The sequence below is a fragment of the Bradyrhizobium sp. i1.15.2 genome (assembly GCF_040548425.1).
Taxonomy (GTDB): domain Bacteria; phylum Pseudomonadota; class Alphaproteobacteria; order Rhizobiales; family Xanthobacteraceae; genus Bradyrhizobium; species Bradyrhizobium canariense.
Genome location: NZ_JBEPRQ010000007.1, coordinates 113,943 through 337,715, shown reverse-complemented (window position 1 = coordinate 337,715; position 223,773 = coordinate 113,943). Strand labels below are relative to the sequence as shown.

Annotated in this window: 226 protein-coding genes, 1 tRNA gene and 4 pseudogenes (2 of these 231 running past the window's edge); 83 read left to right on the top strand and 148 right to left on the bottom strand. The window is 63.9% G+C overall.

Annotation, left to right across the window (positions count from 1 at the left end):
• Positions 1-105, top strand: partial view of a quaternary ammonium compound efflux SMR transporter SugE gene (sugE, locus tag ABIB80_RS16510; RefSeq protein ID WP_354127957.1) — the end only. 210 nt of this gene lie to the left of the window's left edge; only the last 105 of its 315 coding nucleotides appear in the window; its start codon lies off the left edge, out of view; the stop codon is at positions 103-105.
• On the opposite strand, the gene ABIB80_RS16505 is transcribed toward sugE, so the two are convergent.
• The 7 genes from ABIB80_RS16505 to ABIB80_RS16475 form a co-directional block, all read right to left on the bottom strand.
• Positions 98-1,105: an inorganic phosphate transporter gene (locus tag ABIB80_RS16505; protein WP_085395960.1), complete on the bottom strand. Its 1,008-nt coding sequence runs from the start codon at positions 1,103-1,105 to the stop codon at positions 98-100. The two genes, sugE and ABIB80_RS16505, sit on opposite strands and share 8 nt — an antisense overlap.
• 15 nt (positions 1,106-1,120) lie before the next feature.
• On the bottom strand, positions 1,121-1,765 hold the full coding sequence (locus ABIB80_RS16500; protein ID WP_007592082.1) for a DUF47 domain-containing protein: 645 nt from the start codon (positions 1,763-1,765) through the stop codon (positions 1,121-1,123).
• Between the two features lie 158 nt (positions 1,766-1,923).
• Entirely contained in the window at positions 1,924-2,892 is a 969-nt protein-coding gene (locus tag ABIB80_RS16495) for a branched-chain amino acid ABC transporter permease (RefSeq protein ID WP_007592084.1), read from the bottom strand.
• A gap of 1 nt (position 2,893) precedes the next feature.
• A complete protein-coding gene (locus ABIB80_RS16490; RefSeq protein ID WP_007592087.1) occupies positions 2,894-3,757 on the bottom strand; it encodes a branched-chain amino acid ABC transporter permease in 864 nt (287 codons plus the stop codon).
• Positions 3,758-3,829: 72 nt separating this feature from the next.
• Complete coding sequence (locus tag ABIB80_RS16485) at positions 3,830-5,053, bottom strand: ABC transporter substrate-binding protein (RefSeq protein ID WP_007592089.1); 1,224 nt, start codon at positions 5,051-5,053, stop codon at positions 3,830-3,832.
• A gap of 33 nt (positions 5,054-5,086) precedes the next feature.
• Positions 5,087-5,833 (bottom strand): ABC transporter ATP-binding protein, encoded by a 747-nt coding sequence (locus ABIB80_RS16480; protein WP_007592091.1) that lies wholly within the window; start codon positions 5,831-5,833, stop codon positions 5,087-5,089.
• Positions 5,826-6,581 (bottom strand): ABC transporter ATP-binding protein, encoded by a 756-nt coding sequence (locus ABIB80_RS16475; RefSeq protein ID WP_018459153.1) that lies wholly within the window; start codon positions 6,579-6,581, stop codon positions 5,826-5,828. The genes ABIB80_RS16480 and ABIB80_RS16475 overlap by 8 nt, the downstream gene beginning before the upstream one ends.
• A gap of 371 nt (positions 6,582-6,952) precedes the next feature.
• Between ABIB80_RS16475 and ABIB80_RS16470 the strand changes: the two genes are divergently transcribed.
• The gene (locus ABIB80_RS16470; protein ID WP_354127956.1) at positions 6,953-7,600 is read left to right on the top strand and encodes a hypothetical protein; all 648 of its coding nucleotides are present in this window, start codon (positions 6,953-6,955) and stop codon (positions 7,598-7,600) included.
• A gap of 3 nt (positions 7,601-7,603) precedes the next feature.
• Here ABIB80_RS16470 and ABIB80_RS16465 read toward each other — a convergent pair whose 3' ends face one another.
• Positions 7,604-7,978, bottom strand: a complete 375-nt coding sequence (locus ABIB80_RS16465) for an ArsC family reductase (protein ID WP_354127955.1) — start codon at positions 7,976-7,978, stop codon at positions 7,604-7,606.
• Between the two features lie 105 nt (positions 7,979-8,083).
• Between ABIB80_RS16465 and ABIB80_RS16460 the strand changes: the two genes are divergently transcribed.
• The 3 genes from ABIB80_RS16460 (at position 8,084) to ABIB80_RS16450 (ending at position 10,092) form a co-directional block, all read left to right on the top strand.
• Positions 8,084-8,455: a tRNA-binding protein gene (locus ABIB80_RS16460; RefSeq protein ID WP_007592097.1), complete on the top strand. Its 372-nt coding sequence runs from the start codon at positions 8,084-8,086 to the stop codon at positions 8,453-8,455.
• A 218-nt stretch (positions 8,456-8,673) separates the two neighbouring features.
• Complete coding sequence (locus tag ABIB80_RS16455; RefSeq protein ID WP_354127954.1) at positions 8,674-9,306, top strand: TetR/AcrR family transcriptional regulator; 633 nt, start codon at positions 8,674-8,676, stop codon at positions 9,304-9,306.
• A 3-nt stretch (positions 9,307-9,309) separates the two neighbouring features.
• Entirely contained in the window at positions 9,310-10,092 is a 783-nt protein-coding gene (locus ABIB80_RS16450; RefSeq protein ID WP_354127953.1) for a sulfite exporter TauE/SafE family protein, read from the top strand.
• Between the two features lie 2 nt (positions 10,093-10,094).
• Here the strand turns inward: ABIB80_RS16450 and ABIB80_RS16445 are convergent, their stop codons facing one another.
• From ABIB80_RS16445 to ABIB80_RS16400, 10 genes are all read right to left on the bottom strand, one after another.
• A complete protein-coding gene (locus tag ABIB80_RS16445) occupies positions 10,095-10,799 on the bottom strand; it encodes a glutathione S-transferase family protein (protein ID WP_354127967.1) in 705 nt (234 codons plus the stop codon).
• A 93-nt stretch (positions 10,800-10,892) separates the two neighbouring features.
• On the bottom strand, positions 10,893-11,036 hold the full coding sequence (locus ABIB80_RS16440) for a hypothetical protein (protein ID WP_007592105.1): 144 nt from the start codon (positions 11,034-11,036) through the stop codon (positions 10,893-10,895).
• A gap of 114 nt (positions 11,037-11,150) precedes the next feature.
• Positions 11,151-11,816: a DUF429 domain-containing protein gene (locus tag ABIB80_RS16435; RefSeq protein ID WP_007592108.1), complete on the bottom strand. Its 666-nt coding sequence runs from the start codon at positions 11,814-11,816 to the stop codon at positions 11,151-11,153.
• Positions 11,817-11,850: 34 nt separating this feature from the next.
• Entirely contained in the window at positions 11,851-12,198 is a 348-nt protein-coding gene (locus tag ABIB80_RS16430) for a carboxymuconolactone decarboxylase family protein (protein WP_354127952.1), read from the bottom strand.
• 3 nt (positions 12,199-12,201) lie between these two features.
• Positions 12,202-12,723 (bottom strand): RNA polymerase sigma factor, encoded by a 522-nt coding sequence (locus ABIB80_RS16425; RefSeq protein ID WP_007592113.1) that lies wholly within the window; start codon positions 12,721-12,723, stop codon positions 12,202-12,204.
• Positions 12,720-12,929 (bottom strand): YgaP family membrane protein, encoded by a 210-nt coding sequence (locus ABIB80_RS16420; RefSeq protein WP_007592115.1) that lies wholly within the window; start codon positions 12,927-12,929, stop codon positions 12,720-12,722. Before ABIB80_RS16420 ends, ABIB80_RS16425 begins: the two co-directional genes overlap by 4 nt.
• A gap of 99 nt (positions 12,930-13,028) precedes the next feature.
• Positions 13,029-14,213: a serine hydrolase domain-containing protein gene (locus tag ABIB80_RS16415; protein WP_354127951.1), complete on the bottom strand. Its 1,185-nt coding sequence runs from the start codon at positions 14,211-14,213 to the stop codon at positions 13,029-13,031.
• A gap of 75 nt (positions 14,214-14,288) precedes the next feature.
• Positions 14,289-14,981 carry a GNAT family N-acetyltransferase gene (locus tag ABIB80_RS16410; protein ID WP_007592119.1) on the bottom strand — a complete coding sequence of 231 codons (693 nt, stop codon included), beginning with the start codon at positions 14,979-14,981 and terminating at the stop codon, positions 14,289-14,291.
• 4 nt (positions 14,982-14,985) lie between these two features.
• The gene (locus ABIB80_RS16405) at positions 14,986-15,333 is read right to left on the bottom strand and encodes a Lin0512 family protein (protein ID WP_007592122.1); all 348 of its coding nucleotides are present in this window, start codon (positions 15,331-15,333) and stop codon (positions 14,986-14,988) included.
• A gap of 182 nt (positions 15,334-15,515) precedes the next feature.
• Positions 15,516-17,180 (bottom strand): acetolactate synthase large subunit, encoded by a 1,665-nt coding sequence (locus tag ABIB80_RS16400; protein ID WP_219683224.1) that lies wholly within the window; start codon positions 17,178-17,180, stop codon positions 15,516-15,518.
• A 171-nt stretch (positions 17,181-17,351) separates the two neighbouring features.
• Here ABIB80_RS16400 and ABIB80_RS16395 point away from each other — a divergent pair, with 171 nt between their 5' ends.
• The 3 genes from ABIB80_RS16395 to ABIB80_RS16385 all read left to right on the top strand — a co-directional run bounded on the left by ABIB80_RS16395 (position 17,352) and on the right by ABIB80_RS16385 (position 19,096).
• A complete protein-coding gene (locus ABIB80_RS16395; protein ID WP_007592125.1) occupies positions 17,352-17,705 on the top strand; it encodes an MmcQ/YjbR family DNA-binding protein in 354 nt (117 codons plus the stop codon).
• Between the two features lie 74 nt (positions 17,706-17,779).
• The gene (locus tag ABIB80_RS16390) at positions 17,780-18,652 is read left to right on the top strand and encodes a bifunctional helix-turn-helix transcriptional regulator/GNAT family N-acetyltransferase (protein WP_354127950.1); all 873 of its coding nucleotides are present in this window, start codon (positions 17,780-17,782) and stop codon (positions 18,650-18,652) included.
• A 57-nt stretch (positions 18,653-18,709) separates the two neighbouring features.
• Positions 18,710-19,096: an ester cyclase gene (locus tag ABIB80_RS16385; RefSeq protein WP_354127949.1), complete on the top strand. Its 387-nt coding sequence runs from the start codon at positions 18,710-18,712 to the stop codon at positions 19,094-19,096.
• Between the two features lie 22 nt (positions 19,097-19,118).
• Here ABIB80_RS16385 and ABIB80_RS16380 read toward each other — a convergent pair whose 3' ends face one another.
• From ABIB80_RS16380 to ABIB80_RS16370, 3 genes are all read right to left on the bottom strand, one after another.
• The gene (locus ABIB80_RS16380) at positions 19,119-20,339 is read right to left on the bottom strand and encodes an MFS transporter (protein ID WP_354127948.1); all 1,221 of its coding nucleotides are present in this window, start codon (positions 20,337-20,339) and stop codon (positions 19,119-19,121) included.
• Positions 20,340-20,610: 271 nt separating this feature from the next.
• On the bottom strand, positions 20,611-21,189 hold the full coding sequence (locus ABIB80_RS16375) for a DUF308 domain-containing protein (RefSeq protein ID WP_354127947.1): 579 nt from the start codon (positions 21,187-21,189) through the stop codon (positions 20,611-20,613).
• Between the two features lie 93 nt (positions 21,190-21,282).
• Positions 21,283-21,867, bottom strand: coding sequence for a TetR/AcrR family transcriptional regulator (locus tag ABIB80_RS16370; protein ID WP_354127946.1), 585 nt, complete (start codon positions 21,865-21,867; stop codon positions 21,283-21,285).
• Positions 21,868-21,943: 76 nt separating this feature from the next.
• Here ABIB80_RS16370 and ABIB80_RS16365 point away from each other — a divergent pair, with 76 nt between their 5' ends.
• The 3 genes from ABIB80_RS16365 to ABIB80_RS16355 all read left to right on the top strand — a co-directional run bounded on the left by ABIB80_RS16365 (position 21,944) and on the right by ABIB80_RS16355 (position 23,361).
• Complete coding sequence (locus ABIB80_RS16365; protein WP_219683228.1) at positions 21,944-22,441, top strand: peptide deformylase; 498 nt, start codon at positions 21,944-21,946, stop codon at positions 22,439-22,441.
• A gap of 77 nt (positions 22,442-22,518) precedes the next feature.
• Positions 22,519-22,932 (top strand): GFA family protein, encoded by a 414-nt coding sequence (locus tag ABIB80_RS16360; RefSeq protein WP_219683229.1) that lies wholly within the window; start codon positions 22,519-22,521, stop codon positions 22,930-22,932.
• A 24-nt stretch (positions 22,933-22,956) separates the two neighbouring features.
• A complete protein-coding gene (locus tag ABIB80_RS16355) occupies positions 22,957-23,361 on the top strand; it encodes an MAPEG family protein (RefSeq protein ID WP_007609183.1) in 405 nt (134 codons plus the stop codon).
• Positions 23,362-23,399: 38 nt separating this feature from the next.
• Here the strand turns inward: ABIB80_RS16355 and ABIB80_RS16350 are convergent, their stop codons facing one another.
• From ABIB80_RS16350 to ABIB80_RS16340, 3 genes are all read right to left on the bottom strand, one after another.
• Positions 23,400-23,762: an ArsR/SmtB family transcription factor gene (locus tag ABIB80_RS16350; protein WP_354127945.1), complete on the bottom strand. Its 363-nt coding sequence runs from the start codon at positions 23,760-23,762 to the stop codon at positions 23,400-23,402.
• On the bottom strand, positions 23,762-24,424 hold the full coding sequence (locus tag ABIB80_RS16345; protein ID WP_354127944.1) for an SRPBCC family protein: 663 nt from the start codon (positions 24,422-24,424) through the stop codon (positions 23,762-23,764). Before ABIB80_RS16345 ends, ABIB80_RS16350 begins: the two co-directional genes overlap by 1 nt.
• A 69-nt stretch (positions 24,425-24,493) precedes the next feature.
• Positions 24,494-25,279, bottom strand: a complete 786-nt coding sequence (locus tag ABIB80_RS16340; protein ID WP_354127943.1) for an AraC family transcriptional regulator — start codon at positions 25,277-25,279, stop codon at positions 24,494-24,496.
• A 249-nt stretch (positions 25,280-25,528) separates the two neighbouring features.
• On the opposite strand from ABIB80_RS16340, the gene ABIB80_RS16335 reads away from it, so the two are divergent.
• The gene (locus ABIB80_RS16335; protein ID WP_354127942.1) at positions 25,529-27,079 is read left to right on the top strand and encodes a carboxylesterase/lipase family protein; all 1,551 of its coding nucleotides are present in this window, start codon (positions 25,529-25,531) and stop codon (positions 27,077-27,079) included.
• Positions 27,080-27,086: 7 nt separating this feature from the next.
• Here the strand turns inward: ABIB80_RS16335 and ABIB80_RS16330 are convergent, their stop codons facing one another.
• From ABIB80_RS16330 to ABIB80_RS16320, 3 genes are all read right to left on the bottom strand, one after another.
• Positions 27,087-28,346 (bottom strand): serine hydrolase domain-containing protein, encoded by a 1,260-nt coding sequence (locus ABIB80_RS16330; RefSeq protein ID WP_219683233.1) that lies wholly within the window; start codon positions 28,344-28,346, stop codon positions 27,087-27,089.
• A gap of 111 nt (positions 28,347-28,457) precedes the next feature.
• Positions 28,458-29,216: an SDR family oxidoreductase gene (locus ABIB80_RS16325; protein WP_007592149.1), complete on the bottom strand. Its 759-nt coding sequence runs from the start codon at positions 29,214-29,216 to the stop codon at positions 28,458-28,460.
• Between the two features lie 168 nt (positions 29,217-29,384).
• On the bottom strand, positions 29,385-30,266 hold the full coding sequence (locus ABIB80_RS16320) for an AraC family transcriptional regulator (protein ID WP_007592151.1): 882 nt from the start codon (positions 30,264-30,266) through the stop codon (positions 29,385-29,387).
• A gap of 259 nt (positions 30,267-30,525) precedes the next feature.
• Between ABIB80_RS16320 and ABIB80_RS16315 the strand changes: the two genes are divergently transcribed.
• The gene (locus ABIB80_RS16315; protein ID WP_354127941.1) at positions 30,526-30,936 is read left to right on the top strand and encodes a hypothetical protein; all 411 of its coding nucleotides are present in this window, start codon (positions 30,526-30,528) and stop codon (positions 30,934-30,936) included.
• A gap of 71 nt (positions 30,937-31,007) precedes the next feature.
• Here the strand turns inward: ABIB80_RS16315 and ABIB80_RS16310 are convergent, their stop codons facing one another.
• Together ABIB80_RS16310 and ABIB80_RS16305 are read right to left on the bottom strand one after the other, a co-directional pair.
• Entirely contained in the window at positions 31,008-31,466 is a 459-nt protein-coding gene (locus ABIB80_RS16310; RefSeq protein ID WP_219683234.1) for a suppressor of fused domain protein, read from the bottom strand.
• 155 nt (positions 31,467-31,621) lie between these two features.
• Positions 31,622-31,846 carry a hypothetical protein gene (locus ABIB80_RS16305; protein WP_219683235.1) on the bottom strand — a complete coding sequence of 75 codons (225 nt, stop codon included), beginning with the start codon at positions 31,844-31,846 and terminating at the stop codon, positions 31,622-31,624.
• Here ABIB80_RS16305 and ABIB80_RS16300 point away from each other — a divergent pair.
• Positions 31,845-32,291: an Rrf2 family transcriptional regulator gene (locus ABIB80_RS16300; protein WP_219683236.1), complete on the top strand. Its 447-nt coding sequence runs from the start codon at positions 31,845-31,847 to the stop codon at positions 32,289-32,291. The two genes, ABIB80_RS16305 and ABIB80_RS16300, sit on opposite strands and share 2 nt — an antisense overlap.
• A 139-nt stretch (positions 32,292-32,430) precedes the next feature.
• Positions 32,431-33,075, top strand: a complete 645-nt coding sequence (locus ABIB80_RS16295) for an NADPH-dependent F420 reductase (protein WP_354127940.1) — start codon at positions 32,431-32,433, stop codon at positions 33,073-33,075.
• Between the two features lie 75 nt (positions 33,076-33,150).
• Here the strand turns inward: ABIB80_RS16295 and ABIB80_RS16290 are convergent, their stop codons facing one another.
• From ABIB80_RS16290 to ABIB80_RS16280, 3 genes are all read right to left on the bottom strand, one after another.
• Entirely contained in the window at positions 33,151-33,555 is a 405-nt protein-coding gene (locus ABIB80_RS16290) for a nuclear transport factor 2 family protein (protein WP_354127939.1), read from the bottom strand.
• A 1-nt stretch (position 33,556) separates the two neighbouring features.
• Complete coding sequence (locus tag ABIB80_RS16285; RefSeq protein ID WP_354127938.1) at positions 33,557-34,453, bottom strand: MBL fold metallo-hydrolase; 897 nt, start codon at positions 34,451-34,453, stop codon at positions 33,557-33,559.
• 72 nt (positions 34,454-34,525) lie between these two features.
• Positions 34,526-35,170, bottom strand: coding sequence for a DsbA family protein (locus ABIB80_RS16280; protein WP_354127937.1), 645 nt, complete (start codon positions 35,168-35,170; stop codon positions 34,526-34,528).
• 106 nt (positions 35,171-35,276) lie between these two features.
• Between ABIB80_RS16280 and ABIB80_RS16275 the strand changes: the two genes are divergently transcribed.
• Positions 35,277-36,182, top strand: coding sequence for a LysR family transcriptional regulator (locus ABIB80_RS16275; protein ID WP_354127936.1), 906 nt, complete (start codon positions 35,277-35,279; stop codon positions 36,180-36,182).
• A 49-nt stretch (positions 36,183-36,231) separates the two neighbouring features.
• Here ABIB80_RS16275 and ABIB80_RS16270 read toward each other — a convergent pair whose 3' ends face one another.
• The 3 genes from ABIB80_RS16270 to ABIB80_RS16260 all read right to left on the bottom strand — a co-directional run bounded on the left by ABIB80_RS16270 (position 36,232) and on the right by ABIB80_RS16260 (position 37,918).
• Positions 36,232-36,669 (bottom strand): type II toxin-antitoxin system VapC family toxin, encoded by a 438-nt coding sequence (locus ABIB80_RS16270; RefSeq protein WP_219683241.1) that lies wholly within the window; start codon positions 36,667-36,669, stop codon positions 36,232-36,234.
• A gap of 3 nt (positions 36,670-36,672) precedes the next feature.
• Entirely contained in the window at positions 36,673-36,915 is a 243-nt protein-coding gene (locus ABIB80_RS16265; RefSeq protein WP_007592169.1) for a type II toxin-antitoxin system Phd/YefM family antitoxin, read from the bottom strand.
• 106 nt (positions 36,916-37,021) lie between these two features.
• The gene (locus ABIB80_RS16260; RefSeq protein ID WP_219683242.1) at positions 37,022-37,918 is read right to left on the bottom strand and encodes a LysR family transcriptional regulator; all 897 of its coding nucleotides are present in this window, start codon (positions 37,916-37,918) and stop codon (positions 37,022-37,024) included.
• 262 nt (positions 37,919-38,180) lie between these two features.
• Here ABIB80_RS16260 and ABIB80_RS16255 point away from each other — a divergent pair, with 262 nt between their 5' ends.
• The 5 genes from ABIB80_RS16255 (at position 38,181) to ABIB80_RS16235 (ending at position 41,478) form a co-directional block, all read left to right on the top strand.
• Complete coding sequence (locus ABIB80_RS16255; RefSeq protein ID WP_354127935.1) at positions 38,181-38,915, top strand: SDR family NAD(P)-dependent oxidoreductase; 735 nt, start codon at positions 38,181-38,183, stop codon at positions 38,913-38,915.
• A 53-nt stretch (positions 38,916-38,968) separates the two neighbouring features.
• Entirely contained in the window at positions 38,969-39,721 is a 753-nt protein-coding gene (locus tag ABIB80_RS16250) for a glucose 1-dehydrogenase (RefSeq protein ID WP_354127934.1), read from the top strand.
• Positions 39,722-39,753: 32 nt separating this feature from the next.
• A complete protein-coding gene (locus tag ABIB80_RS16245; RefSeq protein WP_502918730.1) occupies positions 39,754-40,353 on the top strand; it encodes an NADPH-dependent F420 reductase in 600 nt (199 codons plus the stop codon).
• A gap of 70 nt (positions 40,354-40,423) precedes the next feature.
• Positions 40,424-40,834: a nuclear transport factor 2 family protein gene (locus tag ABIB80_RS16240; protein WP_219683245.1), complete on the top strand. Its 411-nt coding sequence runs from the start codon at positions 40,424-40,426 to the stop codon at positions 40,832-40,834.
• 11 nt (positions 40,835-40,845) lie between these two features.
• Positions 40,846-41,478, top strand: coding sequence for a class I SAM-dependent methyltransferase (locus tag ABIB80_RS16235; protein WP_354127933.1), 633 nt, complete (start codon positions 40,846-40,848; stop codon positions 41,476-41,478).
• A gap of 122 nt (positions 41,479-41,600) precedes the next feature.
• Here the strand turns inward: ABIB80_RS16235 and ABIB80_RS16230 are convergent, their stop codons facing one another.
• The 4 genes from ABIB80_RS16230 to ABIB80_RS16215 form a co-directional block, all read right to left on the bottom strand.
• The gene (locus ABIB80_RS16230) at positions 41,601-42,530 is read right to left on the bottom strand and encodes an SDR family oxidoreductase (protein WP_246649042.1); all 930 of its coding nucleotides are present in this window, start codon (positions 42,528-42,530) and stop codon (positions 41,601-41,603) included.
• 60 nt (positions 42,531-42,590) lie between these two features.
• Positions 42,591-43,001, bottom strand: a complete 411-nt coding sequence (locus ABIB80_RS16225; RefSeq protein ID WP_354127932.1) for an SMI1/KNR4 family protein — start codon at positions 42,999-43,001, stop codon at positions 42,591-42,593.
• A gap of 76 nt (positions 43,002-43,077) precedes the next feature.
• A complete protein-coding gene (locus ABIB80_RS16220) occupies positions 43,078-43,461 on the bottom strand; it encodes a hypothetical protein (RefSeq protein WP_354127931.1) in 384 nt (127 codons plus the stop codon).
• Positions 43,461-43,613 carry an integrase gene (locus tag ABIB80_RS16215; RefSeq protein WP_354127930.1) on the bottom strand — a complete coding sequence of 51 codons (153 nt, stop codon included), beginning with the start codon at positions 43,611-43,613 and terminating at the stop codon, positions 43,461-43,463. Before ABIB80_RS16215 ends, ABIB80_RS16220 begins: the two co-directional genes overlap by 1 nt.
• A 119-nt stretch (positions 43,614-43,732) precedes the next feature.
• Between ABIB80_RS16215 and ABIB80_RS16210 the strand changes: the two genes are divergently transcribed.
• Positions 43,733-44,125, top strand: a complete 393-nt coding sequence (locus ABIB80_RS16210) for a VOC family protein (RefSeq protein ID WP_354127965.1) — start codon at positions 43,733-43,735, stop codon at positions 44,123-44,125.
• A gap of 113 nt (positions 44,126-44,238) precedes the next feature.
• Here the strand turns inward: ABIB80_RS16210 and ABIB80_RS16205 are convergent.
• The 3 genes and pseudogenes from ABIB80_RS16205 to guaA all read right to left on the bottom strand — a co-directional run.
• Positions 44,239-44,376 (bottom strand): annotated as a pseudogene (locus tag ABIB80_RS16205) (GMP synthase (glutamine-hydrolyzing)); the annotation flags it as partial.
• Positions 44,377-44,442: 66 nt separating this feature from the next.
• Positions 44,443-45,342 carry an HNH endonuclease gene (locus tag ABIB80_RS16200; RefSeq protein WP_354127929.1) on the bottom strand — a complete coding sequence of 300 codons (900 nt, stop codon included), beginning with the start codon at positions 45,340-45,342 and terminating at the stop codon, positions 44,443-44,445.
• Between the two features lie 140 nt (positions 45,343-45,482).
• Complete coding sequence (gene guaA, locus ABIB80_RS16195) at positions 45,483-47,081, bottom strand: glutamine-hydrolyzing GMP synthase (RefSeq protein WP_198288294.1); 1,599 nt, start codon at positions 47,079-47,081, stop codon at positions 45,483-45,485.
• 146 nt (positions 47,082-47,227) lie between these two features.
• Between guaA and ABIB80_RS16190 the strand changes: the two genes are divergently transcribed.
• From ABIB80_RS16190 to ABIB80_RS16180, 3 genes are all read left to right on the top strand, one after another.
• Entirely contained in the window at positions 47,228-47,599 is a 372-nt protein-coding gene (locus ABIB80_RS16190; protein ID WP_354127927.1) for a nuclear transport factor 2 family protein, read from the top strand.
• A 234-nt stretch (positions 47,600-47,833) separates the two neighbouring features.
• On the top strand, positions 47,834-48,166 hold the full coding sequence (locus ABIB80_RS16185; protein ID WP_219683300.1) for a DHCW motif cupin fold protein: 333 nt from the start codon (positions 47,834-47,836) through the stop codon (positions 48,164-48,166).
• 259 nt (positions 48,167-48,425) lie between these two features.
• Positions 48,426-48,635, top strand: coding sequence for a cold-shock protein (locus tag ABIB80_RS16180; protein WP_007592195.1), 210 nt, complete (start codon positions 48,426-48,428; stop codon positions 48,633-48,635).
• 125 nt (positions 48,636-48,760) lie between these two features.
• Here the strand turns inward: ABIB80_RS16180 and ABIB80_RS16175 are convergent, their stop codons facing one another.
• Together ABIB80_RS16175 and ABIB80_RS16170 are read right to left on the bottom strand one after the other, a co-directional pair.
• The gene (locus ABIB80_RS16175; protein WP_354127926.1) at positions 48,761-50,059 is read right to left on the bottom strand and encodes an RsmB/NOP family class I SAM-dependent RNA methyltransferase; all 1,299 of its coding nucleotides are present in this window, start codon (positions 50,057-50,059) and stop codon (positions 48,761-48,763) included.
• Positions 50,060-50,093: 34 nt separating this feature from the next.
• Positions 50,094-50,516, bottom strand: a complete 423-nt coding sequence (locus ABIB80_RS16170; protein ID WP_354127925.1) for an MAPEG family protein — start codon at positions 50,514-50,516, stop codon at positions 50,094-50,096.
• Between the two features lie 169 nt (positions 50,517-50,685).
• Between ABIB80_RS16170 and ABIB80_RS16165 the strand changes: the two genes are divergently transcribed.
• The 10 genes from ABIB80_RS16165 to ABIB80_RS16120 all read left to right on the top strand — a co-directional run bounded on the left by ABIB80_RS16165 (position 50,686) and on the right by ABIB80_RS16120 (position 59,275).
• Entirely contained in the window at positions 50,686-51,345 is a 660-nt protein-coding gene (locus tag ABIB80_RS16165) for an acriflavin resistance protein (protein WP_354127924.1), read from the top strand.
• Positions 51,346-51,415: 70 nt separating this feature from the next.
• A complete protein-coding gene (locus ABIB80_RS16160) occupies positions 51,416-52,258 on the top strand; it encodes a metallophosphoesterase family protein (protein ID WP_354127923.1) in 843 nt (280 codons plus the stop codon).
• A gap of 140 nt (positions 52,259-52,398) precedes the next feature.
• The gene (locus ABIB80_RS16155; protein WP_007592206.1) at positions 52,399-53,694 is read left to right on the top strand and encodes an alanine racemase; all 1,296 of its coding nucleotides are present in this window, start codon (positions 52,399-52,401) and stop codon (positions 53,692-53,694) included.
• An 11-nt stretch (positions 53,695-53,705) separates the two neighbouring features.
• The gene (locus ABIB80_RS16150; RefSeq protein ID WP_007592208.1) at positions 53,706-54,365 is read left to right on the top strand and encodes an amino acid ABC transporter permease; all 660 of its coding nucleotides are present in this window, start codon (positions 53,706-53,708) and stop codon (positions 54,363-54,365) included.
• Positions 54,366-54,376: 11 nt separating this feature from the next.
• A complete protein-coding gene (locus tag ABIB80_RS16145; protein ID WP_354127922.1) occupies positions 54,377-55,027 on the top strand; it encodes an amino acid ABC transporter permease in 651 nt (216 codons plus the stop codon).
• On the top strand, positions 55,014-55,742 hold the full coding sequence (locus ABIB80_RS16140) for an amino acid ABC transporter ATP-binding protein (RefSeq protein WP_354127921.1): 729 nt from the start codon (positions 55,014-55,016) through the stop codon (positions 55,740-55,742). The genes ABIB80_RS16145 and ABIB80_RS16140 overlap by 14 nt, the downstream gene beginning before the upstream one ends.
• A gap of 35 nt (positions 55,743-55,777) precedes the next feature.
• Positions 55,778-56,575 (top strand): transporter substrate-binding domain-containing protein, encoded by a 798-nt coding sequence (locus ABIB80_RS16135; protein WP_007592214.1) that lies wholly within the window; start codon positions 55,778-55,780, stop codon positions 56,573-56,575.
• Between the two features lie 56 nt (positions 56,576-56,631).
• Complete coding sequence (locus tag ABIB80_RS16130; protein WP_354127920.1) at positions 56,632-56,976, top strand: RidA family protein; 345 nt, start codon at positions 56,632-56,634, stop codon at positions 56,974-56,976.
• 63 nt (positions 56,977-57,039) lie between these two features.
• Positions 57,040-58,068, top strand: a complete 1,029-nt coding sequence (locus ABIB80_RS16125) for a succinylglutamate desuccinylase/aspartoacylase family protein (protein WP_007592216.1) — start codon at positions 57,040-57,042, stop codon at positions 58,066-58,068.
• A 142-nt stretch (positions 58,069-58,210) separates the two neighbouring features.
• Entirely contained in the window at positions 58,211-59,275 is a 1,065-nt protein-coding gene (locus ABIB80_RS16120) for a LacI family DNA-binding transcriptional regulator (protein ID WP_007592219.1), read from the top strand.
• A gap of 9 nt (positions 59,276-59,284) precedes the next feature.
• Here the strand turns inward: ABIB80_RS16120 and ABIB80_RS16115 are convergent, their stop codons facing one another.
• The 3 genes from ABIB80_RS16115 to guaB form a co-directional block, all read right to left on the bottom strand.
• A complete protein-coding gene (locus tag ABIB80_RS16115) occupies positions 59,285-59,581 on the bottom strand; it encodes a hypothetical protein (RefSeq protein ID WP_354127964.1) in 297 nt (98 codons plus the stop codon).
• A gap of 150 nt (positions 59,582-59,731) precedes the next feature.
• Positions 59,732-60,754: an NADPH-dependent curcumin/dihydrocurcumin reductase gene (curA, locus tag ABIB80_RS16110; protein WP_354127919.1), complete on the bottom strand. Its 1,023-nt coding sequence runs from the start codon at positions 60,752-60,754 to the stop codon at positions 59,732-59,734.
• Between the two features lie 255 nt (positions 60,755-61,009).
• Positions 61,010-62,500, bottom strand: a complete 1,491-nt coding sequence (guaB, locus tag ABIB80_RS16105) for an IMP dehydrogenase (protein WP_007592224.1) — start codon at positions 62,498-62,500, stop codon at positions 61,010-61,012.
• Between the two features lie 390 nt (positions 62,501-62,890).
• Here guaB and ABIB80_RS16100 point away from each other — a divergent pair, with 390 nt between their 5' ends.
• Positions 62,891-64,381 carry an MFS transporter gene (locus tag ABIB80_RS16100; RefSeq protein ID WP_007592228.1) on the top strand — a complete coding sequence of 497 codons (1,491 nt, stop codon included), beginning with the start codon at positions 62,891-62,893 and terminating at the stop codon, positions 64,379-64,381.
• Between the two features lie 104 nt (positions 64,382-64,485).
• Here ABIB80_RS16100 and ABIB80_RS16095 read toward each other — a convergent pair whose 3' ends face one another.
• Both ABIB80_RS16095 and ABIB80_RS16090 read right to left on the bottom strand, forming a co-directional pair.
• Positions 64,486-65,172 (bottom strand): RlmE family RNA methyltransferase, encoded by a 687-nt coding sequence (locus tag ABIB80_RS16095; RefSeq protein WP_007592230.1) that lies wholly within the window; start codon positions 65,170-65,172, stop codon positions 64,486-64,488.
• 1 nt (position 65,173) lies between these two features.
• The gene (locus ABIB80_RS16090; protein ID WP_219683305.1) at positions 65,174-66,241 is read right to left on the bottom strand and encodes a Ppx/GppA phosphatase family protein; all 1,068 of its coding nucleotides are present in this window, start codon (positions 66,239-66,241) and stop codon (positions 65,174-65,176) included.
• A gap of 212 nt (positions 66,242-66,453) precedes the next feature.
• On the opposite strand from ABIB80_RS16090, the gene ABIB80_RS16085 reads away from it, so the two are divergent.
• Positions 66,454-68,826: a xanthine dehydrogenase family protein molybdopterin-binding subunit gene (locus ABIB80_RS16085; RefSeq protein ID WP_354127918.1), complete on the top strand. Its 2,373-nt coding sequence runs from the start codon at positions 66,454-66,456 to the stop codon at positions 68,824-68,826.
• A 173-nt stretch (positions 68,827-68,999) separates the two neighbouring features.
• On the opposite strand, the gene ABIB80_RS16080 is transcribed toward ABIB80_RS16085, so the two are convergent.
• Entirely contained in the window at positions 69,000-69,800 is an 801-nt protein-coding gene (locus ABIB80_RS16080; protein WP_354127917.1) for a hypothetical protein, read from the bottom strand.
• Positions 69,801-69,940: 140 nt separating this feature from the next.
• Here ABIB80_RS16080 and ABIB80_RS16075 point away from each other — a divergent pair, with 140 nt between their 5' ends.
• From ABIB80_RS16075 to ABIB80_RS16065, 3 genes are all read left to right on the top strand, one after another.
• Complete coding sequence (locus ABIB80_RS16075; RefSeq protein ID WP_007609125.1) at positions 69,941-70,438, top strand: YaiI/YqxD family protein; 498 nt, start codon at positions 69,941-69,943, stop codon at positions 70,436-70,438.
• Between the two features lie 8 nt (positions 70,439-70,446).
• Complete coding sequence (locus ABIB80_RS16070) at positions 70,447-72,252, top strand: ABC-F family ATP-binding cassette domain-containing protein (RefSeq protein ID WP_354127916.1); 1,806 nt, start codon at positions 70,447-70,449, stop codon at positions 72,250-72,252.
• A gap of 64 nt (positions 72,253-72,316) precedes the next feature.
• Positions 72,317-73,396, top strand: a complete 1,080-nt coding sequence (locus ABIB80_RS16065) for an alanine racemase (protein WP_354127915.1) — start codon at positions 72,317-72,319, stop codon at positions 73,394-73,396.
• Here the strand turns inward: ABIB80_RS16065 and ABIB80_RS16060 are convergent, their stop codons facing one another.
• Complete coding sequence (locus tag ABIB80_RS16060) at positions 73,397-74,299, bottom strand: LysR family transcriptional regulator (protein ID WP_007592243.1); 903 nt, start codon at positions 74,297-74,299, stop codon at positions 73,397-73,399.
• Between the two features lie 91 nt (positions 74,300-74,390).
• Here ABIB80_RS16060 and ABIB80_RS16055 point away from each other — a divergent pair, with 91 nt between their 5' ends.
• Positions 74,391-75,608 carry an MFS transporter gene (locus ABIB80_RS16055; RefSeq protein ID WP_354127914.1) on the top strand — a complete coding sequence of 406 codons (1,218 nt, stop codon included), beginning with the start codon at positions 74,391-74,393 and terminating at the stop codon, positions 75,606-75,608.
• Positions 75,609-75,617: 9 nt separating this feature from the next.
• On the opposite strand, the gene ABIB80_RS16050 is transcribed toward ABIB80_RS16055, so the two are convergent.
• The 8 genes from ABIB80_RS16050 to ABIB80_RS16015 form a co-directional block, all read right to left on the bottom strand.
• On the bottom strand, positions 75,618-76,844 hold the full coding sequence (locus tag ABIB80_RS16050) for a BaiN/RdsA family NAD(P)/FAD-dependent oxidoreductase (RefSeq protein ID WP_354127963.1): 1,227 nt from the start codon (positions 76,842-76,844) through the stop codon (positions 75,618-75,620).
• Entirely contained in the window at positions 76,841-77,758 is a 918-nt protein-coding gene (locus tag ABIB80_RS16045; RefSeq protein WP_219683312.1) for an SDR family NAD(P)-dependent oxidoreductase, read from the bottom strand. The genes ABIB80_RS16050 and ABIB80_RS16045 overlap by 4 nt, the downstream gene beginning before the upstream one ends.
• A 300-nt stretch (positions 77,759-78,058) precedes the next feature.
• Positions 78,059-78,538, bottom strand: coding sequence for a MaoC family dehydratase (locus ABIB80_RS16040; protein WP_219683313.1), 480 nt, complete (start codon positions 78,536-78,538; stop codon positions 78,059-78,061).
• Positions 78,539-80,257: an AMP-binding protein gene (locus tag ABIB80_RS16035; protein ID WP_219683314.1), complete on the bottom strand. Its 1,719-nt coding sequence runs from the start codon at positions 80,255-80,257 to the stop codon at positions 78,539-78,541.
• Positions 80,257-81,147, bottom strand: coding sequence for a 3-hydroxyisobutyrate dehydrogenase (gene mmsB / locus ABIB80_RS16030; protein WP_219683315.1), 891 nt, complete (start codon positions 81,145-81,147; stop codon positions 80,257-80,259). Before mmsB ends, ABIB80_RS16035 begins: the two co-directional genes overlap by 1 nt.
• Before the next feature lie 30 nt (positions 81,148-81,177).
• Positions 81,178-82,245, bottom strand: a complete 1,068-nt coding sequence (locus ABIB80_RS16025; RefSeq protein ID WP_219683316.1) for an enoyl-CoA hydratase/isomerase family protein — start codon at positions 82,243-82,245, stop codon at positions 81,178-81,180.
• Entirely contained in the window at positions 82,242-83,387 is a 1,146-nt protein-coding gene (locus ABIB80_RS16020) for an isobutyryl-CoA dehydrogenase (protein WP_219683317.1), read from the bottom strand. The genes ABIB80_RS16025 and ABIB80_RS16020 overlap by 4 nt, the downstream gene beginning before the upstream one ends.
• Before the next feature lie 119 nt (positions 83,388-83,506).
• Positions 83,507-85,003: a CoA-acylating methylmalonate-semialdehyde dehydrogenase gene (locus ABIB80_RS16015; protein WP_007592262.1), complete on the bottom strand. Its 1,497-nt coding sequence runs from the start codon at positions 85,001-85,003 to the stop codon at positions 83,507-83,509.
• A gap of 101 nt (positions 85,004-85,104) precedes the next feature.
• Here ABIB80_RS16015 and ABIB80_RS16010 point away from each other — a divergent pair, with 101 nt between their 5' ends.
• Positions 85,105-86,019, top strand: a complete 915-nt coding sequence (locus tag ABIB80_RS16010) for a LysR family transcriptional regulator (protein ID WP_354127913.1) — start codon at positions 85,105-85,107, stop codon at positions 86,017-86,019.
• Positions 86,020-86,071: 52 nt separating this feature from the next.
• On the opposite strand, the gene ABIB80_RS16005 is transcribed toward ABIB80_RS16010, so the two are convergent.
• Positions 86,072-86,692, bottom strand: a complete 621-nt coding sequence (locus ABIB80_RS16005; protein WP_219683320.1) for a TetR/AcrR family transcriptional regulator — start codon at positions 86,690-86,692, stop codon at positions 86,072-86,074.
• Between the two features lie 59 nt (positions 86,693-86,751).
• On the bottom strand, positions 86,752-87,291 hold the full coding sequence (locus ABIB80_RS16000) for a PaaI family thioesterase (RefSeq protein ID WP_219683321.1): 540 nt from the start codon (positions 87,289-87,291) through the stop codon (positions 86,752-86,754).
• Between the two features lie 149 nt (positions 87,292-87,440).
• Between ABIB80_RS16000 and ABIB80_RS15995 the strand changes: the two genes are divergently transcribed.
• The 3 genes from ABIB80_RS15995 to ABIB80_RS15985 all read left to right on the top strand — a co-directional run bounded on the left by ABIB80_RS15995 (position 87,441) and on the right by ABIB80_RS15985 (position 91,079).
• Positions 87,441-88,211 carry an enoyl-CoA hydratase gene (locus ABIB80_RS15995; protein WP_007592268.1) on the top strand — a complete coding sequence of 257 codons (771 nt, stop codon included), beginning with the start codon at positions 87,441-87,443 and terminating at the stop codon, positions 88,209-88,211.
• 265 nt (positions 88,212-88,476) lie between these two features.
• A complete protein-coding gene (locus ABIB80_RS15990) occupies positions 88,477-89,673 on the top strand; it encodes an acetyl-CoA C-acyltransferase (protein ID WP_354127912.1) in 1,197 nt (398 codons plus the stop codon).
• A gap of 110 nt (positions 89,674-89,783) precedes the next feature.
• Positions 89,784-91,079, top strand: a complete 1,296-nt coding sequence (locus ABIB80_RS15985) for an MFS transporter (protein ID WP_354127911.1) — start codon at positions 89,784-89,786, stop codon at positions 91,077-91,079.
• Here ABIB80_RS15985 and ABIB80_RS15980 read toward each other — a convergent pair.
• The 3 genes and pseudogenes from ABIB80_RS15980 to ABIB80_RS15970 form a co-directional block, all read right to left on the bottom strand.
• Positions 91,076-92,479: a carbohydrate porin gene (locus ABIB80_RS15980; protein ID WP_354127910.1), complete on the bottom strand. Its 1,404-nt coding sequence runs from the start codon at positions 92,477-92,479 to the stop codon at positions 91,076-91,078. The genes ABIB80_RS15985 and ABIB80_RS15980 overlap by 4 nt on opposite strands.
• A 22-nt stretch (positions 92,480-92,501) precedes the next feature.
• Positions 92,502-93,517, bottom strand: a pseudogene (locus ABIB80_RS15975) (transporter).
• Between the two features lie 109 nt (positions 93,518-93,626).
• Positions 93,627-94,406, bottom strand: a complete 780-nt coding sequence (locus ABIB80_RS15970) for an acetoacetate decarboxylase (protein WP_219683327.1) — start codon at positions 94,404-94,406, stop codon at positions 93,627-93,629.
• Between the two features lie 255 nt (positions 94,407-94,661).
• On the opposite strand from ABIB80_RS15970, the gene ABIB80_RS15965 reads away from it, so the two are divergent.
• Complete coding sequence (locus ABIB80_RS15965; RefSeq protein ID WP_219683328.1) at positions 94,662-95,837, top strand: patatin-like phospholipase family protein; 1,176 nt, start codon at positions 94,662-94,664, stop codon at positions 95,835-95,837.
• A gap of 716 nt (positions 95,838-96,553) precedes the next feature.
• Here ABIB80_RS15965 and ABIB80_RS15960 read toward each other — a convergent pair.
• The 6 genes from ABIB80_RS15960 to ABIB80_RS15935 form a co-directional block, all read right to left on the bottom strand.
• The gene (locus tag ABIB80_RS15960; protein WP_007592281.1) at positions 96,554-97,117 is read right to left on the bottom strand and encodes a hypothetical protein; all 564 of its coding nucleotides are present in this window, start codon (positions 97,115-97,117) and stop codon (positions 96,554-96,556) included.
• Between the two features lie 304 nt (positions 97,118-97,421).
• Positions 97,422-99,131: a response regulator gene (locus ABIB80_RS15955; RefSeq protein WP_219683329.1), complete on the bottom strand. Its 1,710-nt coding sequence runs from the start codon at positions 99,129-99,131 to the stop codon at positions 97,422-97,424.
• Positions 99,128-100,642: an ATPase domain-containing protein gene (locus ABIB80_RS15950; protein WP_035992861.1), complete on the bottom strand. Its 1,515-nt coding sequence runs from the start codon at positions 100,640-100,642 to the stop codon at positions 99,128-99,130. The genes ABIB80_RS15955 and ABIB80_RS15950 overlap by 4 nt, the downstream gene beginning before the upstream one ends.
• Positions 100,643-100,906: 264 nt before the next feature.
• The gene (locus tag ABIB80_RS15945) at positions 100,907-102,604 is read right to left on the bottom strand and encodes a GMC family oxidoreductase (protein ID WP_354127909.1); all 1,698 of its coding nucleotides are present in this window, start codon (positions 102,602-102,604) and stop codon (positions 100,907-100,909) included.
• Positions 102,605-103,026: 422 nt separating this feature from the next.
• Positions 103,027-104,586, bottom strand: coding sequence for an acyl-CoA carboxylase subunit beta (locus tag ABIB80_RS15940; RefSeq protein ID WP_354127908.1), 1,560 nt, complete (start codon positions 104,584-104,586; stop codon positions 103,027-103,029).
• On the bottom strand, positions 104,516-105,490 hold the full coding sequence (locus ABIB80_RS15935; protein WP_219683332.1) for an IclR family transcriptional regulator: 975 nt from the start codon (positions 105,488-105,490) through the stop codon (positions 104,516-104,518). The genes ABIB80_RS15940 and ABIB80_RS15935 overlap by 71 nt, the downstream gene beginning before the upstream one ends.
• A gap of 94 nt (positions 105,491-105,584) precedes the next feature.
• Here ABIB80_RS15935 and ABIB80_RS15930 point away from each other — a divergent pair.
• The 4 genes and pseudogenes from ABIB80_RS15930 (at position 105,585) to glsA (ending at position 111,317) form a co-directional block, all read left to right on the top strand.
• A pseudogene (locus tag ABIB80_RS15930) lies at positions 105,585-105,808 on the top strand (acyl-CoA carboxylase biotin carboxyl carrier protein subunit).
• Between the two features lie 166 nt (positions 105,809-105,974).
• Entirely contained in the window at positions 105,975-107,141 is a 1,167-nt protein-coding gene (locus ABIB80_RS15925; RefSeq protein ID WP_354127907.1) for a TAXI family TRAP transporter solute-binding subunit, read from the top strand.
• 233 nt (positions 107,142-107,374) lie between these two features.
• The gene (locus ABIB80_RS15920) at positions 107,375-109,447 is read left to right on the top strand and encodes a TRAP transporter permease (protein ID WP_354127906.1); all 2,073 of its coding nucleotides are present in this window, start codon (positions 107,375-107,377) and stop codon (positions 109,445-109,447) included.
• 22 nt (positions 109,448-109,469) lie between these two features.
• Positions 109,470-111,317 (top strand): glutaminase A, encoded by a 1,848-nt coding sequence (glsA, locus tag ABIB80_RS15915; protein WP_354127905.1) that lies wholly within the window; start codon positions 109,470-109,472, stop codon positions 111,315-111,317.
• A 5-nt stretch (positions 111,318-111,322) separates the two neighbouring features.
• Here the strand turns inward: glsA and ABIB80_RS15910 are convergent, their stop codons facing one another.
• From ABIB80_RS15910 to ABIB80_RS15845, 14 genes are all read right to left on the bottom strand, one after another.
• Positions 111,323-111,625 carry a nucleoside triphosphate pyrophosphohydrolase family protein gene (locus ABIB80_RS15910; protein WP_007592303.1) on the bottom strand — a complete coding sequence of 101 codons (303 nt, stop codon included), beginning with the start codon at positions 111,623-111,625 and terminating at the stop codon, positions 111,323-111,325.
• Positions 111,626-111,650: 25 nt separating this feature from the next.
• Complete coding sequence (locus tag ABIB80_RS15905; RefSeq protein WP_007592305.1) at positions 111,651-112,178, bottom strand: carboxymuconolactone decarboxylase family protein; 528 nt, start codon at positions 112,176-112,178, stop codon at positions 111,651-111,653.
• A gap of 605 nt (positions 112,179-112,783) precedes the next feature.
• Positions 112,784-113,143, bottom strand: a complete 360-nt coding sequence (locus ABIB80_RS15900) for a Zn-ribbon domain-containing OB-fold protein (protein ID WP_007592309.1) — start codon at positions 113,141-113,143, stop codon at positions 112,784-112,786.
• Complete coding sequence (locus ABIB80_RS15895; RefSeq protein WP_219684653.1) at positions 113,140-114,276, bottom strand: thiolase family protein; 1,137 nt, start codon at positions 114,274-114,276, stop codon at positions 113,140-113,142. Before ABIB80_RS15895 ends, ABIB80_RS15900 begins: the two co-directional genes overlap by 4 nt.
• Entirely contained in the window at positions 114,273-115,496 is a 1,224-nt protein-coding gene (locus ABIB80_RS15890; RefSeq protein WP_354127904.1) for a CaiB/BaiF CoA transferase family protein, read from the bottom strand. Before ABIB80_RS15890 ends, ABIB80_RS15895 begins: the two co-directional genes overlap by 4 nt.
• A gap of 118 nt (positions 115,497-115,614) precedes the next feature.
• On the bottom strand, positions 115,615-115,821 hold the full coding sequence (locus ABIB80_RS15885; protein WP_007592312.1) for a hypothetical protein: 207 nt from the start codon (positions 115,819-115,821) through the stop codon (positions 115,615-115,617).
• A gap of 129 nt (positions 115,822-115,950) precedes the next feature.
• A complete protein-coding gene (locus ABIB80_RS15880) occupies positions 115,951-117,120 on the bottom strand; it encodes an acetyl-CoA acetyltransferase (protein WP_007592314.1) in 1,170 nt (389 codons plus the stop codon).
• 59 nt (positions 117,121-117,179) lie between these two features.
• Complete coding sequence (eda, locus tag ABIB80_RS15875) at positions 117,180-117,830, bottom strand: bifunctional 4-hydroxy-2-oxoglutarate aldolase/2-dehydro-3-deoxy-phosphogluconate aldolase (protein WP_007592316.1); 651 nt, start codon at positions 117,828-117,830, stop codon at positions 117,180-117,182.
• Positions 117,831-117,843: 13 nt separating this feature from the next.
• On the bottom strand, positions 117,844-118,812 hold the full coding sequence (locus ABIB80_RS15870) for a sugar kinase (RefSeq protein ID WP_007592318.1): 969 nt from the start codon (positions 118,810-118,812) through the stop codon (positions 117,844-117,846).
• A 23-nt stretch (positions 118,813-118,835) separates the two neighbouring features.
• Positions 118,836-119,822, bottom strand: a complete 987-nt coding sequence (gene denD / locus ABIB80_RS15865; RefSeq protein WP_219684650.1) for a D-erythronate dehydrogenase — start codon at positions 119,820-119,822, stop codon at positions 118,836-118,838.
• Between the two features lie 79 nt (positions 119,823-119,901).
• The gene (locus ABIB80_RS15860) at positions 119,902-120,777 is read right to left on the bottom strand and encodes a carbohydrate ABC transporter permease (RefSeq protein WP_007592322.1); all 876 of its coding nucleotides are present in this window, start codon (positions 120,775-120,777) and stop codon (positions 119,902-119,904) included.
• A gap of 2 nt (positions 120,778-120,779) precedes the next feature.
• Positions 120,780-121,727: a carbohydrate ABC transporter permease gene (locus tag ABIB80_RS15855; protein ID WP_007592324.1), complete on the bottom strand. Its 948-nt coding sequence runs from the start codon at positions 121,725-121,727 to the stop codon at positions 120,780-120,782.
• A gap of 66 nt (positions 121,728-121,793) precedes the next feature.
• Entirely contained in the window at positions 121,794-123,107 is a 1,314-nt protein-coding gene (locus ABIB80_RS15850) for an ABC transporter substrate-binding protein (protein ID WP_354127903.1), read from the bottom strand.
• A 78-nt stretch (positions 123,108-123,185) separates the two neighbouring features.
• Entirely contained in the window at positions 123,186-124,247 is a 1,062-nt protein-coding gene (locus ABIB80_RS15845; RefSeq protein WP_007592328.1) for an ABC transporter ATP-binding protein, read from the bottom strand.
• A 202-nt stretch (positions 124,248-124,449) separates the two neighbouring features.
• On the opposite strand from ABIB80_RS15845, the gene gntR reads away from it, so the two are divergent.
• The 8 genes from gntR to ABIB80_RS15805 all read left to right on the top strand — a co-directional run bounded on the left by gntR (position 124,450) and on the right by ABIB80_RS15805 (position 132,116).
• Positions 124,450-125,550: an HTH-type transcriptional regulator GntR gene (gene gntR / locus ABIB80_RS15840; protein WP_007592329.1), complete on the top strand. Its 1,101-nt coding sequence runs from the start codon at positions 124,450-124,452 to the stop codon at positions 125,548-125,550.
• A gap of 122 nt (positions 125,551-125,672) precedes the next feature.
• Positions 125,673-127,502 (top strand): IlvD/Edd family dehydratase, encoded by a 1,830-nt coding sequence (locus tag ABIB80_RS15835; protein WP_354127902.1) that lies wholly within the window; start codon positions 125,673-125,675, stop codon positions 127,500-127,502.
• Between the two features lie 116 nt (positions 127,503-127,618).
• Positions 127,619-128,350, top strand: a complete 732-nt coding sequence (locus tag ABIB80_RS15830) for an SDR family oxidoreductase (RefSeq protein ID WP_007592333.1) — start codon at positions 127,619-127,621, stop codon at positions 128,348-128,350.
• A gap of 121 nt (positions 128,351-128,471) precedes the next feature.
• The gene (locus ABIB80_RS15825) at positions 128,472-129,218 is read left to right on the top strand and encodes an SDR family NAD(P)-dependent oxidoreductase (RefSeq protein WP_354127901.1); all 747 of its coding nucleotides are present in this window, start codon (positions 128,472-128,474) and stop codon (positions 129,216-129,218) included.
• Positions 129,219-129,245: 27 nt separating this feature from the next.
• The gene (locus ABIB80_RS15820; protein WP_354127900.1) at positions 129,246-130,397 is read left to right on the top strand and encodes a serine hydrolase domain-containing protein; all 1,152 of its coding nucleotides are present in this window, start codon (positions 129,246-129,248) and stop codon (positions 130,395-130,397) included.
• Positions 130,394-130,786, top strand: a complete 393-nt coding sequence (locus tag ABIB80_RS15815; RefSeq protein WP_354127899.1) for a GFA family protein — start codon at positions 130,394-130,396, stop codon at positions 130,784-130,786. Before ABIB80_RS15820 ends, ABIB80_RS15815 begins: the two co-directional genes overlap by 4 nt.
• A gap of 161 nt (positions 130,787-130,947) precedes the next feature.
• The gene (locus ABIB80_RS15810; RefSeq protein ID WP_354127898.1) at positions 130,948-131,628 is read left to right on the top strand and encodes a site-2 protease family protein; all 681 of its coding nucleotides are present in this window, start codon (positions 130,948-130,950) and stop codon (positions 131,626-131,628) included.
• Between the two features lie 65 nt (positions 131,629-131,693).
• Entirely contained in the window at positions 131,694-132,116 is a 423-nt protein-coding gene (locus ABIB80_RS15805; protein WP_219684657.1) for a hypothetical protein, read from the top strand.
• Here ABIB80_RS15805 and ABIB80_RS15800 read toward each other — a convergent pair.
• From ABIB80_RS15800 to ABIB80_RS15775, 6 genes are all read right to left on the bottom strand, one after another.
• Complete coding sequence (locus ABIB80_RS15800; RefSeq protein ID WP_007592345.1) at positions 132,104-132,919, bottom strand: energy transducer TonB; 816 nt, start codon at positions 132,917-132,919, stop codon at positions 132,104-132,106. The two genes, ABIB80_RS15805 and ABIB80_RS15800, sit on opposite strands and share 13 nt — an antisense overlap.
• Positions 132,920-132,928: 9 nt before the next feature.
• The gene (exbD, locus tag ABIB80_RS15795; RefSeq protein ID WP_018459254.1) at positions 132,929-133,384 is read right to left on the bottom strand and encodes a TonB system transport protein ExbD; all 456 of its coding nucleotides are present in this window, start codon (positions 133,382-133,384) and stop codon (positions 132,929-132,931) included.
• Between the two features lie 3 nt (positions 133,385-133,387).
• Positions 133,388-134,308, bottom strand: a complete 921-nt coding sequence (exbB, locus tag ABIB80_RS15790) for a tonB-system energizer ExbB (RefSeq protein WP_219684642.1) — start codon at positions 134,306-134,308, stop codon at positions 133,388-133,390.
• A complete protein-coding gene (locus ABIB80_RS15785; RefSeq protein WP_007592351.1) occupies positions 134,305-134,994 on the bottom strand; it encodes a Fe2+-dependent dioxygenase in 690 nt (229 codons plus the stop codon). Before ABIB80_RS15785 ends, exbB begins: the two co-directional genes overlap by 4 nt.
• 2 nt (positions 134,995-134,996) lie before the next feature.
• Positions 134,997-137,393 carry a TonB-dependent receptor gene (locus tag ABIB80_RS15780; RefSeq protein WP_219684640.1) on the bottom strand — a complete coding sequence of 799 codons (2,397 nt, stop codon included), beginning with the start codon at positions 137,391-137,393 and terminating at the stop codon, positions 134,997-134,999.
• 227 nt (positions 137,394-137,620) lie between these two features.
• On the bottom strand, positions 137,621-137,860 hold the full coding sequence (locus tag ABIB80_RS15775) for a hypothetical protein (protein ID WP_007592354.1): 240 nt from the start codon (positions 137,858-137,860) through the stop codon (positions 137,621-137,623).
• A gap of 364 nt (positions 137,861-138,224) precedes the next feature.
• Between ABIB80_RS15775 and ABIB80_RS15770 the strand changes: the two genes are divergently transcribed.
• The 3 genes from ABIB80_RS15770 (at position 138,225) to ABIB80_RS15760 (ending at position 143,182) form a co-directional block, all read left to right on the top strand.
• Positions 138,225-139,397, top strand: a complete 1,173-nt coding sequence (locus ABIB80_RS15770) for an efflux RND transporter periplasmic adaptor subunit (RefSeq protein WP_354127897.1) — start codon at positions 138,225-138,227, stop codon at positions 139,395-139,397.
• Positions 139,394-142,540, top strand: coding sequence for a multidrug efflux RND transporter permease subunit (locus ABIB80_RS15765; protein WP_007592357.1), 3,147 nt, complete (start codon positions 139,394-139,396; stop codon positions 142,538-142,540). The genes ABIB80_RS15770 and ABIB80_RS15765 overlap by 4 nt, the downstream gene beginning before the upstream one ends.
• Before the next feature lie 69 nt (positions 142,541-142,609).
• Positions 142,610-143,182, top strand: a complete 573-nt coding sequence (locus tag ABIB80_RS15760; protein ID WP_354127896.1) for an invasion associated locus B family protein — start codon at positions 142,610-142,612, stop codon at positions 143,180-143,182.
• 13 nt (positions 143,183-143,195) lie between these two features.
• Here the strand turns inward: ABIB80_RS15760 and ABIB80_RS15755 are convergent, their stop codons facing one another.
• On the bottom strand, positions 143,196-143,318 hold the full coding sequence (locus ABIB80_RS15755) for a hypothetical protein (protein ID WP_354127895.1): 123 nt from the start codon (positions 143,316-143,318) through the stop codon (positions 143,196-143,198).
• A 180-nt stretch (positions 143,319-143,498) separates the two neighbouring features.
• Complete coding sequence (locus ABIB80_RS15750; RefSeq protein ID WP_354127894.1) at positions 143,499-143,861, bottom strand: DUF1428 domain-containing protein; 363 nt, start codon at positions 143,859-143,861, stop codon at positions 143,499-143,501.
• 298 nt (positions 143,862-144,159) lie between these two features.
• Here ABIB80_RS15750 and ABIB80_RS15745 point away from each other — a divergent pair.
• Positions 144,160-144,233: transfer RNA gene (locus tag ABIB80_RS15745), tRNA-Gln, on the top strand.
• A gap of 58 nt (positions 144,234-144,291) precedes the next feature.
• Here ABIB80_RS15745 and rnz read toward each other — a convergent pair.
• On the bottom strand, positions 144,292-145,194 hold the full coding sequence (gene rnz, locus ABIB80_RS15740) for a ribonuclease Z (RefSeq protein WP_354127893.1): 903 nt from the start codon (positions 145,192-145,194) through the stop codon (positions 144,292-144,294).
• Between the two features lie 265 nt (positions 145,195-145,459).
• Here rnz and ABIB80_RS15735 point away from each other — a divergent pair, with 265 nt between their 5' ends.
• Complete coding sequence (locus ABIB80_RS15735; RefSeq protein ID WP_502918729.1) at positions 145,460-146,950, top strand: amidase; 1,491 nt, start codon at positions 145,460-145,462, stop codon at positions 146,948-146,950.
• 21 nt (positions 146,951-146,971) lie between these two features.
• Here ABIB80_RS15735 and ABIB80_RS15730 read toward each other — a convergent pair whose 3' ends face one another.
• Entirely contained in the window at positions 146,972-147,577 is a 606-nt protein-coding gene (locus ABIB80_RS15730) for a TetR/AcrR family transcriptional regulator (RefSeq protein WP_007592368.1), read from the bottom strand.
• A gap of 200 nt (positions 147,578-147,777) precedes the next feature.
• Here ABIB80_RS15730 and ABIB80_RS15725 point away from each other — a divergent pair, with 200 nt between their 5' ends.
• Positions 147,778-149,019 carry an efflux RND transporter periplasmic adaptor subunit gene (locus ABIB80_RS15725; RefSeq protein ID WP_354127891.1) on the top strand — a complete coding sequence of 414 codons (1,242 nt, stop codon included), beginning with the start codon at positions 147,778-147,780 and terminating at the stop codon, positions 149,017-149,019.
• Positions 149,020-149,170: 151 nt separating this feature from the next.
• Positions 149,171-152,359: an efflux RND transporter permease subunit gene (locus tag ABIB80_RS15720; RefSeq protein WP_354127890.1), complete on the top strand. Its 3,189-nt coding sequence runs from the start codon at positions 149,171-149,173 to the stop codon at positions 152,357-152,359.
• On the opposite strand, the gene ABIB80_RS15715 is transcribed toward ABIB80_RS15720, so the two are convergent.
• The 14 genes and pseudogenes from ABIB80_RS15715 to ABIB80_RS15650 all read right to left on the bottom strand — a co-directional run bounded on the left by ABIB80_RS15715 (position 152,356) and on the right by ABIB80_RS15650 (position 164,250).
• The gene (locus ABIB80_RS15715) at positions 152,356-153,084 is read right to left on the bottom strand and encodes a sulfite exporter TauE/SafE family protein (protein WP_354127889.1); all 729 of its coding nucleotides are present in this window, start codon (positions 153,082-153,084) and stop codon (positions 152,356-152,358) included. The two genes, ABIB80_RS15720 and ABIB80_RS15715, sit on opposite strands and share 4 nt — an antisense overlap.
• Positions 153,085-153,098: 14 nt before the next feature.
• Positions 153,099-153,275: a hypothetical protein gene (locus ABIB80_RS15710; protein ID WP_354127888.1), complete on the bottom strand. Its 177-nt coding sequence runs from the start codon at positions 153,273-153,275 to the stop codon at positions 153,099-153,101.
• A complete protein-coding gene (locus ABIB80_RS15705) occupies positions 153,268-153,525 on the bottom strand; it encodes a hypothetical protein (RefSeq protein WP_007592378.1) in 258 nt (85 codons plus the stop codon). Before ABIB80_RS15705 ends, ABIB80_RS15710 begins: the two co-directional genes overlap by 8 nt.
• A 230-nt stretch (positions 153,526-153,755) precedes the next feature.
• Positions 153,756-154,874 (bottom strand): helix-turn-helix transcriptional regulator, encoded by a 1,119-nt coding sequence (locus ABIB80_RS15700; protein ID WP_354127887.1) that lies wholly within the window; start codon positions 154,872-154,874, stop codon positions 153,756-153,758.
• Positions 154,875-154,986: 112 nt separating this feature from the next.
• On the bottom strand, positions 154,987-156,105 hold the full coding sequence (locus ABIB80_RS15695) for a helix-turn-helix transcriptional regulator (RefSeq protein WP_354127886.1): 1,119 nt from the start codon (positions 156,103-156,105) through the stop codon (positions 154,987-154,989).
• Between the two features lie 151 nt (positions 156,106-156,256).
• Entirely contained in the window at positions 156,257-156,505 is a 249-nt protein-coding gene (locus ABIB80_RS15690) for a DUF6894 family protein (protein ID WP_354127885.1), read from the bottom strand.
• A gap of 76 nt (positions 156,506-156,581) precedes the next feature.
• A complete protein-coding gene (locus ABIB80_RS15685; protein WP_354127884.1) occupies positions 156,582-157,553 on the bottom strand; it encodes a helix-turn-helix transcriptional regulator in 972 nt (323 codons plus the stop codon).
• 231 nt (positions 157,554-157,784) lie between these two features.
• Complete coding sequence (locus ABIB80_RS15680; protein ID WP_354127883.1) at positions 157,785-158,942, bottom strand: helix-turn-helix transcriptional regulator; 1,158 nt, start codon at positions 158,940-158,942, stop codon at positions 157,785-157,787.
• 320 nt (positions 158,943-159,262) lie between these two features.
• A complete protein-coding gene (locus tag ABIB80_RS15675; protein ID WP_354127882.1) occupies positions 159,263-159,775 on the bottom strand; it encodes a hypothetical protein in 513 nt (170 codons plus the stop codon).
• Between the two features lie 93 nt (positions 159,776-159,868).
• Entirely contained in the window at positions 159,869-160,315 is a 447-nt protein-coding gene (locus ABIB80_RS15670) for a MaoC family dehydratase (RefSeq protein WP_354127881.1), read from the bottom strand.
• 371 nt (positions 160,316-160,686) lie between these two features.
• Positions 160,687-161,109, bottom strand: a complete 423-nt coding sequence (locus ABIB80_RS15665) for a hypothetical protein (RefSeq protein ID WP_354127880.1) — start codon at positions 161,107-161,109, stop codon at positions 160,687-160,689.
• A gap of 12 nt (positions 161,110-161,121) precedes the next feature.
• Positions 161,122-161,343, bottom strand: a complete 222-nt coding sequence (locus ABIB80_RS15660) for a hypothetical protein (protein WP_354127879.1) — start codon at positions 161,341-161,343, stop codon at positions 161,122-161,124.
• A 196-nt stretch (positions 161,344-161,539) separates the two neighbouring features.
• Positions 161,540-162,358, bottom strand: a complete 819-nt coding sequence (locus tag ABIB80_RS15655; RefSeq protein ID WP_354127878.1) for a lytic murein transglycosylase — start codon at positions 162,356-162,358, stop codon at positions 161,540-161,542.
• 39 nt (positions 162,359-162,397) lie between these two features.
• Positions 162,398-164,250 (bottom strand): annotated as a pseudogene (locus tag ABIB80_RS15650) (flavin-containing monooxygenase).
• 177 nt (positions 164,251-164,427) lie between these two features.
• On the opposite strand from ABIB80_RS15650, the gene ABIB80_RS15645 reads away from it, so the two are divergent.
• Both ABIB80_RS15645 and ABIB80_RS15640 read left to right on the top strand, forming a co-directional pair.
• Complete coding sequence (locus ABIB80_RS15645; RefSeq protein WP_219684624.1) at positions 164,428-166,053, top strand: long-chain fatty acid--CoA ligase; 1,626 nt, start codon at positions 164,428-164,430, stop codon at positions 166,051-166,053.
• A 43-nt stretch (positions 166,054-166,096) separates the two neighbouring features.
• Positions 166,097-167,308: an acyl-CoA dehydrogenase family protein gene (locus tag ABIB80_RS15640; protein WP_354127877.1), complete on the top strand. Its 1,212-nt coding sequence runs from the start codon at positions 166,097-166,099 to the stop codon at positions 167,306-167,308.
• Positions 167,309-167,519: 211 nt separating this feature from the next.
• On the opposite strand, the gene ABIB80_RS15635 is transcribed toward ABIB80_RS15640, so the two are convergent.
• Positions 167,520-168,428: an amino acid ABC transporter substrate-binding protein gene (locus tag ABIB80_RS15635; protein ID WP_354127876.1), complete on the bottom strand. Its 909-nt coding sequence runs from the start codon at positions 168,426-168,428 to the stop codon at positions 167,520-167,522.
• Between the two features lie 179 nt (positions 168,429-168,607).
• Positions 168,608-169,027, bottom strand: coding sequence for a nuclear transport factor 2 family protein (locus tag ABIB80_RS15630; protein ID WP_354127875.1), 420 nt, complete (start codon positions 169,025-169,027; stop codon positions 168,608-168,610).
• A 143-nt stretch (positions 169,028-169,170) separates the two neighbouring features.
• On the opposite strand from ABIB80_RS15630, the gene ABIB80_RS15625 reads away from it, so the two are divergent.
• Together ABIB80_RS15625 and ABIB80_RS15620 are read left to right on the top strand one after the other, a co-directional pair.
• Positions 169,171-170,412 (top strand): amidohydrolase family protein, encoded by a 1,242-nt coding sequence (locus ABIB80_RS15625; protein ID WP_354127874.1) that lies wholly within the window; start codon positions 169,171-169,173, stop codon positions 170,410-170,412.
• Between the two features lie 213 nt (positions 170,413-170,625).
• On the top strand, positions 170,626-170,937 hold the full coding sequence (locus ABIB80_RS15620) for a hypothetical protein (protein WP_007592412.1): 312 nt from the start codon (positions 170,626-170,628) through the stop codon (positions 170,935-170,937).
• Positions 170,938-170,949: 12 nt separating this feature from the next.
• On the opposite strand, the gene ABIB80_RS15615 is transcribed toward ABIB80_RS15620, so the two are convergent.
• The 7 genes from ABIB80_RS15615 to ABIB80_RS15585 all read right to left on the bottom strand — a co-directional run bounded on the left by ABIB80_RS15615 (position 170,950) and on the right by ABIB80_RS15585 (position 177,181).
• Entirely contained in the window at positions 170,950-171,873 is a 924-nt protein-coding gene (locus ABIB80_RS15615) for a DUF1932 domain-containing protein (RefSeq protein WP_007592414.1), read from the bottom strand.
• Positions 171,873-172,742 carry a substrate-binding domain-containing protein gene (locus ABIB80_RS15610; protein WP_007592417.1) on the bottom strand — a complete coding sequence of 290 codons (870 nt, stop codon included), beginning with the start codon at positions 172,740-172,742 and terminating at the stop codon, positions 171,873-171,875. Before ABIB80_RS15610 ends, ABIB80_RS15615 begins: the two co-directional genes overlap by 1 nt.
• An 83-nt stretch (positions 172,743-172,825) precedes the next feature.
• Entirely contained in the window at positions 172,826-173,509 is a 684-nt protein-coding gene (locus tag ABIB80_RS15605) for a 4-carboxy-4-hydroxy-2-oxoadipate aldolase/oxaloacetate decarboxylase (protein WP_354127873.1), read from the bottom strand.
• Positions 173,506-174,219: a PIG-L deacetylase family protein gene (locus tag ABIB80_RS15600; RefSeq protein ID WP_219682585.1), complete on the bottom strand. Its 714-nt coding sequence runs from the start codon at positions 174,217-174,219 to the stop codon at positions 173,506-173,508. Before ABIB80_RS15600 ends, ABIB80_RS15605 begins: the two co-directional genes overlap by 4 nt.
• A gap of 39 nt (positions 174,220-174,258) precedes the next feature.
• The gene (gene dctA / locus ABIB80_RS15595; protein ID WP_354127872.1) at positions 174,259-175,560 is read right to left on the bottom strand and encodes a C4-dicarboxylate transporter DctA; all 1,302 of its coding nucleotides are present in this window, start codon (positions 175,558-175,560) and stop codon (positions 174,259-174,261) included.
• Positions 175,557-176,441, bottom strand: a complete 885-nt coding sequence (locus ABIB80_RS15590) for an amidohydrolase family protein (protein ID WP_007592423.1) — start codon at positions 176,439-176,441, stop codon at positions 175,557-175,559. Before ABIB80_RS15590 ends, dctA begins: the two co-directional genes overlap by 4 nt.
• A gap of 29 nt (positions 176,442-176,470) precedes the next feature.
• A complete protein-coding gene (locus ABIB80_RS15585; RefSeq protein ID WP_007592425.1) occupies positions 176,471-177,181 on the bottom strand; it encodes a TetR/AcrR family transcriptional regulator in 711 nt (236 codons plus the stop codon).
• Between the two features lie 115 nt (positions 177,182-177,296).
• On the opposite strand from ABIB80_RS15585, the gene ABIB80_RS15580 reads away from it, so the two are divergent.
• Complete coding sequence (locus tag ABIB80_RS15580; protein ID WP_354127871.1) at positions 177,297-178,277, top strand: tripartite tricarboxylate transporter substrate binding protein; 981 nt, start codon at positions 177,297-177,299, stop codon at positions 178,275-178,277.
• Positions 178,278-178,363: 86 nt separating this feature from the next.
• On the opposite strand, the gene ABIB80_RS15575 is transcribed toward ABIB80_RS15580, so the two are convergent.
• The gene (locus ABIB80_RS15575) at positions 178,364-179,512 is read right to left on the bottom strand and encodes a mechanosensitive ion channel family protein (RefSeq protein WP_354127870.1); all 1,149 of its coding nucleotides are present in this window, start codon (positions 179,510-179,512) and stop codon (positions 178,364-178,366) included.
• 127 nt (positions 179,513-179,639) lie between these two features.
• Here ABIB80_RS15575 and ABIB80_RS15570 point away from each other — a divergent pair, with 127 nt between their 5' ends.
• Positions 179,640-180,890, top strand: a complete 1,251-nt coding sequence (locus ABIB80_RS15570) for a DUF763 domain-containing protein (protein ID WP_007592429.1) — start codon at positions 179,640-179,642, stop codon at positions 180,888-180,890.
• A 38-nt stretch (positions 180,891-180,928) separates the two neighbouring features.
• On the opposite strand, the gene ABIB80_RS15565 is transcribed toward ABIB80_RS15570, so the two are convergent.
• From ABIB80_RS15565 to ABIB80_RS15530, 8 genes are all read right to left on the bottom strand, one after another.
• Positions 180,929-181,171, bottom strand: coding sequence for a hypothetical protein (locus ABIB80_RS15565; RefSeq protein ID WP_007592431.1), 243 nt, complete (start codon positions 181,169-181,171; stop codon positions 180,929-180,931).
• Positions 181,172-181,205: 34 nt separating this feature from the next.
• A complete protein-coding gene (locus ABIB80_RS15560; RefSeq protein WP_035992883.1) occupies positions 181,206-181,469 on the bottom strand; it encodes a hypothetical protein in 264 nt (87 codons plus the stop codon).
• Positions 181,470-181,484: 15 nt separating this feature from the next.
• A complete protein-coding gene (locus tag ABIB80_RS15555) occupies positions 181,485-181,712 on the bottom strand; it encodes a hypothetical protein (RefSeq protein ID WP_354127869.1) in 228 nt (75 codons plus the stop codon).
• Positions 181,713-181,715: 3 nt separating this feature from the next.
• Positions 181,716-181,916, bottom strand: a complete 201-nt coding sequence (locus tag ABIB80_RS15550) for a hypothetical protein (RefSeq protein ID WP_007592432.1) — start codon at positions 181,914-181,916, stop codon at positions 181,716-181,718.
• A 9-nt stretch (positions 181,917-181,925) separates the two neighbouring features.
• Positions 181,926-182,108 (bottom strand): hypothetical protein, encoded by a 183-nt coding sequence (locus ABIB80_RS15545; protein ID WP_007592434.1) that lies wholly within the window; start codon positions 182,106-182,108, stop codon positions 181,926-181,928.
• A 138-nt stretch (positions 182,109-182,246) separates the two neighbouring features.
• Complete coding sequence (locus ABIB80_RS15540; RefSeq protein WP_354127868.1) at positions 182,247-183,518, bottom strand: cytochrome P450; 1,272 nt, start codon at positions 183,516-183,518, stop codon at positions 182,247-182,249.
• Between the two features lie 107 nt (positions 183,519-183,625).
• The gene (locus ABIB80_RS15535) at positions 183,626-183,952 is read right to left on the bottom strand and encodes a hypothetical protein (protein ID WP_354127867.1); all 327 of its coding nucleotides are present in this window, start codon (positions 183,950-183,952) and stop codon (positions 183,626-183,628) included.
• 106 nt (positions 183,953-184,058) lie between these two features.
• A complete protein-coding gene (locus tag ABIB80_RS15530; RefSeq protein WP_007592440.1) occupies positions 184,059-184,832 on the bottom strand; it encodes a ferredoxin--NADP reductase in 774 nt (257 codons plus the stop codon).
• Between the two features lie 156 nt (positions 184,833-184,988).
• On the opposite strand from ABIB80_RS15530, the gene ABIB80_RS15525 reads away from it, so the two are divergent.
• The gene (locus ABIB80_RS15525) at positions 184,989-186,185 is read left to right on the top strand and encodes an amidohydrolase family protein (protein WP_354127866.1); all 1,197 of its coding nucleotides are present in this window, start codon (positions 184,989-184,991) and stop codon (positions 186,183-186,185) included.
• Positions 186,186-186,235: 50 nt separating this feature from the next.
• On the opposite strand, the gene ABIB80_RS15520 is transcribed toward ABIB80_RS15525, so the two are convergent.
• From ABIB80_RS15520 to ABIB80_RS15480, 9 genes are all read right to left on the bottom strand, one after another.
• Positions 186,236-186,625 carry a hypothetical protein gene (locus tag ABIB80_RS15520; RefSeq protein WP_219682574.1) on the bottom strand — a complete coding sequence of 130 codons (390 nt, stop codon included), beginning with the start codon at positions 186,623-186,625 and terminating at the stop codon, positions 186,236-186,238.
• A 43-nt stretch (positions 186,626-186,668) separates the two neighbouring features.
• Positions 186,669-187,124 carry a MarR family winged helix-turn-helix transcriptional regulator gene (locus tag ABIB80_RS15515; protein WP_027517315.1) on the bottom strand — a complete coding sequence of 152 codons (456 nt, stop codon included), beginning with the start codon at positions 187,122-187,124 and terminating at the stop codon, positions 186,669-186,671.
• A 14-nt stretch (positions 187,125-187,138) separates the two neighbouring features.
• Positions 187,139-187,843 carry an ABC transporter ATP-binding protein gene (locus ABIB80_RS15510; protein WP_007592446.1) on the bottom strand — a complete coding sequence of 235 codons (705 nt, stop codon included), beginning with the start codon at positions 187,841-187,843 and terminating at the stop codon, positions 187,139-187,141.
• Positions 187,840-188,631 carry an ABC transporter ATP-binding protein gene (locus tag ABIB80_RS15505; protein ID WP_007592447.1) on the bottom strand — a complete coding sequence of 264 codons (792 nt, stop codon included), beginning with the start codon at positions 188,629-188,631 and terminating at the stop codon, positions 187,840-187,842. Before ABIB80_RS15505 ends, ABIB80_RS15510 begins: the two co-directional genes overlap by 4 nt.
• A complete protein-coding gene (locus ABIB80_RS15500; RefSeq protein WP_354127865.1) occupies positions 188,628-190,517 on the bottom strand; it encodes an ABC transporter permease in 1,890 nt (629 codons plus the stop codon). The genes ABIB80_RS15505 and ABIB80_RS15500 overlap by 4 nt, the downstream gene beginning before the upstream one ends.
• Before the next feature lie 157 nt (positions 190,518-190,674).
• Positions 190,675-191,877, bottom strand: a complete 1,203-nt coding sequence (locus tag ABIB80_RS15495) for an ABC transporter substrate-binding protein (RefSeq protein ID WP_354127864.1) — start codon at positions 191,875-191,877, stop codon at positions 190,675-190,677.
• A 25-nt stretch (positions 191,878-191,902) separates the two neighbouring features.
• A complete protein-coding gene (locus ABIB80_RS15490; protein WP_354127863.1) occupies positions 191,903-192,487 on the bottom strand; it encodes an amino acid synthesis family protein in 585 nt (194 codons plus the stop codon).
• Between the two features lie 27 nt (positions 192,488-192,514).
• Complete coding sequence (locus tag ABIB80_RS15485) at positions 192,515-193,414, bottom strand: UPF0280 family protein (RefSeq protein ID WP_354127862.1); 900 nt, start codon at positions 193,412-193,414, stop codon at positions 192,515-192,517.
• Positions 193,411-194,868 carry a hypothetical protein gene (locus ABIB80_RS15480; RefSeq protein WP_035992890.1) on the bottom strand — a complete coding sequence of 486 codons (1,458 nt, stop codon included), beginning with the start codon at positions 194,866-194,868 and terminating at the stop codon, positions 193,411-193,413. The genes ABIB80_RS15485 and ABIB80_RS15480 overlap by 4 nt, the downstream gene beginning before the upstream one ends.
• 281 nt (positions 194,869-195,149) lie before the next feature.
• On the opposite strand from ABIB80_RS15480, the gene ABIB80_RS15475 reads away from it, so the two are divergent.
• Both ABIB80_RS15475 and ABIB80_RS15470 read left to right on the top strand, forming a co-directional pair.
• Entirely contained in the window at positions 195,150-195,632 is a 483-nt protein-coding gene (locus ABIB80_RS15475) for a (2Fe-2S)-binding protein (RefSeq protein ID WP_007592457.1), read from the top strand.
• On the top strand, positions 195,632-199,162 hold the full coding sequence (locus tag ABIB80_RS15470; protein WP_354127861.1) for a molybdopterin cofactor-binding domain-containing protein: 3,531 nt from the start codon (positions 195,632-195,634) through the stop codon (positions 199,160-199,162). The genes ABIB80_RS15475 and ABIB80_RS15470 overlap by 1 nt, the downstream gene beginning before the upstream one ends.
• 3 nt (positions 199,163-199,165) lie before the next feature.
• On the opposite strand, the gene ABIB80_RS15465 is transcribed toward ABIB80_RS15470, so the two are convergent.
• A complete protein-coding gene (locus ABIB80_RS15465) occupies positions 199,166-200,128 on the bottom strand; it encodes a catechol 2,3-dioxygenase (protein ID WP_275167413.1) in 963 nt (320 codons plus the stop codon).
• Positions 200,129-200,571: 443 nt separating this feature from the next.
• Between ABIB80_RS15465 and ABIB80_RS15460 the strand changes: the two genes are divergently transcribed.
• From ABIB80_RS15460 to ABIB80_RS15450, 3 genes are all read left to right on the top strand, one after another.
• Positions 200,572-202,311, top strand: a complete 1,740-nt coding sequence (locus ABIB80_RS15460) for an ATP-binding protein (RefSeq protein ID WP_354127860.1) — start codon at positions 200,572-200,574, stop codon at positions 202,309-202,311.
• Between the two features lie 103 nt (positions 202,312-202,414).
• Entirely contained in the window at positions 202,415-202,993 is a 579-nt protein-coding gene (locus tag ABIB80_RS15455; RefSeq protein WP_219682566.1) for a peroxidase-related enzyme, read from the top strand.
• Positions 202,994-203,166: 173 nt separating this feature from the next.
• On the top strand, positions 203,167-204,135 hold the full coding sequence (locus ABIB80_RS15450; protein ID WP_354127859.1) for a hypothetical protein: 969 nt from the start codon (positions 203,167-203,169) through the stop codon (positions 204,133-204,135).
• A gap of 17 nt (positions 204,136-204,152) precedes the next feature.
• Here ABIB80_RS15450 and ABIB80_RS15445 read toward each other — a convergent pair whose 3' ends face one another.
• A complete protein-coding gene (locus ABIB80_RS15445) occupies positions 204,153-204,296 on the bottom strand; it encodes a hypothetical protein (RefSeq protein WP_007592467.1) in 144 nt (47 codons plus the stop codon).
• Positions 204,297-204,446: 150 nt separating this feature from the next.
• Complete coding sequence (locus ABIB80_RS15440) at positions 204,447-205,070, bottom strand: ParB-like protein (protein ID WP_211399711.1); 624 nt, start codon at positions 205,068-205,070, stop codon at positions 204,447-204,449.
• Between the two features lie 270 nt (positions 205,071-205,340).
• Between ABIB80_RS15440 and ABIB80_RS15435 the strand changes: the two genes are divergently transcribed.
• From ABIB80_RS15435 to ABIB80_RS15410, 6 genes are all read left to right on the top strand, one after another.
• A complete protein-coding gene (locus tag ABIB80_RS15435; protein ID WP_007592473.1) occupies positions 205,341-205,682 on the top strand; it encodes a hypothetical protein in 342 nt (113 codons plus the stop codon).
• A 247-nt stretch (positions 205,683-205,929) separates the two neighbouring features.
• Positions 205,930-206,217: an acyl carrier protein gene (locus ABIB80_RS15430; protein ID WP_007592476.1), complete on the top strand. Its 288-nt coding sequence runs from the start codon at positions 205,930-205,932 to the stop codon at positions 206,215-206,217.
• A 10-nt stretch (positions 206,218-206,227) separates the two neighbouring features.
• Complete coding sequence (locus tag ABIB80_RS15425; RefSeq protein WP_007592477.1) at positions 206,228-206,698, top strand: 3-hydroxyacyl-ACP dehydratase FabZ family protein; 471 nt, start codon at positions 206,228-206,230, stop codon at positions 206,696-206,698.
• Positions 206,695-207,900, top strand: a complete 1,206-nt coding sequence (locus tag ABIB80_RS15420) for a beta-ketoacyl-ACP synthase (RefSeq protein ID WP_007592478.1) — start codon at positions 206,695-206,697, stop codon at positions 207,898-207,900. Before ABIB80_RS15425 ends, ABIB80_RS15420 begins: the two co-directional genes overlap by 4 nt.
• 99 nt (positions 207,901-207,999) lie before the next feature.
• Positions 208,000-209,277 (top strand): beta-ketoacyl-ACP synthase, encoded by a 1,278-nt coding sequence (locus ABIB80_RS15415; protein ID WP_007592479.1) that lies wholly within the window; start codon positions 208,000-208,002, stop codon positions 209,275-209,277.
• A gap of 8 nt (positions 209,278-209,285) precedes the next feature.
• On the top strand, positions 209,286-210,218 hold the full coding sequence (locus tag ABIB80_RS15410; protein WP_219682562.1) for a lipid A biosynthesis lauroyl acyltransferase: 933 nt from the start codon (positions 209,286-209,288) through the stop codon (positions 210,216-210,218).
• Positions 210,219-210,459: 241 nt separating this feature from the next.
• Here the strand turns inward: ABIB80_RS15410 and ABIB80_RS15405 are convergent, their stop codons facing one another.
• The 10 genes from ABIB80_RS15405 to ABIB80_RS15360 form a co-directional block, all read right to left on the bottom strand.
• Positions 210,460-212,592 (bottom strand): DNA/RNA non-specific endonuclease, encoded by a 2,133-nt coding sequence (locus ABIB80_RS15405; RefSeq protein ID WP_354127858.1) that lies wholly within the window; start codon positions 212,590-212,592, stop codon positions 210,460-210,462.
• 80 nt (positions 212,593-212,672) lie between these two features.
• A complete protein-coding gene (locus ABIB80_RS15400) occupies positions 212,673-213,653 on the bottom strand; it encodes a hypothetical protein (RefSeq protein ID WP_219682560.1) in 981 nt (326 codons plus the stop codon).
• Positions 213,654-214,370: 717 nt separating this feature from the next.
• Entirely contained in the window at positions 214,371-215,477 is a 1,107-nt protein-coding gene (locus ABIB80_RS15395) for a polyamine ABC transporter substrate-binding protein (RefSeq protein ID WP_354127857.1), read from the bottom strand.
• Positions 215,478-215,482: 5 nt separating this feature from the next.
• Positions 215,483-216,661, bottom strand: a complete 1,179-nt coding sequence (locus tag ABIB80_RS15390; RefSeq protein ID WP_354127856.1) for an aminotransferase — start codon at positions 216,659-216,661, stop codon at positions 215,483-215,485.
• An 8-nt stretch (positions 216,662-216,669) separates the two neighbouring features.
• Positions 216,670-216,996, bottom strand: a complete 327-nt coding sequence (locus tag ABIB80_RS15385; protein WP_007592491.1) for a rhodanese-like domain-containing protein — start codon at positions 216,994-216,996, stop codon at positions 216,670-216,672.
• Between the two features lie 171 nt (positions 216,997-217,167).
• On the bottom strand, positions 217,168-219,096 hold the full coding sequence (locus tag ABIB80_RS15380; protein WP_007592493.1) for a potassium transporter Kup: 1,929 nt from the start codon (positions 219,094-219,096) through the stop codon (positions 217,168-217,170).
• A gap of 140 nt (positions 219,097-219,236) precedes the next feature.
• Complete coding sequence (locus ABIB80_RS15375) at positions 219,237-221,135, bottom strand: potassium transporter Kup (RefSeq protein WP_007592495.1); 1,899 nt, start codon at positions 221,133-221,135, stop codon at positions 219,237-219,239.
• Positions 221,136-221,408: 273 nt separating this feature from the next.
• Positions 221,409-222,239: an OmpA/MotB family protein gene (locus ABIB80_RS15370; protein WP_007592497.1), complete on the bottom strand. Its 831-nt coding sequence runs from the start codon at positions 222,237-222,239 to the stop codon at positions 221,409-221,411.
• Between the two features lie 23 nt (positions 222,240-222,262).
• The gene (locus tag ABIB80_RS15365; RefSeq protein ID WP_007592499.1) at positions 222,263-223,036 is read right to left on the bottom strand and encodes a motility protein A; all 774 of its coding nucleotides are present in this window, start codon (positions 223,034-223,036) and stop codon (positions 222,263-222,265) included.
• A 355-nt stretch (positions 223,037-223,391) separates the two neighbouring features.
• On the bottom strand, positions 223,392-223,773 hold the 3' portion of the coding sequence (locus tag ABIB80_RS15360) for an RraA family protein (RefSeq protein WP_007592501.1). It continues 338 nt past the right edge of the window; only the last 382 of its 720 coding nucleotides appear in the window; its start codon lies beyond the right edge, outside the window; it ends in the stop codon at positions 223,392-223,394.

Genomic DNA, 223,773 nt, shown 5'->3' with positions numbered 1-223,773 from the left:
GCGACCCTCGGCATCATCCTGTTCGGCGAGCCGGCCACCGCGTTCCGCCTCGCCAGCATCGGGCTGATCGTCGCCGGGATTGTCGGGCTGAAGCTGGTTACCTGACGAAGATCTTGACCGCCCACCAGCTCAATGCGGCGACGATCGCCGAGGCCGGCATCGTGATCACCCAGGCATAGACGATCGAGCTGGCGACGTTCCAGCGCACCGCCGAAAGGCGGCGGGCGGCGCCGACGCCGACGATGGCCCCGGTGATGGTGTGGGTGGTCGAGACTGGAACGCCGAGGAAGGTCGCCATGAACAGGGTCGCGGCACCGCCGGTCTCGGCGCAAAATCCCTGCATCGGGGTCAGCTTGGTGATGCGCAGGCCCATAGTGCGAACGATGCGCCAGCCGCCCATCAGCGTCCCCATCGCCATCGCGGCCTGGCACGAGAGCACCACCCAGAAGGGGACGAAGAATTCGCCGCCGAGCTGGCCCTGCGAATAGAGCAGCACGGCGATGATGCCCATGGTCTTCTGCGCGTCGTTGCCCCCATGGCCGAGCGAATAGAGCGAGGCGGAGGCGAATTGCAGGATGCGGAAGGCGCGATCGACGGCAAAGGGCGTGGAGCGCACCGAGGCCCAGGAGACGATCGCAACCAGCACCATCGCGAGCAGGAAGCCGACCAGCGGAGACAGCACGATGGCGATCACCGTCTTGGACAGTCCGCTCCAGACCGCCGCCGAAAGGCCGGCTTTGGCCACACCGGCACCAAACAAGCCGCCGATCAATGCATGAGACGAGGACGATGGGATGCCGAGCGCCCATGTCACCAGGTTCCAGACGATGGCGCCGACGAGCGCGGCGAAGATCACCTGAGCATCCACGATCGCGGGATCGATGATGCCGGTGCCGATGGTCTGGGCGACGTGCAATCCGAACACCATGAAGGCGACGAAATTGAAGAACGCGGCCCAGAACACCGCGTATTGCGGCCGCAGCACGCGGGTCGAGACGATGGTCGCAATCGAATTGGCGGCGTCGTGCAGGCCGTTCAGGAAGTCGAACAGCAGCGCGACGGCAATCAATCCGACCAGGACGGGAAGACCCAACGCAACATCCACGGCGTGGCCCCTGCCCTAAACTTGCTCGATGACGATGCTGTTGATCTCGTTCGCGACGTCGTCGAAGCGGTCGGCGACTTTCTCGAGATGGTCGTAGATCTCTGCGCCGACGATGAAATCCATCGCGTTGCCGTCGCGATGCTTGAGGAACAGTTCCTTCAGCCCGATATCATGGAGATCGTCGACGCGGCCTTCCAGCTTGCCCAGCTCTTCGGTGATCGCAGTCAGCATAGCCACGTTCTGGCCGATCTTCTGCATCAGCGGCAGCGCACGGCCGACCAGATTGGCGCATTCGATCAGAAGCCCGCCGATCTCCCGCATCGGGGGCTCGAAGCTGCGGACCTCGAACAGCATCACGGCCTTGGCGGTCTGCTGCATCTGGTCGATGGCGTCGTCCATCGAGGTGATCAGGTTCTTGATGTCGCCGCGGTCGAACGGGGTGATGAAGGTCCGGCGCACCGCCGTCAGCACCTCACGGGTGATGTTGTCGGCATCGTTCTCGAACTGGTTGACGCGCTGGCAATAGACCGGCGTCTCCTCGCCCCCGTTGAGCATGCTCTGGAGCGCGATCGAGCCCTGGATCACGGTCTGGGCGTGGCGGTCGAACAGGTCGAAGAACCGTTCTTCCTTGGGCAGGAAAGAGCGAAACAATCGCATCATGGGAGAGAAACTACCGGTTGGATAATGGCTTGGCCAAAGGGGGCCGTCATGAAACTGTCATAGACCATTTTCGATCCACGCGCGTGCCACCTCACGCCCGTGGAGCCGGATCATCCACCGCTTTCACGCGTCAACACATCTTCTAATATATCAATGGCTTACAGCGACCGGCGGAAGTAATGCGCGATTTCGCCGATGACACCACGGCGGAAGGTGAGCACGCAGATCACGAAGATCGAGCCCTGGATCACCGTCACCCACTGCCCGAACCCCGCCAGATATTGCTGCATGGCGATGATCACGAAGGCACCGACCACGGGACCGAACACGGTTCCTAGACCACCGACCAGCGTCATCAGCACGACTTCGCCCGACATTGACCAGTGCACGTCGGTGAGCGAGGCGTTCTGCGCCACGAAGACTTTCAGCGCACCGGCAAAGCCGGCCAGCGTGCCCGACAGGACGAAAGCCAGGAACTTGTACTGATCGGTGCGGTAACCCAGCGAGATCGCGCGCGGCTCGTTCTCGCGGATCGCCTTGAGGACTTCGCCGAAGGGCGAGTTGATGATGCGGAAGATCAGCAGGAAGCCGGCGAGGAAGCCGACCAGAACCACGTAATAGAGCACGGTCGGCTTGGTCAGATCGAACACGCCGAACATGCGTCCTTGCGGGATGCCCTGGATGCCGTCTTCGCCATGGGTGAACGGCGCCTGGAGGTAGATGAAGTACAGAAGCTGCGACAGCGCCAGCGTGATCATCGAGAAATAGATGCCCTGGCGCCGGATCGAGATATAGCCCGTGATGAGCGAGAGCACGAAGGCACCGGCGACGCCGACGAGGATGCCGAGCTCCGGCGGCAGCGCCCAGACCTTCAGAGCATGCGCGCTGCAATAGCCGGCCGTGCCCAGGAACATCGCATGACCGAAGGACAGCAAACCGCCATAGCCGATCAGCAGGTTGAAGGCGCAGGCGAGCAGCGCGAAGCACAGTGCCTGCATCACGAAGAACGGGTAGACTCCCGTGAATGGCACCGAAGCCAGCAGCAGCGCCATCACCACGAACACGATCATCTCGTCGCGGATCGCGCGCGGGGTTACCGGCAGCGTGTCGTCCGTCAAGGCTGTCATATCAGGCCGCCCTTCCCGTCAATCCCGTTGGCTTCACCAAGAGCACCAGCACCATCAGCACGAACACGACGGTGTTGGAGGCCTCGGGGTAGAAATATTTGGTCATGCCCTCGATCACACCGAGCGCAAAGCCGGTGATGATGGAGCCCATGATCGATCCCATGCCGCCGATCACGACCACCGCGAACACCACGATGATCAGGTCGGCGCCCATCAGCGGCCGCACCTGGTTGATCGGCGCCGAGAGCACGCCAGCAAGCGCGGCCAGGCCGACACCCAAACCATAGGTCAGCGTGATCATGCGCGGCACGTTGACGCCGAAAGCGCGCACCAGCGTCGGGTTTTCAGTCGCGGCACGCAAATAGGCGCCGAGCCGCGTCTTCTCGATCAGGAACCAGGTCGCAACACACACGATCAGCGAGAAGATGACGACCCAGCCGCGATAGATGGGCAGGAACATGAAGCCGAGATTCATGCCGCCCTTGAGCTGGTCCGGAATGGCGTAAGGCATGCCGGAGGAGCCGAAATAGTTCTGGAACACGCCCTGCACGATCAGCGCAATGCCGAAGGTCAGGAGCAGGCCGTAGAGATGATCGAGCCCCGTCAGCCATTGCAGCATGGTCCGTTCCAGGATCATGCCGAAGATGCCGACGATGATCGGGGCAAGCAGTAACGCCCACCAGTAGTTGATGCCGCCGATGTTCAGCAGGAAGTAGGCGACGAACGCGCCCATCATGTAGAGCGCGCCATGGGCGAAATTGATGATGTTGAGCATGCCGAAGATCACGGCAAGCCCGAGACTGAGCAGCGCGTAGAACGAGCCGTTGATCAGTCCCACCAGTAGCTGAGCGTAAAGAGCCTGCATCGATCCCGCACCCGGTCCCTTCGGCGTTCCCTGAAAGTCGCCCGCAGGCCTGATGGCCTGCGGGCGGTTATCTTACTTCTTCAAGAGCGCGCACTTGCTCTCGGACAGCGGCGTGAAGGCCTGGTCGCCCGGCACCGTGCCGACCAGCTTGTAGAAGTCCCACGGTCCCTTGGACTCGGAGGGCTTCTTCACCTCGAACAGATAGGCATTGTGGATGGTGCGACCGTTGGGCTGGATCTCGCCCTTGCCGAACAGATCGTCTTCCGTCGGCATCGACTTCATCTTCTCGACGACCTTGGCGCCGTCGTGCGGGTTGCCGCCGAGCGCTTCCAGTGCCTTGAAATAGTGACGCACGCCCGCATAGACGCCGGCCTGCACCATGGTCGGCGGTGCGTTGTTCTTCATCTTCTCGGCGAAGCGCTTGGAGAACGCCCGGGTCTGGTCGTTCATGTCCCAGTAGAAGGTCTCGGTGAAGTTGAGGCCTTGAGCGGTCTCGAGCCCGATCGCCTTGACGTCAGTCAGGAACAGCAGCAGCGCCGCGAGCTTCTGGCCGCCCTTGACGATGCCGAACTCGGCCGCCTGCTTGATCGTGTTGGTGGTGTCGCCGCCCGCATTGGCAAGGCCGATGATCTTGGCCTTGGAGGCCTGCGCCTGGAGCAGGAAGGACGAGAAGTCCGGCGTGTTCAGCGGGTGCTTGACGCCGCCGACCACCTTGCCGCCATTGGCCGTAACGACAGCGGTGGTGTCGCGCTCCAGCGCCGCGCCAAAGGCGTAGTCCGCGGTCAGAAAGAACCAGGTGTCGCCGCCAGCCTTCACCAGCGCCTGGCCGGTGGTGTGGGCCAGCATGTAGGTGTCGTAGGTCCAGTGCACCGTGTTGGGCGAGCACTGCGCGTTGGTCAAATCCGAGGTCGCCGCGCCCGAGTTGATGTAGACGCCGTTCTTTTCCTTGACGACGTTGTTGACCGCAAGCGCCACGCCGGAATTCGGCACGTCGACGATGACGTCGACCTTGTCGACGTCAAACCATTGCCGCGCGATCGCGGTGCCGATGTCGGGCTTGTTCTGGTGATCACCCGAGATGATGTCGATCTTCCAGCCCTTCGCAGCCAGGCCGGAATCTTCAATGGCCATCTGCGCGGCGAGCGTCGAGCCCGGTCCGCCGAGGTCGGCATAGAGCCCGGACTGATCGGACAGCGCGCCGATCTTGACGGTCTTGTCCTGCGCGAAGGCTGCACCGGTGGCGGTCACGGCCAGCGCCGTGCCGAGCAGAAACGACGCAATCGACTTTGTCATCATGCTACTTCCCTATGAATCTTCTTGTTGGCAGTTCTAGACGCCGAGATAGGTGTGGAGCTTGTCCATGTTGGCGGCAAGCTCCGCATTGGAAAATCCGTCAATGATCTTGCCGTGCTCGACCACGTAATAGCGGTCGGCGACGGTGGATGCGAACCGGAAGTTCTGCTCGACCAGGAGGATCGTAAAACCCTCTTTCTTGAGCCGCGCAATGGTGTGGCCGATCTGCTGGATGATGACGGGCGCGAGACCCTCGGTCGGCTCGTCCAGCATCAGGAAGTTCGCACCGGTGCGCAGGATGCGCGCGATCGCGAGCATCTGCTGCTCGCCGCCGGAGAGTTTGGTTCCCTGGCTGTTGAGCCGTTCCTTCAGGTTCGGAAACAGATCGAAGATCTGCTCGAGCGGCAATCCGCCGGGACGCACCACCGGTGGCAACAGCAGGTTCTCCCGGACATCGAGGCTGGAGAAAATTCCGCGCTCTTCCGGGCAGAACGCGATTCCCATCCGCGCGATCTTGTCCGAGGTCGTGCGGATGATGTCCTGGTTGTTGAACTTCACCGAGCCGGTGCGCTTGCCGATGATGCCCATGATCGACTTCAGCGTGGTGGTCTTGCCGGCGCCGTTACGCCCGAGCAGGGTGACGACCTCGCCCGCGTTCACGTCGAAGTTGATCCCGTGCAGGATGTGGGACTCGCCGTACCAGGCTTCCAGGTTGCGGACCTGGAGGAGGTTGCCGCCGCTCGCAGTCTTTGCGGGAGCGTCCGCCGTTGCCGTCTCAGCCATGACCGGCTCCCAGATAGGCTTCCTTGACGCGTTCGTCCTTGGTCAGCTCGCTGTAATGGCCTTGCGCGAGCACCTGCCCGCGCGTCAACACGGTGATGATGTCGGAGAGATTGGCCACGACGCTCAGATTATGCTCGACCATCAGGATGGTGTATTTCGCGGAGATGCGCTTGATCAGCGCCGCGATCTTGTCGATGTCCTCGTGGCCCATGCCGGCCATCGGCTCGTCCAGCAGCATCATCTCCGGGTCGAGCGCGAGCGTGGTTGCGATCTCCAGTGCGCGCTTGCGCCCGTAGGGCATCTCGACCGCGGGCGTATTGGAAAACTCGCTGAGGCCGACATCGTTCAACAGCTCGCGCGCGCGATCGTTGAATTGGTTGAGCACGGACTTTGAGCGCCAGAAATCGAAGGAGCTGCCGTGCTGGCGCTGAAGCGCGACGCGGACGTTTTCCAGCGCGGTGAGATGGGGAAATACGGCCGAGATCTGGAACGAGCGAACCAGCCCCAGGCGGGCCACGTCGGCGGGCGCCATCGCGGTGATGTCCTGCCCCTTGTACAGGATTTTTCCGGCAGACGGTTTGAGGAACTTGGTCAAAAGATTGAAACACGTCGTCTTGCCGGCACCGTTCGGGCCGATCAACGCGTGAATGCTCCCACGGCGAACCTTGAGCGCAACGTCGCGGACGGCGAAGAAGCCCGCGAACTCCTTGGTCAAGCCTTCCGTTTCGAGAATGAACTCATCGGCCAAACAGTTTTCCCCCTGCCCGCACAACGCGCGTGGCTATCCTTGTTGCTTCGGCTTTCCGGAGGCCTTGGAGCCACTCCCTGGAGCCCATCCGGAACGCCGCCTCCGGGCGCGGAATATGCCGGAGGTGACGGGGGTTAGGCAAGGCGGAAAGCTGAGCAGGTCAGGCCTCCGGCCGGGAGACTTATGCTCCCTTAGTCGGACGTGTTTTGATGTCGCGCCTGCCCGGCTTCCCGGTTCGCAAAGCGCCGGTCATCAAGCCGTCGTTAACGGTCTTTCGTTCCATGCGCCAGCCTTCATAGAAAATTTTCCCGCAACGAGGATCATGCGCGGGTTTGATCCGTCCGTAATTTCTATTCGCCGGGAATATTGTGTTGGATTTTGCAAGCGCCGCTCCTTCCGTGGTCAAGTCGATCAGGCAGCGTGATCTCCTGAACACGTGGCTGCGGCTCTATGCGCGCGAGCAGACGGCCCCGGCGATTTGGGAGTACCAGCCTGCGCGGCTCGAGGAAGAGCTCTCCGATCTGATCTATTATACGGTGGACATGTCGACGCCGACACCGCGTCTGACCATCCAGAGCGAAGGTACGCGCATCTCGCGCGCCTATGGACACACCGGCAAGGGCGTTCTGCTCGACGACTATATCGGGCCGCGTCTCGTGCCCCTGGTAATGCCGGTCTATCATGAATGCGTGGCGCGCGGGGTGCCAGTCTACAGCGTTGCCGACGTCGATGACATCTACGGCCGTATCGTCGCCTATGAGCGCCTGCTGCTGCCGTTCCAGACCGACGGCAAGGTCTGTCACCTCATCGCATCGCTCAAGACCTTCTGCGAGGACGGCGGCTTCGAGATCAAGAATCTGATGCGCGGAAATGACGCGCTGCCGCGCCCGAGATTGCGCGCGGTGATCGACCGCGACCTGTTCCATCGCACCCCAGGCCGCATCGCGCCGGCCGAGCTGGTCGAGTTCGCGGACCAGCAGGGCTCCGGCCTTCCCACAGAGATCATCGAGCTGAACTAGCGCTCAGCGCGATTTGGCGGCGGCTTCCTTGGTCTTGACGTCCTTGGCATAGACGTCTGGCTTGAAGCCGACCAGCAGCTTGCCACCAAATTCAAGCACCGGCCGCTTGATCATCGATGGTTGCGCTAGCATCAACGCCAGCGCCTTTTTCTCGGAGAGGCCTTCTTTGTCGGCATCGGGCAGCTTCTTGAAGGTCGTCCCGGCGCGATTGAGCAGCGTCTCCCAACCGACCTTGTCGCTCCACTGCTTGAGCTTGTCCTTCTCCACGCCCGCCGTCTTGTAGTCGTGAAACGCGTAGGCGACGCCATGGGTGTCGAGCCAGGCGCGCGCCTTCTTCATGGTCTCGCAGTTCTTGATGCCGTAGATGATGTTGGGCAAAACGTTCCTCGCGCATCCGTCGTATCGTGATCCCAAGGCGTTGTACGCAACTCCGGTTCGCGCGACAATATTGCGAATGATGCCATCTCTTCGAACGGACACTCCATGCACGTCACTCACGATCCAGCCGCGACTGCGTCGCCAACCATCGACTTCGACACCTTCCTCGCGGTCGATATCCGCGTCGGCACCATCGTCGATGCGAAGCCCTTCCCGGAGGCGCGCAAGCCGGCCTGGCGGCTGTGGATCGACTTCGGTCCCGCGATCGGTGTGCGCAAGAGCTCGGCGCAGATCACCGAAAACCATCCGCTTGAAACGCTGGTGGGCCAACAGGTGGCCGCGGTCGTGAATTTCCCGCCGCGCCAGATCGGCCCGGTTGTCTCGGAGGTGCTCACCCTCGGTTTCCCCGATACCGACGGCAAGGTCGTGCTGGTGCAGCCGAGCAAGCCCGTGCCGAACGGCGGACGGCTGTTCTAGCACCGCGCGATCAAGGGACGGTTCCAGGCCGCCGGCGGCGTCCCATTTAACGGTTCAGCCCTCCTGTTTCCCGACCCGGGGCGTCGGGATTGACCGGGATCCTTTTTGATAATATAAATGACTGACTGATCGTTTTTTATCTCAGCCGCCCTTATCAACTACCTCCTCCGAGGAACGAATAAAACGATCGACCTGTCAGTTATTTATGGATAAGCCGGATGCCCAAGATCAGCGACAAGCAACGCGAAAGCCGGCGGCAGCAGATCCTCGAAGCCGCTCTTGCCTGCTTCGCCGAGGACGGTTTTCACCAGACCGGGATGGCCGACATCGTCAAACGGTCGGGGCTGAGCCACGGTGCGGTCTATCTCTACTTCCAGAGCAAGGACGATCTGATCGAGGCACTCGCCGACGACCGGCACCGGCGCGAGGCCGTGCTCAACTCGGTCGCGCAAGGATCGGGCGATCCGATCGAAGGACTTCACGCACTGGTCGGCGTCTACGCGCAATGGCTCACCGACCCCGCCGGCGAAGCGCGCCGCCGTGTCGGTATCCATGGCTGGGCCGAGGCCCTGCGCAACCGCCGCGTCCGCACCAGCGTCGTGGAAGGCATCGACATGCCGCGCGCCCTGATCGTCGCGCTGGTCGAGCGCGGCCAGCATGACGGCCTCATCAAGCGCGATCTCGGTCCTGAAGCGATCGCGCGCGTGCTGATCGCGATCTTCCAGGGATTTCTGCTGCAAAAATGCTGGGCCCAGGATTTTGACATCGAGGCCTGCATGGCGGCCGTGACCGGCGTGATCGATGGTTTTCGCACCACGAAGGCCGACGTCAAGCGACGGACCAGGAACTGAGCGATGTCGTGGGTCCACGACCTGCTCGCAGGCATTGGGGTCGGTCTCATCGGCGGGCTGACATCGGGCTTCATGGGCACGAGCCCAGGAGGCGGTCTCGTGATTTTCAGCGTGCTGCTGCTCGGCGCCGAGCAACACGTCGCCCAGGGCACATCGCTGATCACGCAGGTTCCACCGACAGGACTCGCGGGTGTTCGCCGCTATTGGCAGAACGGCAATCGCAGCCCCTTGCTGTGGATCGTCTGGATCGGCATCGGCTTTCTGTTCGGCGGCGCCGGCGGCGGCTACGCTGCGGCCGCAGTCTCCGACGCGGTGTTGCAATGGACCTACGTCGTCTATCTCGTCGCACTGATCGCTCTCCTGATCCTGCGCCGCGACCGCGAGGACAAAAGCAATGAGACCGGCGACCGAGACGAGCTGCCGTGGCTGCCGCTGCTCCTCATCGGCATGCTTGCCGGATTTTCCTCCGGCTTCATGGGCATCGGCGGCGGGCTGGCGATTACCGTCGGGCTGGCGGCAGGCCTGCGGGTGCCGCAGCATCAGGCGCAGCTCGTCAGCCTCGTCTTCTCGGTCATCCCGACCAATATTCCGGCCGCGTGGATCTATTGGAGCAAGGGGCTCATGGTCGGCTGGCCGGCCATCATCGGCATCCTGGCCGGCCTCTGGGTCGGCACCGATCTCGGTGCACGCGCTGCCAATGGCGTCAGCAAATCGGTACTGCGCCGGGTCATGATCGCCCTCATCCTGCTGATGGCGCTCTACATGACCCACAAGGCGCTAACCTGATCTTACGGCCGCTTCGGAATGTTCAGCCCGCGCTCGACCGCCGGACGCGCCAGCCCGCGTTCGAGCCAGGCGGCGACGGATTTGAACTGGCTGAACTCGACGAGATCGCCGGCGCCGTAGAAGCCGATGAGGTTGCGCACCCAGCCGAGCATGGAGATGTCGGCGATGGTGTAGTCGTCGTCCATGAACCATTGCCGGCCGGCAAGATGCATCTCCATCACCCCGAGCAGCCGCTTGGCCTCGCCCACGTAGCGCTCGAGCGGCCGCTTGTCCTCAAAGTCCTTGCCGGCGAATTTGTGGAAAAAGCCGACCTGGCCGAACATCGGCCCGATACCACCCATCTGGAAATGCAACCACTGGAGGGTCTGGTAGCGGCGCGCGGGATCCTGCGGCAGCAGCTTGCCGGTCTTCTCCGCGAGGTATTGCAGGATCGCCCCGGATTCGAACAGCGGCAGCGGCCTCCCGCCGGGACCGTCGGGATCGAGGATCGCCGGGATCTTGCCATTCGGATTGAGCGAGAGGAATTCCGGCGTCTTCTGGTCGTCCTTGCCGAAATCGACGAGATGGACTTCGTAGGGAAGCCCGATCTCTTCCAGCATGATCGAGACCTTGACGCCGTTCGGCGTCGGCAGCGAATAGAGCTGGAGCAGCTCCGGGTGCTTGGCCGGCCAGCGCTTGGTGATGGGAAAGGCGGACAGATCGGACATCAGGACCCCGGCTTCGTTCATGAGATGCCGCCTAGTCTAGGCAAGCGGACGAACGACGCAAGGTCGAGTGGTCAGATCATTTTCCCGCACAGGTCACAGCGGCCGCAGCAAATGGTTGGTGGCGTGCATCACATCGCGCTGCGCGCGTTGCTCGATGAAAAGTTGGCCGGTGACCAGCAGTGCTCCGGTGAAGACGAGCGCAAGCATCGCGGTCGCGAATTGACTGCCATCCCTCATCGGACGAGCTTCTCCGTGTTCGGTTCGCACGAGGAACGCAGGCCAGCCGTCGTCTGTTCCTGCAAGCTTCAAATAAATTGCAGCTTTTTCCCGGCCCCTCGCACGCCGACAGCCTCAATAATTGATCTCCATCCGCAAGCCCCTCGGGTCGGTCTCCTCTCCGCCGAACCTCTGCGTGCTGTCGCGTGCCGCGATGGCGCAGGCACAGGCGTCGATGAGATCGTTACGGCCGATGCCGGTGCCGTGTCGTTGAGTCAGCCATTTCGGCAAACGCGCGAAGCCGCGCTGCTCCAGGAGTGCGATGCGCTGCTCGCGGCCCTCTGCCGAGGCCTTCTTTGCGAGCCGGGCCCGCCCAGCCAGATTCCAAAAAATCAATTCCGGATGCGCTTCGCCGATGGTCGCCTGCCGCTCCGGCGTCATGATCTCGTCGACGTCCCTGATCTTGTCCCTGATGTTCCAGAGCTGCGCCGACACGCCCCTGCCCTTGCCCTCGCGCTCCCAGTAGTGCCGGTTAGCTGCAGCCATATCGGCAAATCGCCAGAGGTCACGGCGCGCGCCGAGAAACACGGCGGGACCGACCCGCTCGCGTGCGCGCAAATCGCAGATGCGGTATCCGCTCCATTTCAATCCGATCGGCATGTCGATCATCGCGCGTGCATGCGGCAGCGCGAGCAGCCGTGCGAGACCCGGCGAATACTCGAAACCGTGATCGCCGCGCTGGTCGATCCAGGCGGCAACCCAGCCGAAGCGAAATCCGTCAAGGCCGAGATAGTTTGGCAACTTCCTGATCCCTGACGGGCGTCCGCCCGCTCCTTTATCCGGGTTCCTCGCCCCGATGTCGCTCGAACAGGCGCTGAGTCAACAACGCATGGCCGAGCGTGCTGCCGGCGCGAACCGCCGCCGCAATCAGCGCGGCTTCCGCGATTTCTTCGCGCGTTACACCGGCCTTCACCGCTTGCGCCGTGTGCACATCGAGGCAATAGGCGCATTGCGTGGTGAGCGCGACCGCGAGCGAGATCAGCTCCCGATATTTTGGCGGAATCAATCCATCCTCGCGCTCGACCGCGTGGTTGAACGCAAGGAACGCGCTGGCCTCGACCGGCGCGAGCGCCACGAAGGCCGCGATGGATTTCAGATCGTCAGGGCTTTGATAATCGCTCATGGCTCATCTCGTCAGATATTCGCGCATCAGAGCGCGGGCGCGATGCAGGCGTGCCTTCACGGTCTGCCGGGTCGCACCGAGTGCGACGGCGATTTCGTCGATGGTCATTTCCTTGACGTCGCGCATCAGCGCGACGTCGCGGTAGTGCGGCGGCAGCGCCTCGAAGGCCGCCGCGACGTCGAGCCGCAAATCGGCCTCAGGACGCGACAGCAGCAGCGCCTCCGCCTCCGCGTCGTCGATCGCCGGCGCAAGGCCCGCCTTGCGGGCGAGCCGCAGGCATTCGCGGCGGACCACACTGAACAGCCAGGCCGAAAACGCCAGCCAGGAGCGGATCGTGCCGACATGGCGAAACAGGATCCACAGCGCCTCCTGCGTCGCATCCTCGGCATCCGCCGAGCTGCGACAGGTGGCGCGGGCGTAGCGGCGGATGTTCGGTTGCGCCGTCTCGAGCAGCGACGCGATCGCCTGGGGATCGCCGAGGCGCGCGGCCTCGAACAGGTCCGGCGAGATCACAGTGGCGCTCATGACACGCCTCCCCTGCCGATACCGGCCATCGCGCACATCGGACAATAACCGACGAGGCCGGTCAGCGCGAAACCGGCGCCGCCGAGCGCAACCAGCCACAGCGCGGCGCCGGTGAGATACACGAATGCCGCGACGGCCACCGCGACGCCCAAGGCGATCCGCACGGCCTGATGCAGGCCGCCGATATTCTTCCTGTAAAAACCCATCACATCCTCCGAGATGAGCCGAGGCAAAATGCCTCGACCGTCAAGAGAGGGCGCGACGACCAGAAAGGATTCGCGGCAACGTGCAGATTTTTTTCGCGATCAGCCTCCGACGGCCTGATAGGCCAGACGCTTGAATTCGAAGAAAAACGGATTCCAGAAGCCCATGTAGCGCTGCGCCATCAGCACGCCGGCGGTATTGACCTGCGGGCAGATCCACCAATGGGTGCCGGCAAGGCCGCCCCACTGGAATTCGCCGGTCGAATTCGGGGGATCGAACGGCGTCGGCGCGAAGGTGACAGCGCCGCCGAGGCCAAAGCCCTTGCCGGGGATCGGGCCGAGATTGGCGAAGCGGATGTTCTCGCCGGCGGGCAACTGGTTCGTCATCATCAACCGCAGCGTCTCCGGCTTCAGCAGAGCATCCGAGCCGGGGAGCAGCGCCCGTATCAAAGCAAGCATGTCGGGCAAGGTCGAGACCAGTCCGCCGCCACCTGACAGCCGCGGGAATTGCCGCCGATAGGCCTGCGGATAAGGCAGGTCATCGGCCCGGGTGAGGCCGGGCTTCATGGGATCGAGGACATCCGCGCCGTTGTAGAGGGCCACCAGCCTGCCCTGCTGCGCGTCCGGCACGTGGAAGCCGGTGTCGGTCATGCTGAGCGGCTCGAAGATGCGCGCCTTGAGGACGGCGTCGAGCGGCTTGCCGGAGACCACCTCCACGACACGCCCAAGCACGTCGGTCGCAACCGAATATTCCCAGGACGTGCCGGGATGAAAGGACAGCGGCAGATCGGCGAGCTGGTCGATCATGCCGGTCAGCGGCGTCAACGGATTGAGAACGCGCGCCTCGTTATAAGCTTTGAACAGCACCGTACCGGGATCGAAGACGCCGTAGCTGAGGCCGGAGGTGTGAGTCAGAAGCTGCCGGATCGTGATCGGGCTCTTCGCCGGTTCGACGTCGGCAAGGCTCAAAGCGCCCGGCTTCAGAACCTTGCGATTGCCGAGTTGCGGCAGGAATTTCTCGACAACGTCATCGAACCCGATGCGGCCTTCCTCGACCAGCAGCATGATCGCGCAGGTGACGAAGATCTTGGTATTGGAGAACGCACGAAAAATGTGATCGGGCCGCAGCGCGGTGCTCGCCTCGCGATCGGCGAAACCGACGCATTGCTGATCGACGACCTCGCGGCCCCGCAGCACCGCCCAGGATGCACCCGGAATGATCTCCTGATCGACGTAACGCTGCATTGCCGTCCGCGTGGCGGAAAAATCAGGTGTTCTGGCGTCCATGTGCTTCCCCCAATGATGGTTGGGATCGATATAGCGTGAATTCGCCGGATATGAAGCCTGACCGGACGGCGCGGCTCATTCCTGCTTCATGAACGCAGTGACGTGCAGGCGGCGCCGAATCCGCATCCCCTGGCGCTGGTACAGCGCGATGGCCGATGAGTTGCTCGAGAACACGTGCAGGAACGGAATTTCGCCGCGCGCCTCGATCTGGCGCGCGACCGCCGCCAGCAGCGCCTGCGCGTAGCCCCGGCCTCGATGGTCGGGGTGGACGCAGACGGCCGTCATCTCGACGAAATTGCCCGGCTTCATGCGCTCGCCGGCCATCGCGACCAATTCGCCGCCGGCGTGGATGCCGAGAAACGTCCCGAGCTCGTGCGTGCGCCGGGCGAATGGACCGGGCTTCGTCAACTCCGTCAGCGCCAACATGGCGGGAACATCGGCCGCACCCAGCCGGACGATCTCGGCATCGCGAAGCGGACTGTCTGCCGGAGAGCCGATCATCTGCTCGCCGGTCTCCGCAAGGACGACCTTGAAGCCGGCGGGAACGTCGACGGCCTCCGGCGTGAACAGCGCGGCGACCTGCGAGCCCGACAGGAGATCACGAAGCGCGGCAAAGCTCGCCTCGGACATGTCGACCATGTCGGCAAAGGGCGTCATGTCCACCGGATAGCGCAACGCTCGCGGGCCACCCTCGGCCAGATGTTTGTGGCTGGTCGTCAGCGCGCTCCAGATCGGGCGATCCAGCAGCGTCACGTCACCGTCGGACACCGTCTCACTCCTTCTCGAAGCTGACGATGACGGCGGCATTGGCGATGAGGATGGGGTCGTTGCCCTGTTCCGGGGCCGAGGGAATCTCTAGCCCGCCCTTCACCGCGTTGACGGTGACAGTGCCGTAAGGCAGCTCCTTCGCGACCGCGTCCTTGTCGACGGCTTCGGGATTCGGCACCGCAATCGTGACGTCCACGAACATGTCGTTCGCAGTCTTGTCGATCATCCGGAAGAAGCCGAGGCTCGAATGCCTGATGGCGTCAGACACGGCACGCTTCGCCGCCTTGGTGGCGTCCCTGCCGTGGACGTCGACGCCCATGCCCATCTCGGTGATACAGCGAACGCGAGCCATGTTCTTATTCCTGTGGTTGATTGGATGATATGGACGCAACTTGTTATCGTATTCAGGCCGGCCCGCATACTCCGTCATTGCGAGGAGCAAAGCGACCGAGCAATCCAGGCCGCCCCCGCGGAGACAACCTGGATTGCTTCGCTTCGCTCGCAATGACGCGGGGGCAGCAGCATCGCACAAACTCACGCCTTCGACTTCTCCCGCGCCCGCAGCTCCTCAACGAGCACCCGCACATTCTCCGAATAATCGATCGGGATCACGACCAGATGCACGCCGCCCTCCTTGAAGGCGGCATCCAAGGTCGGGCCAAAGCTGTCGATGCTCTCGATGCGATGTCCTTTCGCTCCATAAGCCCTCGCGTACAGGACGAAATCGGGATTGCCAAAGGTCATGCCGAAATCGGCGAAGTGATCGACGGCCTGCTTCCAGCGGATCATGCCGTAGGCGTTGTCCTCGAGCACCAGCACGACGAGATTGAGCTTGAGGCGGACGGCGGTCTCCATCTCCTGGCTATTCATCATGAAGCCGCCGTCGCCGGCGACCGCGAGCACGCGGCGCTCCGGATAGAGCATCGCGGCCATCATCGCCGACGGCAGCCCGGCGCCCATCGTCGCCAGCGCATTGTCGAGCAGCAGCGTGTTGGCGACGCGGGTGCGGTAGTTGCGCGCGAACCAGATCTTGTACATGCCGTTGTCGAGCGCGACGATGCCGTTCTCCGGAATGACCTGCCGAATGTCGTGCACGATGCGTTGCGGCGTCGGCGGCCAGCGCGCTTCTGTGGCGCGGTCGGCGATCTGCGTAAGGATCTTTTCGCGCAGTGGCAGCAGCGCGGCGGCTTGCGGCAGCTTACCTTCGAGCCGGTCGGCGAGCAGCTCCAGGCTGGGGCCGACGTCGCCGACGACTTCCGCATCGGGAAAATAGACCAGCTCGACGCTGGCCGGTGTGTAGCTGACGTGAATCACCTTGGGGCCCGATGGTCCCATGATAAAGGGCGGCTTCTCGATCGGGTCGTGACCGATCGCGACGATCAGATCGGCGGAGTCGATCGCGTCATGAACGTAGTCGCGCTCGGACAGCGCGGCGGTGCCCATGTAGAGATTGGTGCCGCCGGGCACCGTGCCCTTGCCCATCTGCGTGGTGAAGAAGGGAATGCCGGTCCGCCGCACGAAGCTGGCGATGCCGTGTGTCGCGCGCGGCCGGCTGGTCGCAGCGCCCATCATCACCAGCGGATGCTTCGCGGCCAAAATCATCTCGGCGGCGCGGTCGAGCGCGGCGCGATGGGCGACCGGAATCTCGATCGGATGAACCGGGATCACCGGGACCTCAGGCACTTCATCGCCTGCGATATCTTCGGGCAGTTCGAGATGCACGGGCCCCGGCCGCTCCTCCATCGCCACGCGAAACGCATCGCGGACCACGGTTGGGATGCTGGAGGCGCTGATGATCTGCCGCGACAATTTCGTCAACGGCTTCATGGTGGCGACCACATCGACGATCTGGAAACGCGCCTGCCGGCTGCTCATGATCGGCTTCTGGCCGGTGATCAAGATCATCGGCATCGCACCAAGATGCGCATATGCCGCGCCCGTCGACAGATTGAGCGCGCCCGGGCCGAGCGTCGAAAGACAAACTCCGGGCTTGCCGGTCAGCCGCCCATGCGTCGCGGCCATGAAGGCGGCTGCCTGCTCGTGACGGGTCAGGATCAGTTCGATTTTGGAGGTGCGCAACGATTCCACCAGATCGAGATTCTCCTCGCCGGGCACGCCGAAGATGCGGTCGACGCCTTCGTTCTCCAGCGCCGCGACGAACAGGTCGGATCCTTTTGCTTTGCGTTCCTGCCCACTCATGTCGCCTCCCGGTCACAATGTCGGCTCCCGTGTTCCACGGCAGCCGGCGTATGGTAACGGTCCGCGGCGCGGGCACAACTCACAAAGAGGCGCGCAACCGCACCATCCTCGTGGCGACAACGCTCGTCCCTCTCGTGTCCTTGCCGCGTGCGCTGTGCTATCGCTCGGGCGATGACTCCTAATACCTTCGAAACCCGCTGCCTGCGCCTGCCCGCCGTCACCAAGGTGGTGCAGTGGGAGGGCACCTCCGTGTTCAAGGTCGGCGGCAAGATGTTCGCACTCGGCGGCGGCTTTGCCGCGCGCTCCGGCGGCTACATGTTCAAGGTCTCGAACATGGCCTATGCCATGCTGATCGAGCACGGCCTTGCGCGGCCGGCGCCCTATCTGGCGCGCGCCAAGTGGGTGCAGCTCGTCGGCAACAACGCGCTATCAGACGCCGAGCTCACGAGCTATCTGGCGCAGGCGCACGCGCTGGTCGCGGCGAAACTCACGCGGAAGTCCCGCAAGGCGCTGGGCCTCGAGTGAAGTGCAGCCGGTGCCGAAGCGAAAGCCTGCGCTGATTGACATCGATGATATGCCTGACTAAAGTCAGATATATCATGCTCGACCCTGTTTCCCGCGTCCGCCGCTTCAACCGTGCCGTCACGTCCGCTGTCGGTGCGCTCGACACGTCATTCCTGGGGCGCGGGCGGCCATTGGGGGCGGCGCGCGTGCTCAACGCGATCGGGCATGGACGTTCGGACGTGGCCGAGATCCGCGACTATCTCGGCCTCGATTCCGGCCTGATGAGCCGCCTGCTCCGCAGCCTCGAGGACGAGGGGCTGGTCGAGACCATTGCGCATGAGGAAGATGCGCGCCGCCGCGTGGTATCGTTGACTCGTGCGGGCCGGCGCGAGTTCGCGGCCTATGAAACGCTGTCGAACACGCAGGCCGAGGGCTTCCTTGCCCAGCATTCACAACGCGAGGCGCTGCTGGCGGCGATGGATTTGATTGCTTCCGCATTGACGCGCGAGCGCGTCACGCTGGACGAGATGGATCCGCGGAGCGAACAGGCCCGTTATTGCCTCGGCGAATATTATGGCGAGCTCGGCCGCCGCTTCAAGCAGGGCTTTGACGTCTCGCTGTCGCGCGATCCTGACGCCAAGGATATGCGCCGCCCGCGCGGCACGTTCATCGTCGCGATGTCGGACACGCTGCCGGTCGGCTGCGTCGGGCTGAAAGGCACGGATCACGGCTATGCCGAGATCAAGCGTCTGTGGGTCGCACCGGCGGCGCGCGGATTGCGGCTCGGCCGGCGCCTGATGGACGCGAGCGAGGATGTCGCGCGCGGGCTCGGCATCAAGCTGCTGCGGCTCGACACCAACAGCGCGCTGGCGGAGGCCGGCCAGCTCTACCGAAGAAGCGGCTGGAGCGAGATCCCCCGCTTCAATGACGATCCCTACCCGGACCTGTTCTTCGAAAAACGTCTGTGAGCGCGGGCGCCGATCGCCCTGTTGCCGCGTTATGGCCGGAGCCGCAGGAGCAACGCCATGACCAGGTCCGACCTCGCCGACATCTACCGCAATTACATCGCCTGCCTGAACCGGCAGGATTGGCCCGCCCTCGAACAGTTCGTTCACGGTGACGTCGTCCACAATGCGCGACCGTTCGGATTGTCCGGCTATCGTGCCATGCTGGAGCAGGATTTTCGCTCAATTCCCGATCTGCATTTCAACATCGAGCTGCTGGTCTGCGATCCGCCCCAAATCGCCTCCCGGCTGAAGTTCGATTGCACGCCGGCTGGAACGTTTCTGGGGCTGGATGTGAACGGCAGGCGCGTGTCCTTCTGCGAAAACGTGTTCTATCAATTTCGCGACGGAAAAATACGGCACGTGTGGTCCATCGTCGACAAGCCCGCGATCGAGGCGCAGCTCTAGCGCTGCGCCTCGATGAAGCTGCTTACGCAGCCGCCGGCGCCAACTCCGCTCGCGGCTTCGGGAACGGCTTGAAATTCATCGCCATCAGGAAGGCGCCGAGGCCCATCGCCCAGGAGGCGATATAGAGCCAGGCGTAGCTCGAGAACGCATCGTAGATCAGGCCGCCGGCGAGCGGGCCCGTGGCCATGCCGAGACTGCCGGCCATCGCGGTGCCGCCGATCACCGTGCCCATCATCTTGAGCGGGAAGTTCTCGCGGATCAGCACCGCGTAGAGCGGCATGGTGCCGGCATAGATGAAGCCGAAGACGGCCCCGACGGCATAGAATGTCGTGAGCTGGTGCGCGAAGACATAACCCAGCGCACCGAACGCCTGCAACAGCAGGCCCGAGACGAGCACGCGCTTGGCGCCGAAGCGGTCACCCATCAGGCCGAAGGCGATGCGCCCGCCGAGGCCAGCAAAGCCCTCGATGCTGTAGATCGTCACCGCCGCAACGAGCGGGATGCCACAGCTCACGGCATAGGAGACGGTGTGAATGATCGGGCCGGAATGGGTGGCGCAGCAGAAGAAGTTAGTGGCGAGCAGGATCAGGAATTGCGGCGAGCGCAGCGCCTCCCCCATCGACATCTCGCCTTGCCCGGCGCCCTCGCCCGCAGGCGCGGCCACGGCGTGCGCGAGCGCCGGCGGGCGGCGCACCAGGAACGAGACCGGGATCATGATGGCGCCGACAACCAGCGCCACAATCTGCATCGCGGTGCGCCAGTCATGGTTGGAGACGAGCCAGGCCGCGAGCGGCGCCATCGTCATCGGCGCCATGCCCATGCCGGCCGACACCAGCGAGACCGCGAGGCTGCGATGGGTGTCGAACCAGCCCGTCACGGTCGCCATCATCGGCGCGAAGATCGCCGCACAGGACGCCCCGACCAGAAGGCCGAAGACGAACTGAAACGCCAGCAGCGAGGTGGCGTGGCTCGCCGCGAACAGGCTCACGGTCAGCACCGTCGATCCCGTCAGCACCACCGGCCGCGGCCCGAACCGGTCCGTCAACGTGCCCCAGGCCATGCTGGTGAAGGCCATCGCCAGAAAGCCGATCGTCATCGCGCTGGAGATGCCGGTCACCGACCAGCCGGTGTCCTTTGCGATCGGCTGCAGGAACACCGGCAGCGAAAACATGCCGCCGATGGCGACGCAGCCGAGCAAGCCGCCCGCCGCGACGATCACCCAGCGATAGGAGGAAGAGTTCATTTTTGGTCTCCCGTCAGGTCTGTCTGGGTGGAAGACGAATGGGAACATCGTGGACCGACAGGCCGACGCAAGTTTTTGCGGCAGGCTTTTGTGACCTGCCGAACAAAAACGGCGAAAACAACCCCATGCACAGTAGCCGGGCGCTGCGGGATCAAGGACTTACAGCGCAGCCCTTTGCCGTGCGAGGAACCGCCGTTTGACTCGTCGGGCAAAACACCTGCATCATGGCATCATCCCGCCGCTATCGATCTCGTCCCCTCGCGAACAGGCTTCAAGCAGCCACGCCGCGCCGCCACTCGCCGATCGCGAGCCAGACCGCCGAGACCAGGAAGTAGAGCGCACCGACGGCGGCATAGCCCGCGACATTCGCGATCGAGGGAACCGCAGGCGTCGTCGCCTGAAAGATGAAGAAGCCGCCTGCAAGCGCCGATTGGCCACCGCTGAGCACCATGGCCCACTGCGCGCCAAAACTCCGCCAGCGGCGGATGGCCGTCCCCAGCTGCAGCAGTCCGGACACAATCGCCCATGCCCCGAAGATTCCGAGAACCCGGTTCATGCTTGTTTGCAGAGCGACAACGACTGCGATGGTTGTCGCAACGCTCGCCAGAGCGTTGAAAACCTGGGTGCGATTCTGATTGAAGCCGCCGCTGCGAAGCGCGTCCGCGCAGTTGGCTGCAGCGTCCCATGCGGGATAGAGGACGAGCAAGGCGCCGGCGATCACTGGAGAAGAAGCCCCGGCGGCAAACGCAGCAGCGACCCAGGCAATCGAGAATGCCGCCCGCACGAAGTAGTATTGCTTCAGCCATCGCTCGCGGTCGGTATGAACCGGGTCCAATTGATATTCTGCCATTGCAGTCTCTCCTATACCTACTAGTTGGTAGTTTCTTACGCGCAGCGCGCTCCAGCCCGCTTGCGCGCTGTCGCATCGTCTCGCTGAAGTCTCTCAATGCTTGTTGGCCAGCCGGTCCAGCAGCGGGGTGGTGATCACACCGAACATTTTTGGATCCCCATAGGCACGCGCCGACAGCATCGCGCCATGAATGGTCGCCATGAACCCTTCGGCCTCGACGCGAGCTGTGCCGGAGAGTTTGAATTGCCCTTTCCGCTTGCCGCGCTCCATGACGGCGGTCAGCCAGGAAGCCAAGGAGCGGAAGTGCGCACGGACTTCAAGCGCAACCTCCTCCGGCAGGATCGGAAGCTCGCTGGCCAGCAGCGCGCAGACGCAGAACGGCGCCGTCGCATCATTGATGCACGCCTTCCAGTACGCGACATAGTTTTCGAGCTGGCCGCACGGATCAGGGACATTGCGCTCGAGCGCGGACAGTCCCGCCTCGGCTTCGGCGCGGTAGCGCGACACGAGGGTGCGGACCAGATCGACCTTGCTGGCGAAATGGTGGTGGATGCTTGGCTTGCGGATGCCGACAACATCGGCCACGTCGGCATAGCTGAAACCGTTATAACCGCCCGCGATGATCAAGCTGCGCGCGCAGGCCAGGATGTCGTCGGCAGTTGAGGAGACGTTGGTCATGGGCCTTAGCTACCTTCCAGTTGGTAGGGCGTCAAGAACGGGATGCTTCAACCATCCGTGAGTGCTAGGAGCCTGCATGACCATTCGCCCGATCGTCCGCTATCCCGACCGCCGCCTCGCGCTGCCGGCCCGCCCCGTCACCGCGTTCGACGCCGGTTTGCGTGAGCTCGCAACGGATTTGCTCGAGACCATGCGCGCCGCGCCCGGCATCGGCATCACGGCGCCGCATGTCGGCGTGCCCTTGCGCGTCGTCGTGCTCGAACTCGACCCGAAGGACGGACCGCGGACCTACGTCAATCCGGAGATCGAATGGGCCTCGCCCGAGATGATCATGCATCGCGAGGGCAGTGTCTCGATGCCCGGCGTCAACGACGACATCCAGCGCCACGCGCGCGTGCGGATCAGCTATCAGGATCTCGACGGCAACGTGCACAGCGAGGAGTCGGACTCCTTGCGCGCCGTCTGCCACCAGCACGAGATCGACCAGCTCGACGGCATGTTCTGGATCCAGCGGCTGTCGCGGCTGAAGCGGGAGCGGCTGGTGAAGAAGTTCGAGAAGATGTCGCGCGAGTGAGCGCCGGCTGCTCGATGTGGCGAAATCAAACCAGCCTGATATGATGGGAACGGTCGGCCCCGTCGGGAGGGAGACGAATGACATATTCAGGTCGCTGCGCCTGTGGCGCGGTTTGTTACACCATTGCGTCCGCGCCGATCCGCGGCTTCCAATGCCAGTGCAGCGACTGTCAGCGCGACACCGGCAGCGGCCACAGCTCCATCTTCGTGTTCGCGCGCAGCGCAGTCTCGGTGACAGGCGAGGTGCGCGAAATCGAGCGCACCGCCGACAGCGGCGCAATCAAGCGCAAAGGGTTCTGTCCGAACTGCGGCTCGCCGATCTACAACAAGCCGGACGAGAAGCCGGAGTTCATCGGCATCTATGTCGGCACGCTGGACGATGCCAGCACGTTCAAACCGTCCGTCGTGCTGTTCTGCTCGCGCGGATATGCCTGGGATCACCTCGATCCCGAGATTCCCAAACTCCCGGAATGGCACCCGGGATCGCGCTGATTCTTGCAGATTGAGGGACAGCCAATGGCGATGAGCTTCGAGCTATCGATGCTGGCCGCCGCAATCGTCTGGGGCTTCGTACAGCTTGTCGCCGCCGCGCAAGCCGCGAACCTGCAGTACGGCCTCAGATGGGCTGCGAGCCCGCGCGACACCGAGATGCCGCCGCTCAAGCCCATCCCCGGCCGCCTCAACCGAAATTTCCGCAACTACATGGAGACGTTTCCGTTCTTTGCCGCAGCGATCCTCATCTCTCACGCCGCAGGCGTTCACAATGAGCTGACTTATTGGGGATCGATCGCCTATCTTGGCGGACGCATCGCCTACACCGCGCTTTACCTATCCGGCATACCTCTCGTCCGCTCGCTGTTCTGGAATATCGCCAGCTTTGGCATGCTCGCCGTTTTGGCAGCGGCTTTCGTCCCTCACTGAAGCGGCGCGATAGCGACTTTGCCTTTGCCGCGATGCCTTCACGCCCGCTTCCCGCCCCGCCTGGTCATTGGCGCGTTACGACGCTCGCGTTTGCCGCGCGCGATTTCCGTCGCCAGCGCATCCAGCTTCGGCTCCCAGAAATTGCGGAACTGACCGATCCACGCGTCGACCGCGCGAAGCCCCGCAGCATCGACCGAATAGAGCCGCCGTTGCGCCTCCGCGCGAACCGTCGCGAAGCCGCTCTCGCGCAGCACCTTGAGGTGCTGCGACACGGCGGCCTGCGTGATCCCGAACTCCGCTCCGATCACTTCGACGACCTTGCCGGAGGCCATCTCGCCGGGCGCAAGCAGCTCGAGGATGCGACGGCGGACGGGGTCGGCGAGGACCTCGAAGATTTGCATCAGCTTCCTGTGCCCGGATGCGCCGCGTCGGGCGGCGTCTCGCCGCGATAGAAGGCGATGGTGCGGTCCGAGCGCTGCTTCGCGGAGGCAGGATCCACGCCGCTTGCGACATGCGCTGCGCGCCAAGACTCGCCGCTGCTCGTCATGAATTCCTTGCCCGCGGGAGAGCCCATCCATGCCTCGGCCGTCTCATGGTCGACCGATGCCCCGGTCGCAACATATCGCTCCAGCCCCGCAATGGCGAGATCCCAGCCGATCCCGACTGCCCCTGGACCGAACTGATTCCAATGATCCTCGATCATCGCCGTGTGCTCAAGCGTCAGCCGCGCCTGGCTTCGTTCTGCCGTCAGCTTGACGTCGATCCAGCTCATCGCGCCGCCGAATTCCCACGTCGCCGCAAAATGGGTCGGCGGCGTACACGCCGTGATGGTCCCGCCGGCATTCCCCTTGAGCTGGTACTTTCCGCCGAGCCGGAGATCTCCCTCGACCGGCAAGAACCAGCGCGGAATGCGTTGTTCGCTGGTCACTGCGTCCCAGAGATCGTCGACGCTGGTTTCGTAAAGCCGCGTCAGTGTCACCGCACTGGCCGCTTTCCCGTCCTTCTCGAAATTCCTCACCGAACGCGTAACCAGCCCCAATACCCTGACGACGTCGATCTCCATGGCGCTTCTCCTCGTCGTTTCGTGCCAGGATGAATATCGGTTGAAGCTAATATAAGTCAACTCTTATATTCAGGGAAAAAGGCCGCTCAGATATTTCCCCGGCGGTTTTCCGAGCGCCTTCTTGAACATGGTGATGAAGGCCGCGACGGAGTCGTAGCCGAGATCGGCGGACACCTGCTGGACGCTCGCGCCGGACGTCAGCTCCCGCAAGGCGACGATCAGATGCAATTGCTGGCGCCAGCGCCCGAAGCTCAAGCCCGTCTCCCGGACGACGAGACGCGCGAGGCTGCTCTCGCTCAGCGCGACGCGATCGGCCCATTCGGCCAGCGTCCTGCGATCGGAAGGGTTTTTCGCCAGCGCTGCGGCAATCTTCTTCAACCGCGGCTCGGGCGAGAGCGGCAGATGAAGCTGCTGAACGGGCATGCGGGGAAGCTCGCGCAGAAGGACGCTGGCCAGAAGGTCCACCCTCGCCTCGTCATCCGCGATCTGATCGGACAATTCGACGATCACTTCACGCAGCAGCGGGGAGATCGAGAGCGTGCAGCAACGATCCGGCAGGTCCACGCGGTCAGGCTCGATATAGACGAAGAACAGCCGGGCATTTTCTGTCGCGAGGTTGCTGTGCAGCATGCCCCCGGGCACCCACACTGCGCAATGCGGCGGCACCATCCACAGACCGGTGGGAATGCGGCATGTCACGGCGCCTCCCAGCGCAAAGACAAGTTGCCCCTTCCGGTGCCTGTGATCGGGCACCTCGCCCTTGGTCCCGATCACGTCGACGCGCACCGCGATAACGGGCGCGGAGACATCATCCACGTCGAGATCAGGCCATGGAAAACGGAGCGGCTGCCGCATGCTTGCCGGTTTTTAGCAATCGATTGGCGGAATATCTAAATCGAGCGAACAAGAAAGTCGATAGGATCTCGGCGTGGCAGCGGTTTCGCTGTGGCCATCCTTCGAGACGCCCGCATCGGCGGGCTCCTCAGGATGTGGTCTTGTTTCGCGGCGCAATCGCAAATCCTCATGGTGAGGAGCCCGCTCTCAGGCGGGCGTCTCGAACCATGAAGGCCACGCTCTGTGTGCGATTGCCCTGGAGATGTCACCATGCATGGTTCCACAAGTGTGACAGCAGCCAAGCTGCAACGCGTGGTCCGCACGCAAGCAGGCACCCTGCGTGGCGGTCCGCGCGATGCAAGCGGCGTGATCGCGTTCAAAGGCATTCCCTACGCAGCACCGCCGGTCGGGCCTCTGCGTTGGTGCGCACCGCAGCCGCCGACGCCCTGGGATGGCGTGCGCGATGCGCGCGTGTTCGGCGCGGGGTGTCTGTCGGCGCTCGAAAACGACCAGCGGCCGGGGCCGCGTGACGAGGATTGCCTTTATCTCAACGTCTGGACCGCGGCGAAGCACGCGGACGAGAAGCGGCCCGTGATGGTGTGGATTCACGGCGGCGGCTTTCAGTTCGGCTCCTCTGCGAATCCTGCAACCGATGGCAACGCGCTAGCAGCGAACGGTGTCGTCGTCGTCAGCTTCAACTACCGCCTCGGCATCTTCGGCTTCCTCGCCCATCCCGATCTCGACATGGAGGCGCCATCAGGCAATTACGGCCTGCAGGATCAACTGGCGGCGCTGCGCTGGGTCAAGGCCAACATCGCCGGCTTTGGCGGCGACCCCGACAACGTCACCCTGTTCGGCGAATCCGCCGGCGCCATGGCCGTCGGCATCTTGATGGCCTCTCCGCTCGCGCACGGACTGTTTCACAAGGCCATTGGACAGAGCGGCGCGTTCTGGGACGGCAAGCACGGCCCACTCCAGGGCTTTGAAGAAGCCCGCGCGCGTGGTCTGGCTTTTGCCCGGCAGCAGGGCAACGGGTCGATCGCAGCTTTGCGCAGCATGCCGGCCGATCGATTGAATGCAGCCGCGCCATGGAGTTTCAGGACCAGCCCGGTCGTGACGGCCTTCTCGCCGAGTATCGATGGTCATGTTGTGCCTGATGTGCCCGCACGGCGATTCCTTCGCGGCGAACAGATGCACATCCCGCTGCTGGCAGGCTGGAATGCCGCCGAAGAATTTCCTTTCCGTTCGCAGTCACTCCCCGACCAATCGGCGCAAGCCTTTGTCGCCGCGGCTGAGGCGATGTTCGGCAAGGAGCGCATGGCCGATTTCCTGAGGGTCTATCCCGCGGCGACCGACGCGGAGGCCAGGACTTCCGCGGCGGCGCTTAACGGCGACTATGTGGTCGGGGAGCAATGCTGGCAGTGGCTGCGTCTGCATCGGCGCGGGCGACAAGCGCCGGTCTACGGCTATCACTTCAGCTATACCTCGCATTACACGCCGATCGCCTCGCACGTCACTGAAATTCCGTTCGTGTTCGGCACACTGACACCGCAACAGGTGATCGGCAGCTCGGCACCGCCGGCCGAAGAGGACCGCGCGCTGGCGCGGACCATGATGGCCTATTGGGTCAATTTCGCCGCGCATGGCGATCCCAACGGATCGGACCTGCCACCCTGGCCCGCCTATGACGAGAACGACGTCGTGCAGATCCTGGGCAAACCGATCGAATCCCGCCCCAATCCGCAAGCCGCCCGCTTCCGCTTCCTCGATAGCTTCAGGCAGGACGGCATTTTGCCGATGCGCTGGCGGGAGCTGCCGTGAGGCGGCCTCACCCGCCCGCCATCAGCTGCTTCGCCAGCGCCATGTAGGCCGGCAGCGTCACGGGGTCGTTGGCGGCGTTGCCCGCTACGGGGTGCGAGGCGTAGCGCGCGATCACCATCTCGGCCTTGGGATCGATATAGATGCCCTGGCCGTGAACGCCGCGCGCCATATAGGCGCCGTGGGCGTTGTGCGTGACCCACCATTGATTGCGATAGGACGTACCTGTTAGCGTGGTGTAGCCGGCCGGCTTGAATTTTTCGGGATCGCCGCCGCGCGCGATGTCCTCGACGACAGACGAAGGCACGATCTGCCGGCCGTTGAAGCGGCCGTGATTGCGCATGGTCTCGCCGAAGCGGGCGAGGTCGCGCAAGGTGGTCGACAGGCCGCCGCCGCCGCTTTCGGTGCCGATGCGATCGACGTGGTAATGCGCGTCTTCCTCCGCGCCCATCGGCTGCCAGATCCGCTCGGAGAGCAGATCGGACAACGTCATGCCGCTGACGCGGCGGATGATCCAGGCCAGCGCGTCGGTGTTGACGGTCTTGTAGGCAAAGGCCTTGCCGTGCTCGCCCTGCTTCTTCTGCGCGACCAGGAAATCGAAGATGGTGGTCGCACCGTCATAGCCGGGTGGAATCGGCGCCATGCCGTTGGCGCGCCGCAGTCCCCACACATGCGAGTTCTTGTCGGTATAGACCTCCGTGTATTCGAGCCCGGTGGTCATATCCATGACCTCGTGCACGCGCGCATCGCCGAAGGCGCTGGCCTTCAGCTCAGGCACATACTCCGCGACAGGCGCCTGCGGATCGATCTTGCCCTCGGCGACCAGAATGCCGGCGAGCACGCCCGTGAACGACTTCGTCACCGACATCGCGATATGCGGCTTGTGCGGCTTCAACGCGCCGAAATAGCGCTCATAGATCAGCTTGCCCCGGTGCAGCACGGCGATGCCGTCGGTGTAAGTCTCGTCGAGCATCTTCGCGAACGTGATGGGACGCCCGTCCATCGTGACGCAGGCGACCGCGCCGATGTCGTGGTCCTCGCGCGGCAGCGCCGACGCAGGCCCCGCCCCGCGCCAGACGTTCACGGTCGGCACCAGCTGGCGGATGTTGCTCCAGGCCCAGCGCAGCTCGGGGAAGCTGCGGAACGAGCCGTCCTGGAAACTGATGGTGCGGTCGGGGGAAGGCGGGAAGCCTTTCATCCAGCCGAGTGTTTCGGGATCGGTTTCGGCGGCGCTTGCGGGCGGCTGAGTCGGGGCGGTGGCGGCGGACATCAATATTGGGCTCCGGAAGCGAACGACGGGATTTCGTATCATGGCGATTGGTGGCGAACATCCCGTGTTTGCGCCGAGGTGACCGTCGTCGTGCGCTTGGCGGGTTCGTCGTCAGGTCAGGCGCACCGACATGCCACCGTCAACCGTCATGGGACTGCCCGTCATGAACGATGCCCGGTCGCTCAGGAGAAAAACCGCCGCCTGCGCGATCTCCTTGGGACTCGCCATCCGCTTCATCGGGTGGAGCCCGGCGATAAAATTCAGGGCGTCGGGATTTCCTTCGCCTGCCGCCGGGGTGATGGTCCCTCCAGGCAGAAGCGCGTTGACGCGAATGCCTTCGGCCGCATGCTCGGCGCCCAGCGATTGAGCCAGGCCGATCAGTCCTGCCTTGGAGGCTGCGTACGCCGCCATTCCCGGCATGCCGCCGTTGCTGAACCCAACGAAGGACGAGGTGAAAACGATCGAACCGCCGCCCTGCTTGCGCAGCGCCGGGATCTGCGCCTTTGCGCTGAGGAACGCCGAGGTGAGATTCACCGCGAGCACATCGGTCCAGTTTTCGACGCTCATCTCGGGGACCGGCGTCATCTCGCCGACGATGCCGGCATTGTCGAAAGCGCCGTCAAGTTTTCCGAACGTCGTGACGGCGTGCTCGACAAGGCGGGCAGCATAGCCGGTGTCCCGAACGTCGCCCGCGAGAAAAGTCGCGCGCCCTCCGGCGCTCTCGATGCTTGCAACAACCGCCTGCAGCTCGGGGACGCGACGAGCCCCGAGCACCACATCGGCGCCTTCGAACGCGAACAGCGACGCCGCGGCAGCACCGATACCGCTGCTGGCGCCGGTTATGATGATCGTCTTGTTTGCCAGTTCCACCGCGAGACTCTCCTGATGTCAAACAGGATCCGAACAAGACATCAGGCACCGGCGAGCTGCCACCCGTTTCCCGAGTTGAACGCGGGAGCGGATCGCGGCGGACTTGATCGGGGAATGGCGGCCTGTCGGTTTCCGTGATTGGAAGCGACAGGCCGCCGTCAGCGGTCGCTACTTCAGCGGCAAGAAAACGTCCGCAACAGTCTCGTGCTCCGGCACCTCCGGGAAGAAGCTCAGCCGCTGGCAATAGATCGGGAAGTCGCGGGCTTCCTCGCCGCTGGCTGGAAGCCAGTCGCGATAAAGAAAGAGCGCGGCAGGCTCCAGATTGTCGGTGTAGCCGACGACGCGCAGCACCGCGCAGCGCCCGCCAGGGATCTCGCCGGTCTTGATCTCTTCGCCGTTCGCCGCGATCGGCTGGTCGGTGCCGACACAAAGGTCGATGCTGTATTCGTCCCGCTGCGCCGGACGCCTCTCGGAATGCCAAACAGTGAAGGTCGGACTTGTCCTGGGATGCAGGTTCGCCGCCTTGCGCCACGCGATGAAGCGCTGGATGGTGGCGGGAAGCGTCGCCGGGTCGCCGCGATGCTCCATGATTGCCACCGGCGTCGGGGGCACATCACGGATCGTCACGTCGTTGGTGGTAAAAATCTTCTGCATGAGCTTGCTCCTGGCATTGTCGAGAGGCCCCAAGGCCGCAAGCCACGGCTCCCAGTCGGGAGACTTCCGGAAGGACGACGGCGATTGCCCGAACCGTTGCCGAAAGGCGCGAGCGAAGGCATCCGGTGCATCGTAACCGGCATCCATCGCAATCTCCGTCACATCAAGGGCGTCCATATAGGCTAGTTGATGCGAAGCGCGCTTCATGCGGGCCAGCTGGACATAGCGATGCACTGATAATCCGAAGGTTGCCGAGAACTGCCGGTGGAAATGATACTTTGAGAAAGCCGCAACAGCACTCACCGTGTCCAGATCCAGATCACCGTCGAGATGCCGATCGATATGATCCAGCACCCGTCGCATCCGGTCCTGATAGTTTTGCAGCGCCGCCTTCATCGTCCCTCCTCCGTGGCGGCTCCATCTAGTCGCTGACGGCAATGACACGCTCGACCGATCTTGCGGTTTGGCCGAGTCTGGCCAATCCTAGTTCGAATGACCACGCCGATTGCAAGCACCTTCCTCTCCGCGCTAAACTGTCGGAACCCCCTTGACCCACAAGTGGCGTTCCCCTTCGAGCCGACTTCCCGAACATGCACGAGCTGACGCCCGACTTCGAACGCTTTATCCGCGATCTCGAGGACTTCAATCGTGGCTGATGCGGTCAGCGGCCATCCGGGCTGCGGCTTCGGGGAATTCTCATTCGCAAACGGAATCCAAGCATGAATGCAACTCTATCCATCTCGTCCTGGCTGCCGAGCTCCTCATCAGCGCGTTGGGCGCGTTCGTGTCAATTGCCGCGCTTGGCTTTGCGGGAGAGGTCACGCGATCCAGGGATTTGACCGCCTTTGGCTGGGTCCTGGGGGCGCTTTACTTCGTTGTCGCCTTTACGCCCCTCGTCGCAACCGCATGGGTGGCGCACAGAAGGTTTGTTTCAGACAAAGCATTCCCGGTGCTGGAGGTCATTTCGTCGCCGTACCTGGTGCCGGTGGTGCTGTGGGTTGGCGCAGCGATTTTCTGCATTGGGCTGTTGGCATTTCAAAACGGCGCGGGGCTGGCGCCGCGGTAGCGAGACGCGAAGCGATACCCTTCGGGCCAGGCGAGTCGCAGGCGTCCACGAGGATAGCGGCGGTCAAGGTATCAAAGAGCGCTGGGACGATCGATGTCGAATACGTCGATCTGTCGGTCCTCGAACAGATCCTCCAGCGCTTCGGGCCCGTTCGCCAGCGCGTAGTCCCGCTCGGCGTCCGAAATAGGTAGCACCTGCAGCCAGGCGACGGACTTGGCCGAGAAGGACTGTGTTTCAAGGTTCCACAAGAACGGAGAGATGAGCATGGCGTGCTTCATCTTGCGCCCTTCGCCATACAGTTCCAGGGCTCGCGGAATGACGACGCCGGGCAAGGGTGTGATTTCGCCCTTCTTGATGCTGAAAGCGCAGGTCGCGATCATGTTGGCGCCCTCGGCGCATTCCGTCGCCAGAGCCAGCAAAATCTCGACGCCCAGGGCCTTGCCGCCGGACGTCAGGCCTGTCTTCGCGTCGGAGAGCGCGAGGCTGGCATAGGTGGAAACGCCTCCTGCCGGGACGTTCTTGATGATCATGATATCGACGTCGCAGACGTGGGCATCATCCCAATATTTCGTAACCGTCGGTGAGCCCTGCGTAGCATCTCTCAAATAGCGGGCGAGAGATCTGTTGTCTTCCGAAACCACCATGGCTCCTCACGTCAAATCCAAGATCGTCGGCAGTCATATCTTCACCGTGATGACTGCGAGCATACGATCATCGCTCTGTCCTGTCGTGCGACCTCGGTATAGACGGGGCCGGTGGTCATATCCATGACCTCGTGCACGCGCGCGTCGCCAAAGGCGCTGGCCTTTAGCTCCGGCACAGCCGCGCATCCAGCCGCTTGCAGACGCACCAGTGTTGACACCGCCGAAAGTGTGTAATAGTGATGATTACACACAAACGAGATCGTCATGCCGACCAGCACCCGCTTCGCCGTTGCCGTTCATATCCTCACCGGACTTGCCGTGAGCGAGGGGAAGCCGCTGCGGTCCGAGGATCTCGCCTGGTCGGCCAACACCGGTGCCGTCGTCATCCGCGGGCTTTTGTCCCGCCTGAGCGATGCCGGGCTGACGCGTTCGCAGCTCGGAGCGGGTGGCGGCTCCTTGCTGGCGAAACCGGCAAAGAAGATACGGCTGCTCGATGTCTATGCGGCGGTCGAGGACACCGAGCTGTTTTCGCTGCACCGGACCCCGCCCTGCGAGAGTTGCGCGGTCGGCGGCAATATCATCGCGGCGATACAACCCGCCCTAGACCGCGCGCGCAAAGCGCTCGAGGCTGAACTCGCAAAAACGACAGTGGCGGATGTTGCAGCCGAGGTGGCGCGGCTGGGCAAGTTCTCCATTCCGCTCGCCTGGTGATTTGTTTTGCTCTTAAATGTAATCGTGTCATCGACACATAATATCTTCAATGCCGAACGGCATCGATCAGTAACGACCGACCAGCCTTCGGGGCGCTGGCGGTCCTTCTTTCAAGCCCCTCACCTCACAGGAGTCCATCATGAGTATTGGTATCATCGGTTCTGGCGCCCTCGGCTCGAACCTCGCACGCGCTCTCGCCAGGAAAGGCATCTCGGCCACTATCTCCAACAGCCGCGGACCGGAATCGCTGGCGTCGCTGATTCAGGAGTTCGGCCCTTCAATCAAGGCCGGCACCGTGCAAGAGGCAGCCGGCGCCGATATCGTCATCGCCGCCATCCGCTGGACTGATGTGGAGAAGGTGTTCAGCCGCTTGCCGGCCTGGAACGGTCGCATCGTCGTCGACGCCACCAATCCGGTGGAATTCCTCGATCCCAACTCGGCGGATGCGAAGGACCCGAGCAACCCGCTCGCGGCCTACGGCATCAAGGCCGTCGATCTCGGCGACAAGCAATCGAGCGAGGTCTTCAGCCAGTTCGTTCCGGGCGCCCGCGTGGTCAAGGCATTCAACCATAACGACGTCGCGGCGCTGTCGAATCCGGACGTTGCGGGTGGCCGGCACGTACTGTTCTATTCGGGCGATGACGCTGCCGCAAAGGCCGAGGTTCGCAAACTCATCGAAGGCACCGGCTTCTTCCCGGTGGATCTGGGCTCGCTCGAGGTCGGCGGACGATTGGCAACACTGCCCTTCGGCGCGCTGGCCGCGCACAACTTCATCAAGATCTAGCAGGCGCCGGAACGAAAAAGGGGAGCCCGCATGTCGCGGGCTCCCTCTCTCGTACATGCCGACGTCAGCCGGCTCTCAGTGGCCGGCAGGCTCCAACGCCTTCTGCACCATCGCGGTGTCGACATATTGCGTCATGCTGGCGATCTTGCCGTCCTTCAGCAGATAGAGATGCGCGAAATTGGCGCGCATGGATTTGCCCGTCGCCTTGTAGGTCCCGGAGTAGACGCCGAAGGCGGCGACGCGGTCGCCGTCTTCGAGATAGGTGTGAACATCGGCGCGGTAGCCGGTCCATTCGGTGGCGAGACGCCGGAATACGCCTGATATGATCGCGTCGGGTCCGACATAGGTGCCCGCGTACGGAAACCCTTCCGCTTCGGTCCACGCGGCATCGGGAGCGAGAGCGGCCAGGAGATTCCGGCCGTTCTGTTCCGACGATGATCCCTCATAGGTGGCGCGGATCAGATCGAGGTTGCGAGCCATCTCAGCCCCACTTCATCTCGCCGGTGGCGACCTTGGCGCCGATGTCGAGCGCAACGCCCATGCCGAGGCCGGGGAAGCGCGCTTCCATCGCTGCCTTGAGCGCCGCGGAATCCTTGGCCTTGGCCAGCTCTTCGTCGAACGCCTTGAGGTAGGCGATGGTGTGCTCGACGCCGGACAGGTCGGTTTTTGCATCCACCGACACATGGCCGGGCACGACGATCGCCGGCTTGCCCGCCGCGATCTTTTCGAGATTGGCGATCCAGGCGGCGCGCTGCTCCTTGGTCGGCGTATCGGCGGTCCAGACATGGACGCCGGAGAAGATCAGCACGCCGCCGAACACCGCGTTGAGCGAGGGCACGAACAGATAGCGCCGGTTGGCCAGGCCGTCGGCGCTGACGATCTCGATGGTTTCGCCGTCGACGCTCAGCGTCTTGCCGTCGAACGCCTCGGGGATGACGACATCGGCAAGCAGCTGCGGGCCGTTCGCCTTGAGCTGCGGTCCCCAGACCGCAAGCTTCTTTTCCACACTGGCGTTAATGGCCGCCACCGTCGCGGGCGCCGCCAGCACGCGTGCCTCGGGGAAGACCGCCTTGATGGCGCCGAGGCTGAAATAATAATCCGGGTCCGACTGGGTGATGTAGATGGTGGTGAGCTTCTTGCCGGTGGCCTTGATGGCGTCTGCGACAGCCTTGCCATCTGACAGCGTGAAGCCGCCATCGATCAGTACGGCTTCGCTCGGCCCGGACACCAGAACGGGAGCCCGGAAGAAACCGTTCTGTCCGGCTGGAAAATGCTTCCAGGTGAGCCCGCCGGCGGCATGGCCAAGCCCTGCGGGTGCGAAGAGTGCGGCGGCGCCCGCGGCGAGAGTGGTTTTCATGATGGTTCTCCTTGTCGGCATGTTGGTCTCCTGGTGCTGGTCTGGGATCGCGAAATTCAAACTGGATGGTCCGGTCTCTGTTGAGCGCGGCGCTCAGGCCGCCTTGAGTCCGTCGACGAGGACGTCGAGGCTGCCGAACAGCGCGCTCGCCTGCATCAGGCGGCGATCATGGCCCGTCCCGACGATGAGGGCCGGGACGCCGTTGGCACCGAACCGGCGCATCTCGGCACGCGCAGCCTCCAGGCGCGCGCGGTAAGCGGTGATCAGTGCAGCGTCGGGGCTCGCCAGACGCGCGGCAACCTCAGGCAAATTCATCGTGCGCAGCACGTCCGACAGAACGGAGATGTCCGTGCTGTCGCGTCCTTCGACATAGCGGACGAGCTGGAAGGCCTTCAGCGCCGCGAACTCCCGATCCGGGGCCATGAGCGCGACTGCCGTGAGCGCCAGTGTCGTCGGGCCGGAATCGAACAGGCGCGTGCGGTCGCCCAGCACATCGCGGCGATAGGCTTCGCTGAAGGGCTGGCCGCTCAAGCGCGAAATCCGCTGGTCGTTGCTCCAGGCATAAGCGGCAAAGCCGTCGTCCATCGGACGCGCGCCCTCGCCGGCAAACAGGCCTGTCGGCGCAAGTTCGACAGCGAAATCCGGCCGGGCGACGAGCTGTTCGAGCAGCGCGGCGGCGCCGTAGCACCAGCCGCAGAGCGGATCGAACAGGTAGGTGATGGGAATGGGCGCGGACATGGCGATCTCCTTGAACCGCAATGTGGCACGCGCACATTGGTAGATAAATATCAACAGAATATACAGAATGTATGCTATTGACTGACAATAGATGACCGGACGAGCCATGAACCTGAACCGCCTCGCCTATTTCGCAGCCGTCGTGGACACCGGATCCTTCACGCGGGCAGCCGAACGGCTCGGCATCACCAAGGCCGTGGTGAGCCAGCAGGTGGCGCAGCTGGAGCGCGACCTCGGCACCAGCCTTCTGGTGCGCACGACGCGCCGGGTTCATCCGACCGAGGCGGGCCGGACGTTTCATGCGCGCTGCGTCATGATCCTGCGCGAAGCGGAGGATGCCTTCGACGAGCTCGCCCAGGCAGCCGCCGAGCCGACCGGCACATTGCGGATCACGGCGCCCAACGACTACGGCACGGCCGTCGTCGTCGCCGTCGTCACGGCCTACGCCGCCCGCTATCCCAACTGCCGGGTGGAGTTGACGCTCGAAGATCAGACGGTCGACCTCGCCTCAGGCCAGATCGACATGGCGATTCGTGTCGGCTGGCTGGTCGATTCCAGCCTGCAGGCGCGCAAGATCGGATCGTTCCGGCAATGTCTGGTCGGCGCTCCCGCGTTCACGGATCGGATCGCCGCCGCGCGCGATCCCGACGACATCGTCACGCTGCCGTTCATCGCCAACATGGCGCTGCGCGAGCCGCTGCTGTGGCAGTTTTCGCGCGGCGATCTCGATCGACGCGCTGTGCGGCTGCAAGCAAGCATCGCGATCGACACGACGCCGGGGGTACTCGCGGCCGTGCTCGCCGGCGGCGGCCTTTCGGTGCTGCCAGACTTCCTGGTGGCCGACGATCTCGCGGCGGGCCGCCTCATTCACATCCTGCCGCAATGGCAACTGCCATCCGGCGGCATTCACACGGTCTACCCCGCGGCCCGCTTCCGGCCGCCCAAGGTGACGGCGTTCGTGGAGATGCTGATCGCGGCTCAGCGACAGGCGGGTTCGGTTGGGGCGGAGTAGCGGTGGGCAGCCAATTAGAGGCCACGCCCTCCCTATGCCTGCGCGATGATCAGGACGGCGGCAGCTCGTCGAAGGGATCATGCACGGGTACGCCGAGCGGCAGGAAATGCCTCGCGTTGCGTGACAAGACCGTCAACGAGTGCTGACGCGCAGTTGCGGCAATCATGATATCGGCAAATCCCGGAGAATGCCCCTGCCCTCGCGCGCGGTCCGACAATTGTCCGGCGATCCGCGCAGTGGGGGTATCGAACGCCAGGATTCGATCCTCATACAGGTGCAGCACGGCTTCCAGCCATTGAGCCAAATCTCTACTCCTGCGCGTGGCTTTCTCGCGTCGCAATTTGGCTATTCCGTCCTCAACCTCCGCAATCGTCACGACGGACAAGAACAAGGAGGCGGATTGCGCATCCATCCACGCGACGAGTGCCGCAGGCGTCGGCCGGTTCGGCGAGGCGGCAGATATGACATTGGTATCGACGAGATACACGTCTCAGAAGTCGGTCTTGCGCAGCTTGGCGCGATTACGCGTCGGCACATCGCCGGCCCGCACGGGGGCCGCCATCAGCAGGCGCCCGAAGCTCGGCACCTGCGACAGACGCCGCCACTCCTCATAGCTCAAGACCACCGCCTGCTTTTTACCGTGACGCGTGATGATCGCGGGCTTGCCATCGACCGCTTCATCGACGACCGCGGAGAGGTTAGCCTTTGCGTCACGAAGCTGAATCTCTCGCATGAGTCCTCCAATATGACTACAGTAGTCATATAGGAGGGCGGCTTGTATTTCAAGGCATTCCCGGCCGACCACCGGACGGCATCCGAATGGACCGACCTGCCCCACGTCAGTCGCGCGATACGGACAGCCCCGCGAGAAGCGGCGCGTACGCGGCGAGCCTGCGGGATACGAACTCGGTGAAGAGCCGCACGCGCTTGGTCTTGCGTGTCTCGCCCTGTGTGAGGAGCCAAACCGTTCCGTACATGTGTAGCTCGGTGCCCGGCACCCTCACCAGCAGGGGGTCGGCATCGCCGACGAAGCACGGCAGCGTCGTGATCCCGAGCCCTTGCCGGACCGCAGCGATCTGCGTCCCGGCGTCTGAGGTCCTGAATGGAACGCCCGTGGTGCGGACCTCGCCCGCGCTGGCCCAGTCCGGGATGCCGTGCATGCTGATGACGATCCAGCGGAAGGGATCAGGCGCGCCCGCGCGCCAGGCGGCCAGCCGATCCCTGGATATGTAGACGGCGCCGAACAGCTCCGGTCCCTTCATGCCGTGAAGATTTTGCGGGAGGGTTTTGCGGTCATAGACGACGCGGATCGCGACGTCGGCCTCCCGGTTGGTCAGATTAGCCAGCTCGCCGGCCGACAAGATATCCATCTCGATATCAGGATGCAGGCGCGCAAAATCGGCGAAATCGGGCATCAGCAGGTGCGTCGCAAGCGGCGGCGCCAGCGTCACCCGCAGACGCCCACGCACGCTCTGGTCGCGCCCGAACACACGCGTCTCCAGCAGGTGTGAGGAGGCTTCCATCTGGTCCGCGAATTCGAGGACCTCCTCGCCCGCAGCCGTCAGGCGGTAGCCCGAAGGCAGCTTTTCGAACATCTGGACCCCGAGGCGTTCCTCGAGCTGGGCGATGCGTCGCAGCACGGTCGCGTGGTTCACACCGAGGTGCTCGGCGGCCGCCCGCACCGAGCCTCCGCGCGCGACGGCTAGAAAATAGCGAACGTCATCCCAGTCGATCATGGTGCAATCCCGCACCGCGCGGTGCGCCTTCCAAAGCCCGGATCTGACGCCTCCTACAGCAGTCCGAGGGGTCATCATAGCCAGTTCCGACAAATACGACCCAGTTCCGAACGGCGGACCGTCGCGGCTGGCGTCGGACGCGCGGCCGGATCGATTTTGCACCACCGATGTGCGCGCTTCCGCACTCAACGCCTGACGCCGGCGGACCTATGTCGGGGACGTCGGGGGCAGATGCTGTCCCGGCACCACGACAGGAGAAATTATGGGAAAGCTTGACGGCAAGGTTGCAGTCATCACGGGTGGCGCGACCGGCATCGGCCGCGCCGCGGCAAGGCGCTTCATCGAGGACGGCGCCTTCGTCTTCATCTTCGGCCGCCGGCAGCAAGCGCTCGACGCGGCCGTCGCCGCCCTCGGGCCCAATGCCCGCGCGGTGAAGGGCTCGGTCTCGGACGAGGCCGACCTCGACCGACTCTACGCGGCGGTGAAGGCCGAGCGCGGAACCCTCGACATCGTCTTCGCCAATGCCGGCGCGGGAAGCCAGCTTGCGCTCGGCAAGATCACCGCCACGCATATCGACGAAACCTTCGACACCAATGTGAAGGGGACGATCTTCACGGTGCAGAAGGCGCTGCCGCTGATGCGCCGGGGCGGTTCGATCATCCTGACCGGATCGAGCGCCGGCACCACGGGCGCGCCGGCCATGAGCGCCTACAGCGCGAGCAAGGCGGCCGTGCGTAACCTCGCGCGGACCTGGGCGGAGGACCTGAAGGGCAGCGGCATCCGCGTCAACGTGCTGTCGCCCGGGGCGACTGCGACCGAACTCGCGAAGGAAGCGTTGGGCGAAGAGGGACAGAAGGTCTTCGCCGCGATGACTCCGCTGCAGCGCATGGCCGATCCCTCGGAGATCGGAGCCGTCGCGGCCTTTCTCGCCTCGTCGGACAGCAGCTTCATGACCGCCAGCGAAGTCGCCGTCGACGGCGGCCTGGCGCAACTCTGATCCCGGCGCAGTCCCGCGCCTGGCCCACACACACAACGAAGGAAGAAAAGATCATGAAAAAACTAGAAGGCAAGATCGCAGTCATCACCGGCGGCAGCAGCGGGATCGGGCTGGCCACAGCCAAGCGCTTCGTGGACGAAGGTGCGCATGTCGTGATCACCGGACGACGCGAGAAAGAACTGAAGGAAGCCACGGCCTTCATCGAGAGAAACGTGACGACGGTCATCGGCGACGTGTCGCGCCTGGAAGATCTGGACCGGCTCTATGCCGTCGTGAAAGAGAAACATGGTCACATCGACATTCTCTTCGCGAACGCGGGCGCGGGAACGATCGCACCGCTCGCGATGGCTACCGAGGCCCATTTCGACCAGACCTTCGACGTCAACGTGAAGGGGCTGTTCTTTACAGTGCAAAAGGCCCTTCCCCTCTTTAGGGATGGCGGTTCGATCATCCTGAACTCTTCGGTGTCGAACGTGAAGGGGCTGCCAGGGTTCAGCGTCTACGCCGCGAGCAAGGCGGCGGTGCGCAGCTTCTCGCGCGCTTGGACGCTGGAGCTGAAGGACCGCAGAATCCGCGTCAACACGATGAGCCCCGGACCAACCGAAACCCCTGCCCTGGAAACAACGACGGGCTTGACCGCCGAGCAAGCCAAGCAAGCGGCCGCCGGATTTGCTTCACAGGTCCCGATGGGGCGCAGGGGCAAGCCGGAGGAAATCGCGGCTGCCGTCACTTTCCTCGCCTCCGATGAAAGTTCTTACATCACCGGCGTGGATCTCGCCGTCGATGGCGGCATGGCGCAGGTCTGACCGCGCCATCGACACAAGATCGGAGAAACACCATGAGCTACGCGATTATCGGCTTCGGCCATATCGGCCAGGCCCTGGCCAGGGCGTTTGCCCGCAATGGCGTCGAAGTATCCGTTGCAGCCACGCGCGACCCGGAAAGCTTTGCATCCGCCGCGGCCGCGATCGGACCTTCGATCATTCCCAAAAAGCTGGTGGACGCGGTCAAGGCGGACATCGTCTTTTTGGCGGTCCGTTTCGAGTCGCACCAGGATGTCGCGAAGGCGCTGCCCACTTGGCAGGGCAAGACCATCATCGATGTGACCAACGCCTACGGCGTGCCGCCTGAGAGACTGGGAGGACAACATTCGTCCAAGGCCCTCGCGCAAGCCTTCACCGGCGGTCGACTGGTCAAGGGCTTCAACCATTTGGGTGCTGCCGTGCTTGGCCAGGATCCGGCCGTCCATGGTGGCAGGAGAGTCGTATTCCTGGCGAGCGACGACGACGCTGCCGCAGCGGAAATTGTCGCGCTTGCGGACAAGCTCGGCTTCGCGCCGATCAAACTCGGCGGGCTTTCCGAAGGCGGACTGCTCGTGCAGGCGCGCGGAAACAGCTGGGGCCACCTGATCTTCAAGGATCTGGTCAAGTTCGGCTGATGAACACGGGGACACGAAGCATGCGATCGGATCGCGCGCGATCCGATCCGAGCGAAACGGAGAAATTCCCATGAGTATCGAGAAGAACATCCAGACCGTGAAGGACTTCTTCGCCGCGATCGGCCGTGGCGACAGAGAGGCTCTGCTGGCGCTGGTCACTGAGGACATCGAGTGGATCATTCCGGGCGAGGACTGGCCGCTGGCCGGAACGCATCGCGGGCACGACGGGGTGACGGATCTGCTGGAGACGGCATCCAGGTCGGTCGAAACGTCCACCGAACCCCGGGAGTTCGTCGCGCAAGGCGACCGGGTCCTGGTCGTCGGCTTCGCGAAGGGGAAGATCAAAGCCACGAACAAGACGTTTAGGGACGACTGGGTCTTCGCCATCACCGTTCGCAACGGCAAACTGACGAACATCAGGGAATACATCGACACGCAGGCACTGGCACGAGCCGCGCGCGTGTCGAATGCCCAAGCCTAAAGGAGATCCAGATGTACGACCAATCCAAGCTGTCCGAGTTGATCCGGTTCGGACGCATCAATGCGGGCTCCACCGTCATCGACGTTTACCCGGGCGACGGCGACTGGACCCGTCTCTTCTCCGAGATCGTGGGAGGCGAAGGACGGGTTGACAGCTTCGTGCCGGCCGAAGTCGCGCACTTCAAGAACGATCCGCTCGGTCGCATCCAGACGCTTGCAAGGGAGCCGGGTCGAGACAACGTCGAAGCCGTCTCGGCGGACCTCGTGGCGATGCCGGAGGCGACGCGACCGGCGGACGTCCTCTGGCTGCACCTGTTCTACCACGATCTCCACACCGCGCTGATCCAGGCCCGGGGCGCGACGGCGGCCGACTTCAATCGAGCCGTCTACGAGCGGCTGAAGCCCGGCGGGTGCTACGTCATCGTCGACCACGCTGCCGCGCTCGGGGCGGGCACGAGCGAGGCCCAGTCGCTGCATCGGATCGAGCCTGCATCCGTTCGCAAGGAGGTGGAGGCGGCCGGCTTCGTGCTGGACGCGCAAAGCACCCTGCTCGCGAACAAGGACGACCCGCACACGATCAAGGTGTTCGATCCCGCCATCAAAGGCAACACCGATCGCTTCGCCTATCGGTTCGTGAAGCCGTGACGCCTTCCCCGCGAAAGCAGCGCGCGACCCTTCACTCCCGCACAATCGACCGCGCCGGGATGCCCGCGCCGATCAGGATGCGGCAAATCCCTGAATGTTTGTTACCCGGCATGACGGCGGGCTCAGGCCTGCTGGGTGGGATAAAGCGTGAGGATGTTGACGTTGACCCTGGGCGGTTGCGTCACCGCGTAGAGGATGGCAGCGGCGATGTCCTCGCTCTCGAGCTGCTCCATGTCTCCCAGTCTGGTCTCCACCGCCTGGCGGACATCGGGACGCATCTGCGCGACAAACTCGGTTTTGACGGCCCCCGGCTCGATCGTCGTGACGCGGATGCCGTCCTTCCCGACTTCGCGTCGAAGCGATTCCGCCATGGCGCTGGCAGCATGCTTGGTCCCGGAATAGACCGTTGAGGCATGGATATAGCGTCCGGTGCCGGATGAGAGGATCACGATATGCCCCGAACCTTGCCGCTTCATTCCCGGCAGCGCGGCATGGATCGGGTAGAGCAGCCCCAGGAAGTTTACGTCGATCATCTGACGGTATTCAGCTGTCGTGGTGTTCTGGAACGGCGCGGCGACGCCAACGCCGGCTATGCAGAGCAACATGTCGAGCCGCCCAAACTCCTCGATAGCGCGCAGCACCATCGCCGAGACCTGCGCCTCGTCCGAAACATCGACTTCGAGCGGAAGCGCCTGGCCGCCGGCTTGGCGTATCCGCTCCGCAAGATCTCCCAGGCGCTGCATGCGCCGGGCTGCGATCGCCACGCGCGCTCCTTCGGCTGCAAGAGCCACGGCCGTTGCTGCTCCAATCCCGGATGACGCTCCGGTCACCAGCGCGACTTTTCCGATCAGTTTGCCTGTGCCCATGCGATGTCTCCGTTCGTCTTGCTCCCGCGGCTCACAGCATTGAACGACTTCTTGACGAAATCGCGGTGCGGCTTGTGCGGAGCGGACGCGCGCGAGGATCCGAGGCGAGGCTGCCGCGCAGCAGCAGCAAGCCCCAATACGAATGCGACGGATTTCGCTTTTGGCGGCGGGCTTCAGCAGCTCCAAACCGGCCGCTGGGCATCGACCTGACAGCGAAGTTGATCGTCGGCGCCCACGCGCGTGCTGCTATGAATCGGGGACCAGAACGGCGAGAAACTCCGGGAAGCTCGTCGCGACCAACTCCACGCGGTCCTCGCCAGGCTCCTGTTCGTGATCCCACCAATAGATGGCTCCGGTGCTCGGACCCATGCGGCAATCCAAAAGGTAGAGGTTACCACCTTGGTCTTCGCCAACTGCCAGCATCCCTTCGGGAAGGACGTCGCCAACCAGTTCATAACAACCATCGAGTTGGAGGTAGTCTTCAGCGTCCCCGATTTCGAAGATGCAGCTCACATCCCAGTAGTCTGGATTGGTCGAGACGACCTGAACCGGACGAGACGGCTCTTCCCTGTGTGACCGCAGGAAGGCGAGATACGTCACGGGCAAGCTGGCCCCAAACGCTGCTTCCAAGCTCTCAATTCGTCGTTCGGCGTCCATAACGCGATGCTAGCGCTCGGCCCGCTCTGGCTCAATCGTCATCCCGCCCTCGTTCTTGAGCTTTCGGTCAGCCGGATCACTTTTGGGCCCTGCCGTCAGATGCCTGCTCTGCCGACCCGCCGATTTTCTTCGCGACCACATAGACGTCGACGCCGCTCATCGAGCATTCCTCGCTTGATGCCTGGCTTTTCGTGATGACCTCGATTGTCTTGCCATCCTTGGTGTGAAACGTGATGTCGTAAACCTCCTGGTGGAGGTCCTTGCCGATCTTTTCGGATGCGAGACGAACGGCCTTGGTCTGCGCCTCGATCACGGATGGAATATCGATCAGGCCGGCGTTCTTGAGGTGCACGAGGGCCATGTTCGTGGGCCAACTCGCGCAGTCCGGAGACTTCGCCAGAGCCACCGCAGCCGGCATCACAAATATTGCGGCCAGTACCACTTTCAACGCGGCGCGCATCAATGCACCACCTTGATCGAGTGGTCGCCACTTTCGCAGATCTGCTTGCGCCTCTTGATGGGCAGGACGGCAACGCACATGCCGTCGCGGTCGCCGCGCTTGTAGAGCTTCTTGCCAGGCTTGAGCTTCTGAAGTCCCGCATCGGTCAACAAGGTCTTCTCCGTTCGGTTCGCCGCCAGATACTATCATGGTACTGCTTCTTTATTTTCAAATACGTTGTTATCTTTTTGTCAAAAGAAACTCGACCGACAGGTCAACCGAGGCCCTGCGAATGAACCACTTGAACAATCTGGAGTGCGTGACCCTCTTCGTTGACGACCTCGCGCGCGCCAGGGCATTCTACGAGTCCGTGTTCGACGCCAAGCCGATCTATTCCGACGCCGTATGCAGCGTGATCGGGCTCGGTGGCGTAATGGTCAATTTGCTACAGGAGACGGAGGCACTGCAGCTTGTGCAGCCGGTGGTGCCGGCTGCTTCGAGCGCCGGACCTCGCATGCTCATGACCATTCGAGTCGGCGATGTCGATGATGCCTGTGAGAGGCTCCGGCAAAACGGCGTAGACTTGGTGAACGGCCCGATCGATCGTCCCTGGGGTCGCCGCACCGCCGCCTTTTCCGACCCATCCGGTCATATGTGGGAGATCGCACAGGAGATACCCTCCTAGAATCCGTCATCCGCGCCGGGACTTCTGCACCAAAGCGATTCTCATTGGCGAGTGGCAGAGCATTGCTCCGATGGCATCAACAGGGCCAATCGGGCGATAGCGCCGCTATCCCCCTACTCCCACGCAATCGTCTCAGGCTGCTTGCTCGTCACGTTGTAGACCACCCGGTTCACGCCCTTCACCTCGTTGATGATGCGCGCCGCGGTCTCGCCCAAGAACTTCATGTCGAACTGGTAAAAGTCCGCGGTCATGCGCGCATTGCAAGCTTTTATGCACTGTCACCGCAATTCCCTAATCCAACATATTCCTATCGATACCTATTGCTTGAAGCAGTGCTCGCGATGCCATTTCAGGAAATGTGGATGTGGACGATCCAATGGCCGTCGCGGTTCAAGCGCGTGGCCGGTCTTGTTGACGACCGATCTTACGCTCTCGCGATCGTTTGTCTGACGTGAGATCAATATCTCCAGATCATCCGCCAAACTAATGAGACCACGATCGAACATCCAATGCGCGGTGCCTGAAAGAGCAATCCCGTTACTAACGATATCCGGTCCGTTCGCCTCGACTGGTCGGATGTGGGCGGCGGCCACCTCGGCGCGCCCCATTCCATTGATGAGCTTCAGCCCGGTGATCGCGCAACGCTCATCATAGGCCCGGAGCACGATCCGGCGGAAAATCCGGTCACGCAAAATTCTCGATACAGTCAGGCTGACGCGGTCGCGTTGTTGGTCGAACCTGAACGGCGCCTGCTCCTCGTTTAAATCGAGCGGTCGGACATCGTCGTCACGCCGCGGCAATAACGGCACGTTCTCGGCGAAACCAAGGGCGCATATTCTATTGAAATCTTCGAGCGAAAGTGGACGGACAGCGGACTGAGCCCGTCCCGAAATCCGTCCCTGCTCGTTCAAAACACCCCGCTCTACTGGTCCGTTCGACCCATTGAAGGGGACCGGATTGGCGAAATCGAGATAGCTTCCTGGCTCGATCACCGCGAGGTACATCCCGGAAGTACCGGGATCCGGAATCACTTGCTGAACCCTTGCAATCGCAAAGTAGCCTCGCGTTTCAGTTACCTTGCTCGGTTCATAATAGATGACCCAATCGTCAATGCAGGCTTCAACACGACGCAGGTACTGACTGGGAAACTGATAACGTTCAGCCGGGCTGTCATCGTAGATCGAGTCGGATCGATGGATGAATACCCCAAATGCCATAACTCAATTAAACTCGTCGGAAGCGACACCCGTCAATCTCGTTCTGCGATTCCGATGGGTTTCGCTGCGCTCTACCCATCCTACTGGCAGAGCATTACTCCGACGGCATTAACAAGGCCAATCGGGCCGCCGCTATCCCCCTATTCCCACTCAATCGTCCCCGGCGGCTTGCTCGTCACGTCGTACACCACCCTATTCACGCCCTTCACCTCGTTGATGATGCGCGTGGCGGTCTCGCCCAAGAACTTCATATCGAACTGGTAGAAATCCGCGGTCATGCCGTCGGTTGAGGTGACGGCGCGCAGGCCCACGACGAAGTCGTAGGTGCGGCCGTCGCCCATGACGCCGACTGTCTTGACCGGGAGCAGCACCGCAAAAGCCTGCCAGATGTCGTCGTAGAGGCCGTGCTTCCGGATCTGGTCGATGTAGACGGCGTCGGCCTTGCGCAGGATATCGAGTTTTTCGCGCGTGATGTCGCCGGGGCAGCGGATGGCGAGGCCGGGGCCTGGGAACGGGTGGCGGCCGACGAAGATTTCGGGCAGGCCGAGCTCGCGACCGAGCTTGCGCACCTCGTCCTTGAACAGCTCGCGCAGGGGCTCGACGAGCTTCATGTTCATGCGCTCGGGGAGACCGCCGACATTGTGGTGCGACTTGATCGTCACCGAGGGGCCGCCGGTGAAGGAGACGCTCTCGATCACATCAGGATAGAGCGTGCCTTGCGCGAGGAAGTCGGCGCCGCCGATCTTCTTGGCCTCCGCCTCGAATACCTCGATGAAGAGGCGGCCGATGGTCTTGCGCTTCACTTCCGGGTCGGTGACGCCTTCGAGCTCGCCCAAAAACTGCTTCGAGGCATCCACGTGCACGAGCGGGATGTTGTAGTGGTGGCGGAACAGATCGACCACGGTCTTGGCTTCGTCGAGGCGCAGCATGCCGTGGTCGACAAACACGCAAGTGAGCTGCTCGCCGATCGCTTCGTGGATCAGCACGGCCGCGACCGCGGAATCGACGCCCCCGGAGAGGCCGCAAAGCACCCTGCCCTTGCCGACCTGGGCGCGGATCTTGGCGATCTCCTCCTCGCGGAAGGCGCGCATCGTCCAGTCGCCGGAAAGGCCGGCGATCTTGCGGACAAAATTGCGGATCAGCTTGGCGCCATCGGGCGTGTGCACCACTTCGGGGTGGAACATCAGGCCGTAATATTTGCGCGTCTCGTCCTGGATGATCGCGAACGGCGCGTTCGGCGAGGTCCCGGCCACCGAGAAGCCCGGCGGCATTTTGGTGATGCGGTCGCCATGGCTCATCCAGACCTGGTTCTTGCCGCCTGGCGACCAGACGTCCTCGAACAGCTTGCTCGGCGCCTTCACCTCGACATCGGCGCGGCCGAATTCGCGGTGATGGCCGCCCTCGACGGTGCCCCCGAGCTGCTCCGCCATGGCCATCTGGCCGTAGCAGATGCCCATCACGGGCACGCCGGAATCGAAGATCGCTTGCGGCGCGCGGGGCGAGCCGGCCTCATGCACCGATTCAGGGCCGCCGGAGAGAATCACCGCCTTCGGCTTCATCTCGTTGAAGGCCTGTTCGGCCTTGTTGAACGGGACGATCTCGCAATAGACGCCGTCCTCGCGCACGCGACGCGCGATCAGCTGCGTCACCTGGCTGCCGAAGTCGACGATGAGAATCTTGTCGTGCGCCGAGGCCACCGAGGGCGTCGACGCGGAGCGGTCGGTCTGTGCTGCTGTCATGGCAAGCAGATACGCGACCGAAGCTTTTCCCGCAACCGCGCGGGCCGCGCGCCCACATTCTTCTTTGGGCATGGACAAATCGATATAGGTAAGTATTATTGACCTAATGGCCCGTCACTCACCAAGGGCCGATCAGGGAGAACGTCATGCCACACCATCATCAGCCGTCGAATCTCGCCGCGCTCGGCCGCACCTGGGTCGAGGCCTGGACCGCCCGCGATCTCGAACGCGTGCTCACGCTCTATGCCGACGACGTCGTGATGACCTCGGACCGCATCCCCGCGATGGGATTCGATGAAAGCGGCACCGTGCGCGGCAAGGATGCGTTGCGGGCCTATTGGAGCAAGGCGCTCGCCCTGTTGCCGGAGCTGCATTTCTCGCTCATCGAATTGTTCGTCAGCCCAGATAGCGTGGTGGTGTTCTACGAGAACGAGCGGGGAAAGCGGATCTGCGAATATCTGCGGGTGAATGCGGCCGGAAAGATCGTGCAGGGATCGGCGAATCATTTGGTGGGCTGACGCTCACCCACCGCTGTCATTCCCCGCGAAGGCGGGGAATCCAGTACGCTGCCGCCTATCGATTCAATCACTGCGGCCTCTGGAATACTGGATCGCCCGTCTTCGCGGGCGATGACAGCACGTGTCAGGCGCGAGCACGCCCCAAGCGCGGTAGTGCGGGCGCAGCAATGACGGAGACTGCTAGACGAACGTACGCTAACAACAGCGCTGCCGGCTCTGACGGAGGATTCCCCCATGAAGCTCCCCACCTCCCCCTTCACCGTCACCGACTGGAGCAAGGTCGAGCCGACCATCCATCCCGGCGAGACCGGGCAAGCCCAGTGGCGCACGCTCAACATCGGCGATCTCCGGGTGCGGATGGTCGAATATACGCCGGGCTATCTCGCCGACCATTGGTGCGACCGCGGCCACGTGCTCTACGTGCTGCAGGGCGAGCTCGACAGCGAGCTGCGCGACGGCCGCAAGTTCAAGCTCACGGCGGGGATGAGCTATCAGGTCTCGGATTTCGGCGACGCAGCGCACCGGTCCTCGACCGCGACGGGGGCGACGCTGTTTATCGTCGATTGAGGCGCCCCGGAAGGGTTAATTTGCACCGCAAAATAGCAAAATGCGGCGACATTCCGAGCGACGGGTGGTGCCTTGAAGTGGCCCCAAAATCTCGCTATATTGTGATCATCGATACTTGGCCGAACGACTGGGCCGCTTCGCTTCGTTGCTGACGGGCGCGCACGCTTCAGATGATTTCTCCAACATCGACTGATCAGGACTATGGGCGCAATAGTGCGTACCGGTCCGCGTGTTAACTTCTTAAGCAAAGGAAATTCCCATGGCTATGGGCACCGTGAAGTGGTTCAACAATCAAAAGGGTTTTGGTTTCATTCAGCCGGATGACGGCGACAAGGACGTGTTCGTGCACATCAGCGCCGTCGAGCGCGCCGGCCTGTCGACCCTCAACGAGGGCCAGAAGGTCTCGTTCGACATCGTCGCCGATCGTCGCAGCGGCAAGTCCTCGGCTGACAATCTCCGCGTCGGCTAACGCCAGCGCACCGTTCTGACCACGGACGTACCGGCAGAACGTCAAGTTAGAAAACCCCGCGACCGGGTTCCGGTTTGCGGGGTTTTTGTTTTGGGGGCCGCCGCAACCCGCGGTGACGGGGAGGGCTATGCCTTCTTCAAGACCGAGACGAAGAACCCGTCCGTCCCGGTCCGCCGCGGCGTCATCAGCCAGCCTTCCGGCGATTGCAGCGCGGCTTGCGCAAACTCCTCCGCCTTGTCCCAGAGCACGCTCGCGGTCTGCTCCGGCGGCACCACCGCGAACTCAGGATGGCGGCCAGTGAACGCCCTCACCTGCTCGCCGTTCTCCTCCGAAAGCACCGAGCAGGTGATGTAGGCGATGCGGCCGCCGGCCTTGACCAGCGGAACCGCGCGATCGAGCACCTCGGTCTGGTCCCGCAGGCGAATCTCCAGGGCGCCCGGGCGCATGCGCCATTTGGCATCGGGGTTGCGGCGCCAGGTTCCGGTTCCCGTGCAGGGCGCGTCGATCACGACGAGGTCGGCGGTGGCGCTGATCTCGGCCAGCGGATCGGCGTCGCCCTTGGGCGTGCGCACATCGGCATTGTGGACGCCGGCGCGCGACAGGCGGTCGTGGATCGGCGCAAGCTGCCGCTTGTCGCTGTCGGTCGCGATCAGCCGGCCCTTGCCCTGCATCATCGCGGCGAGCGCCAACGTCTTGCCGCCGGCCCCCGCACAGAGATCGATCACCTGCTCGCCGGGTTTTGCAGCGGTCAAGGCAGCCGCAAGCTGCGACCCCTCATCCTGCACTTCGATGGCGCCCTTGATGAAATCCTCTTCGGCCTGGATGCCGGGGTTGCGTGCATCGGCCGAAAGCTCGATGCGCAGGCCGGTTGCGGACCACTGCGTCGGTTTTGCATGAAGATGAGCAAGCGCCCCCAGCACCTTGTCGCGATTGGATTTTAGCGTGTTGACGCGCAGGTCGAGCGGCGCCCGGCTCGCCATCGCGGCCGCCTCCGCGACGCGCTCGTCGCCGAAGGCTTTTGCCAAGTACGGATCCAGCCATTCCGGATAGTCGCCGGCGATCGCGGCCGGGGCACCTTCCAGCGACCGCGAGGCGAGCGCGGCCTGCTCGGCCTCGGTCAACGGCGCCGGGGCAAAGCGGCTGCCGTCGAACAGCGCGGCCATCGTGGCCGTATCCATGTTGCGCTCGAGGCGAAGCATGCCGATCAGCCGCGACCGCGCGGTGTTCGAATCCATCAGGTAGGCGCTCGAGGCGTAGCGGCGCAGCACGTCCCAGACGAGGCCGGCAATGGCGGCGCGGTCGCCGGAGCCGGCGAAGCGGTGCGCGGTGCCCCACTCCTTCAGCGCCTTGGCGGCGGGCACGCGGTCTTTCTCGATGGTGTCGATCAGTTCGATGGCTGCGGACAGCCGGGCAGCGGGAGTCATTTGAATCTTTCAGATCAGGATCGGCGAGTAGCGCCTAGATCAGCAACAGCATTTTCAACGCGAAGTAGATCCACATCGCGAGCAGGACAAGCACGCCGGCGAGCCAGATCGTGGAGCGGCGGCCGAGATTGTTGGAGGAGACGAAAATTCCGGCATGGGCGAAGCGCGTCACCACGAACACCCAGGACATCAGCACGATGAACAGATCGGCATGGCGCAACGGGAGCGCCAGCGCGATCAGGGCGTAGAACAGCACCGGCAGCTCGAACTGGTTGCGGTAGCAATTGGCGATTTGTGTGGCGCCCTTCGGCCAGTTGGGCTCGCCGAGCGCAATGTCGCGGCTCTTGGTCTCGCCGGAGACGAGCGCGCGCCGGCGTCCCATCGCCATGGCGATCAGGAGCGCGAAGGTGAGACCGACCTGCACGAAGACCGGCAGCAAAACCATTTGAATGGACATCGGAATTTCCCGGGATTTTCCCATCCGGCGGAAGGCATAGCTAGCGTCCCTTAGCGGTCACCGCTGGTCCTGACAATCAACGAGTTGAACCGGCGTTCCCGATGAGGCGACCAACCGTCGACAGTTAAAGCGATTTTGCCCCTCGGGGCGCGCAAGGCGAGAGACCGCCATGAACACCCTCTTCAGCCTGATCGCCAGCCTGACCGGCGCTTTGACCGAGTCCGCCGACGGCCAGTTCGGCATCCTGATATCGGCGCTGGCCGGCATCGCGACGGCGCTTGCGGTGGCGCTGGCGATGACGGTCTACTTCCGAACGAGCTATCGGACCTGGCGAGATGTCCTCAGGCATGGTCTCGCTGCGCTCGCCGCCCTCGCCCTGTTCGCCTTTGCCGCCTACGACATGCGCCATGCCGCGCTGGCCTATCTCGGCCTCAATCCCTCGAAGCCCGCGGTCGAGTTCGAGATCCGCATGCCCAGGGAGACCTTGGCGGCGGCGTCCGACACCCAGATCGAGCTGCATACCGACCGCAACCAGACGCTGGCACTGGTCGATGGCGTGCAGGAGCTCGGTGATGGCCGCTCCGTGCTGCGCGGCGCGGTGCCGCTCAACCACCGCACCGCGGACCGCGTGCTGGTCGTGAACCTGCCCGGCAAGGGCACCTTCGAATTCCGCCTTCGCCTGCCGGCCGAGCCGCATCGCTCCGAGCAGTTCGGCCCTCAGTTCGGTCCTCAGTTCGGTCCTTGGCACCTCGCCGACCGCATCGCCTCGCCGCTGGCAAGCCCGGTCGCGCCGCAGGACGCCTACACGATCCGCTATCGCGTGCTTTAAACTTTGTTCGATCGCTGACCGCGGACCCGCCGTCATCGTTCCGACGTCGGGCGTGGCCTATGATCGATACATGTCCGAATTTCGCCTGACGCAGATCTCCGACACCCATCTTGGCCGGCGCTTCCCCGGCCTGATCGCAAACTTCCAGGCGCTCAGTGAGCATATCGACACCGATAGGCCCGATCTCGTCGTCAACACCGGCGATGTCTCGTTCGACGGGCCGACCAGCCGCGACGATGTCGAATTCGCCAAGGCCCTGCACGATGCCCTGCCCGTCGCTTGCCGCTACATCCCCGGCAATCACGACATCGGCGACAATCCGACCGCGATCGGCCCTGCGCCGAAGCCGCCGGTCGCGGAAGCGCATCGCCAGCAATTCCGCGAGATCATCGGCGAGGACCATTGGTCGTTCGAGGCCGCGGGCTGGTGCTTCATCGGCGTCAATTCGCTGGTGATGAACTCAGGGCTCGCCTTCGAGGCCGAGCAGTTCGACTGGCTCGCCTCGGAAGTTTCGCGCACGAACGGCAGGCCGGTCGCGCTGTTCGTACACAAGCCGCTGTTTCTCAACCTGCCCGACGACCCCGAGACGCCGGAGACCTCGATCCGCTACGTGCCGCAGCCGGCACGCGTGCGGCTGATCGAGATGTTTGCGCATGTCGACCTGCGCCTCATCGCCAGCGGTCACGTGCACCAGCGGCGCGACTTCACCTGGCGCCACACCCGCCACGTCTGGGCGCCCTCGGCCGGCTTCAAGATCAACGACAAGCGCCAGGACCGGATCGCGATCAAGGAGGTCGGGCTCGTGGAGTACCGCTTCCAGCCCGACAGCTTTGAGGTACGCCACGTCAGGGCCGCGGGCCAGGTCGACGTCGACATCGAGGAGCTGTTGGCCCAGATGGGTGGCGAGCACTAGCCCAATTGGCGGGCACGATTCCATATCCTGATACCTCATTGCACCGAATTCGATCCAAAATGGCTAGAAGATACTAATGACAACGTTGTCATTCCGAAATATCGTTCTCCAAGCGGGCAAGGGCCGCGGACGGAGTGACGATGCATTTCTTGTCCCGGTGGGATAGCCAACGTCTTTCAACGACCACGCGGGGTATTCCCCTGGTCGCCGGTCTGTCGATCGATGAGATCGCCGATCAGCATTGGCGGCCCTCTCGTGGCGACCTCGCCCTCCCCGCGCTCACGTTCGATGAGACCGCCTTCGCCGCCAATCGCGACCTTTTCCTGCGCTGGTGCAAGGGCGCCGGCGTCACTGTCGCGCCGCACGCCAAGACACCGATGTCGCCGGAGCTGGCCCGCTCGCTGCGCGAGGCCGGCGCCTGGGGCACGACGGTCGCCAACATCCAGCAGGCCGCGGTGCTGCTTGCGCATGGCGAGCGGCGGTTGTTGCTGGCCAACGAAATCGGCGGGCTCGCAGCCGGCCGGCGGCTCGGCGCTGTCCTCGGCGCGTATCCCGAGACGGAGTTTTACGCCTTCGCGGATTCACCGGCCGCGGTCGCGGCACTGGCGGAGGCTGCGCTGATCGCGGACCGGCGCGAGTTGTCCGTGCTGGTGGAACTCGGCGCCGGCCGCGCCGGCGCGCGCGATCGCGCCGCGGTCGAAGCAACAATTGCCGCGGTGCTCGCGGCCGACCGGCTCGTGCTGGGCGGCGTCGCGACTTACGAAGGCGCGGTCGCAACGTCCGATTCCAATGAGACGATGCGCGCGATCGCAGCGCTGATGGAGCGCACCATCGAGACCTTCGCGCTGGTGCGCGCTGCGGCCCCGCGCCTGCCGCTGATCATCAGCGCGGGCGGCTCCGCCTATTTCGACATCGTGGCACGCGCGCTCGCACCCGTCGCCCATGGCGACGGCAACGCCATCGTTCTCCTGCGCTCGGGCGCGCTGTTCTTCGCCGATCACGGCATCTATGCCCGCGCCCTCGCCGAGCTCGACCGGCGCGGCGGTCTACTCGTCGACGGCGCGCAACGCTCCGCCGCCGAAGGTTTTCGCCCGGCGCTCACGCTGTGGGCCGAGGTGCTGTCGCGGCCGGAAGCAGGCCTTGCCATCGGGGGCTTCGGCATGCGCGATGCCTCGTTCGACCAGGGACTGCCGGTGCCGCTGCGCGTCTTCCGCGACGGCGTCGCCCAGCAAGGGCTCGCCGCGACCTTGTCGGTCACACGTCTCAACGACCAGCATGCGTTCCTGTCGCTCGCGCCCGATAGCACGCTTGCGGTCGGCGACGTCATCGCCTTCGGCATCTCGCATCCCTGCACCTGTCTCGACCGCTGGCGTGTCATCTTCGCCCTCGATGCCGATGGCGTGGTGACGCGCGCCCTCCCCACCCAGTTCGGCTGAGAGCGGGCACGATGAATTTCCTGCCGCTCTGGCGCTATCAGAACCAGCTCATCGACGGGGCCATCGTCACGCTGGAGCTGACCGTGATCGCAGCGGTGGCAGGGCTTCTGATCGGCGTCGCCGGCGCGGTCGCGCTGAAGGGCCGCGTCACGCCGCTGCGCTGGCTCGTGCGCGCCTATATCGAGCTGTTCCGCAACACGCCGTCGCTGATCCAGATCTTCATCGTCTTCTTCGTGCTGCCGAATTTCGGCCTGAAGCTGCCGGCGTTCGAAGCCGCCTGTGTGGCACTGTCGCTCTATTTCGGCGCCTATTCGGTCGAGATCATCCGCGCGGGCCTCGACTCCGTGCCGAAGAACCAGATCGAGGCCGGCCAGTGCCTCGGTCTCTCCACCTGGCAGGTCTTCCGTCACATCCTGCTGCCACCGGCTCTGCGCAATGCCTATCCTGCCGTGACCAGCCAGTTCGTGCTCCTGCTGCTCGGCACCTCGCTTGCCTCGCAGGTTGCCACCGACGAGCTCTTCCACGTCGCAGGTTTCATCGAAAGCCGTACCTATCGCAGCTTCGAAGTCTACGCGGTGATCTGCGCGGTCTATTTCGCCATGGCGATGTCGTTCAAGGCGCTGTTTGCCGTCATTGGCGCGGCGGCCTTCCGCTGGCCGCGACGGCGCTGAGGGATCGGGCGATGCGTTCCTTCTCCCTCATCGATCTCGTCTCGCTCGTCGAAGCCCTGCGCTGGACTGTCGCGCTCGTCGTGCTCGCGCTCGCCTTCGGTACGCCGCTGGCGCTCGGGCTCGCCGTCGGCCGCATCAGCCGGTCCGCCGCCCTGCGCTGGACGATGGCGGCGTCCATCCAAATCATCCAAAGCGTGCCGCTGCTCGGCCTGCTGTTCTTCTTCTATTTCGGCATGCCGGTGTTCCTGGGCATCCAGGTGCCCGCGACCGTCGCGGTGACGGTGGCCTACACGCTCTACACGGCCGCCTTTCTCGGCGAGATCTGGCGCGGCGGCCTGGAGGCCGTGAAGCAGGCGCAGTGGGAGGCTGGCGCCTGCCTCGGCCTCTCCGCCTGGCAGCAGTTTTGCCACATCATCGCGCCGCAGGCGCTGCGGCTGTCGCTGCCGCCGACCGTCGGCTTCCTGGTGCAGCTCATCAAGGGCACCTCGCTCGCCTCGATCCTCGGCTTCGTCGAGCTCGCGCGCGCCGGCCAGGTGGTGAGCGCGGCGACATTCCAGCCGCTGCTCACCTACGCACTGGTCGCCGCGATCTATTTCGCGCTGTGCCTGCCGCTCACGCTCTGGTCCCGCTCCCTGGAGGCCCGCCTCGATGGCTCTCGTTGAAATCCGCGACGTGCACAAGACATTCGGCCGGGTCGAGGTCCTCAAGGGCGTCTCGCTCGACGTCGAGGAAGGCGAGATCGTCACGATCATCGGCCGCTCCGGCTCGGGCAAGTCGACGCTGCTCCGCTGCATCAATGCGCTCGAGAGCGTCGATTCCGGCGATATCCGCGTCGAGGGCTTGAAGGTCCATGCCGAAATGCGCGACCTCAAGAAATTCCGTCAGCGCGTCGGCATCGTGTTCCAGGCCTTCAACCTGTTTCCGCATCTGAAGGTCGAGCGCAATATCACGCTCGCCCCGCTCCTCACCGGCCGCATCGACAAGGCCCGCGCGCGGGCGCTGGCCGAGGATGTGCTGACCCGCGTCGGTCTCGCCGACAAGATCGACGCCTGGCCGGAGCAGCTCTCCGGCGGCCAGCAGCAGCGCGTCGCGATCGCGCGGTGCCTGGCCATGGCGCCTCAGCTCATGCTGTTCGACGAGGTGACCTCCGCGCTCGACCCCGAACTCGTCGGCGAAGTGCTGAAGGTGATGGAAGCGATGGCAAAACAGGGCATGACGATGATCCTGGTCACCCACGAGATGGGCTTTGCCCGCAATGTCGCGGACCGCATCGTCTTCATGCACCAGGGCCGAGTCTGGGAACAGGGGCCGCCGGCAAAGCTGTTCGCCAGTCCTGACACGCCCGAGCTCGCAAGCTTCATCGCGTCGTCGAGATGACCATCGTTCACCAAATCCGCCACCAGGAGAGAGCCATGAGAAAACTGAAGTCACTCTTCACCATCGCAGCCGCGGCGCTTGCCGTTCTCGCAGCGCCGAACCTCGCGAACGCCGACAAGCTCCAGGACGTGCTCGGCTCAGGCAAGCTGCGCATCGGAATCCTCACCGATGCGGCGCCATGGGGCTTCAAGGACGACAAGGGCGAGATCGCAGGTCTCGACGCCGATCTCGCCAGGCTGATTGCTGCCGACATGGGCGTGAAGCTCGAACTCGTCCCGGTAACCGGCGCCGCGCGCATCCCGAGCCTGCTGTCGGACAAGATCGACATGCTGATCGCGGGCCTCGGCGCAACGCCCGAGCGCGCCCAGCAGGTGATGTTCTCGCAGCCTTATGCGGTGGTGAATCTCGGCGTCTACGGCGCCAAATCGTTTCCCGCCGCGACCGGCAAGAAGCCGGACAATCTCGACGGCCGCAGCGTTGCAGTGGCCAAGGGCTCGACGCTGGATGTCTGGCTCACCGACAATGCACCGAAGGTGAAGCTTGTGCGCTTCGAGGACACGCCCGCCGCACTCGCCGCGTTTCTCGCCGGCCAGGCCGAGACCTTCGCCGAGAACAGCGCGATCGCACTCAAGGTGCAGGAGCAGAACCCCGCCAAGGAAGTCGAGCTCAAATTCCTGATCCGCCAGTCGCCGGCCCATGTCGGCGTGCGCCAGGGCGAGCAGAACCTGCTCAACTGGATCAACACCGACATCTTCACCAACAAGCTCAACGGCAAGCTCGGCGCGCTGCAGTTGAAGTGGTTCAAGGAAGAGCAGTCGCTGCCGACGCTGTGAGCCAGCACGCGCTCCCGCGACCCCGCGGGAGCCACTGTCACGAGGAGGTATTTCAGATGATCAAACGTTACGTCGTGGGCTCGCGCATGAGCCAGGCCGTCGCCGCCGGCGGCATGGTGCATATCGCCGGCCAGGTCGCGGACGACCGCAAGGCCGGAATCGTATCCCAGACCCAGCAGGTGCTCGCCAAGATCGACGCGCTGTTGAAGGAAGCCGGCTCCGATTGCTCCAGGTTGATCGCGGTCAACGTCTTCCTGCCGCACATCATCGACTTCGACACCATGAACTCGGTCTACGATTCCTGGATCGATCCGGTCAATCCGCCGGCGCGCGCCTGCGTCGAAGCCCGCCTCGCCGATCCCGACCTGCGGGTCGAGATGACGGCGGTTGCCCTGCTGTAGCGGCGCCGCCCTTTCATTCAACCTTCGGCCGGCGTCGGCGACGACGCGGCCCCGAGGCAAGCCATGCATACCGGACTTTTCCACGACATCGATTTCGAGAAGGACCAGAAATGGTCCGGACATCTCGGCATTCCCTTCTCGATCGACCGCTCTCCTTACTACCAGCTCAAGATCCCGATCTTCCGGATCAAGAACGGTGCCGGCCCAAAACTCCTTTTGATGGCCGGCAATCACGGCGACGAATATGAGGGCGAGATCACGCTGACGCGGCTGTATCGCCGGCTCGATGACGCCGCCGTGAAGGGCGAGATCACCATCCTGCCCTTCGCCAACCTGCCGGCGGTGATGGCAGCACGGCGCCGCTCGCCGCTCGACGAGGGCAATCTCAACCGCGCCTTTCCGGGCGATTCCGGAGGCACGCCGACGTTCCGCCTCGCGCACTTCCTCGAGCACGAGCTATTTCCGCGGCACGATGTCGTCTTCGACATCCACTCCGGCGGCACCTCGATGGCGCATGTGCCTTGCGCGCTGATCGAGCGCCAGGGACCGCCCGAGATGTTCGGCCGCGCGCTGCGCCTGATGGAAGGGCTGGGGATGCCCTTCGCCTTCGTCGCCGAGAACGGCGCCACTGCGCCGACCTCGATGGCGGCCGCCGCACGTGCCGGCGCGATCGGACTCTCCGGCGAGTTCGGCGGCGGCGGCACCGTCACGCCGCAGACGATGGCCCTGACCGCGCGCGCCGTCGATCGCCTGTTGCTCGCGCTCGGCCTGGTCCAGGCCCCGGTGCTGGGGCCACATGCGCCGGTCGAGCGCGCCACCGAGCTGTTGGCATTGCAAAGCCATGCGCAAGCGGTGTTCGCCACGCGGCGCGGCTGGTTCGAGCCTGCCGTCACGGTCGGCGCGCGGGTTGCGGCCGGCGACGTCGCGGGCTGGTATCATGATTTCGAGCGCCCGGAGCTGGCCGAAGAGATACTGCGCTTTCCAGCCGACGGCATCGTTATCTCGCAAAGGCTGCACACCGACAGCCAGAGCGGCGACTGCCTCGTCCAGGTCGGCCGCGCGCTGGCACGCGATGAGGTGGGGACGCACTGAGCTTTGGAGACGGTACCGACTTCGATTAAAGCGCGATGAGATTGGGATGAATCGTCATCGCGCTTTAGGTTGTTATTTGAGCATGATCTTTTCGGAAAACCGCTTCACACTTTTCCGGATCATGCTCTAGCCTCGGGATTCGATGACCGATCCGGCAAAGCCGACCTATGACGACGTGGTGCGCATTCCGGCGCCGCCCGGCCGCAGCAGCGCGACCGGACGGCCGCCGCGCATCGCGGAGGTGGCGGAGCGCGCGGGCGTTGCGCCGATCACGGTGTCGCGGGTGCTGCGCCATCCCGAGAAGGTCAATCGCGAGACCCGCGAGCGTATCCTCGAAGTGATCGAGGCGACCGGCTATGCGTCCAACCCGCACGCGCGCGCGCTGCGCTCGGGCCGATCAAACGTGGTCATGGCTTTCGTCTCCAACATCCTCAGCCAGCAGTTTGGGCTGGCGGTGCGCAGCTTCGCCGCGACGCTGGAGCCGGAAGGCTTTGAAGTGCTGATCGGCCAGACCTCCTACTCCTATGCCAAGGAGGTCGCGATGATCCAGTCGCTGCGCGGCATCCGGCCTGCGGCCGTGATGTTCACCGGCGTGATCGAACTCGAGGAGAATCGCGCCGCGCTCGAAGAGCTCGGCATTCCCGTGATCGAGACCTGGGCGTTTCCGCGCGATCCCATCGACATGCTGGTCGGCCTTCCCAACGCCGATGCCGGTGCGATGGCGGCGCGAAGGCTGGCTGAGGCCGGGCATCGCCGCGTCGGTTTCATCGGACGCAGCGTTGGGCGCGGTGCGCTGCGCCGCGACGGTTTTCGCGCGGCCGCGGCACAGCTCGGGCTCGAGATCATCCATGAGATCGGTGTCGGCGAAATCACGGGGCTCGTCGACGGCCGCGCCGCCTTCACCGCCCTGCTCGACCGCGGCGACCGCATCGATGCCGTGTTCTGCGCCAACGATCTGCTCGCGACCGGCGCACTGATCGAGGCGCGCGGCCGGGGCCTGTCGGTGCCGCGCGATCTGGCTGTGCTCGGCTTCGGCGACAACGACGTCGCCGATCAGATCACGCCCGGCCTCACCACGATCTCGTTCGATGCCGCGGCTGTGGGGCGTATCGCAGGCGAACTGCTTCTGGCGCGCCTGACCGGCGCGCCACGGCCCGAGCAGCGACTTGCGGTCGAGCTGTTCATGGTCGAGCGCGGCAGCGTCTGAACGCGCGGATCAAGCGACGCTCTTGAGATCCTGCTGGATCGCGGCAAGCAGGGACTGCAGCGCCTCGCTACTCACCGGCTTGGCCCCGGTATTGGCAGGCTGAACATTGGCAGGCCGCGCGGCTTTGACGGGACGCCGGGGGAATGGCGGCGTGGGTGTCGGCATCGCGGATTGCGCGAACGCGTCGGCGTCCTCGGTGTGAACGAACTTGCCATGGATGACGTCGTCGCGACGGCCCATGACAAACATGGTCGCCCAATAACCGGCAGCCAGCAGGATTACGCAGAAAACAACAAGCTCTAACATCATCGCACCTGAAATATGCGCAATGATTCAATGCCTTCGCGGGCCCGTCAATGAACCGACGGTCACACCTGCGGCTTTTACGGGCGGGTGTGGCCGATCGGTCACTCTTTGTTAACCATATCCGGTCCCCGAGGGGGCCGAAGAGGCGGATCAAGCCCTATCCGGCCCGACCCGCACCAATTGCTTGCCGAAATTGGCTCCCTTCAGAAGCCCCATGAAGGCCCCGGGCGCGCTCTCCAGGCCCTCGGTGACGAACTCCTTGTACTTGACCTTGCCCTCGCGGACCCATCCGGACATGTCGCGCAGGAAGTCGCCATGGCGGGAGGCGAAGTCGGAGACGATGAAGCCGCGGAAGGTCAGCCGCTTGGTCAGGGTCGCGCGCATCATGCTGGCGGCCCATTTCGGCGGCTTCGCTTCAGTGTCGTTGTAATGGGCGATGAGGCCGCAGACCGGCACGCGCGCGAACGCATTGAGCAGCGGGAAGACCGCCTCGAACACGGCGCCGCCGACATTCTCGAAATAGACGTCGATGCCTTTCGGGCAGGCCTCCTTCAGCTTCGCCGCCAGATCAGGATCGCGGTGATCGAGGCAGGCATCGAAGCCGAGCTCCTTCACGACGTAATCGCATTTGTCCTTGCCGCCGGCGATGCCGACCGCGCGTGCGCCCTTGATCTTCGCGATCTGTCCCACGGCCGAGCCGACCGCGCCGGAGGCGCCGGCGACGACGACGGTCTCGCCTTCCTGCGGCTTGCCGATATCGAGCAGGCCCGTGTAGGCGGTCATGCCGGGCATGCCGAGCACGCCGATGGCCGTCGAGATCGGCGCGAGCTTCGGGTCGATCTTGTTCAGCCCCTTGCCGTCGGAGATCGCGTGCGTCTGCCAGCCCGCGCGCGAGAGCACGATGTCGCCCTTGGCGAAGCTCGGATTGTTGGAGGCTGCGACCTCGCAGACCGTACCGGCTTCCATCACGCCGCCGACCGGCACCGGGGTCGCGTAGGACGGACCGTCGCTCATGCGCCCGCGCATATAGGGATCGAGCGAGAGCCAGATCGTGCGCAGCAGGACTTCACCTGCGGCGGGCGTCGGTACAGCGAATTCCTCGATGCGGAAATCGGACGGCTTTGGCTCGCCGACGGGACGCGCCGCGAGAACGATGCGTTTGCCTTGGGACATGTTGGCTTCCTCCTGATTATGCTTCGGCGCGAACGGAAGCGGAGGGAGCGGAGCACGTCAATACAAAAGCGACGGAGCGTAGTTGCAGGACAGCGCCGCAAATGGAGTGTGGTACACACCAACCGCGCCCTCGCTGTCATCGCCCGACTTGATCGGGCGATCCAGTATTCCAGAGGCGGTCGTGGTTGAGCCGAGAGGCCGCGGCGTACTGGATGCCCCGGTCAAGCCGGGGCATGACAGCGGAATGTGGAGCGCCTAACCCCCGCCCGGATAGTTCGGCGCCTCGCGCGTAATGGTGACGTCGTGGACGTGGCTCTCGCGCAGGCCCGCGCCGGTGATACGCACGAACTGCGCCTTCTTGTGCAAGTCCTGGAGCGTGCCTGCACCGACATAGCCCATCGCGGCGCGCAGGCCGCCGGCGAGCTGGTGCATGACGTTGCCGACCGGGCCCTTGTAAGGCACCTGGCCTTCTATGCCTTCGGGCACGAGCTTGAGCGTGTCCTTGATGTCCTGCTGGAAGTAGCGGTCGGCCGAGCCGCGCGCCATCGCGCCGACCGAACCCATGCCGCGATAGGCCTTATAGGAGCGGCCCTGCCACAAGAACACCTCACCGGGCGTCTCATCGGTGCCGGCGAGCAACGAGCCGACCATCGCGATGTCGGCACCGGCAGCAAGCGCCTTGGCAAGGTCGCCGGAGAACTTGATGCCGCCGTCGGCGATCACGGGGATGTCGGACTTCTTCGCCGCTTCCACCGCATCCATGATCGCGGTGAGCTGGGGCACACCGACGCCGGCGACGATGCGCGTGGTGCAGATCGAGCCCGGGCCGATGCCGACCTTGATGCAGTCCGCGCCAGCATCGATCAGCGCCTGCGCACCCTCCGAGGTCGCGACGTTGCCGGCAACGACCTGCACGGAATTGGACAGGCGCTTGATGCGGTTGACCGCATGGAGCACGTGACGGGAATGACCGTGCGCGGTGTCGACCACGACGAGATCGACGCCCGCATCGATCAGCCGCTCGGTGCGCTCGAAGCCGCTATCACCGACCGTGGTGGCGGCGGCGACGCGCAGGCGGCCCTGCGCGTCCTTGCAGGCCAGCGGATGGGCGACCGCCTTCTCCATGTCCTTCACGGTGACCAGACCGACGCAGCGATACTGCTCGTCGACCACGAGCAGCTTCTCGATGCGGTGCTGATGCAGCATCCGCCGTGCCTCGTCCTGGCTGACATTCTCGCGCACCGTGACGAGACCTTCATGCGTCATCAGCTCGGAGATTTTTTGCTGGCGGTCGGTGGCGAAGCGGACGTCGCGGTTGGTGAGGATGCCGACCAGCTTGCCCGGCGTGGACTTGCCGGCACCGGTGACGACGGGAATGCCGGAGATACCGTGATCGCTCATCAGCTTGAGCGCGTCGTCCAGCGTGGCGTCGGGGCTGATGGTGAGCGGGTTCACCACCATGCCCGACTCGTAGCGCTTGACCTGCCGCACCTGGGCGGCCTGCCCTTCGGGATCGAAATTGCGGTGGATGACGCCGATGCCGCCGGCCTGCGCCATGGCGATCGCCATGCGGGCTTCGGTGACCGTGTCCATGGCGGAGGCCATGATCGGGATGTTGAGCGGAATGGCGCGGGTGACGCGAGAGCGGATGTCGACCTCCCCCGGCATGACGTCCGACAGGCCCGGCTTCAGCAGCACGTCGTCGAACGTGAGGGCTTCGCGAATACCTTGTTGCACGGTGGCCATGTGCCAACTCCTTCCGCGGCCCTGCCGCAAATAGCTATGGATGAGCGCCGCCCTCGGCGTACCTTGCGGCAACGCCGGAGAATCGGAGCCCATCGGTGGGGTTGACGCGGGTCGATAGCACGGGTGGACGACGAATCAAAGCAAATCGGACCGCCGGCCAGCCATGCACAGGCTTTTTAGGCAAATTCAGCGGGGGATACCCTCGCGGCGCCTCGTACTGGCGAACGGCGTCCCCGTGCCGGCCGATCATCACGGTCTCCGGCGCGGGCGCACTCACCTCGGGTCACGCAGGATTTAGGTGCTATGCGTCGATCCGCAATGGTCGCGGCCCAATGCCGGTGATAAGCCGCAATTCTCGCCCTTCCTTCCGATTTCCATTACCAATCCGTTATGGTCGACAAGCAACGCGTCATTCCGCTGATCGTGGCCACTGCTCTCTTCATGGAGAACATGGACTCGACGGTGATCGCCACGTCGCTGCCCGCGATCGCAGCCGACATCGGCACCAGCCCATTGACGCTCAAGCTCGCGATCACCTCCTATCTGCTGTCGCTTGCGGTGTTCATCCCGGCGAGCGGCTGGACCGCCGACCGGTTCGGCGCGCGCATGGTGTTTGCGATTGCCGTCGGCGTGTTCATGGTCGGCTCGGTCGGCTGCGCGCTCTCGACATCGGTCACCGATTTCGTGTTCGCGCGCATCCTGCAAGGCATGGGCGGGGCGATGATGACGCCGGTCGGGCGCCTCGTGCTGTTGCGGTCGGTCGACAAGAGCGCGCTGGTCAATGCCATGGCGTGGGTGACGGTTCCTGCCCTGATCGGCCCCGTGATCGGGCCGCCGCTCGGCGGCTTCATCACGACCTATGCGTCCTGGCACTGGATCTTCCTGATCAACATCCCGATCGGGTTGCTCGGCATCTTCATGGCCTTGCGCTTCATCGATCCCATCAAAAGCGAGGAACGAGAGCCGTTCGACCTCTACGGCATGGTGCTCGCGGGCCTCGGGCTCGCCGGCATCGCCTTCGGGCTGTCGGTTGCCGGACTCAATCTGCTGCCATGGAGCACAGTTGCCGCCCTGGTCGTCGGCGGATCAATCTCGATGACACTGTATGTCCTTCACGCGCGGCGAACGGGGTCGCCGGTGCTGGACTTCACGCTGCTGAGGCTGCCGACGCTACGCGCCGCCGTTCTCGGCGGATTCATGTTCCGGCTCGGCATCGGCGCGCTGCCGTTCCTGTTGCCGCTGCTGATGCAGATCGGCTTCGGCCTCTCGCCGTTCAAGTCCGGCCTCGTCACGTTTGGCTCCTCGCTCGGCGCCATGGGCATGAAGGCGCTGGCCGCACGCATCATCCGCGCCTTCGGCTTCCGCAACCTGATGACGGTGAACGCGATCATCAGTGCCGTCTTTCTCGCCGCCTGCGCCCTCTTCACCGTGACGACGCCGCTGCTGATCATCATGATCATCCTGGTGGTCGGCGGCTTCTTCCGTTCGCTCGAGTTCACCGCGATCAACACGGTTGCCTATGCCGAGGTCGAGCAGGCGCAGATGAGCCGCGCCACCACGCTCGTCAGCGTCAACCAGCAGCTCGCGGTCTCGGCCGGCGTCGCCGTCGGCGCCGCGTCCGTGGAGACGACGATGTGGCTCAGCCACGTCAGCGAGCTCAACGCCACCGTGTTCGCGCCGGCCTTCGTCGTGGTCGCGCTCACCTCGGCGGCATCGAGCTGGTTCTTCTGGCAGATGCCCGCCGATGCCGGCCACGAAGTCTCCGGCCGCAAGGCCGTGGAGATCGCGAGCCGCAAGGGTGCCGGCAAGGGCGCGGCCAAGGCGGCCGTCAAGGCGGCGACCGAGGATACGCAGGACGTGCGGGATCAGCGGCTGGGGTAGCCTATCTCGTCATTGCGAGCGAAGCGAAGCAATCCAGAATCCCTCCGCGGAGACAGTCTAGATTGCTTCGTCGCAAGAGCTCCTCGCAATGACGGAGTTTGTTGCTATTCCGTCGCCCCGCCGCGAAATCCCGTCGCCAGCACGTAGCGCTCCGAGGAATCTGCACGGCTTGCGGCCGGCTTGACGTGACGCACTGTTGCGAAATCGCGCTTGAGCTGGGCGAGCAACTCGGCGTCGGCGCCGCTCTGGAACGCCTTCGCCAGGAAGGTCCCGCCCGGCTTCAGCACATCGCAGGCGAACGCGGCGGCGGTCTCGATCAGGCCGACGATGCGAAGCTGGTCGGTCTTGCGGTGGCCGGTGGTGTTGGCGGCCATGTCGGACATTACGATGTCGGCGCCGCCGTCGAGCATGGCCTTGAGCTTGTCCGGCGCGTCATTGTCCATGAAGTCGAGCTGCGCGAACTCGACGCCGGCGATTTCGGGGATTTCCAGCAGGTCGATTGCGATGACCTTGCCCTTGCCGTCGACCGAGCCGACGCGCTTGGCGGCGATCTGGCTCCAGCCACCCGGCGCCGCACCGAGATCGACCACCGCCATGCCGTGCTTGAGTAGCCGGTATTTGTCGTCGATCTCCAGCAGCTTGAAAGCGGCGCGCGAGCGATAACCCAGCGCCTTCGCCTTCACCACATAGGGATCGTTGAGCTGCCGCTCCAGCCAGAGCTTCGACGACAATTTTCGCTTGCCGTGGGTCTTGACCTGAACGTGCAAGCGGCCGGTGGTGTCCTTGGCCATCTCACCAGCTCCTGAGCGCGCCGTCTTCGCGCATCATCTCGACCAGCATGCCTTCGCGGAGGCCCCGGTCGGCGACGCGCAGGCGCGGCAGCGGAAAGGCGCGGCGGATCGCGTCGAGGATGGCGCAGCCGGCCAGCACGAGATCGGCGCGCTCGATACTGATGCAGCTGTTGGCGGCGCGCTCCTCGTAGCTCATGCCGAGCAGCTTGTTGATAGTCGCGGTGACGTCGGTATCGTTCATCCAGACGCTATCGATGCGGCGGCGGTCGTAGCGCGCGAGGTTGAGATGGATGCCGGCGAGCGTCGTCACAGTGCCTGACGTGCCGAGCAGATGCATGTCGGCGAGATCGCCGCCATGCTGTTCGGCGAACGGCCTGATGTGATGGGCGACCTCGCGCTCCATCGCGGCGTAGATCTCCGGCGTCACGTCGCGTCCGCCGAACTGCTCGGCAAGCGTGACCACGCCGAATGGGATCGACATCCAGGCTTTGATGCGCGGCTCCGGATTTGCGGCGTCGCGCTCGATCCGCACCAGCTCGGTCGAGCCGCCGCCGATGTCGAACAGGATCGCGCCGCGCCCCCTGGGATCGACCAGCGGCGAGCAGCCCAGCACGGCGAGCGCCGCCTCGGTCTCGCGGTCGATTACCTCGAGCTCGATTCCGGTCTCGGCAGCGACGCGGCTGCGAAAGCCTTCGGCGTTCGAGGCGGCGCGGCAGGCTTCGGTGGCGATCAGCCGCAACCGCCGCGCTTTGCGCAGGTTGATCTTGTCGCGGCAGATGCCGAGCGCCACGATGGCGCGCTCGATCGCGGCCTCGCTGATGCACCCCGTTGCCGAGACGCCCTCGCCGAGCCGGATGATGCGCGAGAAGGAATCGACCACGCGGAAGCCGTCGTGGGTCGGACAGGCGATCAGGAGCCTGCAATTGTTGGTGCCGAGGTCGAGCGCCGCGTAGACGCCGGTTCCCGGCGCTTGCGCGCCGACGGCCGGTTCAGTGGCGAACGCCGCCGCCATCGACCCCAGCTCACCGTGCGGCGCAAGGCCGTCGCGGAGCCGCGTGTGGTCATTCATACAAACTGTCTTTCCGCGGCCGGTTAGGCCGAGCTGGAATTGCTTTTTCGCCTGAAACATTAGCAGCGCGCCAATCCTGCGCAACAACGCATCACATGGGACCATGCCCATTCGTGCGTTGTCGTGAACGGGCCGGTGGGTTATTTTTGAGGGGTCCGGTCCCCCAGGCGCCCCCCAAAACCGCGCAATTGCCGGCTTTTCAGGTCAATTCCATGCAAGAACACACCAAATCCTCCACGCTCGAAAACGCTATTGCACTGCAAAAATATGGTGTCGGGCAGCCGGTCCGCCGCAAGGAGGACGATACGCTGGTGCGCGGCAAGGGCCGCTACACCGACGATTTCAACCTGCCCGGCCAGGCCTATGCCGTGATCGTCCGCTCGACCCATGCCCACGGCGTCATTCGCGGCATCAACGTCGACGCAGCCAGGGCGATACCGGGCGTGCTGGGGGTCTGGACCGGCAAAGACCTCGATGCGGCCGGCTACGGCCCCTTCACCTGCGGCCTGCCGCTGAAGAGCCGCGACGGCTCGCCCCTGCTCCAGACCAACCGCCAGCCGCTCGCAACCGACAAGGTCCGTTTCGTCGGCGATCCCGTCGCCTTCGTGGTGGCGGAGACGCTGGCCCAGGCGCGCGACGCGGCCGAGGCGGTCGAGCTCGACATCGAGCCGTTGCCGGCGGTGACCGATCCCGAGCAAGCCGCAAAACCCGGCGCGCCGCAACTCTACGACCACATCCCGAACAATGTCGCGCTCGACTACCACTATGGCGACATCGAGAAGGTCAATGCGGCCTTCGCCAGCGCCGCTCACGTGACCAAGGTCGACATCGAAAACACCCGTGTCGCCGTGGTCTCGATGGAGCCGCGCGTCGGCCTTGCCTCCTACGACAAGAAGACCGAGCGTTACACCATCCAGATGCCGACGCAGGGCGTCGCCGGCAACCGCGCCAACCTCGCCAAGAACCTGAAGGTGCCGAACGAAAAGGTACGCATCCTCACCGCCAATGTCGGCGGGTCCTTCGGCATGAAGAACGTCAACTATCCCGAGTACATGTGCATCCTTTACGCGGCCAAGGAATTGGGGCGGCCGGTGAAATGGCTGGACGAACGCTCGACCAGCTTCTTGTCCGACAGCCACGGCCGTGCGCAGAAGATTCACGCCGAGCTCGCGCTGGACGCCGAGGGGCATTTCCTCGCCGCCAAGCTCTCGGGCTACGGCAATCTCGGAGCCTACATCACTGGCGTTGCTCCCAGTCCGCTCTCGCTCAACACCAGCAAGAACTTTTCCAGCGTTTATCGCACGCCGCTGATGGCCGTCGATATCAAGACGGTGCTGACCAACACCACGCTGATGGGCGCCTATCGCGGCGCCGGACGGCCCGAGGCCAACTACTACATGGAACGGTTGATCGACCGCGCCGCCGACGAGATGGGCATCAACCGCCTGACGATGCGCAAGCGCAACTTCATCAAGCAAAACCAGATGCCCTTCGCCGCGTCCTCCGGCGTCACCTATGACAGCGGCGACTTCCAGGCTGTCTTCAACAAGGCGCTCGAAATCTCCGACCACGAGAACTTTGCCAAGCGCAAGAAGGAGAGCAAGAAGGCCGGCAAGCTGCGTGGCATCGCTGTCGGTTCCTATCTGGAGGTGACCGCACCTCCCGGCGTCGAGCTCGGCAAGATCGTGTTCGATCCCGATGGCTCGGTGCAGCTCATCACCGGTACGCTCGATTACGGTCAGGGCCACGCCACGCCGTTCGCGCAGGTGCTGTGCGAGCAGCTCGGCGTCCCCTTCGACAGCGTCAAGCTGGTGCAGGGCGACAGCGACATCGTGCACACCGGCAATGGCACCGGCGGCTCGCGCTCGATCACCGCGACCGGCATGGCGATCGTGGGCGCCGCCAAGCTCGTGATCGAAAAGGGCAAGCGCGCCGCCGCGCACATGCTGGAGGCATCCGAAGCCGACATCGAATTCGAAGGCGGCAGTTTCACGATCGCCGGCACCGATCGCAGCATCGACATCATGGAGCTGGCCAAGCGCCTGCACGACAGCAAGATGCCGGAGGGCGTGCCCGACAGCCTCGACGTCGATCACACCAGCGAACCGGTGCCGTCGGCCTTCCCGAACGGCTGCCATGTCGCCGAGGTCGAGATCGACCCTGAGACCGGCGTCGTGCAGATCGTGCGCTACAGCGCGGTCAACGATTTCGGCACGGTGATCAACCCGCTGCTGGTCGCCGGCCAGCTCCATGGCGGCGTCGTCCAGGGCATCGGCCAGGCGCTGATGGAGCACGTCCGCTACGACGAGAGCGGCCAGCCGATCACGGGCTCGCTGATGGACTACGCCCTGCCGCGCGCCGAGGACGTTCCGAACATGACGGTCGGCGACCACCCGGTGCCGGCCACGACCAATCCACTCGGCAGCAAGGGCTGCGGGGAAGCCGGCTGCGCCGGCAGCCTGTCCACGGTCGTGAACGCGGTGATCGACGCGCTCTCCGACTACGGCATCAAGCACATCGATATGCCGCTGACGCCGGAGCGTGTGTGGCGCGCGATCCAGGATGCGAAGAGGAAAGCGGCGTAAAGCTGCCCTTCTGCCCTCCACACGCACACTGTGATCGCCCGGCTCGACCGGGCGATCACAGTACTCCGAGGCAGCAGTGATTCACGGAGAAGCCGCGGCGTACTGGATGCCCCGCCTTCGCGGGGCATGACACCGAGCTTGGAGCGGTGTACTTGCCTCTCGCCGCCCGCGCTCTACGCCGCCGCCTGCTCGCGCGGCTGGTAGATCGCGGTGTGCTGGCAGTGCGCCAGCGGCGTCGTGCCGTTGGCGACCACCAGCGCGTCGAGCTCGACGAAACGGTGACCCTTCTTCTCGTAATTCGCGGTGACTTTGGCCCGCGCGGTGATCTCATCACCGGCGCGTGCGGCTGACAGCAATTGCATGCGGCTGCCGACATGGATCCACGGGCCAAGGATCGTGTTGTCCACCAGCACGCGGTTCATGACGCGCTGGATCAGGCCGGGATGGCCGAGCCCCTCGCGCGCGAAGATCGGATCGGCCTCGCGGACATCAGCGAGATAGTCGGCTGCATCCTGCCCGGCCCAGCGGCGCGGCGTCGTGCCGAGCCATTTGCCGGTTTCGAAGGTTGCCGGGCTGACCGGTTTGCGCTCGGCAATCGCGGGCACCTCGACATAATCGCTCAACGAAACCGCAGGCGCGGTCGCCGGCAGCGACGCCGTCCCCGTCGCGCAGAGCTCGGTGCGGCTGAACACCTCGATCGTGAGCAGGCCGTTGTGTTCGGTCGCATCGACATCGGCGGTCTCGCCGTCATAGACCGGCTTGATGAAACGCGCCTCGATCAACCCGCGCGACAGGAAATCGCGGCCCCAGCGCACCACCGGCACATGCATCATGTAGGCAAAGACATCGACGCCAGGAACCAGCCCGCCGGAAAACCCGAATCGGCGCGCCACTGCATCATCATGCATCTTGTTTTCGGATTGCTTGGCCGTGTTGTAGGCCTCGACACGATAGGTCTCGAGCCGGTTCGGCATGGCTTGGCTTCCCCAAATTCTTGTTGTTTCGGGCCGATCGTAGGCCCTGAGGAACCGGGGTCAATCCCCTCGCCTTTGCGGCCCGAATGGGGTACCACGCGGCTGCTGCGGAACCGCTTCGCAAGCCCCATCTACGGACCATGACGAACCCTCAAAACACCACCCGCATCTATGTCGACGCCGACGCCTGTCCGGTGAAGGACGAGATCTATCGCGTCGCCGGCAGGCACGGCCTGCCGGTGAGCGTAGTCGCGGGCAATTTCATCCGCGTGCCCCAGGATCCGCTGATCGAGCGGGTCGCCGCGGGTGCCGGCATGGACGCGGCCGATGACTGGATCGCGGAACGCGCCGGGCCCGGCGATATCGTCATTACCTCGGATATTCCACTCGCGAGCCGCTGCGTGAAGGCCGGCGCCGATGTGATTGCGTCAAACGGCAAGGCGTTCACCGAGGAATCGATCGGGATGACGCTCGCCGTCCGCAACCTGATGACCGATTTACGCTCGGCCGGCGAAGTCACCGGCGGTCCGAAATCCTATTCGCCACGCGACCGCTCGACGTTTCTGTCGACGCTCGACCAAACCATCCGCCGCATCCAGCGCCGCCGCGCCGATCAGGCCGCAACAAGACAGGACTGAGACACCGCATGGCGCCACCGCTGATTCAACTGCGCGATATCAAACTGACCTTTGGCGGCACGCCGCTCCTGGCGGGCGTCGAACTGTCGGTTTCGACCGGCGAGCGCGTCTGCCTGATCGGCCGCAACGGTTCCGGCAAATCGACGCTGCTCAAGATCGCCGCCGGCCTGGTCGAACCGGATGGCGGCAGCCGTTTCGTGCAGCCCGGCGCCACCATTCGCTACCTGCCGCAGGAGCCGGATTTTTCCGGTTTCTCCACCACGCTGGCCTATGTCGAGGCCGGCCTCAATGCCGGCGACGACCACTATCAGGCGCGCTATCTGGTCGAGCAGCTCGGCCTTAGCGGCGAAGAAGATCCGGCGCATGTCTCCGGCGGCGAAGCCCGCCGCGCCGCGCTGGCGCGCGTGCTGGCGCCCTCGCCCGATATCCTGCTGCTGGACGAGCCTACCAACCATCTGGATCTTCCGACCATCGAATGGCTGGAGGGCGAACTGGAGAGCCGCCGCTGCGCGCTGGTGATCATCAGCCACGATCGGCGCTTCCTGGGCAATCTCTCGCGCAGCACCGCCTGGCTCGACCGCGGCCAGATCCGGCAGATCGACCGCGGCTTCAGCGCCTTCGAGGCCTGGCGCGACGAGGTGCTCGCGGAGGAAGAGCGCGACCAACACAAGCTCGACCGCAAGATCGTCAACGAGGAGCACTGGTTGCGCTACGGCGTCTCGGGCCGCCGCAAGCGCAACGTCAAGCGACTCGGCAATCTCCACGCGCTGCGCGACCAGCGCCGCACCCATCGCGGCGCGACGGGCAACGCCAACCTCGCGGCTGCCGAAGCCGACAAATCCGGCAAGCTCGTCATCGAGGCCAAGAATATCAGCCGGTCCTATGGCGAGCGAAAGATCGTCGACGGCTTCTCGATCCGCGTCCAGCGCGGCGACCGCATCGGCATCGTCGGCCCGAACGGCGCCGGCAAGACCACGCTGATCGAGATGCTGACCGGCGGCAGCGCACCGGACAGCGGCAGCATACGGCTCGGTGCCAACATCGAGATGGCGACGCTCGACCAGCATCGGGAAAGTCTCGATCCGAAGACGACGCTGGCCGAGGCGCTGACCGGCGGCCGCGGCGACCATGTCATGGTCGGCGGCAAGCCGAAGCACGTCGTCAGCTACATGAAGGACTTCCTGTTCGCCCAGGAACAGATGCGCACGCCGCTGGAGGTGCTGTCGGGCGGTGAACGCGGCCGGCTGATGCTGGCGCGCGCCCTGGCGAAGCCCTCGAACCTCCTGGTGCTGGACGAGCCGACCAACGACCTCGACCTGGAGACCCTCGACGTTCTCGAGGAAATGCTCAGCGACTACGAGGGCACCGTGATTCTGATCAGCCACGATCGCGATTTTCTCGACCGCGTGGTGACGTCTGTGATCGTGCCCGAGGGCAACGGACGCTGGCTCGAATATGCCGGCGGCTATACCGACATGCTCGCCCAGCGCGGCGCTGACGTGAAGCGCGCGACAGCGAAGGCCGTCGAAGAGACGAGAGAGCAGCGAACCGTCGCGCCTTCCGGCGTCGCGAAGCGACGGTTGACCTTCAACGAGCAACACGCGCTGGAGACGTTGCCCAAGACCATCGCCAAGCTGCAGGCCGAGATCGCCAAGCAGCAGCGCTTCCTTGACGACCCCGATCTGTTCCGGAAAGATCGCAAGCGCTTCGATCAGGCCTCCGACGCTCTGACGAAGGCGCAAAAGGAACTGGCCGAGGCCGAGGACAAATGGCTGGAGCTCGAAGTGCGGCGCGAAGAGATTGAACAGGCCTAGCGTGCATTTCGCAAAAGTGGGCACCGCTTTTGCAAACGGGATGCGCGCCAACTCAGAGACTTCCATGACAACGACCCTTGCCGCCAAGATCGCCCGCGAATACGGCACGCCCTGCGCCGTCATCGACATGGACAAGGTCGAGCGCAACATCGCGCGGATCCAGAAGGCCTGCGACGACGCCGGAGTTGCCAACCGTCCCCACATCAAGACGCACAAGAACCCCACGATCGCGAGGATGCAGATCGCGGCCGGCGCGAAGGGCATCACCTGCCAGAAGCTCGGTGAAGCCGAGATCATGGTCAATGCCGGGATCGACGACATCCTGATCAGCTACAATTTGCTCGGCGAAGAAAAGATGGCGCGGTTAGGGGCGCTGCAGGCGAAGGCCAACATGACGGTCGCCGCGGACAATTCGACCGTCGTTGCCGGCCTGCCCAAGGCCGCTGCGGCCTCAGGCCGACCGCTGTCGGTCGTGGTCGAATGCGATACCGGCCGCAAGCGCGCCGGCGTCGAGACGCCCGCCGAGGCGATTGCCCTGGCGCAGGAGATTGCCGCATCCAAGGGACTGCAATTCGCCGGCTTCATGATGTATCCGACCGAGACCGGCTGGGCCGACGCACAAAAATTCTATGACGAAGCTCTGGCCGGCGTGCGCGCACACGGGCTGGATGCAAAAATCGTCTCGACCGGCGGGACGCCGAACCTGAAGAACCTCGGCAAGCTCAAGGGCGGCACCGAGCATCGCTTCGGCACCTACATCTACAACGACCGCATGCAGGTCGCGGCCGGCGTCGCCACCTGGGACGACTGCGCGCTGCACATCTATTCGACCGTGGTCAGCCGCGCCGCGCCTGAGCGCGGCATCCTCGACGCCGGCTCGAAGACTCTGACGACGGACACCGGCGGCCTCGACGGCCACGGCCTCATCCTGGAGCACCCCGAAGCCAAGATCGCACGCTTCGCCGAGGAGCACGGCTTCCTCGACCTCTCCCGCAGCAACACCCGCCCTAATGTCGGCGACGTCGTGCGGGTCGTACCCAATCATGTCTGCGTCGTCGTCAACATGATGGACGAAGTCGTGATGGTGCGCGGCGAGGAGATCATCGGCACGCTGCCGGTGGCGGCACGGGGGAAGCTGCGGTAGCTAGCCCCCGATCAGCGCCTGGAGTTCCCGGACCAATCCATCGCGGAAGAGCTTGATCGGCCGCTCCAGCCGACCGGCGGGGGCGCGATGCACCACCCATGCGCGCACCGCGGGTTTGAAGTCGCGCGCAGCGACCGGCTTGAGCTTGTCGCGAAATGCGCTGCGTTTCAGGGCGATCGGGGTGACCAGCCCGACGCCGAGACCACGCGACACCAGCGACAGGCGAAGCTCACTATCCAGCGCCTCGACCGCGATGTTGAACGGCAGATGCGAGGCATCGAATTTTCGCTTCAGCGTATCGCGAAATCCACAGCCATCCTGGTTGATTACCCACGACAGTTGGGACAGCCGTTCCAGGTCGACGGTGCGCGGGATCTTCATCTCGCGTGCGACGACGAAGACGACGGGCTGCGCGCCGAGATCGTCGGCCGCGAGATCGGCGGGCGGCACTGCACCGTCGGGGAGACAAATCGCGGCCGCATCGAGCTCGTTGCGGCAGACGCGCTCGAGCTGGTTCGGCGACCAACCGGAGACCACCCGCACGGCCAGCGCGGGAAATTCGGCACGCACTGCATCGAGTGGTGCGGTCAAGCCCGCTTCGGAGAGAAACGGCGTCAGACCGAGCCTGAACTCGCCGCGGACCATTCCGTCGTTGGCCACGCCCGACTTGAGGTCGTCCAGCATCCTGAGCAGGCGCCTGCCCTGCTCGTAGGCTTCATGGCCCGCCGCCGTCGGCTTCAGGGGCTTCGAGAGCCGATCCAGAAGCTGCGCCCCCAGCATCTCCTCGAGATTCTGGATACGTCGGGTCACGCCAGGCTGGGTGAGATTGAGACGCGCCGAAGCTGCGACAATCGATCCGGTCTCGACGACGGCGACGAAAGCGACGAGGTCATGGGTATTCATAACAAACCCGCATATTCTTTATCGGCTTATTTGAATTGTAGCATATTGACCCCTCCGCTTAAAGGGTCTCGCGCCACAGCTGCGAGGTCCCATGACTACCTCCGAAGCCACCAGGCCTGCCTCCCGAAACCAACTCGCCGAGCGGCCCCTGATCTGGCTCGGCGCAATCACCGCCGGTGTCGTCGTCACCAATCTGTTCGCGCCGCAGATCCTGCTCGGCCTGATCGGCCGGTCAATGTCCATGCCCGCGTGGCAGGCGGGCCTGATCAGCACGCTGACGTTGCTCGGCTATGCACTCGGCCTGCTGCTGCTCGTGCCTCTGGTCGATCTGGTCGAGAACCGGCTTGTCATCCTCCGCACGCTCGGCTGCGCGATCCTCGCCGCCGTGGCGACGGCGCTCGCGCCGACGCCCGCGCTCCTGCTGCTCGCCACCTTCATCCTCGGCGCCTGCTGCGCGGCGATCCAGATGATGGTTCCGCTTGTCGCATCGATGGTGGCGCCGGATCGCCGCGGCCAGGCCATCGGCGAGGTGATGGGCGGATTGATGATCGGCATCCTGTTGTCGCGACCTGCGGCGAGCCTGATCGCCGATCTCTGGAGCTGGCGCGCCTACTATGTCGTCTCGGCCATTCTGATGACCCTGCTTGCCTGCGCGCTCGCCCGCTACCTTCCAACCCTTCAACCGACGGGACGCGCGAGCTACGCCGACTTGCTCCTGTCCTTTCCAAGACTGCTCCGCGAAGAGCCCGTGCTCCGCGTGCGGGCCTGGACCGCATCGCTGGTCATGGCTTCCTTCACGGCGTTCTGGTCGGCGGTCGCGCTGCGGCTGCCGGAGGCGCCGTTCGACCTCGACGCCAAGGGAGTTGCCGCCTTCGCACTGATCGGCGTGGCGGGCGCCGCGGCGACACCGATGGCCGGCCGCTGGGGCGACAGGGGCCGGGCGCGGCCGATGTTCTTTGCCGCCCATCTGCTCATCATCGGGTCGCTTGCGCTCTGTACCTGGGCGAGCGTGCTTGAATCCCAGATCACCGGTCTGCTGGTCCTGAGCCTCGGCACGATCCTGCTCGACGTCGGCATCACCACCGACCAGACGTTGGGCCGTCGCGCCATCAACCTGTTGCGCCCCGAGGCCCGCGGTCGCATGAACGGCCTGTTCGTCGCGCTGTTCTTCATTGGCGGTGGCGTCGGCGCGGCGGCGGCATCGCTGGCCTGGAGTTTTGGCGGCTGGACGATGGTCTGCGCAGTGGCGGCAAGCTTCGGCGTGCTCGGCCTCCTCACGGATCTCGCAACCCGGACCGGGACGTCATGATGCGGATGGTCAGGACGACAATTGGGCGAGCCGTCGCAACACACCCCTACCCGCCGCAGCCCCCGTCGCGAACGAGGCCTGGAGCAAATAGCCACCCGTCGGCGCCTCCCAGTCCAGCATCTCTCCGGCCGCGAACACGCCCGGCAGCTTGCGGATCATGAATTCCGAGTCGAGTTCATCGAAGGAAATCCCGCCGGCGCTGGAGATCGCGCGCGCGATTGGCGCAACGCCCGTGAGCTTGACCGGCACGGCGTTGATGAGCTCCACCAATCGCTCAGCCGACATCGCCGACAACGACTGGCCAGCACTGATGGCAGCTTCCTGCAACAGCCCGACCGCGACCGGAGACAGCTGTGCAGCCTTGCGCAGGAAATTGGAGAACGATTGCTTGCCGCGCGCGGCGGACAGGCGCTGGACGAGTTCGCCATGATGGACATCCGGCCGCAACGCGACGTGCAGGACCGCTTCGCCGTTCGCCGCAATCGCCTCGCGCAGTTCGGCCGACAACGCATAGATCGCCCCGCCTTCGATCCCGCCGGTTGTGATCATGGCCTCGCCGCGCGCGCGCTGTGGGCCGAAGGACAGCGCGATGGCCTTGAGCGGTTGGCCTTCGAAGCGCGTGCTGAAGATTTCGGACCAGGCGACGGTGAAGCCGCAGTTCGCCGGCCGCAGCGGCGAGATCGCAACGCCTTTGTCGGCGAGGATCGTCGTCCAGCCGCCATCGGAGCCTAGTCGCGGCCAGCTTGCGCCGCCGAGTGCCAGCACCGTGGCATCCGCGGCGATGGCGGCGCCGCCGCCGGGTGTGTCAAAGACCAGTTGTCCGTCTCTATCCCACCCCATCCAGCGCTGGCGAAAGGCAAAGCGGACGCCGGCCGCATCGAGGCGTCGCAGCCAGGCGCGCAGCAAGGGCGACGCCTTGAACGCTTTCGGAAACACACGCCCGCTGGAGCCGACAAAAGTCGGCTCGCCCAGCGCCTCGCTCCACGCGCGCAGCGCGTCCGGCGGAAACGCGTCGATCGCAGCCTGCAACCTCTGCGCCGCCTCGCGGTAGCGCGTGATGAACTGCGGCAGCGGTTCGCTGTGGGTGAGATTGAGCCCGCCGCGGCCGGCCATCAGGAATTTCCGGCCAGCGGACGGCATCGAATCGTAGACGGTGACGCGAGCACCACCCTGCACGAGCACTTCGGCCGCTATCAGCCCGGCAGGGCCGGCGCCGATGACGGCCACGGCTGTCAGAGTTTTACCCCGGCACGCGCAGCGGCTTGCGCCACATATTTCTGCGTCTGCTCGAAAGCCCCCTGCAGCGCCTTCGCCTTCGACATGTCGCTGATCTCGGCGAAATGCGCCGCGACCGCGTCCGGGGTCCACTCGGATTCCGGCAGGTTGATGCCTTCGCTCTCGACGATCTTGATTACCGCGAACGAGCCGGCGCCGGCGCCCATGATGGTGCGGGTCGGCGCGTCCTCGCTCAGCATGTACTCGACCGCGGGCGTGATCGCGTTCGGCTTCATCAACTGCAGCGCCTGCGGCGGCAGCAGCTCTTCCGTCATGCGGGTTGCCGCCGTCGGCGAGATGATGTTGACACGGATGTCGGTCTTGCGGCCCTCTTCCGCCAGCACGTTCATCAGGCCGACCATGCCGGACTTGGCCGCACCGTAATTGGCCTGGCCGAAATTGCCGTAGAGGCCGGAGGACGACGTCGTCAGGACGATGCGGCCATAGTTGCGATCGCGCATGCCGGCCCAGGCCGCCTTGCAGCAATAAAAGGTGCCGACGAGGTGCACGTCGAGCACCTTCTGGAAATCGGCCGCTTCCATCTTGCCGAACGACTTGTCGCGCAAAATGCCGGCATTGGCACACAAGAGGTCGACGCTGCCCCACTCCTTGGTGGCGCGCTCAACCATCGCGGTGACCTGCTCGAAATTGGAGACGTCGGCGCCGTCGGCCATGGCGATGCCGCCCGCTTTACGGATCTCCTCGACCACGGCTTCCGCCGGCGACAGCGAGCCGCCGCTGCCATCGCGCGCGCCGCCGAAATCGTTGACCACGACTTTGGCGCCGCGGCTCGCCAATCCCAGCGCATGCGCCTTGCCGAGACCATTGCCCGCGCCGGTGACGATGGCGACGCGTCCGTCGAACCTGATTGCCATGAGTGCAGTTCCTGCTTCTTCTTCCTTCTCCCCTCGTGGGAGAAGGTGGCATAGGCGGCCAACGGCCGCCGTTCCCAGTTAAAACGCCAACGCGTAGCGTTGGCTACGGCGCCGGATGAGGGGTCTCCATCGACAGCGGAGCTCGTGGAGGGATACCCCTCACCCGGCTTCGCGTTCCGCGAAGCCACCCTCTCCCGCAGGGGGAGAGGGTGAGAAGGCTTCGCGAGCGATTTGAACAGCTTTTGAGCAGCCATGGCTTGCCGGGTCAAGCCTGGCAACGACAGGCGGCGTCAGGCGGCGTCAGGCGAAATAGATCAATCCCAGCCACTCCGCGACCAGCGCGGGCTTGTCCTCGTCTTCGATCTCCACGGTGACGTTGGTGCGCGACTGCAATTCATTCGGCTTGCGCAGCTTGGCTTCCGCCAACACGAAACGGCCGCGAACGCGTTTTCCTGAACGCACCGGCGAGATGAAACGCAGCTTGTCGAAACCGTAGTTGACGCCCATCGTGGTGCCCGCGATGACGGGCATCACCTCGTAGGACATGATCGACAGCAGCGACATCGTCAGGAAACCGTGCGCAATGGTGGTGCCGAACGCCGTCTCCTTCTTCGCACGCTCCGGGTCGACGTGAATGAACTGATGATCCTCGATCACGTCGGCATAGGTGTCGATGCGTGGCTGATCGACCAGGTGCCATGACGACACGCCGATCTCCTTGCCGACCATGGCTTGGTAGGCCTGAAGCGTAATCGGCGGCTTCTTCCAGACTTCGTTCACTTAGGTCTCACTCCGTGTTTTCGGCAGCTCCGGAAAATCCTCTTCGCGGAATTCCCGGCCGCGCAGGGGATCGTTGCGATCGTCGTCACGCTCGAGACGTCTGAGCTGGACGCGGCGGATCTTACCCGAGATCGTCTTCGGCAGCTCCGTGACGATCTCGAGGCGGCGGATGCGCTTGAACGGCGCCAGGCGCGTGTGCAGATGCTTGAAGATGGAGAGCGCGGTTTCCGGCGAGCGCTCCGCGCCGGATGTCAGCAGCACAAAGGCCTTGGGAATCGCGAGCCGGATCGGATCCGGGCTCGGCACGACTGCGGCTTCCGCGACGAGCTCGTGCTCGAGCAACACGCTCTCAAGTTCGAACGGGCTGATGCGATAGTCGGAGGATTTGAACACGTCGTCGGACCGGCCGACGAAAGTGAGATAGCCGTCATCGTCCTCGAACACGACGTCGCCGCTGCGATAGAGCTCGCCTTCGGCGCCGGACAGCCCGCCGTTGTCGCCCTGATAGCCCTGCATCAGGCCGGCGGGACGGTTTTCGCCGAGCACCAGAGCCACCTCGCCCTCCTTGGCCGGATGACCATCGGCGTCGCTGACCTGCACGCGATAGCCCGGCAGGGGCCGGCCCATCGAGCCGATCTTGATCTTTTGCCCCGGCGAGTTGCCGGCGAGCGCCGTCGTTTCAGTCTGGCCGTAACCGTCGCGAATGGTGAGGCCCCAGGCGGCCTGCACCTGGTCGATCACCTCAGGATTGAGCGGCTCGCCGGCGCCGCAGACCTCGCGCAAGGCCACCTTGAACGACGCCAAGTTCTCCTGGATGAACAGCCGCCACACCGTCGGCGGCGCGCACAGCGTAGTGACGCCGCAGCGGCCGATGGTGGCAAGCAGCCCCTTGGCGTCGAAGCGCGGCTGATTGGCCACAAAGACGGTTGCGCCCGCGTTCCACGGCGCGAAGAAGCAGCTCCAGGCATGCTTGGCCCAGCCGGGTGAGGAGATGTTGAGATGGACGTCGCCGGGCTTCAACCCGATCCAATACATGGTCGAGAGATGGCCGACGGGATAACTGCGCTGGCTGTGCCGAACCAGTTTTGGCTTTGCGGTGGTGCCCGAGGTGAAATAGAGCAGCATCGGGTCGTCAGCGTTGGTCGGACCGTCCGCTGCAAAGCTCTCCGACGCCTCTGCCGCGTCATCATAGGAAAGCCAGCCATCGGAGGCCTCGCCTACGACGATGCGGACGATATTCTCGGCGCCAAGACTGGCAAACTTCGCAACCTGGTCCTGCGCTGCCACCACCGCCTTCGCCTTGCCGCGATCGAGCCGGTCGCGGAGCTCGTCGGCGGTGAGCAGCGTCGTTGCGGGAATCACGACGACGCCGAGCTTGATCGCGGCCAGCATCGTCTCCCACAGCGGAACGACATTGCCGAGCAGCAGCAGGAGATGATCGCCGCGCTTCAAGCCCTGTGCTCGGAGGAAATTCGCGACCTGGTTGGAGCGGCGTGACAACGCCCCGAACGAGAGCTTGGTCTGCCGGTCCTGCGCGGCATCGACGATCCAAAGCGCAGGACGATCCTTGCTGTCCGCATTCGCCGCCAGCTCGGCGTCGAACCAGTCGAGTGCCCAGTTGAAGGGGACCGGATCAGGCCAGCGGAAGTCCTTGACCGCTGTCTCATAGTCCGTGCGGTTGTGAAGCAGAAGCGCGCGCGCTTCCTGAAATGTCGTCATCAAGCTTTCCCGGCTAGACTCCTAACGTGCTCGATAATTCCGGAAAAATCCACCCTGCCGTGGCCGGCTGCGTCGAATGACTGATAGATCTCCTGCGCATGCTTGCCGAGCGGGGTTGCGGCGCCCGCGGCCTTCGCCGCGTCCTGCGCCAGCGTCAGATCCTTCACCATCAGCGCCGAGGCAAAGCCCGGCTTGTAGCCGTTGTTGGCGGGCGAGGTCGGCACTGGACCGGGCACCGGGCAATAGGTCGTCAGCGACCAGCACTGGCCCGACGAGGTCGAGGCCACATCGAACAGCGCCTGGTGCGAGAGCCCGAGCTTCTCGGCCAGCGCGAACGCCTCGCTCACGGCGATCATGGAAATGCCAAGGATCATGTTGTTGCAGATTTTTGCCGCCTGGCCTGCGCCGGCCCCGCCGCAATGCACGATCTTCTTGCCCATGTTCTCCAGCACGGGCTTTGCCGCTGCAAACGCGTTGTCCTCGCCGCCGCACATGAAGGTGAGCGTCGCACCCTTGGCGCCCCCGGTGCCGCCGGAGACCGGCGCGTCGACCGAAAGCACCCCGTACTTGGCCGCCAGCGCATGCGCCTGGCGCGCGCTCTCGACGTCAATAGTGGAGGAGTCGATGATCAGCGTGCCCTTGGTCATGGCGGGCACGACCTCGCCCCACACGCCGAGCACATGCTTGCCGGCCGGCAGCATGGTGACGACCACATCGGCGCCCCTCACGGCGCCCGCCGCGCTGTCGGCGATGCCGGCACCGTCGGCCTTGGCCTGGTTCCGGGAGGCCTCGGCGAGGTCGAAAGCGACGACCTTGTGGCCGGCCTTGACCAGATTGGCGGCCATGGGCCCGCCCATGTTGCCGAGACCGATGAATGCGATCGTGGCCATCTTGGTTTCCTCCGCTGAACGTTTCGTTGGTTAGTTGAACTTCAATTCGTCGGCGCCAATCTCGGCGAGATACGGCGCAAGCAGGTCCGGAGTGACATCCTCGATGCGGGGCGGCGACCAGGTCGGATTGCGATCCTTGTCGATCACGGCGGCGCGCACGCCTTCGCGAAAGTCGTCGCTGCGGAAAACTTCCAGCGCAGCGCGATATTCGCGCACCAGGCATTCTTCCAGGCTCGACGCGGTGCGCCCGAGCCGCAGCAGCTTGAGCGTCACCACCATGCCGCGCGGCGATTTTTCGTTGAGCCTCTTCAATGTCGCCAGCGCGAACTCGGAACCGTCGCGCTTCAGCGCGGCAAAAATGTCTTCCATGCGGTCGAAGCCGAACAGTGCGTCGATCGCCGGCTCCTTTGCGGCGACCGGCCCCGCGGTCTCCCCCGTCGCAAAACCGTTGATGAGCTTGCTGACATCGGCCGCGGTGACGCCCTGGCGAACCTTGGTCAGCGCGTCGCGCAACTCGGGCCATTTGGCCGCCGGTACCTCCGCATCGGCAAACCTGGCGTGGATCGCATCGGGGCCGTTCATGGTCTGGCCGGTCAGGCCAAAATAAGTGCCGATCTCGCCCGGCGAGCGTGACAACAGCCAGGTGCCGCCGACGTCGGGAAAGAAACCGAGCCCGACCTCGGGCATCGCAAGCCTGGTGCGGTCGGTGACGATGCGATGGCTCGCATGCGCCGAGAGTCCGACGCCGCCGCCCATCACAATGCCGTCCATGAAGGCGACATAGGGTTTCGGGAATTTCTTGATCCGGGCGTTGAGGATGTACTCTTCTCGCCACAGAATCTTGCCGAGATCGCCGTCGACCTTCGAGCTCTCCCAGAGCGCGCGAATGTCGCCGCCGGCACACAGGCCGCGCTCGCCGGCACCTTCCAGCACGATCACGGCAACGGCGGGATCGGCCTCAAAACGGTCGAGCGCCTTGTCGATGTCGCGAAACATCTCCAGCGTCACGGCGTTGATCGCCTTCGGACGGTTGAGCCTGACAATGCCGGCCGAGCCCTCGACCCGTGCGACCAGATCGCCCTCCTCCACTCCACTCATCGTGCGCCCTCGATCAATTTGCGCGCCACGATCAGCCGCATGATTTCATTGGTGCCTTCGAGAATCTGGTGCACGCGCAAATCGCGCACGATCTTCTCGATGCCGTATTCGCTGAGATAGCCGTATCCGCCATGAAGCTGGAGCGCCTGGTTGGCGACCTCAAAGCCGACATCGGTGCCGAAGCGTTTGGCCATCGCGCAGAACATGGTGGCGTCGGGGTCCTTGCGATCCAGCGCGGCGGCGGCACGCCACAGGAACGTGCGTGCGGCCTCGAGTTCGATCGCCATGTCGGCGAGCTTGAATTGCAGCGCCTGGAATTCGTCGAGACGCTTGCCGAACGCTTTGCGCTCTTTCATGTAGGCGCGCGCCTTGTCCAGCGCGGTCTGCGCGCCGCCGAGCGAGCAGGCCGTGATGTTCAGACGGCCGCCGTCGAGGCCGGCCATCGCGATCTTGAAGCCGACACCCTCCTCGCTCAAGCGATTGGCGACCGGCACGCGGGCGTTCTCGAAGATCACGGCGCGGGTCGGCTGCGCGTTCCAGCCCATCTTGCGCTCGTTGGCGCCGAACGAGACGCCCGGCGTCTTGCCGTCGATCACCAGCGTCGAGATGCCGCCGGGGCCATCGCCGCCGGTGCGCACCATCGCGACCAGCAGATCGGTGCCGCCAGCGCCGGAGATGAACTGTTTCTGGCCGTTGAGGACGTAATGATCGCCGTCGCGCACGGCGCGGGTGCGCAGCGCTGCCGCGTCCGAGCCGGCGCCCGGCTCGGTCAGGCAGTAGCTCGCGATCAGCTCCATGGTGCAGAGCTTGGGCAACCATGTGTGGCGCTGGGTGTCGCTGCCGTAGGCATCGATCATCCAGGACGCCATGTTATGGATGGAGATGAAGGCCGAGGTGGTCGGACAGCCCGTCGCCAGCGCCTCGAAGATCAGCGCCGCCTCGAACCGCGACATCGCGGAGCCGCCGACATCGTCGCGGATATAGATGCCGCCCATGCCAAGCGCTGCTGCCTCGCGCATCACTTCGACGGGAAAATGCTTCTCCTCGTCCCAGCGCAGCGCGAACGGCGCGATCTTTTCCGCCGCAAACGCCAACGCCATGTCGCGAACCGCGATCTGATCCTCGTTCAGAGCGAACTGCATGATGGGCTGCTCACTGTTCTCGTCATTGCGAGGAGCGAAGCGACGAAGCAATCCAATGTGTCCGAGGAGAAAGTCTGGATTGCTTCGCTACGCTCGCAATGACGGGCTGGGCTACAGCCTTACTTCATCAGCGGGATCGAGAACTCCGCGCCTTCCTTGACACCGGACGGCCAGCGCGAGGTCACCGTCTTGGTCTTGGTGTAGAAGCGGACCGAATCCGGACCGTGCTGGTTGAGATCGCCGAAGCCGGACTTCTTCCAGCCGCCGAAGGTGTAATAGGCGATCGGCACCGGGATCGGCACGTTGATGCCGACCATGCCGACATTGACCTTGGCCGCGAAGTCGCGCGCGGCATCGCCGTCGCGGGTGAAGATCGCAACGCCGTTGCCGTAGTCATGCTCCGACGGCAGCGCCAGCGCTTCCTTGTAGTCATGCGCGCGCACGACCGAGAGCACGGGGCCAAAAATCTCTTCCTTGTAGATTCGCATGTCCTTGGTGACGTTGTCGAACAGCGAACCGCCGAGATAGAAGCCATTCTCGTAGCCCTGCATCTTGAAGCCCCGACCGTCGACGGCGAGCGTCGCGCCTTCCTTGATGCCGATGTCGATATAGCCCTTCACCTTCTCGACCGCCTCGCGCGTCACCAACGGACCGTAATCGGCCGACGGATCGATCGAGGTGCCGATCTTGAGCGACTCGACGCGCGGGACCAGCTTTTCCATCAAGCGGTCGGCAGTGGACTTGCCGACCGGGACCGCGACGGACACGGCCATGCAGCGTTCGCCGGCCGAACCGTAACCGGCGCCGATCAGTGCGTCGACCGCCTGGTCCATGTCGGCGTCGGGCATGATGATGGCGTGGTTCTTGGCCCCGCCAAAACACTGGCAGCGCTTCCCGGTCTGGGCGGCGCGTTCGTAGATGTATTGCGCGATCGGCGTGGAGCCGACGAAGCCGACGGCCTTGATATCGGGATCGTCGAGGATGGCGTCGACCGCTTCCTTGTCGCCGTTGACGACATTGAGGATGCCGGCCGGCAGGCCCGCCTCGATCATCAGCTCGGCAAGCATCATCGGCACGCCGGGATCGCGCTCCGACGGCTTCAGGATGAAGGCGTTGCCGCAGGCGATCGCAGGCGCGAACTTCCACATCGGGATCATCGCCGGGAAATTGAACGGCGTGATGCCGGCAACGACACCGAGCGCCTGGCGCATCGAGTAGATGTCGATGCCGGGGCCGGCGCCTTCGGTGTATTCGCCCTTCATCAGATGCGGGATACCGCAGGCGAATTCCGCGACTTCGAGGCCACGCTGGATGTCGCCCTTGGCGTCAGGAACGGTCTTGCCATGCTCGCGGGCGAGCAGTTCGGCGAGCTTGTCGTAGTCGCGCTGCACCAGCTCAACGAACTTCATCATGACGCGGGCGCGGCGCTGCGGGTTGGTCGCAGCCCATTCCGGCTGAGCAGCGCGGGCGTTTTCCACGGCGGCGCGGACCTCGGCCTTGGACGCCAGCGCCACCTTGGCCTGGACGTCACCGGTCATCGGCTCGAAAACGTCGGCGGTGCGGCCCGAGGTGCCCTTGACCTCCTTGCCACCAATGAAATGTCCGACTGAACGCATGGAATCGTCTCCTTAAGGCGAGCTTGAACGCTTTGACAAATCCTATCGACCTGCATTTTATAGGATTCAAGTCTGAGATAATGCACCATAGATGTGCGAAAATGCTGGATCAAGGCGCTATCGACTGGGATGACTTCCGCTTCGTGCTGGCCATCGTGCGGGGCGGCTCGGTTTCGGCTGCGGCAAAGCAGCTCGGCGTGGACCATGCTACCGTGATCCGCCGCGTGGACCGGCTAGAAAAGCACCTCTCGGCCAAGCTGTTTGACCGGCGCAAGACCGGTTACCTGCTGACAGACGCGGGCCAGCGCGTCGCCGACAGCGCGGAAGCCATGGAATCGACCATCGTCGCCAACCAGGAGCAGGTCGGTGGCTCGGTGGCGCGGCTGACCGGCACGGTGCGGATCGGCGCCCCCGACGGCTTCGGGACCGCCTTCCTGGCGCCGCGGCTCGCTCAGTTCGCCGACCGGTATCCCGATCTCGATTTGCAACTTGTGGCCACCGCGCGGCTGTTCAGCCTCTCCAAGCGCGAGGCCGATATCGCCATCAGCCTGACCATGCCGAAGGAAGGCCGCATCGTCGGCCGCAAGCTGCTCGACTACAGGCTCGGACTCTATGCCGCGCCCGCCTATCTCGACCGCTTCCCGAAAATCACCTCGCGCGAGGTCCTGCCGCAGCATCGCTTCGTCGGCTATATCGAAGAGCTGTTGTTCACGCCCGAGCTCGACTATCTGCCGCAGGTGTCGACCAAGATCTCCGCACGCTTGCGTAGCGCCAATCTGATCGCGCAACTCAACGCCACGCTCGCCGGTTTCGGTATTGCGGTGCTGCCGCACTTCATGGCGGCCGACTATCCAAAGCTGATTGCGGTGCTGGCGGAAGAGGTCTCGATCACCCGCACCTTTTGGATGCTGATGCACGCCGACAGCAAGGACCTGGCGCGGATCCGCGCGGTGGCGGATTATATTTCCGAGATTGTGGAGCGCGAGCGGACGTTGTTTGCCGGGCGGACTTCGTAGGGTGGGTTACGCCTTCGGCTAACCCACCCTACACATTCAACGGCACCTCGGCCTAACTCTGCTTCGGCTTCTTCGCAACCGCAGCCTTCGGCTCACGCCGCGCGCCGTCCAGCGCACTGTCCTTGCCAGTCTTCAGCACCTCGTCCGACAGCTCGCTCGACCCGGCGATGCGCGCCAGCAACATGGTGCCGGCCATGGTCGCCAGGGTCGCGATCGCCTGCTTGCGCGCAGCCTTGCGCGGCAGATTCGGGATGAAGTCCGTGATCATCTCGATCATTTCGTCGAGCTTGCCGGCAAAGGCCTTTCGCGTCTTCGGGCTCTCCCGGGCGATCTCGGCGCCGAGCGCGGGGATCGAGCAGCCGTGACCGGGGTTGTCGCGGTGCACCGTGGAGAGATAGGTCTCGACGATCTGATTGAGCTGCTTCTCCGGCGCGACCTGATCGGACTGCTTGCGCCAGTGCTCCATCGAGCGATCCATGGCGTAGTCGAACGCCTCGATCACCAGCGCCTCGCGGGAATCGAAATGGGCATAGAAGCCGCCATGGGTCAGGCCCGCTTCCTTCATGAGGTCGGCGACACCGATGCCGTGGGCACCCTTTTCGCGCAGCCGCACGGAAGCCTTCTTCACGATGCGGTCGTGGGTTTCCTGCTTGTGTTCCCGGGAATAGCGCATGCGGATCTCATTGAATGTCGGAGGTCATCTAATAACACGGATATCGGCCGGACGGCGCATTAATTCCCGGTAAAATTGTTGCCGATCATGGAAAAGGTCGCCGTTGCGTGCACAGCAAGCGCCCCCTTACCGTCGCGGACGAAGCCCTCGGTGTAGCTGGTCTGGCGTCCCAGCTTGATCACCTTGCCTTCGGCGGAGATCAGCCCGGACCGGACCGAGAGCGGACGCAGGAAGGTCATTTTCAGATCGAGGGTGACGGAGCCCTGCCCGGGCTCCAGCCGGGTCGAGATCGCACACCCCATGGCGGTGTCGATCAGCGCGGCGGCTGTGGCTCCGTGCAGGAGGCCGATGGTGTTCTCGAGATCCTCGCGCGGTTCGAGTTCCATGACGATCCGGCCCGGCTCGACCACGGCCATGACGAAGCCGATCAGCTTGGCAAAGGGTGGCGGCGGCAGCCTTCCGTCGCGGATGCCCAGCATCGCATCCATGCCTGACAGGCCCATCGCCACTTTCGCAACCGGCGCAGGCACCTGCCACTCCACCACCCGCTCGCGCCGCTGCGCGGGCGAAAACAGGTCGAGTTGATCGATGTTGGTCATTGCGGCCTCTTTGTATGATTTACATCATATTATGCCGCGGACTTCGCGCTGGCAACTCCCTCCCCGCCCGCTTGACAAGCAATGCGTTTCGGCCCGGAAGTGTGATCCGACCGGCGTATTCGCGCGTCCACGAACTCAGAGATCCCCTCATGGAAATGCTCAACCACCACTGCGGCGTGACGCGCGATGCGCGCGGCGTCGTTCATGTCGCGATCTGCAACGCCGGCTCGCTGAACATTTTGGGCTCGCCCATCACCGATGCGGTGCGCGAAGGCTTGCAGCAGCTCTCGTCCGACCGCAGCATCCGGGTTGTGGTGCTGCGCGGCCAGAGCGAGAAGAGCATGATCGGCGGCGCCGACATCAAGGAGATGGCCAGGCTCGACCAGAAGTCCGCCGAGGCTTTCATCAGCCGCCTGCGCGACCTCTGCGAGGCCGTGCGCGCCTTCCCGGCCCCGATGATCGCGCGCATGCCCGGCTGGTGCCTCGGCGGCGGGCTCGAAGTCGCGGCCGCCTGCGATTTCCGCATCGCCGCCCATGACGCGCATTTCGGTATGCCGGAGGTGCGGGTCGGCATTCCCTCGGTGATCCATGCCGCGCTGCTGCCGCGCCTGATCGGGTGGGCCCGCGCGCGCTGGCTGGTGATGACCGCTGAGAACATCGACGCGGCGACGGCTCTGGCGTGGGGACTGGTCGACAAGGTCGCGCCGGAGGGCGGGCTCGATGCCGAGGTCGAGCATCTCGTGAAGGCCCTCCTCGAATGCGGCCCCGAGGCGCTGCGCTCGCAGAAAGCGCTACTGCGGCAATGGGAGGAGCTGCCGCTGACGGAGTCGGTGAATTTGAGCGTCAAAGTCTTCGGCGAGTCGTTCCTGACGGACGAGCCGACGCGGCTAATGGGCGCGTTTGTGAATCGGAAGCGGTAGAGCCATCAGCAACGGTGTCATGCCCCGCGAAGGCGGGGCATCCAGTACTCCGAGCGCCATCGGTTCAATCACAACCGCCTCGGCGTACTGGATCGCCCGCCTGCGCGGGCGATGACAGCAGGTTATGGGACAACCTCTTCCGTTCGCACGACCAAATCTCATGCGAACCACAAGATTTTCTCATGCCCGACGCAGTTGCATTTTTTGCGCCGCATCATATGATGATCATAATCTTACATATGTGACATTTTAGGGAGTCTCCTCCATGGCCGAAGCCGCCGATCCCGTCGTCATCGTCTCCGCCGTCCGTAGCCCGCTCGGCCGCTTCATGGGCGAGCTGTCGCCGCTCCCCGCGCACAAGCTCGGATCGCACGTGATCGGCGCGGCACTCGAGCGTGCCAAGCTTGCGCCGGAGAAGGTCGACGAGGTCTTCATGGGCTGCGTCCTTCCCGCGGGTCAGGGCCAGGCCCCGGCGCGCCAGGCCGCGCGTGCCGCCGGCTTGCCCGACGCCACCGGCGCGACCACCGTGAACAAGGTCTGCGGCTCCGGCATGAAGGCGACCATGCTGGCGCACGACATCATCCGCGCCGGCTCGGCCGAGATCGTCGTCTCCGGCGGCATGGAAAGCATGAGCAATGCGCCGTATCTGCTCGCCAAGGCGCGCGGCGGCTACCGCGCCGGCCACGACCGCATCATCGACCACATGATGATGGACGGCCTCGAAGACGCCTACGAGACCGGCCGCTCCATGGGCGATTTCGGCGAGGCTACCGCCGAAGCCTATCAGTTCACCCGCAAGGACCAGGACGCCTATGCGATGGAAACATTGGGCCGCGCGCGCAAGGCGGTCGAGGGCGGCGCGTTCAAGGCCGAGATTGCGCCGATCACGCTGAGCGAGAAGGCAGGTCCCCGCATCGTTGCCAATGACGAGCATCCGCTCAAGGTCGATCCCGCAAAGATCCCCGGGCTGAAGCCGGCGTTCCGCGCCAACGGCACCATCACGCCGGCGGCCTCCTCCGCCAACGCCGACGGCGCCGCCGCGCTGGTGCTGACGAAGCGCTCGCTCGCCGATCGCAGCGGCCTGCCGGCTCTCGCCGAGATCAAGGGCCACGCCACCCACAGCCAGGAGCCGCAATGGTTCACCACGGCGCCGATCCCGGCGATCCGCAAGCTGCTCGACAAGATCGGCTGGAGCGCCGGCGATGTCGATCTGTTCGAGATCAACGAAGCCTTCGCCGTGGTGGCGATGGCGGCCCAGCGCGATCTCGGCATTCCCCGCGACAAGCTCAACATCAACGGCGGCGCCTGCGCGCTCGGCCATCCCATCGGCGCCACCGGCGCACGGCTGATCGTGACGCTGCTGCATGCGCTCGAGGCGCGAAACCTCAAGCGCGGCGTGGCGGCGCTCTGCATCGGCGGCGGCGAAGCCACCGCGATCGCGGTGGAGCGCCTGACGCACTGACGTGAAAGTCCGGAAATGAGGGAACTCCGTCATTTCAGACAGACGCGTCCCGTGCCATCCTGCAAACTCGCGCAGGTGTTTCAAATCCTGCCCATCAAGATTGAGGCCCAATGATCTCGAACTGGCTCGCGGCAACGCTCGGCCGCCGCAATATCCACTACGGCTGGGTGATGGTCGGCGTGACCTTCCTCACCGCGCTGATCAGCGCCGGCACGGTCGGTGCGCCCGGCGTGTTCATCGTTCCGCTTCAGAAGGAGTTCGGCTGGAGCACGGCGGAGATCTCCTCCGCGCTGTCGATCCGCTTCATCCTGTTCGGGCTGATGGCGCCGTTCGCGGCGGCCCTGCTCAACCGTTACGGCCTGCGCAACGTCACGCTCACCGCGCAGCTGATCGTCGTCTCGGCGCTGGTGCTCTCGCTCGGCATGACAGAGGTCTGGCAGCTCGTCGCGCTGTGGGGCGTCGTGATCGGGATCGGCACCGGCATGACTGCGCTGGTGCTGGGCGCCACCATCGCGACGCGCTGGTTCGCAGCGCGGCGCGGCCTCGTCGTCGGCATCATGACCGCGAGCGTCGCCACCGGCCAGCTCGTGTTCCTGCCGCTGCTGGCAAGCCTGACCGAACGTTTCGGCTGGCGGCTTGCGCTCGGTTTTGTTTGCATCGCGCTCGGTGTTTCCGCCCTGGCGGTCCTGCTCGCGATGCACGACCGTCCGAGCGATCTGGGCCTGCGCCCGTTTGGCGACAAAGGCACCACACCCCTGCCCGCGCCGCCCGTCAGCCATGGCTCGATCACGGGCGTTGCACTCGGCACGCTGCGCGACGCCTCGAAGAGCAGCGCGTTCTGGGTCCTGTTTGCGACGTTCTTCGTCTGCGGTGCATCCACCAATGGCCTGGTGCAGGTGCATCTGATTCCGATGTGCCTCGATTTCGGCATCCCGCAGGTGCAGGCCGCGGGCTTGCTGGCCGCGATGGGCATCTTCGACTTCTTCGGCACCATCATGTCGGGCTGGCTGTCGGACCGCTACGACAACCGCTATTTGCTGTTCTGGTATTACGGCCTGCGCGGGCTCTCGCTGATCTTCCTCCCCTTCAGCGATTTCTCGTTCTATGGGCTCTCGATCTTCGCGATGTTCTATGGGCTCGACTGGATCGCAACCGTACCGCCCACGGTGCGCCTCACCGCGCAGAAATTTGGGCCCGAGCGCGCCAATCTGGTGTTCGGCTGGATCTTTGCCGGCCACCAGCTCGGTGCAGGCACCGCCGCCTTCGGGGCCGGTTTCTCGCGGACGGTCTATCAGAGCTACCTGCCCGCCTTCTTCATCGCCGGCGCGCTCTGCGTGTTCGCCTCGCTGATCGTGCTGACGCTCTCGCGACAACCGAAGCCAAAGCCGCAAGCCGCGATGGCTTAGTACCTGATCGTGGTGGTGACGCCGAAGACCGCGGCGTCACCAATCCGCGCAACACCGCTCGGGTCGTCCGGATTCGGGATGCCGCCCGAGGGACGGAACACATATTGGAAGTACGGCGCGATCAGCCAGCCCGGCTTGATGTGCGCCTCATAGATCATCTCGATCAGGGTCTCGTTGCTGCGCACTGGGCTCTGGATGCCCGTGAAGAATTGGGTATCGACGTCGAGGTTGCGCGCGGAGTTCGAGATGCGCATGTAGGCCGCCGCCACGCCGAAGCGATCGAGCGGACGACCGGATACGAAGCCGACAAAGCCGATGCCGCCGTCGAGATAGAGATCGATCAGGTTGCGGTCCGGCGGGCTGTAGGCGATGCGGCCGAACGCGGTGACACCCGGGATCGAGGCCGAAGTGGTGCTCTCCCTGACCTCCGGCGGCCGGTACAGCACCTGCTCGATCACCGCGAAGATACCGTAATTGCCGCGAAGCTTTGCCGGAATGCCGCTGCCGTCGGGATCGGCGATCGACCGCCCATCCGTGGCGAAGCGCTGACTGTCGAACGAGCCATAATGCTTCCAGGCGCCCGGCGTAAAATTGCCGGCGAGCGAACGGCCGCCGATATCGAGGTCGTAGTTGAAGCGGACCTGCCCGATCACCCAAGGCGGGTCGTTGACGCGGAAGGCAAGACCATGATGGTCGCGCAGCTGCGGATCCTGATTGCCCGGGCCTGACGGATCGCCATTGAACACTGCGCCGAACAGGGTGACCTGGTCCGACAGCGCGGCCTTGATGCGAATGCCGGGGACCGCGATCGGCGGCGCCGGGCCGCCGGCCGGGAGGTTCGAGGCCTTGATCGCGGGCCAGCCGAAGGTGCCGTTGATGAAGAGATCGTCGGTCTGGCTGTCGAAAAACTCGACATCGGCGGCCTGCTGGCCGGCCCTGATGTTCAAGCGGTCGTTGAAGAAGCTCTGCTCGAAATAGGCATTGTAGAGCCGCTGGTCCGGCAACGCCTCGATCTCGCTGATGGTCGCGAGATTCATGATGTAGTTGCGACTGAGGCCTCGCCCGTAGATCACGAACGCGTTGGCGTAGAAGCGGCCGCCGCTCCAGCCGACCAGCTTGTCGAGATCGGCATCGACCGAAAGATCGAGCCGGCCGAAATGGATAGCGCCGCGCCTAACGCCGCCGGACAAATTTCCAATGTTGTCGGCGATGTAGGCGGCGCCGAAATTCAGGCCCTTGTTGGCGAGGCCGTCATGCCACTCGTTGAACCATTTTGGAGCTAGCCACTCCGCCGCGTTCTCGTCCTTGGCGCCGGCCAGCGCGCTGGTGCTCGCGATCGTCCAGGCCAGCACAATCGCGGCCGCATTTCGCAGCGGAAATAGATGTGCGGTCCCGATCACGGCTGATACCGACTAGCGTGCTTTACTTGAAGATACCGGTACGCCGCATGAAGAGATAGGCCGCGCCGACCGACGAGGCCATCAGGAGAGCCGCCCAGAAAAATCCACTCTCGACCTCGGTCAGAGGCAGGCCCTTGGTGTTCATGCCGAAGATGCCGGTGATCAGCGTCGGCGGAAGCAGCAGCGAGGTCACGATCGAGAGCGTGTGGAGGTGGTTGTTGCTTTGCTCCTCGTTCTTGAAGCGCAGCTCCTCCTCGAGCAGGCGGCTGCGTTCGCGCAGCTCCACGATGTCGTGGTCGAGGCCGTCCAGCCGCTGCGCCAGCTTGCCGGCCTGGATACGCAGGTCCGGCGAAAGGTGGTCGGTGTTCTTCTGGTCGAGGCGATGGAACAGCGTACGCAGGCCGGTGAGCTGGCGATGCAGCCTGACGCAGGTCCGGCGCAGCCGGCCAAGATTGCGGCGCATCTCCGGCTTGGCGTCGTCGGCCAGAATCCGCTCCTCGATCTCGTCGATCTCCTGACCGAGCTTATCGGCCATCCTATCAAGCGTGTCGGCGACCTCATCGACGATCTTTCGAGGAGATGGGCGACATTGTCGACGCGGTAGCCGCCTTCGAGCACCCGCCGTGTCGCATCCGCCGAGCACAGAGCCTGATGGCGGCCGCTGATCAGGAGCCGCTCGGTCATGGCGAAGCGCAGGAACGCGGTCTCCTCCGTCGCGCTGCCGATGTCGCGCACGAGGTCGGAGAACACGCCGTAGACGCAGTGGTCGATGACGTGAAGCTGCTGGAAGGTGTCGTTGGACAGCAAGAGCTCGCGCGCGAGCGGCGGCAGCTGTGATGCGGCGATCCACGGCCGTGCGCGCGTGTCCGTGAGGTTGAAATGCAACCAGAGCCGGCCGTCGTGACTGAACTCGATCGGCTGGTCGATCGGCAGCGCCTCGGCGCCGCCGTCGCTGTGGAGGCGGAATGCCCACACCAGGCCGGGAATGCAAGGCACGGAATCCGATATCGTGCTGACAAGCTTAGCCGGCTCGGCCATACCAACTCCCACCGTCAACGAATGCCCCGCTCCGGAAGATGGCTGACGGCATCTCCCGGACCTTCGCGGGTACTCAATTACGGCATTGTTACAGTTTGATGATGACGCCCTACTCGGCGGCCAGCCCGGTGGTGGCCAACTCGGCTTCCCTGATGTAGTCGTGCACGACGCGGCCGAACGGCAGCGTCAGGTCGGCGATGTAATGATGCGCGCCGAGGCAGCGGCGGACCGGGAAATCGGCGACGGGCGCATTGACATGCGGCACCAGATGCAGCCGGCCGGGCCCCATCCAGGAGCCCTTCGGCACGATGTCGATGAGGTTGATCGCGACCAGTTGGCAGATCTCGAGGCGGCCGTCGACGCCGGGGATCATCTTCAGATTGATCTGCGTTTTCGACAGCGTCGCCCGGGTCAGATCGCCGTTGCCGGCCATGCTCTCGTGCTTGTAGCCCATCGTGCCCATGGCGACGAGTTGGCCGGCATATTCCAGCGTGCCCGTCAGCGTGTCTTTGACGATCTCGAGTTTGGGATGGGCGTATTTCTTGGGAAAGCCCCAGATCTCGCGGCCGGCGGCGATCGGCGGATCATCGTCCAGATACATCTGCGAGACGAAGTTGACCTCCTCGCCGTGCAGGCGCGCGGGGATGACGAGGCCGGATTCGGTGTAGCTGCCGAAGCCGGACGAGTCCGGCATCCTGATCCATTCGTAATGCACGATCGGCTGGTCGATCGGCTCCAGCGGCTCCGGCAAGCCGGCGCGGATCAGGTTCGGATCGGTCTCGTAGGTGATGACGAGGAATTCGCGGTCAACAAAGCGATAGGGCCCGGCCGGATAGCTCGGCCCGGCCGCCGGCATGGACGGAAGTCTCAGCAGCTCTTCCCTGCGCATCGCTGGTCTCCTCTAGTGGCGCTCACGTGATGCCCGCCCGGCAGCGTCAGGCGGCGATGCAGATTGCTAGCCGCCGTCATTGACTTCGATGTGAAGGATTTCCGTCAGCCGCACGACCGCAGCCATTCCCAAGGCGGTCATGGTGCATGCAAGCGATGCATCGGCGCCAGAATGTCATCACGCCGTCACCGCCCGACGCAATCGTTTGGCCTCTGTCATTGAAGCATGATCTCCATGCTTGCCAGGAGGCACACCATGGACGCTCGGACGCCGCAACCGCCCCATCAGACGCATCAGCCTCCCGCACGAGGCTGGCGGCCCGAGCGTTGCGACCGCGTTGCGCTGGTGCTGCAAGGTGGCGGCGCGCTCGGCGCGTACCAGGCCGGCGTCTACCAGGCGCTGCACGAGGCCGGCATCGAGCCCGACTGGGTCTGTGGCGTCTCGATCGGCGCGATCAACTCCGCCATCATCGCGGGCAACAAGCCGGAGAAGCGGCTCGAGGCGCTGCGCATCTTCTGGGAGCGCATCACCAACCGCAAGATCTGGCACTACACGCCTGACGGAGACATCTTCCGCCAGTGGCGCAATCTCACCAGCGCGTGGATGACGTCGGCGATGGGCCAACCGGGCTTCTTCAGCCCGCATCAGGTCAATCCCTGGCTGAGCCCGGTCGGCGCCCGGACCGCCACCAGCTATTATGACACGATGCCGCTGAAAGAGAGCCTGCTCGAGCTCGTCGACTTCGACCTCATCAACGAGAAGAAGGTTCGCTTCGCGGTCGGCGCCGTGAACGTGCTCTCCGGCAATTTCATCTATTTCGACAATTCCCACGACGAGATCGAGCCGGAGCACATCATGGCTTCCGGCGCCCTGCCGCCGGCACTGCCGATGGTGCGGATCGGCACCGATCATTTCTGGGACGGCGGCATCGTCTCCAACACGCCGCTTCAGCACCTGCTCGACCAGGAAGACGCGCTCAATTCGCTGGTGTTCCAGGTCGACCTGTTCAGCGCACGCGGCGTGCTGCCGCGCTCGATCCAGGACGTGATGGCCCGCCACAAGGACATCATGTATTCCTCGCGCACCCGCCACAACACCGACGTCTACCGCCGAACCCACAACCTCAAGGTCCTGCTCTACAAGGCCTTGGCCAAGCTGCCCGACGAGCAGCTCTCCGAGGAGGAGCGCAAACTCAAGTCGAGCCTGCGCCACATGCCTGAGATCGCGATCCTGCATCTGATCTACCAGCAGAAGGCCTACGAGGGCGACGCCAAGGACCACGAATTCTCGGGCACCTCGATGCGCGAGCACTGGACCTCCGGCTACGAAGACACCAAGCGCACCCTGAAGCGCCGCGACTGGATCAAGATGCCCGACGAAGGCATGGGCCTCGTGGTGCACGACGTGCACCGGGAGACGGAGAGCGCGTAGCTCTATCGTCCCGTCGCGATCACCCAATTCCCGTTCCCGGCTTGCAGGCACACTTTCGCATTCTCGCGGCTCATTTTGCCCGAGCTTTGCTCTAGCCTTAGCACCCTCTCGAAAGAAAGGGCGCAGGGAAGGCCGGGCGCCGGCTGGCACCCGTAGTCCCGTGTGCGAGCAAGACGCGCACGGGGTGGACGACAGGTGACGCCGGCAACCGGCCTTCCCTGCGCGAATGGTTTTACGGCTTATGACGCGCTCTCCCCGGGGAGCGATGCACTATTGCCCCCGTCGCCTTGCGGATGGCTGATGTGCTGACCCGGTTGGGCAGAGCATCACCACAAGACTTGACGCACAGACCCCGGGCGTCAGGACCACACGATTTTGCCGTCCGCGCACCTCCCCGCCCCTGTCCTCGATGCCTGGCGTGCGCTCGCCATCGAGACCGAACGAGGAGGCTGTCAGCGCCGTGTCGTACCGCGTGTGCAGCTGCTCACGGGAAAACCCGCCCTGCAGCCTGCCCAGCGCGTCGACGCAGTCGCGGCCACCGCCTCCCGGCCCACGTCTCGTGACGATCGCGAAACGCCCTTGTAGCAGGCTGGGATGCGCGCAAACTACGCCTTATCCGAACTTCTGTAAATACGAATATTACTTCAGTGCGGGGTTGACAAGGTGTTTCGCGCGATGGCGCACCAGGTCTCGTGACGCACCTGTCGCCCGGCGTCTCAAGCGACCGAACCGCCGCGCGGGTTGACGATCGTGTAGCCACGCAATGAACGCGCATGCATTCGCGTCGCGTGTCCGCCCGAGTTGGCGTCGTAAGCCAGCCAGGTATCCCCGCTTAGGTGTTGCTCGAGGACGAACACATGTCCGTGTCGGGCTGCGACCATTCCCGGTGCGGGTGATGTCCGCGGGAAGCGCAGCCAGTTCGACGCAAGATTCAATTCCGGCACGATACGGCCGAACACGCGCAGAGCAGCCCCGCAGCCGCAGAAGGAGGAAGGGCAACCTGCGGGACGACTACCGACGATGCGACCGCCCGAGAGGCTCGCCGTCGCGGCGCCGCCTGCGTCGGCCGCTGTCAGTTGCGTCGCGCGATAGGATTGGAGTGAGGACCTGGGAGTTAGGAACGACCTGGAAGTCCTCTCACGGCGCGTTTGCGAATACGAGAAGTCGCAGGGCATCGTGACGTTGCATTCGGCTGCTTGATGAATGCGATAGGGCCGTGCTTCAGAAGCGACGAAACTAAAGGCAACGACGAGACACGCGGAAAGAACCGACTTGAACATTGCAGGGCTCCAAACTGAAGGTCCCTGCCCCTGCAAAGAAACCAATAACAGTTTGGCTGAAATGGTCTCAAATAGCGGCTGAAAGTGGCTGCATTTGCGGGCCGATTTTGGCAATCATCACAGCCCAAGCGTAGCGGCGGAAATGTTTAACTCGCAGAGGACGAATGCGTGTCTTCGCAACCGAGAGGCGACCGCGTTGCATTCGTGCGTCGCATTGTTGTACGCCGCGGCACGATGGCCGAGCGCACAATTGCAGAGGGGCGCCCGCAAGCCATAGCCCCGCCGTTGATTGTCGCGCGAATGGTCAGCCCCGAGTCTTCGCTAAGGCAGATCCTGCGGTTGTCGCAAAGTCCAACTTTGCAGCGCTGAGCGCTGCGGCGAGCTCGTCGATGTGGTAGGGCTTCGACAGGATCCGGATGCCGGCCATTTCGGCGTCGTGAACCGCGGCTTCGGCGTATCCGCTCGTCAGCAGGACCGGGATGTCGCTTCGTCGTCTCTTGATCTCGGACGCGAGTTCGACACCGTTCATGCCGCCCGGCATCATGATATCGGAAAACACCAGATCGACGGAGCGGCCGTCCGCTAGGGCACCGAGAGCCGCCGCGGCACTGGCCGCGCGCGTGACCTGGTAACCGAGCTGCGCAAGCATCTCGCTGACCAGCGCGGCGACCTCGTCGTCGTCTTCGACGAGAAGAACCCGGCCATGATTAGCCCTCTTGGGACGCGCCCTGTTCAGGTCGATGAGATGCCGTTCACCCGAGGGGACATTCCTGGATCGCGGCAAATAGAGCTCAATGCTGGTGCCCTCGTCGACGATCGATTTTATTCGAACCATTCCGCGTGACTGCGTCGCAAATCCGTGGACCTGAGCAAGCCCCAGGCCTGAGCCTTTACCGACGTCCTTGGTCGTGAAGAACGGTTCGAAGACCCGCGCCAGGATCTCGGGGCTCATTCCAACGCCCCTGTCGACCACGGACAGGCGAACGTAATCGCCCGCGATCTCGTTCTCGTTCAGGCCGGCCAGGTTCTCGCCACGGACGACGATCGTGCCACCGTTCGGCATCGCATCGCGGGCGTTGACGGCCAGGTTGAGAATGACCAGTTCGAGCTCTCCCGGATCGACCTCAACCGGCCAAAGCCCCTCCGGAAAATCGAACTCGACGTGAACGTCGCCTCTCAGGCTCCGATCGAGCAATTCGCGCATGCCGCCGATCTGCGCTGGGATGTCGACGGCCTCGGGCCGGAGCTTCTGCCGCCGTGAAAAAGCCAGAAGCTGCCTGGTCAGGCCGGCACCACGCTGCGCCGCCTGAACCATTCCTTCCAACAGACGACGCCGCCGATCAGGATCTGTCTGCCGGTCGAGCATGTCCAATCCGCCGGAGATCACCATCAGCAGATTGTTGAAGTCGTGAGCTACTCCGCCGGTCAATTGTCCGATGGCCTCGATCTTCTGGGCCTGACGAAGGGTCTCCTCGACGCGGGCGCGCTCTTCCATTTCGGCCCGCAGATGCGTGTTGGCCTCCTCTAGCGCGCGCGTGCGCTCGACCACGAGCTTCTCGAGCTCCTGGGCCGTCCGCTCGCGCGCTTGCAGCAAGGTCCGAATTTCATACTGCCGCCGGCGGGCCCGCATTGCGGATTGAATTGCGCTCGTCAGCGTGATCGGCTGAACCGGGCGCTCGAGCAGCGACACGTTGCGGAGCGTCTCGACGATGCTGCGGCGCCAGGCAACCACCGCCGGCTGCTCGCGGTGGCTGGTGAGAATGACAAAGGGCAGGTCGGACCAGGGCGGCTGCCGCTCGATCCAATGTGCCAGCGGCTGGGTATCCTTCCCGAACAAGCCCTCCTCGGCGAGAAGCACCGCGCCCACGCCCGCCGACATCTCGCTGACCAGTTCAGGCAGACCACGACAATTGATTGCCAGGAGATTCGAATTACGGAAAAGCTCGACCGATGCCGGTCCATCGCGGCCGATCGGAGCAAACACGAGGACGCAATGATCGCGGTCGGCGCTCATTCCGACAGCCCTTCCGGCATCTCCGTGCCCGAGTAACGTGGATTCCCGGAAAAGATGCCGCTGAACCCGCTCAGCGGAGGACCTACCGTGATGCCGGCACTGCCAAGACGAAACTCGCGGATGGAATTTTCATGATTGCCGCTGCGCTTCTTCACGACTGAGAGGGCACGCCGCACCGCTCCGCCGACTTCGAAATAGCGCAGCATGAGCACGGCATCGCTCAAATAGCTGATATCGAGAGCCGTCTCCATCGGACCGACCAGCCCATGCTGAGCGAGGATCAGGACGGTCAGCACGCCTTTCTGTCCGAGGTAGCTCAGGAGCTCGTGCATCTGGAGGATGAGAAATCGCTCATCCGGCATTGCGTTGAGGTAGCCGTTCAGACTGTCAATGATAACAATTCGGGCGTTATCCTTTTCGACGCTGTTGCGCACATTGGCGGCGAATTCGCCGGGCGACATCTCGGCGGGATCGATTTGCTTAAATCGGATGAGTCCCGATTGCAGATGGCTTTCAAGGGGCAGGCCTAGCGTTCGAGCCCGGGCCTCCACCGTACCGCGACCTTCATCGAAGGCAAAGAACACCGCATGCTCACCGCGATCTGCCGCTGCGATCGCATAGGTCAGCGCGAGAGAAGACTTGCCGACACCGGCGGCGCCCAAGAGCAGTGCACTGGTGCCGCGCTCGAGCCCTCCTCCCAGGAGCTGGTCAAGTTGCGCATTGCCGCTCGGCGTCAACTCACCGATAAACGAGGTGTGATGTTCCGCTGCCACCAGACGGGGGAATATCCGCACCCCTCCCGCCTCGATTGTGAAATCGTGGAAGCCGCCGCGAAATCGAATGCCGCGCATCTTGATCACGCGAAGCCGCCGGCGCTCTGCCCCATAATCAATGGCGAGCTGTTCGAGCATCACCACGCCATGCGCGATCGAATGGAGCTGCAGATCGTCTTGGGACGATGAGAGATCGTCGAGGAGGATGACCGTGCAATTGCGGTTGGTGAAAAAGTGCTTCAGGGCCAGAACCTGGCGCCGGTACCGCAGCGGGTTCTGCGCAAGGAGGCGCAGCTCTGACAGGCTGTCCAGCACCACGCGCGCGGGATTGATCCGCTCGACCTCCTTGAATATCAGGCCCGTGGTTTCGCTCAGCTCCATTTCGGCGGGGTGGAAGACGGTGAGCTCGCGCTCCGGATCGAGCGTCGTCTCCGGCGGCACCAGTTCGAAGATGTCGACGCCTTGCAGCGACCAGCCGTGCCGCTGTGCAACCAGCGTCAACTCACGCTTGGTTTCCGACAAGGAGATATAGAGCACGCGTTCACCGCAGCGGGCGCCCTCGAGAAGGAATTGCAGCGCCATTGTGGTCTTGCCCGAGCCGGGCCGGCCCTCGTAGAGGTACATGCGATTGGGATCGAGCCCGCCGTAGAGGATATCGTCGAGACCGTCACTGCCGGTCGAAATCCTGGGCAACTCTCCGGGCTCGCTGGTTTGCGCCCGGCTCGATGAATTGATCATTGAACCCCCGTGAAGCTCCGTCGCCGAAAATGCGCTCCGGCCCCGAGATGGGACGCGCGATCAGCGGCCCTGTCTCAGCCGTAAGGCGAAATCTGGCAAAGAACGCCCAAGCCGGGTTCCAAGTTCCGCCTCCCGGGCGCATGTCCGCCAGACTGTCGGCCGCGGAACCGTTCTCGCCCACCATTTCAGCTATTGCGGTCCGACTAGCGGTCCTGGAGGGTCAGCATCGACAAGGCAGTCGCCGGCGCGAAAAGCCATGCCAGCTCACTGCATGATCGCGGCTGCGATCTTCTCCGCCGACATCAGGACCGGAAAATTGGTGTTGGCGCACGGCACCACCGGGAAGATCGAGGCATCGACGACGCGCAGGCCCTGCACGCCTTTGACGCGCCCCTCTGGATCGACCACCGCCATCGGATCGTCAACCCGGCCCATGCGGCACGAGCAGGAGGCGTGCCACACGCCGATGGTCGCCTTGCGCACGAAGGCTTCCAGCGCCTCGTCGTCGTTGACGACGTCGTCGAAGGTGAAGCCCTCGACCACGAAATTGTCGATCATGTAGTGGCGCAGCACTGCCGGTCCGTCCATCAGGGCCGCGGCGATCCTGGTGAGAATCCTGTTTTTGGTGTTGACCACGCCGATCTTGCGCACGCGGTCGGTATAGGAGGCCGGGAACGGCTTGTCCGTCACGGCCCTGACAACGTCGCTCATCTGCACGGCCGCCATCTTGCGGAAACCGCTCATCAGCCGATCGAGGTCGCGCCGGTCGGACAACAGGTTGAACTCGACGATCGGCTCGACGACCGGATCGCGCGAGGCAAGCTTGACCTGTCCGGTCTCGGAATAGGTCTTGTTGACGAATGTCAGCAGCGATCCGATCTGCTCACCGACCGCGTGCCAGGCCGATTTGCTGAGCAGGACGACGAACATGTCGCCTTTCGGTACGCCTTCGAGCCCGGACGAGTAACGCAGGCCAAGCTGCATGTGTCGCCTGGTGTGCTCGTTCATCCGCGCGCCGCGGCGGACAAAGGACGACAGCGAGATCGAGGGATGATCCATCAGGCGCTGGCCGACGCCCTGCAGCCCCATTAGCACGGGAATGCCCATATCCTTGAGGTGACCGACCGGGCCGATGCCGGCGCGCAACAGATGCGCCGGTGAATGGATGGCGCCACTGGAGAGAATGATCTCGCGGGCGCGGAATTCCTGCTCTCGTCCGTCGACCACAGCCTTCACGCCGACGCATTGCGTGCCTTCGAACAGCAATTCCCTGACTTGCGTGTTGGTGGAGATCGTGAGGTTGGCGCGCTTGCGCGTGTCGCGATCGAGATAGCCCATGGCAGCCGAGACGCGTTGCTCGGCCTGGTTCGAGTGCGTCACCGGGAAAAACCCGTCGACGAATTCGCCATTCTGGTCGGGCAGGAACTGATGTCCGGCCTGCTGGAAGGCTTGCGCAAACGCCTGCGAATGCCGCGTCCAGTGCTCCCTGGGGATTCGGCGGACCGGGATCCGGCCGTCCTTTCCGTGGTAGGGACCGTCGAAATCGAGGTCGCGCTCGACCTTCTTGAAGAAGGGCAGCACATCGTTCCAGCTCCACCCCGCAGCGCCGCGCGCGTCCCATTCGTCGTAGTCGGTCGGCGCGCCGCGGTTGGCCATCTGGCCGTTGATCGAGGAGCCGCCGCCAAGCACGCGTGCCTGCTCGTATTTGCGTAAGGGCGGACGTCCTTCGTTCGGATTGTTGTGGCTGACGATCTGGGTCGTGACCTTGAGCTCGGTCCAGTGGAAGCGCGGATCGAAATAGGCCGTCCCCGGATAGCTGTCCCTGATCTCGGCCGGCTCGTCTCCGGGCGGTGTGTCCTGTCCCGCCTCGCAGAGCAGGACCTTGTTGGCGCTCCTCGCCGAGAGCCGGTGGGCCAGCACGGACCCCGCCGAGCCGCCGCCCACGATAATGAAGTCGTACACGATTGGCGCTTCCCTTGTTCTTGCCCGGGAAGCGTAGCGCGTTATTGTTTTGAGGTCACGTCATCGCTGCCACGGCAAAGCGCGAGCACAGATGCCGGCGACGCCGAAGGCACCGCCCGGCGGCAGGCATCCGCCGTCCGGTCAGCAGGTGACGAGGGGGCGAACCCAGGGCGCTTTACGGCTTCCTCACGAAGCCCGCGCGCAACCGCTCGGCAAACCAGACTACAAAAATTGCAGCGAACGACAGACAGAAAAATATAGCCGTCCAAAGCAGCGCGTTACCCGCATTTGTCATGACGTCTCTCCCTCGTTCCAAACGAGACGCTTGCAGACAATGGGACGCGTGGCGTTGCGCTAGATCAATTTTGCCCAAATGCAATTGGGCTGAGGTCGGCATCCGCGGCTCGCAGGGGCCGCTGAAGCTACGGCCTGATCGAAAAATTCCCCGGCGGCCCTGGCTTTCGCAATGGCTCCGCCAGCCGCGCGAACTCGCACAGCAGCGACCGCGTCTTCCTGGGATCGATGATCTCTTCGACCCAGAATTTTTCGGCGGAGCGGAACGGCGAGCGCAGCTTGTTAAGGCGGTCCTCGATCTCTTTCAGTTTCTCCGCCTTGTCTTCGGCCGCGTCGATGTCCGCGCGGTAGGCGGCTTCGATGCCGCCTTCCAGTGGGAGCGAGCCCCAATAGGCCGACGGCCAGGCGTAGCGGATCGAGAAGCGGTCGGCCGGCTGATGCACCACGCCGGCGACGCCGAAGGCATTGCGCAGGATCACCGTGCACCAGGGCACCGTGGTCTGGTTGACCGCGGCCATGGCGCGAACGCCATGGCGGATGGTGGCCGCCTTCTCCGCATCGAGCCCGATCATGAAGCCGGGGCAGTCCATGAGATAGACGATCGGCAAATGGAAGGTCTCGGCGAAGTCGACCCAGCGGACCACCTTCTGGCAGGCGTCCGCCGTCCAGGAGCCGCCATAGTGAAAGCTGTCACTGGCAAGCACCATCACCGCCCTGCCCTCGAGCCGCGCGAGACCGACAATGATCGGCTTGCCGAAATTCTTGCCGACCTCGAAAAACGAGCCCTTGTCCACGACTTGTTCGACGATCGGCCGTATCTTGTAGACCTGCTTGCGATTACGCGGCACTGCGCTCATCAGCGCCTCTTCGGTGCGCTCCGGATTGTCGGTGCAGGGCAAGGTCGGCGGCAGCCCGTCAACCGACGACGGCAGATAAGATAGGAATCGCCGCGCGCAGGCAAAGGCCTCCTCCTCGGTGTCGACGGCATGATCGACCGCGCCGGCGCGGGTCTGGATGTCGGCGCCGCCGAGCTCTTCCTTCGAGAGGTCCTGCCCCAGCGCCTTCACCACCGGCGGGCCTGCGACGAACATCGCGGACTTCCGGGTCATGATGGAATAGTGGCTGGCGGCAAGACGCGCGGCACCGAGCCCTGCGACCGAGCCGAGGCCGAGCGCGACCACGGGCACGCGCGACAAATTCTCCGTTGTGAAGCGATACCAGCGTGTGCCGCCGATGCCACCCGGCAAGTTCGCCGCGCCCTTGGTCTCGATGGTCTTGACCGAGCCGCCGCCGCCGGAGCCTTCGATGATGCGGACGATGGGCAGGCGGAGATCATGCGCCATCTCCTCCGCCATCAGCGGTTTTGCGGAGATGGACGCATCCGCCGAGCCGCCGCGCACGGTGAAATCGTCGCCGACCACGACGACGGTGCGGCCCTCGACGCGCGCGCGGCCGAACACGCAGTTCGCTGGCCTCAATTTCTGCAACTCGCCACTGGAATCGTATTCGCCGACGCCGGAGACGGCGCCGATCTCGTGAAAGCTGCCTTTGTCGGTCAGTCTGTCGATACGTTCCCGAACAGTCAGTCGGCCCTGGTCATGCTGACGCTTGACCTTGTCAACGCCGCCCATCTCCCGCGCGAAGGCTTCGCGCCGGGCGAGCTCGTCGAGTTCCGGCTTCCAGTTCATTCACTCCCTCCGAATTGATCGGCTTGTTATTGTTATGGACGGCCATGGCGACTGGTTTACGCGGGATGCGGGCGTTGAAGACGTCGCCCTCTGCGCCGTCCATCAGGCTGCCGAGCGAACGGCCGAGCGCGACCATCAACGGGGCGACTTCGGCATGCAGACGCTGCTCGTCATACATCGCCGAGAGCAGACCGATCGTGATGACAACGAAGGTCTGGTACTGCGGCGACCAGATCGGCACCGCGAGCCCGTTGATGTGCGGGCTCCACAAGCCGCAGGCCACGACATAGCCGCGCTCATGCAGCGACTGCCGGTTGGCCTCGATGCGGGGCTTGAGGATCTTTGCAGCCTCGGGAGCTTCCCGCTCCATGTCCGCGATGAAGGCATCGCCGACCTCGGGCGCCAATGCCGCGGTGTAGGCTGCGCCCGCAGCAGTGGAGGCCATCGAGATTCGGCTGCCGGTGCCCTCGTGCAGGCCCAGTGCAGTCGCCGAACGCGCGAACTGGAGATAGACCAGATGGAAGCGATCGGGGACGACGAAGCCGACCGTGCCGGGCAATTGCTCAGCGACTTCCTGGAGCCGCTGACGGATCATGCTGCGCAGCTGCGCGCCCTTCATCATCGAGGCGCTCATCGCCACAGCGCTTGGACCGATGCGGTATTTCTGATCGCGCGGCAGGTACACGAGCTGACCCATCCGCGTTAGCGTGTGCGTGAGCCGCGACACGGTCGAGCGCGGCAGGCCGCAGCGGTTTGAAATTTCGAGATTGCCGAGCCTGCTATCGTGGCCCTCGAAGCATCGCAACACGTCGAACGCGCGCGAGACCACCTGGATGACATCACCCTCACCGGCTTCGCCAGCGAGCGCACCTTGCCTACTCAACCGCTCTGAACGTCGTCCCATGATCCCTACCGCTTGTTCCGCTGTGCGGAATTAAATTCCGCTTGCAGAAGAAACTACCTCAGGCATTTTGCGACCACAACAAAAAGGCGATGGCATGCCAGAAATTAAGATCGTCACGGATATCGCGGGACGCGTCTGCGCAACTCCCGTGCAAGTTGGAGGAACCGTTGCGGATGGCGATGAGATTGTGGTGGTCGAAGCGATGAAGATGGAGATATACCTGTGCTTTCTCTTGTGAGCGGCGAGATCACATCGCTTCTGGTGAAGCTCGATGACGTCGTTGCCGAGGGACAGGCGATCGCGATCGTCGCGAACTGACTGCATTATCCGTCGTTTCCGCGACAATCTGTCAGCCTCATTGCGGCGTTCGCGCTACGGCGTTGCCATCGCCTGATCGCGATGACATGATCTGTTTCAAACAAAACCTGTTTCAAACAAAGAAAGAAAATCGTCGCGGCAAACGCGAGGATCATTGGAGGGAAACATGCGTCGTGGGCTGGTCATGCTCGCGCCTGCCTTGGTCGCGGGCCTTTCTTTTGCGTCTACACGCTATGCAGCCGCCGAAGACATCAAGCTGCCGGCGACATTGACGTTCACGGCCTATGACACCGGCACCGCCGGCTTCAACATCGCGGTCGGCGTCGGCAAAATGATGAAGGACAAATACTCAACCGACGTGCGCGTGCTCCCCGCAGGCAACGACGTCGCGCGTCTCGCGCCGTTGCGCGCCAAGCGCGCGGTTTCTTCCGCGATGGGATCGGGTACCTATTTCGCGCAGGAAGGCGTGTTCGAGTTCGGCTCCAGGGAATGGGGCCCGCAACCGCTCCAGATCATGCTCTCATCCGTCGACTGCAATTGCGGCACGCTCGGCGTGGCCGCGGACACAGGCGTGAAGGAGCTCAAGGACCTCAAGGGAAAGCGCGTCGGCTTCGTCGTCGGCTCGCCGGCGCTGAACCAGAACTCGCTCGCGGTGCTCGCCTTCGCCGGCCTGACGCAGAAGGACGTCAAGGTCGTCGAGTTCGCAAGCTACGGCGCGATGTGGAAGGGCCTGATCAACAACGACACCGACGCAGCCTTCGGCACCACCATCACCGGCCCCGCCAAGGAAGCCGAGACCTCGCCGCGCGGCCTGATCTGGCCGCCACTGCCCGCCAAGGACAAGGAAGGCTGGGCGCGGATGCAGAAGGTCGGCTCGTTCTTCTTCCCGCAGACCGCGACCTGCGGCGCCGGCATCTCGCCGGACAAACCGATCGAGCTCGGCAACTACCCCTACCCGATTTTCGTCGCCTACGCCTCGCAAGCCCCCGACCAGGTCTATGCGATCACCAAAGCGATGATCGTGAACTACGATTCCTACAAGGACGCCGCACCCGGCGCCGGCGGGCTTGCGGCCGATCGCCAGACCAAGAACTGGGTGGTGCCGGTGCATCCCGGCGCGGTAAAGGCGCTGAAGGAAGCCGGGCAATGGAGCGACGCGCAGGACACGCACAACAACAGACTGATCAAGCGCCAGGAGGTGCTTGGCGCAGCGTGGACCGACTACGGAAAGTCCAACCCGCCTGCGGATGACAAGGCGTTTCTCGACGGCTGGATGAAAGCGCGTGCCGCAGCGCTTGCGAAGGCCGACATGCCGAACGGATTCGAGGAATAATTTCGCGATGGGCCTGATGGTTGCCACGCGCGAGCTGCGCTCCCTCTCCCGCTTGCGGGAGAGGGTTGGGGAGAGGGTGCCTCAACGTTGGGATTCCCCCAGAGGAGAGAGCCCTCACCCGCGCCTTCGGCGCAACCTCTCCCGCAAGCGGGAGAGGTTGAGGAGCCCACGGCCCGACCGCTTCAACCCATTCGCATTCGTCAGCACTTAGCAACCCACGCGCGGGGTCGATCATGTCTGCTTCAGAGTCCACCGCTCCGCAGGACGAGGGCAAGCGGATCGTGTTCGAGGACCCGCATGGCGCCGCCGCCAACATGCAGGAAGCGGAGGTCACGCGCGTGCGAAGCTTGCGCGGCGCGTGGCGCTGGACGCTCGTCGTCGCGACCGCCGCGACCATCCTGCTCTGCATCAACCAGCAATTCTCGCTGCGCTTCTTCGTCGGCTACACCCAGCTCAACACGGAGTATTTCTATCTCCTGATCGCCCTGATGCTGCCGTTCACGTTCCTGATCTTCCCGGGAACCCCGCGCGCGCCGCTCGACCGCATTCCCTGGTACGACCTTCTCTGCTTCGTCGCAACTTTTGCCGCGGCGCTGCTGCTGATGTTGAACGTCCGCAAAGCCGCGGAGGCCGGCTGGGAATTCGGCGGCGCGCCGAACAGCGTGACCGCGGCGGGTCTCGTGATGTGGGTGATGCTGATGGAGGCGCTGCGGCGGACCGGGGGCTGGAGCCTGCTACTGAGCGTGCTCCCCTTCACCATCTATCCGCTGTTCGCGGAATCCAGCTGGCTCGGGCCGTTCCGCGGCACACAATCGACGCTGGAGCAGGCGACCGCCTATCACGTGCTGTCGGGCGAGAGCCTGCTCGGCATTCCCATCCAGGCGTTTGCCGACACCGTGATCGGCTTCCTGGTATTCGGCACGGCGCTGATGATGACCGGCGCCGGAAAGTTCTTCATCAATCTCGCCTTCGCGCTGTGCGGCACCTTCCGCGGCGGCGCGGCGAAGGTCTGCATCTTCGCCAGCGGCCTGCTCGGCATGATGTCGGGCTCGATCATCTCCAACGTGCTCACCGCCGGCACCATGACCATTCCGGTGATGAAGAAGAGCGGCTTCCGCGCCTCCTACGCCGGCGCGATCGAGGCGTGTGCCTCGACCGGCGCGGTGCTGGCTCCGCCGGTGATGGGTGCGACCGCGTTCGTGATCGCGCAGTTCCTCAATGTCAGCTACGCCGACGTCGCGATTGCGGCCATCATTCCCGCCGCGCTCTATTACATCGGCTTGTTCATGCAGGTCGATTCCTACGCCGCACGACACGGGCTGAAGGGCATTCCGCGCGCGGAGCTGCCGCGGGTCATGGATACAATCAAGGACGGCTGGTACTACGTCTTCGTCATCGCGCTGCTGATCGTGATGCTGCTCTACTTCAAGCGCGAGAGCCATGCGCCGTTCTACGCTACCGCCCTGCTTCTGGTCCTCAACCAGCTGTTCTCGAAGGACACGCGCTGGACTGTCGCGACCATCGGCAAATTCCTCGAGGTCAACGGCCGCACCTTCGTCGAGCTTGTCGGCATCCTCGCCGGCTGCGGCCTGCTGATCGGCGCCTTCTCGATGACAGGCGTGGTGTCGAGCCTTGCCAACGACCTGCTGCGCATTGCGGGTGACAATCCGTTCCTGCTGCTCGGCATGTGCGCCCTCACCAGCCTGATCCTCGGCCTCGGGTTGACCACGACGGCCTGCTACATCTTCCTCGCCATCCTGGTCGCACCGGCGCTGGAGAAACTCGGGCTGAACAAGATGGCCGTGCACATGTTCATCTTCTACTGGGGCATGCTGTCGTCGATCACCCCGCCGGTCGCGATCGCCTCGTTCGCGGCCGCAGGCATTGCCGGTTCGCCGGCGATGAAGACGGGCTGGGAATCGATGTGGGTCGGAAGCATCATCTATTTCATCCCGTTCTTCTTCGTGCTCAATCCCGCGCTGGTGCTGCAGGGGCCGAGCCCCTATCTCGCCGGTCTCGGGCTGATGGCGCTCGCGGCGTTCGGCACGCTGTTCATCTGCGGCGGCATTCAGGGCTACCAGCCCTTCGTTGGCGATCTCCGCGGCGCCGGTGCGCTGGAATGGCCGATCCGCGTACTGCTGGTGATCGGCGGGTTCGTGGTGGCCACCCCCGGCGGCGGCATCATGCCGCTGTCGCAGATGCAGGTGACGCTGCTCGGCCTCGCCATCCTCGTCCCCACGGTTTTGCTCGCCCTGCTGCTGGTCCGGCGGCAGACCATGGTGCCGGACGGGTTGCGCGTGCCCTGATTGCGTTGCACAAAGAGAGGCGATGAAACAGCTTTCGCCTCTCGCCACCGCCTGGACCCGCTCCAAGCCGCCTTTGCTGCGGTTTCTGGACAATTGCCTCAGCGAATTCTCGGCGGAGACCTCGGGCGCGGTCGCCGACTACATTCCCGAGCTCGGCAAGGCCGATCCTGCCTGTTTCGGCATCAGCCTCGCGACCCTGGACGGTCATGTCTACGAGGTCGGCGACTCCAGGGCGCCCTTCACCATCCAGTCGATGTCAAAGCCGTTCGTGTTCGCACTCGCGCTGGACCTGCTCGGCGCAAACAGGGTCGAGAGCGCGATCGGCGTCGAGCCTTCAGGCGATCCCTTCAACTCGATCCGGCTCAACTCGGAGAACCATCCGTTCAACCCGATGGTCAATGCCGGCGCGATCGCCTGCACGGGGCTGATCCACGACAGCAAGGGTACGGACGCCTTCGAGCAAATTCGCCTCGCGCTCAGTCGTTTTGCCGGCCGCGACCTCGCCGTCGACGAGGCCGTCTACGCTTCCGAAAGCCAGACCGGCGACCGCAACCGCGCCATCGGCTATCTCCTCAAGACCAACGCGGTGATCTCGGACAATGTCGCTGCCGTGCTCGACGTCTATTTCCGGCAATGCGCGGTGCTGGTCACCGCGCGCGACATCGCGGTGATGGCGGCAACGCTCGCCAACCGCGGCGTCAACCCGGTCACAGGCGAGCAGGTGCTGACGCCTTACGCAATCTCGCGCACGCTGTCGGTGATGACGTCGTCGGGCATGTACGACTATGCCGGCGAATGGATCTACCGGATCGGCATCCCCGCCAAGAGCGGCGTCGGCGGCGGAATTCTCGCAGCCCTCCCCGCGCGCCTCGGGCTCGGCAGCTATTCGCCAAGGCTCGACAAGCATGGCAACAGCGTGCGCGGCATCAAGGTCTGCGAGGCGCTGTCCTCGCACTACGATTTGCACATGCTCAACCGCAGTGACGATGCGCGCAATGCCGTCATCGCCGATTACGACATCGGCAAGAGCCCGTCGCGGCGCGTGCGCCGCCCACAGGAGCGCGATATTCTCGCGGCGCATGAGCAGGAGGTGCGGATCATCGAGCTGGTCGGCACACTGTCGCTGTCGGCGGTCGACTATGTCTCGCGCCGCCTTGCGGGCCGGCCGCGGCCGCAATTCGTGATCTTCGATCTCCACCGCGTCACCTCCACCACCCGCGCCGGGGCGCGGCTGGTAGCCGAAGCGTTCGAGGAGCTGGCGGCGCTGAATGTGACCGTCGTACTGTCCGGCGTCAGGCGCGCCTCCAAGGAATGGGACAGCCTGCGGGAATGGACCGCCGAGCTCAAGAACGTCCGCGACTTCTATTTGCTCGACACCGCGATCGAATGGGCCGAAGACCAGATCATCTATCGGTACGGAGGCTCGATCGATTTCCACGAGACCACCGAGCTTGCCGAACAGCCGCTGCTGGCCGGCATGAGCGAGGAAGAGCTGACCGACCTCGCCTCGATCTGCACGATCCGGACCTATCAATCCGGGACAAAGATCCTCACCACGGGCGATCCCGCCGATGCTCTGTTCTTCCTGCGCAGCGGCGCCGTGCATGTCACGCTGCCCGACGGCGTGCGGCTGGCGACGCTCACCGCCGGCATGGCCTTCGGCGAAATGGCCCTGATCGAGACCACTCGCTCCGCCGACGTGTTCGTGGACATGGCAGCGACCGCGTTCGAAGCGCCCCTGAAAGCGTTCGAGCGCTTCCGCAAGCAGCACCCGCACGCCAGCGAACGCATCATGCGCAATCTTGCGCAGCTTCTCGCCGACCGTCTGATCGTCGCCAACGCCAGGGTGGATATCTTGACCTCGACCTGAGCGGCCTAGCGGCCCGCCGCCTCACTGATCCGCCGATTAATCTTGGCCGCACTCGCCTTGAGCAATTCGGACGGCTGCTGGCCGGTCGCTGCGCATAGGCAGGCCCAGTAATAGATGACATCGCCGAGCTCTTCGACGAGGCCTGCCTGGTCGAGCCAGTCATCGCGCAGCAGCTTCTTGATGTGCTCGGCGACCTCGCCGGATTCGCCGGCGAGACCGAGGCCCAGATAGGACAGCCGTTCGTTGGACGGATGCTCATCGACTTTTGCAACGGTGGCGGCCCAGGCCGCATATTCATCGATCGTCATCGGCATCCCTCGCCGCGGCTTTGGATCAGCCAACCACTTCCGTGACCGGCTGAAGATCGATCTCAAACGTCTCCAAAAACTTTGACGTCATGATGTAGAAGCCGACCGAAAGCTGCAACTCGACGAGTGCGGCGGGTGTCAGCTTCGATGCGATCGCGTTGAAGATCGCCGCGGTCGGCTTGTTCAATTTCACGATCTCGTCAGTGAAGGCGAGCGCGGCACGCTGCACCTCGTCGAAGCACTTGGCGTCCTGCCAGTTCTCGAGCGCTTCGTTCTGCTCGTCGGTGACGCCGACATTCTTGCCGATGCGCTTGTGCGCGACGATCTCGTACGGCGCCTCGCACAAAATTCCGGTGCGGGTGATCGCGAGTTCGCGCACGATCGGATCGAGCTCGCCCTTGTGACGGATGGCGCCGCCGAGCCGGCAGTACTGCTCGAAATAGCTCGGCGAATGCGACATCATCCGGAAGATGTTGGCGTTGCGGTTCTTGTCGAGGATCTCGCGGGTGCGGTCGGATGCCTTGGACGGGTCGCTGTAGTTGATGCGGGCCATGATTTTCCTGAAGTTTTTCCCTAAGCCTTTAATGCTTTTTGTCGTTAGCGGCGAAAGTTCCACGAAACTGTATTCTTGCGCGTCCGCAGGAGCAACAACATCGAGTCAAAATGCCGCCGCATTGCTGAACGACCTTGGTACAGTCGATATTCGCCGCGTGGGGACTTGATCGCGGCGGATACTCGCAAGGGGTGTTCCGAGTAAAAACAATTGGCCGTTGGGCGCTAACCGCGCATCGATGAGTCACGCCCAAGTCTAGGGAGAAAATGGCATGAAGGAAGCCACCAAGGGGGCGGCCTCGGAGGCGCTCGCGCATATGCTGGCGGTGATGGCGATGCTCGTCATCGCCAGCATCCTGTTCTACGGGCGCTAGTTAAGAGTCGGGTGAGAGCTTTCGTCATTCCGGGGTGGCCCTCGCACAGGCCAGGCCCAGAATTCCCGTTCCAGGCTCGGTCTCTCAGGACCGCCCCCGAATGACGAATCCCACCGCTGGCTTTGCAGTAGCCCGGATGGAGCGAAGCGCAATCGGGAAAGTCTATCGGTGAGGTGAAAATTCCGGATTTCGCTGCGCTCCATCCGGGCTACATTCGAGCATCCAAATTTCACTATCCATCTTTGGCGAAGAACGGCACCAGCCTGCCAGCGAACGGTTTGAAGCTCGCACTGACCTCATCGCCGATGGCGAGATCATTCTCACCATGCGCCATCATGCGAAAACCCTCGGCGCAATCGACCAGCAGGATGTTGAAGGGCACGTGCGACCGCGTCTCAGGCGTCGCGGCGCGGCAGACCAGCGACGTCGCGTAGACCCTGCCCTTGCCGCTGGCACGCTGCTCGCGCGGATCGGGCGCACCGCAGGCGGCGCAGAAGGCGCGATGGAAATACTGCACATGGCTGCAGGAGGTGCAGGTCTGAAAGGTGATGACTTGCACACCTTGGGTCCAATCCGCGATTCGCTCGCTCATCGCACCCGCTCCAGGAACATGCTGACGTGAGACGACAGCACGCCGCCGTCGCCGTGCAGGAGCGCGATCGAGGCGTCACGCACTTGACGATTCGTCGCCCGCCCCGTCATCTGCAGATGCGTTTCGACAAGATGCGCCATCGCGCCACCGACGCCGCAATGACCGTAGCTGAGCAGGCCGCCATGGGTGTTCAGCGGCATCGCGCCGTCGCGGCTGAAATGGCCTGCGCGCACGCGCGCGGCTGCCTCGCCCCGGCCAGCAAGGCCAAGGTCTTCCAGCAGCATCGCGAGCGTGATCGTAAAGCTGTCATAGATCGCGGCGTAGCGCACGTCGGAGATCGCAAGGCCGGTCGCCTCCTTGGCGCGGCCGACGGAGATCTCCGCGCCGAGCTCGCTCAGGGCGGGCGCTGCAGTGACGTGCTGATGGGTATGGGCCTGGGCACAGCCGCGAATGCGCACGCCGGCCTCTCCGGTCCGCTCGCGGCTAACGACGAAGGCTGCGCCGCCGTCGGACACCGGGCAGCAATCGAGCAGCTTCAGCGGCATCGCCACGGGCTTCGAGGCCATGACGTCGGCGACCTCGATGCGATCTTGGAATTGCGCACCGGGATGAGTGCAGGCGTGGGTGCGCATCAGCACCGCGAATTCGGCAAGGTCTTCTTCCGTCACGCCGTATTCGTGCATGTACCTGTTCGCGACCAGGCCGTAATAGGCGGGAATCGTCGGTCCGAGCGGCACTTCGTAATCGGGATGGCCGACCTGCGCCAGCGCCTGGATCGAGGCATCGCGGCTCTGCCCGGTGAGACGGTTCTCGCCTGCGACGACGAGCACATTGCGGGCGACGCCTGCTTCGACGAGATGATGGGCGAGCATGGTCATCGCGAGCCCGGTCGCGCCGCCGACCTGGACGGCATGGGCGTAACTGGGGCGGATGCCAAAATGCTCGGCAAAGACGGTCGCCAGCATGATGTGCGGCGAAACGGTGGAGTAGCCGCAGAGGATGCCGTCGATCTCGGCGCGCTCGAGCCCGGCATCGTCGAGCGCGGCCTGCGCGGCCTTACTCATCAGGTCCAGCGAGGACGAGCCTTCGTGCTTGCCGAAAGGCGTGAGGCCGACGCCGGTGATAAAGCTCATGGGCGCACCAGTGCATCGTCATTCCGGGGCGGCGAACGGGTGACGCCATCGCGGACCATGGCGTCGATCTCGTCGGCGGAATAGCCGATCTCACGCAGGATTTCCGCGCCGTGCTCGTTGAGCTGCGGCGCGAGCCGCACCGGTTCGGCCCCGGTCTCGGACCAGGTCGCCGTCACCCTCATGCTCCGGATCGGCCCTTCAGTTGGATGGTTCACCACCGGGAAAAAGTTGGTCGCCTCCAGATGCTCATCGTGCAGCATCGACGCGAGGTCGTGCATCGGCATCACGGGCACGTCCGCCTTGGTCAGCAGGTCGATCCATTCCTCGGTGCTGCGCGTCTCGAAGATGCGCGCGAGCTCGGCATAGACGACATCGATATTGGCGGCGCGGCCGGCGAATGTCGCGAACATCGCGTCGGCCCGCAGGTCGTCGCGTCCCGTCGCCTTGAAGAAGTTCTCCCACTGCTTGTCGTTGTAGACGATGACGCTGAGATAACCGTCCGAGGTCTTGTAGGGCCGGCGATCGCGCGAGAGGTGGCGGGCGTAACCGCCCTTGTCGAGCGGGGGCTCGTAGGTGAGCCCGCCCATGTGGTCGCCCATGACGAAGCCGGCCATGGTCTCGAACATCGGGATGTCGACGCGCTGGCCGCGTCCGGTGCGGTCGCGATGCACGAGGCTGGCGCAGATCGCGCCCACGGCGGTGAGGCCGACGATGCGATCGACCAGTGCGTTCGGCACATAGCGCGGCACGCCGTCGCCCGTCTGCGCCATCAAGGCCGGCAGCGCGGTGGCGCCCTGGATCAGGTCGTCATAGGCGGGTTTTACAGCATACGGCCCGTCCTGGCCGAAGCCGAACACGCCGGCATAGACCAGACGCGGATTGATCTTGGAAACAACGTCATAGCCCAGTTGAAGCCGCGCCATCGCCTGCGGGCGGACGTTGTAGACGAGAACGTCGGCGTCTTTCAGCAAGCGCAGCACGGCCTCGCGGCCGGCGGGCTTCTTCAGGTCGAGGCAGATCGAGCGTTTGCTGCGGTTGGTGTTGAGGAACACCGGGCCCATGCCGGCGTGCCGCATCGGACCGATCAGGCGGGTGACGTCACCGTCCAGAGACTCCACCTTGATGACGTCTGCGCCATAGTCGCCGAGCATCTGGGTCGCATAGGGACCCATCAACACGGTGGTCATGTCGACGACCTTGATGCCCTTCAGCGGCCCCATCGTTCACTCCCGATTGCGCGGGCTCAAGCGAGCCCTGCGATTTCGGTCCAGCTAACGGCAGCGGCGGCGCATGCGCAAGGGCGGCCGGCGTATGGCCGCATGCGCCGGCCGCTAAGGGCTATTTCTTCTGACGGGATTCGCGAACCTTGAGGAGACGGTCGAGCTCCTCGTTCTGCTGGTTGATGCGGTCTGCGATCCGCGACTCGTTCTGCTCACCCGAGGCGGCCGCGGCCTGCTCGATGAGCTGGCGGATATTGTCCTCGAGAATCGCGATGCGATCGTTGAGTGCGTCCATCGACAGCGAATCTTCGTAGTCATTGCTCATGATGCATGTCCCGCGAATCAATCAGTGCCGTAGGGTGGGCAAAGCGAAGCGTGCCCACCATGATCTAGCGCAAACAAGATGGTGGGCACGGCGCTGGCTGCGCCTTTGCCCACCCTACAAGGTCGGAGCTTACTTCAGCGGCTCCAGCACGGAGACGTAGTTGGCAACCGCCGCACCGCCCATGTTGAAGATGCCGCCGAGTTTTGCATTCTTGAGCTGCATGCCCTCGGGCGCTTGGCCGGCGAGCTGCATCGCGGTCATCACGTGCATGGAGACGCCGGTGGCGCCGATCGGATGGCCCTTGGCCTTCAGGCCGCCGGACGGATTGACCGGGAGCTTGCCGTCCTTGAGCGTCCAGCCTTCCTTGATGGCGCGGGCGCCCTGCCCCCTCGGCGTCAGCCCCATCGCTTCGTACTCGATCAGCTCGGCGACGGTGAAGCAGTCATGGGTCTCGACGAAGGAGAGATCCGACAGTGTAACGCCCGCCTTCTCCAGCGCGCGCTGCCAGGCGACCGTGCAGCCCTCGAACTGGAGGATGTCGCGCTTGGACATCGGCAGGAAATCCTGGGCGTGCGCGGTGGCGCGGAAGCCGATCGACTTGCTCATGCCCTTGGCGGTTTCCGCGTCGGCCAGCACCAGGGCAGCGGCACCGTCCGAGACCAGCGAGCAATCGGTGCGCTTCAGGGGACCGGCAACGTAGGGGTTCTTCTCGCTCTCGGCGCGGCAGAACTCGAAGCCAAAGTCCTTGCGCATCTGGGCGAAGGGATTGGCGACACCGTTCTTGTGGTTCTTGGCCGCGATCAGCGCCAGTGCGTCGGACTGGTCGCCGTATTTCTGGAAATAGGAGCTGGCGATCTTGCCGAACACGCCGGCGAAGCCGCCGACGGTGTCGCCGTCCTCGGGCAGATAGGACGCCTTGAGCAGATTCTTGCCGATCTCCGGCCCCGGCGTGCGCGTCATCTGTTCGACGCCGACAACGAGGACAATCCTGGCCGCGCCGGCCGCGATCGCGCGCACGCCCTGATGGACGGCGGCGGAGCCGGTGGCGCAGGCGTTCTCGACCCGGGTCGCCGGCTTGAAACGCAGCTGCGGGTCGGCCTGGAGCACCAGCGAGGCGGTAAAATCCTGGGGCGAGAAGCCGGCGTTGAAATGGCCGAGCACGATCTCGTCGACATCGCCAGCCGAAATGCCGGCATCCGCCAGCGCCTCATTGGCGACCTTCACCACGAGGCTTTCCACGGTCTCGGTGTCGAACTTGCCGAACGGCGTATGCGCCCATCCGACGATGCTGGCGGTCATGGTCTTTCTCCCTGGCGGTCTCTTGCTGACCTAAGTCTTAGCTCAGGGATGGCAAGACTTCACGCGGGTTTAAGCGCCTGGAGGGTGCGCTGGCAGATGGCAGTTATGCCGGCCCAGTTCCCGGCCCTGATCTCCGCCGTCGGGCACAGCCAGGAACCGCCGACAGCGACCACATTGGGCTCCGCGAGCCAGGTTGCCGCATTGGCCTCGCCGACCCCGCCAGTGGGGCAGAACCGCACGTTCGGGAACGGCCCACCCAGAGAGCGCAGCCCCTTGATGCCGCCAGCCTGCTCGGCCGGGAAAAATTTTGCGATGTCGAAGCCGTAGGACAGCGCCATCATCAGCTCGGACGCCGTGGCGATACCGGGCGCAAACGGCAAGGAGCTATGGGTGGCGGCCTTCAACAGGTCCGGGGTCAAGCCGGGGCTGATGCCGAACGCAACACCGAGCTTCTCGACACGCGTGAAGTCGGCCGGATTGAGAATCGTGCCGATGCCGACGATCGCCTCGGGCACCTCGGCCATCATCGCCCTCGCCGCCTCGATCGCAACGGGGGTACGCATGGTCACCTCCAGCGTGCGGACGCCGCCGGCGACCAGCGCACGCGCCAGCGGCACAGCATCCTGGATACGCTCGATGGTGAGGACGGGAATGACGGTCGCGGCCTTGAACAGCGCGGCGAGGTGGTTCTGTTGGGCAGTCGTGGTCATCTTGGCTTTCGTTTCACTTGGTCGCTTGACGCGTGGTCGCCGGCCGGTGCCGTTTCTTCGGTGGCATGGCATAACCCGGAATGATGGCGCCGGAATAGCAGATCACGAGGCTGGCGAGGCGGTGCCCGGCCTGGGCGGCCTCGACCGGGTCGGAACCGGCGAGCCGTGCAGCGATATAGGCCGCCGCAAAGCTGTCGCCGGCCGCGGTGGTGTCGACCACGGGCTTGGTCATGGGCTCGGCGCGGATCTCGTAGGGGCCCCCGGGAAAGCGCAGCAGGCTGACCGGCTCCGCGAGCCGGAACACCAGCTCGGGGGTCGGGATGCGCGCCATCAACTGCTCGTGGCTCTCGCCGGGATAGAGAGCGAGCAGATCCTCGGTCGAGGTCAGCACGATGTCGGCAGCCGCGAAAGCAGCCGAAAACACCTCGCGCGCGACATCGCGATCCGGCCATCCCCGCGCGCGGAAATTGGTGTCGAACACGAAGCGGGTGCCGAGCAGGCGCGCACGCTTGATCGCCGCGAACAGGCGCTCGCGCCCGGCCGCGTCGTAGATCGAGAGCGTGATCGCAGAGAGATAGACGATGTCGTAGCTCATCAGGGAGTTGAGGAGATCGTCCGTCTCCGGCAGATTCATCAGCTGGCGCGCCGCCGCACTGTCGCGCCAGTGGAAGAACTGGCGCTCGCCCTTCGCGTCCAGCTGGATCATGTAGAGGCCGGGCAGCTTGCCCGGCAGCCGCGCGACGCGCCTCGTGCCGACGCCCTCGGCTGTCCAGGCCGCGATCATCTCATCGCTCAGGGCATCGTCGCCAAGCGCGGTGAAATAGTCGACCTTGACCTCGAGCCGCGCGAGGTACACGGCCGTGTTGAGAGTGTCGCCGCCGAATCCACGCGAGTAGAGGCCGCCACCCTGCCCGCCGGATTGTCCACCCTGGGCCTGCCGGAGCTCGACCATGCATTCGCCGATGCAAGCAACGCTCGCCATCACTTTACCCGCTCAGTCAGAGATCACGCGACGAAATTGCCGCCGAGCTCGTCTTCGATGTGAATGCGGATGATGTCGTCGAAAGTCTTTTCGGCGGTGGTGAAGCCGAGCTCGAGCGACCGCTTTGCATTGAAGTTGCGCGGCCAGCCGCCGACGATGCCGACGATGAAGGGATCGGGCTCCCGCTTGATGCGGGCGGCGACCTTGTCGCCGGCGACGCGTTTCAGCGCAGCGATCTGCTCGCCAACCGTCGCCGACAGGCCCGGCATGGTCAAATTACGGCGCGGCCCCACCGCGGCGAGGTCCATGGTGCCGGCATGCAGCAGGAAGCCGACGGCTGAGCGCGGCGTGGCATGCCAATGGCGGACGTCCTCGGACACGGGAAGGACCGCTTCCTTGCCGGCCAGCGGCTCGCGCAGAATATTGGAGAAGAACCCCGATGCCGCCTTGTTGGGCAGGCCGGGCCGAATGCAGATGGTCGGCAGGCGGATGCCGATGCCGTCGAGGAAGCCGCGGCGGGAATAGTCGGCCAGCAGCAGTTCGCCGATCGCCTTCTGCGTGCCGTAGCTCAGAAGCGGCGTGTGGAAGAACTCGTCGCCGATCGCATCGGGGAACGGCGCGCCGAACACCGCGATCGAGGACGTGAAGACCACGCGCGGCTTGTAGCCGCCGCCGGCGAGCCTGACGGCATCGAGCAGCATCCGCGTGCCGTCGAGATTGATGCGGTAGCCCTTGTCGAAATCGAGTTCGGCTTCGCCTGAGACGATCGCGGCGAGGTGAAAGATCACATCCGGACGGCCGGCGATCAGCTTTTCGGCCGCACCCGGCATGGCGAAATCGCTCGACACCGTCTCGACGGCAAAACCGGCTTTTTCCGGCGCCTTCGGCTCGACCACGTCATGCATGGTCAGCTTGGTGATGTCGCTCTTGCCAAGCCGGCCGTCGCGCAACAACCGTTCGCACAATTTGCGGCCGACCATGCCGGCGGCGCCCAGAACCAGAATGTGCAAGAGCCTACTCCTTTTTATTGGCCGGAACGCGCCGATTTCGGCGATTCGTCCTGGCGCGCTCTCAAGGCGGGCCCCGCGATCATTCCTTCACGGCGCCGGTCATCGCCGACACATAGTACTCCACGAAGAAGGAATAAAGGATAACTACGGGGACCGAGCCGGTCAGAGCCGCCGCCATCAGCGCGCCCCAATGATAGACGTCGCCATTGACGAGCTCGGTGATCGCACCGACGGGGATCGTCTTGTTCTCGGACGAGGAGATGAAGGTCAGCGCGTAGATGAACTCGTTCCAGGACAACGTGAAGGCGAAGATGCCCGCCGAGATCACGCCCGGCAGCGACAGCGGCAGCGTGATCTTCATCAGAATCTGCAGCCGCGTCGCCCCGTCGATCAGCGCACACTCCTCCAGCTCATAGGGAATGGTGCGGAAATAACCCATCAGGAGCCAGGTGCAGAACGGGATCAGGAAGGTCGGATAGGTCAGGATCAGCGCCAGGTTGCCGTCGAACAGCCCGAGCTGAAACACGATCGCCGCCAGCGGAATGAACAGGATCGAGGGCGGCACGAGATAGCCGAGGAAGATCGCAAGGCCGACATAGCGCGAGCCCTTGTAGCGCAGGCGCTCGATCGCATAGGCAGCGCAGACGCTGGCGAACAGGGAGATGAAGGTCGAGGACACCGAGACGATCACGGTGTTCCACATCCAGAGCGGATAGTCGGTGTCGAAGAACAGCTTCTTGATGTGCTCAAGCGTCGGATGCACGATCCAGAACGGATTGTACTTTTCGTAGTCGTACATCTCCGCGTCCGGCTTGAACGTCGCGACCGCCATCCAGTAGAACGGGAATAGCAGGAAGAAGATGATCAGGCCGAGCGGAAGGTAGACGCGAAAAAACTTCCGCGGAAAACTTTCCAGATAGTCCATTCCGACGCTTTGGTCGTCCGCTGTGGTCATGGTCAGTCCCTCCCGCCCTGCTGCCAGCGGGAACGCTGAAGCCCGAAAAAGCTGAGCAGGATCGCCGCGACCAGGAACGGAATCATCGCGTTCGAGATCGCCGCGCCCTCGCCCAGATTGCCGCCGGTGATGGCGCGCTGGAACGACAGCGTCGCCATCAGATGGGTGGAGTTGATCGGCCCGCCCCGCGTGATGGTGTAGATGAGCTGGAAGTCCGTGAAGGTCATCAGCACCGAGAACGTCATCACGACCGCGATGATCGGCGACAGCATCGGCAGCGTGATGTGGCGGAAGCGCTGCAGATTGGTGGCGCCGTCGAGATTGGCGGCCTCATAGAGCGAGGGCGAGATGGTCTGAAGTCCCGCCAGCAGCGTGATCGCCACGAAAGGAACGCCGCGCCAGATATTGGCGGCGACCACCGACCAGCGCGCATTCCAGGGATCGCCAAGGAAATCGATATAGCGTGTGATCAGGCCAGCCTTGATCAACACCCAGGAGATGATCGAGAACTGGCTGTCATAGATCCACCAGAACGCGATCGCAGAGAGCACCGTGGGCACGACGAAGGGCAACAGCACGATTGCCCGGATCATCGACTTCATCGGCAGCCGCTCGTTCAGCAGAAGCGCCAGGTAAAGGCCGATGGCGAATTTCACCGCGCTGGCGGCGACCGTGTAGAAGATGGTGTTGAACACCGACAGCCAGAACACCGAGTCCTTCGCCAGCGAGACGAAATTCTGGAAGCCGATGTAGCGTCCGGCACCGCCGATCTTGGTGTCGGTCATGCCGAGCCAGAAGCCGAGCGCCAGCGGGTAAGCCAGAAACAGAATGAGGATGGCGATCGCCGGCACCATGAACATCGCGCCGAGGAAATGCCGGCTCTCGAATGCTCTGGTCCACAAGCTGCTGCGCTTGGCCTGCGCGACAGTGGACTCGGCCATAACTGCCATGTCGGATTCCCCTCGACGAAAAGTCGCGGCGTCCGGCGAACCGGACGCCGTGCAGATTGGAGCTGATCAGACCTGGTAGTAGCGCTTGGCGCGCTCGGCTGCGCGTGCGGCTGCCGCCTTCGGCGTCACGGAGCCCGACGCCGCCTCGGCGAACATGTCGACGACGACGAAGTCGCCCATCACGGCGGCGGAGGCATAGCCGAGATCGCCGGCATAGCCGTTGTCGCGGCAGCGCTTCAGGCAGTCGCGATACGGCGTGATCTTGGGATCGGAGGTCCACACCGGGTTGTCGTTGTAGGCCGGAAGCGGCGGCGACACGTAGCCGTTGGAGGAGACCTCCCAGGCGTCGTAGTTCGCCTTGTCCATCATGAACTTGATGTATTCCTTGACCGCCTTCGGATACTTCGAGTGCTTGTAGCCGTAATAGACGAGTACGTTCTGCTGCTCGGTCGACACGCCCACGGGCCCGATCGGCATCGGCGCGTGGTTCATGTCCTTGGCGATCTCCTGCTGCTTCGGGTCGGTCGAGTTCTTTCCGACGGTCCAGATCGAGATGCCGTTCAGCGTCAGGCTAAGCTCGCCGTTGAGGAACGCCTTGTTGTTGTTCGAGTCATTCCACGACAGCACGCCGGGGATGAAGGTCTCGTAGAGCTGCTTGACGTATTCGAGCGCGGCGATCGTCTCCGGCGAGTCGATCACGACCTCGTTCTTCTCGTTGACGACCTTGCCGCCGAAGGCCCACAGCGCCCACTGGCACCAACCGTTGGCGTCACCCGTGGCGTGGCCGAGCGCGAAGCCGGCCGGCGTGTTGTTCTTCTTCAGCGCCTGGCAGAGCTTGAGGAAGCCGGCGGTGTCCTTGGGAAATTCATCGAAGCCGGCGGCCTTCACGTGACTGACGCGGTAGTTGAGGCAGCCGCCGGTCGCGCCCTGGGGAATGGCGATCCAGCTGTTGCCCTTCTTGCCGTAGCGTTCAGCAACCGGATACCAGCCGCCATATTGCGCGCCGAGATAGTCGGCGACGTCAGTCATGTCGATCAGCTTTTCCGGGAACTTGTGGGGATCATCGAGCGTGCCGATGATCAGGTCGGGACCGGCGCCGACATTGGCGGCGACCGCGGCTTTCGGGCGGATGTCCTCCCAGCTCTCGGCCTCGAGCTTGACCTTGACGCCGGTCTTCTCGGAAAACGCCTTGGTCTGCTCGGCGAATTTGTCGAACTCGGCCTGAATGAACTGCTTCCAGCGCAGCACGCGGATGGAGGCGTTCGCCTCGGGCGTGTTGGTCCACTCCGCCGCGCGCACCGGGACGATGCCCGGGCCGGCCAGCAGCGCCGCGCCGCCCAGACCGACTTTAAGCACACTTCGCCTGTCGAAATCGCTCATCGTTCTCTCCCTAAATTTTATATTTGTATTGGGTCGTCTTTTATTGGGCAGTTCTGCTTGGGCAGTTCTTCGGCGTCGCTACACGCGTTTGCCCGTCGCCTCGTCGAACAGATGAATTACGGAAGGATCGGGCTTCAGCTTGACCTTGTCACCCGGGTTGAACTGGTGACGTTCGCGGAAGACCGCGACGACCTGCTCACCACCGAGCTTCGCAAACACCTGCGTTTCCGAGCCGGTCGGCTCGACCACGACGATCTCGGCATCGGCGCCGTCGTCAGCGATGGTGAAATGCTCTGGGCGTACGCCGTAAACGACAGGACGCCCGTCGGACGCCGCCGGCGCGTTCCTGAGCGGCAGCTTCACGCCATTCGGCCCCTCGAAGGTCGCAACGCCGTTGACGCGCACATGCCCCTTCAGGAAGTTCATGGACGGCGAGCCGATAAAGCCGGCGACGAACTGGTTCTCGGGCTTGTCGTAGAGCTCGAGCGGCGTACCCATCTGCTCGACGATGCCGTCATGCATGACGACGATCTTGTCGGCCATGGTCATGGCCTCGATCTGATCGTGGGTGACGTAGACCGTCGTGGTCTTCAGCCGCTGGTGCAGCTCCTTGATCTCGGTGCGCATCGCGACGCGCAGCTTGGCGTCGAGGTTCGACAAGGGCTCGTCGAACAGGAAGACCTGCGGGTCGCGCACGATGGCGCGGCCCATGGCGACGCGCTGGCGCTGGCCGCCGGAGAGCTGGCGCGGATAGCGTTCGAGCAGCGGCGACAGTGCCAGGATCTCGGCGGCGCGCTTGACGCGCTTGTTGATCTCTTCGGTGCTCTCGCCCCGCAGCTTCATCGAGAAGCCCATGTTCTCGCCGACCGTCATGTGCGGATAGAGCGCGTAGTTCTGGAACACCATCGCAATGTCCCGCTCCTTCGGCTGGACATTGTTGACGACGCGGTCGCCGATCGAGATCGTGCCTGAGGTGATATTCTCGAGACCGGCGAGCATGCGCAGAAGCGTCGACTTGCCGCAGCCGGAGGGACCAACCAGGACAACGAACTGGCCGTCCTCGATCGGAATCGAAACGCCGTGCAGGACTTCAAAATTGCCGAACGATTTCCGCACGTCGCGGATTTGCACAGACGACATCTAGCTCCCTCCTCGAAAGTCCACGACGCATCTCGCGCCGCGACCGTCTTGTTTTTTCAGACTTCACCGAACGAAGCCCAACCTTAGCGGGCGACATTGTCGGCAGTTTGTGCGGTTTTGGCAATTTGTCTTTGGTTAGTCCGTGCTGGTAGCGCTGTCAACGTTCCTTTGTTTGCGACAGTGAGTGTGTTAAGAGCAGCAAATGGGTCGAAACCGCACCAAGTCAGGCAAAATCCGGCTGGCGGAAGTCGCCGAGCTCGCCGGCGTAAGCCCGATCACAGCGTCCCGCTTCTTCCGCAATCCCGAGGCGCTGTCGCTCGCCAAACGGACACGGGTCGAGAGCGCGGCCAGGGAGCTCGGCTATGTGCCGAACCTGGCGGCGCGCGCGTTGGCTTCGCAGCGCACCGAGGTGATCGGTGTCTTGATTCCGTCACTGACCAATAATGTGTTCTCCGACGTGCTGCGCGGCATCTACGACGCCTCCGAAAACAGCCGTTACTCGATCCAGTTGTCCAACACACGCTACAGTATTCTCCAGGAGGAGAAGCTGCTGCGCCTGTTTCTCGCGCAGAAGCCGGCCGGGCTGATCGTCACCGGCATCGACCAGACCACGGAATCGCGCGCGATGCTCGATGCCGCCGACTGCCCGATCGTGCAAATCATGGAGATCGGGCCCCATCCGGTCGACATGATGATCGGCTTTTCGCACTATGACGCAGCCCGTGCGGCGGTTGCACATCTGTTCGCGCAAGGTCACCGCAAGATCGGCTTCGTCGGCGCGCGGATGGATCCGCGGGTACAGCGGCGGCTCGACGGATACGTCTCGGCCATGAAGGACGCAGGACTATTCGAGCAACGCCTCGTCGTCACGACGGCGACTCCGACCTCGGTGACGCTCGGAGGCGCCCTGTTCACCGATCTCCTGGCGCGGGAGCCAGGCATGGATGCGGTGTTCTGCGCCAATGACGACCTCGCGCTGGGTGTGCTGTTCGAATGCAGGCGCCGCGAGATCGCCATCCCCGAACAGATCGCGATCGTCGGCTTCAACGATCTGGAATTCATGGCCTCCGCGGTCCCGACTCTGACGAGCGTGCGCACCAACCGCTACGAGATGGGCAACACGGCCGCCAGCATGCTGATCGACGCGATCGACGGACGGCGCCCGGAACATCCGGTGCTCGATCTCGGCTTCAAGGTGATCGAGCGGCAAAGCTCGTCGGCCCGGCGGTCGGACAACCGGCCAGCCGCTTCAGGCACAGGCGCTGCGAACAAAATGGTAGCGTTACCAAGCGGCCATGACTAGTATCGGATTTGTGAGGAAACGACCCGCCAGCGGGCAGGCAAATCGTCGCTCGCGCCGTTGGGCATCGCACAAGCCGATACCATAAAACGGACGCCAGTGCGTTTGCATTGCAGGAGAAACCAATGACAAAAAAACCAACCAATGGGCATGCCCCCGCCGGCAACGGCGCTCGCCGCCACCTCCGCTCGCAGGAATGGTTCAACAATCCGCATAATCCGGGCATGACCGCGCTCTATATGGAGCGCTATCTGAACTATGGTCTCACCCGCGCCGAGCTCCAGTCCGGCAAACCGATCATCGGCATCGCACAGACCGGCAACGACCTCTCCCCCTGCAACCGCCACCATATCGAGCTTGCCCACCGCGTCCGCGAAGGCATCCGCGAGGCCGGCGGCATTGCGATGGAATTCCCGACCCATCCGATCCAGGAGACCGGCAAGCGCCCGACCGCGGCGCTCGACCGCAACCTCGCTTATCTCGGCCTCGTCGAAATCCTCTACGGCTATCCGCTTGACGGCGTGGTGCTAACCACCGGCTGCGACAAGACTACGCCAGCCTGCATGATGGCGGCGGCGACCGTCAACCTGCCTGCGATCGTGCTGTCGGGCGGGCCGATGCTGAACGGCTGGCACAATGGCGAACGCACCGGCTCCGGCACGATCGTCTGGAAGTCGCGCGAGCGCCTCGCCGCCGGCGAGATCGACTATGAAGAGTTCATGGAGATCGTGGCGTCATCGGCGCCCTCAGTCGGCCATTGCAACACCATGGGCACCGCCTCCACCATGAACGGGCTCGCCGAAGCGCTCGGCTTCTCGCTTCCGGGCTGTGCGGCGATCCCCGCCCCCTATCGCGAGCGCGGCCAGATCGCCTACGAGACGGGAAAACGCATCGTCGACATGGTCTGGGAAGACCTCAAGCCTTCGGACATCCTGACCCGCAAGGCGTTCGAGAACTGTATCGTGATCAATTCGGCGATCGGCGGCTCGACCAACGCACCGATCCACATCAACGCGCTGGCGCGCCACATCGGCGTTGAGCTCTCCATCGACGATTGGCAGAAGGTCGGTCACGACGTGCCGCTGCTGGTCAACATGCAGCCGGCCGGCTTCTATCTCGGCGAGGAATTCCACCGCGCCGGCGGCGTGCCGGCCGTGGTGCGCGAGTTGATGAAGCACAAGCGCATCCACGAGGACGCGGTCACGGTCAACGGACGCGGCATCGGCGAGAATTGCGCCAATGCACCAAAGCCCGACAACGACGTGATCTGGGCTTACGACAAGCCGCTGGTGAAGGACGCCGGCTTCCTGGTGCTGAAGGGCAATCTGTTCGATTCCGCGATCATGAAGACCAGCGTGATCTCCAAGGAATTCCGCGATCGCTACCTCAGCAATCCGACCGATCTCAATGCCTTCGAGGGCCGCGCCGTCGTGTTCGAGGGGCCTGAGGACTATCACGAGCGGATCGACGATCCCTCGCTCGAGATCGACGAGCGCTGCGTGCTGTTCATCCGCGGCACCGGCCCGATCGGCTATCCCGGCGGCGCCGAGGTCGTGAACATGCAGCCGCCTGCGGCGCTGATCAAGCGCGGCATCATGTCCCTGCCCTGCATCGGCGACGGCCGGCAGTCAGGCACCTCGGGCTCACCTTCGATTCTCAATGCTTCGCCGGAAGCCGCCGCCAATGGCGGGCTCGCGATCCTCAGGAACGGCGACAAGGTGCGCGTCGATCTGAACAAGGGCAGCGCCAACATTCTCATCTCGGACGACGAGGTGAAGAAGCGCCACGCCGAGCTCAAGGCCAATGGCGGCTTCAAGCATCCGCCGAACCAGACGCCGTGGCAGGAGCTTTATCGCAACACCGTCGGCCAGCACGCGACCGGCGCCTGCATGGAGCTCGCCACGCGCTACCAGAACGTCGCCGGCAGCTTTGGTGTGGCGCGGGATAATCACTGAATTAGGAACACGTAGCCCGGGTGAGCGAAGCGACACCCGGGACATCGGCTCCCGGATATCGCGCTCGCGCGCTCATCCGGGCTACGGCACTGAGCACATCGAGGAGAAAGAAGAAAATGGCAGACCGCCTCAAGGGAAAGCGCGCCGTCGTCACGGCTGCAGCGGCAGGCATCGGACGCGCATGCGCCGTCGCCTTCGCGCGTGAAGGCGCAACCGTCATCGCCACCGACATCAACGAGAGCGGCATCGCGAGCCTGACCAAGGAAGGCATCGCCGAGGTCGCCAAGCTCGACGTGCGCAGCACCGCCGACGTCAACGCCTTCGCCAAGCGCGTCGGCAAGGTCGACATCCTGCTCAACGCGGCCGGCTTCGTGCACCACGGCACCATCCTCGAATGCTCGGAAGAGGATTTTGATTTCTCGTTCGACCTCAACGTCAAGTCGATGCACCGGACCATCAGGGCCTTCCTGCCGGACATGCTCGCCGGCGGCGGCGGCAGCATCGTCAACATCTCCTCCTGCGCGGCGCTGCGGCCGCCGGCCAACCGCTACGTCTACAGCGCCTCGAAGGCGGCCGTGTCGCTGCTGACGCGCGCGGTCGCGCTCGACTTCATCACCAAGGGCATCCGCTGCAACAGCATCTGCCCCGGCACCGTCGAGACGCCTTCGATGCTCGACCGCGCCGCGGCGCAAGGACCGCAGGGCAAGGAGATGTTCGTCTCCCGCCAGAAGATGGGCCGGCTCGGCACCGCCGACGAGATCGCGTCCATGGCGGTCTATCTCGGCAGTGACGAGAGCGCCTTCACCACCGGCGTCGACCTCGTGGTCGACGGCGGCTACATGCTCTGATCACTCCTCATCCCGAGCAAGCGCGTCAGCGCCGTCTCGAGGGATAGGCCACGGGCTCTATGGTTCGAGACGCGCGCAAGTGCGCGCTCCTCACCATGAGGGACAGATAAGGGGATTTGGCATGAACAAGATCGATCTCAACGGCCGTGTCGCCATCGTCACCGGCGGCGCGCAGGGCTTCGGCCGCGCCATCGTTCAGCGCTTCGTCGCCTCCGGCGCCAAGGTCGCGATCTGGGATTTCGACGCCGCGCTGGCCGAGAAGACGTCAAAGGAAATTGGCGGCGAAACAAAAGTCTTCAAGGTCGACGTCACCGATACCGCGGCCGTCGAGCAGGCCCGCGACGCGACGCTTGCCGCCTTCGGCAAGATCGACATCCTCGTCAACAATGCCGGCATTGCCGGGGTCAACAAGCCGGTCTGGGAGACCGACCTCGAGGAATGGCGCAAAGTTCTACGCATCAACCTCGACGGTCCTTTCATCGTCTGCAAGGCGATCGTGCCCGCGATGCTCAAGCAGAAATACGGGCGCATCGTCAACATCGCCTCGATCGCCGGCAAGGAAGGCAATCCGAACGCCTCGCACTATTCGGCCTCCAAGGCCGGCCTGATCGCGCTGACCAAGTCGCTCGGCAAGGAATTGGCCGCACATGACATCCTCGTCAATGCGGTCACGCCCGCGGCTGCGAAGACCGCGATCTTCGACCAGATGACGCAGCAGCATATCGACTTCATGCTGTCGAAGATTCCGAAAGCGCGCTTTGTGCTGGTGGAAGAGCTAGCCGCGATGGTGAGCTGGCTCGCATCCGAAGATTGCGCCTTCTCCACCGGCGCGGTGTTTGATATCTCCGGCGGACGGGCGACGTACTGAGGCAACGGCCGTCCGAAGGGGCGCACCATGCGGTTTGGGCGGCGTGATTTTGTGAAGCTCGCGGCGAGCGCGCTGCCGTTGCTTTCGCACGATGCGCTTGCGCAACTCACGCCCAACCCGGCGAACATCGGCCCGCCGTCGCCGGCCGAGCGCGACGCCATGGCACGGCTCGCGCACAGCTTCATGGACAGATATGGCGTGCCGGCGCTGTCCTTTGCGATCGGCTATGCCGGCACTGTTGTCCACGAGGACGCCTTCGGTGTTGCCGATATCGAGCGGAACGAGGCCGTGACGCCGCGGCATCTGTTCCGGATTGCCAGCGTCAGCAAGATGATCACGTCGGTCACGATCTTCCGCCTGATCGAGGCGGGCCGCCTCAAGCTGACGGACCGGGTGTTCGGCCCCGGCGCGCTGCTCGGCACCGAATACGGGCCGCCGCCCTACTCTGCCGGTATCGACCAGATCACGCTCGAGCATCTCCTGACGCACACCGCCGGCGGCTGGAGCAACGACAACCGCGATCCCATGTTCACGCATACCCGGATGGATCATGCCGGGCTGATCACCTGGACGCTCGCCAACCGGCCGCTGGACCTCTTGCCGGGCCAACGCTACGCCTACTCGAATTTCGGCTATTGCGTGCTGGGGCGCGTCATCGAGAAGCTCACTGGCCAATCCTATGCCGAGCATGTCCGCAGCGAGGTGCTCGCACGCTGCGGCGTCACCGACATGACCATCGCGCGCGACACGCGCGAGCAGCGCCAGGACGGCGAAGTCGTCTATTACGGCCAGGGCGAAAATCCCTACGGCATGAACGTCCCGCGGATGGATTCCCACGGCGGCTGGATCGCGACGCCGGCGGATCTGGTTCAGTTTCTGATGCATGTCGACGGCTACACGAAGCCCGTGAACATCCTACGGCTGCGCACCATAGAGATCATGACCACCGCACCCGCTGACAGCCCCAACTACGCCAAAGGCTTCTGTGTCAACAAGTCAGACAATTGGTGGCACAATGGCAGCCTGCCGGGCACCAGCACGATTGCGGTACGGACCCATGGCGGCTTCTGCTGGGCCGCCTTCACCAACACCAGACGCAGGAGTTCCGACATGGACGGCGAACTCGACAAGCTAAACTGGAGCATGGCGCGTCAGGTCGCCGAGTGGCGGGTCGCATGATCCGGGAAGGCGGATGCCTGTGCGGCGCGGTGCGATTCAAGGCCGAGGGCGAGCCGCTCAACGTCCGCATCTGCCATTGCCGCCTCTGCCAGAAGGCGATGGGCTCGCCCTATTTCGCCCGTGCGCAATTCGACCAGCGCGCGTTGACCGTCGAGGGCGACACCGAGCGCTATGCGTCGTCCGAGCACATCGACCGCGTGTTCTGCAAGCGCTGCGGCACGCGCCTGTTCGCCTGGCGGCGCAACGGCACGCTGGCTGGCGTCGCACTGGCGACCTTCGACGATCGCAACGCGTTTGTGCCGACCGAGCACATCTGGGTCAGCGAAAAGATGGGCTGGGTGACGATCGAGGACGGCATGATCCGATATGAGGGGACGATCCCGACGTAGCTCATCCGGCGCCAAGGCTCGACGTCATGGCCGCCGGTCTCGCCGATTATTTGCGGCGTGGCATTTCGGAACCGGCCACCCTATGTTGAGGTGAAGCGTTGCTGCACCACCGGTTGGCTGGGTCGGCTGCAAGACCGCAGGCAAATCGGGACGGACGAGCCGTGAACATTTCTTTGTATGACCTCTCGGTGTGGGTGCTGCCGCTGGTGCTCGCCATCACCTTCCACGAGGCTGCGCACGCCTTCGTCGCATATCGTCTCGGTGACGACACGGCATGGCAGCTCGGCCGTGTCAGCTTCAACCCTATCAGGCACATCGACCCGTTCGGCACGCTGATATTGCCGGCGATGCTGCTGTTCGCGCATTCGCCGTTCCTGTTTGGCTATGCCAAGCCTGTGCCGGTGAATTTCCGCAAGCTCAACGCCCCCAGGCTCGGCATGGTGTGGGTGGCGCTGGCCGGGCCCGCCACCAACATCCTGCTGGCGCTGGCCGCAGCTCTTGCCCTGCACGCCCTGCCCTGGGCTCCCGCGAACTCGGCGCAATGGATATTCGACAATCTCAAGAACGCACTGCTGATCAACGCGGTGCTGGCGGTGTTCAACATGATGCCGATCCCGCCGCTCGACGGCGGACGCGTCGCGGTCGGGCTGCTGCCCCGGCCGCTCGCCCTGCCCCTGGCGCGGCTCGAGCCGTTCGGGATGCTGATCCTGATCGGTCTGCTGATCCTGCTACCGCTGGCGGGCTCCCAGTTCGGTCTAAATCTTGATGTTATTTCAGCAATACTGCGAACGTTGACCGGTTATGTGATTCAGGGTGTTCTCATTCTGACCGGCAATGCGTAGTTGAACAGCGACACACCCGAACACAAGCCGAAGGGCTCGAGGCCGACTTGGTCAAAGCTGCCGATATGCTGATCGCGCGACGCGCCGATACCCGCGCCCGCGCGGATTTCGCCACCTGGAAGATGATGGCCAAGCTCAACGGGTCGTCCGCGCTGCCTCCTGGGGCGCAGGAGTTCCTCGTGAGCTACAAGAACCTGCAGGCGCAGATGAACGAGGGTGAGGCGACCGAGGCCACCATCGGCGCCATCTACAAGGCCTACTATGCCGAGATGGGCGGCGCGGGAACCCCGCCTGACGTCCGCCCCCGTCCGGCCGAACCGGCGGCGGACAATGTTACCGCTTTCCGTCGCCCAGACCCGAAACCGAAGAAGGCCAGTTTCTTCGGGGCAGCGACCGCGGGCGCAAGCCAGAAACGGCCGCTCCCGGTGGCGCTGATCTTCGCCTGCCTGGTCGTGGTCTATGTCGGGATCAGGTTCTACTGGCGCTGAGCCGTCTTCTTCTTTTTCTTTGCGTCCGGCGGCGTGAAGATGATGTCGACGGTGCGCTCGAACCGGTCGTCGGTCAGGCTGGCAGGCGGCTGCGGGATGGGATCGGACTTGCGGACAATCGAGATCGCAGCCGCATCGTAAGCTGCATCCCCGGACGACTCGACAACGTCGACTGAAAGCACGTTACCCCGTCGGTTGATCGCGAAGCTGACCTTGACCTTCTGATTGTTGGGCTCCTTGCCCTCCGGGTTGACCTTGTGGGCCGTGAGATGCGCGCTGATCTTGCGATTCCAGTCTGCCGTGAGCTTCAGAATATCCTTACCGATGCCGAGCACAGGCGCCAGCGCCTTCTCGGCCTCGCGCGCGTCCTCGTCGAGCGTCTGCCGCGCCGTCGCAACGGACTTCGGCGAAGCTTCCGCAGCGGGCGTTTCGACCGCCGCAATCTTCGGATCCTCGTCCTGCGGCTTCTTCGAGATGTTCTCGGTGACGACCCGATCGGGATCGTCGACCTGTTGCGACTGATCCTTTGGAAGCTCGGTTTCCTTGGTCTCGGCCTTTTGCTCGGGAAGCGCCTGCTGCTCCTGCATCGCCTCACTATCCGGTCCCGGCGGAAGGTCGGTGTCAGGCGCCTTCGGCGAGGCCATCTCGACAGCGAACTCCGCGCCGGCCGCGCCGAGGCCATCGTCGCCGTCGTCGGCCCGCAGGTGCGCCAGCGCGAGCGCGGCACCACCGAGATGCAGCGCGAGCGCCGCCAGCGCTGCCAAAATCCAAAGCGTCCGGGCTGGTCTGGACTCATCCGACATCGCGGGCCTCTAAGGCTGAGCGGCGCCTGCCGCAGGCGCTCCCGGAGCGCCTTCCAGCGCAACCAGCTTCACCCGCGAATAGCCGCCGGAGCGCAACAGCTCCATGACGCCCATCAACTCGCCATACGGCACCGAGCGATCGGCGCGCAGGAAGACGTACTTGTCCTTGCTCATGTCGGACAGACCATCGAGCGTGCCGATCAACTCGGCGCGGTGGACCGGGTTCTCTCCGATGGCAAGCGTCAAATCGGGCTTGATGCTGAGATAGGTCGGCTTGTCCGGCTTCTTCTGCGGCGTCGCGCTCGACGTCGGCAGATCGATCGGCAGGTCGACGGTCGAGAGCGGCGCTGCGACCATGAAGATGATCAGCAGCACCAGGATGACGTCGATGAACGGCGTGACGTTGATTTCATGCGTTTCGCCGAAATCGTCGTCGTCATCATTGTCTGCGAGCGAAACGCCCATGGTTCACTCCGCCGCGCGCGAATGCACGCTGCCGTGGCTGCGGTCGAGATCGCGCGAGAGCAACCGCCCCGCAGCGCCCGAGGCACGGCTGACGAGCTCGAGATAGCTCTTCGTCACGCGCGAGAAGTAATTGTAGATGATGACGGCGGGAATGGCGGCGACCAGACCGATGGCTGTGGCGAGCAGCGCCTCGGCGATACCGGGCGCGACGACGGCGAGGTTCGTGGTCTGCGACTTCGAGATGCCGATGAAGCTGTTCATGATGCCCCACACGGTGCCGAACAGACCGACGAAGGGCGAGGTCGAGCCGATGGTGGCGAGCACGCCCATACCGACGCGGATGCGCCGCGCCTCCGCCCGCATGATCTCGGAGAAGCTCGAAGCCGCCCGCTCCTTGATGCCGGTGTCGCTGGAGAGGCCGGCCGACATCCGCGCCTCCCGCAGCGCCGCCGCCAGGAAGGACGGCAGGATGCCCGCCTTGGCGCCGAGCGCCATCTGCGCTTCCGCGAGCGAGCGCGCCTCTGCGATCTTCTTCAGCGCCGAACGAAGCTTGGTCGCGGCGATCGACAATTCGATCGACTTCGCGATCAGCACCGTCCAGGTCATCAGCGATGCAAAGGCCAGCCCGATCATCACCGCCTTCACGATGATGTCCGCCGACATGAACATCACCCAGGGCGACAATTCCTTCATGGCGGGCGCGATGCCGGCTGCCAAATCGGACTTTGCAGCCGCGGGCACGGCAGCTTGGGGCGCCGCAGGTGCAGCAACAACCGGGGCCGGGCTGACCGCTGACGGCTGAGCCGTCGATTGAACCGGTGCCGCGGGCGCGGCTTGCGTCTGGGCAGAAACAGGGGATGCAAGCCAGGCGGCCGCCAGCACCAGAGCTGCGGCAAGGCTTGCTTGGAAGGACATGATCTTCATACTTCGGCCCAGTAGCGAATGAGGTTGTGATAGATACCCGTCAATTTGACCGTTTCGGGATCGTCACGCCCGAGCCGTTCCACCAGCGCCTGTATCGCGGTGTCGAGGTCAAAGATCATGCTCCGGGCTTGATCGTCCCGTATCATGCTCTGAAGCCAGAAGAAAGATGCAACCCGCGTTCCCCTGGTCACCGGGGTCACGAGATGGAGGCTGGTCGAGGGATAGAGCACGCAGTCCCCGGCTTGCAACTTGACTTCGTGCGAACCGTAGCTGTCCTCGATCACAAGTTCGCCACCGTCGTACTCCTCCGGCTCGGCCAGGAACAGCGTCACCGAGAGGTCTGTGCGGATGCGAAGGCCGGTCAGGCGGTCGCCGCGGATGGCATTGTCGACATGCAGGCCGAAATGGTGGCCGCTGCTGGCTGCATAGCGGTTGAACAGCGGCGGGAAGATCTGGAGCGGGATCGCCGCCGCGATGAAGCGCGGGTTCGACGTCAATGCCGAGATGATGCGGTTGCCGAGCTTGCGCGCGACCTCGCTGTCCGGCGGCAATTGCTCGTTGCGCTTGACCATCGCCGACTGCGAGCCCGCGGTGGAGCGCCCGTCTTCCCAATTGCTGGCGTCCATGATGCGGCGGAAATCCGCCACATCATCCTTGCTCAGGACGCCAGGAAGGCAGGTCAACATGATCAGAACTTCGCCGTCGTGATGAGGTAGAACGCCCGCCCCGGCGCGACCGCGACGAAGGGAACCGCGCTGCGATAGAGCGTGTCGTAGTAGAGCTTGTTGGTGAGATTCTGGGCGTAGAACTTCATCGTCCAGTTCTTGTCGATCTTCTTCTCGACGAACGCGTCGAAGCGCCAGTAGCTCGGCAGCTCGTTGCCGGTGTTGGCGGCGAACGTGCCGCCATACACCTTCGAACGGTACACCGCCTGACCGCCCAGCTCCCAGCCGTCGTCGAACTTGTACTTGGTCAGCATGCTGAACGATTGATGAGCCACGTTGGCAAGCTGCAGGCCGAGATTTGAGGCGACACCGCTCTGCGTGACCTTCGATTGCATCAACACCAGGCCGCCGAAGATGCTCCAGCGATCGGTGATCTTGCCTTCGGCCTCGATATCGATGCCCTGGATCCTGTAGGCAGCGCCCGAAGTCAGCAGGCCGCTGACGGTTTCGCGCGCATTGTCCTTCGTGGTCTGGAACAGCGCGGCGCTGACCAGCAAATGGCGATCAGCTAGCTCCCATTTGGTGCCGAGCTCGGCTGCCTTATTGCGCTCCGGCCCGAGCAAGATAGCCGTGTTGGCAGGAATGCCGCCGTAATCGGTGGCGGTCGCATCAAGCTCCGATCCGAACGGATTGGCGGAGGTCGCATAGGCCGCATAGAGGCTGCCGATCGACATCGGCTTGTAGACCAGGCCGACGTTGTAATTGACGAGATCGGCGTTCTGCTTGAGATGGTCCGCGTTGGTCGACGAACTCTGGCTGTAGCCATCGTAGCGCACGCCACCATTGACGATGATCGTGTCCTGCCAGTTCGCGGTGTCCATGACGTAGACGCTGCTGGTGTTGACGCCATAGCGCGTCGGATTTCCAACCAGCGACGGCGTGTTGCTGAAGGGAATGTAGGTGTACTGCGGCGAGTAAAGGTTCACCCCCGTGACCGCCCCGCTGCTGGTCGAGCCGCCGCCGAACAGTTCCGACGAGAGGCCGGTGTAACGGTCGATCGAGATATTCTCGTTCGAATATTCGACGCCGAACACCGCCGTGTGCTTGACCCCGCCGGTGTCGAGCTTGAAGGTGGCCTCGTTCTGGTTGGCCCACACGTCCACGTTCTGGTAGCGGCTCTGCGCGCTCGCCGTCGTCGTCCAGAGCAGCGGATTGGGGCTCGTCGTAACCGGGTTCTGCGGCAGCGTGCCGATATAATTCAGCAGCGAGTGCTCGCCGCGCACCTTGCTGCTCAGCGTGATGGCCTCGTTGACCTTGTACTCGATCGTGCCGGTGCCGAAATCTTGCCGCGCGGTCTGGAAGTCGCGGTTGAGGAAGCCGTACCAGTTGCCACGCGGAATGCCCGCCGACGTCACTGGGACGTTGCCCTGCTTGTAGTAGGGCACGCCGAAATCAGGATAGCCGCTGAGGTCGGTGTGGACGTAGTTCGTCGTGATCTTGATGTCGTTGGTCGGGGTATACCTGGTCGAGATGAACGAACCCCAGCGATTGTCGGTGACGTAATCGCGGCCGGCGACGTTGGCGTCCTGGAACAGGCCGCCGGCGCGCACCGAGAACGTGGGATCGATGACCTGGTTGACGTCGAGCGTGACCCGCTTGGTCCGGTCGGTGCCGAACTCGGTGTCCATTCGCTTGAAATTGACGTCGCCAGCCTGCTTGGTAACGATGTTGATGGCACCGCCGGCGGTGCCGCGGCCGGCGTAGGACGAGGCCGGCCCACGCAGAATCTCAATCTGCTCGGTGAAGAAGTTCTCGCGGATCGAGACCGCGGGATCGCGGATACCGTCGATGAAGACGTCGTTGCGCGCATCGAAGCCGCGGATGAAGAAGCGATCCCCGAACGCGTTGCCGCCTTCCCCAGATCCCAGCGTCACGCCGGCGGTCGAGCGCCCGATCTCCTTCAGCGTCGTGGCGTTCTTGTCCTCGAGCACTTCCTTGCTGAGCACGGTGATGGTCTTCGGCGTGTTCAGCATCGGCTCCGGAAACTTGCCGGAGGCCTGGACGTGGTCAACCTTGTAGGGCGCCGCCGGATCGGAATACGGATTACGGTCGACTTCGCCGGACGGCGTGGTGGGAGCGGTCTGCTGCGCCGCCTGCTGACGCTGCGCGGCGCGGCGAAGCGCATTGCGCGCGCGGACCTGGTCCGCCGTCGGCTTCGAAGCCACCGGGCGCGGACGCGCGACCGGCGCATCGACCGTTACCGGCGGCAGGTTCGACTGCTGCGCCTCGGCACCGCTCGACACCGATGCTGCTGCGATCAGGCCGGCGACTGCGGAGACCTTCTTGCCGGAAACGCTCGTCAACTTCTCATCGAATGCTGCGACCGAACGCAACGACTTCGGTGCGACCACCTGCCCCATTACCAACACGCCCCATATTCCTGTTCGCCCATTCACTTCGACGAGCGATTGGAGTGTTGGTATCGACCGCAAAATAGCGGGTCAATGCGAGTAAGCCGCGAGAACCCTTGAATAAGTCCAGATCAAAGCGATTCTAAACTGCAGTTTGAAATCGTTCTAAAGCACGATTGGATTCGTTCTAAAGAGCGCACGAAAATGCCGCGAGATCGGCGGTCGCGCGCGCATCGTCAATCGCTACTTGGCGGCTTCATCAGCGAGAACAATTCGTCGACGGTCTTCTGCGCCACGGCGCGCACGCGATCGCTGTTGTCCATGCCGGCAATGTTGACGCCGCCGACGACGGCTCTGATCTCGTCGCGGAAGTCGGTGAGAAAGCGCAAGGGATCACGCTGCTCGTTGGCGACGCGTGCGATCAGTCCCGTGATCAGGATCTGACACGCGATCAGCTTGCCGTTCAGTTCGTCCATGCTGCGCTCCCGTTGTGGCGCGCCGATATGACTGATGCCGGTTTGCCTGACAACCGAAACGGCCTCCGCGCGACTTAGAACCGTTCTTGCGAGCCGCCCCGCGCAGCGCATCCCTATCCCGCGCACACCGCTTCCGAGCATTGCACAAGATTTACTCGCGGATCGTTCGTCGCGGGGGAATGCAGCACTGCACACCGTAGTGACACGGAGCTGCCTAAGCAGTGCAAAGCTTTCCAATTGTTTAGGATTCTCAGCCGATAGTGCTGTTTACACTGGAACTTGGCGTGTATTATACAAGCGCGCTGGAACCCTATGATTGCCCCAAAATTCGTAACTAAGGGCATACCAGCCGACACGAGACGAAATGAAAATGTCCCGGCCGATCCTCTGGATTCTGATCGTCGCGGCCGTGGCCTCCGCGGGTTACTATGGTTGGCAGAAATTCGGCTCGCCCGACGCCGGAAAAACCCAGACCGCACAGAAGGGGCCGCAGCGCCCGCCCGCCGTCCCCGTGAGCGTTTCGCCGGTCCAGAAGGTGGACTTTCCGGTTTACCTGACCGGTCTCGGCACGGTTGCGGGCTTCAACACCGTCCAAGTCCGGACCAGGGTGGACGGCCAGATCGACAAGATCGCCTTCACCGAAGGCCAGATCGTCAAGGAGGGCGAGCTCCTCGCCTCGATCGATCCCCGCCCCTATCAGGCCACGCTCGACCAGGCCAAGGCCAAGAAGGCCCAGGACGAGGCAAATCTGGCCAACGCCAATCTTGAGCTCCAGCGCGCCATGAAACTCGGCGAATTCGCCACCGCACAGCGGGTCGACACCCAGCGCTCCACGGTCGCCCAGCTCACCGCGCAGATCGCCGCCGACGAAGCTTCGATCTCCAACGCGCAGACGCAGCTCGACTACACCCAGGTCAAGGCGCCGATCACCGGCGTCGCGGGCCTGCGCCAGGTCGACGTCGGCAACATCGTCAATTCCTCGACGCAGACCGGCATCGTCACGATCTCGCAGGTCGAGCCGATCTCGGTGATCTTCACCGCGCCGGAAGATCAGTTGCCCTATATCAGCGAGGGCCAGAAAACTGGCGCGCTCAGGGTGATCGCCTTCACCACCGACGGCAAGAAGACGCTGGCCGAGGGCAAGCTCGCGGTCATCAACAACCAGGTCGACACGAGCAGCGGCACGATCCGACTCAAGGCGGTGTTCGAGAACAAGGACCACGCGCTTTGGCCCGGTCAATCGGTGTCGACGCGCCTGCTGGTGCGCACCCTGAAGGATGCGACCGTTGTCCCGGATGACGCGGTCCAGCACTCCACCAACGGCCTCTACGCTTATACTGTCAATCAGGACAACAAGGCTGAGGTGCACAAGATCAAGGTCAGCTACGCCATCGACGGACGTTCGGTCGTCGACGAAGGGCTCACGCCCGGACAGCAGGTGATCACCGGCGGCCAATTCAAAGTCCAGCCCGGAAGCCTCGTCTCCACGGCCGTGGCGAGTACGGATCCGGCCCAGAACAAGGTTCGACGGGAATGAACGCGGGCGGGATTTCGGCACCTTTCATCCGTTATCCCATCGGCACCTCGCTGCTGATGGCCGGCATTCTCTTCGTCGGTCTCGTCGCCTATCCCCTGCTGCCCGTCGCGCCCCTGCCGCAGGTGGACTTCCCGACCATCCAGATCACCGCCAATCTGCCGGGCGGCAGCCCGGAGACCATGGCCTCGTCGGTGGCCCAGCCGCTCGAACGGCAATTCGCCCAGATTCCCGGCATCGCCCAGATGACCTCGACGAGCTATCTGGGCACCGCGTCGATCACCATCCAGTTCGACCTCAACCGCAGCATCGACGGCGCCGCCAACGACGTGCAGGGCGCCATCAACGCCGCGAGCGGTCAGCTGCCGAAGAACCTGCCCTCGCCGCCGACCTACCGCAAGGTCAACCCGGCCGACGCGCCGATCCTGCTGTTGTCGGCAACCTCCGAGACAATGCCGCTGACCAGCGTCAGCGACGCGGTCGATGCCCAGCTCGCCCAGCAGATCAGCCAGCTTTCCGGCGTGGCGCAGGTCTTCATCGGCGGCCAGCAGAAGCCGTCTATCCGCATCCAGATCGACCCGGCGAAACTCGTCGCCAAGGGCCTGTCGATGGAGGACGTGCGCAGCCAGATCGCGATCACCACGGTCGACAGTCCGAAGGGCAACATCGACGGCGACAAACGCGCCTACACGATCTACGCCAACGACCAGCTGACCCAGTCCAAGGACTGGAACGACGTCATCATCGCCTATCGCAACGGCGGTCCGTTGCGGATCCGCGACATCGGCCAGGCGGTCAGCGGCCCCGAGGACGCCAAGCAGGCGGCCTGGGCCAACGGCAAACGCGGCGTGTTCCTGGTGGTGTTCAAGCAGCCCGGCGCCAACGTCATCGAGACCGTCGACCGGATCAAGGCGACATTGCCTCGCCTCGTCGCAGCGATCCCGCCCGCGATCAAGATCGAGGTCATCAGCGACCGCACCACGACAATCCGCGCCGCGGTCGAAGACGTCCAGTTCACGCTGCTGCTGACCATTGCGCTGGTGGTCATGGTCATCTTCATCTTCCTGCGCAGCTTCTGGGCGACCGTCATTCCCACCATCACGGTGCCGCTGGCGCTGCTGGGCGCCTGCGCGCTGATGTGGGTGTTCGGCTATTCGCTCGACAATCTGTCGCTGATGGCGCTCACCATCGCGGTCGGATTCGTCGTCGACGACGCCATCGTGATGCTGGAGAACATCACGCGCTACATCGAGGAAGGCGAATCGCCGATGGCGGCGGCCTTCAAGGGCTCGAAGGAAATCGGCTTCACCATCGTGTCGATCAGCATCTCGCTGGTCGCGGTGCTGATTCCGCTGCTGCTGATGGGCGGGATCATCGGGCGCCTGTTCCGCGAATTCGCCGTCGTGCTGGCGATGACGATCTTCGTCTCGATGTTCGTGTCGTTGACCCTGACCCCGATGATGGCCTCACGCTTCCTACGCGCCCATGGCGAGGTCACCCACGGCAAATTCTACCAGTGGAGCGAGCGCGGCTTCGATGCGATGTTGCGCGGCTACGAATGGGTGCTCGACCATGCCCTGGCCTGGCGCCGCACCACGCTCACGATCTTCTTCGCGACTCTCGCCCTGTCGGTCTATCTGTTCGTCCTGATCCCGAAAGGGTTCTTCCCGCAACAGGACGTCGGCCTGATCACCGCGACCTCGGAAGCCTCCCAGGACATCTCGTTCGCGGAGATGCAGCGCCGCCAGGTCGAGCTCGGCAAGATCGTGATGGACGATCCCGACATCGCATCCATCGCGATGAACATCGGCGGCAGCGGCCGCGCCGGCAACAACGGCAACATGTTCATCACGCTGAAGCCGCGCAACGAACGCGAAGCCTCCGCGCAGCAGATCATCGCCCGGCTGCGTCCCAAGCTCGAGAAGGTGTCCGGCGCCCGCCTTTACATGCAGGCGGCTCAGGACGTTCGGCTCGGCGGCCGCCCGACGCGTACGCAGTTCGAGTTCACTCTACAGGACGCCGATCTCACTGAGCTCAACGACTGGGCGCCGAAGATCCTCGCCAAGATGCAGACCTTGCCGCAACTGCGCGACGTCGCGACAGACCAGCAAACCCAGGGCACCACGGTTCAGCTCAAGATCAATCGTGATACCGCAGCGCGTTATGGAATCCAGCCGCAGCTGATCGACGACACGCTGTACGACGCCTTCGGACAGCGTCAGGTCACGCAGTATTTTACCCAGCTCAACACCTACAAGGTGATCCTCGAGATCCTGCCGGAGATGCAGGGCAGCCTCGAGAGCCTGAACAAGCTCTACCTGAAATCTCCGCTGACCGGCGACCAGGTGCCGCTGTCGACATTTGCGACCTGGAGCACCGATCCGGTCCGCCCGCTCTCGATCAGCCACCAGGGCCAGTTCCCGGCGATCACGATCAGCTTCAACCTCGCCCAGGGCGTCGCGCTCGGTCAGGCCACGGAGGCCGTGCAGAAGGCGATGGCCGATCTCGGCGCGCCGCCGACGCTCAATTCGAGCTTCCAGGGCACGGCACAGGCGTTCCAGCAGTCGCTGGGCACCGTGCCGCTCCTCATCCTCGCCGCGCTGGTCGTGGTCTATCTGATCCTCGGCATCCTCTACGAGAGCTACATCCATCCGATCACGATTCTGTCGACCCTGCCCTCGGCCGGTGTCGGCGCGCTCGCGATCCTGATGGCGGCGGGCTTCGAGTTCAGCCTCATTGCTTTGATCGGAGTCATTCTGCTGATCGGCATCGTGAAGAAGAACGGCATCATGATGGTGGACTTCGCCATCGCTGCGGAGCGCGACGAGCACAAGACACCGGCGGAATCGATCCGGCAGGCGGCGCTGTTGCGCTTCCGTCCGATCATGATGACGACGATGGCTGCCCTGCTCGGCGGCGTGCCGCTGATGCTCGGCCACGGTACCGGCGCCGAGATTCGCCAGCCGCTCGGCTACGCCATGGTCGGCGGTCTGATCGTCAGCCAGGCGCTGACGCTGTTCACCACCCCGGTCGTCTATCTCTATCTCGACGAGCTCAACAACTGGTTCTCGGGCTGGGGCCGTAAGGGTGACGGCGAAGGCGACGAGACGGTCGAGCACGGCACCGTTAAGGAAGCTGCCGAGTAGTAGCAGCTTGCACCGCGCGCCTCACGACGTTACAGCGAGGCCCTCGCTTCACGTCAACGCGGTTTTGCCATGCCCATGCAATCCAGACTTGTCGCCCTTATCGCCGCTGTCCTGTTGTCGGCGGGTGCCGCGCATGCCCAGCAAGGCGCCAAGAAGAACGCGGCTCCCTCTGCCCCGGCGGTACAGCCCGCACCGGCTCCGGCGCAACCGCAGGCTGACGGCGCTCCGGCGCAGCAGCCCGGCTGGGTCGTGCGCTGCACCAGCGTCAGCCGCGACGCACCGCTCGAATGCGCGATGGAGCAGAACGCGGTCCTGACCAAGACCGGCCAGACCATCGTCCTGATCAACATCCGCATCGCGCCCGACACCCGCACACCGGTGGCGCTGCTGCAATTGCCGCTCGGCCTCAACCTTCCCATCGGCGCCAAGCTCCAGGTCGACGACGGCAAGACGGTCGATCTCCCAATCCAGACCTGCGAGAACCGCGGCTGCTACGCCTCGACGCCGATCGCACCGGACCTGCTTGCGACCTTGCGGTCGGGCAAACAGCTCAAGGTCTCCTTCCAGAACATGGCCAAGGAAGCGATCGCGATCCCGATGCCGCTCGGCGATTTCGCGGCGGCCTACGACAAGATCAAGTAGCTCTTTCGCGCGTTCACTGCCGCGCCATCTGCGCGTTGCCGACGGCGTCGCCGTCGAGCTTCTGGTCGTCGTGCATGGTGACGGTGACGCGCGAGAGCCGTCCTTCGAATTCGAACGGCGTCACGTAGTGCGACACCGGCCTGCCTCGGTCGCGGCCGACGGCATCTTGCGCTCCGAGCGGACGATCTGATGACTGCCGCCGATGTTGAGGTCGTGCACGAGATGGCCGGCCTTGACGTAAAGGCTATATCGGCAAGTGACGGCTTGCCACGAGGCTGCATTGACAAGCACCGACGTGTGGGCCTGGTCAGCGCCCTCACCACACGGGGTCGCTCGCCCTCAGCAGCGTCGTGAAGCCGCCATAGATCATGCGTTTGCCGTCGAACGGCATGCCGTCCAACTTCAGCCGCGGGTCCGCCATCACCTTCTTGTTGACGGCGTCGCGAGTCTGCCGGTCGCGATAGACGATCCAGGAAAACACCACGATCTCGTTCTCCTTCGCCATCACGGCACGCGGAAACGAGGTGAGCTCGCCATAGGGCACGTCGTCGCCGATGCATTCGACGTAATCGAGCGCACCGTGCTCCATCCAGATCGCGCAGGCCGTTTTCGCCAGCGCCTTGTAAGCCTCGATCTTGTCCTTCGGCACGGCCAGCACGAAACCATCGACATAGGGCATCACGGATCTCCTTGGTGTGTGTGTCCGAAGGACGATGCGGCGCCTGACGATCCGACCAGGAAGCGTGATTTTCGGATGAGGCAAACGGTCGCGCGCCGCCGGGGCGCGCCGCCGGAGTCCGCGATCCCACGGCCCGCACGCCCCAAGTGGACCGCAAAACACCCTGCGTCGCAGCGCTTGCCAGCCCACAGCCGAGCGGGTAGAAACCCTCCACGCCTGAGCCGTGATTTGCGCGATAAGTGCCATCGGCCACAGCCGGACAAATCAACAAGTCATTGAATTTGTTCGGCTATTCCGTTGGGGAATGGTGTAACGGTAGCACAACAGACTCTGACTCTGTTTGTCTAGGTTCGAATCCTAGTTCCCCAGCCACTCCAGATAGGCAGCTCACAATCAGATCGTCAGAGGTTGCGCTCTATTTGAGCGGCCGCTAAATCACGATGCGATCGAAGTCGGCGGCGATCCGCGTGTTCGGAAAAATCATGGTCGCTTCGGCCAAAATCTCTTCGTCCCGATAACGCCCCGACATGTGATTCAGCACGAGTTGCCCGACATTGTTCGCAGCGGCAAATGAAGCCGCCTCGCGTGCGGTGAGGTGGCCATAATCCCGTGCGGTCGCGGCGTCTCGATCGAGGAAGGTCGCCTCGATCACCAGCAGATCGGCGTTGGCGACATGTTCGGACAGCCCGTCGGTAGTTTCGGTGTCGCCGATGACCACGAGCTTCCTGCCGCCGCTCGGCGGCCCCAGAACGTCTTCCGGATCGATCGTACGGCCGGCGATCACGACTGGTCGTCCCGCGGCCAGTTCTCCACGTAGCGGCCCATCGGGAACACCGAGTTCGGCGAGGCGCTCCCGCTCAAGATGGCGACGTGCGGGACTCTGGAAGCAAAAACCAAAGCTGTCGGTGTCGCGGTGGCGGACCGGAAAGCAGTCGATGGTGAAGTCGCCGGCGTCGATAACCTGTCCTTCGGCTAGCGGTGCGAACTCCACAGGGATCGGCGCCCTGCCCGCGCCCCACAGGCCGGCAAGCATGCGGGTGACGATGTCGAGCGTGCCCTGGCCTCCATGGACGGTCATCACGTCCGATTGCTGGCGCAACCCCAGCGTCGAGAAGAGACCGGGGATGCCGAGCACGTGATCGAGATGGGCATGCGTCAGCAGGATGCGGCCAAGCCGTCGAAAGCCCGCGCCGCTGCGCAGCAACTGGCGCTGCGTACCCTCGCCGCAATCGATGAGGACGCGCTTGCCCGCCGCCTCCACCAGGAGAGCCGGATGGTTGCGCTCCGCCGACGGAACGCTGGCGGAGGTCCCAAGGAATGTCAGGGCGAACATGCTCGTCAGTATCCAGGCTTCACCGCCCCCAATGCCACGTGAGTAGCAGCGCGTACAGAGCCCATCGATCGCGCATAGAGCGGGGCAAGAAGTGTGTATCCCGCGATCTGATGGCCGGGCGCCGCCTTCGGCCCCCGACCGGCGGACAGATCTGGTTCCCGTTGCGCGGCCTCCTCATCCCATCTGCCAAATTGCATGCTCGATACTCGGATCGATTTGCAGCCGAGCGACATCGACGCGGCGATGCAAGACAATGGAGATCGTGATGCCGCCCGGATCGACCGCCACTGACTGGGACTATGGTTCGATCAGCACATTGCTGAGCGCCCTACACGCGCGCAACATTTCTGCGTCGGAGTTGATCGAGCATACGATCGCGCGCATCGAGGCGCTGGACGGGCGGATCAATGCCGTCATCGTTCGCGATTTCGATCACGCACGAGACGCCGCGCGCGCCGCCGATGCCGCGCTTGGCCGCGGCGAGCGGCAGCCATTGCTCGGCATCCCCGTGACGTTGAAAGAACCGTTCAACGTCGCCGGCCTGCCGACGACATGGGGCTTTCCGCATTTCAAAGATTTCCAACCGGCGGAGGACGCCCTTGTCGTCTCGCGGTTGAAGGCGGCGGGTGCTGTCATCATCGGCAAGACCAATATCCCGATCGGTCTGCGGGATTTTCAGAGCTACAATGAGATCTACGGGACGACGAACAATCCGTGGGATCTCGGCCGATCGCCCGGCGGCTCCTCAGGCGGATCGGGCGCGGCGCTGGCCGCAGGGTTCGGTCCGCTCTCGATCGGCTCGGATATCGGCGGCTCGATCCGGGTGCCGGCACATTTCTGCGGTGTGTTCGGACACAAGCCGAGCCACGGCCTGGTCCCGCTGCGCGGATACAACCTGCCGCCGGCGCCGCCCGTGCCTGGCCAGGGCGATCTGGCTGTCGTCGGGCCGATGACGCGCACCGCCTCGGATCTCGCACTCGCGCTCGACGTGATCGCGGGGCCGGATGAGACGCGCGACGGGATCGGCTATCGTCTTGCGCTGCCGGCCCCGCGACACGACCAGCTCAGGGATTTCAGGATCCTCGTGATCGATACGCATCCGTTGATGCCGACGGGCGATGCCGTGCGTTCCGCCATCGGGCGGCTGTCGGAACGGCTCGAACGATCAGGCGCACGGGTCGCGCGCTCGAGTGCGTCACTGCCCGATCTCGCCGAATCCGCGCGGCTCTACATGAAGCTGTTGAACGCGGCGCGAAGTCCACGCCTGACACCGGCCGCCTTCGCAGAGGCGCAAGGCGTTGCCGCGGCACTCTCGCCCGACGACCGCAGCCTGCAGGCCGAGCGCGCGCGCGGCTGGGGCATGATCCATCGCGAATGGCTCGCGACCGATGCGACGCGCTTGCGGCTGCAACAACGGTGGCAGGAGCTGTTCCGCGATTTCGACGCAGTGATCTACCCGGCCGCCGCCGTGCCGGCCTTTCCACAGGACCAGTCCGAGCCGTTCGACGCGCGGCAACTCGATATCGATGGACAGCTCTATCCCTATGCCGATGCGTGCTTCATCTGGGCAGACCCCGCTTCGACCTGCGGACTGCCTGCAACGGCCGTTCCGATCGAGCGCACGCCATCGGGCCTGCCAATCGGCGTCCAGATCATCGGGCCTTATCTCGAGGATCGCACGACGATTGCGCTCGCCGGACTGATCGAACGCGAGTTCGGCGGCTTCGTCCCGCCGCCGTTATTGGCTGCAAAGTAATGGCGAGCTGACCGAGGGCGATTAAGTTCTGTCGGCCGACTGTGCCTCGACCGCCTGCACGGCCACGCTCGCGACCTGCTGCAATGCCTCGCGATCGGAGCCTGAGGACGCCATCACGCCCATGCCGACCGAGACGGCCGAGACGTAGCGCGCGAGTGCCGCGGGATCCGAGGTCGGCTTGAGATCGCCTTCGGCCTTGGCGCGGATGAAACGGTCGCGAAGCTGGTCCTCGTTCTCCGCGCGGCGGGCGGCGAGCTCGAAGGGGACGCTCTCTGATCCGGTGCCGCACGCAATGCCGCCCTGCACGAGCAGGCAGCCGGGCGGGTTGGCCGGATCGGTCTGCTTGTCGGCGATGCCCATCAGCATCCGTTCGGCGACGTCGCGGGCTGTGGGCGCGGCCACCACCTCGTCCATCCAGACGTTGCGCAGTTTTGTATAGCGGTCGAGCGCGGCCTTCAGCAGCCCTTCCTTGTTGCCGAAACAGGCATAGAGGCTGGGCGGATTGATGCCCATAGCCTCGGTCAACTGAGCGATCGTGGCACCCTCATAGCCATGGCGCCAAAACACTTCCATCGCCTGATCCAACGCCGTCTCGGCGTCGAATTCGCGGGGGCGTCCCATGCCCATGTGCCTGTTCTCCTCGAAATCGGCGTCGTCCCTGACCTAACGCCTGATCCTATCTATTTGTTCTCGCTTTATTTTCTCTTCCACTTGCCAACTCTTGCGGTAAGCGGCTACAATTTTCTTAGCGGACGGTACATAAGTATCTTGCGCTGCGGTATCCAGCTCCACATCTGTAGTGAACACTACATATCTGGAGCGCGCAAATGCCCCCCTCCCAAAATACCTCTCGCCCTGGCCGTGTCCGCCGCCTTCTCGGCGGCGTCGCCATCGTGGGCGCTCTCGCCGTAGCCGGCTCGATCGCGACCGGCCATTACTTTCGTGCCGCGCAGGCGACCGCGACCGCCGCGGCCGAGCAAGCCGTCCCCGTCACTGTCGCGCTGATCGAACCAAAGCAGACGGTGCTGTGGGACGATTTCTCCGGCCGGCTCGAGGCGATCCAACGCGTCGAGCTTCGCCCGCGCGTGGCTGGCGCGATCCTGTCGGCCAACTTCACCGAAGGCGCGCTGGTGAAGGCCGGTGACGTTCTGTTCAAGATCGATCCGGCGCCTTACGCGGCCGAGGTCGACAAGGCCGCCGCCCAGGTCGAAGCGGCGAAAGCGCGCGTGGTGTTCACGCAGAGCGAGCTCGAGCGCGGCGCGCAGCTGGTCGGCAACGCCGTGGTGACGCGGCGCGACTACGACCAGCGCGACAATGCCTACCGCGAGGCCATCGCCAACGTGAAGGCGGCCGAGGCGACGCTCCAGACCGCAAAGCTCAATCTCGACTACACCGAGGTGCGCGCGCCCGTGGACGGCCGCGTCGGCAAGATCGAGATCACCGTCGGCAATCTCGTCGCCGCCGGCACCGCCTCCCCCGTGCTGACCTCGCTGGTCTCGGTCAATCCGATCTACGCGTCGTTCGATGCGGATGAGGAGGTGGTGCTGCGGGCGCTGAACTCGATCGCAGATAGCACCGGCAAGCGCGGCAATCTCGACCAGATCCCGGTGGAGATGACGACCTCAGGCGGCCTCTCGGCCAAGGGCCACATCCAGCTCATCGACAACCAGGTCAACGGCCAGAGCGGCACCATCCGTGTCCGCGCGGTGTTCAGAAACGAGGACGGGCGTCTCATCCCCGGTCAGTTCGCCCGCGTGCGCATGGGCCAGCCAAAGCAGCAGGCGCTGGTCATGATCGACGAGCGCGCGATCGGCACCGACCAGGACAAGAAGTTCGTGATGGCGGTCGGCGACGACAGCCGCGCGGTCTATCGGCCGATCACGCTCGGGGGCGCGGTCGATGGCTTGCGCATCGTCACCGCGGGCCTGAAGTCCGGCGACCGCATCGTCGTTAACGGCCTCCAGCGCGTGCGCCCGGGCGCCCTGCTTAAGACGGAGATCGCGGCAATGGGCGCGCGCGGGCCGCAGCAGGCCTCCAACCACAGTAATCAGGACGTCGTGCAGCGTTAGCGTCTCCGCCATGCCGGAACGCGCGGGCAGCGCGAGCCGGATTGTCGAATTGGTTGAACTACCAAGACATCACTTCTGGATTTCCAGGTTTGCGGGCTTTGCCCGCGCCCGGGAATGACGGGAGAGCTGTCTCTCGCGCAGGGGCAAAGCCATGAATCTCTCGAAATTCTTCATTGATCGTCCGATTTTTGCCGGCGTCTTGTCGGTCCTGATCTTCCTCGCCGGCCTGATCTCGCTGTTCGCGATGCCGATCTCGGAATATCCCGACGTCGTGCCGCCCTCCGTCCTCGTGCGCGCGACCTATCCCGGCGCCAATCCCAAGGTGATCGCCGAGACGGTGGCGACTCCCATCGAGGAGCAGATCAACGGCGTCGAAGGCATGCTCTACATGTCGAGCCAGGCCACCACCGACGGCGCGATGACGCTGACGGTGACGTTCCGGCTCGGCACCGACCCCGATAAGGCGACGCAGCTGGTGCAGAACCGCGTGCAGCAGGCCGAGCCGCGCCTGCCCGCTGTGGTGCGCCAGCTCGGCATCATCACCAAGAAGTCGTCGCCCGACCTCACCATGGTCGTGCATCTGTTGTCGCCCAACGGGCGCTACGACATGACCTATTTGCGTAATTACGCCGTGCTCAACGTCAAGGACCGCCTTGCACGGATCGACGGCGTCGGCGATGTCCAGCTCTATGGCGCCGGCGACTATTCGATGCGGGTCTGGGTCGATCCGCAGAAGGCCGCCGAACACGGACTGACTGCGAGCGACATCGTCAAGGCAATCCAGGCGCAGAACGTCGAGGCCGCTGCCGGCGTGGTCGGCTCCTCCCCGAACGTCAAGGGCATCGACCTGCAGCTGTCCGTCAATGCGGAAGGGCGGCTCGCTAACGAAGAGCAATTCGGCGACATCGTGGTCAAGACCGGTACGCGTGGCGAAGTCGTGCGCTTGCGCGACGTCGCCCGCATCGAGCTCGGCGCGTCCGAGTACGGCCTGCGCTCGCTGCTCGACAACAAGCAGGCGGTGGCGATCCCGATCTTCCAGGCGCCCGGTTCCAACGCGCTGGAGATCTCCGATCACGTCCGTGCCACCATGGCCGAGATCAAGAAGAACATGCCGGAAGGCGTGTCCTACCAGATCGTCTACGATCCCACCCAGTTCGTGCGCTCCTCGATCGAGGCCGTCATCCACACGCTGCTGGAGGCGATCGCGCTGGTGGTGCTGGTGGTGATCCTGTTCCTGCAGACCTGGCGCGCTTCGATCATTCCCCTGCTCGCGGTGCCGGTATCGATCGTCGGCACTTTCGCGGTGATGCACGTGTTCGGCTTCTCGATCAACGCGCTCAGCCTGTTCGGGCTCGTGCTCGCGATCGGTATCGTGGTCGACGACGCCATCGTCGTGGTCGAGAACGTCGAGCGCAATATCGAGGGCGGGCTGTCGCCGCGCGATGCGACCTATCAGGCGATGCGTGAAGTTTCCGGCCCGATCATCGCGATCGCGATGGTGCTGATCGCGGTCTTCGTGCCCCTCGCCTTCATCTCCGGCCTCACCGGGCAGTTCTACAAGCAGTTCGCGCTGACGATCGCGATCTCAACCGTGATCTCCGCCATCAATTCGCTGACGCTGTCGCCGGCGCTGTCGGCGCTGCTGCTCAAGGGACACAATGAGCCTAAGGACCGGCTGACGATCATCATGGAAAAGGGCCTCGGCTGGTTCTTCCGCGGATTCAACAAGGTGTTCACACGCTCGTCAGAGAATTACAGCGGCACCGTCACCAAGGTGATCTCGGGCAAGGCTGCGGTGATGGGGCTCTATGTGGTGTTGGTCGGCGTGACCGCGCTCCTGTTCCAGCAGGTGCCGAGTGGCTTCGTGCCGGGCCAGGACAAGCAATATCTGGTCGGCTTCTCGCGGCTGCCTGACGGTGCAGCGCTCGATCGCACTGAAGAGGTGATCCGCAAGATGAGCGACATCGCGCTGACCCAGCCCGGTGTCGAGAGTTCGGTCGCCTTTCCGGGCCTGTCGATCGCCGGCTTCACCAACTCCTCCAATGCTGGCATCGTGTTCTCCACGCTCAAGCCGTTCGACGAGCGCAAGGATCCTTCGCTCAGCGGCCCCGCGCTCGCGGCCGAGCTGAACAAGAAATATGCCGGCATCCAGGAAGCCTTCATCGCCATGTTCCCGCCGCCGCCGGTCAACGGCCTCGGCACCATCGGCGGCTTCAAGCTGCAGATCGAGGACCGTGCCGGTCTCGGCTATGAGGCGCTGAACGAGGCGACCAAGGCGTTCATGGCGGCGATGCAGAAGGCGCCGGAGATCGCCGGCGTGTTCTCGAGCTTCCAGGTCAACGTGCCCCAGCTGTTCGCCGACATCGACCGCACCAAGGCGCTCCAATTGGGCGTGCCCGTGACGGAGGTGTTCAACACGCTGCAGATTTACCTGGGCTCCTACTACGTCAACGACTTCAACAAGTTTGGCCGCACCTATTCGGTCCGGGTGCAGGCCGACGCGCCGTTCCGCGCCCGCGCCGACGACATCCGGCAGTTGAAGGTGCGCTCGGCCTCGGGCGACATGGTGCCGCTCTCGGCGCTGTTGAGCGTTCGCCAGAGCGCAGGTCCCGAGCGCGCGATCCGCTACAACGGCTTCCTGTCCTCCGACATCAACGCGGCGGCTGCGCCCGGCTTCTCCTCCGGTCAGGCGCAGGAGGTCGCGACGCGGATCGCGGCGGAAACGCTACCGCCCGGCTTTGCCTTCGAATGGACCGACTTGACCTATCAGGAGTTCATCGCCGGCAATTCCGGACTGTGGGTGTTCCCGCTGGCGATCCTCCTGGTGTTCTTGGTGCTGGCCGCGCTCTATGAGAGCCTGACCCTGCCGCTCTCGATCATCATGATCGTGCCGATGGGCCTGCTGGCTGCGATGTTCGGCGTCTGGATCTCCAAGGGCGACAACAACGTCTTCACCCAGATCGGCTTGATCGTGCTGGTGGGCCTCTCGGCCAAGAACGCGATCCTGATCGTCGAATTCGCGCGCGAGCTCGAATTTGCGGGACGCACGCCGATCCGGGCTGCGATCGAGGCGAGCCGCTTACGGCTTCGTCCAATCCTGATGACGTCGATGGCGTTCATCATGGGCGTGCTGCCGCTGGTGCTCTCGACCGGTGCAGGCTCGGAGATGCGGCGCGCCATGGGCGTTGCCGTGTTCTCCGGCATGATCGGCGTCACCGTGTTCGGCCTGTTCCTGACGCCGGTGTTCTATGTGCTGCTGCGGACCGTTACCGGCATGAAGCCGCTGGTCCATCACGGCAGCGACATCAGCGCGGCACCGGTTCAGGACGCCGGGCACTAGATCAGGGAAATCCCCGACAGCAACAACAGAACGAGCACGGTCTTCCGAAAGACCGTCTCGTTGACTCGGTGAAAGGCGATCACGCCGAGCGCGGAGCCTGCGAACAGCGCCGGCAGGCTGACCGCGAGATCGACGAAGACTTTCGACGACAGGTCCTGATGTCCGACCAGCAGCGCGATCGCGAACACCTGCATCGCGGCGATGAACGGCTGCACCAGGCCGCGCTGCTCGCTCTTGGGCATGCCGCGCATGTCGCACCAGATCGTCGGGATCGCGCCGGGCATCGCGGTCAGCCCGCCGACCAGCCCTCCCCCGAACCCGATCAACGCGACCCAGTGCCGCCCGACCGCCTCGCCGGCCGTCACCAGCGTCGGCCGCAGCAGCATGTAGGCCGCATAGAGTGCAACGATAATGCCGAAGCCGCGCCGGAGCAGATGCGTATCAGTGCTCTGGAGCAGCGATACCGCGATGGGAACGCCGATCAAGCCACCGACGATCAGCAGCAGACTGCCTTCCCAGCGAATATTGCGCCGAAGCGCCCACAGATTGGTGGCCTGCACGCCGATGCTGCACGCCATCATCAGCGGCACGGCTTCGAGCGGCTGAAACACCCGGAGCAGGATGGCGCCCGCCACTGCGGAAAAGGCAAATCCCGAGAGCCCGGAGACGAAGGCACCGGCGAACACGGCAACGCTGAGCAGCATCAGAGTCGTGACATCAGGCACAATCCGCCCTCCGGTCAGTCGTAGGGAATTTGCGAGACAGGGATATCGGCGCTCTCGGTGCAAACGACCGGCACGAGTGGAACCGACGGATGCGCGTAAGCGTGCGATCGCTCCAGCATCGCGAGGCCGACCAGTTGGAGAGCAACGAGCGCCGCGGTCAGCGCAATGGCGACGATGCTGACGTTACGCACGCTCGAATTTGGGATGGCCGGTCGTGCGCTCGCGCGGATCAACTCCGTTGGCATTTTCAAAAGTATCCTCTTCGCGGGAGACGGGAATAATTTCATTCAAACACGGCGCTTCGTGCGGCTGGTCCAGCAGGTGGCGATAGCGTTGCAACACGCGCTGCGCGTCGATTTCCCGCTGCGCGCGGAGTATCGCGCCTATGCGGGCGACGATATCGCGGAACCTGCCTGTCAGAACCGGTGACGTCGTTCGCATGACAATCTCCTCTCAACCTGTTCGAGAGATTGACGGGATCCACTTCCGCCTACAGTGAGTTGCTTCACACAAATGCCTGACGCGTCGAACAACAGACCGTGTGATGTTCAGTAGAATAGCGCGTGGAAAATCGCGTCATTCGATCGAACGACGTGCGATAACTTTCTAATGATGCTTCTGATTGAACCTATTGCGAGCTGCCGCGACTCGCGTGTGTTTTTGAAGGCGTCTCAGTGCACGAGCGGATTGGAGAATCCAGCTGCGAGCTTGACGAGATCGGCCTGACGAGAAACGCCGGTCTTGGCGAACACGCGATGCAGATGCGTCTTCACCGTCGTCTCCGCGATACCGAGCGCAACCGCCGTCTCCGGCACGCCGCCGACATCGACGATCGACTGCAAGACCCTCAGTTCCGCAGGCGTGAGTTCGAAGGTCCGGTCAATGAGACCGGCACACGAGCGGCCGTCGAGCTCCGCTTTCCAGATGAACAAGGCTCCAACGGCCGAACTGCGCTCGGCCCTACCCTCGCGCAGCAGTGATGGCAGCGCGATGATTTGCGCGACGTAGTAAGAACCGTCATGCGACATCAGCGGAATTTTCCGTCCCGAAGATGCCGCCAACGCGACCTCGCTTGTGTCACGGAAAATATCGCGCAGGGCCGAATTAGCAGCGGAGGATCTTGCCACCAGCCGGCCCGAGACAGACCGCAGGACATCGTCGACGGCCAGGATCGTCGCCGCGGCCGGATTGCTGTGGACGATATGACAGGTCGAATCGAGCAGGATGACACCGGCATTCAGTTGGTCCACGACGTCGGCGAGCGCGATCGCGCGCTGCTGCTTCCGCTCGATTGCCCGGTTGATCAGCAACGCCCGGCTCGCATGCGGAGCCAGGAACTGCATCCGCGCCCGTTGCTCGGTGTCGAGCATCTCCCTGCCCGGGATCACGGTCATCAGCATCGGAGACGGCGACTTCGACTGCTCCAGCACCACGTTGGCGACGTCGACGCAGCCCTGGGGGCGCAGCCATTCCTGGTAGAAGCGGCCGCGGCGATATTCGTCGAAATCCACGAGATCGGGGATGTTGCGCACCTCGCCATAGCGCGGAAGCCGAGCAAGCGGGTCGTACCGGGAGTAGGTCTCCGCATAGAGCTGAATGTAGTGCGGATCGACCCCGCAATAATAATGCGTCGCGCCTGATTTGCTGACCGGGTCCTTCGAAATCAGACCACAGGCCTGGCTGCCGATGAAGGCATTGAGCTTGACAACGACCTCGCTCCACAACTCCGGGTGGAGACCTGCGTCATAGATAGTCTCAATCAACTCGGACGGTTTTGGAAGTCGGGGCATCGGAAGAGCCAGTAGTGACACATGGAGATGGCGACATGTTCTTCATGCCCGGCGGCTCCTGTGAGTCTGGCGAGGGAGGGAAAGGTTCAATCCTGAGGGCGCAATGAGCCGCCTAGTTGACCAGCGGATTGGAGAATCCTGCCGCGAGCTTGACGAGATCGGCCTGACGCGAAACGCCCGTCTTGGCGAACACGCGATGCAGATGCGTCTTCGCCGTCGTTTCTGCGATACCGAGCGCGACCGCCGTCTCCGGGACGCCGCCAACCTCGACGATCGACAGGAAGACGCGCAGCTCGGCCGGTGTAAGGTCGAAAGTCCGCGCGATCAATTCGCCGTAGGACTGTCCGCCGAGCGATACCTTGCGCAGGAGCAGCGCACCGACGGCATCGACCACCCGCTCGCTGCCGTGCCGCAGGACCGAGGAGAGCGGCAGGATGTGCGCGACGTAGCGCTCGCCCGAGGGCGAAAGCAGCGAAAACGCCTGCCCCTTCGCGGCAAGCTGGGCAATTTCATTGCGGGTCGCGAACGCTTCCCGCAGCGTCTGATTGGCCTCCGCACTGCTGGTCACCAGTTGCCCGGCAACGGACCGAACCAGATCGTCGGCCGCAAGCAAGTCGTGCCCCGCGGAATTCGCGTGCACCAGCCGGCAGAAGCCATCGAGCAGGAAGATGCCGCAGGCAAGATTGTCCAAGACCTCCGCCAACGCCGTCGCCAACGTCAGCTGCGAGGTCATGGCGCGGTTGATCAGCAACGCACGGCTGGCGTGCGGCACGATCAGCGAGAGCTGGTGCTTCATCACCGGATCCACCATCCGGCGGCCCGACAGCACCGTCATCATCACGGGGCAGCTCGCATTCGAATTCTCGAGCACGACGTTGGCCGCATCGCTGCAACCCTGCGGCCGCATCCATTCCTGGTAAAAGCGTCCGCCCCGGTATTGATCGAAATTGACGAGATCGGGAATGCTGACGATCTGGCCGTGCGGCGGCAGGACCGTCAGCGGATCGAACTTCGAATGCGTCTCGGAATAGAGCTTGATGTAGTGCGGGTCCGCCCCGCAATAATAGTGCGTGACGCCGAATTTGCTGATGGAATCCTTGGAAAACAGTCCGCAGGCCTGGCCGCCGACGAAGTCACGAATGCCGGTGACGACATTGTTCCACAGCGAAGGATCGAGTCCGGCATCGTAGATGGCTTCGACGAGATCGGGCAGCTTCCGCGGTCCGTGCATGGCTATAAATGGCCTATGTGATCAATATCACCAAGCATACCACAACCGCACTATGCGGCATCCTCCGATCGGAGGAGGCGCCGGCCGGGCAACGAACGGACATCCGTTTCGGGCGCTACTGATGCAGAGTCGCGATACAGCACCGCGACGCTCACGCCTGATCCCAACCGACCTTGTCCGCATTCTCCGACCACACCGCGGCACGATAGATCTCGCGCCCGACGGCGTCTCTGACCCGGATGCAGGCATCGCGGTCGCGCAAATCGTCGCGCCAGACGAACAGGTGGCTTGCCATCTCGTTGGCCACCACGAGCGTCGCTTCGGGGCATTCGAACACCATGCCGCCCGGATCGATCTTCACGATATTGCCGACGATAAGATCAAAGAAAAAACGACGCATGCAATACTCCAACTGCGGGCGGCGCACGCCCGTGCCATCTCCATCGGCATTTGACCTGAAATTCAGCCGCGCGCGGTCACGACATCTCGCCGCTCCTGACGTCACTGGGCGTGGCGCCATAAGTCCGCCGGAAGCAGCGGTTGAAATAGGAGAGATCGCCGAAGCCGACATCGTAGGCGATCGAGCTCACCGTCCGCTCGGCGTATCCGGGTTCGCGCAACATGCGATGCGCACGCTTGACGCGTTGTTCGATCAGGAACGACGAGAACGTCTTGCCGTCGGCCTCGAACAGGCGTTGGAGATAACGCGGCGTCACGCCGAGCTCCTGGGCGACCGTGGCAACCGACAGGTCCTGCCGCCAGCAATTGTTGGCGATGGAGACTTTGGCCTTCTGCAGCCGTGCCGCCTTTAGGCCGCGCCGACCGGCCATCTCCCGCGGCTCATTGGTGGCACCGAGGACGATTGCCAGAAGATCGTGCAGATTCCCGACCCCGAGCTTGCGCAAATTGGGCATCGCGAATGCCTTCTCCCGCACCAGCGTCACCGCGTAATCGACCAGCAGCCGAAGTCCCGTTGAACTCTCCGGCATGACCCGCATCACGGCGTCATCGACATCCACGATCATCGGCGCCAGCACGCGTCTCGGCACACGCAGCGAGAAACAGCTACCCAGCGACAATCGCTCGAACGTCGTGACGTCCTCCGCGCTCGTCAGGACAGCCTCTCCGGCACGGAGGCTCAGATCGTGCCCTCGCTCGGATATCCCAAGCACGCCGGATCGATTCACGATCAGGGCCAGACTATCATCGCCATCGGCAATCAGGTGCTTGGTGCGAATGATCCGCGCTCCGCACAATCCTCCGATCAGCAATTGGGCTTCCGGCAAGACGTGGGACGTGAAGCTCGCCGCGAACGGCTTTCCTTCCCTCACCTCGACCTCCGCCTTCAACACCCCGCGACAGTAGAAATCGCGAAGCAGCGGGATACGCTCGTTTTCGGGAATTTCGTTCGTTGAAACATTGATAACGGAAAAATCAAACTGGGTCACTGCAATCCTCCAACCGACGAGCAGGTCCGGCCGCGCGCTGTCGTTTCCTCACACTCGCGTTCGACGCCGTCGCGGCATCTCTTCGCCGGCGCTCGCTGCTCTTCACTTTTCTAGAACGCGATATACGAAAGTCTCAAATGACTCGCGTCCTGCATTCGGAGGACACCGGAGCTCGGCTCATCACAATGGATTGAGATTGCGGCACATAGCCGGCGAACCATGTGAAATAAATCACAAGGCATCGTCACCGTCGTTCGTGCGACGCGCGAATGGAACGGCAAAGCCGGTGGCAATCTTGACCAAGTCGGCCTGCCTGCCGGCGCCAGTCTTCTCGAACAGGCGACCGAGATGCGTCTTCACGGTCGTTTCGGCGATGCCGAGCTTTGCCGCAATGTCGGGAACGCCGCCAATCTCGATAATTGCCATCAATACGCGCAATTCGGACGGTGTCAGCCTGAAGGCCGCAGCGATCGCATCGGCTGCGAGCCATGTCGCCGCCGATGCCTTCTGAACGAACAGCACCGTGGCTGCAGCATCTCGCGATGGAGTGCGATCGCGCTTCAAGGGAAAAGCGTGGAGCAGATAGTGCTGCCCATCAACTGATGTCGCAAGCTCGATCTGACGGCGGGCAGCGCAACGAGTTTCGTTGCCCGCATCGATTTCGCACAGGCCGCGGAATATTTTGTCCGTCTGGGTGTTGCGGGCCACGATCCGGTCACCGACCATTGCGAGCAGGCTGGCATCGGCGAACAGCCCGCGGGATGCTGCGTTGGCATGCACGACCCGGCCATCTGCGTCGAGCAGGCAGATCGCCGTGCTCAGCCCATCGAGGACATCGGCAAGGTCGTCCACGGTATGCGAGCGTGCCCTGATCTGCCGGCCCATGATTCTGGAACGCTGGAGGTGCGGAGCGAGCAGCCGCATGCGCTCGCGCATCGGCTCGTCAACGAGTCCGCGCGAGCGGTGGCGCAACACCTGCAGGATCGTGGTGCGTGTCTCCGACTTCTCGAGCGCGACGGTTGCAAGGTCAATCGCTCCTTGTGGTTCCACCCACTCGCGATAGAAGCTCGTTGCCAGGAAATCCGCCTGAGGCATGATGTCGGCTACGCCGATCGTCTGCTTCGCCGCGAGCGAGAGATGACGATCGAGCAGAGGGTCCAGCTCCACGTATCGGTCGCGATAAAGCTGGCGGAAGCGGGATTCGGTGCCAAAATGCTCGTGGATCTCGATCGAGAGTCGGGCTCTGTCCCTGGACAGGATGGTCGCGGCACATCCGCCGACGAAATGCGAAACCTGTTCCAGCACCCCGCTGCGCAACGCGGGATCGACCGCCGCGTCGTAGATCTCGCCGACGAGGGACGAAAATCGATTTGCGTGGAGGATTGTCATCGGCCGGACGATGCAATCTGCGTATGGCTCGCGCGCGAGAGAGAGATCGCGATCCGGGGCCAGGCGGAGGAGACGGGCCGGTCAATCGCCGCCTTCGACGCGGAGAAAACGTTGCAACGAAATGCTGGAATATCGAACATCGTCCTTGCGTAACGTCAACCGCAGGATGCGGCTTGGACGTTTTCGCCAAAGACTAGGATAAATGCGAACAGCGCGCGGACTGTGTGCGATGAGTCACGTGTGCGATGCGTCAGGCGCCGGTCGCGCTGCAGAACCCTTTCGCCACCGATCCCGCCGGCCTCGCATCCGGCTCCGGCAACCTACTTGCGATTCTCCTCGCAGAATTTCAGCGCCGCCAGCGCTTCACCGGCACGCGGCACCTGTATCTCGATGCTGTCGTCGTCATCGTCCTCGAAATCGAGCGAGAGACGCTTGGCCCTGGACAGCCGGTCCATCATGGACTGATCGTATTCGAAAATGCCGCGCACGGTGGTCTTGTCCATGACCTCCCACTTGGCCTTCTTCATGATATCGGCGTCATCGATTCCGACATCGGCCCGGAGGATCTCGCCGACCTTGTCCCACTCCCAGCCGTCATAGATCATGACGATGACGATCGCCTTCTCGGAATAGGTGATGACGATGACGTAGTCCCGGTTCTCGTCTTCCTTGTCCTTGTAGCCGCGGCTCGCATTGCAATGTGCGTCCTGCGTGCGCTTCTCGATGGTCCAGTCGCCGACTTTGGATTGTTGCGCCTGCACCGGTCCTGCGGTCAAAGCGACTGCGCTCAAGGCGCCGGCCAGCAACCCGGCGGCGAGAAGAGATCGTTTCATGTCAGCCTCCAGCGTGTTCCCCGGACGGAGATGACCACCTCTGCCGGTGACCCGCAAGGGCTTCGGGCGGCTGCGTAGGGCGCTGACCCTGCCCTACTCCCGCCGCGGGACGATCGCGATCGGTGTGAAGGTGTAAACCTCCTCGCCGTTTTGGTTGAACATGGTCCATTTCACCAGTGCGATACCCTGCGGCTTCGACTTCGACGGCGTCAGGCTCATGACCTCCCCAACCAGATGCAGGCGGTCATCGGGCCGTACCGGGATGGTCCAGCGCAGCCCATCGACGCCGGCGCCAATCAGCGGATGCGGGCCGAAGGGGCGGGTCTGGATCGCGAGGCTCATGGCAATCGCGGCGGTGTGCCAGCCCGAGGCAGCGAGACCCCTGAACAGGGTCCGCTTGGCGGCTTCATGGTCGAGATGCATCGGCTGCGGATCGAACTCGGCCGCGAACCGCTTGATGTCGGCCTCGGTGACGTGAACTTCGGGGGATTTGAACTGCATTCCAATGGTGAGATCGTCGAACCACTCGACCTGCGCCATGATTTCGCCTCGCAATGTGATGCGCCGCCTCGCGGCTAACAGGGTTAAGCAAGAGCGGGATGTAGCGGCTCCGCAGCGCACAAACCAGCCTGGGGCTCCCCCAAGAAACCCGTTTCCAGATGCGACGAAACACGCCTGAAACAGATGGTCGGTTATCTGGTTGTCAAAATCATACAGGGACGGCCATCATGCAATTCTTCCTCGACCTGATCTGGGATTACTCCTGCTGTCAGCACCTCGTCATCCTGCCGCCGCAGGAGGACGAGCTATGATCGAGCTGATCTCGGCCCTGCTCGCGCTTTGCAGCGTCGGCGTTTTTGCAGCGCACGCGGTGGATGCCTATCGCACCACCCATTACTGACAGCCACGCCCTAGAACGGCCGCCGGTAGAAGTGTTCAGAATGCGTTGCCGGCGGAAACCTGTTGGCGAGCGCGAGAGCTCCCCTTTCGTCGGTCTCGAGCGCGATCTTCTGTGCGAGCATGACGTCGCCGGGGACGAGAAAGCCTGACGGGACAAAGCACCACCCCATCGTCGCATTTCCGGCCGCGTCGATCTCATGGACGTTGGCGGCGGTGCCGTAGTGGATGCGATAGGTCTTGCCGGTATCGCAGCCGACGACATCGAAATGCCGGTACTGCTCGAATTGCGCGCACTGCGCCGGTGACAGCCATTCGGCCAAGAGCCGGCGACCGCGGGCATCCGGCGTGTTCTCGCCGAAGAAGCGCCGATAGAGTTCGCGTAGCGCATGCAAACGCGCACGCGCCGGCGCGCGGAGCCAGACTGCCGCGATCATGAGCAGCTCAGATCAACCGCCGACCAGGCGGGGATAGAACAGCGTTTCCTGCGCGGTCGGGTCAAACGATCGGATCCGGGTGACTTCGCCAGGTCCGGTTCGCAGCGCGGCGGTGAAGCCCGCTCCGGTCAGCTCCCGAAAGCGCCGTTCGGCCCGCGCCAGCGCTTCGGCATTGCCAGGATCAAAGTCGTGGCGCGTGTCGCCAGTCTGGTCCATCACGATCTGGGTTGCCATGTTGAGTCTCCTCATGCCCAGCCCTGTTCGATCAAAGCAAACCTCGTGCCGTCGGTTCCAGTTGGCAACAACTTTCTCTTGCCCGCGCATCACGCCTTGCTGAGCAGGAGCGTGTCCAAGCGAAGTGGATGCCGGTTCGCCTGAGGAAAACGCGCCAAAACAAGGAGCCAGAGACCCGTGCGAAACGGGGCTCTGGTCAGCGCGAGGCGGCCGTACCTCCGCCCTCATCGATCTGCCGTCCCATCAGGGCGATCGCCTTCTGATAAACGCCGGCGGCATTCCAGGCTTCGATGGCGGCGAAATTCGGCTCGCCCGGCTGGTAACCCGCTCCGGCACGCCAGCCGTGGGCTTTCAGGAAATTCGCTGTCGAGTTCAGCGCATTGGCGGCAACTTCGAGATTGCCGGTGCCGTAGGCCAGGATGTTCTTGGGCATGAACTGGGTCTGACCGACTTCGCCGTGCATCGAGCCGCGGGTTGCCCCCGACAGCGTGCCGCGATCGATCAGCTTCAGCGCCGCATAGAGCTGCTCGGTGAAGAATTCGGGACGGCGGCAGTCATAGGCGAGCGTCGCAATCGAGGAGAGCATGTTCTGGTTGCCGCGCTGGCTGCCGAATCCGGTCTCCATGCCCCAGATCGCGATCAGCGGCCCCGGCGGGACGCCATAGCGCTGCTGGATCGAGGCGAACAAGGCGGCCTGCGAGTTCTTGAGCTGACGCCCCTTGGCGACGATGGTGGTGGCGCCGCGCTTGGCGAGGAACTGGTCGAGCGACAGCGAGAAGCTGCGCTGGCCGCGGTCGGCCGCGATGGTGGCACTCGCGTAATTGGTCTGCATCAGCGCCGTGAGCGCGGTCTGGCCGATGCCCTTGCCCTGCGCTTCCGCACTGAACTCGCGCTTCCAGGTCTCGAAGCCGGCCGACGAACTGCCGCATTGCGCGGCTTGGGCGGCGGGCGCCAGGCAGCCGAGCAGCGTCATCGCCCCGAAAACCGCCGCAGCTACAGTTCTGCCCCTGATCATGTCTAATGTCCTCTCTCTGGCGCGATCCAATGCCCGAGTTTACCCGGACGAAGGCGCCGACTCCATGGCGTGATCATACGACAGTTCCAGTCCATCCAAATTGCCCTCCTTGCGCCACTTGTCGAGCAGCCGCAGGAATGCCACCGGCCCGCGCCAATACTGGCTGTTTCTCGCCGCGATCGGATCGAACACGCCTTCATTGTTGTAGTAGCCGGGCGTGCATTCAGCGAGATAGGTCTGGCGGCCGAGCGCGGCTTTGACCACCTCCTCGACCCAGGCGTTCTCGGCATCGAGCGTCGGCTCCAGCGTCCGCGCTTTGCGCTTGCGCGCCTCGGCGATCACATAGGCGATGTGCTGCGACTGCTCGTCGATGATGTGCGGAAAGTTGGCGCTCTGGCCGGCCTGCACCATGACGATCAGGAAGCAGTTCGGGAAGCCGCGGCTGTAGAAGCCATGCATCGTCTTGACGCCGTCGCGCCAGCGCTCGGACAGGCGCGTGCCATCGCGTCCATAAATCTCGAAGCCCATACGACGGGCGTAATCGGTACCGACTTCGAAACCGCTGGCATAGATCAGGCAGTCGAGTTCGTAGGCGTGGCCGTCGACCACGACGGCATTCTCGGTGATGCGATCGACGCCCTGTCCCCTGGTATCGACGAGATGCGCATTGGGACGATTGAACGTGTCGAGATATTCGTCGTGGAAACACGGCCGCTTGCAGAAGGCCTTGTACCAGGGCTTTAACGCCGAAGCAGTCATCTCATCCTTGACGATCGCATCGACGCGCGCCCGGATCTCTTCCATCTTGCGATAATCAGCCTGCTCGATGACCTTGAGCGCCTCCTCGATCGAGGTCACCGGCTGGGGCTGGCGGCGCGGCGCCAGCAGGATCTCGCCGAGCAGGCCGGTCCAGCCGTCCTGCACCAGATCCTGTTCGAATGGCTCGCCCGAGATCACGGCGGTGAAATTGTCCATGCGTTCGCGCTGCCAGCCAGGCCTGAGCCCCTGCGCCCAGCTCTGATCCGTCGGGCGGTCGTCGCGCACGCCGATCGCCGACGGCGTACGTTGGAAGACGTAGAGCTCCTTGGCCGAGCGGCCGAGATGCGGCACGCATTGCACGGCGGTGGCGCCGGTGCCAATGATCCCGACGCGCTTGTCGCCAAGACCGGTCAGACCACCTTCGGCCGTGCCTCCGGTGTAGGCGTAATCCCAGCGGCTGGTGTGGAAGCTGTGTCCTCTGAAGCTTTCGATGCCGGGAATACCCGGCAGCTTCGGACGGCTCAACGGGCCGCCAGCGAGGATGACGAAGCGCGCGCGGATGCAATCACCGCGATCGGTCTCGACCAGCCAGCGTGCCTCGTACTCCTGCCATTCCATGCGCGTGATGACGGTCTGAAACAGAGCGCGCTCATAGAGGCCGAAGTGACGGCCGATGCGGCGCGAATGTTCGTAGATCTCGGGTGCTCGCGCATATTTGCGCACCGGCATGTAGCCGGTCTCTTCCAGCAACGGCAGGTAAATGTAGCTCTCGGTATCGCAGGCCGCACCAGGGTAGCGATTCCAGTACCAGGTGCCGCCGAAATCGGCGGCCTTTTCCACGACCCGGAAATCATCGATGCCGGCTTCGCGCAGTCGCGCGCCACACAGAAGGCCGCCGAAGCCGCCGCCGACGATGAGCACCTCGTTCTGTTCGCTGACGGCCTCGCGCGCGAATCCGGAATTGGCCCAGGGATCGTCGAGATAGCGCCCGAACTCGCCGGTCATCTCGACATATGCGCCTTGCCTTCGGCGCGCAGGCGCCGATCGCGCTCGTCGCGATAGCGCGCACGGAGTGCGTCAATGTCGAGTGTAGATTCGCCGGCTGCACCGGTCTTGTGTCTTTCCGCTGACATTCATTTCCTCCGGGGCGGAAACTGCTTCGCCGGCAGCTCGCATCACTTAGCCCTGAAAAAGAGACGCATGCAATCACGCCCCTCGCTTTTTACGTGAACGTCGCGTGGCGTTCCGCTAACCTCAAGCGCACATCACAAGCGCACGCCATGCAACGACATGGCGGTCCGGAGGAGACGATGCAGGGATTGATGATGGACATGCCGCTCCTGATCAGCGGCCTGATCCAGTATGCGGCCGATTATCACGGCGAGGCCGAGGTCGTCGCCCGCGAGATCGAGGGCGACATCCATCGCTACACCTATGCCGACGCCCATCCGCGCATCAAGCGCATGGCATTGGCCCTCAAGAGGCTCGGCATGATGCCCGGCGACAGGGTCGGCACGCTGGCCTGGAATACGCACCGTCACTTCGAGATGTTCTATGCCGCGCCGGGCATGGGCTACGTGTTGCACACCGTCAACCCGCGGCTGTTTCCCGAACAACTCGTCTACATCGTCAATCACGCCGAGGACCGCCTGCTGTTCATCGACCGCGCCACGCTGCCGATCGTGGAGGCAATCGCGCCGCAGCTCACATCGATCGAAGCCTATGTCGTGATGTCCTCGCGCGAGCGGATGCCGGAGACCAGGCTTGCCAACGTCCATTGCTACGAGGACCTGCTGGAGAACGAGCACGACGACGGCTTCGTCTGGCCGGAGTTCGACGAAAAGTCGGCGTCCACGATCTGCTACACCTCCGGCACCACCGGCAATCCGAAGGGCGTAATCTATTCGCACCGCGCCGCGATCCTGCAGACCATGGTCTCCTGCAATTTCGACTTCCTGCCCGGGCACCTGGAAGGCGTGCGCGAGGTGATGATGCCGATGGCGCCGCTGTTCCACGGCAACGGTTGGAACATGCCGTTCACCGCGCCCTATACCGGCTCGAAGCTGGTGCTGCCCGGCCGCAATTACGAGCCGGACAAGCTCTACGAATTGCTCGAAGGCGAGAAGGTGACGCTGTCGGCGGGCGTGCCAAGCTTCTGGCTGATCCTGCTCGACTGGTTAGGGCGCACCGGCAACAGGTTCTCGACACTTCGTGCAACATTGTCGTCAGGCTCGGCACCGCCGCGCGCAATGGTCGAGAAGCTCAAGCGCGAGTACGACGTCGACTACGTCCAGGCCTGGGGCATGACCGAAGCCTTGGGCTGCTCGATGCCTGGCCTGCGGCCGGGCTCCGAGCATCTCGACGACAAGGAGAGGTTCGACCGCCGCCAGGTGTCCGGCCGCGCCTGTTTCGGCACCGCCTTGCGCATCGTCGACGACGGCGGCAACGAGCTGCCGCGCGACGGCAAGAGCGTCGGCCATCTGCGCGCGCGAGGACCGTGGGTTGCGTCCGGCTACATGAAACTCGACGAAGGCCTCGACCGCGACAGCTGGCTGATCACCGGCGACATGGCCGTGATCGACCCACAGGGCCACGTCACGCTGACCGACCGCTCCAAGGATGTCATCAAGTCCGGAGGCGAATGGATCTCCTCGATCCAGCTCGAGGACGTCGCCTTGTCTCACCCCGATGTGCTGCAAGCCGCCGTGGTCGCGATCAACCATGAGAAATGGCAGGAGCGGCCTCTGCTCCTCGTCGTCCGCAAGAAGGGCACGACCGTCGACGGCAAGACGCTACTCGACCACATGCGCCCCAAGATCGCGAGCTGGTGGATGCCCGACGCCGTCGAGTTCATGGACGAGTTCCCGATGACCGGCACCGGCAAGGTGCTCAAATCCGCGCTGCGCGAGAAATTCAAAGAGTATCGCGTCGCCTGAGCCGATTGCGCACCGGCCTGTCCATCGATTGAGGAGACCAAAGATGCTCTACTCGATGTCCCCCAAAATCGTTGAGCTCAAGCGCAGGCTCGAAAGTTTCATGGACCGGCACATCTATCCGAACGAGGAACGTTTTTATCGCGAGGCGGAGGAGCTGGGCCCCTGGAAGGTCTATCCGGTCGTCGAGGAGCTGAAGCCGCTGGCGCGCGCTGAAGGCCTCTGGAATCTGTTCCTGCCGGACTCCGGCTACGGTGCGGGCCTCACCAACCTCGAATATGCCCCGCTCTGCGAAGTCATGGGCCGCTCGCATCTCGCGCCCGAAGTCTTCAACTGTTCGGCGCCCGATACCGGCAACATGGAGGTGCTGGAGCGCTATGGCACGGAGAACGACAAGGAGCGCTGGCTGAAGCCGCTGCTCGCTGGCGAAATCCGCTCCTGCTTCGCCATGACCGAGCCCGCCGTCGCATCGTCCGATGCGACCAACATCGAAAGCTCGATCGTCCGCGACGGCGACCATTACGTCATCAACGGCCGCAAATGGTACACCACCAACGCGACCGACCCGCGCTGCAAGATCTGCATCTTCATGGGCAAGACCGATCCTGACAATGCGGACCGCCACAAGCAGCAATCCATGATCCTGGTGCCGATGGACACAGCGGGCGTCGAGGTCAAGCGTCCCCTGCCCGTGTTCGGCTTCTACGGCGTGCCCGACCGTGCCTCCGAGGTCGTCTTCACCGATGTGCGCGTGCCCAAGGAGAACATGCTGCTCGGCGAGGGCCGCGGTTTCGAAATCGCGCAGGGACGCCTCGGCCCCGGCCGCATCCACCATTGCATGCGGCTGATCGGGCTCTCCGAGCGCACACTGGAGAAGATGTGCCGCCGGGTGCGCAGCCGCGTCGCCTTCGGCAGGCCGGTTTCCGAGCAGACGGTGACGCAGGAGCGAATCGCTGAAGCCCGCATCATGATCGAGCAGGCCCGGTTGCTGACGCTCAACGCCGCCCACGCGATGGACACCGTCGGCAACAAGGTGGCGAAAGCCGAGATCGCGATGATCAAGGTCGCTGTGCCCAACATGGCCTGCCAGATCATCGACTGGGCGATCCAGGCCCATGGCGGCGGCGGCACGTCGAACGATTTCGGATTGACGCAGGCCTACGCGACCGCGCGCTTGCTGCGTCTCGCCGACGGCCCGGACGAGGTCCACAGGAACCAGATCGCGCGGTTCGAGCTGAAGAAATATTCGAACGCGTAAAACACTGCACTCGCCGGAAGCACAGTGCCATCTTCCCTTCTCCCCTTGCGGGAGAAGGTGGCGCGAAGCGCCGGACGAGAGGTATCTATCCGCGGAGACAGACCCCTCACCCGAGCGAGTCTGCGTCCACCAGCGGAGATGCCCTCTCCCGCAAGGGGCGAGGGCACAATGACACGCAGCCGATTGCAACCAGCGCCTTGGCGCCCTCGCCTCAGTTGACCACGTACACATCCGGATCGAAGCTGGAGCTCGGCTTCTTGAAGGCGTTGCGCAAGGCGCCCGACATCGGGACGTTGTAGTTGAGGCCGTTCGGCGGCGTCGGCGATTCCAGCCACTTCTTGTAGAGGACCTCGATCTCCTGGCTGGCGTACAGCTCTGCAGTCGCGCGGTCGGCGAGCGCCTTGAACGGCGCGTCCTCCCGCCGCAGCATGATCCCGTAAGGCTCGGGCTTCGAGAACGTCTCCTCGCTGATCATGAACAGCTGCGGCTCCTTCGAGCGCGCGATCGCGACCGCGAGTTGCACGTCGTCGAGGGCGTAGGCCTGGGCGCGGTCGGTTTCCAGCAACAGGAAGGCCTCGGCCTGGTCCTTGGCCGGCATCACGTTGATGCCGAGATTGCGCTCGGTGTTGACCTTGGCGAGCTGCGTCAAATTGACCGAGCCAGCCACCGCCGTCACCGCTTTGCCCTTGAGATCGTCGATGGTGTTGATCTTCGCGGCTTTCTTGGCCGCAAATCGCGTCGCGCTGAGAAAGTGCGTGTTGGTGAAGGCGACCTGCTTCTGGCGATCGGCATTGTTGGTGGTCGCCGAGCAATGCAGGTCGAGCGTCCCGTTGACCATCAGCGGAATCCGGTTCGACGACGTCACGGCGATGGTGTCGACGGCGATGTCGGGCATACCAAGCTGTTTCTTCACGGCATCCACGATCCTGAGGCAGATATCCATGGCAAAGCCGACCGGCTTCTGGTTGCCATCGAGATAGCTGAACGGGACCGAGGCCTCCTGATAGCCCAGCGTGATCTTCTTGGTCTCTTTGACTTTCTGAAGCGTACCCGACAGGTCTTCGGCGGAGGCGGCAGTTGCAAGGCATGTGAAGGCCAGGACAACAGTGGGTAAACGCATTGGGAACTCCTCGAGGAGGCTCGCGCCTCCATGCCGGGCGCAGCAATCGCTCCGTTGATAGCGCGGGCCCGCGACAGCCGCCACACGAGCTTGCATCTATCAGCTATCGCGGCTTGCGATATGGTGACCGGCTCTTTTGTCCGCCTGGAGTCGAGGCGCCTCAAGCGCCAGGATGGCTGTTACGCGTCGATGCCGCGCTGGACCAGGATCCGCTCGGCGCTGTCGTTCCAGACGTCCATCTTGGTGATCTGGCCATTCCGCACCACGAAGCGGTCGACGTAGCGGTTGCCCTCGAACGCGGTCCCATCCATCCATTCGCCGTAGAGCGTGCCGACGCTATAGACCACGGTCTCGCCGTCGCCGGGGCAGACGTCGAACCGATCCATCTTCTTCTTGACCCAGCGGTAGCGCTTGGCGTTGAACCCGGTCGGGCCCCGCGGATGATCGAACTCGCGCCCGCCGGTAAAGGTGATCACCGTGCCCGGCGCCATATAGGCCGCCGCGGCGTCCGGATCGGGGATCATCGACGCCGTGAGATAGGCTTCAACGATCTCGGCGTCGGACGACGGACCGGCTTCGGCTTTTGCGGTAGCGGACATGGCTCATTCTCCAGGGGGTGCGGAATACTACCGCCGCTCTCGGGGAATACGTGCATATATTTTGAACATTTCCGTCGCTACACTGCCGACAATCTGGAGCCGCCAAACGCGGCCGAATGCACTAAATTCCTTCCCCAAGAGCCATGACAACGCAACCCGCCTTTGACCTCATCTTTCGCAACGCCTTGCTGCGTGGTGCCGCCGACCCGATGGACATCGGCGTCACGCGCGGCCGGATCACCGCCATCGAACCGACGCTCGCCTGCGAGGCCGTTGAGGTCGATGTCGGAGGGCGTCTCGCCCTGCCCGGCTTCGTCGACAGCCACATCCATCTCGATAAGGCCTGCCTGCTCGGCCGCTGCGGGCATGATCACGGCAGCGTCTCCGAAGCGATCCGCGCCGTCTCCGGGATGAAGAAGGATTTCTCGGTCGAGGACGTCTACGCGCGCGGCGCCCGGGTGCTCGAACGTGCCATCGTCCACGGCACCACGCGCATGCGAACCCACGTCGAGATCGATCCGCGCATCGGCTTGCGCGGCTTCGAGGCGGTGAAGGCGCTGAAGCGTGACTATGCCTGGGCGATCGACCTGTCGCTCTGTGTCTTTCCGCAGGAAGGCCTCACCAACGATCCCGGCAGCGAGGAGCTTCTGATCCAGGCGCTGCGCGACGGGGGCGCGGTGATCGGCGGCTGTCCTTACACGGACACCGATCCGAACGCCCATCTCGCACGCATCTTCGACCTCGCCGAGGCGTTCGACGTGGACGTCGATCTCCATCTCGATTTTGATGTCAATCCCTCCTGGTGGCACCTCGACGAGGTCTGCCGGCAGACCGAGCGGCGCAACTACGGGGGCCGCGTGGCAATCGGCCATGCGACGAAGCTCTCCGCACTGCCACCGGAGCGGCTGAGGGCCGCCACTGCGCAACTGGAGAAGGCCGGCGTAGCCGTCACCGTGCTGCCGGCAACCGATCTCTATTTGATGGGGCGCGAGGCGACCCACAACGTGCCACGCGGGCTGACGCTCGTCCACAAGTTCGCCGGCGACGGCGTGCTGTGCTCGATCGCGACCAACAACGTGCTCAATCCCTTCACGCCGTTCGGTGATGCCTCACTGCTGCGAATGGCGAATTTCTACGCCAACGTCGCGCATGCCTCGGTCAACGACTTCGATACCTGCCTTGATCTCGTGACCGAGCTGCCGGCGCGGCTGATGAACCTCGGGGATTACGGCATCGAGGTCGGGAATCCGGCCGATCTCGTTGTGCTCGACACGCAAGACAGCCGCTTCGCCATCGCCGAGCTGCCGGATATCGTGATGGGCTTCAAGAGCGGCCGACAGACTTTTGCACGGCAACGGCCCACTCTATTTCGCCCTGGTTCCTGATCCGCTCTCAATGCATATCTGCATTGAAGGGCGTCTGATTCCCCCGCAGCTTCCGTTCGATGTTACCGCCCATCGTTCCGCAATTCCGAATCCGGTAGATTCCCGGATAGTAGATTCTTGCTGATTCTCGATAGCTGCGCGCATTGCAAGTCCCGCGGTGCCCGTCATAGTAGGATCGGCACTGATGTCTGCATTCAACGGGGAAGCATCGACATGTTCAGCGCATTCAGCGGCATCGAGCACCAATCCAATCGAGCGAGAACGCCCAGCGAGGCCGCGGTGAAGCGGCTCGACGGCATCGGGCACGTCCTGTCGGACCTCGATCTGGCGGGCGTCCGGACACAGGATGAGCTAACGCGCATGCTCCTGACGCTCGATACCGCCGACAAGTGTATTCGATCGATCCGCGCAGAATTCCGGACCGAAGCCGCGAATGATCGGCTGGCCCGCAAGACGGAAGACCTGATGGCGTTGATCGAACGCGCCCGCGACGAGCTCACCGGCAGTCGCACGGCAAAGTCCTGAGCAGGAGCCGCCCTAGCTCTCGCGATTGATCTTCGCCAGGATTCGGTCCGCCTCGGTGCGCCAATCAGCGCTGCAGGCGAACTCCTTGGTGCCTTTCGTTCCGAACAGGCCCTCATCGGCGAGGTCCGCCACCCAGGCCTGCCGCTCGGCGGTGCCCTGCGCGGACCACGGCGTCAGCCCCGCTTCACGCACGGTCTCGGCGACCTCGCGTACTTCCTCGGCGCGGCGGCGGCCATGCTCGATCACGCGCTGGAAGCAATAAGCGCCCTGCTTCTCCCAATCGATCGTGGGAAAGGTTTCCGCCAGCGAAGCCAGTACCGCATCCTCGACGCCATAGGCGCGCGCGGTGGTGAAGCTCTCGATCACCATGGCTTCCAGGCCCTTGATCATGATGCTGCGACACATCTTCACCGCCGAGGAAACCCCGAGCTTGTCGCTCGCAACCTTTGCCGCAAAACCGATCGCGTTCAAGAGCGGCTCGAGTTCCCTGGCGTCGGGACCACCGAGCAGCAACGGCACCTTGATGCGATAAGGCGGCACCGACGTCATCACCGCGCCCTCGACATAACGTCCGGCGGCCCCATCGATCAGCGCGGCAGCGCACTGCTTGGCGCCGGGAGACGCCGAATTGAAATCCAGGAACCAGGTGCCTTGATTGATCGCGGCCGCGCAGGCCTCTGCCACCGGCACGGCCTGGCTCGCCGTGACCGCGGAGATGATGAAATCGGACTTCGCGGCCAGCTCGGCGTGAGACACCGCCAGCGCCACACCGAATTTCGCCGCATGCTCCATCAGCGGTGCGCCCTGCTCGCCCCCGAGCTTGATGTCAAAGGCTGTGACCGTGATGTCCTGCTGGCGCAAATCCTCGGCCAGGATCCTGCCGACCTCGCCGTAACCGACCAGTCCGATCTGCCATCGCCTGGGATCGCCCGCCATCAGTTCAGTCCTCGTGTTGTTGCGTCGAACAGCTCCTCGACAGCATAGCGGCGCGGGATCAGCGCCTGCTGGAACGCGTAGTCGACGATCAGCTCCAGCGACCTTCTGTTCGCTTCGATTCCGAACGGAACAAGGTCCGGCGTTGCCGCAGGCCCCGCCTGCGCCTTGTTTTGCTTGAGCAGATCATAGACGCCCGAAACCACGTCAGGACGCGATTTCGCCAGCTGCTCGGTCACGACCACGAGATGGTTGACCGGGACCACGCTGCGGCGCGCGTACCATATGGCGGCTTCCGCGGCCGGATCGGGGAACAGCGGCCTCAGTTTCGGATCGCTCGAGGCCTCACCGAGGACGGCGTCGAGCTCGCCGTCGAGCAGCATCTGCAAGATCTTCTTGCCCTTCGGCGCGCGCTCGGTGGTGTCGACATATTCGGCGACGTGCGGATCCTCGAAGGTGACCCAGCGGATCTTGCCGAGGTTGACGCCGTAGTCGTTGGCGAGGATGCCCCTGATCCAGGCTCCGGTCGTGGTCGTGAAGGAGCGGATGCCGATGCGCTTGCCTTCCAGATCGGACGGCCCAAGCGTTCCACGCGCAGGATTATAGAGCGCGTAGGAGTGCTGAAAGCGGCCGAGCATGGCTGCAGGCAGCAGCACCAGCGGCTTGCCATGCGCCTTCGCCATCAGATAGGTGACGATTGCCATCTCGCAGACGTCGAAGGCCTGCTCGCGCACCATCGGTTTGAACGCAGTGTTGGTCGGCGTGTATTCGATAAAGTCGAGGTCGAAGCGGTCGGAGCGGAGCTCGCCGCTCTTCACCGCCTCGACATGGCGGTGACTGCCGAGCACGGCCTTCAGCTTGAGACGATCCATCGGCCCACTCCGCTTCTCGAGAGCATGATCCGGAAAAGTGTGAAGCGGTTTTCCGAATAGATCATGCTCAAAAAATACTACGCTCAGACATCCTCGGGATCGTCGACGTAAACGAGCCCCGCTTTCGCCACGGCCTCACGCATGCTGTACATGTCGAGGCCCAGCTCGCCCGAAGCCAGCCGCTTGCGCTTGCCGCCTTCGTCGGCGTTGCGCTTCTTCGCCTTCTCGGCGACCTCGGCTGCGTAGCGCTTCGGCACGACCACGACGCCGTCGTCATCGGCCACGACGATGTCGCCGGGATCGACGTTGACGCCGGCGCAGACCACGGGGACATTGACCGAGCCAAGCGTCGCCTTCACCGTGCCCTTCGCCGAGACCGCGCGCGACCACACTGGAAAGTTCATCTCGTGCAGCGCTTTGACGTCGCGGCAGCCGGCATCGATAATCAGCCCCTGCACGCCGCGCGCCTGCAGCGAGGTTGCGAGCAGCTCGCCGAACATGCCGTCGGTGTTGTCGGTGGTGCAGCCGACGACGAGAATGTCGCCCTTCCTGCACTGCTCGACCGCGACATGAATCATCCAGTTGTCGCCGGGTTGCGCCAGCACAGTGACGGCGGGACCGGCAATCGCGGCGCCAGCCCAGACCGGCCGCAAATACGGCTTCATCAGGCCGAGCCGGCCATAGGCCTCGTGCACGGTCGAGACGCCGTACTCCGCCATGGCGGCGGGATCGGCGCGCTTGATGTTACGAACGACGACGGGCTTCATGCCAGCTCCTCCGCTACCGTCGGGAACAGGCGCTGATAGGCCTCGCCATAGGTCATCGGCACGCCGGTGTTACGGCTGCCCTGGATGCCACGATTGAGCGCGACGCGCTCGTAATAGCCCCAGAGATGCTTCTGCGCAGCGAGGATCTGGAACGCCTCGTACTTCTCCTTCCAGACCTCGTCGATCTTGAGAAGCAGGTCCGGCTTGTAATTGCATTGCTCCGGCTGGTGCGGCTCGAACAGGAACACCGGCGGCGCCGAATATTTGTACTGCGCTCCGGGCTTGTGACCCATGGCCTGCGCGACCACGCGGGTTTCCTGCGCGAAATGCGCCGCGTTCGGATGGTCGAAATTATAGGGGTCCTCCAGCGCATGCGTCAGCACGAAGCTCGGATTGAGCTCGCGGTAGATGTCGACCATGCGGTTGAAATGCGCCTCGGTCAGCTTCAGCGGATAGTCGCCGCAGTCGAAGAACTCGATCTCGGCGCCGAGCAGTTTTGCAGCACGCTCCGCCTCGTCCTTGCGGCCGGCCTTGACCGATTCCAGCGTCGCGCCCTTCTCCTTCCAGGCGAACTGGCTCTCGCCGCGCTCGCCGAAGGACAAGCAGACGATCTTCATGCGATAGCCCTTCTTCGCATGCAGCGCGATGGCACCTCCAGCGCGCCAGACGAAATCGCCCGGATGGGCCGTGATCACGAGACCTGTTTTCATGGGACAAACTCCCCTCTTCTGTTCGTCAACGTCATAAATTCATCGAGCCGCGGCCGCGGGCTCCTCGCCGTCGAGCACCCGTCGCAGGCGCTCGTGATCGAGCGCGCCTTCCCATTTGGCAATCGCGATCGTCGCGACCGCGTTCCCGATCAGATTGGTCGGCGTCAACCCCTGCGACATCAGGCGGTGGATGCCGAGCACGAGCGCCACGCTCGTCACCGGAATGCTGCCGGTGGCGGACAGCGTTGCCGCCAGCACGACAAAGGCGGCGCCCGCGATGCCCGCCGCGCCCTTGGAAGTCACGAGCAGGATCAAAAGCAGCTCGATCTGTTCGGTGAGCCCGAGCGGCGTGTTGGTCGCCTGCGCCAGGAACACCGAGGCGGCGGCGAGGTAGAGACAGGTGCCGTCGAGATTGAAGGAATAGCCGGTCGGGATTACGAGGCCGACGACACTGCGCTCGCAGCCGGCCTGCTCCAGCTTGGTCAGCATCCGCGGCAGCACTGTCTCGGACGACGTCGTGGCGATGCAGATCAGCAGCTCTTCCCAGATGTAGCGGATCAGCTTGAGCAGCGAGAAGCCGCACAGCCGCGCGACGGGACCGAGCGCCACGACGATGAAGATCATGCAGGTGAGATAAAAGCCGCCCAGCAGCTTGCCGAGCGAGGCCAGCGATCCCACGCCGAACTTGCCGACCGTGAAAGCGATGGCGCCGAAGGCGCCGATCGGCGCGGCCCACATCACGAAGCCGACGACGGTGAATACCATTTTGGCGGCGATGTCGATGAGATCGACCAGCGGCGCGGCGCGCTCGCCGAGCTGCACCAGCGCAAATCCGCACAGTACGGCGATGAAGAGCACCTGGAGGATGTTGCCCTCGGCAAAGGCGCCAATGAACGTCGCGGGCACGATGTTCATCAGGAACGGCACGAAGCCGATCACGCCGGTCTGCTTGACATAGGGTTCGATCGCGCTGGCATTGATGGTGGCTGGATCGATGTTCATGCCGACGCCGGGCTTGAGCAAGTTCACCGCAACAAGGCCAATGATCAGCGCAATCGTGGTCATGATCTCGAAATAGACGATCGCCTTGACCGCGACGCGGCCCACCCGCGCCATGTCGGCCATATGGGCAATGCCATGGACGACCGTGCAGAAGATGATCGGTGCGATCAGCATCCGGATCGCCTTGATGAAGGCGTCGCCCAAAGGCTGCATCCTGGCGCCCGCCTCGGGATTGACGATCCCAAGCGCGACGCCGGCGGCCATGGCGATGAGCACCTGGATCCAGAGCTCCTTCCACCAGGCCCGTCCACGCGGCTTGTCGATCGCCAGCGCCGTCATCGCTCGAACTCGAACAGCCGCGCTGGATTATCGACGAGGATCTTCTGCTGATACTCCGGCTCCGGCGCGAACAGCGGGATCAGGTCGACGAGGTCGCCGTCGTTCGGCATCGCCTTGACGTTGGGATGTGGCCAATCGCTGCCCCAGATGACGCGGTCGGGCGCGGTCTCGACGATCTTTCGCGCGAATGGCACGGCGTCGGTGAACGGCGGACCGGCCGATGACACCCGCTCCGATCCGCAGATCTTGACCCAACACTTCTCGTCGCGCTGCATCAGCTCGATCAGGATCTTGAACGGAAGCTGATCGAGCCCTTCGGACGCCTTCACCCGTCCCATATGGTCGATCGTGTAGCTCAGCGGCAGCCTTGTCAGCATGTCCGCATATTCAGGCAGATCGATCGCGTCGAAATGCAGGTCGATGTGCCAGCCGAGCGGCGCGACCATCGCGACGATGCGGTCGAACACACGCTTGTCGGGAACGCCGCCGAGATGGTGGACGAAATTGAAGCGGCAGCCGCGGAAGCCGCCCTCGTGCAGCACGCGGAGCCCGCGCTCCGTGATGGTGTCATCGATATTGGCAACCGCGCGATAGGCGCCGTTGCTCTGCGCGATGGCGTCGAGCGCCACCGTGTTATCGGTGCCATGCACACTGGCATTGACGATGACGGCACGTTCGACGCCGAGCTTGGCATGCAGCGTGCGGAAATCGGCGAGCGGCGCATCGGGCGGCGTGTAGGAACGGACCGGCGCGTAAGGGTATGTCGCGCCGGGCCCGAAGATGTGGCAATGCGCATCGCAAGCCAACTTCGGCAGCTTGAACTTCGGCGTGCGCGTGTTCGGATCGGGCGGCGGGATGGTCGGTGTGTACATCATTGCCATCGGATAAACCGCCGAACGAGACCGAGTGTTCAAGTCTTGCTGCTGACGACCGGTCGTCGCCGTGCCGGTGCAGCCTGATCGAGCGCCGGCGCCTGGAACGCGGCCACGGTGGCTTGCACCAATTGTTCGATGGCGCTTGCGGCATCGCTGCCGTCGGCCTCGCCGCGCGACAGGCGCGAGACGCGATCCGGCGTCACCAGCGAGTAGTAGAGCGCGCCGAGCAGGAAGTGGCTGCGCCAGACGATGTCGGTGCGCGAAACGTGCGGCAGGCTTTCGTGGATCGCGTCGATGAAGGCGTGGCTGGTGTCGTCAAACGTCTGCGCGATGATTTTCCGCGCGACCTCATTGCCCTCCGCAGACATCACCGCGCGCAGCCGCGTGAACCGCGCTCCGCCCCCGGCAAGATCGCTGCCCGAGGTGAAGGCCGGCACGACATAGGCCCGCACCACCGCTTCGAGCCGGTCCTGGAGATCGCGCACGCGTTTGGCGGCCGCGAGCAGCTCGGAACGGCGCAAATTCATTGGCCCGCAATGGCGCCGATAGATCTCCAGCAGCAGGCCGTCCTTGGTCTTGAAATGATAGGTGACGCTGCCGGGATTGGCGCCGGCGGCCTGTGCGATATCGCGGACCGACACGGCGTTGAAGCCGTTGGTGGCGAACAGCTCCTCGGCCGCGGCGAGAATTGCCTCGCGCATGTTCGGCTTGCGGGCCGTTTCCTTGCTGGCGGGGTTGCGCGTCATGTGATTTGTACTATCGTACAAAAGATCAGGTCTCGTCAACAAGAACCATAGGCGGCGTCCGGACGGCTCGAAAGACCGACGGTCCGCGCGCAGACGCCCGCAAGGAGTGCTGGAAATGCTGGGTTTGAACAAGAAGATCGGCAGCTTGATGCTGGGTGCCGGTCTGCTGCTGGGAGGCGGCGGCGCCGAGGCCGCCGACAACTATCCGAGCAAGCCGGTTCACATCCTTGTCCCTTATGCCGCCGGTGGCGCGGTCGACGTGCTCGCGCGCACGCTCGCACAGGCATTGGCGAAAACCTGGGGCCAGCAGCCGGTGATCGACAACCGTCCCGGCGCCGGCGGCATCGTCGCCTCGCAGGCGCTGACGCAAGCCGCCCCCGACGGATACACGCTGATCCTGGTCGCGAGCGGTCATCCCCTCAATCAGTTCATCTATCCGAGCGTGCCCTACGACACGTTTAAGGATTTTACCGCGATCACCGAAGTCGCTTCCTCGCCGCTCGCGATCGTCGTCGCCAAAGACAGCCCCTACAAGACGCTCGGCGATCTCCTCGCTGCGGCGAAGAAGGACCCTGACAAGCTCTCCTACGGCATGTCGGGCAACGGCACCTCGGCGCATCTCGCCGGTGAGCTATTGAAATATATGTCCGGCACCAAGATCGTCGCGATCCCTTACAAGGGCGGCGCCCCCGCGCTGACCGCCGTAATCGCCGGCGACATCCCGCTCAGCATCAATCCACTTGCAGAAGCCATCAGCCAGATCGAAGGCGGCCCGGTGCGCGCGCTCGCAGTAACCTCGGCCGAACGCTCCAAGGCGCTGCCCAATGTTCCGACCGTCGCCGAGTCGGGTGTGCCGGGTTACGACGTCTCCGTCTGGTGGGGCGTTCTCGGCCCGGCGAAAATGCCGCCGGAGATCGTGGCGAAGCTCGAAACCGATCTGAAGGCGGCGTTGCAGGACTCGAACGTACTGTCGACGCTCGGCAAGATCGGCGCAGCCCCGGTCGGCTCCTCCTCCAAGGATTTCGACGCCTACATGCATGCCGAGGCGACCAAATGGGAGCCGGTGCTGAAGGCCGCCGACATCCGCGCGCAATGAGGTGCTTCGCATGAGGACCGGCGCGCTCGACACGATCCAGCAGCGAGCGGGCTTGCGCGGCGCGACGAAGGCGGCGCGCGAGTAGGTCAATTGCGTGCGCTCGCCCGCCTCTTCTCCGGCGGCGCGGGACGCCGCACGAAATCGGCGTCATCGTCGCCTCCCCCCGACGGGATCAGGATCGCGCGCTCGCGCGGCAGCGCTTCCGGCATCTCGTCGCGGATGAAGGCGATGAGCTTCTCCCTCATCTCGCAGCGCAGGTCCCAGGACTGTGGCGCGTTCCTGGCGCTGACGAGGGCGCGAAGCTCGATGGTGCGAGCATCCGCGTCGATCACCTGAAGATTGACCACCTCGCCGTCCCAGAACTTGGATTCCTTCACTGCTTCTTCCAGCCAGCGCCGGATCCGCGGAACGTCCGCGCGGTAGTCGACGTGGAGCGCGATCACGCCGATCAGGGACGCGGTGTCGCGGGTCCAGTTCTGGAATGGCTTTTCGATGAAATAGGACAGCGGCACCACCATGCGGCGCCAGTCCCACAGCCGGATCACCACATAGGTCGAGGCGATGTCCTCGACCCAGCCCCACTCGTTCTCGATGATGACGGCATCCTCGATGCGGATCGGCTGGGTGATCGCAATCTGCATGCCTGCGATCAGATTGCTCAGCAGCGGCCGGGCGGCAAGACCAACGATGATGCCGGCGGCACCGGCGGAGGCGAACAGGCTGACGCCATATTGCCTGACCGAGTCGAACGTCATCAGCGCGGTAGACACTGTGATGATGACGATGATGATATCGGTTACGCGCTTGAAGACGCGGACCTGGGTGACGTGCTTGCGCGCGACGAAATTCTCGGTGACGTCGCGAAAGTTCAGGAGATACCGTGCCGCGCTCATATCCACGATCCGGATCGAGATCCAGCCGATCAGCGCGATGAAAGCAACGACGAACAGGCGCGTCAGCGGCGTGCGGAAGGCGTCGTCCAGCGGCGCGAGCGGCAGCACCAACGCCACGGCGGCAAGACAGACGGCCAGCTGAGCAGGGCCCGCCGTGCGCTCGATGAACACGGTCACGAGCGGGAGACGGGTTCCGAACGCGCGGTTGAACAGCCAAACCGCGAGACGGTAGATCGACAGGGCCATCAGGATCGCGCCAACGACCAGACACAGGCCGATGAACCACGACGGTATCCACCCGAACATCCTGTCGATGTCGGCCAAAAGGGTCTGCCGATTCATTAAAGTCCCCGCATTTGCATTCGCGCTTGCCGTTCAACGCGTCGCAGCGTGGTTCGCTCCCCCGCTCTGTGCAACGCAGCATCCCTCTGGTGCAATCATCGCCGAACTGCGCTATTTGTGGTCAATCATGACTCGACGGACCGGCAGCGCCGATCTTCCCCTTCACACCGGCCGGGTTCCACCCTGGCTGGCCACCCGCATGTCTTCGCTCGGCGCGATCGTCACGCAGGCGATCGTCCATCATTACGGGCGCGATGCATTCCTCCAGCGGCTCTCGCACCCGTTCTGGTTCCAGTCCTTCGGCGCCGTAATGGGAATGGACTGGCACTCCTCCGGCATCACGACGTCGGTGATTGGCGCGCTGAAGCGGGGTTTGGGCCCGCTGCAGGATGAGCTCGGAATCTACGTCTGCGGCGGGCGCGGCCAGCACTCGCGCAAGACTCCGGACGAACTGATGCAGCTCGGCGACCGCGTCGGCTTCGACGGCGCAATGCTCACGCGTGCGAGTCGCCTCGTTGCGAAGGTTGACAGCGCCGCGGTCCAGGACGGCTTTGACCTCTACCTGCACGGATTCTTCGTCACCGCCGACGCCAAATGGACGGTGGTGCAGCAGGGCATGAACGGCGACAAGCGGCAGGCCCGCCGCTATCATTGGCATTCCGAGGCACTGAAGAGTTTTGTCGACTCACCGCACAGCGCGATCGACGGGCCGCTGCAAGGCGAGATCGTCAACCTCACCGACCATCGCGCCGATATCTCGCGCTCCGCGCAGCTCGAACTGTTGAGTGATCTCGGCCCCGATCGCATTCTTTCCGAATTCGAGCGGCTCACCGGGACTGCGCCAGAGCCCGCGCAGGCGATGCTGCCGCACCTGATCATGCCCGCGCATCACGACGTCCGGCCAAAAGATGTGTTCGCGCGCCGCCTGCACGGCACACTCGCGGCCGCGGCCGAGCGCGGCCCGGTCGACTTTCCGGAGCTGCTGCTGACGCCCGGCGTTGGCGCGCGCACGGTGCGTTCGCTGGCGATGGTCGCCGAAGTCGTGCACGGCGCGCCCTACCGCTTCAACGATCCCGCCCGCTTCTCGCTTGCCCACGGCGGCAAGGACCGGCATCCCTACCCTGTTCCAATCAAGGTCTATGACGAAACCATTCGCGTGCTGAAGGGAGCGATTCAGAACGCAAAGCTCGGGCGCGAGGAAGAGATGCAGGCGATCAAGCGCCTCGACGACCAGGCGCGGCGGCTGGAGCGCACCGCGCACGGGCCATCCGTCGATACGTTCATCGCCGGAGAGCGTGCCGCCTCGCCCGATCTCGACGGCCGCTCCGTGTTCGGCTGGGAGCGCGATCTCGGGCCGGCAAAAAAGCGGACCGGCTGAAAACCGGTCCGCGAGTTCAGCGGAAAGGAGCGCCGCTCTCAGGTCTCGTCGCTGCCCGGCTCCTCATCGAGTCGGTTGGCCGAGTGATCCTGATATTGATCCGTCTGGATCGACTTGCCGTCCATGCCGCGAATGTCCGAATGCTGCTTCTTGTCGCGGTTCGAAAGGACCATGTTGTCGCCGATCTTGTCCTTGGACACGTCCGTCATGGCGCCGGTGCCGTCGCCCTTGCCGTGCATGCCCGATCTGAAATGCGTCTTGCTGCCATGACCACCTGGCATCTTTTTCTCCTCTTGCTTTGATCGCCCGTGAGGCTCAGTGCTTCTGCTGGGCCGGCGTCGGTTTCGGGGGCTTGTGGCCGCTCTGGCCGGTGTCGTTGTGCTTGTTGTGGTCGCTCTCCTGGTTGAGGCCGCCCCGGCTCACCGGAAATTCACTCTGCCGCGCCTCGGGTCGCGCGCGATGGACGGCCGTGTCCTCCGGATTGTGGCCGATGGCTTGGTCAAGCTCTCGCGCGTCTGGAACATCCGGCTTGCGCTCGAGGATGCGAACCTGTTGCTCGTGGGTCTTCTTGCCTTGCATGCTCGTCCTCCGGAGCTATCGGTCTCGTCGGTGCGTGCCACTGCGCGCGACGTCCTTGTCGAGGCCGCCAGTGGCGTTCACGTCGTTCTCGACGTCGCCTTCGATCGTGTTCTCGCCCAGGGCGTCCTCGAGGTCCTCAGGCGAGATACCGGCCATCGTTGCGCCCTTCGACCCGCCGATCAGGGGATTTTCGTGCAGATCCTTTCCGGTCGGTGCGTAGAGTTTGGGTTGCCTATTGATCATGCCTCACCTGCCTCCGCCCTTTCCGGCCTCGTCATGCCTGTGGTGTGAATCGTGCTCGCCACCTCCGCCGGAGACGCGGCTGTGGTTGCGCTGCGGGTCGTCCGCCGGTGGCTTCTTCACTTCGAGCGGTGCCTTCGCATTCTCATGCGAAGCGCCAGGTCCGCCCTGACGGATGCTGTTCGGTGTCTTGGTGGATGTCGACATGTCACCTCCTCAGCGATCCTGCTGATAGCCTTGGTTGGTGGTGTTCTGCTTGATGTTGCCCTGCTGCCCTTGCTGGTCTGGATTTTGCGCACGCTGCTGGCCGTGCGGGGCAGTCGAGGACACTTGCTTGCTGTCGCCGGTTCCCTTTGGGCTTTGGTTCTCGGCCGGAACAGGTGGCATCTTGCCGGTCATGATGCTGTCTCCTGTTGTTGATCTGCGACATCGACCGGAGGAACTCATCGCGGCTTTCGATGTCGCAAAAACAACTAGAGCAACGGCATGCCGTTCCTACCGACGAGTGCAGAGAAAATTTTCCGCAAGGCGTAAGTCTCAGCAGGCCACTGGCTGGGAACGAACCGTCATCGATCCAGCTGACGCTGTCGCCTGTGCTCCGTGGCCGTCGGGCACGACAGGGAGGTTCGCGATCGCACGCATGCCCGGTCGCTTGCGCCAGTGGATCTGAGACACGTCCACAGCAAGGCCAAGTTTCGGCCATCGCACGAACAACGCCTCCAGGGCGCACGCCGCCTCGATCCGGGCAAGTTGATGACCGAGGCAGAAATGGATGCCCGTTCCGAAGGACATGTGACGGTTCGGCTTGCGCGCGAGATCGATGCTGTCGGGACGATCATGCATCGCCGGGTCCATATTCGCGGCGGCGAGCATCACCATGACGCGATCGCCCTTCTCGAGACGCACGCCCGCGAGCTCGATATCCCGCCTCACATAGCGCGGCTTGGAGAACTGCACCGGCGACACGAAGCGCAGGAATTCCTCCACCGCGATCCCGACGCGGCTCCAGTCCTGTGCCAGCCAGTCGCGGACGCCGGGATTTCTGAGGAGCTCGTAGACGGAACCGCTGATGAGATGCGTGGTGGTCTCGGAGCCGGCCGCGAGCAGCAGGAACACCATCGACACCATTTCGTCCGACGTGATCTGGCCGCCCTCGCGCTCGACCTGGACCAGCTCCGCGATCAGGCCCTCGCCGCCCCGCACGCGCGCAATCTGTAACTGCCGTTCGAGGTAGGCTCGCATCTTGCGGAACGCGAACAGCAGGCGGAAGAAGCTGGCAACGTTCGTGAGCGAGGACATCGTATTGGCCCAGGCGATGAAGCGAGGGCGATCGGCCAACGGCAATCCGAGCAGCTCGGAGATCACCGCGAGCGGCAGGATGCGGGCATAGCGCTGGACGAGATCGGCCGGGCTTCCTGCCAAGAACAGCTCGTCGGCGAGACCCTCCGCGATGGCGCGGATACGCGGCTCCATCGCGACGATCGCGCGGCGTCGGAACGCCTCGTCCACGATGCTGCGCAGCCTTGTGTGGTCAGGCTCGTCCATCGTCAGCATGTTGTTGGCGATGGTTCTAACGTAGTTCGGCATCCACCAGCGCAAACCTGCGACGTCGCCATCCTCCTTGCGCAGCGTGAAATTGCTGCCCTCCTTCAGGACTTGCGCCGCGGCCTCATAGGTCGTGGTGATCCAGACATCGCCGACGAGAGGAAATCGCACCGCGACAACAGCACCGGACATGCGCAACGTCGCGATCGCCCTGGGTGGATCGCGAAAGAAGGCCTCGCTGGTGAAATCGAGGCGTGGTGCCATGTGATCACCGAAGCGGTTGATGGCGTCTCACCGAGATGGTGCACGACGCCGCCCGCGCAAGGGGTGCGGAACCTGCGCTTCGGCGGTGCAGGCGTAGAGCGACGAATCTACCCCCGCCCCGGCGAACGCGGGCTGATCTTGCGCTGCTGCTGGTTGGTGTAGGCGTCCCAATTGCTCCAGCTGCCCTTGCTGAGGCTTTGCAGGTCGGTGGTGAGCGGACGGCGCGTGCGCTTGTCGTGATCGGCGATGGCGCGCTCGGATTGCGCGATCTTGCGCCTGAGTTCCCCGACCGCCTTCTGGGTTTGGCCGTTCCGTTTCGAAGACGCGATCTCGCCCATTGTGAAGCGCGCGGTCTCGAGCGCCTTCAACTCGGTGCGGTTCTTCTTCAACTGAACCCGGTGCCAGGCGATGTTGCTGTCGCTGTCCGCAACCATGTGGGAACTCCGCTGATTCGTTCCCGCAGTGTATCGCGCGCCGAATCGGCGCCGCAACGGGCGCTCGACGGCGAAAATACGGTCTTATCGCGCAAAAATTCCGGGCCTAGCGCTCAGCGAAGGCCTTTTCGACCACGAATTGGGCCGGCTCGCCGTGATTGCCCTCGACAAGCCCTCGCTCGCCGAGGAGCACGCGGGTATCCGCCACCAGCGCCGGGCTGCCGCAGATCATGACGCGGTCGTGGGCGGCTTCCAAGGCCGGCAGGCCGATGTCGGAAAACAGCTTCCCCGAGGTGATGAGGTCGGTGATGCGGCCGCGATTGCGGAAGGGATCGCGCGTCACGGTCGGATAGTAGATCAACTGACTACGGATGTACTCGCCGATCAGCTCGTCCTTGGGCAGCGTCTCCGTGATCATCTCGCCATAGGCGAGCTCCTTCACGTGCCGGCAACCGTGCAGCAGCACGACCTTCTCGAACCGCTCGTAGGTTTCGGGGTCCTTGATCACGCTTAGGAACGGCGCAAGGCCCGTGCCCGTGCCGATGAGGTAGAGGTTGCGGCCGTCCTCCAGATTGTCGATCACCAGCGTGCCGGTGGCCTTGCGGCTGACGATGATCTCGTCGCCTTCCTTCAGATGCTGGAGCCGGGAGGTGAGCGGGCCGTCCGGCACTTTGATCGAGAAGAACTCCAGCGTGTCCTCGTAATTGGCGCTGGCGACGCTGTAGGCCCGCAGCAGCGGCTTCTCGCCGACCTTGAGGCCGATCATGGTGAATTCGCCGTTGCGGAAGCGGAAGGTCGGGCTGCGGGTGGTCTTGAAGGAGAATAGCGTGTCGGTCCAGTGGTGGACGCTCAAAACGGCTTCCTGATTGAAATTGCTCATCTCACCCTTCCGTGGTGTGTCGTGGCGGTTTTCAAGGCGGCAGCTATGCGTCGTTTGTACACGATCATTTGTATACTAATGAATAATCCGGCTTGATCCCGCGGTCAAGGCTGCCCAAGATCGGAAGCGTTGCAGTTAAGGACAAGGACCCATTCCATGGCGCATGACGCACCCCAGGCCACCGGACCTTCGAAGCTCGTGATCCGCGATATCGGCCTGATCCTGTCCGGCGCGCTGGAAAAGCCGATCCTGGACGGCGACACCATCGTCGCCGAGAACGGCAAGATCACTGCGATCGGCCGCTTCAAGGACCTCAACACCGAAGGCGCGACAACGATCGTCGAGGCCAATGGCACTACGGTGGCGCCCGGCCTGATCGACAGCCATGTCCACCCTGTTGCGGGCGACTGGACGCCTCGCCAGAACCAGATCGGCTGGATCGACAGCAATTTGCATGGCGGCGTCACCACGATGATTTCCGCCGGCGAGGTGCATATGCCCGGCCGCCCGCGCGACGTCGTCGGGTTGAAGGCGATGGCGATCTTCGCCCAGCGCGCATTCTGGAATCTGCGGCCTGGCGGCGTGAAGGTTCACGCCGGCGCGCCGGTGATCGAATGCGAGATGGTGGAGGAGGACTTCAAGGAGTTGGCCGCAGCCGGCGTCAAGCTGCTCGGCGAAGTCGGCCTGGGCGGCGTCAAGGACGGCCCTACCGCGCGAAAAATGGTCGGCTGGGCGCGCAAATACGGCATCCAGAGCACGATCCACACCGGCGGTCCCTCGATCCCCGGCTCCGGATTGATTGACAAGGACGTGGTGCTGGAGGCCGACACCGATGTGATTGGCCACATCAATGGCGGTCACACCGCGCTTCCCGACGACCAGATCCGCTGCATCTGCGAGGGCTGCAAGCGCGGCCTCGAGCTCGTCCACAATGGCAACGAGCGCTCGGCGCTATTCACGTTGCGCATTGCGCGCGAGATGGGCGATCTGCACCGCGTCATCCTCGGCACCGATGCGCCGGCCGGCTCCGGCGTGCAGCCGCTCGGCATTCTACGCATGGTGTCGATGCTGTCCTCGCTTGGCGACCTGCCGGCCGAGGTCGCGTTTTGCCTTGCCACCGGCAACACGGCGCGGATGCGCGAACTGGATTGCGGCCTGATCGAAGTCGGCCGCTCGGCCGATTTCGTCATCATGGACAAGGCGCAGCACTCGGCCGGCAAGAACATCCTGGACAGCGTGCAGCTCGGCGACCTCCCCGGCATCGGCATGACCATCATCGACGGTATCGTGCGCACCCAGCGCAGCCGCAACACTCCGCCGGCCGGCAGGGTGCCGGAGGTGGTGGCGAAGTGACGCAGCCGGAGCGGTTCGCCGCTCCGCGCGGGAAAAAGCTGATCATCCAATCAGCGGCGCTTAGCGATTTCACAACGCACGTAGGTCTGGCGCTTGCCTTGCCCGACCGGACTGTCGTCCACCACCAGCTTGCCGTCAGCGGCAATGGAAACCCGGGGACTGGAGCGATACTTTTCGCCCTCGCCTTCGCAAGCGAGCTTCATTTTCCAGCTCAGGTGCCCGTCGGCCGTGACCTCGCTGGCGCGGCACCTGGTCTCGTACCAATAGAGGCGGTTGCCGCCCTCGATGCTCATGCGGTTGGCGCTGTCCTGGTCGCGGCAATCCTTTTTGGTTGACGCCCAGAACCCCTCATAGGCTTGCGCCGCCAGGGCGTGAGCACACTGGCTTGCCAGCACCGCACTCATACTCAGAACCATCGCAAAGCGGGTCGCCGCTCTCATATCAAAAAACCTCGACAAGACCTTCACCGAGGTTAGTCGCACCTCACCGCAGCTTGTTCAACAGCGCCATCAGCATCTCGCGCTCCCTTGCCTCGAGCGGCGCCAGCGTCTCCCGTGTGATCGCGAGCGCATTCGGCGCGACCTTTTCCGCCAGCTGTTGCCCCGCGCGCGTCAGGCTGACCAGAAGCCGCCGTCCGTCCTCGGGATCCTGGCTGGTCTCGGTGAGGCCGCGCGCCGTCAAACGATCGATCACGCCCTTGATGGTCGCCACATCCATCGCCGTCAGGCGCCCGAGCTGGTTCTGCGAGCATGGCCCGGCCTCGGCGAGCTTCGACAGCGCCGCCCATTGCGTCGGCGTAATATTGGTGCCGATCTCGCGAGAGAAGATCGCGCTGTGGCGCTGCCAGACCTGTCGAAGGATGAAGCCAACCTGCTCATCGAGCACGTAAGGCGGCTTTGCCGGTTTGACGCTTTTCTTCGCCGCGACGCTTCTCGCCATCCGCTCCCCGCCCCCTACAACGACAAATGTGCGTCGCGGATATCCGGACGCGCATCGAGCTCGGCCATGGTGCCGCCGAAACAGATGCGGCCGCGCTCGATGATATAGGCGCGATCGGAGATCAGCCGCGCAAAGTGCAGATTCTGCTCGGAGACGACGATGCTGACGCCCTCCTTCTTCATGGTCAGGATGGCCTCAACCATCTGCTCCACGATCTTCGGCGACAGGCCTTCCGAGGGCTCGTCGAGCAGCACCAGCGACGGATTGCCCATCAGCGTGCGTGCGATGGTGAGCATTTGCTGCTCGCCGCCGCTCATGCGGCCACCCGGGCGATTTTTCATCTCGCCGAGGTTGGGGAACAGCGAAAACAGCTTGTCGCGGGTCCAGTGCGGCGCGTTCGGGCGCTTCGGCTGGCGGCCGACTTCCAGATTCTCTTCCACCGTCAGATCGGTGAAGATACGCCGCTCCTCCGGCACGTAACCAAGCCCATCGCGCACGATCTCATGCGTTGGACGCGCCGAGACATCCTTGCCTTCGAACATGATCCGTCCTGAGCGCTGCGCGACGAGCCCGACGATCGAGCGGAACGTCGTCGACTTGCCGGCGCCATTGCGGCCGAGCAATGCCACGACTTCCCCCTCGCCGACCTCGAAGCCGATGTCGAACAGGATATGGGCCGGGCCATAATGACTATTGAGGTCTTGCACCGTGAGCTTCATGCCGATGCTCCCTCGCGATGCCCGGCATCGTATAGCAGGCCCTCGCCAAGGTAGACCGCCTGCACCTGCGGATTGCCGCGGACCTCGGCGGGCGAGCCCTCGGCGATCAGCGTGCCGCGGTTGAGCACGATGATGCGATCGGCGTGCTCGAACACCACGTCCATGTCGTGCTCGGTGAAGAGAACGCCGATCGATTTTTCCCGGGCGATCTGCGCGGTCAGTCGCATCAAATCGACGCGCTCGCGCGGCGCCATGCCGGCGGTCGGCTCGTCCATTAGCAGCAACTTTGGCTGGTTGGCGAGCGCGACGGCGAGCTCGAGCCGCTTGAGATCGCCATAGGCAAGCTCGCCACAAGGGCGATCCGCATAGCCGCCCATGCCGACCAGTTCGAGCAGTCGCCCGGCTTCGCCGCGGTCGAAGTTCGGCGCCGAGCCCCAGAGATTGAACAGCTGCTTGCCATGCGAGATCAGCGCGACCTGCACATTCTCGCGCACCGTCATGGTCGCGAAGGTCGCGGTGATCTGGAAGGTGCGGCCCACGCCCATCCGCCAGATCTCGCGCGGCTTCCTGCCGGTTGTGTCCTCGCCGAGCAGGCGGACGTGGCCGGTGTCAGGCTTGTTCTGTCCGTTGAGCATATCGAAACAAGTGCTCTTGCCCGCGCCGTTCGGTCCGATCAGCGCCAGGATCTCGCCTGATCGCAGCGAGAACGAGACGCCGCGCACGGCGTGGACGCCGCCGTAGGATTTGGTCAGTCCTTCGACCGCGAGAAGTGGGGGGGCGACGCTCATTCGGCGGACTCGATCGGCTTGGCAAGCAAGGGGGAGCCCGGCGGCGATGCCTTCCTGCGGCGCTGCGCCAGCATCTCCAGCATGCCGACGATGCCCTTGGGGAAGACGACGACGATCAGAACGATGAAGCCGCCGAGCACGAGTTTTGACAGATCGGTCTGGCTGACCAGCCAGATGTTCAAGGCCTTGTAGACGATGGCGCCGATCACCGCGCCCGACACCGTCTCGACGCCGCCGAGCAGCACCATGACCAGCGCATCGACCGAGAGCGAGATGCCGAGATTGTCCGGGAAGACGCTACCCTTGAGGTAGGCGAACAGCGCGCCGCCGATGCCCGCGGTCGTGCCCGCGATCACGAAGGCCGTCCACTGGATGCGCTTGGCGTTGATGCCGACCGCTTCGCTGCGCAGCAGCGAGTCGCGCGTTGCTCTCAGCGCATAGCCGAATGGCGAGAACACCATTGCCCGCAAAGCGATCGTCACGAGCGCAGCAACACCGAGCGACAGCCAATAGAAATGCGATGGGCTCGCGGCCCAGCTCGCGGGCCAGACGCCCAGGATGCCGTTGTCGCCGCCGGTGACGCTCACCCACTGGAACGCGATCGACCAGACGATCTGCGCGAAGGCGAGCGTCAGCATCGCAAAATAGACGCCCGAGAGCTGTACCGCGAAGAAGCCGAACACGGCAGCGCCCATGCAGCCGAGCAGCGGACCGAGCAACAGGCAGACGATCATCGGCAGCCCCGCCATCTTGGCGAGGAAAGCGACGCCGTAAGCGCCGAGGCCGAAATAGGCGGCGTGGCCAAAGGACGCGAGCCCGCCGACCGACATCAGGAAGTGCAGGCTGACGGCGAAGATCACGGAGATCGCGATCTCCGAGCCGACGGTCAGTGCATAGTTGCCGGCGAACAGCGGCAGCGTCGCTGCGATGACGAGCGCTGCAAGCGCAGCCAGCCGCTCATTCGACGTCAGCGGCCGCCAGGGATTGACGGTGAGACCCGGCGTCTTGCGCGCGGGGGCCTCTGGTTTGCCGAACAGGCCCCAGGGCCGCACGATCAGCACCGCCGCCATCACCAGGAACACCAGGATGATGGAGATTTTGGGAAAGATCAGGATACCGAAGGCGTTGAGCTCGGAGACCAGCACCGCCGCGACGAAAGCACCGATGATGCTGCCGAGGCCTCCGATCACCACGACAACGAAGACCTCGACGATGATGCGCAAATCCATCGCATGATGCACGGCATCGCGTGGGATCTGGAGCGCACCGCCGAGAGCGGCGAGGAAAACGCCGACCGCAAACACGCTCGTGAACAGCCATTTCTGATTGACGCCGAGCGCTGCGACCATGTCGCGGTCCTGCGTCGCTGCGCGCACCAGCACGCCCCAGCGCGTGCGCTGGAACAGGAGCCAGAGGATGCCGAGCACGACCGGGCTGAGCACGATCAGGAATAAATCATAGCTCGGGATGTTTTGGCCGAAGAAGTCGATCGCCCCCTTGAAGCCGGGTGCACGGCGCCCGACGAGATCGTCCGGGCCCCAGATCAGGACGACGAGGTCTTCGACCATCAAGGTCAGGCCGAAGGTCGCAAGCAGCTGGAACAGCTCGGGCGCGTGATAGATCCGCCGGAGCAGCACCATCTCGACAATGACGCCGATCACCGCCACGGCAAGCGCAGCGATGACGATCCCGCCCCAGAAGCCGAACGTCCCCGATAGGCGCTCGGTGAGCGTGAAGGCGATATAGGCACCAATCATGTAGAAGGCGCCGTGCGCGAAATTCACGATCCGCGTCACGCCAAAGATGATCGACAGGCCCGACGCCACCAGGAACAGCGACGCTGCGCTGGCGAGACCGGTCAGAAACTGTACGACATAAAAGGCCATCGGCGGTCCGGGTTAGTGTTGCATCACCTCTCCCCGCTTGCGGGGAGAGAGAGCTTCGTAGGGTGGGTTAGCGCAGCGTAACCCACCTCTTCTGGTTCTGCGGGTACAGACCGTGGTGGGTTACGCTTCCGGCTAACCCACCCTACGGCAGCGGAGATCAATCCTTCGGACGCAGCTTCTCGACTTCGGCATCACTTGGCAGATAATCCGCGCCCTTCTTGTAAGACGAGTCCACCATCACGCCCTTGCCGTCCTTCAGCGCGGTCTTGCCGACATAGGCACCGAGCGTCGACTGGTGATCGATCTTGCGGAAGGTGATCTCGCCCAGCGGCGACGGCATCGACAGCCCTTCCGCCGCAGTGATCAGCTTCTCCGGATCGGTCGAATTGGCCTTCGCCAGGATCGCCGCCGCCGACTTGATGGTCTGGTAGCCGACGATCGAGCCGAGGCGCGGATAGTCGTTGTACTTGGCCTGATAGGCCTTCAGGAACGCATCATGCTCGGGCGTCTTGATCGAGTACCAGGGATAGCCGGTGACGATCCAGCCCTCTGGCGTCTCCTCCTTGAGCGGGTCGAGATATTCGGGCTCGCCGGTGAGGAACGAGACGACCTCGCGTCCCTTGAACAGGCCGCGGGTGTTGCCTTCACGCACGAGCTTCACGAGGTCCGCGCCGAAGGTGACGTTGAGGATCGCTTCGGGATTGGCCGCGGCAACCGCCTGCACCACCGGGCCGGCGTCGATCTTGCCCTGCGGCGGCCACTGCTCGTCGACCCACTGGATGTCGGGCCGCTTCTCCGACATCAGCTTCTTGAACACCGCGACCGCGGACTGGCCGTATTCATAGTTCGGCGCAATCGTCGCCCAGCGCTTTGCCGGCAGCTTGCTGGCTGCTTCCACCAGCATCGCCGCCTGCATGTAATTGGAGGGGCGCAGTCGGAACGTGTACTTGTTGCCCTTGGACCAGGTGATGGCATCCGTCAGAGGCTCAGCCGCCAGGAAGAACACCTTCTTCTGGTTGGCGAAATCGCTGACCGCAAGACCGATGTTCGACAGGAACGTACCCGTCAGCATCGCCACGCCCTCGCTCGACACCAGCTCGTTGGCCGCGGTCTGCGCATCCGCCGGCTTGCCGCCGTCGTCCTTGGACACGACGATGAGCTTCTTGCCGTTGATGCCACCGGCTGCGTTGATCTCTTCGACCGCGAGCTGCCAGCCCTTGCGATAGGGCTCGGTGAACGCCGGAAGCAACGAATAACTGTTGATCTCGCCGATCTTGATATCCTGCGCCAGAGCCGAATGAGCCATGCCGCTCGCCAACAGCGCAAATGCTGCGCCGGCGAAATAGTTCTTTGCTCGCATCCCAACCTCCACTTTTCTGAAAAGATTAACGCAGTCCGTCTTCGCCCTTGATCTCCGCAACGGTCAGCCCGCCGACGCGCGGCAAAGGACGGCCGCTGTCGGTGACGGCAACCGCGACCATGATCTCGTTGGCGCGCGGCGCGTCGTTGATCTGCACTTCCATGCCGTCGAAATGGCTGCGCACGAAGGCTGCATCCTTGTGGCCCAGCGGTATGTCCAGCGTCGTGCCGGGTCCGCTGCGTTTCTTCGACGACGGGATCAGCGCAGCGCCCTTGCTCAGCACTTTACGGACCGGCGCACCCATTTTCGGGTGAAGGATGGCGGCTGCATGCTCCAGCTCGCCATTCTCGCCGACGGCCGCCGCCTTGCCATAGCTCTGCGCCTTGGCCCCGTCGATGCCGAGCGCCGCCACCGCACGCTTCGACAGCAGCTCGCCGAGCTCCTCGCCAATCGCGATCAGCGGCGAGAGATCCTCGACATACTTTCCGGCAAACGGATTCTCGATCACGGCGATTGCCGCCGCACGCCGCGTCGGCGGCGAGACCGGGCGGCCCATCTCCATCTGCGTCTCTTCGACGACGGTGACGATCTTGCGGATGATCGCGCTCATGATTGTTTCCTCAAGCCGCTTCCCTGTTCAGGCATGAACCGCGTTCTCCGGCACAAGCGGGCGCGATCTTTGCCGTTCAATATCCTTGGTCCCGATGACAAGCATATCACCACAAAGCTGCAACACGGCACCCTCGATCAATCCGCGATCGAACAATTGCCGTGCACATTCCGCGCCAGATTCGAGCGCGGTGGTGATCTCGTTCTGCGACAATCCACCAACGTTGCGGGTCACGAGCCGCGCGCCGAGATCGCTGTCGGGCTGAAGCTCGCACGCTGGCTTTCGGATGATCGCCGAATGCCCCGGCAGATCGACGGCATTCGCAATGATCGTCGCGGCGGCATCGGCTTGCGAGGCCGTTCCGGCCAACACGGTCACCGCATCGGCAATCCCGAGCGAAAAGCTGCGACCGTGCCGTCCACTGGTCGCAATGCCGCGCACGGAATCATCGGCGTCCACCCTGATTGTCCGCATCACGCCGTCGCGATCGGGCCGGTCCATCAGGCCGACCGAAAAATGCCGGCCCTGGCCGAGATGTAGGGCAATGTCGCCGCCATTGTTGACATAGGCCCGATCGAGCGCCGCAGCGTTCAGCATTGCGCCGAGAATCTCCTCCGCCACGCCGCCGGCAACCGCCGCCATCGGCGTAATGAAGTCATCAGCGGCATAGGGCGCCACCGCGGCGTGCATGCGGCGCGCCACGGCGCCTACCAGCAATGTCCGCTCCGGCTCAGCTGCCGCCCGCAGTTCTGGCAGTTCCGCGCAGAGCTCGTCCAGCAAACCCGTGAAGCGCCGGGCCGCAGCCTCATAGGCCGCGCGCACTGCGTCGGCAGCCCCCCTCGCCTCGACGATCAAATCAATCGGTCCATCCTGCAAATGCAGCCGCCGGCCATCAGACAGCAACGCGATTTGCGGGAGCCTTGTCATGCCCGAGGCCCCGGAATCGGGTTCTGCCAGGGCAATTGGCGGACATCCTCGCCGCCCTGAACTTCGGAGAGCGGTTTCACATAATCCATGTGCCCGCCGAGTGCCGCATAGTCCGACAGCTTCATCGTGAATTCGATGGGCGCGACCAGCGCCGGCGTCGGCACGTAACCGAATGCGCCGGCCGGCATCTGCGTCACGTCGACCATGTAGGTGATGCCGCCGCCCGGCCAGACATAGACCGGCGCGCCGCCACTGGTGACGCGCGTCAGGGCGTCCTTCACCGAGCGCGTCAGCCGCACTGGATTGTCGGTCACGCCCGCCCGCAAGGAACCACCGGCGCCGGCCATGAACAGCACCGTACACAGCGCTGGCTCGCAATTCTCCTGAATGCGCTCGACCGAGAACTTGAGGTCGTCAGGCATTTCGGTCTCGACCGGCTTCAAGGCTTCGTCGAGCACGTAATAGGACGAATGCTCGCCCGTCGTGGAGACCATCAGCATGGTGAGGCCAGGCTTGGCCTCCTTCGCGTCGAACGGTCCCAGGATTGCGAGCGGATCGGAGATATTGGTGCCGCCCCAACCCGTGCCGGGATCGGCGACCTGGAAATAGCGGCCGGGCGTCGAGCGGCGCCCCTTCATCTTGATGCCGGTATCGGCGATGTCGAGCAGCTTGCCGGCCTGGTGCTCCGAGAGCACGCCGGTGATATGGTCGTCGACCACGACGACCTCGTCGACCTTGCCGTGCCATTGCTTGGCGAACATGCCGATCGTCGCCGAGCCGCAGCCGACGCGCATGCGCTCTTCTTTCATGCCGTTGACGATCGGCGGCTGGCCGGCCTGCACCACCACGCTCGCGCCGCCGTCGATGGTGAGTTCGACCGCCTTGCAATTTGCGAGATCCATCAGCGTGTCGCAGGTGACGCGGCCCTCCTTCTTGGAGCCGCCGGTCAGATGATGCACGCCGCCGAGCGACAGCATCTGCGAACCGTATTCGCTGGTGGTGACATGACCGACCGCCTCGCCTTGTGCACGGACGGTTGCCGTCTCCGGCCCGAGATAGCGGTCGGTGTCGATCTTCACCTTGATGCCGCAATAGGAGAAGATGCCCTCGGTGACGACAGTCACCATGTCGACGCCGTCGACCTCCGCCGAGACGATGAACGGCGCCGGCTTGTAGTCGGGATAGGTCGTCCCCGCGCCGATCGCCGTTACAAAGGTGGAAGGCTCGTGGACGATCTTGCCGTCCCAATCTTCGGTGCGGCTGAACGGAACGAGCTTGCCGCCATGCGACACGGTGCGCTCCAGGATCACATGCGGATCGACGCGGACGAGCTTGCCTTCGTGATTGGCATAGCGGTCGCATGCGCCCGCCGCGCCCGGCTTGATGTAGCACATCACCGGACACGCATCGCAGCGGATCTTGTCGATGGCGGCGCTCGTAGGTTCAGTCACCATGTCAAAGCCAGCCGACAGTGCAGTTATCATTTGTACACGAACGATGTTGCGCGCCCTCCCGATGGCTGTCAAGCGGCGGTGCGGCGCAAAACATACGCCTGCCGCATAAAACCTCATTTGCCTACCCACCCTGTCCACAAAGAAGGCATTCGCGCTGCACTGCGGCATGCACGCCTTGCACGTTTGTGTACAAACGGTATCGTCGCAACGTAGATTTTGAGCGGACTTGGAATTCGCGAAGCTTTGGCCGCGGCGCTCAACGAGTCGACTTGGGAACGAGGATGACGCAGACACCGATCCGCCTCACCGTGAACGGCAGAATCCACGAGCTCACTGCGGCGCGAGACACGCCGCTGCTCTATGTGCTGCGCAACGATCTCGCGCTCAACGGTCCGAAATACGGTTGCGGCCTCGGTGAATGCGGCACCTGCACTGTCCTGATCGATGGCGCGGCGGCGCGCTCGTGCGTCATTCCGATCAGTGGCTGCGCCGGCCGCGACATCGTGACGCTCGAAGGGCTCGGTATCCGCGACAACCCGGATGTGGTGCAGCAGGCCTTCATCGACGAGCAGGCCGCGCAATGCGGCTATTGCCTCAATGGCATGATCATGACCACCAAGGCGCTGCTTGCGATCAACCCGCGGCCCACCGAGCAGGAGGCGCTGGCGGCGCTGCGCTACAATCTCTGTCGCTGCGGCACGCATATCGAAATTCTTCGCGCCGTGATGCGTGCGTCTGGCCAGCTCGCCGAGGCCGGTGATTGATGGCCTCCCCGCATCCGAACGGAGCTGAGCTGCAATCCGGCTCGCTCGTCGTCGTCCGCACGGTGGACGAGTGCACCTCCGAGACCTTCGTCCGCATTACCGCGGAGGGTTTGGTCAGCGCCTACAATGGTCATGTCGATCTCGGCACCGGCATCCGCACGGCGCTTGGCCAGATCGTGGCCGAGGAGTTGGATGTGTCCTTTGCCCGCGTCGTCGTCGTGCTCGGCGACACCGCAACGGTGCCGAACCAGGGCGCGACGATCGCGAGCGAGACCATCCAGATTACCGCCGTTCCCCTGCGCAAAGCCGCCGCGCAGGCGCGACACTTCCTGATCGCACGTGCGGCCGAGCACCTGGAGCTGCCGGCAGCCGATCTCAGGATCGAAGACGGCCTCGTGCGCGGGCACGACAATCGCAGCATCAGCTATGGCGAGTTGATCGGTGGAGAGACCATTCGTCTCGAGCTTGCCGACGACGTCGCCCTCAAGCCGGTGGGCGATTACGCCATTGTCGGCCAATCGATGCCCCGTGTCGACCTCCCGGCCAAGGCCACGGGCGAGCTGACCTTCGTGCACGACATCCGCGTATCCGGCATGCTGCACGGCCGCGTGGTGCGCCCGCCCTATGCCGGGGTCGACGCCGGCCCGTTCGTCGGCACCAGCCTGATTTCGGTCGACGAATCCTCGGTGCGCGACATTCCCGGCATCATGGCCGTCGTACGGATTGGCGATTTCGTCGGCGTCGTCGCGGAGCGCGAGGAGAACGCGATCCGCGCGGTGGAGCAGCTTGCGGTGAGCTGGCGACCGACGCCTGAACTGACCGATCTCGCCGACGTCGAGAACGCGCTGCGCGCCAATCCATCGACGCCGCGGACGCTGATCGACAAGGGCGACGTCGACGCTGCCATTGCCGGTGCGGCCAAACCGATGCAGCGCACTTACGTCTGGCCATATCAGATGCATGCCTCGATCGGCCCGTCTTGCGCGGTCGCCGACTTCCAGGACGGTAACATCCGTGTCTGGTCGGGCACGCAGAACCCGCACGTGCTGCGCGCAGACCTGTCGCTGCTGATCGAGCGTCCCGAGAGCGAGATCGAGGTCATCAGGTTGGAGGCCGCCGGCTGCTACGGCCGCAACTGCGCCGACGATGTCACCGCGGACGCGTTGTTGCTTTCGCGCGCGGTCGGCCGGCCCGTGCGCGTGCAGCTGACGCGCGAACAGGAGCACGCCTGGGAGCCCAAAGGCGCCGCGCAGCTCATCGACGTCAATGGCGGCCTGGACGCGGCGGGCGACGTCGCCGCCTACGATCTCGCCACGCGCTATCCGTCGAATGCCGCCCCGACGTTGGCGCTGTTGCTGACGGGGCGGATATCGCCGAGGCCGGACGTCCTCCAGATGGGCGACCGCACCGCGATCCCGCCTTACGATTACGACCACATGCGCGTCGTCGCACACGACATGGCGCCGATCGTGCGTGCGTCCTGGTTTCGCGGCGTCTCGGCCCTGCCGAACACCTTTGCGCATGAATCCTATATCGACGAGGCCGCAACCGAGGCGGGCGTCGACCCGATCGAATATCGCCTGCGTTACCTGAAGGACCAGCGCGCCGTCGATCTCGTCCATGCGGTCGCCGAGCGGGCGGGCTGGACGCCGCGGCCGGTGCGCGAAGAGAAAGACGGCGAGATCGTGCATGGGCGCGGCTTTGCCTATGCGCTCTACGTCCACAGCAAATTCCCCGGCTACGGCGCGGCGTGGTCGGCCTGGGTCACCGACGTTGCCGTGAACAAGGCCACCGGCGACGTCAGCGTGACGCGCGTGGTCGCCGGGCAGGACTCCGGATTGATGATCAACCCGGACGGCGTGCGCCACCAGATCCACGGCAACGTCATCCAGTCCACCAGCCGCGCGCTGATGGAGGAGGTCTCGTTCGAGCGCGGCGCAGTCTCGGCGCGTGAATGGGGTGCCTATCCGATCATCCCCTTCCCTGACGTGCCCAAAATCGACGTGTTGTTGCTGCCGCGGCAGGACCAACCGCCGCTCGGCGTCGGCGAATCCGCCTCGGTCCCGAGTGCGGCCGCGATTGCGAACGCGATCTTCGATGCCACCGGCGTCCGATTTCGCGAGCCGCCGTTCACGCCTGAGCGTATCCTCAAGGGGCTGCACGGCGGCGCCCCGGCCACGCCGCAGGCGCTGCCAGCTCCCGCTACGCCACAGCCATCCCGCATCTGGGAAAATCCCTTCGCGAAACGCGCCGGCGTCTTCGCGACGATCGCGGCAGTCTGCACCGCGGCAATCGGCATCGGTGCGGCTCTTTTGCCGGGCCGGGCCATCGCGCCGATCACCCGACCCGATGCATCCGTCTATTCCGCCGCAACGATCGCGCGCGGGCAACAACTGGCCGCACTCGGCAATTGCGCGGAGTGCCACACCATGATCGGCGGTGCGCTCAACGCCGGTGGCCGCGCCCTGGGGACGCCGTTCGGCACGATCTACGCGACCAACATCACGCCAGATATCGAGACCGGAATCGGCGCCTGGTCCTATCCCGCGTTCGAGCGCGCGATGCGCGACGGGCTGCATCGCGACGGACGGCAGCTCTATCCCGCCTTCCCCTACACGCACTTTTCGAAGACTGGCGATGCCGACATGCAGGCGCTCTATGCCTATCTGATGGCGCAACCAGCAGTGCGCTCGACGCAGCCTACGAATACGCTCGCCTTCCCGTTCAATCTCCGCCCGCTGCTCGCGGGCTGGAATGCGCTGTTCCACCAGACGCGGGAGTTCAAGCCTGATCCCGCCAAATCCGAGGTCTGGAATCGCGGCGCTTATCTCGTCGAGGGCCTCGGCCATTGCAGCGGCTGCCATTCGCCGCGCAACGCACTCGGCGCCGAGCAGCGTGGCGCTTATCTCGCCGGCGGCTTTGCCGAAGGCTGGGAGGCGCCGCCGCTGACCTCGCTCTCGCATGCGCCGATCCCATGGAGCGAGGACGAGCTCTTCGCCTATTTGCGCACCGGCCACTCGCGATATCATGGCGTCGCCGCCGGACCGATGGCGCCGATCGTCAGGGATCTCGCGGCCCTGCCCGACCAGGACATCCGCGCCATGGCCGTCTATCTCAACTCGTTCAGTGACGCCGCGACCGACGGGAAAGCCCAGGATGCGATTGCTCTAAAGCTCGAAGCTTCAACGCAAGTCACGATGGCGTCCTCAGCCGGCGCGCGACTCTATCAGGGCGCCTGCGCCGTCTGCCACGAGGTCGGCGGCCTGCCGCTGTTCGGCAGCCGCCCCTCGCTCGCGCTCAACAGCAATCTGCACAGCGCGACATCGGACAATCTCGTTCAAATCATCCTGCACGGCATCGCCGAGCCGGTGTCGAGCGATCTCGGCTACATGCCGGCATTCAAGAACAGCATGAGCGACGCACAGGTCGAGGAACTCGTCACGTTCCTGCGCAAGCAGTTCGCACCGGACAGGCCAGCATGGACCGGCGTGAAAGAGACGATTGCGCGTGTGAGAGCCGCCGCGAACTGAGCGCTACTTCTTGTGCTCGACCGGCGGCGTGCCGTGCGTATGGAACGACTCGATCGTCTTCAGGCCCCAGGCCTGCCCCTTCTTGCGCTCCTCCTCGGTCCACACGATCGGCTTCCAGTCGGGCGCGAGGATGAGACGGGCGCCGGCATTGGCGACTTCGACGCGGTTTCCGCCGGGCTCGTAGACATAGAGGAAGAAGGTCTGCTGTATCGCGTGCTTATGCGGCCCGGTCTCGATGTGAATACCGTTCTCCAGGAAGATATCTGCGGCGCGCAAGATCTCCTCGCGGCTGTCGAGCGCGTAGGTGACGTGGTGGAAGCGGCCGGGCGTGCCGGAATGGTCGAGCGAATAGGCGAAATCGTAGCTCTTGTTCGACATCGTCAGCCACATCGCCGCTTCGCGGCCGTCGTTGAGCACGATCTGCTCGGTGAGCCGACAGCCGAGATAATTCTCGAAGAACTCGCGGTTCGCCTTGATGTCCACGGCGAGGCAATTGAGGTGGTCGAGGCGCCGGACGTTGACGCCACGCGCGGGAAAGCGCTGCGCCTGGTTCTTCAGTGCGGGCTTCAGCTCGGGCGGCGCCTGATACCATTCGGTCTCGTAATAGAGCTCGACGATGTGTCCATCGGGATCGCGGCAGCGGAAGGTCGGCCCCTGCCCCATGTCGCCGTCGATCCAGCCGATGTCGAAGCCGGACCCCTTCAGCGCCGCAACGCGGCGCTCCAGCGCCTGCTGGCTGCGCGCACGCAACGCCATGTGCTCCATGCCTGACGTCTTCGACGCCGTCAGTTTGAGCGAATAGCGCTCGTAATCGTCCCAGCCGCGCAAATAGACCGACTCGCCCTTTTGTCCGCTGACGGTCATGCCCATGACGTCGACGAAGAATTTCAGGCTCTCGTCCGGCTTCGGCGTCAGCAGCTCCATGTGGCCGAGATGGGCGAGATCGAGGATCGGTTCGGGCTGCATGGTGTCCTCCAAGACGTGGCTTGCGATCCGCTGGACCGGATCCCCGCGATCCGGCGCAGGCTGTAATCCGCTCACGCGCCGGTGGCGGCACTGGGGTCGCCGGTTCATTTGTACCAATGTACAAATGATTAGGTCTCGTCAACAAATCAAACATCGCCCCCCCCCCGAGCGAATGACGGGCCATCCAGGATGACAACCCGCCCCCCGAACGGCGGACCGACTGCCTGAATGGTAAAATCTTCCTTAAACACTCCCAGGACCGCCGGCCGGGAAAAAGCAGCATTTTCCGGCCGTTTCTGCCCGCAAGTATGTATTGGGAACAAACCTCGCACCCGAATTGTCGCGGATTTAACGAAGCGCCGGCGCCTGCCGTTTAACCGTTTGTCCAGCGGCGGCCGTGCATAGTCCGGGGCAACCCGTTGCTCTTGCCAGGTTCATTCATTGTGACATCCTTTGGACGCGTGATTTCAGTTCGCGGGTCGCTCGCCCGGGTCGGGCTGCTGGCTGAAAGCCGGATGCCGGTCTCGGAAGTTCGGGCCACTGTCGGCCGCTTCGTCAGCATCCGCTGCGCCAGCTCGGTCATCGTCGCCATGATCACCGAGGTGTCCTGCGAGAACCTCTCGAGCAACGACAATTTGATCGCCATCGCCTCGGTCGACCTGCTGGGCGAAATCCTCAACGCGACCGGCAAGGCCAAATTCCAGCGCGGCGTCACCAACTATCCGACCATCGGCGATTCGGTCGATCTGATCACGAGCCAGGAGCTGCGCACGATCTACGCGCCCACCGGTTCCGACCAGATCAATGTCGGCTTCCTCCAGCAGGACAGCTCCGTCGTCGCCTATGTCGACATCGAGGAAATGCTCTCCAAGCACTTTGCGGTGCTGGGATCGACCGGTGTCGGCAAATCGACCGGCGTGTCGCTGTTGCTCAACGAGATCCTCAAGGCACGCCCGAACCTGCGCATCTTCCTGCTCGATGTGCACAACGAATATGGCCGCTGCTTCGGCGACCGCGCGCTGGTGCTCAACCCGCGCAATCTGAAACTGCCGTTCTGGCTGTTCAATTTCGAGGAAATCGTCGACGTGCTGTTCGGCGGCCGCGCCGGCGTGCCTGAAGAGCTCGACGTCCTCGCAGAAGTCATTCCGCTCGCCAAGGGCGTCTACACCCAATACCAGAACGCCGACCGCATCGGCTTGAAGCGCATCGATCCCAAGCAGATCGGCTACACCGTCGATACGCCGGTGCCCTATCGCCTGGTCGATCTGATGTCGCTGATCGACGAGCGCATGGGCAAGCTCGAGAACCGCTCCTCGCGCATCATCTATCACAAGCTGATCTCCCGCATCGAGGCGGTCCGCAACGACCCGCGCTACGCCTTCATGTTCGACAACGCCAATGTCGGCGGTGACACCATGGCCGAGGTGATCAGTCATCTGTTCCGCCTGCCGGCCAACGGCAAGCCGATGACGGTGATGCAGCTCGCCGGCTTCCCGGCCGAGGTCATCGATTCCGTCGTCTCGGTGCTCTGCCGCATGGCCTTCGACTTCGGCCTGTGGAGCGACGGCGTTTCGCCGATGCTGTTCGTCTGCGAAGAGGCTCACCGCTACGCCTCCGCCGATCGCAATGTCGGCTTCGGGCCGACCCGCAAGGCGGTGTCGCGCATCGCCAAGGAAGGCCGCAAATACGGCGTCTATCTCGGCCTCATCACCCAGCGTCCGGCCGAGCTCGACGCCACCATCATTTCCCAGTGCAACACGCTGTTCACGATGCGTCTTGCCAACGAGCGCGACCAGGCGCTGCTGCGCGCCGCGGTTTCGGATGCAGCCGCGAACCTGCTTTCGTTCGTGCCCTCGCTCGGTACCCGCGAAGTGCTGGCGTTCGGCGAAGGTGTCGCACTGCCGACGCGGCTGCGCTTCAAGGAGGTACCGCCGCATCAATTGCCGCGCGGCGAAGCCACCATCAGCAGCGTGCCGTCCGTCACCTCCGGTCACGACATGCATTTCGTCGGCGCCGTGCTCGAGCGCTGGCGCGGTGCCACCTCGCAGCGCGACGTGCCGAACGATCCGTTGTTCTCGGCGCCGCCCGCGAAGACGCTCTCCAACGTCGAAGCCCCGATGCTGCAACCGTCGATGGGGTTGGATCCGGACCGCTTCTCGCTGCTGAAGAAGCCGCTGCGGTAAAGCAACACTCGTTTTCCAGCTCCGGCATTGCCAGCCCGGCGTCACGTTGAGCATGGCACCGGCATCGACTATGGTTGCCGGCCCCAAGCCGGAATCCATGCCCATGACAAAGCCCGCGCAACGCTTCCCCGCTCCCGCCCTCGATGCGCTCCCTGACGACATCCGCACGCGTCTCCTCGGCGTGCAGGAGAAGAGCGGCTTCGTGCCGAACGTGTTCTTGACGCTGGCCTACCGCCCGGACGAGTTCCGCGCCTTCTTCGCCTACCATGACGCGCTGATGGAGAAGGACGGCGGCCTCACCAAAGCCGAACGCGAGATGATCGTGGTCGCGACCTCGGCGGCCAATCAGTGCCAGTATTGCGTGATCGCGCATGGCGCGATCCTGCGTATCCGCGCCAAGAACCCGCTGATCGCGGACCAGATCGCCACGAACTACCGCAAGGCCGACATCACGCCGCGGCAAAAGGCGATGCTCGACTTCGCGATGAAGGTCTCGGCCGATGCGCAGCGGATTTCCGAGGATGATTTCACCGCGCTCGCGCCGCATGGCTTCAGCGACGACGACATCTGGGACATCGCCGCAATCTCAGCCTTCTTCGCACTGTCGAACCGGCTGGCGAATTTCACCGGTATGCGGCCGAATGACGAATTCTATCTGATGGGACGGCTGCCGAAGAAATGACCGACTGCCGCGAACGCGGTAAGGACCGGGTCGCCGACAAATGCAGCGGATGAGTTCCCGTTTGACGGGAACTCTGTGTTTTCGCAATCGCATACGTTTTATTAAGAATCTCACCCTCAACTAGCACAAACGCTTTGGCACAACTTACGTAGTTTCCGTCACCGGAGACGTGGATGAGTCGTGCCTGTTGGGGGCTTCTCATTAACGTGCGGGCATTTGTTGTCGCGACCTGTATCGGCACGGCATTCTTCGCGGCCGGATACGCCTGGAACTATCAGCCGGAGATCATCAACGCGAACGAGATATGGAGCATGTTCGAATCGGAGCATGGCAAGGCGCGGGCTGCCGTCTTGCGCGTCCTCATTGCGCCGAATTCAGCTCACTTCAACGGCCTGCGAACGATCGATGCAGACAAAGCAAGATACGTATGCGGCTCCGTAAAGGCGATGGATAAGGAGAGGCAGTATGTCGAGGCCGCGTTCGTTTACACTGTCGCGATCGATTTTGCCCGTATCGACGACGACGGCCGGATGACGTCGCAGCGCTCTGCTTACAGGCCCTGCCCAGACGCGGCCGACGACAAAATTGCCGACCAGAACACGCTGATATCGCCAGGCGCGCTGTCGATGATCAAGACCGTCGAAAAAATCATCCCCAAGTCCAGCGGCGGAACGATGGAACAACAGCTTGGCCAGCTGGCCGGACAGACAGCGGCGGTCGCGCCAGGTTCGGCGGTCGCGCGGAGATCGGCCGGCTCATCGGGTTCGGCAGGCTCCGCAGGGGCAGGATGGGCGCCAGCAGCCCAGCATTCGAGTTCGGGCGTGGAGACACGACAAGCAGATGAACTGACGTGGCGTGTCGACCAGCCGCCGAACGCATGGCCGAATTTCCCGTCGGACCATCCGCTGGCGAAATCGACCCAGAAGCGGACGAGCGCCGAGGCCCTGGCTTTCGCGAAAGATATCGAGGGTCGATGGGAGGACGCCAAATCATCCGGCGTTCCGGCCAAGCGTCCTTCGCCTGAGGAGATCAAGGAAGCATGCCGCGCGCTTCTTACGATCGATCCCACGGACAAGGATTATCCGCGGGCCTGGGCCGCCTTTGTGCGGCTGCGCAAAATCGATCGCGACGCTGCTGGTTGAACCGGCGTGAATCTGTCCTAGCGGTTCGCCATCAACTCGAGCGCCGGGGCAAAGCGCTCTGAAAACGTCAATGTCTTGGCATGGTGAACTGCCGCGAACGATGCCGATATCCCGGCTGAAGCGACCACGAGCAGGGCAACGGCGAAAACCAGACGGCGCATTTCGGCCTCCTATGAGAGCTCGACAATCCCAACAGATGGCACGGTTTTGTTTCAGCACGGCTTCGCGCGGACGGAAGATGGTTTCGCTCAAGAGGCTGTGATCAGATCAGGTTTGCGCAGCTGCATGCCGTACTGCTGCGAGCGTTGCGTCTAATCATCCTCCGCTGGCCCACACCAGCCGGGCAGATAGATCGCATCCTTGCTCTTGGCTGAGGACATCGCCTTCTCAAGTGCCTTGTCGAAATTGGCATCCACAGCCTTGCGCGACAGCTTTCGGCGCAGATAATCGGCCCACAGGAATTCGGAGAACGGCGTGGTGTCCTTGGCGAAGCCGCCCATGCGGCGCAGCTCGCCGGCAAGGCTCCGGAAGGGATCATCCTTGAGATCGACGACGGATTTGGGCAAATCGCGGAACGGTCGCCGTTCACCCTTGGCGTCGTAGGGGTAAACCCAGCGCTTGTTGTCCATGACGCCCCAGAAAGCTTCGCGCTCGACCATCCTGAGGTCGCCGACGATGGTGACCAGCACCTCCTTGACGCCCTCGTCGTGCAGCGCGCGACCGAGATGATGATGGTCGATCACGTAATAGCGCTCGTCGGGGCCGTGCACGACGGGGATCATGTGCTTGCCGAGCAGATCGGCCTGCTTCTTCTTGTCGTGCTCGCGCCAGCGCTTGCGCTTCTCCTTGACCTCGCGCATTCCGACCGTCATCTGCGTCGGCCGCAGCGACAGGATCGACACCGGATGCACTCTCGGTTCGCGCGTATTGGTCATGGTCGAAAGGCCTTTAACATGGTTGCAACTGCGTGGTCAGGTTCCCTGGACTATGCCATGGGCATCGCGCCGGCAAATGCATTCGGTTCGGTGGGGATTATTGCATCGCACCCTCTGCATGCCGGAACGACCACGGTTCCACGATCCTTCGTTCGCAGCCCTGCAGGATAGTGCGGACGCGCAATGCACGTGCGCGTTGAGAAGATTTTCTGCAACGCGTTCACCACGTATGCTATCTAAAAATCGCTGCTTCGGAGTGATCCCTGCACCATGACAACCCAGCGGCCCATAAGCTCGGATGACGAGCACCGGGTGCTCCAGTTCAGGCCGCGCACCTCGCCTTCCCCGACGGGCTACCGCGGCAACGGTAGCGTGCAGCAATTGCGCGTCGCGCCCGAGCCGCTCGACCTGTCGCGCTACGAGCAGCCCCGCACTGAACCGGACGATTTCCGCCATCGCATGCTCGCCAACATCGCGGCGCTGGCCTTCACCATCGCACTGACCGCGATCGGGATATGGCTCGCGGTGAGCATCGCCGACCTGCGTCGGACCCAGGATTGCGTGCTGATGGGCCGCCGCGACTGCGTGAAGATCACGACGCCGCACATCTAGGCAAGGCGTCTGGCGAGCAAGACGTCTGGCGAGGCCCGCCGGCGGTACTTCGGCGGAAACGGCTCAGCCGGGCATCCCTGCCCTGTCCCCACACCCGCCGGCTCCATTGAACTCAGGGCGGCGCTCCGATATACGGGCTTTCGACCCGGCCAGAGGGGGGTTGAGGGCGTCATCGGGGCGCGATGCCCACCCACCGTTCCACTCTGGACAATCTGACAAATATCTGCAAAATATCAAAGGCTTAGTGATGTCCTCCACATTCGATCAGGTCGCTACGATCATCGCTGAAACCTGCGACATCCCGCGCGACACGATCACGCCGGATAGCCATGCCATCGATGACCTCGGCATCGACAGCCTCGATTTCCTGGACATCGCGTTCGCGATCGACAAGCAGTTCGGTATCAAGCTGCCGCTGGAAAAGTGGACCCAGGAGGTCAACGACGGCAAAGCGACCACCGAGCAGTACTTCGTGCTGAAAAACCTGTGTGCCCGCATCGACGAACTGGTTGCGGCCAAGGGCGCGAGCGCCTAAGCGCGCGGTCATGCAACTCGAATACTTTCACATGATAGATCGCGTCGTCGACCTCAACGTCGACGCGAAGACGATTGTCGTCGAGGCTCAGGTCCCGATGGAAAGCACCATCTTCGAGGGGCACTTCCCGGGCTATCCCCTGATGCCCGGCGTGCTCCTGATCGAATCGATGGCGCAGGCCTCGGGCTGGCTTCAGCTTGGCGTGCTCAAATTCGAGCGCATGCCGATCCTGGCTGCCGTCAAGGAGGCCAAGGTCCGCGGCTCGGTCTTCCCCGGCGATCTCATGAGCATCGAGGCGAGCCTGACCCATCAGGGCTCGGGCTACGCCGTGACCGAAGCCAAGATCAAGGTCGGCGGCAAGCTGCGCGCGAATTCGACGCTGACCTTCACGCAGATTCCCTTCCCCCATGCGGATATGCGCGCCCACATGGACGCGGTCGCCAAACGCGTCGGCTTTCCGCAACAGGCCGTATCGCCATGACCGAGACTGCTTCGAAGCCCGCCCAGACGGAAGTCTGGATCACCGGCATTGGCCTCGCCACCTCGCTCGGCGAGGGCCTGGACGCCAACTGGGCCGCGCTTCAGGAGAAGCGCATCAATGTCGACGAGAAGGGCTTTGCGCCCTACATCGTGCACCCCCTGATGCCTGTTACCTTCGACAGCCAGATTCCGAAGAAGGGCGACCAGCGCCAGATGGAAGCCTGGCAGCGCATCGGCACCTATGCGGCCGGGCTTGCGCTCGACTCCGCCGGGATCAAGGGCAACAAGGACATTCTGTCGAAGATCGACATGGTGGTCGCCGCCGGCGGCGGCGAGCGCGATCTCAACGTCGACACCGGCGTGCTTACGGCCGAGGCCAAGGGCGCCAACGCGCCCGGCTTCCTCAACGAGCGGCTGATGAGCGATCTCCGGCCGACGCTTTTCCTGGCCCAGCTCTCCAACCTGCTCGCCGGCAACATCGCCATCGTGCACGGCATTGGCGGCACCTCACGCACCTTCATGGGTGAAGAGGTTGCCGGCGCCGATGCCGCCCGCATTGCATTGTCGCGGATCGCCTCCGGCGAGAGCGACATCGCGCTGATCGGCGGCTCGCACAATGGCGAGCGCAAGGACCTCATGGTCCTCTACGAATTCGGCGACTTCAATCTGAAGGACAAGTTCGCCCCCGTGTGGGCGCGCAAGGATCACGCCGGCTTCGCGCTCGGCTCCGCTGGCGCGTTCCTGGTGCTGGAGTCGAAGGCGCATGCGGAAGCGCGCGGCGCAAAGCCATTCGCAAAGCTGTCGAGCGTCGTTGCCGACCTTGCCCGGCGCAAGACCCCCGGCGACATGGCCGCGACGCTGGAGAAGCTTTGGGCAAAGTTGCCGAAGCGCGACGGCAAGGGCGCGATCATATCGGGTGCGACCGGCGCTGAGCCGGCGACATCAGAAGAGCGCGGCTTCCTGAAGGGCCACGCCGAGTTCCCGGTGCGCTCGACCGGCACGATGTTCGGCCACACCATGGAGACGCAATTCCCGCTCGGCATCGCGCTCGCCGCGCTGTCGATCTCGCGCGGCGCCCTGTTTCCGCCGAACGATTCCACGGGCACCGAGATTGAAATGCAGGGAGCGCCCACCCAGATTGTGGTGGTGGGGGCCGGACACTGGCGCGGCGAAGGCATGGCGCTGGTCGAGGCAGTAAGCTAAAGCGCGTTGCGCTTTGGCAGGTTATTGTTTGGGCATGATCTTCTCGAAAAACCGCTTCACGCTTTTTCGGATCTTGCTCCAGCTCAAGCGGGGATCGACATGACTGCACCACGCGACAAACTCGGGCGTCCCGTCGTCGTCGTCACCGGCATGGGCATCATGACCTCGCTCGGCAACGGCAAGACCGACAATTGGGCGAAGCTCGTCGCCGGCGAATCCGGCATCCGCACCATCACGCGCTTTCCGGTCGACGGCCTGAAAACCACGATGGCCGGCACGGTGGATTTCGTCAGCGTCGATCCGTTCTCCTCCACCGCCCTGTCCGAGCGGATGGCCGAACTGGTGACGCAGGAGGCGCTGGACCAGGCCGGCATCGGCGCCAAGGCGGATTTCCCGGGTCCTCTCTTCCTTGCGGTCGCACCTGTCGAAGTCGAATGGCCGCAGCGCCGCGAGCTCGGCCGCGCCGTCGGTAAGCTCGACTTCAACTACGACGATCTGCTGCGCATCTCCGGCGGCGGCAAGTACAGCGCCTATCACCACCGCTTCATGTTCGGTTCGGTCGCGGCCTACCTCGCCGAGACCTTCGGCACTAAGGGCTCGCCGATCTCGTTGTCGACGGCCTGCGCTTCGGGCGCGACCTCGATCCAACTCGGCGTCGAGGCGATCCGCCGCGGCGAAACCGATGCCGCGCTGTGCGTGGCGACCGACGGCACCGTGAATCCGGAGGCGCTCGTGCGCTTCTCGCTGCTCTCGGCGCTGTCGACCCAGAACGACCCGCCGCAGGCGGCCTCCCGTCCCTTCTCCAAGAACCGCGACGGTTTTGTCATGGCCGAAGGCGCCGGTGCGCTGGTGCTCGAAAGCTATGAAGCCGCCACCGCGCGCGGCGCAAAAATCCTCGGCGTGATCGCCGGCTGCGGCGAGCTCACCGATTCCTTCCATCGCACCCGCTCCTCGCCCGACGGCAAGCCGATCATCGGCTGCATGAACAAGACGCTGGCCGATGCCGGCATGACGCCGGACCAGATCGACCACATCAACGCGCACGGCACCGCGACGCCCGAGAACGACAAGATGGAGTACAATACGACATCGGCCGTGTTCGGCGAGCTCGTCTCGAAGATTCCGGTCACCTCCAACAAGTCGATGGTCGGCCACACCATCTCGGCCGCCGGCGCGGTCGAGGCGATCTTCTCGCTGCTCACGCTGGAGCATCAGCGCATCCCGCCGACGATCAACTACGACAATCCGGATCCCACGATCCTGTTCGACGTCGTCGGCAACAAGGCACGCGATGCCCGCGTCACCGCGGTGATGTCGAACTCGTTCGGCTTCGGCGGCCAGAACGCCTCGCTGATCCTGACCCGCGAACCGGCCTGACCGGACGCATGGCGCTGCTTCCTGCGAGGACGAAGGCGCGCGCGCGGCAGACGGCCAAATCGATCGGTGGAGGCCTGATCGGGGCTGCCACCGTCGGCATGTTGCGCACCACGCGTTACTTCGATCCGGCCAAGACCTCGGACTTTTTCGCACGCGCCACCAGGCTGATCGGGCCGCGCCTTCGCGAGCACCGCATCGGCCGCGCCAATCTCACCGCCGCCTTTCCGGACAAGTCGCCCGAGGAAATCGAATCCATCCTGATGGGCGTCTGGGACAATCTCGGCCGCGTCGGCGCCGAATTCGCCCACATGGACCACGTCTGGGATTATGACCGCGATCATCCCGACAACAGCCGGATCGAACTGCCCGACCGCAGCATCGAGCTGTTCGACCGCATCCGCGACGACGGCAAGCCGGCGCTGATCTTCGCCGCGCATCTGGCCAATTGGGAATTGCCGGCGCTCGCCGCCGTCGCACACGGGCTCGATGCGGCGATCCTCTACCGCCGCCCGAACATCGCCTCCGCCGACCGCATCATCCAGGAGATGCGCCAGGTCAACATGGGCACACTGATCCCCGCGGGGCGCGACGCGCCGCTGCGGCTCGCGCAGGCGCTCAAGGACGGCAAGCACGTCGCGATGCTGATCGACCAATATCTGACCGGCGGCGTCGAGGTCACCTTCTTCGGCCGCAAGACCCGCGCCAATCCAATGCTGGCGCGCCTGTTGCGCCAGGTCGAATGCCCGATCCACGGCGTCCGCGTCATCCGCCTGCCCGGCGGCCGCTTCACCGCCGAGATCACCGAAGAGGTCCAGCCGGTGCGCGACGCCGACGGCAAGATCGACATCCAGGGCACGACCCAGGCGATCACGAGCGTGGTGGAAGGCTGGGTGCGCGAGCATCCCGAGCAGTGGCTGTGGCTGCACCGAAGGTGGCGGTAGGCGCTCGATCGTCTTTCCGGGACGATGCGAAAGCATCGAACCCGGAATCTCGAGATTCCGGGTCTGGTGCTGACGCACCATCCCGGATGACGGAGAACTCACCGCTCCGGCAGTTCCGCGCCGACTTCGGCCTGAACGACGCGATCCCAGGCTGCGATACAGATCGGACTTGCGCGTTCTTCATCGGCGGCGAGACGTTGAGCCAGGTCGTGCCGGGCCGCAGCCGCGCAGTCGGTCGCAATCAGGCTCCGGCTTGTGCCTTGGCATCGGCGGCCAGAAGTCTTTCATCAAAAGTGACACCTGCAAGCTCGGCAATTTCGGCAAGTGGCCGCTGATACCGAGCATACTGACCGGGGGCAAACTCGATGCCGAAATCGTCGACCACGTTCTTCTGACTAAGAAGGAAGCCGTAGGTTAAGAGCCGCGATCGGCTTCCAGCGTCCTTGGCGGCCACCGCCACAACCTTCCAGAACAGAACAGGGTAAGCGATCGGTCCTGAGCCGAAGTCCGCCGTTGGATCATCGGCGGCGAGGATCGGCCCAGCGATGATGCAAGCCCTCGTATCATCGTGCTGCAGGCTCTTTTGAATATAGGCCTCGAAGCCGCCCCACAGACCCTTGATGCCGCCGTACGCCGACCCGGGGGACTCACGATTGAAAGCCTGGTGCTGTGGCGTGCAATTCGTCCAATGAAAGGTGTCCGAGTTCGAGAACTCGAGTTCTTTTGCGGTTTCGCCCCAGGCGCTATCCTCGCGGCGAACGATATGTCCACGATCGATCTGCCCGGCAGGCTTATAGAAATCTGGATCGGCAATTTGGAATTTGTTGGGTATCCGCGGATCGGCGACCCAGCGGTCGGTTCCGAAAAATGCCCGACCATTTTGTTTTCGAAGATCGGGATTGTAGTCCACATTTGCGGCCGACCACATCTGGAGCCGACGAGCTTTATTCATCGCAAGGCTATAGTGGTGATATTTGAGAATTAGGATTTCACCATTTTCCTTGTACATCTCGCCAGACCGCGCGGCCACGATTCCTGGAACGGGTACGACCACGTCAGTACCCAAGAATGCTTCTTGATAACCCTCGCGATCCTCATAGTTCGGATCGAACCGCAACGTCTTTTCGAGGGCGGCGACAGCGGACTCCGCACCCGGCTGTGGCGGAGCCGTTTGCTCCGCATAAACATGGATGGTGACAGGGCCACTAAAATTCATGTTTGTACCGGACATGCTTCTCTCCTCAAATGCCACTCTTTGGGTTAGTAACTGGTTGTTTTCCGAGCCGCCAGAGCTTGCCGCAAAGAGACTGGTAGGAGCGGCTCCCCTCAGCATTTGACTGACATCATCGGCGGGGTCCGTCGTGCCCGCGAGCAGATCGCTTAGGATTTTCGCCTGTTTGGCATCGGTCAATTTGACCTTGCCCAACGCCTGGACGATTGAGCTGATGCGGATACCCTCGTTGGCGACCCAATGAACCTTGTCTTCACCCATATCTTCGGTCCAGACGGAGCCATCGGTTGCGACGATGTCATCGCCCCGCATTTCAGGTATCCCGGCGTGGTGAAGGGCAACCAGTTCCCACGCCTCACTGAAGGCCGGCGATCCTGATGATCCCTCCAAAGTATCGGTCTCGTAATGTAGGAAGCCTTCATCGAGAACGTCGAGCAGCCGGTTGTTCATGATGGCATATTGCTTGCCACCGCCGTCAGGATACTGGATCACCTCAATGGGGTAGCCCTTGAGGACTTTGGACGTTGCCTCCGAGAGCGGGATTGCTCCGAGGCTCTCGATCGGCTCACCCGTATTCGCGATGGGGCTAACCCCGACCAAGGCAAAATCAAGATGATTGTCACAGACAAAGAAGCTGCTGGCATCGATCGCAAACGTCACACCCACCTTGAGACCATGCTCGTCGAACTCGTGCAAGAAATTGGCGCCAGTACCGTGAGACGAGGCTGCATCTGGAAACACGTGACAGTTCGTCAAAAGCAGCCTCGGCGAGACCAGGAACCCCGACGCAAACCCCTCCGGTTGGACCCTTGGATCGACAGAGCTGACGATGCGAGCGACGGGTCGCCCAACCTTGCGGGCCGCCTCGCTCGGTGCCATTGAAATCAAGTCGAGTGTCGGACCAATTTTTCGCTCGATGAAGATTGGAAGTCGGCCTCGTTCGCGGAGATTGGCGGCATGCGCCAGAAGGTCTTGCCGTACGGCAAACCTCGCCTGCCGCATCGGACTGTCCGCCGTGCCCGGCCCCGAACGCGCGATCGTAGCGGCATCGGACGTTCGGCTCTGTGTGCGGGCTTGCCAGCGTTTGGCGGCAGTGCGCACGACTTCTAATCTGCGGTCGCGGGCTCTATCGATTTCAGACATGTCGCCTCCGAAGACAGGTTAGATGTCGCAAGTTTCATTTATGCGACAATCAGAGCGAATGAACCGTAGTGCGCGCTGGATTACCGTGCCGAGACCAAGTTGATATTGCTCGATTTCGGCAAGTCTTCCTTGAGGGTGGCCAAGACGATCGCCGTCGCGGCGAGATCAAGCACCTGAAGCGATCGGTCTTCATCAAGAGCGCCGAGCTGCGGTCGCGGTATGAAAAAGTCTTCACCGTTGAAATTGACTTGTACGGCCGCGACCGGTGGTCCGGGGTTGCCGCGCCTGACGACAAACAAGTTCACCAGATGATGGTGTCCGTCCGGGCCTCCGAGAAGGACCTTCGGCTCATAACCTTGTGCCGAGTAGTTCTGCGCAGCGATGAGTTCGCCCAAGAAATATAGAATGCCTTCTGCCGACCGCATGTAGGTGGATTTGAATTCATAACCCAACAGTCGGTATGTTCTCAGCAAAATCTGAAACTGGTTCATCGAGCAGAATTCACGTGCCGAGTTGACAAATTCGTAGCGTCCCTTCGAGAGGCGGGGCGGCGGACAATTGAATTCGGAATGGTCCTGTAGATATTCATCTTCCGCAATTTGACGGCATATTTCCATGGTGCGCGGATCGGACTCGCGGCATTTGAGGTCCTTCATGCTGCGAGCCTTGGTATATTCTGCAGGTGTCAATTCAACCCGCTGAAAAAGGATGCGCTGAACGACTTCTTCGGGCCACTTCTCTGAATTGAAGTAATCAACGATCTTGCGGCTCAATGGCTGATGCATCGTGCTCGCAAACTGCACATGGTTCAGATTGTTCATCTGGAACGACGTGAACCCTCCTCCATAGGACACGGTAGGATTCAAAGAGTAGCCTGTGAGGGCACTCGGGCTTAAATTGAAAGTACCGTTGGTGCTGCCTGAGAACACCGGACTGGCGGAGACATCGCCGAGCCCCACGAACGACATAGGCGCGCGCTGGCTCGCACGAACGGCATTCAACAGGATTTGCCTATTGTTGGAGTCCCAGATGGCCGCGTCGTAAGCATCGGCCTTGTTCACGAGCTCGGCTCGGGTACAAGCCCCACACAACACGGACAAGAAAACGGATGACAGCACAAATGCACACTTAAACAAAGCAGCCCCCAAACCCCCGACGTTAAATTCATCCCACGATTGAAAGCTCGTACTGTTTCACCTCGGCCAGGCGCCGTCTAGCCTAGGTTGAGCTTTTTCAACGATCCGGTGGGGGCCATGAGACGGTAATTCGGTATTGACCTCGGAGCACGCAAGCTCCTTTGCACAAACTTCTCCTTCGTTGGACGGGGGTTTGCGTATGCGCAAACAGCGGCGCATGACCCCTGGGCTTCGCCGAGACAGCAGTGCGGTCGAGCTTGCCGCGAACACGAAGGTTTATGATCCGTGCTTGTGTTCCAGTGGCAAGAAATTCAAGAAGTTGCTGCGAACGATTGATCGACCTGACGGCTACGCGTCCAGCGCGTCACTTATCTAAGCCCGATGGCCACGATGCAATTTGCCGCTGTTTTGCCGACGAGGCAAATGACCGGAGCCTGTGACGTCACGCGCGTTCGGCCTCCATCGCGCTTCATTTCGCGCCCGCACGCGCGCTGCTTCGGGTCATTGCGCCGGCGCGTCGATTAAGCCAAGCCGCACTACGGCTTGGGCACTGCCAGCGGCGCGCCAGTCGCGATTCTACTGTGATGGGGTTGTTTTGCAGAAAATGACTTGCCGGGTTAATCCCAGCACGACCGCGGCGTCTCACCTTCCCGTCTTCACCCTGGTCCAGAGCCGATTGATAACCCGCTGGGTCGCCGGATCACGCGCCGTGATCACGAACAGCTTTGCGAGCGTCGCCTCGTCCGGATAGATGTTCCTGTCGTTCAGGATCTTCGGGTCGACCAGCTTCTGGCTGGCGAGGTTGCCGTTGGCGTAGGACAGGAAGTCCGTATTCTTGGCGGCCACGTCCGGACGGTAGAGATAGTTGATCAGCTCGTAGGCCTCCCTAACGTTCCTGGCGTCCGCGGGGATCGCGAGATTGTCGAAGAACATCTGCGCGCCCTCCTTCGGGATGGCGTAGCCGATCTCGATGCCGCTTTTGGCTTCGGCAGCGCGGGCGCGGGCCTGCATGATGTCGCCGGACCAGCCGACCACGAAGCAGATCTCGCCGGTGGCGAGCGCGCTTAAATATTCGGACGAATGAAACTTGCGCACGGAGGGCCGCACCTTGGCGACGACATCGGCGGCCTTTTCGAGGTCGGCCTGCTTGGTCGAGTTCGGATCGAGCCCGAGATAGTTCAACGCCGCTGGAAAGATGTCGTCGGCGGAGTCTAACATGTGCACGCCGCAATCCTTGAACTTGGCAAGGTTCTCCGGCTTGAACACGATGTCCCAGCTGTCGATCTTCGCATCCGCTCCGAGAATCTGCTTCAGTTTTGCGACGTTGTAGCCGATGCCCGTCGTGCCCCACATGTAATTGGCAGCGTAGACATTGCCGGGATCGTAGATCGCGAGACGTTCGGTCACCACCGGCCAGGCATTGGCCAGGTTCGGGAGCTCCGACTTGTCGAGCTTCTGGAAGATGTTGGCCTTGATCTGGCGCTGGAGGAAATAGGCGGTGGGCACCACGACGTCATAGCCGGATTTGCCGGCCATCAGGCGCGTCTCCAGGGTCTCGTTGGCATCAAAAGTGTCGTAGACCACCTTGATGCCGGTCTCCTTGGTGAAGGCATCGAGGACGTCGGGCGCCACGTAGTTCGACCAGTTGTAGAAGTTGACGACCCGCTCCTCGGCCCCGGCGGGGGCGGAGAGCAACGTCAGCGCGGCGGCGATCGCGAGGCCAAAACCGAAGCGGCTGACGTTCGTCATCTCCCCTACCTCTTGCGCCCGCGCACCGCGTCCGACAGCCGCTCCAGTGCGGTGTCGAGCGTCTCGTCCTTCTTGGCAAAGCAGAAGCGCACCACCGAGGTCACAGGGTCCTGCTCGTAGAAGGCCGACACCGGAATTGCCGCGACCTTGTAGTCCTTCACGATCCGCCAGCAGAACTCGGTGTCGCTCTCGTTCAGCCCGAGCGGGGACAGGTCGACGGTGAGGAAGTAGGTGCCCTGCGACTTCAGCACCGGGAAGCCGAGGCTCTCCAGTCCCTTGGCGAGGCGGTCCCTGCTCCGCGCCAGGTCCTTGCGCATCGACAGGAAATACTCGTCCGGCTTGCCGAGCCCGTAAGCGACGGCGGCCTGGAGGTTCGGCGCGGTGGTGAAGGTCAGGAACTGGTGCACCTTGGCGGCAACGCGCAGCAGCGGCGGCGCGGCGCAGACGAAGCCGATCTTCCAGCCCGTCAGCGAGAAGATCTTGCCGGCAGAGCCGACCTTGATGGTGCGGTCGCGCATGCCGGGGATGGTGATCAGCGGGATGTGCTTGTGCTCGTCGAAAGTGACGTGCTCCCAGACCTCGTCGCAGATCGCGATGACGTCGAACTCCTGGCAGTAGCGCGCCAGCAGCTCGGGGTCCTCGCGCGGAAACACCACTGCGGACGGATTCAGGGGGTTGTTGAAGAGCACCGCCTTGGTCTTTGAATTGAAGACGCTTTTCAGCATGTCCTCATTCAGCCGCCAATGCGGCGGCTCGAGCCTGACCAGGCGCGGAATGCCGCCGGCCTGGCGGATGATCGGCAGGTAGGAATCGTACACCGGCTGGAAGCACACCACCTCGTCACCGGGCTGGACGACGGCGAGGATGGCCGAAGTCAGGGCCTCGGTGCCGCCGGAGGTCACCATCACCTCGCTCATCGGATCGAGCTCGAGGCCGTGCCAGTGGCCGTAATGGGTCGCGATCGCCTGGCGCAGCTCCGGCAGGCCCATCATCGACGGGTACTGGTTGTAGCCGTTCAGCGAAGCCTCGGCCGCGGCGCGGCGGATGTCCTCGGGGCCGGGATCATCAGGGAAGCCCTGGCCGAGATTGATCGCGGCGTTGTCGCGCGCGGCCTGCGACATCGCCTCGAAGATGGTGACCGGAAGGTCCGCGAAGACCTTGTTGAGGGACGAGCTCTTGGACATCGGCGGGGTCAGCCGCCGACCTTGCTGGGAAGACCCGCCGCCTTCCAGCCGAGCATGCCGCCGGCCAGATGCTTGTCGTACGGCAGCCCTGCCGCCTGCGCCGCCAGCGAGGCCGTCACCGAACGCTTGCCCGAACGGCAGGCGAACACGACCTCCTTACCCTCGGGATCGGGGATCGCCTTGGGATCGAAGGTCGAGAGCGGCACGACCACGCCGAAAGGATAGGCTTCGGCCTCGACCTCGTTCGGCTCGCGCACGTCGACGAGGAGATAGCGGCCCTCCGCGACACCCTTGGAGACCTCGTCCGGGGTCAGATCCTGTACTTGATTTGCCACATCATCCTCCAACGTCGCGGGCCGCTGCCGGGGCGATCCCGGCGGCCGGCAACCTCGCCTCTCGGCCGGTGAAAATCAAGCGCTACAAAGGCTTGAGCTGCCTTGCGCAAGTTAAAGCTAAATCGCAGCGACTTGAAGCGCGACCTTCAAATGGAGGATCAGATCGTCGCTTCAGATGGTGACCTGGGTGCCGACCTCGACAACGCGGCCGGAGGGGATCTGGAAATAGTCGGTGGCGTCGTTGGCGGAACGGCTGAGCGAGATGAACAGCCGGTCCTGCCAGCGCGGCATGCCGGAATGGGCGGCCGGCTTGAGCGCCCGCCGCGACAGGAAGAAAGAGGTCGACATGATGTCGAACTGCCAGCCGAGCTTGCGGGCGATCGCCAGCGCCTTCGGCACATTGGGCGATTCCATGAAGCCGAACTTCAGCGTCACCTTGGAGAAGGTCGGCGAGATCTGCTCCAGCTTCACCCGCTCGGCCGGATCGATGCGCGGGGTCTGCGCGGTCTCGATGGTGAGAATGACGTTCTTCTCGTGCAGCACCTTGTAGTGCTTCAGACTGTGCATCAGCGCCGTGGGCGCGCTGAGGGGATCGCTGGTCAGGAACACGGCGGTGCCGGGCACGCGCTGCGGCGGCCGCTTCTCCAGCATCGCCACGAGGTCGGCGAGCGGGAATTCGAGCTTGCGCGACTTCTCGAACAGCAGCCGGCTGCCGCGCCGCCACGTGTACATCAGGATGATCATGAGCGCGCCGAGCGCCAGCGGCACCCAGCCGCCCTCGAACACCTTGAGCAGATTGGCGGCCAGGAAGGTGAGGTCGAGAAACAGGAACGGCGCGATCAGGGCGGCAGCCGTGAACGGCGACCACCGCCATACCTTCCAGATCACCACGAAGCCCATCATCGCCGTGACGACCATGGTCCCGGTGACGGAGATGCCGTAGGCCGAGGCCAGCGCGCTGGAGGAGCGGAACAAGAGCACCAGCAGGACCACCGCGACCAGCAGGAGCTGGTTGATGCGCGGGATGAAGATCTGGCCGGAATGGGCTTCAGACGTATGGCGAATTTCAAAGCGCGGCAACAGACCGAGCTGGATCGCCTGACGCGTCAGCGAATAGGCACCGGTGATGACCGCCTGGCTCGCGATGACAGTTGCGGCGGTCGCCAGCACGACCATGCAGCCGCGGAAAAAACCTTGCGGAAAGAGCTGGAAGAACGGGCTGACGATCGCCCCGGGATCGCCGAGCACGAGCGCACCCTGCCCCAGATAGTTCAGCGCCAGCGACGGCAGCACGATGAACAGCCAGGCGGTCTGGATCGGCCGCTTGCCGAAATGGCCGAGGTCGGCATAGAGCGCCTCCGCGCCCGTGACTGCCAGGAACACCGCTCCCAGCGTCACGAATCCGATGATGCCGTGGTGGAGCATGAACGACACCGCGTAGAGCGGGTTCAGCGCCAACAGCACCTGCGGCTGCTGGATGATCGGGTGGATCGCCGCGATCGCGATCACAGCGAACCAGACGCACATGATGGGGCCGAAGAAGGCGGCGACGCGAGCGGTGCCGCGGGATTGCACGGCAAACAGACCGACCAGGATGATCACGGTCAGCGGTACGATGTAGGGCTCGAAGTGCAGGGTGATGTCCTTCATGCCTTCGATCGCCGACAGCACCGAGAGCGCCGGCGTGATCACGGCGTCGCCATAGAACAGGGCGCCGGAAATGATGCCGAGCAGGACGATGGTTGTTCCGCGGGTGCCGACTGCGCGCTGGGCCAGCGCCATCAGGGCCAACGTGCCGCCCTCGCCGTTGTTGTCGGCACGGAGCAGGATCACGACGTATTTGAGCGTCACCACGATGATGAGCGCCCACAGGATCAGGGAGAGCACGCCGAGCACGGCCGCCGGCGTCGGCACCCCCTCCGCGCCGGACGCCGCCATCACCGCCTCGCGGAACGCGTAGAGCGGGCTGGTGCCGATATCGCCATAGACGACGCCGATGCTGCCGAGTGTCAGCGCACCGAAACCGGCGGTGGTGTGGGCGTCGCCATGCCCATTGGCCGCCGCCGTTTCCGGGGCGGAAATCGCTACATCACTTGTCATGGGAGAGCCTGATGGCCTCTAAAAATGCTTCACTGCACAACGGCGGGGAGCGCGGGGCTTATAGGCCTGCGCTACCGGCATAGCCTAGCCCGTTTTTGGGGCTTAGGTATGCAATTTGGCATGTCTCTGCCAGTCGCCGCTTAGATGGTGACCTGGGTTCCGACTTCAACCACCCGGCCCGTGGGAATCTGGAAATAGTCGGTGGCGTCGTTGGCGGACCGGCTCAGCGCGATGAACAAATGGTCCTGCCAAAGCGGCATGCCGGATTGCGCCGACGCCTTCAGCGAGCGCCGCGACACGAAGAACGAGGTCGACATGATGTCGAACTGCCAGCCCTGCTTGCGCGCGATCGCGAGCGCCTTGGGCACGTTCGGCTGCTCCATGTAGCCGAAGCGCAGGCGGACCTTGAAGAACTTGTCGCTGATCTTCTCCATCCGGAAACGCTCCGACAGATCGACCCGCGGCGTATGCGCGGTCTCGATGGTCAGGACCACGTTATGCTCGTGCAGCACCTTGTTGTGCTTGAGATTGTGCAGCAGCGCGGTCGGCACGAAGGAGGGATCGCTCGTCAGGAACACCGCGGTGCCCTTGACGATGTGCGGCGGCCGCTTCTCCAGGCTCCGGATCAAATCGTCCAGCGGCACCTCGATGCGGCGCGTTTTCTGGATCAGGATCGCGGACCCTCGCCGCCAGGTCCAGATTGTCCCGGCCATGATCGCGCCGAACAGCAGCGGCACCCAGGCGCCTTCAAGCAGCTTCAGAAGATTCGCGCTGAAGAAACTTATGTCGACCACGACGAAGGGCAGGATCACCGCTGCGGCCGTCGCGGCGCGCCAGTTCCACAATTTCCAGATCACGATGAAGCCCATGATGCCGTCGGCAACCATGGTGGTGGAGACCGCAATACCGTAGGCCGAAGCCAGATTGCTGGGGGTGTGGAACAACAGCACCAGCAGCATCACACCGATCAGGAGCAGCCGATTGACACGCGGCAGATAGATCTGGCCGGCGTGGGTTTCCGAGGTGAAGCGCACCTCGAAGCGCGGCAGGAGGCCGAGCTGCACCGCCTGATAGACCAGCGAATAGGCCCCTGTGATCACCGCTTGGCTCGCGATCACCGTCGCCGCGGTCGCAAGCCCGACCAGCGGCAGCACGAAGTGCTCGGGGACCATGCGATAGAAAGAGTGCTCGATCGCGCTGGGATCGGACAGCACCAGCGCGCCCTGCCCGAAATAGTTGATCAGGAGCGAGGGCAGCACGAAGAACATCCAGGCTGACTGGATCGGCTTGCGGCCGAAATGGCCCAGATCTGCGTAGAGCGCCTCACCGCCGGTCACCGCGAGGAACACCGCGCCCAATGTCACCAGGCCGATCGTGCCGTGCGACAGCAGGAATTGCAGCGCGTAATAGGGATTGATCGCTGCCAGCACCGACGGATCGTCGGCGATGTGAACGACGCCCAACACGGCAAGAACGGTGAACCAGACGACCATCACCGGCCCGAAGGCCGAGGCCACCAGCGCCGTCCCCTTGCTTTGGACCGCGAACAGCAGCGCCAGGATGAGCACGGTCAGGGGAACCACATAGTGCTCGAAGGCGGGCGTGGCGAGCTTCAGACCCTCGACCGCCGACAACACCGAGATCGCCGGCGTGATCATGGAATCGCCGATGAACATGGAGGCGCCGACCACGCCGAGCGCCATCAGGAACCAGCTCCGCCGCCCGAGCGCGCGCTGGCCGAGCGCCATGAGGGAAAGCGTGCCGCCCTCCCCGTTGTTGTCGGCGCGCAGCAGCAGCAGAACGTATTTGGCGGTGACGACGATCAGCAGCGCCCAGAGGATCAGCGAGAGCACCCCGAGCACCATGACCCGCGAGACCGGCTGGCCATGGGCGGCACCCCTGACGGCCTCGTGGAATGCATAGAGCGGCGACGTGCCGATGTCGCCGAAGACAACGCCGATACTCCCGAGCGTCAGGCCCCAGAAACCAGAGGTGACCGGCCCGTCCGGAGCTTCGGTCGATGTGATGCTCGCCGTCATATGAAACTGGAACGCTTCTGCCCGAGAATTGATCCGGCGCCTTTTGACGGTTCCGGCGCCCCTGTCAATCAGCACGTCACCATAGCAGGCGCCGGGACGGATGCTGTGACGGCGCAGCAACGGTCGTCGCCCACGCGACGACATGCCTCAGGTAAGATGGTGGCGCAAGAGCCCAGAGCCTTCCCGTTCCCGATTGAACGGGAATTGGCTCTACATCCTTGTTTTGTCGCGCTTTCTTCGCGCGAAACAGGGCCCGCTTCGCTCGAATGCGCCCTACGGCTTCAGATTCGGCGGCAGCGGCGGATCTTCGCGCATCAGGGTGATGGTCACCCGCCGGTTGGCCGCGAGCGAGGGATCGTCCGGAAACAGCGGCTGGGTGTCCGCCTTGCCGGCGACGGCGAAGACATGGGCGGCCGGCAAGCCCTCGCGTTCGAGAATCTGACGCACGGCATTGGCGCGATCGGCCGACAGGTCGAAGGCGCCGTAGTCGCTGCGGGTCGGCACGAATCCAGCCGCGGTATGGCCGGCGATGGAGACGCGCAGCGGCGTCGCCTTGAGCGGAACAGCAAGCTTCTCGATCAGGCGACGGGTGCGGTCATAGGGCACCTTGGAGCCGTCGGCGAACATCGAGCGGCCGTCCTGGTCCACGATCTCGAGGTTGAGGCCCTGCTTGGTCTCCTCGAACATGATGTGCTTGGACATCTCGGTCAGTTCCGGCATGTCCTGCAACGCCTGGCGCAGCGAGGCCGCCGCCAGTGCAAAATTCCGGTCGACCTTGATCTTCGCGCCCGAGGTGCGGTCACGATCCTCCTGGTCCGGCGTCGGCGTGTTGGAGGAGTCCTCGGGCTGAATGTGATCGACGTTCTTCAGCCGAGGGCGGGTCGGCAGCCCGTCGGACTCGACGATGCCGGAATAGCGCGCTTCGGTCTGGACACCGAAGGCGTCGCGCATGGAGCCTGCGACGACCTTCAGCTTGTTGGCATCCTGGGTCGAGAACGCGACGAGCATCACGAAGAAGCTCATCATCAGGCCCATCAGATCGGCGAAGGTCACGAACCAGCCGTGACCGCCTCCGTGTGAATCGCCGCGCTTCTTCTTGGCCATGTCTCAAATCCCGACGCGCGGCCTCAGGCCGGCACCGGCTCGCCTTCGGCGTGGCGGTGCTTCTCGGGCAGATAGGCCAGCAGCATTTCGCGGACCAGCGTCGGGCTCTTGGAGTCGCGGATCATCAGGATGCCGTCGATGATCAGCGTGCGGTTGGTCTCTTCGTCCAGGAGCTTGCCATGCAGCTTGTCCGCGATCGGGATACAGAACAGGTTGGCGACCAGCGCGCCGTAGAGAGTCGCGAGCAGCGCGGTCGCCATGAACGGCCCGAGCTTTGACGGGTCGGTCATGTTGGCGAACATCTGCACCATGCCGATCAGCGTGCCGACCATGCCGAAGGCCGGGGCGCAGTCGCCGATAGCGCGGTAGATCTTGCTGCCTTCGTCCAGATGCATCAGGAAATTGTCGCGGTCGCGCTCGAGATTGTCGCGAATGAAATCGAGGTCGTAGCCGTCGGCGACGTAGCGGATGCCCTTGGCGAGGAACGGCTCGTCGGTCTCGACCTTTTCCAAACCCACCGGCCCCTGCTTGCGGGCGATCTCGGCGATGCGGGCGAGTTCGTCGACCAGATCATGCGCTGACAGACGGCTCATCGTGAAGGCAAACTTGGCGCCGAGCGGCAGGCCGTGGATCAGCGTCGAGAGCGGAAAGCGGATCATGGTCGCAGCCGTCGAGCCGCCGAAGATGATGATCATCGCATGCTCGGAAATGAACATGTGGAGATCGCCGCCCAGCAGCATCATCGTCGCGATGACGACAATGCCCGCCACGAGCCCGATGCTCGTCATGATATCCATGGGAGACTCCAACGCGAACGCAACAACGGCCGTCCTGGCCGATGGCGCGGCCCAACCCCGAACCGCATCGGAAACCCTAGTGAGCCGCGATTAAAGACGCGTAAAGGTTAAGTTGAGCCGGCGCGCCTGGCGGCCGCAGCGCGCTGAAAGGCGCCGGCTTTTGCCGACTGCCGACACGGATTTCAACATTTTGCTAACCATACGGCGGCCCCGCACCGTCACCCAAGGCGGGACGCGCGAAGTCCTCGGCTGCGCTGCCGCGATGCTCGGCGAGCCGGATCGGGCCGCCTTGTTCCTGACGGAACAGGGCAGCCTGCGAGCGGCGTCGCAACCGTAGATCGTTCCGGTCCCGCCGTTAGTGAATCTCCGCCGAACGCTTCAGCGCAGCTTTCAACTTCTCCAACGAGAAGTCGGGGCTGCGGGCGATCTCGAGGATCGGCGTCTCGCGGCGGCCGCAGAGCTCGGCTGCCTCGGGCAACTTTGCTGCGATGTCGTGCGGGATCACGATGGCGCCGTGCAGATCGGCGTGGATCAGATCGTCCGACTTCACGGTCATGCCGGCAACGCGCACCTCGCCGCCAAAGCTCTCGGCATGCACCCATGCATGCGACGGGCCGATCGAGCCGGCCAGTGCCTGGAAGCCCGGCGCCCATTGCGGGATGTCGCGGATCGAACCGTCGGTGATGACGCCGAGGCAGCCGAGCGCCTTGTGCACGTTGCTCTGCACCTCGCCCCAG

Coding starts and splice junctions, on each gene's coding strand:
- ABIB80_RS16500 (WP_007592082.1), bottom strand. CDS start 1,765: ATGATGCGATTGTTTCGCTCTTTCCTGCCCAAGGAAGAACGGTTCTTC.
- ABIB80_RS16495 (WP_007592084.1), bottom strand. CDS start 2,892: ATGACAGCCTTGACGGACGACACGCTGCCGGTAACCCCGCGCGCGATC.
- ABIB80_RS16490 (WP_007592087.1), bottom strand. CDS start 3,757: ATGCAGGCTCTTTACGCTCAGCTACTGGTGGGACTGATCAACGGCTCG.
- ABIB80_RS16485 (WP_007592089.1), bottom strand. CDS start 5,053: ATGATGACAAAGTCGATTGCGTCGTTTCTGCTCGGCACGGCGCTGGCC.
- ABIB80_RS16480 (WP_007592091.1), bottom strand. CDS start 5,833: ATGGCTGAGACGGCAACGGCGGACGCTCCCGCAAAGACTGCGAGCGGC.
- ABIB80_RS16460 (WP_007592097.1), top strand. CDS start 8,084: ATGCACGTCACTCACGATCCAGCCGCGACTGCGTCGCCAACCATCGAC.
- ABIB80_RS16455 (WP_354127954.1), top strand. CDS start 8,674: ATGCCCAAGATCAGCGACAAGCAACGCGAAAGCCGGCGGCAGCAGATC.
- ABIB80_RS16450 (WP_354127953.1), top strand. CDS start 9,310: ATGTCGTGGGTCCACGACCTGCTCGCAGGCATTGGGGTCGGTCTCATC.
- ABIB80_RS16445 (WP_354127967.1), bottom strand. CDS start 10,799: ATGTCCGATCTGTCCGCCTTTCCCATCACCAAGCGCTGGCCGGCCAAG.
- ABIB80_RS16440 (WP_007592105.1), bottom strand. CDS start 11,036: ATGAGGGATGGCAGTCAATTCGCGACCGCGATGCTTGCGCTCGTCTTC.
- ABIB80_RS16430 (WP_354127952.1), bottom strand. CDS start 12,198: ATGAGCGATTATCAAAGCCCTGACGATCTGAAATCCATCGCGGCCTTC.
- ABIB80_RS16425 (WP_007592113.1), bottom strand. CDS start 12,723: ATGAGCGCCACTGTGATCTCGCCGGACCTGTTCGAGGCCGCGCGCCTC.
- ABIB80_RS16420 (WP_007592115.1), bottom strand. CDS start 12,929: ATGGGTTTTTACAGGAAGAATATCGGCGGCCTGCATCAGGCCGTGCGG.
- ABIB80_RS16415 (WP_354127951.1), bottom strand. CDS start 14,213: ATGGACGCCAGAACACCTGATTTTTCCGCCACGCGGACGGCAATGCAG.
- ABIB80_RS16405 (WP_007592122.1), bottom strand. CDS start 15,333: ATGGCTCGCGTTCGCTGTATCACCGAGATGGGCATGGGCGTCGACGTC.
- ABIB80_RS16400 (WP_219683224.1), bottom strand. CDS start 17,180: ATGAGTGGGCAGGAACGCAAAGCAAAAGGATCCGACCTGTTCGTCGCG.
- ABIB80_RS16395 (WP_007592125.1), top strand. CDS start 17,352: ATGACTCCTAATACCTTCGAAACCCGCTGCCTGCGCCTGCCCGCCGTC.
- ABIB80_RS16390 (WP_354127950.1), top strand. CDS start 17,780: ATGCTCGACCCTGTTTCCCGCGTCCGCCGCTTCAACCGTGCCGTCACG.
- ABIB80_RS16385 (WP_354127949.1), top strand. CDS start 18,710: ATGACCAGGTCCGACCTCGCCGACATCTACCGCAATTACATCGCCTGC.
- ABIB80_RS16380 (WP_354127948.1), bottom strand. CDS start 20,339: ATGAACTCTTCCTCCTATCGCTGGGTGATCGTCGCGGCGGGCGGCTTG.
- ABIB80_RS16375 (WP_354127947.1), bottom strand. CDS start 21,189: ATGGCAGAATATCAATTGGACCCGGTTCATACCGACCGCGAGCGATGG.
- ABIB80_RS16370 (WP_354127946.1), bottom strand. CDS start 21,867: ATGACCAACGTCTCCTCAACTGCCGACGACATCCTGGCCTGCGCGCGC.
- ABIB80_RS16365 (WP_219683228.1), top strand. CDS start 21,944: ATGACCATTCGCCCGATCGTCCGCTATCCCGACCGCCGCCTCGCGCTG.
- ABIB80_RS16360 (WP_219683229.1), top strand. CDS start 22,519: ATGACATATTCAGGTCGCTGCGCCTGTGGCGCGGTTTGTTACACCATT.
- ABIB80_RS16355 (WP_007609183.1), top strand. CDS start 22,957: ATGGCGATGAGCTTCGAGCTATCGATGCTGGCCGCCGCAATCGTCTGG.
- ABIB80_RS16350 (WP_354127945.1), bottom strand. CDS start 23,762: ATGCAAATCTTCGAGGTCCTCGCCGACCCCGTCCGCCGTCGCATCCTC.
- ABIB80_RS16345 (WP_354127944.1), bottom strand. CDS start 24,424: ATGGAGATCGACGTCGTCAGGGTATTGGGGCTGGTTACGCGTTCGGTG.
- ABIB80_RS16340 (WP_354127943.1), bottom strand. CDS start 25,279: ATGCGGCAGCCGCTCCGTTTTCCATGGCCTGATCTCGACGTGGATGAT.
- ABIB80_RS16335 (WP_354127942.1), top strand. CDS start 25,529: ATGCATGGTTCCACAAGTGTGACAGCAGCCAAGCTGCAACGCGTGGTC.
- ABIB80_RS16330 (WP_219683233.1), bottom strand. CDS start 28,346: ATGTCCGCCGCCACCGCCCCGACTCAGCCGCCCGCAAGCGCCGCCGAA.
- ABIB80_RS16320 (WP_007592151.1), bottom strand. CDS start 30,266: ATGAAGGCGGCGCTGCAAAACTATCAGGACCGGATGCGACGGGTGCTG.
- ABIB80_RS16315 (WP_354127941.1), top strand. CDS start 30,526: ATGCGGTCAGCGGCCATCCGGGCTGCGGCTTCGGGGAATTCTCATTCG.
- ABIB80_RS16310 (WP_219683234.1), bottom strand. CDS start 31,466: ATGATCATCAAGAACGTCCCGGCAGGAGGCGTTTCCACCTATGCCAGC.
- ABIB80_RS16300 (WP_219683236.1), top strand. CDS start 31,845: ATGCCGACCAGCACCCGCTTCGCCGTTGCCGTTCATATCCTCACCGGA.
- ABIB80_RS16305 (WP_219683235.1), bottom strand. CDS start 31,846: ATGACGATCTCGTTTGTGTGTAATCATCACTATTACACACTTTCGGCG.
- ABIB80_RS16295 (WP_354127940.1), top strand. CDS start 32,431: ATGAGTATTGGTATCATCGGTTCTGGCGCCCTCGGCTCGAACCTCGCA.
- ABIB80_RS16290 (WP_354127939.1), bottom strand. CDS start 33,555: ATGGCTCGCAACCTCGATCTGATCCGCGCCACCTATGAGGGATCATCG.
- ABIB80_RS16285 (WP_354127938.1), bottom strand. CDS start 34,453: ATGCCGACAAGGAGAACCATCATGAAAACCACTCTCGCCGCGGGCGCC.
- ABIB80_RS16280 (WP_354127937.1), bottom strand. CDS start 35,170: ATGTCCGCGCCCATTCCCATCACCTACCTGTTCGATCCGCTCTGCGGC.
- ABIB80_RS16275 (WP_354127936.1), top strand. CDS start 35,277: ATGAACCTGAACCGCCTCGCCTATTTCGCAGCCGTCGTGGACACCGGA.
- ABIB80_RS16265 (WP_007592169.1), bottom strand. CDS start 36,915: ATGCGAGAGATTCAGCTTCGTGACGCAAAGGCTAACCTCTCCGCGGTC.
- ABIB80_RS16260 (WP_219683242.1), bottom strand. CDS start 37,918: ATGATCGACTGGGATGACGTTCGCTATTTTCTAGCCGTCGCGCGCGGA.
- ABIB80_RS16255 (WP_354127935.1), top strand. CDS start 38,181: ATGGGAAAGCTTGACGGCAAGGTTGCAGTCATCACGGGTGGCGCGACC.
- ABIB80_RS16250 (WP_354127934.1), top strand. CDS start 38,969: ATGAAAAAACTAGAAGGCAAGATCGCAGTCATCACCGGCGGCAGCAGC.
- ABIB80_RS16245 (WP_502918730.1), top strand. CDS start 39,754: ATGAGCTACGCGATTATCGGCTTCGGCCATATCGGCCAGGCCCTGGCC.
- ABIB80_RS16240 (WP_219683245.1), top strand. CDS start 40,424: ATGAGTATCGAGAAGAACATCCAGACCGTGAAGGACTTCTTCGCCGCG.
- ABIB80_RS16235 (WP_354127933.1), top strand. CDS start 40,846: ATGTACGACCAATCCAAGCTGTCCGAGTTGATCCGGTTCGGACGCATC.
- ABIB80_RS16225 (WP_354127932.1), bottom strand. CDS start 43,001: ATGGACGCCGAACGACGAATTGAGAGCTTGGAAGCAGCGTTTGGGGCC.
- ABIB80_RS16220 (WP_354127931.1), bottom strand. CDS start 43,461: ATGCGCGCCGCGTTGAAAGTGGTACTGGCCGCAATATTTGTGATGCCG.
- ABIB80_RS16210 (WP_354127965.1), top strand. CDS start 43,733: ATGAACCACTTGAACAATCTGGAGTGCGTGACCCTCTTCGTTGACGAC.
- ABIB80_RS16200 (WP_354127929.1), bottom strand. CDS start 45,342: ATGGCATTTGGGGTATTCATCCATCGATCCGACTCGATCTACGATGAC.
- guaA (WP_198288294.1), bottom strand. CDS start 47,081: ATGACAGCAGCACAGACCGACCGCTCCGCGTCGACGCCCTCGGTGGCC.
- ABIB80_RS16190 (WP_354127927.1), top strand. CDS start 47,228: ATGCCACACCATCATCAGCCGTCGAATCTCGCCGCGCTCGGCCGCACC.
- ABIB80_RS16185 (WP_219683300.1), top strand. CDS start 47,834: ATGAAGCTCCCCACCTCCCCCTTCACCGTCACCGACTGGAGCAAGGTC.
- ABIB80_RS16180 (WP_007592195.1), top strand. CDS start 48,426: ATGGCTATGGGCACCGTGAAGTGGTTCAACAATCAAAAGGGTTTTGGT.
- ABIB80_RS16175 (WP_354127926.1), bottom strand. CDS start 50,059: ATGACTCCCGCTGCCCGGCTGTCCGCAGCCATCGAACTGATCGACACC.
- ABIB80_RS16170 (WP_354127925.1), bottom strand. CDS start 50,516: ATGTCCATTCAAATGGTTTTGCTGCCGGTCTTCGTGCAGGTCGGTCTC.
- ABIB80_RS16165 (WP_354127924.1), top strand. CDS start 50,686: ATGAACACCCTCTTCAGCCTGATCGCCAGCCTGACCGGCGCTTTGACC.
- ABIB80_RS16160 (WP_354127923.1), top strand. CDS start 51,416: ATGTCCGAATTTCGCCTGACGCAGATCTCCGACACCCATCTTGGCCGG.
- ABIB80_RS16155 (WP_007592206.1), top strand. CDS start 52,399: ATGCATTTCTTGTCCCGGTGGGATAGCCAACGTCTTTCAACGACCACG.
- ABIB80_RS16150 (WP_007592208.1), top strand. CDS start 53,706: ATGAATTTCCTGCCGCTCTGGCGCTATCAGAACCAGCTCATCGACGGG.
- ABIB80_RS16145 (WP_354127922.1), top strand. CDS start 54,377: ATGCGTTCCTTCTCCCTCATCGATCTCGTCTCGCTCGTCGAAGCCCTG.
- ABIB80_RS16140 (WP_354127921.1), top strand. CDS start 55,014: ATGGCTCTCGTTGAAATCCGCGACGTGCACAAGACATTCGGCCGGGTC.
- ABIB80_RS16135 (WP_007592214.1), top strand. CDS start 55,778: ATGAGAAAACTGAAGTCACTCTTCACCATCGCAGCCGCGGCGCTTGCC.
- ABIB80_RS16130 (WP_354127920.1), top strand. CDS start 56,632: ATGATCAAACGTTACGTCGTGGGCTCGCGCATGAGCCAGGCCGTCGCC.
- ABIB80_RS16125 (WP_007592216.1), top strand. CDS start 57,040: ATGCATACCGGACTTTTCCACGACATCGATTTCGAGAAGGACCAGAAA.
- ABIB80_RS16120 (WP_007592219.1), top strand. CDS start 58,211: ATGACCGATCCGGCAAAGCCGACCTATGACGACGTGGTGCGCATTCCG.
- ABIB80_RS16115 (WP_354127964.1), bottom strand. CDS start 59,581: ATGTTAGAGCTTGTTGTTTTCTGCGTAATCCTGCTGGCTGCCGGTTAT.
- curA (WP_354127919.1), bottom strand. CDS start 60,754: ATGTCCCAAGGCAAACGCATCGTTCTCGCGGCGCGTCCCGTCGGCGAG.
- guaB (WP_007592224.1), bottom strand. CDS start 62,500: ATGGCCACCGTGCAACAAGGTATTCGCGAAGCCCTCACGTTCGACGAC.
- ABIB80_RS16100 (WP_007592228.1), top strand. CDS start 62,891: ATGGTCGACAAGCAACGCGTCATTCCGCTGATCGTGGCCACTGCTCTC.
- ABIB80_RS16095 (WP_007592230.1), bottom strand. CDS start 65,172: ATGGCCAAGGACACCACCGGCCGCTTGCACGTTCAGGTCAAGACCCAC.
- ABIB80_RS16090 (WP_219683305.1), bottom strand. CDS start 66,241: ATGAATGACCACACGCGGCTCCGCGACGGCCTTGCGCCGCACGGTGAG.
- ABIB80_RS16085 (WP_354127918.1), top strand. CDS start 66,454: ATGCAAGAACACACCAAATCCTCCACGCTCGAAAACGCTATTGCACTG.
- ABIB80_RS16080 (WP_354127917.1), bottom strand. CDS start 69,800: ATGCCGAACCGGCTCGAGACCTATCGTGTCGAGGCCTACAACACGGCC.
- ABIB80_RS16075 (WP_007609125.1), top strand. CDS start 69,941: ATGACGAACCCTCAAAACACCACCCGCATCTATGTCGACGCCGACGCC.
- ABIB80_RS16070 (WP_354127916.1), top strand. CDS start 70,447: ATGGCGCCACCGCTGATTCAACTGCGCGATATCAAACTGACCTTTGGC.
- ABIB80_RS16065 (WP_354127915.1), top strand. CDS start 72,317: ATGACAACGACCCTTGCCGCCAAGATCGCCCGCGAATACGGCACGCCC.
- ABIB80_RS16060 (WP_007592243.1), bottom strand. CDS start 74,299: ATGAATACCCATGACCTCGTCGCTTTCGTCGCCGTCGTCGAGACCGGA.
- ABIB80_RS16055 (WP_354127914.1), top strand. CDS start 74,391: ATGACTACCTCCGAAGCCACCAGGCCTGCCTCCCGAAACCAACTCGCC.
- ABIB80_RS16045 (WP_219683312.1), bottom strand. CDS start 77,758: ATGGCAATCAGGTTCGACGGACGCGTCGCCATCGTCACCGGCGCGGGC.
- ABIB80_RS16035 (WP_219683314.1), bottom strand. CDS start 80,257: ATGACGACATTTCAGGAAGCGCGCGCGCTTCTGCTTCACAACCGCACG.
- mmsB (WP_219683315.1), bottom strand. CDS start 81,147: ATGGCCACGATCGCATTCATCGGTCTCGGCAACATGGGCGGGCCCATG.
- ABIB80_RS16025 (WP_219683316.1), bottom strand. CDS start 82,245: ATGAGTGGAGTGGAGGAGGGCGATCTGGTCGCACGGGTCGAGGGCTCG.
- ABIB80_RS16020 (WP_219683317.1), bottom strand. CDS start 83,387: ATGCAGTTCGCTCTGAACGAGGATCAGATCGCGGTTCGCGACATGGCG.
- ABIB80_RS16015 (WP_007592262.1), bottom strand. CDS start 85,003: ATGCGTTCAGTCGGACATTTCATTGGTGGCAAGGAGGTCAAGGGCACC.
- ABIB80_RS16010 (WP_354127913.1), top strand. CDS start 85,105: ATGCTGGATCAAGGCGCTATCGACTGGGATGACTTCCGCTTCGTGCTG.
- ABIB80_RS16005 (WP_219683320.1), bottom strand. CDS start 86,692: ATGCGCTATTCCCGGGAACACAAGCAGGAAACCCACGACCGCATCGTG.
- ABIB80_RS16000 (WP_219683321.1), bottom strand. CDS start 87,291: ATGACCAACATCGATCAACTCGACCTGTTTTCGCCCGCGCAGCGGCGC.
- ABIB80_RS15995 (WP_007592268.1), top strand. CDS start 87,441: ATGGAAATGCTCAACCACCACTGCGGCGTGACGCGCGATGCGCGCGGC.
- ABIB80_RS15990 (WP_354127912.1), top strand. CDS start 88,477: ATGGCCGAAGCCGCCGATCCCGTCGTCATCGTCTCCGCCGTCCGTAGC.
- ABIB80_RS15985 (WP_354127911.1), top strand. CDS start 89,784: ATGATCTCGAACTGGCTCGCGGCAACGCTCGGCCGCCGCAATATCCAC.
- ABIB80_RS15970 (WP_219683327.1), bottom strand. CDS start 94,406: ATGCGCAGGGAAGAGCTGCTGAGACTTCCGTCCATGCCGGCGGCCGGG.
- ABIB80_RS15965 (WP_219683328.1), top strand. CDS start 94,662: ATGGACGCTCGGACGCCGCAACCGCCCCATCAGACGCATCAGCCTCCC.
- ABIB80_RS15960 (WP_007592281.1), bottom strand. CDS start 97,117: ATGTTCAAGTCGGTTCTTTCCGCGTGTCTCGTCGTTGCCTTTAGTTTC.
- ABIB80_RS15955 (WP_219683329.1), bottom strand. CDS start 99,131: ATGAGCGCCGACCGCGATCATTGCGTCCTCGTGTTTGCTCCGATCGGC.
- ABIB80_RS15950 (WP_035992861.1), bottom strand. CDS start 100,642: ATGATCAATTCATCGAGCCGGGCGCAAACCAGCGAGCCCGGAGAGTTG.
- ABIB80_RS15940 (WP_354127908.1), bottom strand. CDS start 104,586: ATGAACTGGAAGCCGGAACTCGACGAGCTCGCCCGGCGCGAAGCCTTC.
- ABIB80_RS15935 (WP_219683332.1), bottom strand. CDS start 105,490: ATGGGACGACGTTCAGAGCGGTTGAGTAGGCAAGGTGCGCTCGCTGGC.
- ABIB80_RS15925 (WP_354127907.1), top strand. CDS start 105,975: ATGCGTCGTGGGCTGGTCATGCTCGCGCCTGCCTTGGTCGCGGGCCTT.
- ABIB80_RS15920 (WP_354127906.1), top strand. CDS start 107,375: ATGTCTGCTTCAGAGTCCACCGCTCCGCAGGACGAGGGCAAGCGGATC.
- glsA (WP_354127905.1), top strand. CDS start 109,470: ATGAAACAGCTTTCGCCTCTCGCCACCGCCTGGACCCGCTCCAAGCCG.
- ABIB80_RS15910 (WP_007592303.1), bottom strand. CDS start 111,625: ATGACGATCGATGAATATGCGGCCTGGGCCGCCACCGTTGCAAAAGTC.
- ABIB80_RS15905 (WP_007592305.1), bottom strand. CDS start 112,178: ATGGCCCGCATCAACTACAGCGACCCGTCCAAGGCATCCGACCGCACC.
- ABIB80_RS15900 (WP_007592309.1), bottom strand. CDS start 113,143: ATGAGCGAGCGAATCGCGGATTGGACCCAAGGTGTGCAAGTCATCACC.
- ABIB80_RS15895 (WP_219684653.1), bottom strand. CDS start 114,276: ATGAGCTTTATCACCGGCGTCGGCCTCACGCCTTTCGGCAAGCACGAA.
- ABIB80_RS15890 (WP_354127904.1), bottom strand. CDS start 115,496: ATGGGGCCGCTGAAGGGCATCAAGGTCGTCGACATGACCACCGTGTTG.
- ABIB80_RS15885 (WP_007592312.1), bottom strand. CDS start 115,821: ATGAGCAATGACTACGAAGATTCGCTGTCGATGGACGCACTCAACGAT.
- ABIB80_RS15880 (WP_007592314.1), bottom strand. CDS start 117,120: ATGACCGCCAGCATCGTCGGATGGGCGCATACGCCGTTCGGCAAGTTC.
- eda (WP_007592316.1), bottom strand. CDS start 117,830: ATGACCACGACTGCCCAACAGAACCACCTCGCCGCGCTGTTCAAGGCC.
- ABIB80_RS15870 (WP_007592318.1), bottom strand. CDS start 118,812: ATGGCGAGCGTTGCTTGCATCGGCGAATGCATGGTCGAGCTCCGGCAG.
- ABIB80_RS15860 (WP_007592322.1), bottom strand. CDS start 120,777: ATGACCACAGCGGACGACCAAAGCGTCGGAATGGACTATCTGGAAAGT.
- ABIB80_RS15855 (WP_007592324.1), bottom strand. CDS start 121,727: ATGGCAGTTATGGCCGAGTCCACTGTCGCGCAGGCCAAGCGCAGCAGC.
- ABIB80_RS15850 (WP_354127903.1), bottom strand. CDS start 123,107: ATGAGCGATTTCGACAGGCGAAGTGTGCTTAAAGTCGGTCTGGGCGGC.
- ABIB80_RS15845 (WP_007592328.1), bottom strand. CDS start 124,247: ATGTCGTCTGTGCAAATCCGCGACGTGCGGAAATCGTTCGGCAATTTT.
- gntR (WP_007592329.1), top strand. CDS start 124,450: ATGGGTCGAAACCGCACCAAGTCAGGCAAAATCCGGCTGGCGGAAGTC.
- ABIB80_RS15835 (WP_354127902.1), top strand. CDS start 125,673: ATGACAAAAAAACCAACCAATGGGCATGCCCCCGCCGGCAACGGCGCT.
- ABIB80_RS15830 (WP_007592333.1), top strand. CDS start 127,619: ATGGCAGACCGCCTCAAGGGAAAGCGCGCCGTCGTCACGGCTGCAGCG.
- ABIB80_RS15825 (WP_354127901.1), top strand. CDS start 128,472: ATGAACAAGATCGATCTCAACGGCCGTGTCGCCATCGTCACCGGCGGC.
- ABIB80_RS15820 (WP_354127900.1), top strand. CDS start 129,246: ATGCGGTTTGGGCGGCGTGATTTTGTGAAGCTCGCGGCGAGCGCGCTG.
- ABIB80_RS15815 (WP_354127899.1), top strand. CDS start 130,394: ATGATCCGGGAAGGCGGATGCCTGTGCGGCGCGGTGCGATTCAAGGCC.
- ABIB80_RS15805 (WP_219684657.1), top strand. CDS start 131,694: ATGCTGATCGCGCGACGCGCCGATACCCGCGCCCGCGCGGATTTCGCC.
- ABIB80_RS15800 (WP_007592345.1), bottom strand. CDS start 132,919: ATGTCGGATGAGTCCAGACCAGCCCGGACGCTTTGGATTTTGGCAGCG.
- exbD (WP_018459254.1), bottom strand. CDS start 133,384: ATGGGCGTTTCGCTCGCAGACAATGATGACGACGACGATTTCGGCGAA.
- exbB (WP_219684642.1), bottom strand. CDS start 134,308: ATGAAGATCATGTCCTTCCAAGCAAGCCTTGCCGCAGCTCTGGTGCTG.
- ABIB80_RS15785 (WP_007592351.1), bottom strand. CDS start 134,994: ATGTTGACCTGCCTTCCTGGCGTCCTGAGCAAGGATGATGTGGCGGAT.
- ABIB80_RS15780 (WP_219684640.1), bottom strand. CDS start 137,393: ATGGGGCAGGTGGTCGCACCGAAGTCGTTGCGTTCGGTCGCAGCATTC.
- ABIB80_RS15775 (WP_007592354.1), bottom strand. CDS start 137,860: ATGGACGAACTGAACGGCAAGCTGATCGCGTGTCAGATCCTGATCACG.
- ABIB80_RS15770 (WP_354127897.1), top strand. CDS start 138,225: ATGAAAATGTCCCGGCCGATCCTCTGGATTCTGATCGTCGCGGCCGTG.
- ABIB80_RS15765 (WP_007592357.1), top strand. CDS start 139,394: ATGAACGCGGGCGGGATTTCGGCACCTTTCATCCGTTATCCCATCGGC.
- ABIB80_RS15760 (WP_354127896.1), top strand. CDS start 142,610: ATGCCCATGCAATCCAGACTTGTCGCCCTTATCGCCGCTGTCCTGTTG.
- ABIB80_RS15750 (WP_354127894.1), bottom strand. CDS start 143,861: ATGCCCTATGTCGATGGTTTCGTGCTGGCCGTGCCGAAGGACAAGATC.
- rnz (WP_354127893.1), bottom strand. CDS start 145,194: ATGTTCGCCCTGACATTCCTTGGGACCTCCGCCAGCGTTCCGTCGGCG.
- ABIB80_RS15735 (WP_502918729.1), top strand. CDS start 145,460: ATGCCGCCCGGATCGACCGCCACTGACTGGGACTATGGTTCGATCAGC.
- ABIB80_RS15730 (WP_007592368.1), bottom strand. CDS start 147,577: ATGGGCATGGGACGCCCCCGCGAATTCGACGCCGAGACGGCGTTGGAT.
- ABIB80_RS15725 (WP_354127891.1), top strand. CDS start 147,778: ATGCCCCCCTCCCAAAATACCTCTCGCCCTGGCCGTGTCCGCCGCCTT.
- ABIB80_RS15720 (WP_354127890.1), top strand. CDS start 149,171: ATGAATCTCTCGAAATTCTTCATTGATCGTCCGATTTTTGCCGGCGTC.
- ABIB80_RS15705 (WP_007592378.1), bottom strand. CDS start 153,525: ATGCGAACGACGTCACCGGTTCTGACAGGCAGGTTCCGCGATATCGTC.
- ABIB80_RS15700 (WP_354127887.1), bottom strand. CDS start 154,874: ATGCCCCGACTTCCAAAACCGTCCGAGTTGATTGAGACTATCTATGAC.
- ABIB80_RS15695 (WP_354127886.1), bottom strand. CDS start 156,105: ATGCACGGACCGCGGAAGCTGCCCGATCTCGTCGAAGCCATCTACGAT.
- ABIB80_RS15690 (WP_354127885.1), bottom strand. CDS start 156,505: ATGCGTCGTTTTTTCTTTGATCTTATCGTCGGCAATATCGTGAAGATC.
- ABIB80_RS15680 (WP_354127883.1), bottom strand. CDS start 158,942: ATGACAATCCTCCACGCAAATCGATTTTCGTCCCTCGTCGGCGAGATC.
- ABIB80_RS15675 (WP_354127882.1), bottom strand. CDS start 159,775: ATGAAACGATCTCTTCTCGCCGCCGGGTTGCTGGCCGGCGCCTTGAGC.
- ABIB80_RS15670 (WP_354127881.1), bottom strand. CDS start 160,315: ATGGCGCAGGTCGAGTGGTTCGACGATCTCACCATTGGAATGCAGTTC.
- ABIB80_RS15665 (WP_354127880.1), bottom strand. CDS start 161,109: ATGATCGCGGCAGTCTGGCTCCGCGCGCCGGCGCGTGCGCGTTTGCAT.
- ABIB80_RS15660 (WP_354127879.1), bottom strand. CDS start 161,343: ATGGCAACCCAGATCGTGATGGACCAGACTGGCGACACGCGCCACGAC.
- ABIB80_RS15655 (WP_354127878.1), bottom strand. CDS start 162,358: ATGATCAGGGGCAGAACTGTAGCTGCGGCGGTTTTCGGGGCGATGACG.
- ABIB80_RS15645 (WP_219684624.1), top strand. CDS start 164,428: ATGCAGGGATTGATGATGGACATGCCGCTCCTGATCAGCGGCCTGATC.
- ABIB80_RS15640 (WP_354127877.1), top strand. CDS start 166,097: ATGCTCTACTCGATGTCCCCCAAAATCGTTGAGCTCAAGCGCAGGCTC.
- ABIB80_RS15635 (WP_354127876.1), bottom strand. CDS start 168,428: ATGCGTTTACCCACTGTTGTCCTGGCCTTCACATGCCTTGCAACTGCC.
- ABIB80_RS15630 (WP_354127875.1), bottom strand. CDS start 169,027: ATGTCCGCTACCGCAAAAGCCGAAGCCGGTCCGTCGTCCGACGCCGAG.
- ABIB80_RS15625 (WP_354127874.1), top strand. CDS start 169,171: ATGACAACGCAACCCGCCTTTGACCTCATCTTTCGCAACGCCTTGCTG.
- ABIB80_RS15620 (WP_007592412.1), top strand. CDS start 170,626: ATGTTCAGCGCATTCAGCGGCATCGAGCACCAATCCAATCGAGCGAGA.
- ABIB80_RS15615 (WP_007592414.1), bottom strand. CDS start 171,873: ATGGCGGGCGATCCCAGGCGATGGCAGATCGGACTGGTCGGTTACGGC.
- ABIB80_RS15610 (WP_007592417.1), bottom strand. CDS start 172,742: ATGGATCGTCTCAAGCTGAAGGCCGTGCTCGGCAGTCACCGCCATGTC.
- ABIB80_RS15605 (WP_354127873.1), bottom strand. CDS start 173,509: ATGAAGCCCGTCGTCGTTCGTAACATCAAGCGCGCCGATCCCGCCGCC.
- ABIB80_RS15600 (WP_219682585.1), bottom strand. CDS start 174,219: ATGAAAACAGGTCTCGTGATCACGGCCCATCCGGGCGATTTCGTCTGG.
- dctA (WP_354127872.1), bottom strand. CDS start 175,560: ATGACGGCGCTGGCGATCGACAAGCCGCGTGGACGGGCCTGGTGGAAG.
- ABIB80_RS15590 (WP_007592423.1), bottom strand. CDS start 176,441: ATGGCAATGATGTACACACCGACCATCCCGCCGCCCGATCCGAACACG.
- ABIB80_RS15585 (WP_007592425.1), bottom strand. CDS start 177,181: ATGACGCGCAACCCCGCCAGCAAGGAAACGGCCCGCAAGCCGAACATG.
- ABIB80_RS15580 (WP_354127871.1), top strand. CDS start 177,297: ATGCTGGGTTTGAACAAGAAGATCGGCAGCTTGATGCTGGGTGCCGGT.
- ABIB80_RS15575 (WP_354127870.1), bottom strand. CDS start 179,512: ATGAATCGGCAGACCCTTTTGGCCGACATCGACAGGATGTTCGGGTGG.
- ABIB80_RS15570 (WP_007592429.1), top strand. CDS start 179,640: ATGACTCGACGGACCGGCAGCGCCGATCTTCCCCTTCACACCGGCCGG.
- ABIB80_RS15565 (WP_007592431.1), bottom strand. CDS start 181,171: ATGCCAGGTGGTCATGGCAGCAAGACGCATTTCAGATCGGGCATGCAC.
- ABIB80_RS15560 (WP_035992883.1), bottom strand. CDS start 181,469: ATGCAAGGCAAGAAGACCCACGAGCAACAGGTTCGCATCCTCGAGCGC.
- ABIB80_RS15555 (WP_354127869.1), bottom strand. CDS start 181,712: ATGATCAATAGGCAACCCAAACTCTACGCACCGACCGGAAAGGATCTG.
- ABIB80_RS15550 (WP_007592432.1), bottom strand. CDS start 181,916: ATGTCGACATCCACCAAGACACCGAACAGCATCCGTCAGGGCGGACCT.
- ABIB80_RS15545 (WP_007592434.1), bottom strand. CDS start 182,108: ATGACCGGCAAGATGCCACCTGTTCCGGCCGAGAACCAAAGCCCAAAG.
- ABIB80_RS15540 (WP_354127868.1), bottom strand. CDS start 183,518: ATGGCACCACGCCTCGATTTCACCAGCGAGGCCTTCTTTCGCGATCCA.
- ABIB80_RS15535 (WP_354127867.1), bottom strand. CDS start 183,952: ATGGTTGCGGACAGCGACAGCAACATCGCCTGGCACCGGGTTCAGTTG.
- ABIB80_RS15530 (WP_007592440.1), bottom strand. CDS start 184,832: ATGAGCAATTTCAATCAGGAAGCCGTTTTGAGCGTCCACCACTGGACC.
- ABIB80_RS15525 (WP_354127866.1), top strand. CDS start 184,989: ATGGCGCATGACGCACCCCAGGCCACCGGACCTTCGAAGCTCGTGATC.
- ABIB80_RS15520 (WP_219682574.1), bottom strand. CDS start 186,625: ATGAGAGCGGCGACCCGCTTTGCGATGGTTCTGAGTATGAGTGCGGTG.
- ABIB80_RS15515 (WP_027517315.1), bottom strand. CDS start 187,124: ATGGCGAGAAGCGTCGCGGCGAAGAAAAGCGTCAAACCGGCAAAGCCG.
- ABIB80_RS15510 (WP_007592446.1), bottom strand. CDS start 187,843: ATGAAGCTCACGGTGCAAGACCTCAATAGTCATTATGGCCCGGCCCAT.
- ABIB80_RS15505 (WP_007592447.1), bottom strand. CDS start 188,631: ATGAGCGTCGCCCCCCCACTTCTCGCGGTCGAAGGACTGACCAAATCC.
- ABIB80_RS15500 (WP_354127865.1), bottom strand. CDS start 190,517: ATGGCCTTTTATGTCGTACAGTTTCTGACCGGTCTCGCCAGCGCAGCG.
- ABIB80_RS15495 (WP_354127864.1), bottom strand. CDS start 191,877: ATGCGAGCAAAGAACTATTTCGCCGGCGCAGCATTTGCGCTGTTGGCG.
- ABIB80_RS15490 (WP_354127863.1), bottom strand. CDS start 192,487: ATGAGCGCGATCATCCGCAAGATCGTCACCGTCGTCGAAGAGACGCAG.
- ABIB80_RS15485 (WP_354127862.1), bottom strand. CDS start 193,414: ATGACAAGGCTCCCGCAAATCGCGTTGCTGTCTGATGGCCGGCGGCTG.
- ABIB80_RS15480 (WP_035992890.1), bottom strand. CDS start 194,868: ATGGTGACTGAACCTACGAGCGCCGCCATCGACAAGATCCGCTGCGAT.
- ABIB80_RS15475 (WP_007592457.1), top strand. CDS start 195,150: ATGACGCAGACACCGATCCGCCTCACCGTGAACGGCAGAATCCACGAG.
- ABIB80_RS15470 (WP_354127861.1), top strand. CDS start 195,632: ATGGCCTCCCCGCATCCGAACGGAGCTGAGCTGCAATCCGGCTCGCTC.
- ABIB80_RS15465 (WP_275167413.1), bottom strand. CDS start 200,128: ATGCAGCCCGAACCGATCCTCGATCTCGCCCATCTCGGCCACATGGAG.
- ABIB80_RS15455 (WP_219682566.1), top strand. CDS start 202,415: ATGACAAAGCCCGCGCAACGCTTCCCCGCTCCCGCCCTCGATGCGCTC.
- ABIB80_RS15450 (WP_354127859.1), top strand. CDS start 203,167: ATGAGTCGTGCCTGTTGGGGGCTTCTCATTAACGTGCGGGCATTTGTT.
- ABIB80_RS15445 (WP_007592467.1), bottom strand. CDS start 204,296: ATGCGCCGTCTGGTTTTCGCCGTTGCCCTGCTCGTGGTCGCTTCAGCC.
- ABIB80_RS15440 (WP_211399711.1), bottom strand. CDS start 205,070: ATGACCAATACGCGCGAACCGAGAGTGCATCCGGTGTCGATCCTGTCG.
- ABIB80_RS15435 (WP_007592473.1), top strand. CDS start 205,341: ATGACAACCCAGCGGCCCATAAGCTCGGATGACGAGCACCGGGTGCTC.
- ABIB80_RS15430 (WP_007592476.1), top strand. CDS start 205,930: ATGTCCTCCACATTCGATCAGGTCGCTACGATCATCGCTGAAACCTGC.
- ABIB80_RS15425 (WP_007592477.1), top strand. CDS start 206,228: ATGCAACTCGAATACTTTCACATGATAGATCGCGTCGTCGACCTCAAC.
- ABIB80_RS15420 (WP_007592478.1), top strand. CDS start 206,695: ATGACCGAGACTGCTTCGAAGCCCGCCCAGACGGAAGTCTGGATCACC.
- ABIB80_RS15415 (WP_007592479.1), top strand. CDS start 208,000: ATGACTGCACCACGCGACAAACTCGGGCGTCCCGTCGTCGTCGTCACC.
- ABIB80_RS15410 (WP_219682562.1), top strand. CDS start 209,286: ATGGCGCTGCTTCCTGCGAGGACGAAGGCGCGCGCGCGGCAGACGGCC.
- ABIB80_RS15405 (WP_354127858.1), bottom strand. CDS start 212,592: ATGTCTGAAATCGATAGAGCCCGCGACCGCAGATTAGAAGTCGTGCGC.
- ABIB80_RS15395 (WP_354127857.1), bottom strand. CDS start 215,477: ATGACGAACGTCAGCCGCTTCGGTTTTGGCCTCGCGATCGCCGCCGCG.
- ABIB80_RS15390 (WP_354127856.1), bottom strand. CDS start 216,661: ATGTCCAAGAGCTCGTCCCTCAACAAGGTCTTCGCGGACCTTCCGGTC.
- ABIB80_RS15380 (WP_007592493.1), bottom strand. CDS start 219,096: ATGACAAGTGATGTAGCGATTTCCGCCCCGGAAACGGCGGCGGCCAAT.
- ABIB80_RS15375 (WP_007592495.1), bottom strand. CDS start 221,135: ATGACGGCGAGCATCACATCGACCGAAGCTCCGGACGGGCCGGTCACC.
- ABIB80_RS15370 (WP_007592497.1), bottom strand. CDS start 222,239: ATGGCCAAGAAGAAGCGCGGCGATTCACACGGAGGCGGTCACGGCTGG.
- ABIB80_RS15365 (WP_007592499.1), bottom strand. CDS start 223,036: ATGGATATCATGACGAGCATCGGGCTCGTGGCGGGCATTGTCGTCATC.